The sequence below is a fragment of the Pyxidicoccus sp. M6 genome, from assembly GCF_055568925.1.
Window position 1 is genome coordinate 11,090,225 of sequence record NZ_CM145714.1, and the last position, 229,543, is coordinate 11,319,767.

196 protein-coding genes, 1 tRNA gene and 1 pseudogene (2 of these 198 cut by a window edge) are annotated in these 229,543 nt (G+C 69.4%); 126 read left to right on the forward strand and 72 right to left on the reverse strand.

Going from position 1 to position 229,543, the window contains the following annotated elements:
- From ACVTJA_RS43435 to ACVTJA_RS43490, 12 genes are all read left to right on the forward strand, one after another.
- Positions 1–260 carry the 3' end of an HlyD family secretion protein gene (locus tag ACVTJA_RS43435; RefSeq protein WP_465829551.1) on the forward strand. It extends 934 nt beyond the left edge of the window, so only the last 260 of its 1,194 coding nucleotides appear in the window; its start codon lies off the left edge, out of view; its stop codon occupies positions 258–260.
- Positions 257–3,022, forward strand: coding sequence for an ATP-binding cassette domain-containing protein (locus ACVTJA_RS43440; RefSeq protein WP_465829553.1), 2,766 nt, complete (start codon positions 257–259; stop codon positions 3,020–3,022). The genes ACVTJA_RS43435 and ACVTJA_RS43440 overlap by 4 nt, the downstream gene beginning before the upstream one ends.
- On the forward strand, positions 3,019–5,172 hold the full coding sequence (locus tag ACVTJA_RS43445) for an ATP-binding cassette domain-containing protein (protein WP_465829554.1): 2,154 nt from the start codon (positions 3,019–3,021) through the stop codon (positions 5,170–5,172). The genes ACVTJA_RS43440 and ACVTJA_RS43445 overlap by 4 nt, the downstream gene beginning before the upstream one ends.
- A gap of 10 nt (positions 5,173–5,182) precedes the next feature.
- Positions 5,183–6,361, forward strand: coding sequence for a cupin domain-containing protein (locus ACVTJA_RS43450; protein WP_465829556.1), 1,179 nt, complete (start codon positions 5,183–5,185; stop codon positions 6,359–6,361).
- A 282-nt stretch (positions 6,362–6,643) separates the two neighbouring features.
- Positions 6,644–7,666, forward strand: a complete 1,023-nt coding sequence (locus ACVTJA_RS43455) for a hypothetical protein (RefSeq protein ID WP_465829558.1) — start codon at positions 6,644–6,646, stop codon at positions 7,664–7,666.
- Positions 7,663–8,406 (forward strand): hypothetical protein, encoded by a 744-nt coding sequence (locus ACVTJA_RS43460; RefSeq protein WP_465829559.1) that lies wholly within the window; start codon positions 7,663–7,665, stop codon positions 8,404–8,406. The genes ACVTJA_RS43455 and ACVTJA_RS43460 overlap by 4 nt, the downstream gene beginning before the upstream one ends.
- Positions 8,407–8,482: 76 nt before the next feature.
- A complete protein-coding gene (locus tag ACVTJA_RS43465) occupies positions 8,483–9,550 on the forward strand; it encodes an alpha/beta fold hydrolase (protein ID WP_465829560.1) in 1,068 nt (355 codons plus the stop codon).
- Positions 9,547–10,371, forward strand: coding sequence for a MerR family transcriptional regulator (locus ACVTJA_RS43470; RefSeq protein WP_465829562.1), 825 nt, complete (start codon positions 9,547–9,549; stop codon positions 10,369–10,371). Before ACVTJA_RS43465 ends, ACVTJA_RS43470 begins: the two co-directional genes overlap by 4 nt.
- Positions 10,372–10,537: 166 nt before the next feature.
- Positions 10,538–12,037, forward strand: coding sequence for a hypothetical protein (locus ACVTJA_RS43475; protein ID WP_465829564.1), 1,500 nt, complete (start codon positions 10,538–10,540; stop codon positions 12,035–12,037).
- Between the two features lie 93 nt (positions 12,038–12,130).
- Complete coding sequence (locus tag ACVTJA_RS43480; RefSeq protein WP_465829566.1) at positions 12,131–13,099, forward strand: glycoside hydrolase family protein; 969 nt, start codon at positions 12,131–12,133, stop codon at positions 13,097–13,099.
- 113 nt (positions 13,100–13,212) lie between these two features.
- Positions 13,213–13,758, forward strand: a complete 546-nt coding sequence (locus tag ACVTJA_RS43485; RefSeq protein ID WP_465829568.1) for a hypothetical protein — start codon at positions 13,213–13,215, stop codon at positions 13,756–13,758.
- A gap of 75 nt (positions 13,759–13,833) precedes the next feature.
- On the forward strand, positions 13,834–14,976 hold the full coding sequence (locus tag ACVTJA_RS43490) for a serine hydrolase domain-containing protein (RefSeq protein ID WP_465829570.1): 1,143 nt from the start codon (positions 13,834–13,836) through the stop codon (positions 14,974–14,976).
- A gap of 37 nt (positions 14,977–15,013) precedes the next feature.
- Here ACVTJA_RS43490 and ACVTJA_RS43495 read toward each other — a convergent pair whose 3' ends face one another.
- The 4 genes from ACVTJA_RS43495 to ACVTJA_RS43510 all read right to left on the reverse strand — a co-directional run bounded on the left by ACVTJA_RS43495 (position 15,014) and on the right by ACVTJA_RS43510 (position 17,735).
- Positions 15,014–15,253 carry a hypothetical protein gene (locus ACVTJA_RS43495; RefSeq protein WP_465829572.1) on the reverse strand — a complete coding sequence of 80 codons (240 nt, stop codon included), beginning with the start codon at positions 15,251–15,253 and terminating at the stop codon, positions 15,014–15,016.
- Positions 15,254–15,320: 67 nt separating this feature from the next.
- Complete coding sequence (locus ACVTJA_RS43500; protein WP_465829573.1) at positions 15,321–17,225, reverse strand: propionyl-CoA synthetase; 1,905 nt, start codon at positions 17,223–17,225, stop codon at positions 15,321–15,323.
- A gap of 100 nt (positions 17,226–17,325) precedes the next feature.
- The gene (locus ACVTJA_RS43505) at positions 17,326–17,538 is read right to left on the reverse strand and encodes a LysR substrate-binding domain-containing protein (RefSeq protein WP_465829574.1); all 213 of its coding nucleotides are present in this window, start codon (positions 17,536–17,538) and stop codon (positions 17,326–17,328) included.
- On the reverse strand, positions 17,499–17,735 hold the full coding sequence (locus tag ACVTJA_RS43510; protein WP_465840773.1) for a hypothetical protein: 237 nt from the start codon (positions 17,733–17,735) through the stop codon (positions 17,499–17,501). Before ACVTJA_RS43510 ends, ACVTJA_RS43505 begins: the two co-directional genes overlap by 40 nt.
- A gap of 158 nt (positions 17,736–17,893) precedes the next feature.
- Here ACVTJA_RS43510 and ACVTJA_RS43515 point away from each other — a divergent pair, with 158 nt between their 5' ends.
- The 4 genes from ACVTJA_RS43515 to ACVTJA_RS43530 all read left to right on the forward strand — a co-directional run bounded on the left by ACVTJA_RS43515 (position 17,894) and on the right by ACVTJA_RS43530 (position 23,369).
- Positions 17,894–19,465 carry a B12-binding domain-containing radical SAM protein gene (locus ACVTJA_RS43515; protein ID WP_465829575.1) on the forward strand — a complete coding sequence of 524 codons (1,572 nt, stop codon included), beginning with the start codon at positions 17,894–17,896 and terminating at the stop codon, positions 19,463–19,465.
- A 24-nt stretch (positions 19,466–19,489) separates the two neighbouring features.
- Entirely contained in the window at positions 19,490–20,818 is a 1,329-nt protein-coding gene (locus ACVTJA_RS43520; RefSeq protein WP_465829576.1) for an MFS transporter, read from the forward strand.
- A gap of 110 nt (positions 20,819–20,928) precedes the next feature.
- Complete coding sequence (locus ACVTJA_RS43525) at positions 20,929–22,725, forward strand: hypothetical protein (protein ID WP_465829577.1); 1,797 nt, start codon at positions 20,929–20,931, stop codon at positions 22,723–22,725.
- A 284-nt stretch (positions 22,726–23,009) separates the two neighbouring features.
- Positions 23,010–23,369, forward strand: coding sequence for a hypothetical protein (locus ACVTJA_RS43530; RefSeq protein ID WP_465829578.1), 360 nt, complete (start codon positions 23,010–23,012; stop codon positions 23,367–23,369).
- Between the two features lie 2 nt (positions 23,370–23,371).
- Here ACVTJA_RS43530 and yjjX read toward each other — a convergent pair whose 3' ends face one another.
- Positions 23,372–23,899: an inosine/xanthosine triphosphatase gene (yjjX, locus tag ACVTJA_RS43535; RefSeq protein ID WP_465829579.1), complete on the reverse strand. Its 528-nt coding sequence runs from the start codon at positions 23,897–23,899 to the stop codon at positions 23,372–23,374.
- Positions 23,900–24,487: 588 nt separating this feature from the next.
- Between yjjX and ACVTJA_RS43540 the strand changes: the two genes are divergently transcribed.
- The 13 genes from ACVTJA_RS43540 to ACVTJA_RS43600 all read left to right on the forward strand — a co-directional run bounded on the left by ACVTJA_RS43540 (position 24,488) and on the right by ACVTJA_RS43600 (position 38,897).
- Entirely contained in the window at positions 24,488–25,678 is a 1,191-nt protein-coding gene (locus tag ACVTJA_RS43540) for a hypothetical protein (RefSeq protein WP_465829580.1), read from the forward strand.
- Positions 25,675–26,466 (forward strand): hypothetical protein, encoded by a 792-nt coding sequence (locus ACVTJA_RS43545; protein ID WP_465829582.1) that lies wholly within the window; start codon positions 25,675–25,677, stop codon positions 26,464–26,466. Before ACVTJA_RS43540 ends, ACVTJA_RS43545 begins: the two co-directional genes overlap by 4 nt.
- On the forward strand, positions 26,463–27,512 hold the full coding sequence (locus tag ACVTJA_RS43550; protein ID WP_465829583.1) for a 3-oxoacyl-ACP synthase III family protein: 1,050 nt from the start codon (positions 26,463–26,465) through the stop codon (positions 27,510–27,512). Before ACVTJA_RS43545 ends, ACVTJA_RS43550 begins: the two co-directional genes overlap by 4 nt.
- A gap of 16 nt (positions 27,513–27,528) precedes the next feature.
- Complete coding sequence (locus tag ACVTJA_RS43555) at positions 27,529–27,765, forward strand: acyl carrier protein (RefSeq protein ID WP_465829585.1); 237 nt, start codon at positions 27,529–27,531, stop codon at positions 27,763–27,765.
- Positions 27,762–28,517 carry an SDR family NAD(P)-dependent oxidoreductase gene (locus ACVTJA_RS43560; RefSeq protein ID WP_465829587.1) on the forward strand — a complete coding sequence of 252 codons (756 nt, stop codon included), beginning with the start codon at positions 27,762–27,764 and terminating at the stop codon, positions 28,515–28,517. Before ACVTJA_RS43555 ends, ACVTJA_RS43560 begins: the two co-directional genes overlap by 4 nt.
- Positions 28,514–29,524 carry a 3-oxoacyl-ACP synthase III family protein gene (locus ACVTJA_RS43565; protein ID WP_465829588.1) on the forward strand — a complete coding sequence of 337 codons (1,011 nt, stop codon included), beginning with the start codon at positions 28,514–28,516 and terminating at the stop codon, positions 29,522–29,524. The genes ACVTJA_RS43560 and ACVTJA_RS43565 overlap by 4 nt, the downstream gene beginning before the upstream one ends.
- Positions 29,521–30,897, forward strand: coding sequence for a class I adenylate-forming enzyme family protein (locus ACVTJA_RS43570; RefSeq protein ID WP_465829590.1), 1,377 nt, complete (start codon positions 29,521–29,523; stop codon positions 30,895–30,897). Before ACVTJA_RS43565 ends, ACVTJA_RS43570 begins: the two co-directional genes overlap by 4 nt.
- A gap of 143 nt (positions 30,898–31,040) precedes the next feature.
- A complete protein-coding gene (locus tag ACVTJA_RS43575) occupies positions 31,041–32,054 on the forward strand; it encodes a quinone oxidoreductase family protein (RefSeq protein ID WP_465829592.1) in 1,014 nt (337 codons plus the stop codon).
- Between the two features lie 132 nt (positions 32,055–32,186).
- A complete protein-coding gene (locus tag ACVTJA_RS43580) occupies positions 32,187–33,704 on the forward strand; it encodes a serine/threonine protein kinase (RefSeq protein WP_465829594.1) in 1,518 nt (505 codons plus the stop codon).
- 349 nt (positions 33,705–34,053) lie between these two features.
- Complete coding sequence (locus ACVTJA_RS43585; protein ID WP_465829595.1) at positions 34,054–34,434, forward strand: DUSAM domain-containing protein; 381 nt, start codon at positions 34,054–34,056, stop codon at positions 34,432–34,434.
- A 149-nt stretch (positions 34,435–34,583) separates the two neighbouring features.
- Positions 34,584–35,780 carry an SMI1/KNR4 family protein gene (locus tag ACVTJA_RS43590; RefSeq protein WP_465829597.1) on the forward strand — a complete coding sequence of 399 codons (1,197 nt, stop codon included), beginning with the start codon at positions 34,584–34,586 and terminating at the stop codon, positions 35,778–35,780.
- Positions 35,781–35,905: 125 nt separating this feature from the next.
- Entirely contained in the window at positions 35,906–37,330 is a 1,425-nt protein-coding gene (locus tag ACVTJA_RS43595; protein ID WP_465829599.1) for a lipase maturation factor family protein, read from the forward strand.
- A 124-nt stretch (positions 37,331–37,454) separates the two neighbouring features.
- Positions 37,455–38,897: a glycoside hydrolase family 6 protein gene (locus ACVTJA_RS43600; protein ID WP_465829600.1), complete on the forward strand. Its 1,443-nt coding sequence runs from the start codon at positions 37,455–37,457 to the stop codon at positions 38,895–38,897.
- Here ACVTJA_RS43600 and ACVTJA_RS43605 read toward each other — a convergent pair.
- Genes ACVTJA_RS43605 through ACVTJA_RS43615 form a run of 3 tightly spaced genes read right to left on the reverse strand, consistent with a single transcriptional unit; the run spans position 38,884 to position 39,984 of the window.
- Positions 38,884–39,186 (reverse strand): hypothetical protein, encoded by a 303-nt coding sequence (locus tag ACVTJA_RS43605; RefSeq protein WP_465829601.1) that lies wholly within the window; start codon positions 39,184–39,186, stop codon positions 38,884–38,886. The two genes, ACVTJA_RS43600 and ACVTJA_RS43605, sit on opposite strands and share 14 nt — an antisense overlap.
- A 49-nt stretch (positions 39,187–39,235) precedes the next feature.
- Complete coding sequence (locus ACVTJA_RS43610) at positions 39,236–39,712, reverse strand: hypothetical protein (protein ID WP_465829603.1); 477 nt, start codon at positions 39,710–39,712, stop codon at positions 39,236–39,238.
- 53 nt (positions 39,713–39,765) lie between these two features.
- Positions 39,766–39,984 carry a hypothetical protein gene (locus tag ACVTJA_RS43615; RefSeq protein ID WP_465829605.1) on the reverse strand — a complete coding sequence of 73 codons (219 nt, stop codon included), beginning with the start codon at positions 39,982–39,984 and terminating at the stop codon, positions 39,766–39,768.
- Positions 39,985–40,140: 156 nt separating this feature from the next.
- Here ACVTJA_RS43615 and ACVTJA_RS43620 point away from each other — a divergent pair, with 156 nt between their 5' ends.
- A complete protein-coding gene (locus ACVTJA_RS43620; protein ID WP_465829606.1) occupies positions 40,141–40,596 on the forward strand; it encodes a hypothetical protein in 456 nt (151 codons plus the stop codon).
- Between the two features lie 121 nt (positions 40,597–40,717).
- Entirely contained in the window at positions 40,718–40,939 is a 222-nt protein-coding gene (locus ACVTJA_RS43625) for a hypothetical protein (RefSeq protein ID WP_465829608.1), read from the forward strand.
- A 76-nt stretch (positions 40,940–41,015) separates the two neighbouring features.
- On the opposite strand, the gene ACVTJA_RS43630 is transcribed toward ACVTJA_RS43625, so the two are convergent.
- A complete protein-coding gene (locus tag ACVTJA_RS43630; protein ID WP_465829610.1) occupies positions 41,016–41,435 on the reverse strand; it encodes a hypothetical protein in 420 nt (139 codons plus the stop codon).
- A 266-nt stretch (positions 41,436–41,701) separates the two neighbouring features.
- Between ACVTJA_RS43630 and ACVTJA_RS43635 the strand changes: the two genes are divergently transcribed.
- From ACVTJA_RS43635 to ACVTJA_RS43740, 22 genes are all read left to right on the forward strand, one after another.
- Positions 41,702–43,468, forward strand: coding sequence for an AfsR/SARP family transcriptional regulator (locus ACVTJA_RS43635; protein ID WP_465829611.1), 1,767 nt, complete (start codon positions 41,702–41,704; stop codon positions 43,466–43,468).
- A 584-nt stretch (positions 43,469–44,052) separates the two neighbouring features.
- Entirely contained in the window at positions 44,053–44,541 is a 489-nt protein-coding gene (locus ACVTJA_RS43640) for a hypothetical protein (protein WP_465829613.1), read from the forward strand.
- Positions 44,542–44,723: 182 nt separating this feature from the next.
- Entirely contained in the window at positions 44,724–46,310 is a 1,587-nt protein-coding gene (locus tag ACVTJA_RS43645; RefSeq protein WP_465829614.1) for a phage tail sheath protein, read from the forward strand.
- Between the two features lie 15 nt (positions 46,311–46,325).
- Positions 46,326–46,715, forward strand: a complete 390-nt coding sequence (locus ACVTJA_RS43650; protein WP_465829615.1) for a hypothetical protein — start codon at positions 46,326–46,328, stop codon at positions 46,713–46,715.
- Positions 46,716–46,718: 3 nt separating this feature from the next.
- The gene (locus ACVTJA_RS43655; protein ID WP_465829617.1) at positions 46,719–47,582 is read left to right on the forward strand and encodes a hypothetical protein; all 864 of its coding nucleotides are present in this window, start codon (positions 46,719–46,721) and stop codon (positions 47,580–47,582) included.
- A 1,277-nt stretch (positions 47,583–48,859) separates the two neighbouring features.
- Positions 48,860–49,084, forward strand: a complete 225-nt coding sequence (locus ACVTJA_RS43660; protein WP_465829619.1) for a hypothetical protein — start codon at positions 48,860–48,862, stop codon at positions 49,082–49,084.
- Positions 49,085–49,088: 4 nt separating this feature from the next.
- Entirely contained in the window at positions 49,089–50,117 is a 1,029-nt protein-coding gene (locus tag ACVTJA_RS43665; RefSeq protein WP_465829620.1) for a hypothetical protein, read from the forward strand.
- A 1-nt stretch (position 50,118) separates the two neighbouring features.
- Complete coding sequence (locus ACVTJA_RS43670) at positions 50,119–51,000, forward strand: hypothetical protein (protein WP_465829622.1); 882 nt, start codon at positions 50,119–50,121, stop codon at positions 50,998–51,000.
- A complete protein-coding gene (locus ACVTJA_RS43675) occupies positions 51,000–51,545 on the forward strand; it encodes a hypothetical protein (RefSeq protein WP_465829624.1) in 546 nt (181 codons plus the stop codon). The genes ACVTJA_RS43670 and ACVTJA_RS43675 overlap by 1 nt, the downstream gene beginning before the upstream one ends.
- The gene (locus ACVTJA_RS43680; RefSeq protein WP_465829625.1) at positions 51,542–52,177 is read left to right on the forward strand and encodes a phage baseplate assembly protein V; all 636 of its coding nucleotides are present in this window, start codon (positions 51,542–51,544) and stop codon (positions 52,175–52,177) included. Before ACVTJA_RS43675 ends, ACVTJA_RS43680 begins: the two co-directional genes overlap by 4 nt.
- Positions 52,178–52,180: 3 nt before the next feature.
- On the forward strand, positions 52,181–52,831 hold the full coding sequence (locus tag ACVTJA_RS43685; RefSeq protein ID WP_465829626.1) for a hypothetical protein: 651 nt from the start codon (positions 52,181–52,183) through the stop codon (positions 52,829–52,831).
- Entirely contained in the window at positions 52,831–53,244 is a 414-nt protein-coding gene (locus tag ACVTJA_RS43690; protein WP_465829628.1) for a contractile injection system sheath initiator, read from the forward strand. The genes ACVTJA_RS43685 and ACVTJA_RS43690 overlap by 1 nt, the downstream gene beginning before the upstream one ends.
- 55 nt (positions 53,245–53,299) lie before the next feature.
- Positions 53,300–53,782: a hypothetical protein gene (locus ACVTJA_RS43695; protein ID WP_465829629.1), complete on the forward strand. Its 483-nt coding sequence runs from the start codon at positions 53,300–53,302 to the stop codon at positions 53,780–53,782.
- The gene (locus ACVTJA_RS43700; protein ID WP_465829631.1) at positions 53,779–55,299 is read left to right on the forward strand and encodes a hypothetical protein; all 1,521 of its coding nucleotides are present in this window, start codon (positions 53,779–53,781) and stop codon (positions 55,297–55,299) included. Before ACVTJA_RS43695 ends, ACVTJA_RS43700 begins: the two co-directional genes overlap by 4 nt.
- Positions 55,296–56,684, forward strand: coding sequence for a hypothetical protein (locus ACVTJA_RS43705; RefSeq protein ID WP_465829633.1), 1,389 nt, complete (start codon positions 55,296–55,298; stop codon positions 56,682–56,684). The genes ACVTJA_RS43700 and ACVTJA_RS43705 overlap by 4 nt, the downstream gene beginning before the upstream one ends.
- Positions 56,681–58,411: a tail fiber domain-containing protein gene (locus ACVTJA_RS43710; protein ID WP_465829635.1), complete on the forward strand. Its 1,731-nt coding sequence runs from the start codon at positions 56,681–56,683 to the stop codon at positions 58,409–58,411. Before ACVTJA_RS43705 ends, ACVTJA_RS43710 begins: the two co-directional genes overlap by 4 nt.
- Positions 58,408–58,617, forward strand: coding sequence for a hypothetical protein (locus ACVTJA_RS43715; RefSeq protein WP_465829637.1), 210 nt, complete (start codon positions 58,408–58,410; stop codon positions 58,615–58,617). Before ACVTJA_RS43710 ends, ACVTJA_RS43715 begins: the two co-directional genes overlap by 4 nt.
- Before the next feature lie 3 nt (positions 58,618–58,620).
- Positions 58,621–60,306, forward strand: a complete 1,686-nt coding sequence (locus ACVTJA_RS43720) for a choice-of-anchor R domain-containing protein (protein WP_465829638.1) — start codon at positions 58,621–58,623, stop codon at positions 60,304–60,306.
- A gap of 12 nt (positions 60,307–60,318) precedes the next feature.
- Positions 60,319–61,077 (forward strand): hypothetical protein, encoded by a 759-nt coding sequence (locus ACVTJA_RS43725; RefSeq protein ID WP_465829640.1) that lies wholly within the window; start codon positions 60,319–60,321, stop codon positions 61,075–61,077.
- A gap of 402 nt (positions 61,078–61,479) precedes the next feature.
- Positions 61,480–64,947, forward strand: coding sequence for a hypothetical protein (locus ACVTJA_RS43730; protein WP_465829642.1), 3,468 nt, complete (start codon positions 61,480–61,482; stop codon positions 64,945–64,947).
- A 16-nt stretch (positions 64,948–64,963) separates the two neighbouring features.
- Positions 64,964–67,558, forward strand: coding sequence for a hypothetical protein (locus tag ACVTJA_RS43735; protein WP_465829644.1), 2,595 nt, complete (start codon positions 64,964–64,966; stop codon positions 67,556–67,558).
- A gap of 374 nt (positions 67,559–67,932) precedes the next feature.
- A complete protein-coding gene (locus tag ACVTJA_RS43740) occupies positions 67,933–69,243 on the forward strand; it encodes a hypothetical protein (RefSeq protein WP_465829645.1) in 1,311 nt (436 codons plus the stop codon).
- Between the two features lie 130 nt (positions 69,244–69,373).
- On the opposite strand, the gene ACVTJA_RS43745 is transcribed toward ACVTJA_RS43740, so the two are convergent.
- Complete coding sequence (locus ACVTJA_RS43745; protein ID WP_465829647.1) at positions 69,374–72,589, reverse strand: tetratricopeptide repeat protein; 3,216 nt, start codon at positions 72,587–72,589, stop codon at positions 69,374–69,376.
- A gap of 288 nt (positions 72,590–72,877) precedes the next feature.
- A complete protein-coding gene (locus ACVTJA_RS43750) occupies positions 72,878–73,375 on the reverse strand; it encodes a GNAT family N-acetyltransferase (RefSeq protein ID WP_465829649.1) in 498 nt (165 codons plus the stop codon).
- Positions 73,376–73,501: 126 nt separating this feature from the next.
- On the opposite strand from ACVTJA_RS43750, the gene ACVTJA_RS43755 reads away from it, so the two are divergent.
- Complete coding sequence (locus ACVTJA_RS43755) at positions 73,502–74,419, forward strand: hypothetical protein (protein WP_465829651.1); 918 nt, start codon at positions 73,502–73,504, stop codon at positions 74,417–74,419.
- A gap of 25 nt (positions 74,420–74,444) precedes the next feature.
- Here ACVTJA_RS43755 and ACVTJA_RS43760 read toward each other — a convergent pair whose 3' ends face one another.
- On the reverse strand, positions 74,445–75,116 hold the full coding sequence (locus ACVTJA_RS43760; RefSeq protein WP_465829652.1) for a carbonic anhydrase: 672 nt from the start codon (positions 75,114–75,116) through the stop codon (positions 74,445–74,447).
- Between the two features lie 144 nt (positions 75,117–75,260).
- Entirely contained in the window at positions 75,261–76,817 is a 1,557-nt protein-coding gene (locus ACVTJA_RS43765; protein ID WP_465829654.1) for an amidohydrolase family protein, read from the reverse strand.
- 256 nt (positions 76,818–77,073) lie between these two features.
- Here ACVTJA_RS43765 and ACVTJA_RS43770 point away from each other — a divergent pair, with 256 nt between their 5' ends.
- Positions 77,074–77,967, forward strand: coding sequence for a GNAT family N-acetyltransferase (locus ACVTJA_RS43770; RefSeq protein WP_465829656.1), 894 nt, complete (start codon positions 77,074–77,076; stop codon positions 77,965–77,967).
- An 18-nt stretch (positions 77,968–77,985) separates the two neighbouring features.
- Here the strand turns inward: ACVTJA_RS43770 and ACVTJA_RS43775 are convergent, their stop codons facing one another.
- A complete protein-coding gene (locus ACVTJA_RS43775) occupies positions 77,986–78,144 on the reverse strand; it encodes a hypothetical protein (protein ID WP_465829658.1) in 159 nt (52 codons plus the stop codon).
- Positions 78,145–78,490: 346 nt separating this feature from the next.
- On the opposite strand from ACVTJA_RS43775, the gene ACVTJA_RS43780 reads away from it, so the two are divergent.
- The 3 genes from ACVTJA_RS43780 to ACVTJA_RS43790 all read left to right on the forward strand — a co-directional run bounded on the left by ACVTJA_RS43780 (position 78,491) and on the right by ACVTJA_RS43790 (position 82,286).
- On the forward strand, positions 78,491–79,387 hold the full coding sequence (locus ACVTJA_RS43780; RefSeq protein WP_465829659.1) for a hypothetical protein: 897 nt from the start codon (positions 78,491–78,493) through the stop codon (positions 79,385–79,387).
- A 67-nt stretch (positions 79,388–79,454) separates the two neighbouring features.
- Complete coding sequence (locus ACVTJA_RS43785; protein ID WP_465829660.1) at positions 79,455–80,339, forward strand: SAM-dependent methyltransferase; 885 nt, start codon at positions 79,455–79,457, stop codon at positions 80,337–80,339.
- Between the two features lie 207 nt (positions 80,340–80,546).
- A complete protein-coding gene (locus ACVTJA_RS43790; RefSeq protein ID WP_465829662.1) occupies positions 80,547–82,286 on the forward strand; it encodes a hypothetical protein in 1,740 nt (579 codons plus the stop codon).
- Between the two features lie 25 nt (positions 82,287–82,311).
- Here ACVTJA_RS43790 and ACVTJA_RS43795 read toward each other — a convergent pair whose 3' ends face one another.
- The 3 genes from ACVTJA_RS43795 to ACVTJA_RS43805 all read right to left on the reverse strand — a co-directional run bounded on the left by ACVTJA_RS43795 (position 82,312) and on the right by ACVTJA_RS43805 (position 86,375).
- The gene (locus ACVTJA_RS43795; RefSeq protein ID WP_465829664.1) at positions 82,312–83,571 is read right to left on the reverse strand and encodes an ABC transporter substrate-binding protein; all 1,260 of its coding nucleotides are present in this window, start codon (positions 83,569–83,571) and stop codon (positions 82,312–82,314) included.
- A 23-nt stretch (positions 83,572–83,594) separates the two neighbouring features.
- On the reverse strand, positions 83,595–85,658 hold the full coding sequence (locus ACVTJA_RS43800) for a TonB-dependent receptor plug domain-containing protein (RefSeq protein WP_465829665.1): 2,064 nt from the start codon (positions 85,656–85,658) through the stop codon (positions 83,595–83,597).
- Between the two features lie 303 nt (positions 85,659–85,961).
- The gene (locus tag ACVTJA_RS43805) at positions 85,962–86,375 is read right to left on the reverse strand and encodes a hypothetical protein (RefSeq protein ID WP_465829667.1); all 414 of its coding nucleotides are present in this window, start codon (positions 86,373–86,375) and stop codon (positions 85,962–85,964) included.
- A gap of 434 nt (positions 86,376–86,809) precedes the next feature.
- Here ACVTJA_RS43805 and ACVTJA_RS43810 point away from each other — a divergent pair, with 434 nt between their 5' ends.
- From ACVTJA_RS43810 to ACVTJA_RS43850, 9 genes are all read left to right on the forward strand, one after another.
- Positions 86,810–88,429 carry a carboxypeptidase regulatory-like domain-containing protein gene (locus ACVTJA_RS43810; protein WP_465829668.1) on the forward strand — a complete coding sequence of 540 codons (1,620 nt, stop codon included), beginning with the start codon at positions 86,810–86,812 and terminating at the stop codon, positions 88,427–88,429.
- A 240-nt stretch (positions 88,430–88,669) separates the two neighbouring features.
- Positions 88,670–89,098, forward strand: a complete 429-nt coding sequence (locus ACVTJA_RS43815) for a 2TM domain-containing protein (RefSeq protein ID WP_465829669.1) — start codon at positions 88,670–88,672, stop codon at positions 89,096–89,098.
- Between the two features lie 89 nt (positions 89,099–89,187).
- Positions 89,188–89,790 (forward strand): RNA polymerase sigma factor, encoded by a 603-nt coding sequence (locus ACVTJA_RS43820; protein WP_465829671.1) that lies wholly within the window; start codon positions 89,188–89,190, stop codon positions 89,788–89,790.
- Entirely contained in the window at positions 89,787–90,554 is a 768-nt protein-coding gene (locus ACVTJA_RS43825) for a hypothetical protein (protein ID WP_465829673.1), read from the forward strand. Before ACVTJA_RS43820 ends, ACVTJA_RS43825 begins: the two co-directional genes overlap by 4 nt.
- Positions 90,551–92,086, forward strand: a complete 1,536-nt coding sequence (locus tag ACVTJA_RS43830; RefSeq protein ID WP_465829674.1) for a caspase family protein — start codon at positions 90,551–90,553, stop codon at positions 92,084–92,086. The genes ACVTJA_RS43825 and ACVTJA_RS43830 overlap by 4 nt, the downstream gene beginning before the upstream one ends.
- Positions 92,087–92,136: 50 nt before the next feature.
- Positions 92,137–95,919, forward strand: a complete 3,783-nt coding sequence (locus tag ACVTJA_RS43835) for an FG-GAP-like repeat-containing protein (RefSeq protein ID WP_465829675.1) — start codon at positions 92,137–92,139, stop codon at positions 95,917–95,919.
- Positions 95,920–96,494: 575 nt separating this feature from the next.
- Positions 96,495–97,457, forward strand: coding sequence for a toll/interleukin-1 receptor domain-containing protein (locus ACVTJA_RS43840; protein ID WP_465829677.1), 963 nt, complete (start codon positions 96,495–96,497; stop codon positions 97,455–97,457).
- Positions 97,454–98,347 carry a hypothetical protein gene (locus ACVTJA_RS43845; RefSeq protein ID WP_465829678.1) on the forward strand — a complete coding sequence of 298 codons (894 nt, stop codon included), beginning with the start codon at positions 97,454–97,456 and terminating at the stop codon, positions 98,345–98,347. Before ACVTJA_RS43840 ends, ACVTJA_RS43845 begins: the two co-directional genes overlap by 4 nt.
- 272 nt (positions 98,348–98,619) lie before the next feature.
- Positions 98,620–99,189 carry a PhzF family phenazine biosynthesis protein gene (locus ACVTJA_RS43850; protein ID WP_465829680.1) on the forward strand — a complete coding sequence of 190 codons (570 nt, stop codon included), beginning with the start codon at positions 98,620–98,622 and terminating at the stop codon, positions 99,187–99,189.
- A gap of 33 nt (positions 99,190–99,222) precedes the next feature.
- Here ACVTJA_RS43850 and ACVTJA_RS43855 read toward each other — a convergent pair whose 3' ends face one another.
- Positions 99,223–101,751 carry an AAA family ATPase gene (locus ACVTJA_RS43855; protein ID WP_465829681.1) on the reverse strand — a complete coding sequence of 843 codons (2,529 nt, stop codon included), beginning with the start codon at positions 101,749–101,751 and terminating at the stop codon, positions 99,223–99,225.
- 590 nt (positions 101,752–102,341) lie between these two features.
- Here ACVTJA_RS43855 and ACVTJA_RS43860 point away from each other — a divergent pair.
- The 9 genes and pseudogenes from ACVTJA_RS43860 to ACVTJA_RS43900 all read left to right on the forward strand — a co-directional run bounded on the left by ACVTJA_RS43860 (position 102,342) and on the right by ACVTJA_RS43900 (position 110,133).
- The gene (locus ACVTJA_RS43860; RefSeq protein WP_465829682.1) at positions 102,342–102,785 is read left to right on the forward strand and encodes a RidA family protein; all 444 of its coding nucleotides are present in this window, start codon (positions 102,342–102,344) and stop codon (positions 102,783–102,785) included.
- A 238-nt stretch (positions 102,786–103,023) separates the two neighbouring features.
- On the forward strand, positions 103,024–104,106 hold the full coding sequence (locus ACVTJA_RS43865; protein WP_465829683.1) for an MBL fold metallo-hydrolase: 1,083 nt from the start codon (positions 103,024–103,026) through the stop codon (positions 104,104–104,106).
- 45 nt (positions 104,107–104,151) lie between these two features.
- Positions 104,152–104,364: pseudogene (locus tag ACVTJA_RS43870) on the forward strand (hypothetical protein); the annotation flags it as partial.
- Between the two features lie 6 nt (positions 104,365–104,370).
- The gene (locus ACVTJA_RS43875) at positions 104,371–104,811 is read left to right on the forward strand and encodes an FG-GAP repeat domain-containing protein (RefSeq protein WP_465840774.1); all 441 of its coding nucleotides are present in this window, start codon (positions 104,371–104,373) and stop codon (positions 104,809–104,811) included.
- A gap of 240 nt (positions 104,812–105,051) precedes the next feature.
- Entirely contained in the window at positions 105,052–105,813 is a 762-nt protein-coding gene (locus ACVTJA_RS43880) for a hypothetical protein (protein WP_465829685.1), read from the forward strand.
- A 435-nt stretch (positions 105,814–106,248) separates the two neighbouring features.
- The gene (locus tag ACVTJA_RS43885) at positions 106,249–106,662 is read left to right on the forward strand and encodes a hypothetical protein (RefSeq protein ID WP_465829686.1); all 414 of its coding nucleotides are present in this window, start codon (positions 106,249–106,251) and stop codon (positions 106,660–106,662) included.
- Positions 106,663–107,124: 462 nt separating this feature from the next.
- Positions 107,125–107,469, forward strand: coding sequence for a hypothetical protein (locus tag ACVTJA_RS43890; RefSeq protein ID WP_465829688.1), 345 nt, complete (start codon positions 107,125–107,127; stop codon positions 107,467–107,469).
- Positions 107,462–109,132, forward strand: a complete 1,671-nt coding sequence (locus tag ACVTJA_RS43895) for a LysM peptidoglycan-binding domain-containing protein (protein ID WP_465829690.1) — start codon at positions 107,462–107,464, stop codon at positions 109,130–109,132. The genes ACVTJA_RS43890 and ACVTJA_RS43895 overlap by 8 nt, the downstream gene beginning before the upstream one ends.
- Positions 109,129–110,133 (forward strand): hypothetical protein, encoded by a 1,005-nt coding sequence (locus ACVTJA_RS43900; RefSeq protein ID WP_465829691.1) that lies wholly within the window; start codon positions 109,129–109,131, stop codon positions 110,131–110,133. Before ACVTJA_RS43895 ends, ACVTJA_RS43900 begins: the two co-directional genes overlap by 4 nt.
- Here the strand turns inward: ACVTJA_RS43900 and ACVTJA_RS43905 are convergent.
- The 14 genes from ACVTJA_RS43905 to ACVTJA_RS43970 form a co-directional block, all read right to left on the reverse strand.
- A complete protein-coding gene (locus ACVTJA_RS43905) occupies positions 110,123–110,620 on the reverse strand; it encodes a DUF4123 domain-containing protein (protein WP_465829693.1) in 498 nt (165 codons plus the stop codon). The genes ACVTJA_RS43900 and ACVTJA_RS43905 overlap by 11 nt on opposite strands.
- A gap of 10 nt (positions 110,621–110,630) precedes the next feature.
- Entirely contained in the window at positions 110,631–112,958 is a 2,328-nt protein-coding gene (locus ACVTJA_RS43910; protein WP_465829695.1) for a type VI secretion system Vgr family protein, read from the reverse strand.
- Between the two features lie 106 nt (positions 112,959–113,064).
- Positions 113,065–113,589: a DUF6484 domain-containing protein gene (locus ACVTJA_RS43915; RefSeq protein ID WP_465829697.1), complete on the reverse strand. Its 525-nt coding sequence runs from the start codon at positions 113,587–113,589 to the stop codon at positions 113,065–113,067.
- A 94-nt stretch (positions 113,590–113,683) separates the two neighbouring features.
- A complete protein-coding gene (locus ACVTJA_RS43920) occupies positions 113,684–114,475 on the reverse strand; it encodes a hypothetical protein (protein ID WP_465829699.1) in 792 nt (263 codons plus the stop codon).
- Positions 114,476–114,478: 3 nt separating this feature from the next.
- The gene (locus tag ACVTJA_RS43925; protein WP_465829701.1) at positions 114,479–115,072 is read right to left on the reverse strand and encodes an imm11 family protein; all 594 of its coding nucleotides are present in this window, start codon (positions 115,070–115,072) and stop codon (positions 114,479–114,481) included.
- Positions 115,073–115,170: 98 nt separating this feature from the next.
- The gene (locus ACVTJA_RS43930; protein ID WP_465829702.1) at positions 115,171–115,764 is read right to left on the reverse strand and encodes an imm11 family protein; all 594 of its coding nucleotides are present in this window, start codon (positions 115,762–115,764) and stop codon (positions 115,171–115,173) included.
- 98 nt (positions 115,765–115,862) lie between these two features.
- Positions 115,863–116,456 carry an imm11 family protein gene (locus ACVTJA_RS43935; RefSeq protein ID WP_465829704.1) on the reverse strand — a complete coding sequence of 198 codons (594 nt, stop codon included), beginning with the start codon at positions 116,454–116,456 and terminating at the stop codon, positions 115,863–115,865.
- Entirely contained in the window at positions 116,456–117,457 is a 1,002-nt protein-coding gene (locus ACVTJA_RS43940) for an AHH domain-containing protein (RefSeq protein WP_465829706.1), read from the reverse strand. The genes ACVTJA_RS43935 and ACVTJA_RS43940 overlap by 1 nt, the downstream gene beginning before the upstream one ends.
- A 23-nt stretch (positions 117,458–117,480) precedes the next feature.
- Positions 117,481–118,614: a hypothetical protein gene (locus tag ACVTJA_RS43945; protein WP_465829708.1), complete on the reverse strand. Its 1,134-nt coding sequence runs from the start codon at positions 118,612–118,614 to the stop codon at positions 117,481–117,483.
- Between the two features lie 14 nt (positions 118,615–118,628).
- A complete protein-coding gene (locus tag ACVTJA_RS43950) occupies positions 118,629–119,951 on the reverse strand; it encodes a TIGR02270 family protein (protein ID WP_465829710.1) in 1,323 nt (440 codons plus the stop codon).
- Positions 119,952–119,958: 7 nt separating this feature from the next.
- Positions 119,959–120,546: a DUF1877 family protein gene (locus tag ACVTJA_RS43955; protein ID WP_465829712.1), complete on the reverse strand. Its 588-nt coding sequence runs from the start codon at positions 120,544–120,546 to the stop codon at positions 119,959–119,961.
- Positions 120,543–121,010 (reverse strand): DUF4150 domain-containing protein, encoded by a 468-nt coding sequence (locus ACVTJA_RS43960; RefSeq protein ID WP_465829714.1) that lies wholly within the window; start codon positions 121,008–121,010, stop codon positions 120,543–120,545. The genes ACVTJA_RS43955 and ACVTJA_RS43960 overlap by 4 nt, the downstream gene beginning before the upstream one ends.
- Positions 121,011–121,042: 32 nt before the next feature.
- Positions 121,043–122,047, reverse strand: a complete 1,005-nt coding sequence (locus ACVTJA_RS43965; RefSeq protein WP_465829715.1) for a DUF2169 family type VI secretion system accessory protein — start codon at positions 122,045–122,047, stop codon at positions 121,043–121,045.
- 178 nt (positions 122,048–122,225) lie between these two features.
- Positions 122,226–122,302, reverse strand: a tRNA-Pro gene (locus ACVTJA_RS43970).
- A gap of 262 nt (positions 122,303–122,564) precedes the next feature.
- Here ACVTJA_RS43970 and ACVTJA_RS43975 point away from each other — a divergent pair.
- The gene (locus ACVTJA_RS43975) at positions 122,565–122,948 is read left to right on the forward strand and encodes a response regulator (RefSeq protein WP_206724726.1); all 384 of its coding nucleotides are present in this window, start codon (positions 122,565–122,567) and stop codon (positions 122,946–122,948) included.
- 33 nt (positions 122,949–122,981) lie between these two features.
- Here the strand turns inward: ACVTJA_RS43975 and rpe are convergent, their stop codons facing one another.
- Positions 122,982–123,638 (reverse strand): ribulose-phosphate 3-epimerase, encoded by a 657-nt coding sequence (gene rpe / locus ACVTJA_RS43980; RefSeq protein WP_465829717.1) that lies wholly within the window; start codon positions 123,636–123,638, stop codon positions 122,982–122,984.
- Between the two features lie 196 nt (positions 123,639–123,834).
- On the opposite strand from rpe, the gene ACVTJA_RS43985 reads away from it, so the two are divergent.
- Entirely contained in the window at positions 123,835–125,346 is a 1,512-nt protein-coding gene (locus tag ACVTJA_RS43985; protein WP_465829719.1) for an HD domain-containing phosphohydrolase, read from the forward strand.
- 48 nt (positions 125,347–125,394) lie between these two features.
- On the opposite strand, the gene pyk is transcribed toward ACVTJA_RS43985, so the two are convergent.
- The 4 genes from pyk to ACVTJA_RS44005 form a co-directional block, all read right to left on the reverse strand.
- Positions 125,395–126,822: a pyruvate kinase gene (gene pyk, locus ACVTJA_RS43990; protein ID WP_465829721.1), complete on the reverse strand. Its 1,428-nt coding sequence runs from the start codon at positions 126,820–126,822 to the stop codon at positions 125,395–125,397.
- Between the two features lie 109 nt (positions 126,823–126,931).
- The gene (locus ACVTJA_RS43995) at positions 126,932–127,825 is read right to left on the reverse strand and encodes a hypothetical protein (protein WP_465829723.1); all 894 of its coding nucleotides are present in this window, start codon (positions 127,823–127,825) and stop codon (positions 126,932–126,934) included.
- Positions 127,826–128,021: 196 nt separating this feature from the next.
- Positions 128,022–129,479 carry an NFACT RNA binding domain-containing protein gene (locus ACVTJA_RS44000; RefSeq protein WP_465829725.1) on the reverse strand — a complete coding sequence of 486 codons (1,458 nt, stop codon included), beginning with the start codon at positions 129,477–129,479 and terminating at the stop codon, positions 128,022–128,024.
- Between the two features lie 98 nt (positions 129,480–129,577).
- Positions 129,578–129,763 carry a hypothetical protein gene (locus ACVTJA_RS44005; RefSeq protein ID WP_206724722.1) on the reverse strand — a complete coding sequence of 62 codons (186 nt, stop codon included), beginning with the start codon at positions 129,761–129,763 and terminating at the stop codon, positions 129,578–129,580.
- Between the two features lie 358 nt (positions 129,764–130,121).
- Here ACVTJA_RS44005 and ACVTJA_RS44010 point away from each other — a divergent pair, with 358 nt between their 5' ends.
- Complete coding sequence (locus tag ACVTJA_RS44010) at positions 130,122–131,411, forward strand: glycoside hydrolase family 1 protein (protein ID WP_465829727.1); 1,290 nt, start codon at positions 130,122–130,124, stop codon at positions 131,409–131,411.
- Between the two features lie 33 nt (positions 131,412–131,444).
- Here the strand turns inward: ACVTJA_RS44010 and dusB are convergent, their stop codons facing one another.
- Positions 131,445–132,458: a tRNA dihydrouridine synthase DusB gene (dusB, locus tag ACVTJA_RS44015; RefSeq protein ID WP_465829729.1), complete on the reverse strand. Its 1,014-nt coding sequence runs from the start codon at positions 132,456–132,458 to the stop codon at positions 131,445–131,447.
- 92 nt (positions 132,459–132,550) lie between these two features.
- Here dusB and ACVTJA_RS44020 point away from each other — a divergent pair, with 92 nt between their 5' ends.
- The 7 genes from ACVTJA_RS44020 to ACVTJA_RS44050 all read left to right on the forward strand — a co-directional run bounded on the left by ACVTJA_RS44020 (position 132,551) and on the right by ACVTJA_RS44050 (position 143,179).
- Positions 132,551–133,984, forward strand: coding sequence for a TPR end-of-group domain-containing protein (locus ACVTJA_RS44020; protein ID WP_465829731.1), 1,434 nt, complete (start codon positions 132,551–132,553; stop codon positions 133,982–133,984).
- Between the two features lie 83 nt (positions 133,985–134,067).
- Positions 134,068–135,129: an acyl-CoA desaturase gene (locus ACVTJA_RS44025; RefSeq protein ID WP_465829733.1), complete on the forward strand. Its 1,062-nt coding sequence runs from the start codon at positions 134,068–134,070 to the stop codon at positions 135,127–135,129.
- Positions 135,130–135,215: 86 nt separating this feature from the next.
- Entirely contained in the window at positions 135,216–135,842 is a 627-nt protein-coding gene (locus ACVTJA_RS44030) for an RNA polymerase sigma factor (protein WP_465829735.1), read from the forward strand.
- Positions 135,839–136,624: a DUF1109 domain-containing protein gene (locus ACVTJA_RS44035; RefSeq protein WP_465829736.1), complete on the forward strand. Its 786-nt coding sequence runs from the start codon at positions 135,839–135,841 to the stop codon at positions 136,622–136,624. Before ACVTJA_RS44030 ends, ACVTJA_RS44035 begins: the two co-directional genes overlap by 4 nt.
- 57 nt (positions 136,625–136,681) lie before the next feature.
- Positions 136,682–137,266 carry a DUF1223 domain-containing protein gene (locus ACVTJA_RS44040; protein ID WP_465829737.1) on the forward strand — a complete coding sequence of 195 codons (585 nt, stop codon included), beginning with the start codon at positions 136,682–136,684 and terminating at the stop codon, positions 137,264–137,266.
- 193 nt (positions 137,267–137,459) lie between these two features.
- Positions 137,460–139,565: a chloride channel protein gene (locus tag ACVTJA_RS44045; RefSeq protein ID WP_465829738.1), complete on the forward strand. Its 2,106-nt coding sequence runs from the start codon at positions 137,460–137,462 to the stop codon at positions 139,563–139,565.
- A gap of 62 nt (positions 139,566–139,627) precedes the next feature.
- Positions 139,628–143,179: a hypothetical protein gene (locus tag ACVTJA_RS44050; RefSeq protein ID WP_465829740.1), complete on the forward strand. Its 3,552-nt coding sequence runs from the start codon at positions 139,628–139,630 to the stop codon at positions 143,177–143,179.
- On the opposite strand, the gene ACVTJA_RS44055 is transcribed toward ACVTJA_RS44050, so the two are convergent.
- From ACVTJA_RS44055 to ACVTJA_RS44065, 3 genes are read right to left on the reverse strand one after another with little or no spacing between them, the layout of a single operon-like run.
- Entirely contained in the window at positions 143,180–144,478 is a 1,299-nt protein-coding gene (locus ACVTJA_RS44055; RefSeq protein WP_465829741.1) for a UDP-glucose dehydrogenase family protein, read from the reverse strand.
- 34 nt (positions 144,479–144,512) lie between these two features.
- Positions 144,513–145,628, reverse strand: a complete 1,116-nt coding sequence (locus ACVTJA_RS44060; RefSeq protein ID WP_465840657.1) for a CgeB family protein — start codon at positions 145,626–145,628, stop codon at positions 144,513–144,515.
- Complete coding sequence (locus tag ACVTJA_RS44065) at positions 145,628–146,041, reverse strand: NAD-dependent epimerase/dehydratase family protein (protein ID WP_465829743.1); 414 nt, start codon at positions 146,039–146,041, stop codon at positions 145,628–145,630. Before ACVTJA_RS44065 ends, ACVTJA_RS44060 begins: the two co-directional genes overlap by 1 nt.
- Before the next feature lie 572 nt (positions 146,042–146,613).
- Here ACVTJA_RS44065 and ACVTJA_RS44070 point away from each other — a divergent pair.
- Entirely contained in the window at positions 146,614–147,042 is a 429-nt protein-coding gene (locus ACVTJA_RS44070; protein WP_465829744.1) for a hypothetical protein, read from the forward strand.
- Here the strand turns inward: ACVTJA_RS44070 and ACVTJA_RS44075 are convergent.
- Both ACVTJA_RS44075 and ACVTJA_RS44080 read right to left on the reverse strand, forming a co-directional pair.
- Positions 147,022–147,903, reverse strand: a complete 882-nt coding sequence (locus ACVTJA_RS44075; protein ID WP_465829745.1) for a hypothetical protein — start codon at positions 147,901–147,903, stop codon at positions 147,022–147,024. The two genes, ACVTJA_RS44070 and ACVTJA_RS44075, sit on opposite strands and share 21 nt — an antisense overlap.
- On the reverse strand, positions 147,900–149,162 hold the full coding sequence (locus ACVTJA_RS44080) for a hypothetical protein (protein ID WP_465829747.1): 1,263 nt from the start codon (positions 149,160–149,162) through the stop codon (positions 147,900–147,902). The genes ACVTJA_RS44075 and ACVTJA_RS44080 overlap by 4 nt, the downstream gene beginning before the upstream one ends.
- Before the next feature lie 201 nt (positions 149,163–149,363).
- Here ACVTJA_RS44080 and ACVTJA_RS44085 point away from each other — a divergent pair, with 201 nt between their 5' ends.
- Positions 149,364–149,744, forward strand: coding sequence for a carboxymuconolactone decarboxylase family protein (locus tag ACVTJA_RS44085; RefSeq protein WP_465829749.1), 381 nt, complete (start codon positions 149,364–149,366; stop codon positions 149,742–149,744).
- 4 nt (positions 149,745–149,748) lie between these two features.
- On the opposite strand, the gene ACVTJA_RS44090 is transcribed toward ACVTJA_RS44085, so the two are convergent.
- The 5 genes from ACVTJA_RS44090 to ACVTJA_RS44110 are packed head-to-tail and all read right to left on the reverse strand — an operon-like array spanning position 149,749 to position 154,032.
- The gene (locus ACVTJA_RS44090; protein ID WP_465829750.1) at positions 149,749–150,072 is read right to left on the reverse strand and encodes a hypothetical protein; all 324 of its coding nucleotides are present in this window, start codon (positions 150,070–150,072) and stop codon (positions 149,749–149,751) included.
- On the reverse strand, positions 150,069–150,569 hold the full coding sequence (locus ACVTJA_RS44095) for a 4Fe-4S dicluster domain-containing protein (RefSeq protein WP_465829752.1): 501 nt from the start codon (positions 150,567–150,569) through the stop codon (positions 150,069–150,071). The genes ACVTJA_RS44090 and ACVTJA_RS44095 overlap by 4 nt, the downstream gene beginning before the upstream one ends.
- On the reverse strand, positions 150,566–151,375 hold the full coding sequence (locus ACVTJA_RS44100; RefSeq protein WP_465829754.1) for a nitrate reductase cytochrome c-type subunit: 810 nt from the start codon (positions 151,373–151,375) through the stop codon (positions 150,566–150,568). The genes ACVTJA_RS44095 and ACVTJA_RS44100 overlap by 4 nt, the downstream gene beginning before the upstream one ends.
- On the reverse strand, positions 151,372–153,783 hold the full coding sequence (locus ACVTJA_RS44105) for a molybdopterin-dependent oxidoreductase (protein ID WP_465829755.1): 2,412 nt from the start codon (positions 153,781–153,783) through the stop codon (positions 151,372–151,374). The genes ACVTJA_RS44100 and ACVTJA_RS44105 overlap by 4 nt, the downstream gene beginning before the upstream one ends.
- A gap of 3 nt (positions 153,784–153,786) precedes the next feature.
- Entirely contained in the window at positions 153,787–154,032 is a 246-nt protein-coding gene (locus tag ACVTJA_RS44110) for a hypothetical protein (protein ID WP_465829756.1), read from the reverse strand.
- Positions 154,033–154,199: 167 nt separating this feature from the next.
- Here ACVTJA_RS44110 and ACVTJA_RS44115 point away from each other — a divergent pair, with 167 nt between their 5' ends.
- Genes ACVTJA_RS44115 through dsrP form a run of 3 tightly spaced genes read left to right on the forward strand, consistent with a single transcriptional unit; the run spans position 154,200 to position 156,975 of the window.
- Positions 154,200–154,826 carry a hypothetical protein gene (locus tag ACVTJA_RS44115; RefSeq protein WP_465829758.1) on the forward strand — a complete coding sequence of 209 codons (627 nt, stop codon included), beginning with the start codon at positions 154,200–154,202 and terminating at the stop codon, positions 154,824–154,826.
- On the forward strand, positions 154,819–155,721 hold the full coding sequence (locus ACVTJA_RS44120) for a 4Fe-4S dicluster domain-containing protein (RefSeq protein WP_465829759.1): 903 nt from the start codon (positions 154,819–154,821) through the stop codon (positions 155,719–155,721). Before ACVTJA_RS44115 ends, ACVTJA_RS44120 begins: the two co-directional genes overlap by 8 nt.
- A 3-nt stretch (positions 155,722–155,724) precedes the next feature.
- Complete coding sequence (gene dsrP, locus ACVTJA_RS44125) at positions 155,725–156,975, forward strand: sulfate reduction electron transfer complex DsrMKJOP subunit DsrP (RefSeq protein ID WP_465829760.1); 1,251 nt, start codon at positions 155,725–155,727, stop codon at positions 156,973–156,975.
- A gap of 45 nt (positions 156,976–157,020) precedes the next feature.
- Here dsrP and ACVTJA_RS44130 read toward each other — a convergent pair whose 3' ends face one another.
- Positions 157,021–158,067, reverse strand: coding sequence for a serine/threonine-protein kinase (locus ACVTJA_RS44130; protein WP_465829762.1), 1,047 nt, complete (start codon positions 158,065–158,067; stop codon positions 157,021–157,023).
- A gap of 186 nt (positions 158,068–158,253) precedes the next feature.
- Here ACVTJA_RS44130 and ACVTJA_RS44135 point away from each other — a divergent pair, with 186 nt between their 5' ends.
- The 5 genes from ACVTJA_RS44135 to ACVTJA_RS44155 all read left to right on the forward strand — a co-directional run bounded on the left by ACVTJA_RS44135 (position 158,254) and on the right by ACVTJA_RS44155 (position 170,743).
- Positions 158,254–159,159, forward strand: a complete 906-nt coding sequence (locus tag ACVTJA_RS44135) for a sigma-70 family RNA polymerase sigma factor (RefSeq protein WP_465829763.1) — start codon at positions 158,254–158,256, stop codon at positions 159,157–159,159.
- A 343-nt stretch (positions 159,160–159,502) separates the two neighbouring features.
- Entirely contained in the window at positions 159,503–160,891 is a 1,389-nt protein-coding gene (locus tag ACVTJA_RS44140; RefSeq protein WP_465829765.1) for a S8 family serine peptidase, read from the forward strand.
- Between the two features lie 21 nt (positions 160,892–160,912).
- Positions 160,913–162,775: a Hint domain-containing protein gene (locus ACVTJA_RS44145; RefSeq protein ID WP_465829767.1), complete on the forward strand. Its 1,863-nt coding sequence runs from the start codon at positions 160,913–160,915 to the stop codon at positions 162,773–162,775.
- Positions 162,776–162,944: 169 nt separating this feature from the next.
- Complete coding sequence (locus ACVTJA_RS44150; protein WP_465829769.1) at positions 162,945–166,637, forward strand: choice-of-anchor A family protein; 3,693 nt, start codon at positions 162,945–162,947, stop codon at positions 166,635–166,637.
- Between the two features lie 191 nt (positions 166,638–166,828).
- Positions 166,829–170,743 (forward strand): M36 family metallopeptidase, encoded by a 3,915-nt coding sequence (locus tag ACVTJA_RS44155; protein WP_465829771.1) that lies wholly within the window; start codon positions 166,829–166,831, stop codon positions 170,741–170,743.
- Between the two features lie 30 nt (positions 170,744–170,773).
- Here ACVTJA_RS44155 and ACVTJA_RS44160 read toward each other — a convergent pair whose 3' ends face one another.
- Positions 170,774–170,914 (reverse strand): hypothetical protein, encoded by a 141-nt coding sequence (locus ACVTJA_RS44160; RefSeq protein WP_465829772.1) that lies wholly within the window; start codon positions 170,912–170,914, stop codon positions 170,774–170,776.
- A 220-nt stretch (positions 170,915–171,134) separates the two neighbouring features.
- Here ACVTJA_RS44160 and ACVTJA_RS44165 point away from each other — a divergent pair, with 220 nt between their 5' ends.
- Positions 171,135–171,650, forward strand: a complete 516-nt coding sequence (locus ACVTJA_RS44165; RefSeq protein WP_465829773.1) for a GNAT family N-acetyltransferase — start codon at positions 171,135–171,137, stop codon at positions 171,648–171,650.
- Here the strand turns inward: ACVTJA_RS44165 and ACVTJA_RS44170 are convergent.
- The gene (locus ACVTJA_RS44170) at positions 171,638–172,654 is read right to left on the reverse strand and encodes a Gfo/Idh/MocA family protein (protein ID WP_465829775.1); all 1,017 of its coding nucleotides are present in this window, start codon (positions 172,652–172,654) and stop codon (positions 171,638–171,640) included. The two genes, ACVTJA_RS44165 and ACVTJA_RS44170, sit on opposite strands and share 13 nt — an antisense overlap.
- Positions 172,655–172,866: 212 nt before the next feature.
- Here ACVTJA_RS44170 and ACVTJA_RS44175 point away from each other — a divergent pair, with 212 nt between their 5' ends.
- The 7 genes from ACVTJA_RS44175 (at position 172,867) to ACVTJA_RS44205 (ending at position 183,153) form a co-directional block, all read left to right on the forward strand.
- The gene (locus ACVTJA_RS44175; protein WP_465829777.1) at positions 172,867–173,895 is read left to right on the forward strand and encodes a UDP-glucuronic acid decarboxylase family protein; all 1,029 of its coding nucleotides are present in this window, start codon (positions 172,867–172,869) and stop codon (positions 173,893–173,895) included.
- 122 nt (positions 173,896–174,017) lie between these two features.
- Positions 174,018–175,214: a M57 family metalloprotease gene (locus tag ACVTJA_RS44180; RefSeq protein WP_465829779.1), complete on the forward strand. Its 1,197-nt coding sequence runs from the start codon at positions 174,018–174,020 to the stop codon at positions 175,212–175,214.
- A 114-nt stretch (positions 175,215–175,328) separates the two neighbouring features.
- Positions 175,329–179,240 (forward strand): nSTAND1 domain-containing NTPase, encoded by a 3,912-nt coding sequence (locus ACVTJA_RS44185; RefSeq protein WP_465829781.1) that lies wholly within the window; start codon positions 175,329–175,331, stop codon positions 179,238–179,240.
- Between the two features lie 6 nt (positions 179,241–179,246).
- Positions 179,247–180,227 (forward strand): ADYC domain-containing protein, encoded by a 981-nt coding sequence (locus ACVTJA_RS44190; protein ID WP_465829783.1) that lies wholly within the window; start codon positions 179,247–179,249, stop codon positions 180,225–180,227.
- Between the two features lie 12 nt (positions 180,228–180,239).
- Positions 180,240–181,640, forward strand: coding sequence for a sigma 54-interacting transcriptional regulator (locus tag ACVTJA_RS44195; protein WP_465829785.1), 1,401 nt, complete (start codon positions 180,240–180,242; stop codon positions 181,638–181,640).
- A 177-nt stretch (positions 181,641–181,817) separates the two neighbouring features.
- The gene (locus ACVTJA_RS44200; RefSeq protein WP_465829787.1) at positions 181,818–182,207 is read left to right on the forward strand and encodes a hypothetical protein; all 390 of its coding nucleotides are present in this window, start codon (positions 181,818–181,820) and stop codon (positions 182,205–182,207) included.
- A gap of 13 nt (positions 182,208–182,220) precedes the next feature.
- Positions 182,221–183,153, forward strand: a complete 933-nt coding sequence (locus ACVTJA_RS44205; RefSeq protein WP_465829789.1) for a M57 family metalloprotease — start codon at positions 182,221–182,223, stop codon at positions 183,151–183,153.
- Between the two features lie 131 nt (positions 183,154–183,284).
- Here ACVTJA_RS44205 and ftsH read toward each other — a convergent pair whose 3' ends face one another.
- Together ftsH and ACVTJA_RS44215 are read right to left on the reverse strand one after the other, a co-directional pair.
- Complete coding sequence (ftsH, locus tag ACVTJA_RS44210) at positions 183,285–185,129, reverse strand: ATP-dependent zinc metalloprotease FtsH (RefSeq protein ID WP_465829791.1); 1,845 nt, start codon at positions 185,127–185,129, stop codon at positions 183,285–183,287.
- Positions 185,130–185,276: 147 nt separating this feature from the next.
- Complete coding sequence (locus tag ACVTJA_RS44215) at positions 185,277–185,471, reverse strand: hypothetical protein (RefSeq protein ID WP_465829792.1); 195 nt, start codon at positions 185,469–185,471, stop codon at positions 185,277–185,279.
- A 45-nt stretch (positions 185,472–185,516) separates the two neighbouring features.
- On the opposite strand from ACVTJA_RS44215, the gene ACVTJA_RS44220 reads away from it, so the two are divergent.
- From ACVTJA_RS44220 to ACVTJA_RS44230, 3 genes are all read left to right on the forward strand, one after another.
- Positions 185,517–186,371 (forward strand): carbohydrate ABC transporter permease, encoded by an 855-nt coding sequence (locus ACVTJA_RS44220; protein WP_465829794.1) that lies wholly within the window; start codon positions 185,517–185,519, stop codon positions 186,369–186,371.
- Positions 186,356–187,804 (forward strand): ABC transporter substrate-binding protein, encoded by a 1,449-nt coding sequence (locus ACVTJA_RS44225; RefSeq protein ID WP_465829796.1) that lies wholly within the window; start codon positions 186,356–186,358, stop codon positions 187,802–187,804. The genes ACVTJA_RS44220 and ACVTJA_RS44225 overlap by 16 nt, the downstream gene beginning before the upstream one ends.
- Positions 187,805–187,904: 100 nt before the next feature.
- Complete coding sequence (locus ACVTJA_RS44230; RefSeq protein WP_465829798.1) at positions 187,905–188,753, forward strand: carbohydrate ABC transporter permease; 849 nt, start codon at positions 187,905–187,907, stop codon at positions 188,751–188,753.
- Positions 188,754–188,766: 13 nt separating this feature from the next.
- On the opposite strand, the gene ACVTJA_RS44235 is transcribed toward ACVTJA_RS44230, so the two are convergent.
- The 3 genes from ACVTJA_RS44235 to ACVTJA_RS44245 form a co-directional block, all read right to left on the reverse strand.
- A complete protein-coding gene (locus tag ACVTJA_RS44235; protein ID WP_465829800.1) occupies positions 188,767–189,303 on the reverse strand; it encodes a peroxiredoxin family protein in 537 nt (178 codons plus the stop codon).
- An 11-nt stretch (positions 189,304–189,314) separates the two neighbouring features.
- Complete coding sequence (locus ACVTJA_RS44240) at positions 189,315–190,601, reverse strand: amidohydrolase family protein (protein WP_465840659.1); 1,287 nt, start codon at positions 190,599–190,601, stop codon at positions 189,315–189,317.
- A gap of 67 nt (positions 190,602–190,668) precedes the next feature.
- Complete coding sequence (locus tag ACVTJA_RS44245; RefSeq protein ID WP_465829802.1) at positions 190,669–191,127, reverse strand: hypothetical protein; 459 nt, start codon at positions 191,125–191,127, stop codon at positions 190,669–190,671.
- A gap of 240 nt (positions 191,128–191,367) precedes the next feature.
- Between ACVTJA_RS44245 and ACVTJA_RS44250 the strand changes: the two genes are divergently transcribed.
- The 3 genes from ACVTJA_RS44250 (at position 191,368) to ACVTJA_RS44260 (ending at position 195,505) form a co-directional block, all read left to right on the forward strand.
- Positions 191,368–193,563, forward strand: a complete 2,196-nt coding sequence (locus tag ACVTJA_RS44250; protein WP_465840661.1) for a protein kinase domain-containing protein — start codon at positions 191,368–191,370, stop codon at positions 193,561–193,563.
- A gap of 194 nt (positions 193,564–193,757) precedes the next feature.
- Complete coding sequence (locus ACVTJA_RS44255; RefSeq protein WP_465829804.1) at positions 193,758–194,759, forward strand: extracellular catalytic domain type 1 short-chain-length polyhydroxyalkanoate depolymerase; 1,002 nt, start codon at positions 193,758–193,760, stop codon at positions 194,757–194,759.
- Positions 194,756–195,505, forward strand: coding sequence for a carbohydrate deacetylase (locus ACVTJA_RS44260; RefSeq protein WP_465829805.1), 750 nt, complete (start codon positions 194,756–194,758; stop codon positions 195,503–195,505). Before ACVTJA_RS44255 ends, ACVTJA_RS44260 begins: the two co-directional genes overlap by 4 nt.
- On the opposite strand, the gene ACVTJA_RS44265 is transcribed toward ACVTJA_RS44260, so the two are convergent.
- A complete protein-coding gene (locus ACVTJA_RS44265; RefSeq protein ID WP_465840663.1) occupies positions 195,489–197,408 on the reverse strand; it encodes an ATP-binding response regulator in 1,920 nt (639 codons plus the stop codon). The two genes, ACVTJA_RS44260 and ACVTJA_RS44265, sit on opposite strands and share 17 nt — an antisense overlap.
- 195 nt (positions 197,409–197,603) lie before the next feature.
- On the opposite strand from ACVTJA_RS44265, the gene queF reads away from it, so the two are divergent.
- The gene (gene queF, locus ACVTJA_RS44270) at positions 197,604–197,966 is read left to right on the forward strand and encodes a preQ(1) synthase (protein ID WP_465829807.1); all 363 of its coding nucleotides are present in this window, start codon (positions 197,604–197,606) and stop codon (positions 197,964–197,966) included.
- Positions 197,967–197,979: 13 nt separating this feature from the next.
- Here the strand turns inward: queF and ACVTJA_RS44275 are convergent, their stop codons facing one another.
- The gene (locus ACVTJA_RS44275; RefSeq protein ID WP_465829809.1) at positions 197,980–198,183 is read right to left on the reverse strand and encodes a hypothetical protein; all 204 of its coding nucleotides are present in this window, start codon (positions 198,181–198,183) and stop codon (positions 197,980–197,982) included.
- A gap of 18 nt (positions 198,184–198,201) precedes the next feature.
- Positions 198,202–199,215, reverse strand: coding sequence for a serine/threonine-protein kinase (locus ACVTJA_RS44280; protein ID WP_465829811.1), 1,014 nt, complete (start codon positions 199,213–199,215; stop codon positions 198,202–198,204).
- Positions 199,216–199,411: 196 nt separating this feature from the next.
- Here ACVTJA_RS44280 and ACVTJA_RS44285 point away from each other — a divergent pair, with 196 nt between their 5' ends.
- From ACVTJA_RS44285 to ACVTJA_RS44310, 6 genes are all read left to right on the forward strand, one after another.
- A complete protein-coding gene (locus ACVTJA_RS44285; protein ID WP_465829812.1) occupies positions 199,412–199,624 on the forward strand; it encodes a hypothetical protein in 213 nt (70 codons plus the stop codon).
- Positions 199,625–199,705: 81 nt separating this feature from the next.
- Positions 199,706–200,836, forward strand: coding sequence for a phospholipase D-like domain-containing protein (locus ACVTJA_RS44290; protein ID WP_465829814.1), 1,131 nt, complete (start codon positions 199,706–199,708; stop codon positions 200,834–200,836).
- A gap of 77 nt (positions 200,837–200,913) precedes the next feature.
- A complete protein-coding gene (locus ACVTJA_RS44295) occupies positions 200,914–201,696 on the forward strand; it encodes a hypothetical protein (protein WP_465829815.1) in 783 nt (260 codons plus the stop codon).
- A 119-nt stretch (positions 201,697–201,815) separates the two neighbouring features.
- On the forward strand, positions 201,816–202,607 hold the full coding sequence (locus ACVTJA_RS44300) for a DUF3396 domain-containing protein (protein ID WP_465829817.1): 792 nt from the start codon (positions 201,816–201,818) through the stop codon (positions 202,605–202,607).
- 87 nt (positions 202,608–202,694) lie between these two features.
- Positions 202,695–204,209 carry a Ppx/GppA phosphatase family protein gene (locus ACVTJA_RS44305; RefSeq protein ID WP_465829819.1) on the forward strand — a complete coding sequence of 505 codons (1,515 nt, stop codon included), beginning with the start codon at positions 202,695–202,697 and terminating at the stop codon, positions 204,207–204,209.
- A gap of 154 nt (positions 204,210–204,363) precedes the next feature.
- Positions 204,364–205,584 (forward strand): zinc-dependent alcohol dehydrogenase, encoded by a 1,221-nt coding sequence (locus tag ACVTJA_RS44310; RefSeq protein ID WP_465829820.1) that lies wholly within the window; start codon positions 204,364–204,366, stop codon positions 205,582–205,584.
- A 21-nt stretch (positions 205,585–205,605) separates the two neighbouring features.
- Here ACVTJA_RS44310 and ACVTJA_RS44315 read toward each other — a convergent pair whose 3' ends face one another.
- The gene (locus ACVTJA_RS44315; RefSeq protein WP_465829822.1) at positions 205,606–206,631 is read right to left on the reverse strand and encodes an S-adenosylmethionine:tRNA ribosyltransferase-isomerase; all 1,026 of its coding nucleotides are present in this window, start codon (positions 206,629–206,631) and stop codon (positions 205,606–205,608) included.
- Positions 206,628–207,356, reverse strand: coding sequence for an SDR family NAD(P)-dependent oxidoreductase (locus ACVTJA_RS44320; RefSeq protein ID WP_465829823.1), 729 nt, complete (start codon positions 207,354–207,356; stop codon positions 206,628–206,630). Before ACVTJA_RS44320 ends, ACVTJA_RS44315 begins: the two co-directional genes overlap by 4 nt.
- 85 nt (positions 207,357–207,441) lie before the next feature.
- Between ACVTJA_RS44320 and ACVTJA_RS44325 the strand changes: the two genes are divergently transcribed.
- A complete protein-coding gene (locus ACVTJA_RS44325; protein ID WP_465829825.1) occupies positions 207,442–207,999 on the forward strand; it encodes a helix-turn-helix domain-containing protein in 558 nt (185 codons plus the stop codon).
- Between the two features lie 9 nt (positions 208,000–208,008).
- On the opposite strand, the gene ACVTJA_RS44330 is transcribed toward ACVTJA_RS44325, so the two are convergent.
- Entirely contained in the window at positions 208,009–208,629 is a 621-nt protein-coding gene (locus ACVTJA_RS44330; protein WP_465829827.1) for a 2OG-Fe(II) oxygenase, read from the reverse strand.
- A 52-nt stretch (positions 208,630–208,681) separates the two neighbouring features.
- Between ACVTJA_RS44330 and ACVTJA_RS44335 the strand changes: the two genes are divergently transcribed.
- Positions 208,682–209,296, forward strand: coding sequence for a DUF4230 domain-containing protein (locus ACVTJA_RS44335; RefSeq protein ID WP_465829828.1), 615 nt, complete (start codon positions 208,682–208,684; stop codon positions 209,294–209,296).
- A 1-nt stretch (position 209,297) separates the two neighbouring features.
- On the opposite strand, the gene ACVTJA_RS44340 is transcribed toward ACVTJA_RS44335, so the two are convergent.
- Positions 209,298–210,557, reverse strand: a complete 1,260-nt coding sequence (locus ACVTJA_RS44340) for a tetratricopeptide repeat protein (protein WP_465829830.1) — start codon at positions 210,555–210,557, stop codon at positions 209,298–209,300.
- A 602-nt stretch (positions 210,558–211,159) separates the two neighbouring features.
- Positions 211,160–212,638, reverse strand: coding sequence for a MocR-like pyridoxine biosynthesis transcription factor PdxR (gene pdxR, locus ACVTJA_RS44345; RefSeq protein WP_465829832.1), 1,479 nt, complete (start codon positions 212,636–212,638; stop codon positions 211,160–211,162).
- Between the two features lie 79 nt (positions 212,639–212,717).
- Here pdxR and ACVTJA_RS44350 point away from each other — a divergent pair, with 79 nt between their 5' ends.
- Positions 212,718–213,545 (forward strand): NIPSNAP family protein, encoded by an 828-nt coding sequence (locus tag ACVTJA_RS44350; protein WP_465829834.1) that lies wholly within the window; start codon positions 212,718–212,720, stop codon positions 213,543–213,545.
- Between the two features lie 6 nt (positions 213,546–213,551).
- Here the strand turns inward: ACVTJA_RS44350 and ACVTJA_RS44355 are convergent, their stop codons facing one another.
- Positions 213,552–215,639 (reverse strand): hybrid sensor histidine kinase/response regulator, encoded by a 2,088-nt coding sequence (locus tag ACVTJA_RS44355; RefSeq protein ID WP_465840664.1) that lies wholly within the window; start codon positions 215,637–215,639, stop codon positions 213,552–213,554.
- A 79-nt stretch (positions 215,640–215,718) separates the two neighbouring features.
- Between ACVTJA_RS44355 and ACVTJA_RS44360 the strand changes: the two genes are divergently transcribed.
- Positions 215,719–216,504 (forward strand): DUF2270 domain-containing protein, encoded by a 786-nt coding sequence (locus ACVTJA_RS44360; protein ID WP_465829835.1) that lies wholly within the window; start codon positions 215,719–215,721, stop codon positions 216,502–216,504.
- A gap of 150 nt (positions 216,505–216,654) precedes the next feature.
- Positions 216,655–217,659: an isocitrate dehydrogenase (NAD(+)) gene (locus ACVTJA_RS44365; RefSeq protein ID WP_465829837.1), complete on the forward strand. Its 1,005-nt coding sequence runs from the start codon at positions 216,655–216,657 to the stop codon at positions 217,657–217,659.
- A gap of 63 nt (positions 217,660–217,722) precedes the next feature.
- Here the strand turns inward: ACVTJA_RS44365 and ACVTJA_RS44370 are convergent, their stop codons facing one another.
- Genes ACVTJA_RS44370 through ACVTJA_RS44380 form a run of 3 tightly spaced genes read right to left on the reverse strand, consistent with a single transcriptional unit; the run spans position 217,723 to position 219,859 of the window.
- Positions 217,723–218,112, reverse strand: a complete 390-nt coding sequence (locus ACVTJA_RS44370) for a translation initiation factor (RefSeq protein WP_465829839.1) — start codon at positions 218,110–218,112, stop codon at positions 217,723–217,725.
- Positions 218,113–218,132: 20 nt separating this feature from the next.
- On the reverse strand, positions 218,133–219,536 hold the full coding sequence (locus ACVTJA_RS44375; RefSeq protein WP_465829840.1) for a vitamin K epoxide reductase/DsbA family protein: 1,404 nt from the start codon (positions 219,534–219,536) through the stop codon (positions 218,133–218,135).
- Positions 219,533–219,859 (reverse strand): cupin domain-containing protein, encoded by a 327-nt coding sequence (locus tag ACVTJA_RS44380; protein ID WP_206724673.1) that lies wholly within the window; start codon positions 219,857–219,859, stop codon positions 219,533–219,535. The genes ACVTJA_RS44375 and ACVTJA_RS44380 overlap by 4 nt, the downstream gene beginning before the upstream one ends.
- Positions 219,860–219,897: 38 nt before the next feature.
- Between ACVTJA_RS44380 and ygfZ the strand changes: the two genes are divergently transcribed.
- Positions 219,898–220,971 (forward strand): CAF17-like 4Fe-4S cluster assembly/insertion protein YgfZ, encoded by a 1,074-nt coding sequence (gene ygfZ, locus ACVTJA_RS44385; RefSeq protein WP_465829843.1) that lies wholly within the window; start codon positions 219,898–219,900, stop codon positions 220,969–220,971.
- A gap of 63 nt (positions 220,972–221,034) precedes the next feature.
- Positions 221,035–221,850 (forward strand): hypothetical protein, encoded by an 816-nt coding sequence (locus ACVTJA_RS44390; RefSeq protein ID WP_465829845.1) that lies wholly within the window; start codon positions 221,035–221,037, stop codon positions 221,848–221,850.
- A 7-nt stretch (positions 221,851–221,857) separates the two neighbouring features.
- Here ACVTJA_RS44390 and chrA read toward each other — a convergent pair whose 3' ends face one another.
- The 4 genes from chrA to ACVTJA_RS44410 form a co-directional block, all read right to left on the reverse strand.
- Entirely contained in the window at positions 221,858–223,039 is a 1,182-nt protein-coding gene (gene chrA / locus ACVTJA_RS44395) for a chromate efflux transporter (protein ID WP_465829846.1), read from the reverse strand.
- A gap of 176 nt (positions 223,040–223,215) precedes the next feature.
- Complete coding sequence (gene maiA / locus ACVTJA_RS44400; protein ID WP_465829848.1) at positions 223,216–223,875, reverse strand: maleylacetoacetate isomerase; 660 nt, start codon at positions 223,873–223,875, stop codon at positions 223,216–223,218.
- A complete protein-coding gene (locus ACVTJA_RS44405) occupies positions 223,872–224,852 on the reverse strand; it encodes a fumarylacetoacetate hydrolase family protein (RefSeq protein ID WP_465829850.1) in 981 nt (326 codons plus the stop codon). The genes maiA and ACVTJA_RS44405 overlap by 4 nt, the downstream gene beginning before the upstream one ends.
- A gap of 124 nt (positions 224,853–224,976) precedes the next feature.
- Complete coding sequence (locus tag ACVTJA_RS44410; protein ID WP_465829852.1) at positions 224,977–225,561, reverse strand: hypothetical protein; 585 nt, start codon at positions 225,559–225,561, stop codon at positions 224,977–224,979.
- Between the two features lie 167 nt (positions 225,562–225,728).
- Between ACVTJA_RS44410 and ACVTJA_RS44415 the strand changes: the two genes are divergently transcribed.
- Together ACVTJA_RS44415 and ACVTJA_RS44420 are read left to right on the forward strand one after the other, a co-directional pair.
- Entirely contained in the window at positions 225,729–225,929 is a 201-nt protein-coding gene (locus ACVTJA_RS44415) for a hypothetical protein (protein ID WP_465829854.1), read from the forward strand.
- A gap of 234 nt (positions 225,930–226,163) precedes the next feature.
- On the forward strand, positions 226,164–229,543 hold the 5' portion of the coding sequence (locus ACVTJA_RS44420) for a GAF domain-containing sensor histidine kinase (RefSeq protein WP_465829856.1). Its footprint extends 1,588 nt past the window's final position; 3,380 of the gene's 4,968 nt are visible here — the first part of the coding sequence; the start codon lies at positions 226,164–226,166; its stop codon lies off the right edge, out of view.

Below are 229,543 nucleotides of genomic sequence, written 5' to 3' on the forward strand. Positions count from 1 at the left end.
TTCCCTGGGCGGAGTACGGCGCCCTCAACGCCACGGTGAGCCGGCTCGCGTCGGAGGCCCGGGACGGCAAGGTCCGCGTGGAGTGCGAGCTGTTGCCGGATGGTTCCTCGCGCATCCCGCGCCAGCACGGCCTGCCCGGGACGCTGGAGGTCGCGGTGGATGACGTCTCCCCCGCGGCGCTGATTCTCCGCGAAGCGGGACAGCGGCTGGGCACTCCGGCGAGCTCGAGCCCGCCCGCGGCGCCGGGAGGTGCCTCATGATTCGCCTTCGCCCCACGGACGGCCCCCGGCGCTTCGCTCCCGAGGTCATCCAGTCCTCGTGGATGGACTGCGGCCCCGCGGCGCTCAAGTGCCTGCTGGAGGGCTTCGGCATCCCCGTCAGCTACGGCCGCTTGCGCGAGGCCTGCCAGACGGGTGTCGACGGCACCTCCATCGACACGCTGGAGGAGGTGGCGCGGCGCTGCGGCCTCGACGCCGAGCAGCAGCTCGTCCCCGCGGACCATCTGCTGGAGCCGGCCTCGGGTGCGCTGCCCGCCATCGTCGTCGTGCAGCTTCCGAGCGGGGCCACGCACTTCGTCGTGGTGTGGCGGCGCCACGGCCGGCTGGTGCAGGTGATGGACCCGAGCCGGGGCCGCCGCTGGGTGTCGCTGCGCGGGCTCATCGGCGAGCTGTACCTGCACACCACCGCGCTTCCCGCGCCCGCGTGGCGCGACTGGGCCGGCTCGAAGACGATGCTCGCGGTGCTGCGAGGGCAGCTCCGCGCGCTGGGGTTGGAGGAGGGCGAGCTTGACGGGCACCTGCGCGAGGCGCTCGCGGACCCGGGGTGGCATCCGCTCGCGGCGCTGGATGCCACGCGGAAGATGGTCGGCTACCTCGTGCGCTCGGGTGGACTGACGGCGGGACGTCCGGCGGCGCGGGCCGTGGACACGTTCTTCCACCAGTCGCTGCGCGAATCCCCGCTGGAGCCCGTCACCGTCTCCCGTCCCTACTGGCCCGTCGTGCCGCTGCCGGGTGAGAGCGAGACGGACAGGCTGCTCGCCTTCCGGGGCGCGGTGCTGGTCCACGCCTCCAGCCGGCGTCAGGGAGTCCAGCCTCACGAGGGCCTGCCGCCGGAGCTCGCCGCCGCGCTGACCGAGCCCCCTCCCCGTCCCGGACGCGAGCTGCTGCGCATGCTGCGCGCCGATGGGCACGCGGCCCCCGCCGCGCTGCTCGCGGGGCTGGGACTGGCCGCCTTCGGCACCGTCGGAGAGGCGCTGCTGCTGCGCGGGCTGCTCGAGGTGGGCAACCGGCTCAGCCTCCTCTCGCAGTGGCTCCAGGCCCTGCTCGCGCTCTGCGTCTTCCTCTCCATCTGCCTGGGGCTGGACGTGCTCAACGGCCTCTCCATGCGCCGCACGGGCCGGAGGCTGGAGGTCCGCTTCCGGATGGCGTTCCTCGAGAAGCTGCCTCGGATGCATGACCGCTACTTCAGCAGCCGGCCCCACTCCGACATGGCCGAGCGCTGTCACAGCCTGCACCGGCTGCGCCTCCTGCCCGGGCTGGGTGGACAGCTCGTGCTCGGCGTCTTCGAGTTGCTGCTCACCACGGTGGGCCTCATCTGGCTGGACCCGGGGAGCGCGCCCGCCGCGCTGGGGCTGATGCTCACCGCGCTGCTGATGCCGCTCGCGATTCAGCCGGTGCTCGCCGAGCGAGAGCTGCGGGTGCGCAGCCACTCCGCCGCGCTCTCGCGCTTCTACCTGGATGCGCTGCTCGGGCTGGTGTCGGTGCGGGCGCACGGCGCGGAGCGCGCACTGCGACGCGAGCACGAGAGCCACGTGGTGGAGTGGGCGCGCTCGTCGGCGGCGCTCCAGCGGGTGTCCGTGTGGATGGAGGGCCTGCTGGCGCTGGTGAGCCTGGGGCTCGCGGTGGTGCTCGTCTTCGGGCACCTGTCGCGGACGGGAGCCCAGAGCAGCTCGCTGCTGTTCCTGTACTGGACGCTCAACCTGCCGCTGGTGGGGCAGAAGCTCGCCCAGCTCGCGCGGCAGTACCCGCTGCACCGCAACGTGACGCTGCGCCTGATGGAGCCGCTCGGCGCGCGCGATGAGACGGGTGACGCGCCTGCCCCCTCAGGGAACGCAACGAGGGCCGAGCCCATGAGGCAGGGCGTGGACGCGGAACAGGAAGCGCCCGCGACGCGGGGCGTGGCGGTGGACTTCCAGGGCGTGGGCGTAATGGCGGGCGGGCACACCGTGCTCGAAGACGTGGCGCTGTCCATCGCCCCGGGCACGCACGTGGGAATCGTGGGCCCGTCGGGCGCCGGCAAGTCGAGCCTCGTGGGCCTGCTGATGGGCTGGCACCATGCGTCCTCGGGCGCGCTGTTCGTGGACGGTGCGCCGCTCGACGGTGCGCGACTGGAGCGGCTGCGACGGGAGACGGCGTGGGTGGACCCGGCCGTGCAGCTCTGGAATCGCTCCTTCCTGGACAACCTCACGTATGGCGCGGCGTCGGAGTTGCCCGCGTCGCTGAGCCCCGTCATCGGAGCGGCGGACCTGCTCTCCGTGATGGAGCGCCTGCCGGATGGGCTCCAGACGTCGCTCGGTGAAGGCGGCGCGCGAGTCTCCGGCGGCGAGGGCCAGCGCGTGCGCTTCGGCCGGGCCCTGCTGCGGTCCGACGTGCGGCTGGCCATCCTCGACGAGCCGTTCCGGGGCCTGGACCGCGAGCGTCGGCACGAACTACTGGAGCGGGCGCGCCAGCGGTGGGCCCGCGCGACGCTGCTGTGCATCACCCACGACGTCGCGGAGACGCGGGGCTTCGACCAGGTCCTCGTGGTGGAGGGCGGTCGCGTCGTGGAGCACGGTGAGCCTTCGGTGCTCGCCGCCAGGCCGGGCTCCCGCTACCGCGCCCTCCTCGAAGCCGAGGCCCAGGCGAAGGCCGAGGTCTGGTCCAACGACACCTGGACGCGCGCCCGCATGGAGAACGGCGTCCTGGTGACGGCGCCGCGTGAGACCCAGCGCGAAGACACGTGGGTGGAGGAGGCCGTGGCATGACGCACTCCCTGTCATCGCTCTGCTGGCCTGCCGCGAGGCTGGGTGAAGCCCTTCAGCGGCTCGCGCACCACAGCGGCATGCCGGGCCGCAACGTCTCGCGGATGCCCGTCCCCGATGCGTCGCTTCAAAACGGCGAGCAGCCCATCGGCCCGTGGCTCGAGTCCGCCGCCACCTTCCTCGGCTTCGAGGCAGAGCCCGTTGGCACGCGCTACGCGGAGCTGCACGCGCTGCTGCACCGGGCGGGGCCGGCCCTGGTGCAGCTCCCTGGAGACGCCGAGCCGCGCGTGCTCGTCCTCCTCGGTGAGCGCCGGGGACGGCTGCGCCTGCTGAGCCCGGACTCGAGGGTGGAGACCATTGAATGGAGCGCGCTGCACGACGCGCTCTGCGAGGACATCGAAGCGCCCGTGCGGCCCTCGGTGGAGACGCTGCTGGACCAGGCGCAGGTGCCCGCCCGCCGCCGCAACCACGTCCGCACGCTCATCCTGGGCGAGCGGCTGGGCACGCTGTGGCTGGACGTGGGCTGGCTGCTGCGTCTGCCTCCGGGCCGGGCCTTCCGCACCCAACTCAAGCACGCGCGCGTCCACCGCCGGCTCGCGCTGCTCCTCGTGGCGCACACCGCGCAGTACGTCCTGGGCCTCGCGTCCTGGTGGCTCATCGGCAAGGGCCTGCTGCTGGGTCAGGTGGACCGGGGATGGCTGCTCGCGTGGGCGATGCTCCTGCTCACCCAGGTGCCGGTGCAGATGCTGGCCCAGGCGGTGTCCGCGAAGCTGAGCATCCAGGCCGGTGGCCTGCTGAAGCAGCGGATGCTCACGGGCGCCCTGCGCATGGACGTGGAGCAGGTCCGGGGCCAGGGCGCGGGACAGTTGCTCGGACGCGTGCTGGAGGCCGATGCCTTCGAGACGCTGGCGCTGAACGGCGGGCTCGCGGGGATGCTCGCGCTGCTGGAGTTGCTCTTCGCGGTGGCGGTGCTCGCGGTGGGCGTGGGCGCGATGCCCGCGCTGCTCCTGCTCGGGTGGACGGCGCTCACGCTGTACGGCGGCTGGCGCTGCATACAGGCCCGGCAGCGCTGGAACGACTCGCGCGTGGGGATGACCAACGACCTCATCGAGCGCATGGTCGGCCACCGCACGCGGCTGGCGCAGGAGTCACGCGAGCGCTGGCACGACGGCGAGGACCACGCGCTGGAACAGTACCAGCGCGTGTCGGAGCATCTGGACCGGCGCGAGGTGCTGCTCACCGGACTGATGCCGCGCGGCTGGCTGCTGCTGGGCCTGACGGGCCTCACCCTCACGCTCGCGCTGGGCGGCGCCGCGCCGGTGACGCTCGCCATCGGCGTGGGCGGCGTGTTGCTCGCGTACCGCGCCTTCAGTCGGCTGGTGATGGGCCTGTCCGCGCTCGCCGAGTCGGGCAGCGCCTGGAAGCAGATTGCCGGCCTCTTCCACGCCGCGAGCCGGACGGAAGACGCCGCCGTGCCGGTGCTCGTGCGCAATCCCAGACAGGACGACGGGAACACCGTCGCGCTGAATCCCCGCCGGGGAGACGTGCTGCTCGAGGCGCAGCACCTCGTCTTCCGCTACCCGGAGCGGAACACCCCGGCGCTGGACGGCTGCGACCTGCGCATCCACCGGGGCGAGCACGTGCTCCTCGAAGGCCGTTCCGGCGGAGGCAAGTCCACGCTGGGCGCGCTGCTCGCGGGATTGCGCCAGCCACAGTCCGGGCTCCTGCTGCTGAACGGGCTGGACCGGCGCACGCTCGGCCCGGACCGCTGGAGGGAGGGCGTCGTCGCCGCGCCGCAGTTCCACGAGAACCACGTGTTCTCCGGCACGCTCGCCTTCAACCTGCTGATGAGCCGTGCCTGGCCGCCGAGGCCGGAGGACCTGGAGCTGGCGACGGCCGTCTGCGAGGAGCTCGGGCTGGGAGACCTCCTCGCGCGGATGCCCGCCGGCCTCATGCAGATTGTCGGAGAGACAGGCTGGCAACTCTCCCACGGCGAGCGGAGCCGTCTCTTCATCGCCCGCGCGCTGATTCAACAGGCGGACCTGCTCGTGCTGGACGAGAGCTTCGCCGCGCTGGACCCGGAGACGCTGCGCCGCTGCTACCAGTGCGTCGCGGCCCGGGTCCCCAGCCTTCTGGTCATTGCCCATCCCTGAGGAGTCACCCATGTCCGACCCAGAACGCGCCATCGCCAAGCTGCTCGACCCGCTGTCCCTCCCCGCCTTCCTGGAGGCGTATTGGGAGAAGGAACCCCTCCACGTCCAACGTCACGCGCCCAATCACTATGCGGGCCTGTTCGGGCTGGACGAGGTGGAGCAATACCTCTTCACCGTGAAGCCACGCGGCAATGAATTGCGCCTCGTGGCCATGGGGAAGCCCGACATCGTCTTCCACGAGGAGGAGGAGGCCCCGCCGCGCCAGGTGTTCCAGGCCTTCCGCGAGGGCTACACCCTCAACCTCAACGGCGTGCACCGGCGCTGGCCCGCGGTGCACGTGCTCGTGGATGCCGTGCAGCGCCGGCTCCGCTGCTACGCCAACGGCAACGCGTACATCACCGGGCCGACGTCACAGGGCTTCGGCACACACCACGACGGCCACGACGTCTTCGTGCTCCAGACCTCCGGCCGCAAGCGGTGGCGGCTATACGCACCCCAGGAGAAGTTCCCCCTGGAGGGCCGGAAGATGGGAGACGAGGACTGGGGCCCACCGGTCCGCGAAATCGAGCTGACGGCGGGAGACCTGCTGTACCTGCCGAGGGGCACTCCGCACTCGGCCGTCACCGGCGACTGCTGCTCCGTCCACCTGTCGATTGGCGTCCGGCCGCTGCTGCTGGACGCGGTGCTCGCGGAGCTCATCCGCGCCGTGGTGAGCAAGCACGCGCACTGGCGCCGCTCCCTGGCACCCGTGGGGACCCGATGCAACCGGCAGGCACCCTGCATCATCGAGCTCGCGGAGCAACTGGCCGATGACATCCGGGCGCTGGGCCCGCTCGACCCGCTGCTGGAGAGGATGGAAGCACAGCTCATCCAGGCGGACGAGGTGGTGGGGCCCGGGCCGGGAGGCTACCTGCGCTCCCTGGAGGGCCTGGGCGAGCTCCGCCCGGACAGCGAGCTGGAGACGCGACCGGGACACGCGAGCGTGCTGTCACGCAACGGAGACGAAGTGAGCCTCGGCTTCAACGGAGGCTCGATGGTGGCGCCCGCGTTCTGCGAGCCCGCGCTCCGGTATGTCCTCGAGCAGTCCCGGTTCCGGATTCGGGATTTGCCAGACACATTGACCGAGGAAGCGAGAATGACGCTGTGCCGCCGCCTCGTGCGTGAAGGACTGCTGCGCGTCGCCGCGTGAGCAGCTCCCGACGACCAGACCGAGCGCCGTCCTCCGTATGAATTTCGTGCGCGGCCCGGGAACGGCCCGCTCCGGCAAGGAGCGAGCCCACCCGCCATCCCCAGGTGGCTGCCGCGCGCATCCGCACACCACGGAGGAAGCTTGAGGGCGCACGACGCACAGGCACGGGTCCGCCCGCTGCCCGAGAATTCACACCATGCATGCGCTTCCAGGCCCGCGGCGTCACCGTCGTGGCTTCGCGAAGCCCCCACCGCGCCCCCGACGAAGACCGACGGTTCCCGCGTGGAGGACATCTGGCAGCTCTTCGTCGACTCGGGCTACTTCAACCTCGCCGGCAGGTCCGCCGCGTGGTTCGAGGCGCGGCGTAGGAGCTTCATCGAATTGGGGCGGCGCGCGGGTGGGTTGCCCGAGCTGCTCTGCACGACGGTGTGGCCCTCGGAGCGCGGCGTGGAGGCGACGTTCTCCGCGATGAAGGCGTACCGCTCGACGTGGCTGGTGCATCAGCTCGCGAAGCGGCAAGGCGGCATCCGCTACGAGCGCACGCCCGGGCAGATGCTGAGAGAGCTCTATACCTGCACGGTGGAGCACGCCCATGCCGACCCGGGCATCCGCTGGATGGCGGCGTACATCGAGTCCACCGTGCCCTTCGTCCACCGCGCGCACGTGGGCTTCGTGGAGCGGATGGCCAACACCGGCCGCGTGTTGCTGCGCCCGGTGCGGATGATTGATGTCGACTCGCACGGCCCGGATGAACACGGAGCGATGGACGTCGGACCCGCGACGGTCGAAGAACGCGCCTGGCTCGTCGAGCAGCTCTCCCGCACGCGCCCCGCCAGCTACGTCGAAGCGCTGGACCTGGGCCCCGACGCGCTGGACTTCGAGGACGCGGCCCGTCCGTGGCGCGCCGCCGGACTGGAGCGCGAGCGGCACATCCTCGTCGCGCGTCTGGGAGTGACACCGCTCGCGGCGGCCGTCCTGGAGGTGGGCCCGCCCGGGACGAATCCCTTTCAATTGTTGGACGCCACGCGCCTGTTCCCGCTCACTCCGCGAGGGCGTGACGCCTACCGCGCCCTGCTGAGCGCGGCGCGCCGCTGGTACGCCGCCAGGGGCCGCGACAGCTTCGTCTTCCTGGCCGAGGAGCCCGGCGACGTCGAAGCCGCCGGCCTGCACGACGAGGCGTCCGAGGCGAAGCCGTACCTCTGGCTCATCGCCGCCGACCTCATCCCCGACTTCCTGCAGCACATCCACGAGCAGACGGTGAGCCGCCTGCCCCTGCCCCACCACACCGAGAAGGAACCGTCATGAGCCTGATGAAGACGCAGTACCTGCCCCACGTGCAGGAGACCCGCGCGCGCCTGGACACCGAGCCCGTGGTGCGCACGCTGCTGTCGCCGGACGTCGACCCCGTGTTGCTGGAGCGCTTCCTCATCGAGTGGTCCGCGCGCGGCGCGTACATGACCGAGCCCGTGGAGGGCTGGATTCGCGGCGCGGGAGAGCGCTGCATCGCGCTGGGACAGACGAAGCTGGGCCAGGCGCTCATCACCCACGCGAAGCACGAGGCCGGCCACCACCTGATGACGATTGAAGACGCGCGCGTGCTGGTGGGCCGCTGGAATGCGCGCCGCACGCCGAAGCTGGACGCGGACGCGCTGGTGGCCCAGCCGCCCACGGAGGCGATGCGCCAGTACCGCCAGGTGCACGACGAGGCGATTACCGGCGAGCTGCCCCTGGGCCAGGCCGCGATTGAGTACGAGGTGGGCTACCTCGCGGTGGTGCTGGTGCCGCGCATCCTCGCGCACGTGAAGACGGTGCTCGGCCAGGGCACGCTGGACAAGCTCACCTTCCTCCGCGAGCACGCCGAGGTGGACGTGGGCCACACGGCCCTCAACGAGAACATGATGGAGCAGTTGCTGCGCACGCGGCCGGAGGTGGGTCCCCAGCTCGCTTCCTTCGGCGCGCGCGGGCTGGACTGCTACCTGCGCTTCCTCGCGGACTGTTTGAGCCGCTCGCAGGACGCGCTGGGCGTGCTCGACGCGGCCGCCTGAGCCGCTTGACTCTCCCCCAAGGGGAGACCGCCACCTTCCGCGCATGTCATCCAGACAGAAGGCGCGGAGGAACATCATGGTGGTGGCACTCGGAGCACTCGTCCTGCTGGCTTGCGCGGCGGCCGGCGCGTGGTGGTGGATGGGGCGCGGGCTCTTCCAGCCGGGCACGGTGGAGCGGACGCTGGCCGCGCGGGGCGAGACGCTGGACGTCCCTCCCGGGCAGCGGGCGGACGCACCGCGCTGGCAGGTGGCGGCGGGGGTGGAACTGCACCACGTCACCGTGGGCCAGGGCCGGGACGTCGTCGTCGTGCATGGCGGCCCGGGACTTCCCCCTGCGGCGCCGTGGCGCGCGGCCACCCTCACCGGGGACGCCCTGCGCTGGCACTTCTACGACCAGCGTGGCTGCGGTGCGTCCTCTCGTCCCCTCACCGGCGCTCCGCCGGGCGGGACGTGGAAGGCCATGCAGGCGGTGGAGGCGCGGCTGGGACTCGCCGAGCAACTGGCGGACCTGGAGCGCATCCGGCGCCTGCTCGGGAAGGAGCGCCTGACGCTGGTGGGCCACTCCTTCGGCGCGCTGGTGGCCGCGCTCTACGCGGCGGAATGGCCGGAGCGGGTGGAGGCCCTCGTGCTGGTGGCGCCCGCGCCGCTGGTGACGATGCCCGCGGGCGACGGAGACCTGTTCGCGCAGGTGGGCACGCGATTGGACGCCGAGGGACAACGCGCGCTGGACGACTGGATGGCGCGCACCTTCGACTTCCCCGCGAGATTGAAGGAGGACGAGGCCACGCTGTCCGAGCACTTCGCGCGCTTCGGGCCCCTCTACACGCAGGCCGTGCGGAAGGAGCGGCCCGGCGCGCTGCTGCCCGACTCCGGCACGCCTGGAGGGCTGCTCTCCCTGGGGCTCTACCTCAGCCTGGGGCGCCACCACGACTGGAGCGCCTGGTTGGGCCGGGTGCGCGCGCCCACGCTCGTCATCCATGGCGCCGAGGACCTCCAGCCCCGTGCGGCCACCGCTCGCGTGGTAGAAGCCCTGCCCCATGCGCGGCTGGTGGAGCTGAAGGGCACCGGGCACTTCCCCTTCGAGGAGCAGCCCGAGTCCTTCGCTTCCACGGTGCGCGCCTTCCTCTCGGAGGTGGAGCGGTGAGTGGACTGCTGTATGCCATTGGCGAGGTGTCGCGCATCACCGGGCTGAGCGTGAAGGCGCTGCGCTTCTACCAGGAGAAGGGGCTGTTGCTGCCCTCGCGCGTGGACTCCTCGTCCGGCTACCGCTACTACACCGAGCGCGACATCGCGCTGGCCCACACGCTGCGGGCGTTGAGGGACTTGCGCCTGTCGCTGGAGGAGATTCGCAGCGTGCTCGCGGAGCTGGACCATGGCACGTCGCTGGCCGAGCAGCTCTCGAAGGTACGCGCCCGGCTCGCCGAGGAGGCCGCCAGCGCGCAGCGCTCGGTGCTGGCCCTGGACTCACTGCTGCGGCACCAGGAGCAGGCGGAGGCGTATCTGCGCGCGCCCCCGCCACTGGTGGAACGCTGGCTGCCGGGAGTGCGCGCCGCCGTGCACCGCGCCCGGGGGCGCTACTCGGACGCTGCGCTCATCTTTCCGCGCCTGTTCGCCGCGTGCGGGCCGCACGTGGCCGGTGCGCCCTTCTGCCTGTACCACGAGGCGGAGTACCGCGAGGACGACGCGGACGTCTCCTTCTGCGTGCCCCTGTCCCCAGACGCTCGACCCGAGGGAGTCCACGTGGAGGAACTGCCCGAGGTGCAGGCCGCCACGCTCGTGCACACCGGGCGGCCCGACACGGCAGGCCCCTCGTGGGCACGGCTCTTCGCGCATCTCCACGCGCACGAGCGCGTCCCGGCCGTGCCCTTGCGTGAGACCTTCCTGCGCGCGGGCACGACGGACACGACACGACCCACCACCTGGCGCTCCGAGCTGGCGCTGACCTGGGAGACAGCCTCCGAGTGAAGGCGTGTGCCCCACTGGACGTCCAGGGCCCGAGGCTCCATGACTCGTTGGAGTTCCAGGTGTCAGGAAGACCCCACATCTGCCGCCCCGCGTCATGAGGCTCTGGTAGGCTCGCGCCGCTAGAGGTCCTCCCCTGCTGACACGCCCCTCGACACGCGCCCTCGGAGTGCTGGGCCCCACCGCCCTGCTCCTCCTCCTGCCCTGGCTCATCTACGGGAGCGCCGTCGTCCAGCGTTACGGCCTGCGAGACGACTACGCCATCCTCCGGGAAGCGCGCGAGGAGCCGGGGAAGATTCTCCGCGTCTGCGCCGCCATGGGCCGTCCGCTGTACGGCTGGCTGTTGGAGGCGTCGGTCCGCGAGGCGGGCAACATCGACGGGCTCAGCGGCCTGCGCGCCCTGTCCGTCATGGGCCTGGGCCTGCTGGGCGCCGCCGTCTTCCTGCTCCTGCGCAAGGAGGGCTGGCCCACGGCGCCCGCGGCGCTGCTCGCCGCGTTCCTCACCGTCATGCCGTCCGCGCAGGTCATCGCGAGTTGGGGCATCTGCTGGCCCCAGGCGGTGGCGCTGCTGCTGACGGTGCTCGCGTACGCCCTCGCGCGGCGAGGCCTCGAAGCGAAGGCCCCGTGGCAACGCGGGGCGTGGTGCCTGGGCGGCGTGGTGGCCATGGGCACCGCGACGCTCATCTACCAGGTCAGCGGCCTGTTCTACGCGGTGCTGCTCGCGGCCGCGCTGGTGCGGCGTCAGGACGCGGACCTGCGCGCCCCCGCGCGGTGGCTGGCGCGGCACCTCGCCGTCATGGGCGCCGGCCTGGGCGTGGCCTTCGTCCTCACCAAGCTGTCCTTCGCGCTGGGCCTCTTCGCGCCCTCGCCGCGCATCAGCTTCGAGAAGCACTTCCTCGACAAGGCGGCGTGGTTCGTCACCCAGGTGTTGCCCAACGCGCTGGCCCTCAACGTCCTCAACGCGACGGGCGCCGCGCCGCCGGTGGCCTTCTGGCCCATGGTGGCCCTGACGCTCACCGTGGTGGCGCTGGGCCTCTTCTTCGTCGGCCGCCGCGTAGGCCGCGCCAGCGTGGGCACGTGGCTCGTGGGGCTGGTGGTGCTGTCCGCCGCCGCGTACTCCGTCAGCTTCCTCGCCAGCGAGCGCTGGCCCACGTACCGCACCCTCTATGCCCTCACCGGCGTGTGGAGCGTCTACTTCGTCGCGTCGCTGATGAACCTGGGCAGCCGCTGGAGCGTGCACGGCCCGCGCGCGGTGACGGTGCTGCTGAGCGTCTTCGTCGCGGTGAGCGCCGTGCTCGCCCACCAGCACTCGCTGGAGCTGTTCGCCTTCCCGCAGCGCCGCGAGCTGGCATTGCTGGAGGAAGGCGTGCGGCAGGTGGTGCCCGCCCGACAGCCGCGCGTCTTCGTCCTCACCGCGCGGCAGAGCGACACGTCCGCGCCGCTACGCTACCTGGACGAGTTCGGCTCCATGTCGGCGGACACCGAGTGGGTGGCCAAGGAGATGTTCCGCGCGCTCGTGGAGGAACGCTTCCCCGAGGAGCGCGACGTCAGCAGCCTCTACCGCTTCGCCGCCGGCCCCGTGCTGCCCGAGCCGGGCAGGTACGACATCCTCGTCGACATGCGCCAGCAGCAGCGGCCGCAAGCGCGGCCCATCCACGTCGCCCGCTGACGCCGCCCCCCCTTTCTTCACCTTCCGCACTAAGCTGCTCCCCCGCAACCTGGACCCGACAGCAGGGCCCCTCGCGGCCCGAGGTGAAGCCACATGAGAAGCGCCTTCGCACCGGCCTGTCTCGCGGTGCTCCTGCTCCTGGGATGTGACCCGGCCACCTCGCAGCCGAAGGACGACGACGCGGGCACCCAGACGGGGACCGATGCCGGCGTCACCACGGACGCGGGCACCCACGGCCCGAGCGACGCGGGCACCACCCCGTCCGACGGGGGCACCCAGACCGCGACGAAGAGCGCCAAGCGCGGCATCGCCTTCGACCTCGCGACGCCCGCGGACCTCGCCGCCGTCTCTCCGGGCGTGAGCTGGTGGTACAACTGGAGCCCCCGGCCGCACCGCGACGTGCCCTCGGACTACCGCACGCGCTACGGCATGGACTTCATCCCCATGCTCTGGAACGGGAACTTCGACGCGGCCAACGTCGAGGCCTGGCTCAAGGCCAATCCCCACGTCAAATACCTGCTGCTCCTCAACGAGCCCAACCTCACGGACCAGTCCAACCTGTCGCCGCAGGCCGCGGCCGCGCTGTGGCCCCGCTACGAGAGCGTCGCCGCCAACACGGGAGGGAAGCTCGTTGGCCCGGCGATGAACTGGGGGACGATGCAGGGGTACTCGGACCCCGTCGTCTGGCTCGACGCCTTCTACGCGGCCTACCGCGCGGCGAATGGCAACCGCGAGCCGCGCATCGATTACCTCGCGTTCCATTGGTACGACTACGGGCTCGCGGGCCAGCTCGACAGGCTCAAGAAGTACGGCAAGCCATTCTGGGTGACGGAGTTCGCCAACTGCCACAGTCAGAACGACGGCGCGCAGATTGACTCCGTCGCGAAGCAGAAGGCGCAGATGGCGGAGATGGTCTCCGTCTGCGAGAGCCGGGACGACGTGTTCCGCTACGCCTGGTTCACCGGCCGGTGGACCAATGACCCGTGCTTCGCGAGCCTGCTGGGTGCCCCCGGCGCGCTGACGGAGCTGGGCACGCACTACCTCTCGCTGCCCCACAAGTGAGCACCTGAGCCGGGCGTATCGGCCGCTGCCCGCTGTGCACGCCGCTGCACAGCGCCAGGGCCTCGTCACCGTCGAAGGCGTCCCCGGAATGGTCATTGCAACCGGGTGGCGGCATGACCTCACGCACGCCCATCCTGCTCGCCCTGCTCCCCGCCCTGCTCCTGGCCTTCGAGGCCCGGGCGGACATGAAGCTTCCGGAGGGGGAGACGTACTTCTCCGTCGGCCCCCTGTTCAGCTTCTCGGGCCGCTCGAAGGAGGACGAGCGGGAGCTGGGCCTGGGCGTGGAGGCCACGCTCAACCACGTCGACAAGCTCGGGGCGCTCGGAGCCTTTGCCCAGGCGCAGTTGATGGGAGGCCAGTACGCGCGGCTCTGCGGAGGCATCCAGGGCACGTACATGTTCCTGGGCATGGAGCTGGGGCTCATGCACGAGACGGCGGACAAGAACCACGTCGCCACGACGGGACTTCACATCGCTCCCTATGTGGCCTTCGTCTTCGGCTCGCTGGGCGTGCGCTTCGGAATTCCCCTCACCGGCCCCGAAACGCCGGGGCTCGGAGGCGAGAAGCCACGGCACGGAAGGGAGATAGGCCTCGTCCTGACGCTCAAGCTCCCCTTCCACGTGGACAGCACGGGGGACTTCAGCCCACTGGGCCACTGACCTGAAGGCCCGGGTGACATGAATCTCCCGCAACCTTCAACCGCGCCACGTGTTGGAGCCGTCAGGGAGACATCCATGAACGTGGTGCGCGTGTTGTGTCTGTCGCTGGGTGTGACGCTGTGGGCCTGTGGTGGGAGCTCGTCCTCCGACTCCGATGGAGGGACGACGAACGACGCGGGCGTCTCGGACGCGGGGAGTGACGGAGGCGGCACCGTCGACGCGGGCACGCCGTGGGATGCCGTGGAGGCGCTCCTGGAGGCCCGGGTCGCGGATGCGGGCTCCGGCAAGGTCCCGGGACTGGGCCTCGCCGTGTACGACGCCCAGGACCGCAAGGTGTACGAGCACATGGTGGGTGACTTTGCGCCGGACCGGCGTGTCGCGGTGGCGTCCTCCTCGAAGATGATTGCCGGCGCCGTCCTCTTCGAGGTCATCCGCCAGGGCCACCTCACGCTCGACTCCACCACGGGCGAGGTGCTCGGCTGGACGGGCGACAAGGCCAACATCACCCTGCGCCACCTGCTGTCCTTCACCTCGGGCATGCAGAACGAGCACCTCTGCACGCTCCAGCCCGACCTCACCCTGGCGGAGTGCGTGGCCACCATCGCCACCACGCCACAGGTGACCCCGCCCGGCACGCGCTTCGACTACGGCAGCACGCACCTCGAGGTGGCGGCGCGCATGGCCGAGGTGAAGACGGGCAAGAGTTGGAACCAGCTCTTCCGCGAGACGCTGGCGACCCCGCTCGGCCTGCCGCCGGAGGTGACGTACTTCACCCTCCCCCGCAAGGCGCAGGGCACCACCAACCCGCTCATCGCCGGAGGCCTGCGCGCGTCGATGAACGAGTACGCCCCGCTGCTCGCGCTCGTCTTCCACAAGGGCAGCCAAGCGGGCCTCGTGCGCGGTACGCCGGAGTTGTTCGACGCCCAGACGCGCGAGCCCTACCCCAACGTGGTGATTGGCAACTCGCCCGTGAAGGACCTGGGGCTGGACGCCCGCTACGGGCTCACGGCGTGGCTGCACTGCGATACGCCCGCGACGGGTTGCGACCTCATCAGCTCGCCGGGCGCGTTCGGCTGGACGCCGTGGATGGACCGCGAGGCCGGCTACTACGCCGTGCTCGGCATGCAGTTGGAGCGCAACGACGAGGGCGTGGTCGGCTTCTCCGTGGACCTCATGGGCGACCTCCAGCCCCTCATCCGCGCGGCGCTCGCGCACTGACCGAGCGCCGCGGCGGCACCTGCTTCAGCCGGCGTGACTACTTACAGATGTCCTCGCACACGCCCAGGATGCACCGCTTGCAGGCGCCATAGCAGGTGGAGCTACAGGCCATCACGGACTGGTCGGCCAGGGCCTCCGACATGTCCGGCTGCACGGACATGACAGCGGCGGGCGAGGCCTCCGCCTCGCTCCCGACGACGGACGACAGGTAGCCGCCCAGGGCCAGACCCGCGGCACCACCCAGCACCAACGTGAAACGCGTGAGCTTCGAGAACATGTGTGTCTCCTCTGCCTGCGTTGGGTGAAACAGAGACACTCTGTCACAAAGTGTATTCAGACCGCGACTATCCGTCCTTCCTGGCGTACCCGGCCTTCCTCAGCGCCTCCGCCACCTCGTCGAGCGTCGCCGCGTCGTCGATGGTGGCGGGGACCTTGTACTCGGTGCCGTCGGCAATCTTCTTCATGGTGCCGCGCAGGATTTTGCCGGAGCGCGTCTTGGGCAGGCGCTGCACCACGGTGGCCGTCTTGAAGGCGGCCACAGGGCCAATCTTGTCGCGCACCAACTGCACCACTTCCTTCACGATGTCCTCATGCGGCCGCTGCACGCCGGCCTTGAGCACGAGGAAGCCGAGAGGCACCTCGCCCTTGAGCGAGTCGGCCGCGCCCAGCACCGCGCACTCGGCGACGTCGGGATGGGAGGCCAGCACCTCCTCCATGGCGCCCGTGGAGAGCCGGTGGCCGGCGACGTTGATGATGTCGTCGATGCGGCTCATGATGTAGACGTAACCTTCCGCGTCCTTGTAGCCCGCATCACCCGTCAGGTAGTACCCCTTGAAGGCGCTCAGGTACGAGTCCACGTAACGCGCGTCCGCGTTCCACAGCGTGGGCAGGCAGCCCGGCGGCAGCGGCAGCTTCACCACGATGGCGCCAATCTTGTCGGGCTCCGTCTCGCGCCCCTCCTCGTCGAGGACGCGCACGTCGTAGCCGGGCATGGGCACCGTGGGAGAGCCCACCTTCACCGGCAGGTGCTCGACGCCCATGGGATTGGCAACGATGGCCCAGCCCGTCTCCGTCTGCCACCAGTGGTCGATGACCGGCCGCCGCAGCATCGTCTCCGCCCAGCGGAGGGTGTCCGGGTCGCAGCGCTCGCCCGCGAGGAACAGCGTGCGGAACTTCGACAGGTCGTACTTCCTGAGCAGCTCACCGTTCGGGTCATCCCGCTTGATTGCGCGGAACGCGGTGGGCGCGGTGAACATGACACTCACCCCATGCTGCGAGATGACGCGCCAGAAGGCCCCCGCGTCGGGCGTGCCCACGGGCTTGCCCTCGTACAGGACGGTGGTGTTCCCGTTCAGCAGCGGCGCGTAGACGATGTACGAGTGGCCCACCACCCAGCCCACGTCGGACGCAGCCCAGTACACCTCGCCGGGCGAGACACCGTAGACGTGCTTCATCGTCCAGAGGAGCGCCACCGCGTGGCCGCCGTTGTCCCGGACGATGCCCTTCGGCTGCCCCGTCGTGCCGGAGGTGTAGAGGATGTAGAGCGGGTCCGTCGCCGCCACCGGCACGCAGTCCGCGGCCGGGGCGTCCTCCACCGCCTGCTGCCAGTCCACGTCCCGGCCCTGCACGAGCAGCGCGCGCAACTGCGGACGCTGGAGGATGAAACACGCAGAGGGTTTGTGTGACGCGAGGTGGATGGCCTCGTCGAGCAGCGGCTTGTACGAGATGACGCGAGCCACCTCGATGCCGCAGGACGCGGAGACAATCACCTTCGGCTTCGCGTCGTCGATGCGCGCCGCCAGCTCGCGCGGGGCGAAGCCGCCGAACACCACCGAGTGGATGGCGCCGATGCGGGCACACGCGAGCATGGCGACCACCGCCTCGGGCACCATGGGCATGTAGATGATGACGCGGTCGCCCTTCGTCACGCCCTGGCGCGCGAGGGCCCCGGCGAACCGCGCCACGCGCTCCAGCAGCTCGCGGTACGTGAAGGTCTGGACCGTGTTCGTGACGGGGCTGTCGTAGATGAGCGCGGCCTGGTCTCCGCGTCCCTGCTCCACGTGCCGGTCCAGCGCGTTGTAACAGGTGTTGAGCTGCCCTCCGGCGAACCAGCGATAGAAGGGCGCTCGCGAGTCATCGAGCACCCTGTCCCATCGGCGATACCAGTGGATGCCCTCGGCGGCCTCGGCCCAGAAGCGCTCCGGTTCCCTCAGCGACCTTTCATGAATCGCGCGGTACGTGCCCGTCATGCGTCCCCTCCCTGGAGTCACGCAAACGCTAGCACGTGGGAAATGGGCGTCCTGACGGCCTCCAGTCCAACATCAGACGAACATTCACGCAGCCATCAGCTCACATGAGCAGTGCCTGGAAGGCCCGCACCTTCGGGGACACGCTGCGAGCGCTCGGGTACAGCGCATGCCACTCCACCGGCGGCGGGCAGAACGCGTCGGGCACGGTGCGCAACTTCTGCGCGCGCACCGCGCGGAGCGCAAAAGATTCGGGAAGCCGGGCGATGCCGTCCCTCAGACCTCCAGGTCGGAGGGGAGGAACGCGGCGGCGCACTCCTCGCTCACCTCCATCTCCACGAGGGGCTGGACGCAGTCGACCCGCTTCTCGCGGAACGCATCCCGCGTCGCGCTCGTGCACGTGGGAAGGTCCTCGACGCAGTCGAAGTACTCCTGCATGGCGTCGAGCTCCGCCTCCGAGCAGCGGTCCACCGAGTCCTCGCACGTGCTGGCCGTGCCGCTCCCATCAGCCACAACTTCTTCATCCGGACTCAAATCCCTGGGTGAGAGGAACACGCACCTCAGGCGCAACCAATGTCCAATTCCATACGCGCGGAGTAACAGGCCAGGAGCCCCGCGGTGTTGAAAGGGAAGACTCGCTCATCAAACACCCACCAGTACCAGGAACCCCCATGCGCGCGCTGCTGCTCCACCCGGAGTTTCGTTCGGCGTCCTTCTGGAACTATCGCGAGACGTGCGGTCTCCTCGATGCGCGGTACCCCGCGGCACCGCTGGGGCTCTGCACAGTGGCGGCGTTGCTGCCGCAAGACTGGGAGCTCCGGCTGGTGGACCGCAACGTCGAGACACTCGACGACGCCACGCTCGCCTGGGCCGACCTCGTGTTGATTGGCGCCATGCTGCCGCAGCAGCGTGACTGCCTGGACCTCATCCGGCGGGCCCGCGCCCTGGGCAAGTGCGTCGTCGTCGGCGGGCCGGACCCGACCAGCAGCCCCCACGTCTACGACGAGGCCACCCACCTCGTGCTCGGTGAGGGTGAAGTCACCATTCCGCCCTTCCTCGCGGACTTCGCCCGGGGCGAGGCGAAGCACGTGTACCAGGACGCGGCAAAGGCAGACGTCTCCCGCTCGCCCGTGCCCCGCTTCGATTTGCTCCGGCTGGACCTCTACAACCACGTGGGCATCCAGTTCTGCCGGGGCTGCCCGTTCAACTGCGAGTTCTGCGACATCATCGAGCTGTACGGCCGCCGCCCGCGCGCGAAGACGCCCGAGCAGATATTCCAGGAGCTCCAGACGCTCCATGACCTCGGCTACCGGGGCCACGTCGACCTCGTGGACGACAACTTCATCGGCAACAAGAAGCTGGTGAAGGAGCTGCTGCCGAAGCTGAAGGTGTGGCTCGAGGAGCGCGACTGGCCCTTCGAGTTCACCACCGAGGCCTCCATCAACCTCGCGGATGACCCGGCGCTGATGGAGATGATGCGGGACGTGGGCTTCTTCGCCATCTTCGTGGGCATCGAAAGCCCGGACGAGAAGACGCTCGTGGCGATGCAGAAGCGCCAGAACACGCGGCGCCCCGTCACCGAGAGCATCGAGAAAATCTACGCGCACGGCATGTTCGTCAACGCGGGCTTCATCATCGGCTTCGACAGCGAGCGGGACAGCGTGGCGCGAGGCATCATCGAGTGCATCGAGGACGCCGCCATTCCCGCGAGCATGGTGGGCCTGCTCTACGCGCTGCCCAACACGCAGCTCACCCGCCGGCTCACCGCCGAGGGACGCCTGCACGAGAACCACGACCTCCAGCCGGACGGCGAGAGCGACCAGTGCACGGCCGGCATCAACTTCGCGCCGCGCCGGCCCCGCGCGGACATCCTCAGCGACTACCTGAAGGTGGTGGAGACCGTCTACGCCCCGGAGAAGTACTTCCCCCGCGTGCTGCGCGCGGGGAAGTGGCTGGACTCGCGCCACCGCCGCTACAAGCCGTCCTTGATGAAGCAGCTCAAGGAGCTGCGCGGCTTCGTGCGGCTGGCGACGAAGATGAGCTCGCGGACGTCCACACGGGCGCACTTCTGGAAGACGCTGGCGAAGGCGCTGGTGTCCAACCCCGGCTCCATCCGGTACACGGTGTCGCTGATGGCGCTGTACCTGCACTTCGGCCCGTTCTCACAATTCGTCTCGCAGAAGATTCGCCAGGCGATTGACGAGGAGAAGCAGAAGCCCTCCCGCGTCGCCAGCGCCGCCTGAGCGACGTATGCTCCGGCCGCACGCATGGCGACCCCTTCGAACCTCGAATCCGGGCAGACTTCCGCGCAGCGCCCCCTCACAGGCCAGGATGCCCGGACGCTCGGGCTGGCCGCGCTCGGGGGGGCGCTGGAGTTCTACGACTTCATCATCTTCGTGTTCTTCACGACGGTGATTGGTCAGCGCTTCTTCCCGGCGGACACGCCGGACTGGCTGCGGCAGCTCCAGGCGTTCGGCCTGTTCTCCGCGGGGTACCTCGCGCGTCCGCTGGGCGGCATCATCATGGCGCACTTCGGCGACCGGACCGGCCGCAAGCGCATGTTCACGCTCAGCGTCTTCATGATGTCGGTGCCCACGCTGCTCATCGGCGCGCTGCCCACGTACGAGACGGCCGGCTACGCGGCGCCGCTGGCCCTGCTCCTCTTGCGCATCTGCCAGGGCGCGGCGGTGGGCGGCGAGGTGCCGGGCGCGTGGGTGTTCGTCTCGGAGCACGTGCCGCCCCACCGTGTGGGCTTCGCGTGCGGCACGCTGACGTCGGGGCTCACGCTGGGAATCCTGCTCGGCTCGCTGGTGGCCACGCTGGTGAACCGCATCTTCACCCCGGAGGAGGTGCAGGCCTTCGGCTGGCGCATCCCCTTCCTCGTGGGAGGCGTGTTCGGCTTCTTCGCCGTGTTCCTGCGCCGCTGGCTCGCGGAGACGCCGGTGTTCGAGGAGATGCGGCAGCGGCGCGCGCTGGTGCAGGAGTTGCCGCTCAAGGCCGTGCTGCGCGGCCATGGCGTCGCGGTGGTGGTCTCCATGCTGCTCACCTGGGTGCTCACGGCCGGCATCGTGGTGGTCATCCTGATGACGCCCACGCTGGTGCAGAAGCTGTATGGCATTGCCCCGGCCCAGGCGCTGGAGGCCGCGAGCATCGCCACGCTGAGCCTCTCGGTGGGCTGCGTCGCCTACGGACTGCTCGCGGACTGGATGGGCATGGGCCGGGCGCTGGCGACGGGCTGCGGGCTGCTGCTGGTGATGACGTATGTCTTCTACCGAGGCGTGGGCGCGGCGCCGGAGCACCTGTTCCCCCTGTACGCGGCGGTGGGCTTCTGCGTCGGCGTGGTGGGCGTGGTGCCCACGGTGATGGTGCGCGCCTTCCCGCCGGCGGTGCGCTTCTCCGGGCTGTCGTTCTCCTACAACGTCGCCTACGCCATCTTCGGAGGCCTGACGCCGCTGGTCGTCACCCTGATGATGAAGGAGAACCCGCTGGCCCCCGCGCACTACGTGGCGGCGCTGTGCGGTGTGGGCATGATGGTCGCCGTGTACCTCCTGAGCCTGGGCCGGGCGCGCTTCGCCGCGATGACGCCCTCGCTCTGAAAAGCCACCGCGCGACTCCCGGTTGCCCGAAGAAGAAGGCCACGGGTCCAACCCTCTGAACGGCGCCTCCACGAAGCATGTGGAGCTCACCCGCCGCGCGAGGGAGTCCCATGAGCCACGAACTGTTCAAGCGGGTCTGCCAGGTGGTGCTCGCCACCACCCTGTTGAGCGCCTGTGAGGGCATGCCGCCAGAAGAGGAGAGCTCCGGAGGTGAGTCTCCAGCGACCGAGGAGCTGGAGCCGGTGCCGCTGCACTCCGACCGCACCGGTGTCGGCATGCAGCCCCCGCCCCCACCCACGCAGCCGGCCGCCACTCCCACGGCCCTCGACCCCCGCCGCTCGCTGGCCGTGACGGAGAAGAGCATCCTCGCCCGGTTCGGCGCGCGGCGCGTGTTCAGCCAGTTGGTGGCGCAGCACGGCGGCACGGGCTTCACCGTTGAGCAGCTCTTCCGCCAGCTCTGGGACACGCAGAACCCGGCACCCGGGCAGGCGGACCTGCCGGGGATGCCGCACTGCTCCGACCAGGGCAACACGCTCAACGGCTTCCCCTACGTGTGCCGCCCGAGCGAGGGCAGCCAGGCGCGGCCGGACTCGGCCCTCAACCTGGACAGCTACGTGGCGGTGGGCCTCTACAACCGTTTCGACCTGGCTCCCGTGGACGGCTCCAACTGCGGCGAGTACCGCATCGTCCTGGCCAAGGTCCCCTTCGCGCCCACGAACCGCAACTTCATCATCTTCGAGTCGGTGCTACCCAACCCGAAGCCCGAGCTGGGCATCGAGGGGTGCCGGCCCGTCGCGGACTTCTGGGCGTCGCTGTCCTCCGAGGCAGATTCAGCGGCGCGTGCCAGCAGGCTCGAGTCCTTCTACTTCACAGGCCTGCCGGGCTTCGAGCCGGTGGTGGGCGCCACGCACTACGGCGACAACGCGAAGAGCCTGGGCCAGGTGCGCACCAACCAGTTCCTCCAGGGCGGCCTCGAAACGCCGTGGCTGATGCATGAGTTCAAGCTGCTGAAGGACTGCACCGCGCTGCCCGCCTGCACGCTGAAGTTCGTCCCGGCGACGGTGAAGACCAACCCCTACGGCGAGCTGTTCAACCCCAACTCCACGCACCCGCGGGCCGCGGCCTTCCAGAGCCACTTCCTCACGCAGGTGGCGAGCCTGGCCATCAACGACCTCAACCGCTTCAACTACCGCGTGCCGGACACCTTCAACGCCGGCCAGGACATCTCGCAGGCGCCGGGCATCGCGGATGACTACATCGCCCAGCTCGGCGCGGGCCCCAGCGCGTTCCACCAGGCCATCAGCCAGGAGCTCGCTCGTGTGGGCAGCACGCTGACGCCCCGGGACATCGTCGCTCGCGCCCAGGCCCTGTCCTGCGGCGGGTGCCACCAGCGCAACAGCGGCCGGCCGGTGGGTGGCGGCCTGACGTGGCCTGCCTCCGCGAACTTCGTGCACAGCACGGAGCGGGATGACCCGGCCGACGCCAGCCGCTTCGAAATCTCCCCGGCGCTGCGCGAGCAGTTCCTGCCCCAGCGCAGGACGGTGCTGGAGGGCTACCTCCAGGCGCGGCCTCTCGACGCGCGCTTCGTCAGCCAGTCCGTGCCCACCACGGTGCGCGCGGGGCAGCGCTTCCAGGTCTCCGTCACCCTGAGCAACGCCGGCACCACCGCGTGGTCCGAAGGCAATGCCATCCGGCTGGAGGCGCAGCCCGGGACGCCTGCATGGGACGTGGCGTCCGTGTCGCTGAATGACGGCGAGCGCATCCACCGGGGCGGCGAGCGGACCTTCACGTTCGAGGTCACCGCCCCCACCGTGCCCGGCGTGTACGTCTTCCAGCGCACCCTGGCGAAGACCGGCACCGGCTTCGGGCAGGCCACCGCGGCGGCGAATATCAGCGTCCTGCCGTGAAGCGGCGGTAAGGGCCCGCAATCAGGGGCGATGCGAAATTCGATGCGACTTTTGAATCGCTCGGGCCCTTCCTCGCATGACCCTGACGCCACGAAGCGTGGGGGCCCTTTCGCGGGGCCCCCTGTCCCGATGTGCTCTTTTCGCTGTGAGCCTGCTGCTGCTTCCCGGCTGCCTCGGTGAGGCCTTCATGATTGCCCGGGCCGACAAGCGCAGCGGCAACGGTCCGTTCTACAACCAGATTCAAGGCATGCTCGACGAGGTTCGGCTCGGAAGAGCTCGCCCGCGTGGACAGGCTCACCTGGGGCTACGACTTTCAGGTGGAGGCCCACGAGTTGCTTGATGACCCCAAGCTCCGGAAGCGCGAGGTCTGGTCCACCCGCTCGAGTGCCTCCGAGCTCGATTCCATCGAGGTGGTCGACGTGGAGAAGGGCACGCGGAGCTCCTCGAGCCGCTCGCAGACGCCGCGGCGCTGCGGGTCCATACCTGAAGGGATGGAGAATGGCCGGATGCTCACCGTCTCCGTGCGCCCCCACCCGGGTGTGGAGCTGAGCACCGACCCGTACGTGCTCTTCTGGGTGCTGACGGATGACCAGGGCCAGGGTGACCTCCGCGGCCCGGGCGCCGTCGCGAGCAAGGGCGAGTAGCCTCAAGAGGCGGCGTACAGCTCCGGGTGCAGGAACGGCATGAGGGAGCAGGCCACCGGGCCTTGCCACATGTCCGCCCGGGTGAAGAGGCCGTTGGTGAGGATGCCCACCGCGCCGAGGCTCTTCTTGCTCTCGGTGCGGCCAGACACCTCGTCCATGACGGGCCCGAGCTCTTCTCCTCGCAGCGCCCGCGCGGCGACGGCGGGCGGCAGCGGGAAGCGCACGCCCCACGCCTGATTCTCGCGGCCATCGGCACAGACCACAGCCACGCAGTTGATGAGGTGCCCCTCGGCGTCCACGCCTCCCTCGAGGCCGAAGCCGAGCTGCGCGCCCTCCACCGCGGCGAGCGCCGCCCGAGCCCGGTTGCGAGCGCCCTCCGCCGTTTGCGGCTCGCCGATGGGTTGCTCCGGAACACCGCTGGGCACCTCGATGGCGACGATGCGGCAGCCGGGAAAGGCGCGCTCGCAGAGGGCGCGCACGGCGGAGGACTTGGCGGGGTTGGTCGAGCCGACGGCGATGGTGCGGAACATGGGCGGAAGGATTCGCGGCTCCCGTGGCTGGCGCCACACATTTCGAGCCCATGGAGCGCACGCCTCACTCGGAGGACGGGCTCCGGCGATAGCGCCCGGGGCTCATCCCGGTCCAGCGCTGGAAGGCGCGTCGAGTCCACGCGGCGCTGCCCCACGCGGAGCTCCACGTCATCGACGACGCCGGACACCGGCCCCACAACGAGCGCCCCAAAGCAGTGGCGCCGCTGCTCACTGCATTCGTCGCGAAACTTTCCGTCAGTGCCGCCCCGTCACATCGGCGGTGAGCGCCCCTGCTGATCACCGTTTCAGTGCCCGCGCAAACCCTGGCAGGTCACATGACCCGGTGTCTCGCTTCGGTCCTCCGCGATTGCGAGCGCCTCAACCGTGCCTTCATGCACGCGTCGCGGCATGGCCGTGGCGTGCAACCTCCCGCGTGCCCTGAAGTCCTCGCGTCGTGGCAACCCGCCGCGCTCTTCCATGAATCAACCCGGGCGCGCACCCGGGGCATTCTTGGAACCTGAATCAGGTTTCAACATCATCCCTTCCACTTCGGCGCGCCGCGAGAGCGTGCGAGCCATGGGAGGAATCATGCGCGAGACGCAGGCCTGGGTCCTTCACCGCGGGGAGCGAGGGCAGACAGTCCCAGGGGCACTGGTGGAGGAGTCCTTCTCCTTCCCGGACCCCGGTCCCGAGGACGTGGTAGCGGAGCCCATCTACGGCTGCTGGGAGGGCAACATGGGCCACGCCATCCAACGCGTGCCCGTGGACATCTGCCGGCTGCGCCGCGAGGACAAGGTCGTCCTCGGCAACGCGGGCGTAGTGCGCGTGGTGGAGACGGGAAGCAACGTCTCCCGCATCCGCCCCGGCGACGTCTGCCTCGTGTTCTGCAACGCGGAGGCGGACGAGCACGGCTACCCGGTGAAGGTGCTGGCCTACGACGCCAGCCGCACCATGGGCCTGCTCGCCCGCCGCACGCGGCTGCCGCAGCACGTGCTCATCCCCATCCCCGCCAACAGCCGCCACTCGCTGCGGCAGTGGGCGGCCTTCTCCCTGCGGTACATCACCGCGTGGTCCAACTGGCGGCTCGCCTGGGGCTGCTTCCGCCTCCAGGTCAGCGAGTCCGACTGCCCCGTCCCCTTCGTGGTCGGCTGGGGCGGCGGCGTGGCCTACGCGCAGCTCCTGCTCGCGCGCCAGGCGGGATGCCGCGTGGCCATGGTCGCCTCGCAGGAGGACCGGCTGCGGCACCTGAAGTCCGTGGGCATCATCCCGCTCGACAGGCGCGAGTTCCCCGACCTGATGCTGGACCCGGCCCGCTTCGCGGCGGACGCCGCGTACCGTCAGCGCTACACGCAGTCGGAGAAGCAGTTCCTCGCGCGGGTGAAGGAGGCCGGCCGGGGACAGGACGTCTCCATCTTCATCGACCACATCGGCGGCCCGCTCCTCCAGGCCAGCCTCAAGGCGCTGGGCCGCGAGGGCGTCATCACCTCCGCCGGGTGGAAGCTGGGCGCGGACCTCATGGAGCTCTCGCGCTCCACCGAGTGCACCAAGCGCCACCAGCACATCAACACCCACTACGCGCGCTTCTCCGAGGCCGTGGCCTCGGTGGGCTTCGCCGAGGAGGCGGGCTGGCTGCCCCCGGTGGACGGCGAGCGCGTCTACGCGTGGGAGGAAGTCCCGCAGCTCGCGCGTGACGTCGAAGAGGGGCGCGTCGCGTCCTACTTCCCGCTCTACCAGGTCAACCCCGAGCCGAGCGCTCCCGTCCGCCAGGAGGCCGCATGACGGAGAGCACGGTGGACGCGCTCGGCACGGCGCGGCGGAAGTTCAAGCACCAGTCGCAGGCCTTCGGCTTCACGCGGGTGCTGCTGGTGGACTTCATCACGATGACGTTCTCCCTCACGCCCGCGCTGGCGGCGTGGTGGTGCTTCGCGCTCTACCTGCGCTGGAGCTGGGAGCAGCCAGCCTTCGCGCTCTGGGCGCTGCTGGCGCCCGGAGTCCTGGCGGGCTCGTTCCTCGGGGTGTGCTGGTTCGTGCGCCTGTGCATCCCGAGGATGCGGCCGGGCACGTACAAGATGGAGATGTCCCGGGACTACCTGGCCTGGTTCATGACGCTGTGCCTGGGCCACTCGGTGCGCATCTCCGGGCTCCAGCCGTTCTTCTTCTCCTTCTACGTCACCAAGTACCTCTACTGGCGAGCCATGGGGGCGCGCATCGCGTACGGCGTCAACTCCTCCATCTTCGCGGTGCTGGCGGACTACCCGCTGCTGACCATCGGCAAGGGCTGCACGATGGGCGCGAATGTCCTCGTCATCGGCCACATGTTCCTCGGGGACAAGGTGATGCTGGGCGAGGTGAACATCGGCGACAACGTGTTCCTCGCGGCCGGCGCCGTGGTGGGGCCTCGCACCACCATCGGCTCGCGAAGCTGGATTGGGATGCACAACAAACTCCTGAAGGACTCGCTGCCCGAGGACTCGCGGCTGGAGAACTTCGAGTGGGAGCACTTCAACCCGGCCCGTAAGTCGGAGGCGCCGCCCGCCGAACCCCGTCCCGAGGAGCGCGCGTCATGAATGTGCTCGAGCCACGCCTGGGCATCCAGGTGCTGGGGCACGGCCGCGCGCTGCCGGGAGGGCGGCCCGTGTCCAACGCGGAGCTGTTGGCGCTGGACCCGGAGCAGCGGGGCCGCTCGCCCGAGTCGTTGGAGGCGCTGGGCCGGAAGGTGGCCTCGCGGCTGGGCTTCCACCAGCGCCACCTCGCGCGGCTGCCCGTGTTCGACGGAGCGCCCCCGCGCGAGGACGAGGAGACGAGCGAGTCGCTGGCACTGGCCGCCGCGAGGCAGGCCCTCGGCGGGCGGACCGGCGCGGAGGTGGAGGCCTTCATCCACGGCACGACGACGACGAGCCGCTACTCGGGCTCGCAGGCCGCGGCCATCCTGGGACGGCTGGGGAGCGACGCGTCCGCGTGGGAGCTGAAGGCGGGCTGCTCCACCTCGCTCGCCAGCCTGCACCTGGCCGTCGCACTGCTGGGCAGCGGCCATAGCAACGTGCTGGTGAGCTGCGCGGAGACGCTGTCCAAGGTGATGAACCCGGCCGTGAAGGAGACGTGGTTCATCCTCGCGGATGGCGGCGCCGCAGTGTGGCTGAAGCGCGAGTCCGTGTACCCCGACTTCGAGATACGCCGCTGTGTCTATTCCACCGATGGAAGCCTGGTGGACCTCTACACGGTGCCGGGGCGGCTGCCGCCGGACCGGGCCACGCTGGAGGCGGGCGGCTACGCCATGGTGGGTGACGGCACGCGGCTCCGCGAGGAAGCCCTGCGCCGGTATCTGGAGATGCTCGGCGCGATGTTCCCCGGCGGCCGGGGCGTGAAGGACATCCGGTGGGTGGTGGCCCATCAAATCAATCGCAAGCTCATCGAGCAGGTCTGCGAGGTGGGCGGGCTGGAAGCGCAGCTCGTGTGGAGCGCGGACCGCGTGGGCAACGTGGGCGGTGCGTCCGTCCTGTTCTCGCTGTCCGAGGCCATGGAGCAAGGCCTGTTCGCGCCCGGGGACCAGGTGCTCCTGATGAGCGTGGGCGGAGGCCTGTCCTTCGCGATGCAGCACTGGGTGAAGCGCTGACGAGGTGGGGTGAGGCATGGAGCTGGTCGAACGCATCGGCAATGCATTGCGCGCGGCGGGCATGGAGGACGTCCCCGCCAGCACGTCCGAGCCGCTGTCCGCCTACGGCATGGACAGCTTGATGATGGTGCTCACCGTGGCGGCGCTGGAGAAGGAGTTCTCGCTGCGCATCTCCGGCCGCGACTTCTCCGAGGCGGCCTTCAGCACGCTCGACTCGCTGACGGGTTGGGTGCGGAAGCTGGGCGCGTCATGAGGGTGCTCATCACCGGAGGCAGCTCGGACATCGGGCGCTCCATCGCCCGCCGCCGGCTGGCGCTGGGTGACGAAGTCTTCGTGACGGCCTCGTCGGCGGAGTCGCTGGAGGCGACGCTGGCCCGCTACCGAACGGAGGGGTTGGAGGCACGGGGACTGGTGTTGGATTTGTCGGCCCCAGCCACGGGTGAGGCAGCGCTCGCGGAATTGCTGGCACAGGGGCTCCAGGGATTGGTGCTGAATGCCTGGACGCGGCGGCCTCCGCTCTACCGCTTCCACGAATTGCCCCAGGAGGCGCTGGAGGCGGACGTCACCGCGAACCTGATGGGCAACCTCTGGCTGCTGCGCCGGGTGCTGCCGTCGATGGTGGAGGCGCGGTGGGGGCGCATCGTCTTCATCTCCAGCGTCTCCACCGTGAATGGCACGGGACGGTACGGCGCCTATGTCCTGTGCAAGTCCGCGCTGGAGGGGCTGATGCGCAACCTGGCGGTGGACTACGGCGAGTTCAACGTCCTCTCCAACACGGTGCGGCTGGGCATCTTCAAGACGGAGCGGACGAAGAAGTACTGGTCGAAGTCCCGCTACGTGGAGCGGATGGGCGGCGTCATTCCGCAGGGGACGCTGGGCGAGCCCGAGCACGTGGGCGAGGTGCTCGATTCGCTGCTGTCCCCACACCAGTACATCAACGGCGCGGTGCTGGACGTCACCGGCGGTCTGCCGATGTTCCGGCTGGAAGGAGTGTTGCGGACATGAGCTTTCTCAAACCCACGGAGCCGGTGTACCTGCTCGGCCCGAAGTCCTGGCTTCCCGAGCGCGTGGTGACGAACCAGGACGTGCTCGACTGGATGGGCACCCGCGCGCGGCCGAGCTGGATTACGCACCGCACGGGCGTGGAGCAGCGGCGCTGGGTGGAGGACGGACAGGCGTGCAGCGACGTGGCGTCCGCGGCGGCGCTGCGACTGCTGGAGGAGCGCGGCATCGACCGCAAGCGCATCGCCCAGGTGCTGCTGGCCACCGTCTCCGGTGACTTCCCTACTCCGCCCACGTCGCCGCTGATTCTCCCGCGACTGGGAATCGACCGGGTCGGCGTGTTGGATTTGAGCGCGGCGTGCGCGGGCTTCACCAGCGCCGTGCACGTGGGCGCGGCGCTCGCGTCGTCCACGGGCAGCGACCAACTGGTCATCGCCGCGGACATCCGCTCCAAGTTCCTCAACCGCGAGGACCTGGCGACGACGGCGCTGTTTGGAGACGGGAGCGCGAGCTGCCTCGTGTCCCGCAACCCCGAGGGGGCGGACTTCCAGTTCGTGGCGAGCGAGCTGGCGGCGGACGCATCCATGGCGGACATCATCGCCATCCGGGCGGGAGGCTCGCGGCTGCCGCACCACCGGAACGATGACCCCGCGAAGGTGTTCCTGAAGATGGAACATGGGGCCACGCTGTTCATGAAGGGTGTGGACAACATGTCCGCGGGCGCGGACTCGCTGCTGCGCCGGCTCGAGCTGAAGGTGTCGGACATCGACTGGATTGTCCCGCACCAGGCCAACCTGCACCTGATGCGGGCGATAACGGAGAAGCTGGGCGCGGACCCGGCTCGGGTGGTGGAGACGGTGCGCTTCACGGGCAACACGTCGGGCGCCAGCGTGGGCATTGCCCTCGCGCACCTGAAGGAGCAGCTCCCGCTGAAGCCCGGGCAGCGCGTCCTCCTCGTCTCGGCGGGAGCCGGCGGCGCCTCGGCCTGCGCGCTGCTGCACAGCCTATGAGCACCACGTACGCCTTCACACAGGCCGACTCCACCGTGGCCCTCACGCTGGGTGGCGAGTCGTTGTCGTTCGCAGCCCTTCGCGACGACGTCGAAGCACGCAAGCGGCGTCTCGGTGGACTGCCGCCCGGCATCGCCATCCTGAGTGCACACCGGAGCCGCGCGTTCGTCGCGAGCTTCCTCGCGCTCTACGAGGCGGGAGTCCCTCTGGCCGTATTCGCTCCGGAGTGGACCGCCGTGGAGGTAGAGGCCCGACGGGAGGGACTGGGCTGCTGCTTCGAGCTGGACGACGCGCTCTCCGTCACCTGGCACAGTGAGGCCGAGGTGCCAAAGCACCACCCGGAGACAGCGGTCGTGCTGTTCACCTCCGGCAGCACGGGAGCGCCACGTGCCGTGCAACTCTCGCGGAGGAACATCGAGGCGAACGTGGCCGCCGTACGGAGCTCGTTGGACTTCGACTCCGTGCCGGCGCAGACGCTGTTCCTTCCGCTGTCGTATTCGTTTGGCCTGCTGGGCCAGCTCCTGCCCGCGCTGGCGGTGGGCATCCCCACGGTGTTGCTGGGCAATCTGGTGGAGCTGAAGGCGCTGCTCGACGAGGGGCGGCTGGTGGGGATGCTCAGCGGCGTCCCTTCCCATTACGAAACGCTGCTGCGCCTGATGGGAGACGGACCACTGCGCACGCAGGAGGTGACGCACGTCGTCTCCGCGGGCGCGGCGCTGGGCCTGCCGCTCCGTCAGCGACTGCTGCAAGCCTTTCCCAACAGCCACGTGTACACGAACTATGGCCAGACGGAGCTGTCCCCGCGCGTGCTGTGCCTGCGCAGCGACCACTCCGCGTTCCTGAGCAACGCCACCGGTTACCCGGTGGGCAACCTCGCCGTGAAGCTCACCGCCGAGGGCGAGCTGTGCGTTCGGGGAGACCAGTTGATGCTGGGCTACCTCGGCGCGCCCGAGGCCACGCGCGAGAAGGTGGAGGACGGGTGGCTGCGGACCGGAGACCTCGCGGAGCTTGGCTCGGACGGCTTGGTGACGCTGCTGGGCCGCAATGACGACCTGCTCAAGGTGGGCGGCGAGCGATTGAGCCCCTTCGAGATTGAAGCGGCCCTGCGCGAGCTGCCCGGAGTGGAGGACGCCGCGGTGTGGGGACGGGAGGACTCGCTCTACGGCACCACGCTTACGGCCTTCCTCCAGCTCCGGCCCGGAGCGACGTGCGCTCCTCGGCGCGAGCTGCGGCAGGTGCTGGGCCGCAGGCTGTCCACGCACAAGGTGCCCACCGACTTCTACCGGGTGGAGCATCTCCCACGGACGCCGAATGGAAAGCTACAGCGCGCCCGCTTGTCAGAGTCCCTGCGCCCGGAGCTTCGCATCGGCTGAGCGGCAAAAATGTAAGCAACCGATTTAATTATCGCGCCACGAACCGTCCTTCCTCACATCTCCTCCGACCTCGTGCTCGCCCCCGCCGGGCCCGGGGGGAATGCAAGTTGAGTACATAAGCTTTTACTTTCATTCTGGAGGTCATGAATCAGACCATTCTCAAGACCGCTTCGATGAAGGCCGCCGTCGTACACACCCTGGGGCAGCCGCCCCGCTGCGACGCGTTCCCCGAGCCCATTCCCGCAGCGGGAGAGGTCCTCGTGAACGTCCATGCGGCCGGGCTCCATCAACTGGTGAGGACGATTGTCCGCGGCGCCCATCTCGCGAGTACCGGCGAGCTCCCGTTCGTCGCCGGGGTGGATGGTGTGGGGAGACTCGAAGACGGCACCCGCGTCTATTTTGGGCTCCCTCGCTTCCCCCACGGAACCATGGCCGAGCGGAGCGTCGTCCCTCGTGAGATGTGCTTTCCGCTTCCCGAGGGACTGGATGACGTGACGGTCGCGGGCGTCATGAACCCCGGGCTGTCCTCATGGCTCGCGCTCACCTGGCGTGCCCGGCTCGTCCCCGGAGAGACCGTCCTCATCCTGGGAGCGACCGGCATCGCGGGGCAGCTCGCGGTGCAGGTGGCCAGGCAGCTCGGAGCGGGGCGCATCATCGCGGCGGGGCGGAACGCGGAAGTGTTGCAGGCACTTCGCCAGCAAGGCGCCGATGCAGTCCTCCGCCTCGACCAGCCAGACGAGGAACTGGGCCGAGCGCTGGCGCGCGAGGCCGGGGATACGGGCATCGACATCATCCTCGACTATCTCTGGGGTCATCCCACCGAAGTGGTGCTTTCGGCCCTCGCCCAGAAACGCTCGGGTCATTCGGCACTCGTTCGGGGCTCCAGCGCGCGCCCCATCCGCCTCGTCGAGGTCGGCGAGAGCGCGGGCGCGACCGCCTCGTTCCGTGCCGCCGTGCTGCGCGGCGTGGACATCACCCTCTGCGGCAGTGGCGGTGGCAGCATCCCCGTCGCGCGCTTCATCGAGGCCATTCCCGCGTTCCTCGGCCAACTTGCGCTGGGTAGGCTCCGGATTGGCGTCGATGCGGTTCGGCTCGAAGAGGTGGAAGACGCCTGGGGGAGAAGCCACCGAGGCCGGCGAATGGTCGTCGTCCCCTGACGTCCCGGCCCCTGCCCTCACCAACGTCTCCAGGCCCGCTCTCGTGTGGGGGAGCACGGCGCCGCAACAGGTCCCGCTCTGGGAGTAGGCTCACGCAGGCGGAGCACCCGCCACCCTCCTCACGAGACCTTCATGACGTCTGGCAACCTGAACCCGGCACGGCTTCCCCTGGGCACACGCGTGGGGTCATGGCGCGTGCTGGAGCGACGGGGATGCGGCGTCTACGGCGCCGTCTATCGCGCTATCGCGGCGGAGGGGCACCGGGGGTCCGTGGCCATCAAGCTGGCACTGCGTCCTCGGGATGAGCGGTTCGCACGAGAGGTGGAGCTGCTCTCACGCCTCCATCATCCGAACGTTCCTCGTCTCGTAGGACATGGGGAATGGCAGGACCGGGCCGGCACGGCATACCCGTACCTCGTCATGGAGTGTGTCGACGGAGCGCCGCTCTATTACTGGGCGACGGAGCAACTGCCCACCTCCCGGCAGGTGCTCTCATGCCTCGCCAGTCTCGCGCGGGCCCTGGAGGCCACTCATTCCGCAGGGGGCGTCCACAGGGATGTGAAAGGCGACAACATCCTTGTGAGGGATGGAGATGGTCAGGTCTTCCTGACCGACTTCGGCTCCGGCCACTACATGGGCGCCGCCACCATGACCTGGCCGCCGTTTCCTCCCGGAACGCCGGCATACCGTTCACCGGAGGCGTGGCGCTCCGTGCTGCGCCCCGGCCTCGACCCGGCCGTGCCCTACGCGCCCGGACCGGCGGATGACGTCTTCGCATTGGGCGTCACCGCGTACCGGCTGGTGACCGGCGAATATCCTCCCGAGCAGGGACTGGCGGGTGAGGGAGCCCGCCTGTGGCGGCTGGCGAGCCCGAGCCAGTTCTCTCCACGAGTCCTCAATGGACGCTGCTGTGTGGAGCTGGATGCCCTCGTTTCCCGGATGCTCTCCGTGAGTCCGGAGGCGCGTGGCAGCGCACGCGAGCTGGCCGAGGCGCTGGAGCAGGCAGCGCGCGAGGCCGGGCCGGAGGCGGATGCGCCTCTCTTCACATCGGAAGAGGTCCGGCCCGCCTCGTCGCGTGGCCGAGGCAACCCGAACGAAGCCCGGCCCGTCAACGTGAGTGCATCCTGGCGGCGCGCCTCCTTCCGCCGCCGACGCGGCCCGGAAGAAGCTCGACCCTACGAGTTGGGTGCATCCTCGCGGCGCGCCCCGTTCCGGAGTCGAGGCGGGAGCAGGAGACGTTGGAGCATCACGGCCGCTGCGGGAGTCCCACTGGTGGCGCTGGGAATCGCGTGGCTGCTGAGCATGTGGCCCGGACACGCCCCCATCTCGGCAACCGAGGAGGCGAAGGACGGCGGCACCGTTGCCGTCGGTGACTCGGCCCTGACGGAACCCCTGCCATCCACCGTGCCGCCGTCCGCGTGGTCGACCATTGCCCTGGGCATGCCACCCAAGCCCTTCCCGGGACAACTGCGGCCGGATGCCAACGGTCGGTGCCCGCGCAAGGGGCAGGTGCCCATCAATGGCGGCTGCTGGCTGAAGCTGGCCCTCGCCCCCAAGGACTGTGACGAGAGCGGCTATGTGTACGAGGACGCGTGCTATGTGGCCGTCTTCCCGTCCACTCGTCCTCCCACTTCTGGCCCGGCGGAGTGAGTGAAGATCGTCGGGCGATACGATGCAGCCGTCCCCACCACCGAGCCATCGCCTGGCTTCCTCGCACGAGTCCCGAGAATCATGCCGAACCGAAAACCTACCCCGGGCCGCATGCGTGCCCTTGCCCTGGTAACTCCTGCCTGGCTCTTCACAAGTTGCGCCAGCATCCCATGTTCGGACTCGGAAACTTGCTGCGTGCAGACCCACCCTGGCAACCCCGAGGCCTGCGGCCTTTCCGCATCCGAGGCTGCTGCCATCCTGGGTGGCATGGCGGGCGCAAAGCTGGCCACCTCCGCCATGAGTGAAGATGACCCAGATGAAGGTTGGAAGCAGCACTGGAGCAGCCTGAATGCCCGACCCACGCAATTGGGATGCAATCCGGAACCTGAATCACCGCATCACCAATCTAGGGCAACCCTTCTCGGTGACGGATGAGATTGAGACCCTCCTGCGCGACACGGGGAAGGACGTAGCCATTGCTCCAGAAGTGGTTGAGCGAGCACTCCAGAGCGATGCGAGCGCCGCCGAACTGCTGAAGGAGATTGCGACGCGCATCCGCGTAGGTTCGCGACGCCTATCACGTGCCATGAGCGAAGCAGACCAGCGCAAGGAGGCGGGTGACCTGGCGAGCGCGCGGAGGGTGCTGCAAGACGTGCTCGATGTGGAGGCCGTGCCACACTACCGGGAAATCACCCAGACGTACCTCGATGCGCTGGACGACGCGGATTGACGGCGCGCGGACGCCTCCAGCATGGTGTCGCGGCCGGAGCAACGCGGATGAAGCTCGGCCCGCCCACGTGAACGTATCGACGCGGCCCATCTCGTTCTGAAACCAGGACTACTGTCCCTGACAGGTCCGAAGCTGGTTAGGTTGGCGTCATGCCTCCCAGCACCATGCCCCCTGCCCTCGCTTCGCGCGTCAGTCACGACTCGCGCCATCCCGAGCTCACGCCCGAGCGGCTGGCCCGGTTCGAGCGAGGCCTTCCGAATCCGCTGCCCGCCGACTTCCGGGAGGTGCTCGTCCACTACAACGGCGCGTTCCTGGGAGCATGTGACACCGGGCTCCGCGACGGCCTGGAGCGGGAGGTGCAAATCGACGAGCTCCACGGCCTGCACGACAAGGGATGGCTCCAGCTCGAATACGGGAACGAGAACATCCCATCCGACGTGCTGGTCTTCGCGAACCAGCGGGGCAGCATCAACCGCTTCGGCGTGCAGCTCGCGGACCGGCCGGACTCCCCCCGGGGAACCGTCTGGTTCTTCGACAGCGACGCGCCGAGCGAGACCGAGGACCTCTTCGTGCCGCGTCAATGCGCGGAGTCCTTCAGCGCGTTCCTCGCCCGGCTCTCGCCTCTCCCGGAAGCCGCAGTGGAACCCATGCCCGAGGCGCCGGACTCTCCCTGGAGCCATCCCGAGGCTCTCGAGAAGGTCCCCGCCGACACGCCCACTCCCGCGAAGCCACTTGTCCTGGCCGGGCATGGACATGCGATTGAAGGCGCGCATATCGACGTCCATGTCAGTACGTGGCTCCCAGACCTGACGGCCCGCGAGTACCGCTACCAGCCGGACCGCGCCACGGTGATGTACTCGCTGGAAGTCCACGTCGACGAGCACTCCAACGAAGATGGCCAGCCAGCCCCCTACGCCTCGAACGTCCCGGTCGCCGAGGCGAGCGGAGGTCGGCACCCGACGCTCGCGGAGTGGCCGACGCTCGTCGTCGGTCCGGAAGGTGACTGGGACGCGTGGTACGGCAACGACGCGCCGAGCCTGCACGACAACCGGCTGACGGTACTGGAACGCACAGGCGCGGACCTGAAGCTGCGCTGGGAAGCGCGCTATTCACAGTACGGCCACGACTTCGCCTTCGTATTCGAGGGCCCGGTCCGGCTCGCGGGAATCCGCTTCGATGTGAAGACTCCCGAGGACATCGACCGGGTACTCGCCTCGGCGTTCGGTGGCGGCCACCAGCCCGGGGAATGGACGCGGAACGTCGGTGAGCGCCAGGACCGGGGAGCGCACGTTCCCGAGGACTGGCGCTACGTCTTCCCCGTCACGCTCGTGCCCCGGGTGCCCTGAGCCGGGTCTCGCGGACGTGGGACAGCAGTTCTCCTCGCGGCTTCACTCGGCCCCGAGCCAGCAGGCCACCGGGCGGACGAGCCGCCGCACCTGAAGGAGCCAGCGCCCGGACATAGCGTTGAGCCATGCCTGACTGGTTCCACGCTCCGGACCTCTGGATTGCGCGGCTCGTGCTCCAACGCGGCATCGGGCTCTGCTACCTCAGTGCCTTCCTCGTCGCGCTGGAGCAGTTCCGGCCGCTGCTCGGCGAGCACGGTCTCCTGCCCGTCCCTCGCTACCTCGCCCAGAGGCGCTTCTGGGAGGCGCCGAGCCTCTTTCACTGGCGCTACTCCGACCGCCTGCTCGTCGGCATCTCGCTCGTGGGCATCCTCCTGTCGCTCGCCGTCGTGCTGGGAGTGCCCGACTCATGGCCGGTGCCCCTCACCGTCGCGACGTGGCTCGTGCTGTGGGCGCTCTACCTCTCCATCGTCAATGTCGGGCAGACCTTCTACTCCTTCGGCTGGGAGTCGCTCCTGCTCGAGGCCGGCTTCCTCGCCGCGTTCCTCGGCCCGGCCTGGAGCGCCGTGCCCGCCCCGCTCCTCTGGCTCTTCCGGTGGCTGCTGTTCCGCGTCGAGTTCGGCGCCGGGCTCATCAAGATGCGCGGCGACGCGTGCTGGAGGGACCTCACCTGCCTCGACTACCACCACGAGACGCAGCCGATGCCCAACCCGCTCTCCTGGTACTTCCACCACCTGCCCAAGCCGCTGCACCGGCTCGAGGTCCTCGGGAGCCACTTCGCCCAGCTCGTCGCGCCGTTCCTGCTCTTCTTCCCGCAGCCCATCGCCACCTTCGCGGGACTGTTCATGGCGCTCACCCAGTCGTGGCTCGTGCTGAGCGGCAACTACTCGTGGCTCAACTTCATCACCATCATCCTCGCGGCCTCCGCCCTGGATGATGGCGTGCTCGGGCACGTGCTGCCGCTGGAGCGGCCCGACACAACAGGGGTCCCCTGGCACGACTGGCTCGTGCTCGCGGTGTCCGTGCTCCTCGCCGTGCTCTCCTACCGGCCCGCGCGCAACCTCTTCTCCGAGCGGCAACTGATGAACGCGAGCTTCGACCCGTTCCGCCTCGTGAACACCTACGGCGCCTTCGGCAGCGTCACCCGTGAGCGCTTCGAGGTCGTCGTCGAGGGCACGAATGACGAGCGCCTCACGCCGGACACGGAGTGGCGGGAGTACGAGTTCCGGGGCAAGCCCACGGACCCGAAGCGGCGCCCGCCGCAATGGGCGCCGTACCACCTGCGGCTCGACTGGCTGATGTGGTTCGCCGCGCTCTCGCCGGCCTATGCGCAGCGGTGGTTCGTGCCCTTCCTGGAGAGGCTCCTGCAAGGCGACGCGGCCACGCTCCGGCTGCTGCGGCGCAATCCCTTCCCAGAGCACCCGCCCCGCGTGATTCGCGCCGTCCTGTATCGCTACCGTTTCACCACCTGGAAAGAGCGGCGCGACACGGGTGCATGGTGGGAGCGCACACGCGTGAGCGACTACCTCCCACCCATGATGCTTACTGACTGACATCTGTTACTGAGAGGATGGATGGGAAGAATGCGCCGTCGTGGCGCGAGGCGTGTCCCCCATGCGAGGCCTCGTGCCTCGTGCCGTCCCCTCCATCCCCCTCGACAACATGAATCGCACCCTCATGAAGACCGTGTGCAGGCCTGGCCTCCTCCTGTTCTGCGTCGCGCTGGGCTGCGCGCCCTCCGAGCCGAACACGCCGGACACCGCCGCCTCGGACATCCCGGATGCCGTCGCGTCCCAGGCACTCACCGAGCTCGTCTCCAACGGCACTTTCAACGCGGGCACCTGGTCGCCGTGGTGGCAGGGCGCCAACACGCAGCTCAGCGTGGAGAACGCGCTGCTCCGAGCGAATGTCACCGGCGGCACGGCGAACCCGTGGGACGCGCTCTTCGGTCAGGACGCCATTCCCCTCAACAACGCCCAGGCCTATACGCTGGCCTTCACCGCCTCGTCGTCCACGCCTGTCACGGTGCGCGTCACCGTGCAGCTCGGCGTTTCGCCGTACACCGCGCCGCTGGACCAGAACATCTCCCTCACGACCACGGCCCAGCGCTTCACGTTCCCCTTCACCTCCAACATCACCACCACGCAGGGGCAGGTCACCTTCCAGCTCGGTGGCAAGGGCGCGTTCACCTTCCGCGTCGACGACGTGTCCCTCACCACGGGAAGCAGCACCGGCTCGGGGCCGCTGGGCATGACGAGCGGTTTCTACGTGGACCCGAACTCCAACCCGGCCAGCTGGGTGAGGAACAACGGCGGCGACAGCCGCGCGGCGAGCATCCAGTCCTCCATCGCCAGCAAGCCGATGGCGCGCTGGTTCGGCAACTGGAGCGGTGACATCACCAGCGCGGTGTCCAGCTTCGTCGGCGCGGCGGACACGGCGGACAAGCTGCCGGTGCTGGTGGCCTACAACATCCCGGCCCGCGACTGCGGCAGCCACTCCGCGGGGGGCGCGGGGAGCCCGGACGCGTACCGCGCATGGATTTCCGCCTTCGCGGCGGCCATTGGCAGCCGGCCCGCGGTGGTGGTGCTCGAGCCGGACGCCGTCGCCCAGCTCGACTGCCTCCCCAACGACACCGAGCGCCAGACGCGCCTGGGCCTGCTGCGCTACGCCACCGAGCAGTTCCGCGACAAGGCGCCGAACACGTGGGCCTACCTGGACGGCGGCAACGCCACGTGGATTGCCGCGGACACCATGGCGCAGCGGCTGGAGTCGGCCGGCGTGCGCAACATCCGCGGCTTCTCCATCAACGTGTCCAACTACCTCACCACGGCCCAGTCCACGTCCTACGGCGGCGCCATCAACTCGTCGCTGTCCAGCCGCTACGGCTACACGAAGGCCTTCGTGGTGGACACCAGCCGCAACGGCAATGGCTCCAACGGCGAGTGGTGCAACCCCGCCGGGCGCAAGCTGGGCGTGACGTCGCAGACCGGCGGCGGCGCCGAGCTGCTGCTGTGGGTCAAGGTGCCGGGGGATTCCGACGGTCAGTGCGGAATCGCTCCCAACACGCCCGCGGGCCAGTTCGACCCGAACCTGGCCACCCGCCTCATCAACGGGACCTGAGCATCTCCGACCGCAGCCACAGGCGGCTCGCGAGCGACGCCACGCCCCACCACACGGCGGCCCACAAGACTGCAACCAGGGCCCACCCGAGCCACGACGGTGGGGCCCAGCCTCCCGACTGGGCCATCCCGTAGACGGGGAGGCCCAGGGCGTTCAGCACCATGAGCGGCGCGTAGACGGCGCCGCCCACGGCGGGGGCGATGGCCTCGGGAGGACGGGCCGTCGCGAGCGCGTGCAGCGTCACCAGCGCGCCCCACAGGACCCAGCGAATCGTCGAAGTCGAGCTCATGAGAGAAGTCTCCCGGGGCGGGCCCGTGTGAGGGCCTGCCCCGTCGGGCTCAGCGCAGGTACACGTCCACGTAGTCGACGACGTCCTCGCAGGGGTTGTTCATCTCCTTCATGCGCCAGTACTTGCGCTTGCCGGTGATGCGGAAGGTGAAGCGGCCCTCGCGGGGACAGGCCTTGCCCCCGGCGATGTAGTCCACCTGCGTCTCCACCTTGCCCACGAGCACGAACGACTTCGCGTCCACGCGCTCGATGACGCCCTCCACCGTGACGTAGTTGCCCTTGTCGCCCCGCTGCTCTGCCTTGAGCTTCAGGAGGCCGTCCTCCTCGGTGACCTGGGCCTTGCCCCGCTTACCGCCCTCGTCGAGCCACTGGAGCGTCACGCCATGCTCGCCGAGGAGCTGCTCCTTCGCCTTGGCGTCATTGATTTGCGTCTTCGTGGGCGCGGGCGCGCTCTCGGCGGCCCATGTTCGCGAAGCAGAGGACAGCGCGCACACCAGCACCCAGGTGAACAAGACAGAGCGGTTCATGTCCTCATCCTACGCTCCCCGCCCGTGCCTGGGCGCCGGCTTCGCGCTCCGCGCTAACGCGCCGAATCGCCAGCGACGGGCGGAGACTCGTCGTGCTTCTTCGTATCGAAGTGGCTCCACAGCATCAGGTCGCCCGCCTGCACCGCGACGAGGATGCGCTGGTTGACGATGTAGCCGGCGCTGTCCGGACGGACCACGGAGCTGGTGACGAACTGCTCGGGCACCGAGCGCTGCGAGATGTCATCGACGGTAGTCGGCCGGGGACGGGACATGCCAACCGGCGGGGAAGCGGCCTTCGCCGCCCGACCCACCACCCGCCCGTCCGCTCGGGCGGTCGAGGCACGCACCAGCCCCCGCGTTCGCCATCACAACGGAGGCATGGGCGACTCGACCCCTCGGAAACAGTGGATTACGCAAAGGACCTGGCCATGGGACTCATGGATAAGTTGAAGAGCGCGGCCCATTCGGTGTCGGGTGGCGCTGCCCGCGTCTCCCTCGAATATGAACCCAGCGTGGCGCTTCCCGGAGACGTCCTCTCCGTGCGCGTCACCGCCACCTCCACCGGCGCGCCGGTGAAGTCCGGTGGCGTCTTCGTGGACCTGCGCGCGGTCGAGACGGTGCAGGTGCCCGTCAGCTCGAACCAACAGATGGGCAACAACTCACGCGTCAGCTTCGAGCAGGAGGTCCCCATCGCTCCGGCGTTTACGCTCGGTGCCAACGAGACGAAGGTGTTCGAGGGCCAGGTGCGCCTGCCCACCAACGTCCAGCCCTCGTTCCAGGGCTATTACGCGCGGCACGAGTGGTCCACCCGAGGCCGCGTCGAGGTGACGGGCAATGACCCCGACTCGGGCTTCATGACGCTCCGGGTGGGCACGAAGGGCTGACGCCCCTGTCGCCGGTGGACCCACACGAGGCGTCCACGAAGTTCCCCCACTGGGAGGAAACTCCCGAAGCGGAGCCGCGATAATCCGTGAGGATGTCCCCGCCCATGTCCCGGAGGGCCGCATGAGCATCACCCGCGCAGCGGATAGCGCCGTCCTTGCCGGCCTCGCTGCCAGCCAGAACCTGAGCGCGCTCGAGGAGAAGGCGCTCAGTGGCCTTTCCGGTCCGGACCGTGAGCGCGCCCATGCGCAGTTGATGCTCCAGAAGCAGCAGGAGACCGTGGCCTACATCACGAAGATCCTGAAGGACTCCGGGGCCATGGACGTCATCGGCAACATCAAGTAGCGCGGCCGCTTCGCCGGCATCCGCCACTTCTGGATGACCTTCTGGCCCGGGAAGCGCCCCGGGCCCACGCCCAGGCTCAGTCGCCGCAGGAGACCTTCAGCTTCTCCACGGACGCTGTCTTGCCCTCCTTGCGCACCGTGAGCTTCGCCACCTTGCTCGTGACCATCACGGCCTCGGCGGTGAGCGCCCCAGTGGCGTCGGCGTACTGGATGCTGTCACCCTTCTTCTCGAGGCCGGACAGGTTGGCGTCCGCACGGGCCGGCTTGAGCTCGACGACCTTCCCATCCACCCGCACCACGGCCTTCTCGAGGTCGTCGAGCAGGTAGACCGAGCTCCCCTTCTCCAACGTGCAGCCCGCGCCCGCGTGGTCCGTCAGGTCCTGCTCCGTGAGGGGCTTCACCGCGAGCCCCGACGCACCAGCCTTGCCCGCGGCCAGCGAGGGCCCACTCAACGCCACCAACGACAACACCGCCAGACGCGCCACGACGTTCCGCATGATGTCTCCCACAGGTTGATGTCCCATCACACTGTCAGAGGGCAGTCCTCGCATGCAGTCATTGCAGACGCCCTGCTCGATATACGACGCGGCTCCCGTCCCCTCCAGACTCATGGCCCCTCACTACAACTGAGACAGAGATTGCATGAACAAAGGAAACAGGCTCGCCGCCCGCCAGAAGAAGTCCGGCCGGGTCCGCGGCCAAGCCATCGGGCCGCGACGCGTAGGATGGTAGCGTTCCAGGTTGAGAGCCAGGGGAGGCATGCATGGACCCAGACAGGGACTCGACGATTCGGCGCGAGGCCGCCGTGCACCTCGAGCTCCTGGGAGTCCCACGGGTTTCCAACGCGCGGACCGGCCACAAACATCTGGACCGAAGGACCGCCGCGCTCCTGGCGTACCTGGCACTCGAAGGGCCCTGCGCGAGGTGGAAACTGGCGGGCCTGTTGTGGCCTGAATCCACCGAAGCCACGGCCCGGAGCAACCTCCGGCAGTTGCTGCACCGGCTGCGCGAGGCAACGGGGAGCGAGTGTGTGGAGGGGGGAGAGCCACTCCGGCTGCGCGAGGACTTCTCGGTGGACGTGCTCCTGCTGAAGGCGGCATTTTCAGCGAAGGACTACGCGAAGGCCGCGGCGTTCAACGGAGTGCTGCTCAGTGGCTCGACCTATGACGACTGCGAGGAACTCGAGGCCTGGCTGAGCGTTCAACGTGAGCAGGTTCAGCGGATGCAGACTCGCTCCCTGGAGCAGCAGTCCCTCCGCCTGGAGCAGGAAGGGCAACTGGGGGATGCCCTGGAGAGCGCGCAGCGGTTCCTGGACCGAGCCCCGACATCCGAAGAGGCCTGCCGCCGGGTGATGCGGCTGCACTTCATGCTGAGGGACAGCGCAGCGGCCCTGCAGGTCTACCAGCGATTCCAGGAGACCCTGCGGCGCGAGCTGGATGTCGGGCCTTCGGAGGAGACGCGCCCGCCCGTTCTCGCAGGCCGGGAACAGGCGTGGGCTGAAATCGAGGCTGCCGCCGACGCGCGGAAATTCATCTTCATCACAGGGGCTCCCGGGATTGGGAAGTCGCGGCTGGCGGCCGACTTCGCCAGGTCGAGAGGACGATTCGTCCTCCTCCATGCAAGGCCTGGAGACTTCCACGTTCCGTACGCGACGCACGCCCGGAGTCTTCGGACACTCCTGGCGCTGGCCCCCTCATACCGCATGGCTCCCTGGGTCCGGCGCGAGCTCTCCCGGTTCATGCCAGAGCTGGAAGAAGAGCCGCTGCCCCTGCCTCCTCCCCCGGAGGACAAGGTGAGGTTCTTGAGCGCCACCGCCACGGCCGCTCGTGAGCTGTGCAAGGACGTTGACGCGGTCATCTTCGATGATGGGCAGTACATCGACCCGGCAAGCTTCGAGCTTGGCACCTACGTTCAAGAGGCGCTCTTCGCTTCCGAACGAGCGCCTCTCATCATCAACAGCTTCCGTACCGAGGAGCTTGCCCCCGCCATACAGGAAAACATCCACCGGCTCGACGAGTCGGGGCTTGGCAGGAACATCCAGCTCTCTTCCCTGGGGCCTGCCGCGGTCCGCGAGCTCATCGACGGGATGAACGTCCCCGCGCTCGGGAAGGCGGCGGAGGAGATTGGCGCCTATACCGGGGGCAATCCGCTGTTCATCGTGGAGACCGCCAAGCACCTTCTCGAGTCAGGCGACTTCGACGGAACGATTCCCACGTCCATGCCAGCCCCCGGGCGGGTGGGGCCGGTGATTGAGCGTCGCCTGAGCCGCCTGTCAGCCGAGTCCCTCCAGCTCGCACGTGCCATCGCGGTGGCGCAGACGGACTTCAGCCCGGAGCTGGCCGCGGAGCTGCTGGATGTTCCGCTGACACGACTGGCGACTCCATGGAGGGAGCTGGAGCAGGCCCACATCCTGAAGGGGAGTTGGTTCACCCATGACCTGCTGGCCGCGACCCTGTTGAGCGGGACGCCCGAGCCCCTGCGGCAGGCCCTTGCTCGGAAGATTTCCTTGTCCCGCCAGCGCACGCGGTGATGTCCGCTCGACAGGGCCATCGCTTCCCTACAAGGCCGACAGCTCAATCGAGCGAAGCACCTGCCATGGACTGCCCATGGACTGCTCGATGAGACAGATTGTGTTGAAAGTGATTGGCGGCAGGTTGCGCAGACCCGCGGCGCGCTCCAACGAGTTGCCCGGGGCCCGTGGGTTGCGGGGATGAGCGAGCGTGATGTGGGGCCGTTGCGCCGCGAGGTCCACGGCCCCAAGTATCGCCTGGCGCAGAGAACGAAAGTCCTCGAGTCCCTCGATATGGAGGGGCACTCCCCGGGCAACTGCTCCTGATGCACATGAGGCAGAGCACCCACGGCGCTCCGTCTCGCGCAGCCATCACCGTTTTCTTACAAAGAAGGCCCACCTGCGACGGCGATAACGACGCGGAGCTCCTCGCCAAAGCGCGTCAAAAGCTTGCGGTACACACAATACCCGCAAAGCGGGAATACACTTGCGCTCTGAGCAGACGCGGCCGTACTCTGTGTCTGCGCTCTGACAGTACAGTTGCCTTACGGATTTCCGAGCCAGTCCGACGTCATTCGCTGTCCTTCATCGAAAAGGATGCTCGTATGCCGGATGCTTCCACGGTGCTCGCAACGGTCGACAACACCGCGATCAAGATCGAGCAGGCGCTGTACAAGCTGTACACGGCCGTCTCCAGCCAGAGCTTCAAGGACATTCTCAAGCAGCTCCCGACGGTCATCCTGAACGCGGTGCAGACCACGCTGAGCAACGTGCTCGACTCGGTCGCGGGCGTGGTGAAGCAATTGACCGACCCGAAGGTGCTCAACGGCATCAAGGATGTCATCACGGCGGGCCGTGACGTGGTCGCCTCCACGCTGGACCTGCTGCCGGCGAGCGCCCAGAGCTTCGCGGAGACGGCGAAGCGCTTCCTCAACGTCATCGTCGACTTCGTGAACGCGGGAATCGACCACATCGTGGCCATCGTCGACCTGCTCATGAAGGTCATCGGCGCGCTCGCGGGCAAGACCGAGGCCCTGGCGGCCGAGACGCTCGCCGCCCTGAAGAAGTCGGGTCTGGCGCTCGCCGCCGCCTGAGCGCGCGGGTGCCGAAGGGAGCCCCGTCTGGCAGCCGCGGGACTCCTCCGTCCTCCCACGAAGATTGAAGAAGACCGCGTCCCTCCAAGGGGTGCGCGAGCGCCGTTCGTGCGCGCGGTCCGGGGAACCTGCCCCCTGAGCAGGGGCGTCCACCCCCTCGTCCACGAGGGTACGGAGAGCGTATGGCCAGTGGCCTCATCATTCCGGGTGTCCAGGTAACGGTGGTCAAGGAAGTGCTGCCCCAGCAGCTCGCGCCGTCCGGAGTGCTGGGGCTCATCGGCTTCACCGAGAGGGCCGAGCTGACCGAGCAGAACGAGCTCAAGGTCACCCGGGCGGGGAACTGGTCCCGCTACGTCGAGCTCCTGGGCCGCGGCAGCGCCTACAGCCTTCCCGAGGCGCGGCAGGCGCTCGACAACGGCGTCTCGGAGCTGGTCATCTCGCCACTCCCCGCGAACGCAGGGGCCGTCGCTCGCGCGACCCTCGCCGGAGACGAGAGCAAGGCCAAGGCCTTCCGGGCCCTGCTGGACAAGGAGGTCCGCGACGCCACCGCCCTGGCGGAGGACGCCAAGAAGAAGTGGGACGCGCTCAAGGCCGCCACGGGAGCTGACCCCTCGGAGGTCGAGGCAGCGGGGGACAGGTACACGGCGGCCAAGGCGCGCCAGGATGCGGCGACCGCGGCCCAGAAGGCCGGCTCGGACATCACCAACGACAAGGCGGGCCTCCCCGTCCAGGCGCGCGCGCCGGGGCCGTGGGCCAACGGCCTCATCGTCCGCGTCGCGTACCGCGACAACATCGACCAGTCCCTCTCCTTCGACCTGCAGGTGCTGCGCCGGGTCGCGGGCCGCGAGGAGCTCCTGGAGGTGTACCGCGGCCAGACGCTCGCCACGTTCGCCCCCACGCTGAAGGGCTCGTCCTTCGTGAAGGTGGATGAGTCGAAGGCCAGCGGGTGGCCCAAGGCGGGTGAGGCCACCCTCGCGGGCGGGCAGGACGCGAGCGTCGCGGACTACGCCGCCGCGCTGGACAGGCTCCGCGACGAGGCGGACGTGGACATGGTGCTCGCCGCCGTCCAGGACTTCTCGGACCTGACGAAGGTGACCCGCGTCTACGGCGCCGTCATCAGCCACTGCAACGCCTTGAGCGACGAGTGCAAGGGTCGCATCGGGTTTGGCCAGGTGCCGAGAACGGGCGCCTCGGACACGCACGCGCAGCTCGCGAGCAACCTGGTGAGCGACCGGTTCGTGCTGGTGGCGCCCAATGGTGTGGTGGGCGCGGTGGCGGGACTGGTGGGCAACCTCCCCTACTTCCACTCGCCCACCTTCAAGCGGCTCTCGGGGCTGGCCGACCTGCCCCCCATCTCCACGGAGGACCAGAAGGCCCTGCTCCGGGGCAACGTGGTCCCCGTGGTGCTGGAGCGCGGACGCGGCACCATCGTGCTCCGGGGGCTCACCACCGACGGCGACCAGATCAACGTCCGCCGCGTGGCGGACCGGGCCGTGCGCATGCTGAAGATGATTGGCGACCTCTTCATCGGCTTGCTGAACAACGCCGACGGACGCACCGCCCTCAAGCAGAAGCTGGTGGAGGCCCTGGTGCAGATGGAGAAGGACGGGGCCATCGTCCCGTCCACGGACGGCAAGGACCCCTCCTTCAAGGTGGAGGTCTACTCCTCGCAGGCCGACTTCGCGCTGGGCATCGTCCGCGTGAACATGGCCGTGAGGCCCGTGCGCGCCATCGACTACATCTACGCGACCATCACGGTCCAGGTTTGATGAGGAATCACGCTGATGCCAACGGTCTTCTCCGCCAACCGTAGCAGCGTCCTCGTCGACGGTAATCCCGTCGAAGGACTCCAGTCCCTCGTCTTCCGCGTCGTCACCGAGCGCGAGGACATCCGTGCCATCGGCTCGAACGAGCGGGTGGACGTCATCTTCGGCCTGCGCACCGTGCACGGCGAGCTCGTCATCCGCTCGGCCCACATCGCGCTCGACAAGCTGCTGCAGGACCGCGCGAAGTTCCAGCTCGTGGCGAGCCTGAAGCGCACCGAGGGCACCGACGACACGCGCACGCTGTCGTTCGATGACTGCTTCGTGGAAGGCAAGGCCTTCCAGCTCGACGCGCATGGCAGCGCGGCCACGACCTACGCCTTCACCGCCACGCGGGTCCGCGAGGAGTAACACGTGCCAGAGGTGCCCACGCGCACGGCTCGGGAGTCCGGCTCCGCCGTCCCCTTCTCCATCGAGGTGGACGGCCGGCGCTTCTCCGTGCAGGTGGGAAACCTTGGCGGGCCGCTGGAGGTGGACACCTCCACGGGCGAGCGCGTCCGGCTCCGCCGCTGGAGCTTCGACGAGCACCTGCGGGCGCTGGACCGTCACGCCAGCGCCGACGAGCAGGGGCTCCGGTTCGATGCCGAGGGCTTCGCTCGCGACGTGCTGCGGGGCTCGGAGGTGCCGGCGCCCCTCGTCGAGGAGCTGGCGCCCGTGGCGCTGTGGTGGGCCACCACCGGTGGGTACGATTCAGGCACCGGGCTGCAAGCGGACGGGTGGGTGCGGGCTGGTTCCGTGCGCGCCCGGCTGCGTCCGTGGACCTTCGCGGAGCGCTCCAGGGCCCTGAGCGAGAGCCTCACCCCGAGCGCCAGTGGCGGCCAGGAGCTCAGCCTGGAGCGGTACCTGCGTGCGATGCTCTCCGCTTCCGTCGTGGCCCTGGAGCCACCGGGGCTGGAGCTGACGATGCTCGACGGCGCCACCACGGCCGCGCTGCTCGATGTGGCCGTCGCGCTCAACCACTCCGGGGAGCGCGACGAGGACCGGAGGATGAAGGCCGCGGACGCGGACAGTCAGACGCTGGCGCGAACGACGCTGCGCCTGTGCAAGGCGCTCGGCTGGACTCCGTCCCAGGTCTGGGAGACACCAGCGGCCGAGGTCGAGCGGCTGCTCGCGCTGCTGGAGGTGGCGGAGCCAGTGGGACCGGTCTCCGCTCCCGTGCGTCGCACGCCGAGCCTCGCGGACCATCCCGATGCGGTGGTCATCCAGGTGGAGGACTGACGATGCGCTCATCCACCACGACCCGAGAGCTTTCCGCGCTCCTCGCGCGCCCGGCGTTCCAAGCGCTGGGGTCCATCGCGAAGCATCTGGGCGTCCGGCTTCCAGAGACTTCCGGGCAGGAGTCCTCCGAAGCCTCGGAAGAGCCCGCTCCGGCACCCTCCGTATCCGGCGCCGAAGAGACCACGGCCAGTCGCCAACCGACTGCCGGCCTCACCCCTTCGCAGCCCCCGGTCCTCGGAGCGGCTCACCGCCCGTCTTCCGACGCCAGGGTATCAAACGCCGAGACGCGAAGCGCTTCGCCACTCGTGGCCCGGGGTGAAGCCCCTCACGCCATGGCCGTAGACGCCGCTTCGAATGTCTCCGCTCCCCCTCCGCCAGGCGCGCGCGCACCGTCCTCCCCCAGCGGTGCTCGCCCGCGAGACAGACGTCTCGTGCGCTTCATCTCCCATCTCGAGCCCCGCTCGACCGCGCCCACCCCGTCACATCCGCTCCCGGCCGAAGCCGAACGCGCGGAGACCCGGAGCGCCGGACCGCGCTCCGCGCCCTCACTCGCTGCGTCGGCGACGAGGTCCGTGGACAGCGCATCGTCCGAGCCCTCCGAACGCGCGGAAGCTGGGAGCGCCGCACCGCGCTCCACGCTGTCCCCTCTCGCCGCCGAGCCCGTCGAACGGGCGGAAGCTCGGAGCACCGGACCGCGCCTCACGCTCCCATTCGCCGCGTCGGACACGAGGAACGTGGACGGTTCCTCGTCCGAGCCCGCCGAACGCGCCCTTGTCGCCGCCCTGGCGGAGACGCCGCACACCGGGAGCGCGATGGAAGCCCCCCGCGCGCGGCTCGCCGGCACTCCCGCTCCGTCACTCCAGGCGGGCCGAGGCGAGGCTTTCATGCCCCCGGTGCCGCAACCTTCCGCGAGTCCGAGCGGAGCCACCCCTTCCGGCGGCGCACTCGCAACGAGCCGAGGCGAGACTTCCACCGCGCTGCAGCCGCCAGCTCCCGCGCTCCCGAGCGGAGCCACCGCTCCCGGCGGTGCACCCGCTTCTGGCAGGCGACTCGTCCGTCTCCTCCCCCGCCCCGAGCAGGCCACCTCGACTTCGCCCGTCCCGAATCGCGCGGAGCGCTCCAGCCCGCCCTCCAACCAGGACGCCGCGCCGCGCCCCGAGCGCCGGCTCACGTTCCTCCCGGCCCCCGAGCGCACGGACCCACCGGCCCTCGCGCGTCCACCGAGCCCTGTCACTCCAGTCCTCGTCCAGCAGGTCACGAGTGGAGTGGCGCCCGTCATGGAGCGGGCCCACCAGCTCACGCGCGCCGCGCTCCCTCCGGAGCGGTCATCGAGCGCCCAGAGTACCGAGGCACCTCCCAGCGAGGCCGTGCGCAACACGTTCAACGTCAACGTCCACCTGGAGCCGTCCGGCGCTTCGTCCGGCGTGGACCGACGCGCGCTGGAAGAGGCACTCGTCGACATCCTCCGCGACACCGCTCGCCGCCACGGGTTGGAGGTGTGAGCCGATGGCGGGAATCGCCTACGAGGTGAAAGTCGGCTCCTTCCAGGCCTCCAGCCAGCCCCGCGCGGGCAATGGACAGGTGCGCTCCATCTCCTGCGCGCTGACCATGGATGGCGCCGGAGGCCACTGCTACCTGGAGCTGGTCGCCACGGGCTCTGCGCCACCCAAGCCCGGGGACAAGACGACAATTGCACTCGATGACGGAAATGGCGGCGCCACCGTCTTCACCGGCGAGGTGCAGGAGACGAAGGCCTCACCCGACACGACCATCGTCGTGGGCGCCGATGGGCTGGCGAAGCTCGCGCGGTTCGACCTGGAGGGCGCGTACGAGCAGATGTCGGCCGGAGCCATCGCCAAGGAATTGGTGCAGAAGGCCGGGGCCACCGCGGGGAAGATTGAAGACGGCCCCAAGTTCCCCAGCTACGTGCTCCACCGAGGACCGCGAGCGCTCCGCCACCTCCAACGGCTGGCCGAGCAGTGCGGCTTCGACGTGTACACGGATGGAGACGGCAAGGTGCACTTCGCCGCGCCGAAGCAGGGCGGCGCGGACCACACCTTCACCTATCAGGAGCAGGTGCTGCGCACCGGGCTCGAGCAGGTCTCACCGGCCCAAGACGGCGTGCAGGTGTGGGGCGAGGGCGCGGCGAGCGCCAAGGGCTCCGACAAGGCCCACTGGCTCGTGAAGGACCTGTCCTCGGTGAGCGGCAAGGCCTCGATGGACGCCACGTTCAACGTGAAGCCCGCCAGCGCGGGCAAGCTCATGCGGGAGGTGCGGGACGGAGCGGTGAGGACGGGAGACGACGCGGCCACCCAGGCCAAGGCGAGGGTGACGCTGCTGGCCTCCCGTCCCCTGCGCGGGTTCATCGAGGTGCTGGGCAGCCCGAAGGTGAAGCCGGGCGAGCTGGTGAAGCTCGACAAGATTCCCTCCGAGCACCCGGTGAATGCAGTGGCCTCCGGCAAGGTGCTGCGCGTGCGCACGGTGCGGCACACACTGAGCATGAAGACGGGCTTCGTCACCCGGTTGGAGTTCTGAGATGCCCGTACGCATCGGCAAGATAGAGCTCGTCGGCCTGACGAACATCTACACCGAGGACGCCCGCAACCTCGTGCAGCAGCGCGTCCCCGGGCAGTCCGGCAGCGTCTTCCAGGACCTCGGCCGTGAGCCCGTCACGGTGGTGATGGAGGGCATCCTCCTGGGCGAGGACACGCAGGCCGCCCTCGAGGAACTGCGCCAGGCGCAGACGAAGGCCCAGCCGATGTCGTTCGCCGCGGACGCCATCGCCGGAGCCGACCTGACCGAGGTCATCATCGCCGACTTCCAGGTGAAGCAGCTCGCCGGTCATCAGAACCGGTTCAGCTTCTACCTGAAGGTCCGCGAGCATCAGGAGCCTCCCCAGCCCGCCGACGCGGGCGTCGGCGCGGTGAATGACGCCGTCGCCAATGATGCCGCCTCGTGGGCGGAGGGCGCCGTGGATGCCGCCGGGGTACTGCAGAACCCCGACTCGTTGATGTCGGCCGTGGACAAGAACCCCGGCCTGCTCGGACACCTGAGCGCGGACGAGCTCGGCTCCGTCGTCACGAAGGGCCAGGGCGCGCTGAGCGGCAAGAACTTCGGCTCCCTGCTCGGCGCGCTGGGCAAGGTGAATCCCCAAATCATCGGCGACTTCATCAGCACCCTGCAGAACGGCGGCAACCTGGGGGCGTTCATCGAGAAGCTCGCCACCGAGGGCATCAACGTGCTGGAGGAGCTGACCGGAGTCGACCTCGGCGCGGCGCTCAGCATCGTGAAGGGCATCGCCGGAGCGAGCGACTTCCTCGCCAAGCTGAAGCGCGTGGTGGACGAGGCGCAGGCGCTGGGGATGCAAATCAAGGACTTCGACGTGATGGCCCCCTTCCAGGACCTGGGAGTGAAGTGATGAGCAGCACGAGCGACATCGTCGACGGCATCTCCCGGCTCATCGACGCGCTGGACGAGCTGTTCAAGACGCAGACTGTCGAGGCGCTGGTGGACCTGGTGCGACAGCTCGGCATCGGCGGACCGGTGAAGCAGGGCCTGCAGGCACTCGGCACGGTGCTGGGCCAGCTCGTCGAGTGGATTGCCAAACTGGAGAAGGTGGCGGCCATCCCGAAGATGCTGGAGGCGCTGGACCCCACGCTGGAGCAGGCCCGGGGGCTCGCGTCGAGCTCGGAGGACGACCTGCGGCAGGCCGGCCTCGATGCGCTCGTCCCGCTGACCACCGCCGCCCGGGCCATGCTCGACGTCATGGACAAGGTCCGCAAGGGCGCGGAGAAGGTCTTGAAGGGACTGCTGCCGCAAGAGGCGCTGGCACGGTTGCGACAGTCCGTCGTGGACTTCGCGGCCACGCTGAAGTCGTACGAGGAGCGCCTCGTGACGGCGCCCGCGAAGAAGGCGCTGACACCGGGCACGCCGAAGCCCGCGCTGGCGGGAGCGACCTCATGAGCGACCTCGTGTCCCTGATGCGGGCCATCATCCGCGACGAGCTCGCCTCGCTGCGCCTGGGCGATATCGGCGAGGTGACGAGCACCTTCCCCCATGCCGAGGGGGACGCGCACAACCACGAGTGCAACGTGAAGCTGCGCGAGGGTGGGCTGGAACTGCGGCGCGTGCCCATCACCACTCCGCACGTGGGCATGGTGAGCGCGCCGCGCGTGGGCGACCTGGTCCTCATCTCCTACGTCGGGGGAGACCCCAACCGCCCCATCGTGGTGGGACGGCTCTACTCGGACCAGACGAACCCGCCCGAGCACGCCGAGGACGAGTGGCGCGTCGTCACTCCTCCCGGCGGGAAGACGTCCATCGCCATCGACAAGGACCAGTCGGTGGTCATCACCGCCGGCGAGACGGTGGTGACGGTGAAGCAGGACGACACCATCTCCATCGTCGGCAAGAAGGACCTGAGCATCGAGGTCGATGGCAACGTGCAGCTCAAGTGCAAGGACGCCACGGTCGACGCCTCGGGCAACATCGACCTGGGCACGGGAGGCACCGGCGTCATCACCGAGGGAAGCCACAAGTGCTACTTCACCGGAGCGCCGCTCAAGGGCTCGCAGAAGGTGAAGGCCAAGGGTTGACCCATGCCGGCTCCGAGCGCCTCCGAAATCGAGAACCTCGCCAAGAGTGCCCTCCAGTCGGCGGGCATCCGGGGCGAGAACGCGCCCGACCTCGCCAAGGCCCTGGGGCAGGTGTGCGGACAGGCCTTCACCCTCTTCGTGTCCATGGCCATGGTGGCCCCCGGAATCCCCGCGGCCGCGCCGCCTCCGCCCGGCTCGGGGAGCACGGCGGGACCGGGCATGCTGCTGCCTCCGCCGGCCGGTGGCCCGGGTGCCTCGCAGATAGAGCCCATGGCCCTGGGAGCGCTGTCCTCCAACAAAATCAACGGCGAGCAGAAGCCCGCGCTGGCGAAGGCCATCGCCCAGTCCATCGCGCAGGCGCTCACGCTCTTCTGCCTCCAGGTGCAGGTCGCGCCGGGCATGGCCATCGCGGGCTTCACCACGTCGTCTCCCGGCTCGCTGATGGGAGCGGCGCCCGCCAAGCCCATGCTCCAACCCCTCGTCCTGGGCTTCCTCCAGGCCGAGGGGCTGCGCGGAGAGAACATCCCGGACCTGGCCGGCGCCATGGCGGAGACGCTCTCCAACGCACTCACCCAGATGATGTCGCGGCTCAAGGTCACCCCGGGCATTCCCTCCTCGCCCGGGGCCACCGCCGGGCCCGGGAGGTTGATGTGATGGCCGACGAGCTCAAGACAGACCTGCGGCTCGCCTTCAAGGACACCGGCGAAGTGGACCTCGACTGGTCCACCGACGCGGGCGGCGCCAGGACGGTGAGCGGCAAGGACAACCTCGTCCAGGCGCTCACGCTGCGGCTGATGATCTACCGGGGACACCTGGAGCAGCTCGGCCATGTTCGCTACGGCAGCAAGGTGGCGGAGCTCATCGGCGAGCCGTTGGACCGGCAGAACCTGGACCTGCTGCGCCGCTACGTGCGTCAGTCCCTCAAGGAAGACCCCCGCGTCGAGGACGTGACGAGCCTGACCGTCAGCGCCCGTCCCGACCTGCCCGGAGCAGTGGATGTCCGGGCCAGCATCCTCGCCACCACGGGAGACGAGGTGGAGCTCGGGCTGGCGTTGGACCTCGGGTGAGGCGAGCGGCCGTCGACGCGCGGTTGGCAGCACGACACGACTTCGGGAGAGCACCATGGACCTCAGTGAGAAGCCGGGATTGAAAGGGGTGCTGACCATCGAGCTGCGCGACCTGAGCGGCGCGCTCGTGGAGCGGTACCAGCACCACAACCTCATCACCACGCGCGGCAAGCAGCTGCTGGCGGACCTCCTGCTGGGGAAGAAGAACGCCCTGCCCACGAGCTGGGCCATCGTGGTGGGCACCGGGACGGAGCCCGCCAACGTTGCGGACACCGCGCTGAAGTCGCCCATCGCCGAGCAGGCGGAGGACCGCGAGCCCGACGTGGCGCTCGTCTCGCGCGGCAACGCCACCATCGTCCAGGGCACGGTGTCTGCCACCCTGCCCGCGCCTCCGACGGGCACGGTGCAGCCGCTGACCGAGGCGGGCATCCAGATCACCGTGGGCACCGAGAAGATTCTCTTCAACCGCGTGCAGTTCGCCCCGGTCAACCGGGGAGCGAACATGGTCATGACGCTGAGCTGGGAGATCTCCTTTTGAGCCTCACGTCGCTCGATACCTCCTTCAGCGCCATCGTCGACCGGCTGCTCGGGAACCTCGGGCCGGACATCGACAAGAACGCGGGCAGCATGGCCCGCACGCTGGCGGAGTCCTACGGCCGGGAGATGGCCACCTTCTACGCCATGCTCGAGCTGGCGCACCGCTCGGGCTACCTCGACACGGCCGAGGGTGCGGCGCTGGACAACGTGGTGGCCGTGCTGGGCCTCTCGCGCGCCCGCGCGGGACGGCTCACGGGAGACGTGGAGTTCAGCCGCAACTCGCCTGCCCCGGAGGACATCGGCATCCCCGCGGGCCGGCAGGTGACGGGCGTGCTCACGGACAACCAGCCCCTGCCCCTCTTCGAGACGATGGAGGAGGCGGTGATGCGCCGGGGGGAGACCCGGGTCGTCATCCCCGTGCAGGAGGTGGTGGATGACTCGGACGCGTCCAAGAACGCGCCGCCCGCCATCGACCCCGGCAAGCTCGACGTGATGCCCCGCCCCGTGCTGGGCATCGAGGCCGTCACCAACCGCGCCCCCATCCGCCGCACCGGCCAGGACGAGACGGACGCGAGCCTGCGCGCCCGCGCCCGCACCGCCCTGCGGGACGGGGAGAAGGGCACGCTCGAGTCCATCGCCGCCGCCGTGCGACAGCAGGGTGTGCAGCAGGTCACCGTGCGCGAGCCCCCGGACGCGCCTCCGGGGGTCCTCGAGGTGCTGGTGGGAGACCCGGACTTCGAGCACCAGCCGGACGGCGTGCAGCGGGTGGAGCGGGCCATCCGCGACTCCAAGGCCGCCGGCATCCGCGTCCGGCTCAGCTACGCGCGCACCCTCTATCTGCGGCCCGGCTTCCAGGTGGAGTCCGTGGACCCGGACCTCGACGAGGCCGCGTTCGACCGGCTCCGCCGCGAGCTCCAGCAGGCCCTGGCCGGCTTCGTCGAGAGCGTGCCCGCGGGTGAGCTGCTGAGCCGCCGCAAGCTCGAGTCCATCCTCTTCTCCAACCCGGCCGTGCGCCACGTCAGTGAGCTCACCGTGCGCACCTATGTCTGGGATGCCCAGAAGAAGGCGCTCGTGGATGGGCCGCGCCGGGAGCTCGGGCTCGACTGGAAGTTCAAGCCCGATGAGAAGCCGACCATCGACCTCGTGAAGATGCCGCCCGACATCTCCCGGGCGAGAGCGCTCGTCTACCGCCTGGAGCTGGTCGTGTCGCTCCCGCGCACGGACCGGCGCACGCCCGAGCAGGTGCGCCAGTCGCTCCGCGGCGCGGTGGAGGTGTACTCGGCACGCATCACCACGGATGCGCAGGCGACGAAGAAGCCCCAGGCGGAAGTCACCTGGGACGCGCTCCGCACGGCGCTGCGCAACGAGGCCGGCGCGGAGGACCTGCTGTCCGCGACGCTCACCACGGACAGCGGTCTCTCCCTCTCGCTGGCGATGTCCGGAGCCCTGTCCACCCGCCCCGTGCCCCTGGGCGTGCAACTGGCGCTCGGTAATGTGGAACTGGTGGGACTCGGATGAACCCGTTCCAGCGCGCACGCCGCATGGTGGGGTACCTCCCTCCGCTCCTCCAGAGCGGCGGGAGAATCAACCTCTTCTTCGACGTCATCGCCCAGGAATTGGGCGTGATGGAAGGCGGCCTCACCCGCCTCATGCGCTCGCGCTGGTACACGCTCGCCCAGGGCTTCCGGGCGGACGACTCGCTCGCCACGAAGGCGGGCTCCGAGCTGGGCCGGCTGGGCGCGCTCTACGGACTGCAACCCGACGCGGACGAGGAGGACGCCTACTTCCGCCAGCGGCTCGCCGCGCTCGTGGAGCTGCACCGCACGGGGATGAACACCGCCCCGGCGCTCCTGCGGCTGGTGTCGCTGGTGTACAGGGCCGAGCAACCGCCGGAGACCTCCTGGGAGGGTGACACGGCCGTGGGCCTCTTCACCGTCCCCGGCCCTTCCGGGGAGGACGGCACTCCGAGCACGCGGAGGATTCGCGTCGAGCTCGATGACAACCCGACGACTCCCGCGTCGGCGCGCTTCCAGGGCATCCCCGCCGACCAGCGGCTCCTCACCCTCAACCAGGGCCTGGACCCGGCCCTCCCGGAGGTCTCCCTGACCGCGCCCGGGAACGCGGACATCTCCATTCCCATCCTGCACCACCACGAGTCCGGGCTGGACGTGCTCTTCCTGGGACGCGTGCCGCGCGGCAAGACGCTCACGCTGCGCCACCAACGCGTCCCCCTGATTGACGGCAGCCCGGCGCAGGAGCCGGTGCTCCTGGCGCACCCCTCGCGCTTCGATGACGAGAACCAGCCGTTCCGCTTCAACACGGAGGCGGCGCGCTTCTCGGTGTTCAACCAGGGCCAGGGGCTGCCGGAGCTCGCCCCCGGCGAGAACCACTGGAGCTACGGCACGCTGAGCAAGAAGGAGCTGCAGAACTATCTCCCGGCCGGGCGGAATCCGGAGCTGGAGAAGGCCCGGCTGAAGGCCCTGGAGCTGGCGCTGGACCCCAAGCAGTCGCCGCCCATCGACATCCGGTTCCGATGGGCGGAGGTCACCCCCGCCACCTTCGTCCTGCGCATCCCGGTCGACTACGTCCCCCCTCAAGCCCTGGGCCTGCCCGACCTGGTCCGGGTGCTGACGGCCACGCTGAACTACGGCCGGGCCTCGGGAATCCGCGCGCGCATCGAGTTCATGCTGACGCTGCCCGCCGAGGAGGTCTCCGTGGACGAGAGCCCGGCCCACATGGCGCTCACCACCACCTTCCCGGAGTCGCCCGGCGTCACGGACGCGCTGACGTCCTTCGGGCCCGCCATCGAGTTCAAGGAACAGCTCCCCGAGCCCGATGACCGGCTCTCCTGGTCCGGCGTCTTCAACGGCACCCGCTTCGAAACTTCGAGGTTCAAGAAATGACCGACCCCTACATCAAGGCGAATCCCGGAGACCCCATCCTCTCCGAGCACTGGAACACCATCCAGGTGCGGATGATTGAAGCGCTCCGCACGCACACCCACCTGGGAGGGGATGACGGCAAGAAGCTGGGCGGCGGCGGCATCGACCCGGAGACGACGCTGACGGTGAAGCAGGTCGACGCCACGACCACCCTGACGGTGAGGAGCCTCAACGTCTACGACAGGCTCACGGGCCTGGGAAACGAGAAGCTCGCCGTCACGGGAGGTGCTGTCTCCGGCTCGCTGACGGTGACCGGCAACGTGGGCATCGGGGCGACGTCGCCGAGGGCGCGGCTGGACATCCAGGAGGTGGCCCGCGGAGGGGCACACCCCGCCACGGTGAGGGGGCTGTACGTCACGGGTGACTTCGGCCCCGAGGCGGATGGCGTCGAGTTCCGGCACACCAACGGGTCGCAGGGAATCGGCATCGCCTACGCCACCCTCTACGCCACGGGCTCCAACGCGGACCAGGACCTGGGCTTGAAGGCCCGGGGCAATGGCAAGGTCGTCATCCGGGGCGACCTCAAGATTGGTGGGCCCTCGCTGTTGAGCGCCACCGGCAGACGCATCCTCGAGACGAACTCCGGCGACGACTGGCTGCGCGTCAACCCCTCCCAGGAATACAAGTCCATCGCCCTGTACAACCCGGTGGCCATTGGCGAGGGCGGGCTGTCCATCGGAGATTGGGCGCAGCTTCCCAAGGGAAGTCTCAAGACCACGAGCAACATCCACACGGAACAGGACCTGTTGCTCGGGAGCAACGCGGCCAACAGGCGGTTCATCTTCCACTCTCGGAATGGGGCCAACGGCGACTTCCTGCACATCACCCACGACAGGGCTGATGGGAACTGGGAGTGGACGCACGGCATCGTGCTGCAGCGCGGAGGTGCCGTCGGCATCGGGACGAACCAGCCTCAGAGCGCGCTCCATATCCTCTCGCAGAGCAACGTCCTGACGCGCATCGAGGCGGGCGGCTCGGGAGGATGGGCGGAGATCGACCTCTACAGCACGTATGGCGCGGCGAATCTGAAGAAGTGGAACCTCGCCGCGCGCGGACATGGTGGCTTCGTGATCCGCCAGCTCAATGACGCGAGAGGCGAGCAGGGCATCCCGCTATACATCGACACGAATGGCACGACGTTCCTCACGGCGCTTCAGGTCAACAATGACCTCTATGCCGGCAACTCGTGCGTGTATTTCAACAAGACGGACCACAACCACAGCGGCATCGGGAACGCCCAGGGTTACGCGGCCATCGAGAACGCCAAGGACTACAACGCCCTGATGATTCTGGGCCGGACGACGCCCAACGGCCGCATCGTCAAGCTCTGGGACCGCCTGGAAGTCATCGGGAAGATCTGGACGACGGACGGCCGCTTCGAGGGCTCGGACCTCCGCCTCAAGCGTGACATCACCCCGCTGGAAGGCGCGCTGGAGAAGGTCCTGAAGCTGCGCGCGACGCGCTTCCGGATGGTGGAGTCCAGGGACGAGTCCCCGCGCATCGGCCTCATCGCCCAGGAGGTGGAGGAGGTCTTCCCCGAGGTCATCGACGAGGGACCCGACGGGATGAAGGGCATCAGCTACGCTCGCCTCGTCGCCCCGCTCGTCGAGGCCATCAAGGCCCAGCAGAAGCAACTCGACGAATTGCGTGCCGCGCTGCGGGCCGCCACGCAGGAGAACCCCTCATGAAGAACACCCTCGAGCAGCGGCTCAATGCCCTCAAGTCCGAGTACGAGGCCGGACAGAAGATGCTCTCGGAGCTGGATGCGAAGCGCGCCCAGCTCACCACCACCCTGCTGCGCATCGAGGGCGCCATGCAGGTCCTCCAGGAGGTGCTGGCGAAGGAGGAGCCGCCGGCGGACAACGTGACGGTCCTCCCGAAGGCGGAACGCTGAGCCATGGGCGACGGGCGCGTGGGAGCCACGTTGAAGTACGGCGGGAAGCCGGTGCCCGCGGGCCCCACCGCGCCGGTGGACCCCTCCGGTCTCGTGGTGGCGCTCGATGTTCCCGCCGACATGGAGCTGCTGCGCGCCTCGCTCACCGTCCAGGCCCCGGGGGATGACGTGATGGTGGACCTCCCGGCGACGGCCACCATCGCCACCAGCGCCGGTGCCGGGCCCGTGCCAGCCAACACTGGCATCCATTGGGTCAGCCTCGACTGGGGCGCACGCCGCCCGTTGACGTTCCTCCAGGTCAAGACCACCGAGACGGGCAAGGAGGGACGCGTCAGTGTCGCCGAGGGAGGCCCATGGTTCCCGCCCACTCCCGGCAGCACCGCCACGCTGGGGGGCAGCGGACAGACCCTGCCTGGAGTCATGGCCAGCCGGCTGCTCGTGGAGTTCTTCACGACTCCGGCCAATCCCATGCCTCCGGACCCCACCAAGAAGACCACCGCCACCGTGGTGTCGGAGCTCGTGGTGAAGGCCTCCGCCCGGCCTCCGGACCTGACGGCCCTCGTCGAGCCGGAGCAGCTCTTCTTCCACCACGCGATGCCGCTCCAACCGCTCCAGGAGCTGATGCTTCGGGACGAGCTGCGGGCCGCGCTCCAGCGTACGTGGCCCGCCAACCTGCGCGGAGGCCCCGTCACCCTCACGCTCCGCGCCTCCGCGCCCTCGCGGCTCCGGAGGCTCGCGCTCACCCTGGACACCGCCGCGATTACGCAGAAGTGGAGCCCCGGCGGTGACTCGCTCACGCTTCCGCTCTCCACGGATGGAGAGGGCGTGGGCCGCATCGAGGTGCCGCCGGACAGGCCGCTGCGAGAGGTCCGGTTCCTCGCGCGCTATCAGCCTCGCGGTGAGCGAATTCCCCTCGCGCCCCAGCCTTCCGCCCAGCCCGCGCAGGCGCACCGGTGCGGCGGGGGTTACGCGGCGGCGCAGGCGTTCTCCCCTCCCGAGGGAGGCGGCGTGCTCGGCGGCATCGATCTCCACCTGCGCCCCCTCTCCCGCTCCGTGAAGGGCACGCTGACCCTCTTCCCGGATGAGTTCGGCCGGCCGGGCCAGGTGCCCCTGGGCGCCTCCGTGGAGCTGTCGCTCGAAGAGCGGGGCAACGCGCCCTGGGACGCGCGATGGGTGTCCTTCGAGATGCCCAAGCCGATTGCGCTCGACGCGAAGACGAACTGGTGGGCGGTGCTCACCCTCACCGAGGGGAGCGTGCTCTGGAGCCTCGGGGACGCGGCGACGGTGACTGGAACTGGAGGGCTGGCGCCGCGCACAGCGCTCTACCGCACCGAGGACACCGGCCCCTGGCTGGAGCGTGAGGTGCCCTCGACGGGAGGCACGAGCGGTGGCCCGTGGGCCATCAGCCGCCCGCGCCTGCTCGCCTCGGATACCGAGCCGCCCTCTCCGCCGCAGGTGCTGCTGCGCTGGGGCCCGCGCCAGCTCGCCGTGAAGCCGGATGCGCAGGGGCGCGTGAGCCTGGACGAGCGCGTGCTCGCGGACCTGCCTCCTCCTGGTGCTCCCGCGACGGGCCCCGCGCCCGCGCTCGAGGTCGTCGTCCGCTCCCGGGCCGCCGGGGAGCTCACCCTCTCCGAGCTTCGCGTGACGAGCCCCCGGAGCGACACCTACCCGCTCTTCCAGCCGTCGTGAGGTTCCACCCGCATGCTGGTCTCCGTCGAAACCTTCTTCCATGACGCGCTCATGTCCGCGCTGCCGGACGATGTCGACGTGGCCACCGGCCCATCCCTGGGCCCCGCGGCCGACGTCACCCAGCTCGTCGAAGTGACGGCAGCGAGCCTGAAGCTGAAGCTGCCCGAGGGAGAGGATTTGACGGCTCGCCGCGAGCCGGCCTTCCACTTCGCGGTGCACCGCTGGCGCGCCGACGGGAAGCAGGTGGACTTCGTCCTGCCGCAAGGAGCCCTGGGACAGGTGGTGGAGGTGGAGTCCCCTCCCGGCCAGCCGCTGCGCCGAGGCGACGACTATCTGGTGGAGGGCCGCACCGTGCGCTTCTACCGCCCTCCGGCGCAGGCGGATGTGGCGGTGGTGGCGCTGCTGCGAGGAGAGCGCGCGAACGGGTTCCTCGAACGTGCGCCCTGTGACATCCCGCTCATCATCCGCGCCTGGAGTCAGGAATCTGGGGCCGCGGACACGCTGCTGTCGAGCGCGCTGAGCGCGGCGCTGATTGCGTCCTCGGGCATGGGCAACCTGGACGACTCGGCAACGGACGGGTCCGGAGTCCGCATCCGGCTGCTGCGGCCCAGCATGGTGCTCGTCGGGCTCGCACGAGGCACCGAGCTGCGCGAGGAGAAGCGCTTCTTCCTCGCCCAGGCCGAGTTCCTCATTCGTGGAGAGCTCGAGCAACTCGTCGCGGTGGGAGAGCCCGAGCCCACGGGCATCATCCGCGAGGTGCGGCGGGTGTAGCGGCACTGACACGCGGTTGAAGGAGCTAGCGCCCTGCTACCTGGCCGAGGGTGCCAGGGCCTACCGGCACCGGCCTCTCATCCAGAAGAAGCGCAGCCTCGCCCCACCATCCGCTTCACCATCTGCGATTCGAATGCAGCCGAGCATGGCACCGCATCCTGCCTGCTCGCTCTCCCAAGGCCTCATCAGCCCAGCACGTCAGATGAGGCGACACTTTTCTGGCTCAGGGTAGGACGGCACGGCCCACCCCAGCGCGTGACCGGAAAAAATTCCCGGGGGAAGTGTTCTCGCTACGAGCATTGGAAGTCCCCAGCAGGAACTCGGACTGCAAGATCGGGCAGCGTACGCTGGAGTGCTGATTGCTCAGGTCCGCGGGGAGTGCACAGCTTCGTCGCAGGAGCGATGGAGAACAGCGAGTCTGAATCGAAGCAGGATGGAGAGATGCCGGACGTCGAGCCCCGGCTGGAGAGCTTCATCATTCCCTGGGGGGACATGACGGAAGACCAGCGGAAGGCGGCGCGCCAGACCCTGGAGTTGCTCGTCCGGATCGCGAAAGCTCCGCCCAGCGGCAGACGCTTGCAGGAGTTCGATGCGCCTGCGGGCGCGGTGACCTTCCTCCCTCACATCGACCCTGTGCGCCGCAATCACGTCATCTTGATCGACGGCGAGAGGGGCTCAGGAAAGACGGCCCTGCTCATCACCCTGCTCCATGCGCTGGAGCAACCCATCCTCAACCGCCCACCTACAGAGGAGACGAAGGAACTCCTCAAGTACTTCGACGAAGCCAAGCGGCACATCGTCCCGCTCGATCACATCGACCTGCTCCCGCTCCCCCCGGGCACGAATCTGGCGATGCACCTGACCAGCGTGCTCCAGAAGGTGATCCTGGCCATGGAGGCGGATGCGGATCCGGGCTACGCGACGCCAGCGGCGCCTCCTTCCGAGCGGTGGGCTCTCTCGGCCAGGCGCGAGCTGAAGTCCCGGACGTACTGGCGCAAGTTGCTGAAGTCGGTCGCTGCGGGCAGGGAGGGGAACCTGTCGAAGCGCCGGGCCCACGTGGACCCGGAGACCTATGCCTTCGAGCTGGAACAGTCGGAGCGGGAGCGCCTGGACCTCGATACGAGCTTCCGAGCCTTCGTGGACGCGTTGGTGGCGGACTACAAGGCGTGGAGTGGCTTGAAGGCCGAGCCGCTCTTCGTGCTCGCCATTGACGACGCAGACATGAACCCGCGCCTCTGTCTGGAGTTGCTGGAGCTGGTCCGCACGCTCTGGCATCCCCGGGTGGCGTTCGTCCTGACAGGGACCTCACAGACCTTCCTCGATGTGATCGAGGCGAGCCTGAAGGAACACCTGCAGCTTCCCGAGCATGCCACCAGCCGTTTGCGGGCGCTCTCCCAGCAGATCTACGAGAAGACGATTCCTCTCTCGCAACGCAATCTCCTGAAGCCCCTGACGACGGACGAACGTATGCCCCAGGTGAGTGTGCTCCTGGAGCAGGAGATACCCCTCCTGAGCACCGCCTCGCAGCAGGAGCGTCGTACCCAACCGCTGCTGGACCTCTTCGAACTCCAGCCCCAACTCGTGGAGGTCTTCCCGAGCCGGCTCCGTGCCATCAAGGATCTCGTGGCGCACATCCAGCGGCGGACAGCAGGAATGAAGGCCCCCTGGGAGCGCGTCAGCAGCATCTTTCAGGAGCTCTGGGATTCGGCTCTTCGCGACCCGCGGATCCCTGACGATCAGGTCTCGCAGTTCGAGGACCTGATAAGACGCGATGAGCACCTGAGTAGCTTCGTTGTCACGACTGGGCCGCTCCTCCTCCGCGACGTGCCCCGGGTCCTCGCCACGGGAACAACTGAGAGTAACTGGCGAATCGATTTCGTGCGGCCCAACCGCACCGAGCTGCGCACAGCGGACTCGAAGCAAGTGCCCGCCCGGCTCACGGCCGCATTGCTTCTCGCGATCAATATCGCCGAGAACATGGACTCCGGGCTGGCCGAGGTCGAAGATCGTCAAGTCTCACTGGGAGCCCTGGTTCATCCTCGAGTCGAAGTGCCTGTATCGATTCCATGGCCTCTCCCGGACTTTCCGACACTGCTGGACCATGCACTGTTCGGAATCGCCTGGGAGCGCCTCATTCCGCGACGATTCAAACTTGAAGGCGAGATGGTGGATACGTTGGCCCAGCGCTTCTTGCGCGCTGTATGTTGGTTTGCTCACCATAGGGATGAATTCCTGGATGCCGTCGTCAAGGCAGTCAGGGGAGACCGCTCGTTTGAAGACATTCTGAAGTTTGGTTTCGGTGACATCAGGAAGTCTGGCGGAGAGCGTGAGTCGTGGGAAATCACAGCGCGCGAGGTCTCCACACTCATACAGGGGGTAGGCCATCGAGACTGGTCCGAGCGGTTCGTCTCGTGGGCAATACGATCCGCTGGGCTCATGGCCGCGCCGGAATCGGGATTGTCAAATGCTGGCGCAAGGGAGTTCCTGGAGGGGCTCCGCCGAACCATGGAACCCATCTGGCCCTCGGTTCGAGGATTCTTGCGGTCTCGTCGCGCTGCTCACGTCGAACTGACCGCGCGGTGGAAGGTGGGCGCGGAACCGAAGGTGCTACGTGACGCGGCGCGGGGATTGATCGAACAAATCAATAATATGATCCCCGCGCATCCCTGGTTCACATTGATTGAGCATGAGGAGGTTGCCCGCGGTTCCAGGCTCGAGTTCAATCCCAGGACAGCGCTCAGCGAAGTTTCCGTCCCGATCGAGGACCGGTCCTCTGTTTCTGGAATGGATACGTTGGCAGATTATGTGTCACCGGAACGTAATAGCGAACTCGCCAGCCTCCCACTCGAGCTGCTCCCCTCCTGGCTCGCGGCGGTGAAGGATTATGCGTCCCGGGGACGCCCTGCAGCGCTGTTGTACGAGCTCTGGAAGGTTGTCACGCGTGACGATGATACCGGGCTTGCTGCTTTGATACGTTTTGAAGAGGCCACGCGGCACTTGTATGTCGACGACATCCTCCTGCAGCCAGTGCTCGACAAATTTGCATCAGAGGTCCGCCACGAAAACCTCGGACTGACATTCAACATGCTCACCCCTCCTGGCCCCCCGGGAATGGCGCCGTATCAGTACGCGCTGTATCGAATCGCCTGGGACCTTCGGGCTGATACACAGGACCTCGATTCCGAGGACGTGCCCAGCGCGCCAGATCCATTCCCCGCGTTCTGGCCGGGGCTTTCCATCCGGCTGCCGGGTGCAAGACCGATCAGGGGTATTATCCGAGAGCTGCAGGCTCAGTGGCCCACCATTTCCTGGCCAGCGCTGTTCGACTGGGAGTTGATGTTCTCGGGCTGGCGGGGCGTGCTCAACCAGCAGCGGATCAGGATTCTCTCCGGGCGGAAGGAACTGCTTGTGGAGTCCATCGACCAGCTCGGGTACGCGTACCTTCTCACCGCACTCAGGGTATTCCGGTCCCGCATCATTGGCCGTGTGGCTCCTTCAGCGGAATTCGGTCCTGAAGAATGGATGCTCCTGGGGGAGGAGCTTCTCGCCACGGCGAGTATCCCGCTTGCTGCGGGAGAACGCTTTGAAGAATTCAAGCGCTGGGCCATGCGTGCTCGAGTGATGGCGGCTCCCGAGTCCGGGCTCTCCGACGCGGCAGCGGCGGGACTGCTCTCCGCAGTCGGGAAGATGGACGAGCAGACGCGACAAGAATTGCGCGATCTTCGCCGGACCCATTTGCTCAATCAGATGTCCGGCGTGGTAGCCGCCGACATCGAGACGGGCATCCGTGAGATTGATAGCACTCGTGAGGACCACCCCTGGGTCGTACAAATTGAGAAGCCGTCATCTCCGAAGTTGTTGAAGCCTTGAGTCCAGGAGGGATGCCGTGGCCCGAACGCCCTCTCACCACCACCTGATCGCCGAGGTCGAGGCGTGGCCGTTCACTTCGGAGGCGGCCTTCGAGCACCGCACCATCCGGCTCGCGCGCACGGCGCCTGGCATTCTCGATGAGCCAACGGAGAAGCTGGCGAGGGAGTTGGAGAACTCGCTCCGGGTACGCGCAGGGGGCGCCTCCCTAGAAGTCCTGAACCAGCTCCGCGACGGCGTGTGGTTCCGCAATGGCGAATTCGTGGTTCCACTCGCGAACGTGCTCACCCGGCTCGCGGAGGGGCACTTCCTCTACCTGGGCAACCGCATCGGTCTCCGGCATTCCGATGAGCTGCCGCTAGCCGAGGCGGCCTCGCGGGTGCGCTGGCTCTCCTTCCGGATACCCATGGACCTCGTCATCGCGGCCATGGCGGCGGGTTCCAGCGTCCAACCCTCCACGGACCGCGTCACCCTGGTGACTCCGACCCTGGCGCGAGTGCTCGACCAGCCCGCAGCGGAGACCCACCTGCACGTCGGCGCGGCCGTTCCCTTCGAGACGCTGTGGTCCGGGCTCATGCGGGGACTCGCGGGTGACACTCCGGAGGAGCGCAAGCTGGAGCGGGGCGGGCCGCCTCCCTTCGGCGGCACTCGGCATTTCCTCCGCATGCTGCTCATTGCAGCCATCACACGGACGGTGCTCGGCCGATTCCTCTGGCGCGTGGAGCGGATTGGATTCGTGTCGTTCTCCGAGTTCCTCCAGGGCGAGCTGCCCGAGGACCTCTCGCGCAACGAGTGGCCCTGGGGAGCTCGGGACCTCCTCCGGCTCCATCACCGGGTCCTCGATGAGTTGCACGGGTTCACGGCCCCCAGCACGTTTACACTCCCTCAACTGCGTGGGCTGTACCGCCACCTCATCGGCCCGGTGCCGGCGCAACGCCCCGCTTCGCTCGCCGAGGTCCTGGAGAGGGATCCGCTGGCCGGCTGGCTCCAGCCCTCGCCCGGGCTGGCCAGTCCCGAGACCCGCTTCGCGAGCCGGGCCATCGGGCTCCTGCTCAGACGGGGCGCATCCGATGAGCTGTTCGCGGCGACCTTCTGGCAATACGAACGCATCCGCTGCATCACCTACCGCTATCTCGTCGAGGACCCGGGAACCGCGGGGCTGGACTGGTTCACCCGCCACTACAACCGCATCTCCGCGCTCCGTGAGTCGGTGGATGAAGTCACCTTCGAGAGCGCGCTCGCGGTAGAGTCCCAGGACCTTCAACTGGGCGCGCTGGAGGCACGGACAGCCCCGGACGAGCGGTGGTTCCAGGTCCTCCACACCGTTCGCAACGTGGCCCGCCAGGCCGCGCGTTTCGAGCCTCCGCCGGGGCGAGCCAGGCCGGAGGTCGGCCTGGTGCTCCACTTCATCAAGAACCGGGAGTGGACGAGTCGCGGTGTGAAGCGCCTCCAGGCAGACCCTCGCCACATCGCTTTCGGCTGCCGCTATGGGCCGTGGTTTCACGATCAGCGACAACGGGCGTTAGCGGTGGCACGGGCGCTCCGGCACAGTCCCGAGTTGCTCCTCGTGCTTCGCGGGTTGGATGTCGCCAACCTCGAGCTCTCCATACCCACCTGGCCGCTGATTCCCCTCTTCCAGCTGCTACGTGCGGTCTCCGCCGAGTGTTCTGCCCGGCTCGCACAGCTTCGGCCGAGCTGGCAGGTCTCTCCCCTGCGCACCACTCTCCACGCGGGAGAGGACTTCCGCCGCCTGGTGGAAGGCCTCCGGCGCATCCACGAAACCATCGAGTTCGGCCTGCTCTCCTATGGAGACCGCATCGGCCACGGCATCGCGCTGGGACTGGCTCCCACTACCTGGGCCTCTCACTCTCGCATCGTCATGCAGCCGGCCGAGGAGCGGCTGGATGATCTGCTTTGGGAGCTGGCCCGGTACCAGCGCGGAGAGCTTCCCGCAGACGTGGGCCGCGTGGAGTTCGTGCGCGCCGAGGCCGCACGGCTGTCACGGGGTATCTATGGCCCCAGCGTCATCAGCGTCGATGAACAAATCGAAGCGCGGCGCCTTCGGCATGACCCCGCGGTGCTCAATCAGCTCGGGTACCCCTTCGTGGTGAGCCAGCCCCCAGCGCATCGGCTCCTGCGGCACGTCTGGCGGCACCTCACTGACGCGGATGTCTTCGAGCCGGGTCAGCGCCCCATCGAAATCCTGGCGTACGACCATGAGCTACGGATGCTGGAGGCTGCGCAGCGGTGGCTCCGCGCCGAGTTGGGCCGGCTGGAAATCACCGTCGAGAGTAATCCCTCCAGCAACCTGCTCATCGGGACGTTCCCCAACGTGGAGGAGCACCCTGTCTTCCGACTCCAGCACCTGCGGGGAACGGCCCCGGGGAGCGAGCCCTCCGTCCAGGTCTCCGTGAACGTGGACAACCCCCTCACGTTCGCCAGCCGGCTCGCGGACGAGTTCGCGCATCTCTACTTCGCCCTGCTCCGCAGGGGCGTAGCCGCGGCGGACGCGCTCGCGTGGCTCAACGAGGCCCGCGAGCACGGATGGCGTTCGCGCTTCACACTGTCCGCCAGCGCCGAGCGGGAAGCCCTGGAAGCCCTTTTTCCCCCATAGGGGCATGAAGGAACTCGCGGCCGAGGGAGACCGGAAAGCTCCTCACTGCCCTGACCGGACGCGGGCCTCCCTCTTCCAAGGTGAAGACTGGAGTTGCCCCGGCTCCGCAGGTCAAGCTTAGGATCACCTCTTCATGCGCTCCAAGACGATGGACGGAACTGTTGGTATGTAGACAGGGATCTCATCGAAGCAAGACTACGGGCAGCCGAAACGCAGTACCCGGGAGGGAGCTTCCGTCAAAAGAGTTACGAGGACGAGGGGCTCGCTCAACTCCGCGATCGGTTCTACTCTACGCCACCATTGCCGCCCCCTTTTGCACGGCTGCTGTAAGCGACACGTCACGCGTCCCACCCCACAACTTCCGCGCACACCTTATGAGCAACTGGCAAGATGTAAATATCAGAATCATCAAGAATACTGACGAGCAGATCTTTACGGTCATCCGTTCGGCCCTGTCGAAGAACGGCTTGGCGGGAATCAATGTTACGCTGGAATATGAAGTCGGCGGCCCTTCAACCACCCTCCAAGGGGATGCCCCACCGACCCAGGAGCTCGAGGAGGTCTTCAACGAGCAGTCCCATCTAATCAAGTCATTCAATTTTGCATTTGGACCGAACCTATTTGTTCGAGTCAATCGCGATCCCACCCAGGCGACGGACAATCTCCACATTTCGCTTTCAAACAACAACAACACTCCACATCCTGTCGGCCGCAAACAAATCAATGGCCTTTCGAAAGCACTAAAGGAAAATCTGAAGTCGCTCAACTCTCGCTCTGGAATCATCGATCTACTTGGCAAGGAAGCTCAGCAGCACTATGAAATCCGTGAGGCAGAACTCAGCAAGTTGGAGGCGGCAACACTCAGGGCAACCAGGGCGGTTACAGACGAAATCCGGCAAACAAGAGAGAAGCTTGAGACTGAGTATCTTGCGCGCAAGGACGCGCTACTGAAAGACAATGAACAACTGCAAGCAAGCTTTCGAGCTGAGCATGCCAAAAAGGAAGCCGAACTTAATAGACGCGAAGAAGCCCTAGCCACTCGCCTAAAAGAAGTTGACGACAAAGAAAGCCGATATGCACGCAGAAACCTCAGAGAGGAACTGAAGAAAGAACTAGAGAAGCGGAGCACCAAATTTGAACTGACTGAAGGTACTCGCAAGCTGCGATGGCCTGTACTCGTCTTCACTAGCCTCCTGCTCCTAGTGTTTGGTGGCGGGCTGGGCATCTATTCATATCTCAGCGTCAAGGACATCCTCTCTGGACAGTCTCCGTCAGAGCCCGCGCTAATCTCGACAATCCTTAGGCAATTGGCGTTCGCCGTGGCCTTCGCAAGCACCTCTGTCTTCTTCATTCGGTGGAACAACAATTGGTTCCAAGCACATGCCGACGAAGAATTCCGGCAAAAGCGATTTCAACTGGACCTCGATCGCGCCAGTTGGGTAGTTGAAATGGCTATGGAGTGGAAAGAGGACAAAGGCACTGAAATTCCGCGCGAGCTTCTTGAGCGGCTCACGAACAGCTTATTTGCCGAGAGAGCGGTTCAGACTGAGCCACTTCATCCAGCAGATCAACTCGCATCTGCATTGCTAGGTGCATCAGCAGAGGCGTCGCTTGAAATACCAGGAGGCACAAAACTAAAGTTAGATCGCAAGAGCATCAAAGAGCTGTCAAAGAAGAATGCGTGATCGATGAGGCTCTATTGTTCATCGGCCAGGTCCACTCGGCAGCGTTGACCATACGAATCGACGATTGTCGCGCACTGCCGGGCGGCCGAGCGGCCTTCATCAGGCCCCTGGCTCAATTTCGAGACCAGCTCTAGGGAAGCCCGCGCATCAACGCGATCACCATCTCGCGGGCCGCCTTCTGCTCGACGGAAAGGGAATCGACATCGGCAGTTGCCAACCATTGCAGGTACTCAACGAAAACGGGTACGGCTTCGCGCATCCGCTTGTGCCGATAGAGTGCCGAGAAGAAGTTGCCGGCCGAGATGGTGGTGAAGGGGTTCCGACGCCCGAGTGAGGCATCTGCGGCGAGGAGCACCCTTCGTTGCAGTTCCAAGGCTGTCTGCCACTGCCCCAACTCCATGAGAACGCCCGCGAGGCCCGCCAGGGTCATGAAGAAGTCGGGATGGTCCTCGCCCAACTTCTGCCGCTTAATATCAACCAGTCGTTCAAAGATGCGCAGCGCCTGCTCCAGTTCCCCCATCTGGGCCAGGACTCCGGCATGGTTGTGCATGGCTACGAGGGTCATGGGGTGGTCATCCCCCAGGATCCGCTGTGCTTGAGCGACGGCCTTTTCCGTGAGTTGCCGAGTGCCAGGCAGGTCTCCCAGCGCACGACGGGTCTCGGCGAGGTTGATCATACGCTCGATGAACTCAGGGTGCTGCTCGCCCAATACCCGTCCGCTGGTCTCCAGCACCTCGCGCCCGAGTCTCTCAGCCAGCGCGAAATGCCCCTGTGACCGCAGCGATAGGGAGAGATGCCCCTTGTAGGTCAGCGTATCTGGATGCTCTGACCCGAACACCTCCTCAGCCAGAGACACAGCCTCCTCGAAGTACCGACGGGCCGCCGGCAGGTCTCCTATCTCCTTGAGGTCCGTCGCAACGTTGTGCATGAACATGATGGTCTGACGGTGCTTGCGCCCGAAGATGCGCAGGCAGATGTCCAACCCCTCCCGGCTCAACTCCAGCCCATGTTCGAAGTCGCCCAGCTTGCTGTGGGCCACGGCGAGGTTGTTGAGCGACAGCAGTGTCTCGGGATGAAGCTCGCCCAAAACCCTTCTCCGAACATCCAAGACTTCCGTCTCCACTTCCAAGGCGGTGGCGTACTCGCCTTGATGCATCAAGGTCGAGGCAAGATTGCCCATCGTCATCAGCGTGGATGGATGCTCCGGACCAAGGATCCGCATCTCCACCTCAAGCACGTGTTTCTCCAACTCCAACGCACGTTGGAACTGCCCCCGCCGCTTGACGGTCGCGGCAAGATTGTGGAGGGTGAGCAGCACCCGCGGGTCGTGCTCAGCCATGATGCGACGCTTCGATTCCAGTACCTCTTCGTGGAGGCGCTGCGCTTCCTCAAGCTCTCCCAGTTCATAGAGGATCGTCGCGAGGCTGTTCTTGGCATCGAGCGAGGTGGGATTCTCGGGTCCCAGGAGGGCAACAGCCTCCTTTAGGAGCTGCTCGCCTGTCTCACGCGCTCTTCGCTCCATTCCCTGAGTGAGAAGGAAGACGCTGATGCTGAACCCGAGCTCCAGGGCTGCTAGCTGCTCTTGAGGGAAGCCACGAAGCAGACGTCGGAACAGCACCTCCGCATGGGGCAAGCAGGCGCGCATCAGATGCCTGTCCTCTGGGGCACGGCATCGTTCTGGATCCATGACGTCGGCCAGCGTGTTGCACGCATGGATGGCTTCTGCCTCGGGAATTGCCGACTGCAGGCGCAAGAACTCCGCCAAGACGGAATGCATCGTTCCAAGGAATGCGACGTCACCGCCAACTACTTCCGAGACCCAGGAGCGCATGATGAGCGTCGACTTTGTCTCGGGCCTCATGACCTCAGGGCCGAACGCGTCGACAACGTCCTCGGGAATGGGTTCGGAAGCGAACTGGGCGATGAGTCGGGCCGCCTCTTGGGCGTCCTCTGGCAACTTCTCGTAGGACAGGAGCAGCGTCTCGGTGATGCCTCGCAATGCATCCCGCGGGAATCGGCCACGCAGCGCTTGCAGGTAGGGCTCTAGTCCCCGAACTGGGCTCTCATTCTCCAGCCGGGCCAAGAGCTTGGTGGGTGAGAGAGCATGCGCGCGGAAGAGCCGGTTCAGCAACTCAAGGGCCAGGGGCAGACCTCCGACCCAGGTGGCGATCCGCGCCCAGTGCTCCTGGCTCGGCAGTTGGTTCCGCACCTTGTCGGCGAGCAGTGAAACGGCGGACTCCGAGGGGAGGGAATGGATATGGATTTCCTCCACTCCGGCCTCGAAAAGAGAGTACCGCACCCTGGAGGTCACCAGGAGCGCCACTCTTCCGAACGAGGGGCACCACGTCGAGAGCGGCTTCGGTGTTTCGCTTGGCGCAGGCTCGGGCACGTTGTTCGCGACGAACAGGACGGATTTTGTCGCGGGCAAGGCATCAATCGCCCTCGCCAGTTCCTCGGCAACAGGGAGCTGTTTCTTCTGGAACTCGGCAAGCTCGGGGGTCTCGGGCCTGAGCGCCTTGAGGATTCCGTGGAACTGAACCTCCAGCAATTCCTCGCTGGTGTCGGCCTCGATCCAGAAGCAGCCCCCGGTGAAGTGGCTCACGCCGAAGCGATGGAAGTACTCCGTCGCGAGTCGGGTCTTGCCAAAGCCTCCACCGCCTTCGAGCACGACCGTTCCCGCTGCGGCGAGCGACGGGTCGCGCCGCAGCGTCACGAGCGCGTGATGGATGCGCCACAGCTCATCCCCACGGCCCACGAACGCCGCGCCAAGCGAAGGCCGCCGCGCGAGCGGGTAGACCGGCACGCCAGAGGAACGCTCGGGAGCGGGTTGCTGGAACAGGATGGCTTTCGTCGGTTCGAGCCCCCCAGCGGACGAGAGGCGTTCTCCCAGCGTCCTGTCGACTGCCTTCAGCCCGGCAAGCACCAATTCGACGATCTTCCCGGTTTCGTCCGCCCTGGGCCAGTTTCCATGCCGGAGATGGGGCGGTAGTCGATCAAGCAACTCCACACGAGTAGGACCCGGCGGCAGCGCCAGGACGATCGCGGAATCATCGTTGCGCGCCATTCCCGAACGAGGTGGGAACAGGGCAGGCGCAGCCGCCGCTGCGTGAAACTCACGAAGGCAATACGCCCGTTCGAAGTATTGATTGTCGAGGAAGATGACGACGACACGGGAGCTGAACAGCGCGTCCGCCAGCGTCCCCGGGATGTGTTCGCGCTGCTCGATATCGCGGCTATCCAGAAACGCCAGCCCATCACCGACCTTGCCGAGCGCGGCGTGGAGCGCCTGGGCATTTTCGAGGTTAGTCTGCCGTGCGTACGAGATGAAAACGGAGGTACTCTTCATCTACCGTGCCCTGCTTCCCGTTCGAGTCGAATGACAGGTCCGTGCCGTCACATGCGCCATGGCCCAGGAACGCTTTGATCAGTCCGGCCGCCTCGCGCACGGCGACCTTCAACTCCCCCGTTGAGCATAAAGGAGATGAAGTCGCCGGCCAGCCACGGATGTGGAGGCAGACTCACCAAGCCCTAGATTGCCGCAGCGCGAATAAGAGCGCCGACGTAGGGGGCGGTGAGCGATGGAGTTCATCGGAGAAGAAGCCGGAGCTAAGAAGCGGACGGAGTGCCATCGCGCTCACCGCTCCGCGCGCCCCGCTACTTCACCCGCGAGCGCCGCCAGCGAGGGGCCTTCGACCCGGCACGTGAGCCATTCCCGGAGCACCTTCGCGCCGAGCGACTCGTAGAACGCGATGCTCGGCGCGTTCCAGTCGAGGACCTGCCAGACGAAGCGCCCGCAACCCCGCTCGACGGCGACGCGCGCGAGGTGCTGCATGAAGCGCTTCCCGATGCCGTGCCCACGCGCGCCGGGGCGGACGAACAGGTCTTCGAGGTAGAGCGTCGGCTGGCCCCGCCACGTCGAGTAGGTCAGGAACCAGAACGCGAATCCCACCGGCTCCGCGTTCCACTCCGCGATTGTCACCTCGAAGAGCGGCCGCGGGCCGAAGCCGTCGCGAAGAAGGGACTCCTCGGTCGCGATGACCGCGTCCGGCTCGCGCTCGTACTCCGCGAGCTCGCGGATGAGGGACAGAATCAGGGGAACGTCGGCGGGGACGGCGGGTCGAAGTGCGAGCATCGGGGCCGGATGATACCCGCGGGCGCGGCATCACGATTTCACGCCCGGCGCTCTCGTTCTACGCTCCGACAACTGGGAAGCTCGGACCGGACCTCGCGTCGTGTGCGCCCTGATGGAGACGAACCCATGAAGAAGCTCGGCAGCAGCATCTCCCGCTCGCCCTCGCCCACCCGACCGCGACAGACCGAGACGTCGCCGTCCCCGACTCAGCCCACGAAGCCCACCACCCCCACGCAGCCGCGCGGCGGCCACGACAATTTCCAGTCGGGCCCGAGCACGCAGGCGAGCTCGGTCCAGGTTCCGGCGAGACCGCCGCCTGGAGGCAAGGACGTCACCTCGGGCTTCGCCGACGACCCCGCGAAGTTCGCGAAGAACAACGTCCTGAACGCGTACAACATGACGCCGCCACCGGGACTGCCGCTCCCCACGCCGAACGGGACTTTCGTCCCCGCGAGCCAATCGGTCGTCACGCTGAATGCCTTCCAGCGGCCGGGAGGCAACGCGAACCTCGCACTGAGTCCAGCCAATGCGCCTGGAGGCGCGAAGGTGCACTACCTGCACTACCTCTCGGAAGGAGAAGGCAAGTTCGCGGGCATCCAGGGCGTGCCCCTGCATCCCAAGCCGGGGGAGCCGTCGATGGTCATCACCGGGCCGCTCAACGGATGCGCGGTCCACGCCTTCCACGACAAGGACAGCCAGACGCTGTCCTTCGTCCACCACGCGAACTTCTCGAAGAACGGACCGGACGAGCTCAAGGCGTTCCTGGACGAGCGCAAGTACCTCACCCACGTGGCAACCCTCGGCCCCGCGGACTACTCACACCCCACGGGGCACAAAGACGACAGCACGGGCGCCACGGCCTTCGCCCACTACCAGCAGCCCACCTCGCCCAGCGGACAGGGCCAGTGGCTTCTCATGGGCCAGCTCAATGATTGGAAGAATGGCGCGGGCCCCGACGGCCGCCCCGAGCTCAAGCGCCCCGACGGCAAGACCTTCATGGCGGCGCCGAACGTGATGACGATTCCCATTCTTCCGCCCCAATAGGCTGGGGCGCGGACCGGCCCGCCGCTCAGAACACCTGTTTCAGACCGAAGCGGCCCCGGGCGCGGGTGGAGTCTCCGTCCACCTCGACGACGGGGGCGAACTGGCTCTGGGCCGGGTCGTAGGCGTGCACCGAGCCGTCCTCGAGCTGGTACACCCAGGCGTAGAGGTTCAACTGGCGGCGGGCCAGCGCCGCGGCCACGGTGGGCAGGGTGCGCAGGTGCTCAACCTGCACCAGGACGTTCTCCTCCACCGCCGCGTCCAGCAGGGCCGGGCCCGTCAGGTGGCCGTAGTTCTCCTCGATGATGCGCTGGGTGGCTTCGGCATGGCGCAGCCACTCGCGCATGGCGGGCAGCCGCGAGAGCTGCTCCGGTTGCAGCAGGCCCTGCATGGCGCCGCACCGGGTGTGGCCACAGACGATGATGTGGCGCACCCCCAGCGCCGCCACCGCGTACTCGATGGTGGCCGCCTCGCCGTTGTTGGCGGTGCCGTGCGGGGGAACGATGTTGCCCGCGTTGCGGATGATGAACAGCTCCCCCGGCCCGGCGCCCGTCAGCTCGTTGGGGAGCACGCGCGAGTCGGAGCAGGTGATGAAGAGCACCTCGGGGCTCTGCGCCTCGGCGAGCCGTGAATAGAGCTCCTGCTTGGAGCGGAAGGTCTCCGTCTGGAAGTGATGCAGGCCGGGGATGAGTTTCTCCATGTCCCCGAGCCTTCCCCAGGCTCGGGGGCACTCACAACCCCGAAGAATGGCCTCTGTCGCACTTCGTGCGCCATGGCGAGCCCCGGTGATGGACGAAGCCCACCACCGGCGCCACGCTCACGCAGGGCCCGCGAAGCGCCCTCTTCAGAAGAGCGAGCGCGCGACTCCCGAGGCCTGGAAGATGAAGTCCCTGGACGCCTCGAGGGCGGCGCGGAGATGAGGCCAGTTCACACCGACCAGGGCGCCTCGCCATTTGCGGATTTGTCCCGCGACGATGACCGTGTCCACGTTGCTGCGCTCCATCAACGTCACGACAGCGCCCGGCACGTTGTTGAGCGGGGCCACATTGATGGCATCCGCCCGCAGGAGGATGACGTCAGCCTCCTTGCCCGGAGTCAGCGAGCCAATCTTGTGGGAGAGCCGGGCGACCCGGGCCCCTTCAACCGTGGCGAAGCGGATGACATCGCGGCACGTGAGGAGCTCGGGAAGGTTGGTCTCCCCGTTGAGCGCGCGCTCGTTGATGAGCCCTCGCTGAAGCGTGAGGACGGTCCGCATCTGGGTGAAGAAGTCCGCGGCCATCGTGCACTCGACATCGACGCTGAGCGCGGGCTGGATGCCGTGATTGAGCGCGGTCTGGAGCGGCGGCAGGCCGTGCCGCATGGTCATCTCGATGGGGGCCGCAATCGAGACGGTGACGCCCGAATCAGCCATCGCCTGCCAGGAGCCTTCCGAGAGGCGGGAGGCGTGGATGAACTCGATGTCGGGCCCGAGCAGCCCCTCACTGTCGAGCTGCTCCACGAGCGTCCCCTGGCCGAGGCTGCCGACGAGGTGAGACACGATGTGCAGGCCGTTCTGGCGCGCAATCGACCACTGGGTACGGAAGGCGGCGTCGAACACCTCTCCGCCCATGGCCAGGGTCAGGAGCTGGTCAGCCGAGGAGAAGTAGCGGTTCCGGATTCGATGGAGGTCATTGGGGAAGATGCTGCGGGGGCCCACGCCCGGTGAGTACACGAAGACAGCGCGACGGCCCGCTTCCTGAAGCCCCTGGATGACGGCATCGGTGTGCTCCGGAGAGTGGCCCACCTGCGACGTGTCGACGACCGTGGTCACTCCGGCGTCCAGTTGGCTGAGCGAAGAGACGAGCTCGGCGATGAAGGCATCCTTCGGCCTGTAGACCGGCGTCATCGTGGAGTGGACGTAGTCGAGGTAGTTCTTCTGGCCGTGCGGCAGCCCGTCGTTGAAGAGCAGGCCGTCGGCCAGGAAGTTCCTCAGCGCGGTCTGGTACTGGTGGTGATGCGTGTCGACGAAGCCCGGCATGACAATCATGCCGGTGGCGTCGATGACCGCGGCATCCGGAGCGTGCAGGCGGGGCCCGACCGCGACGATTCTCTTGCCCTCGATGAGGACGTCGCCCCGGGCGAAGTCACCCACACCCGGGTCCATGCTGAGGACCGCACCGCCCTTGATGAGGTAGCGCCGGCGCGCGGCACCGGTCTCCACCGGCATGTCACGCTCGCTGGCGCCGCTCTCGCGCGCCCCATCCCCCTGCGCGGGCGCAGCCAGCACCTGCGTGGGAATGGACGAGACCGCCGCTGCACCGAGGGCTGAAGCCCCCACCGAGAGAAACTCGCGACGGGAAGAGCCCGCCTTCGCTGGCTTGTCGTCGTGTACCGAGTGGTTTCCACAGAGCCGCTGACACATGTCTCGTACCCCCTCTGGGTGCCCCAGAGTCATTGGGCGTGCCGCCTCTCCCCGAGGCACGCACGCTGTCTCCGTTGGATTTTTGCAACCCTAGTGCATAACGGAACACGCCGTCGAGCCCTATTATCGCGCATAAGTGAAATTTTCCGCATTCCCGAGAAGCCATGTCCACTCACCTCGCGGACGAGGAGCTCGAGCGGTTCCTCCTCCGCGGGCTGGCATCGGCGTAGAAAACCCGGCGGAGGCTCGGACCCCGATGAGGCAGAAAATCACAGGCTTCCATCTCGACGCGGAAGGCCACCAGGTTGCCGACCTCGAGTGTGGCCACCGGCAGCACCTGCGCCATGACCCGCCGTGGACGGTGCGCCCCTGGGTCCTCACGGAGGAGGGACGGCGCAGCCGCCTGGGCGTCGAGCTCGAGTGCAAACGCTGTGACGAGGCCGGGCGCGTGGTCGCCGAGGCGGTACGCGAAGCACTGAGGACCGCGGCCTCGCAGGCGTACGAAGAGGGAGGGCTGAGCGGTCTCTGCGCCGAGGGCCGATGGGACCTGGCCCTGGACGCGCTCGGTGCGACCGACCTGCTCCCCGTCATCCGCCGCGCGCTCGCGCCCAGTCCCCGGGGCCGTGCCATCGAGACGCCCCGCATGATTCTCCGTCCCATCCGCCCGGAAGACGCCAGCGCGGTGCAGCGGCTGGCGGGTGACCGTGAGGTGGCGGCGAACGCGGCGGGAATCCCGCATCCGTTCGAGGACGGCCTGGCGGAAGCGTGGCTCGCCTCGCTGGACGCGCGCGCCCACGTCTTCGCGCTCTGCCGCCCCGACTCCGGCGAGCTCATGGGCGTGGCGGGACTGGTGGAGCCCGGAGAGGAGCGCCCCCTCACGGCCGAGCTTTCCTACTGGCTCGGCCGTGCGTACTGGGGACAGGGCCTGGGCACGGAGGCGGCCCGTGCGCTGGTCCGCTACGGCTTCGAGACGCTCGGGTTGGAGTCAATCCACGCCAACTGCTTCTCGCGCAACCCCGGCTCCCGGCGTGTGCTGGAGAAGGTCGGCTTTCGCCACGCGGGCCACCAGGCGCGAGCGCTCCGCCACCTGGGCCAGGACGAGGACCTCGAGCGCTTCATCCTGGAGCGGAAGGACTTCCGGAACGAATAGCCAGGGTGGAGAGGCGCGCTACCAGGTGATGCGCCAGGCCGTCGTCTCGCCGCCCTTCGACAGGCTGGGCTTCGACGTGTCCACGTCCACGCGGGCCAGCGGCTTGAACTTCCGCACCATGGCGACGATGAGGCCTCGGATGAACTCGTCCGGATAGAAGGTGTGCGCGGTGAGCACGCCGTCTGGTTGGCACCCGACACAGCTCTTGCACGAGTGGCGCCGGTTCCTCCAGTGCCTCGCCGTAACTAGCGTAGGGGTTCACGTGACGGGAGGTTGAGTCATGACCCCACGCAACCAGCCGGATACACGACGCGCCAGAGTCGTTGGCAGACGTCCTTTGATCTTCATTGCGGGGAGCCTTTCCTGCCTTGTTGGCCTGGCCTCGGCTGTCGCGATGGCGCGAGGCTCCGAGGCACCTGTGTTTCGTCTGGCGACGGAGCAGCCGACTCCTGCAGCTTTACACGCTGAACACGGTGCGACCGCGACGCCAGCAGCGGTCGCCGTCGAGCTCTCGCAGAGCTGCGTGCCGCAGACGATCGCGCGCCTTCAGACGACGCGGTGCGAGGTCACGGTCACCAATCGCTCGTTCGAGGACGTGGTGCTCGACCTCGACACGGTCACCAGCAAGAACCTCCTCATCGTCGGCGCCGACGGCGCCACCCTCATCGACGCCCGTCATGCCCAGCGCCACGACGTCTCGCTCGCTCACGCGAGTCCGGGGGTGCCCGCGGTGGTTCCCGGCTCGTTGGCTGGATACATCCCGCTCGACGCATTTGGCGTCAGTCCGATCCCAATCGGCGACGAGCAGCTCATCAACTTCGATGTCCCGGCGTTCCAGTACGCCGGCCAGACGTGGACCCGCATCGGCGTCGACTCCAACGGATACATCGTCGTAGGCGGCGGCACCTCCGAGGACAACCAATGTTGCGACCTGCCTGGCGGTCCCAGCGCGACGCGGCCCAACAACATCCTGGCGCCGTTCTGGACCGACCTCGACGGCACCGGCGCGCCGGGTATCTACGTCACCACCCTCACCGACGGTGTCAGTGATTGGGTGGTCGTCGAGTTCCGGCTCAACGTATTCGGCACCCTCAGCGGCCGCGTCTTCCAGGTCTGGATTGGAGTCAATGGCGTCGAGGACATCACGTACGCCTACGACCCGAGCAACCTCCCGGGCGCTCCGGGCACCCCCTTCCTCGTCGGCGCCGAGAACGCAATCGGCGAGGGCGACATGGAGCCGGTCCTGCCGACGCAGGACCTCCGGGTCACGTCCAGTGCCGCGACCGCCGGCGGCTCGGCCAGCTATGTGCTTACCGTCAGGGGCCAGCAGGTCGGCACCGGCACGGTCAGGACCGACGTGAGCGGTCTCTCTGAAACGCTCACCGCGACGACCCACGTGCAGGTGACCGCGAAGAAGTAGACCACGCGCTTCCAGTAGCGTCCCGCAACGCGCCCGGAGTAGATGGCGCGCGGGAGGATTGGCGCGAATGGCGAGGAAGGCGAGTCGAACCGCGGAGCTGGCGGCGTTGGCCCGGGCATCGATGCACCGCGAGCCGGCACTTCGGGGGCCCGACGACGTCGCCGTCCGCTTTCTTTCCGCGCCTCTGAAAGTGCTGGTCTCGGTAGAGCCGCTGCGGCGAGCAGCGTTGCGGCTCTACACGAAGCTGATGCCGGGCTCGTACGCCTTCGTGGGCGCGCGCACCTGGGTCTTCGACGGCTTCTTCCAGCAGGAGGTGCGAGGCGGAGCACGACAGGTGGTGGTGCTCGGCGCCGGCTATGACACGCGCGCCTACCGCTTCGCCGAGGAGCTGCGCGCGGCGGGAGCCCGCGTGTTCGAGGTGGACGCCCCCGCAACCTCGCGGCTGAAGCAGGCCCGGGTGCGGCGCCTCTTCGGCGCACTTCCGGCGGAGGTCACCTACGTTCAAGTGGACTTCGAGCGGGACTCCCTCGAGCAGCGCCTCACCGAGGCAGGCTATTCGACCACGGCCAGGACGGCCTTCCTCTGGGAAGGGGTGACGTACTACCTGCGGCAGTCAGCGGTGGAGCAGGTGCTCCGGTTCGTACGCGAGCGGTCGGGGCCGGGCAGCGCCATCATCTTCGACCTTCTCCACCGGAGCATCGTGGAGGGAAGCGACACCTCCTTCGGCGCCCAGCAGCAGCGCCGCTACGTGCAGCGCAAGGGCGAGCCCTTCATCTTCGGCCTGGACCCGGAGGAGCTGCCCGCCTTCCTGGAGCAGCACGGCTTGGGGCTCGAGGAAGTGGTGAAGGCGGACGTGATGGCAACCCGCTACTTCACGCAGGCACCGAAGAATTCGGACCCGTACCGTCTGGCCAGTTTCAACGCCATTGCCGTGGCGAGAGTGCGGGGCTGAAGCCGGACCCATCACGGACGAGACTCGCTGGCATGAGGCTTCGGTTATTCGATTACTGTTGCTTCGATGGTTGCGACTCCTCGCTCCTGCCCCAGGCCTCGCTGAAGCGCACTTGCGCATCAGCGGGTCCGTCCCGCGGTTACATTCGAGTTACACACCGCGCGCCCCGAGCTGCGTACCCTGCTCCTCATCGATACGGAGGACAAGATGGGTCGGCTCATCGCGGGGGTGTTGGCCATGATGCTGAGCGGATGCACGGCGGAAGGTGCGGTGCTGACGAATGGAGGGCCCTCGGGCGAGCTGCGGCTCCGCACCGAGCGCGTCGTCATCTTCAAGGACGGGTACGCACTCCTGCTCAAGCACGCGGAGGCCACCGCGGACACGCGGGGCCAGGTCTTCACGGAGCAGGTGCCCGACGGCGCCGTGCTCGGGACGTTCTGGGCGTGGAGCGAGAGCGGGCCCGCCGTGCGGGTGATGCGCGCCGAGTGGGTGGAGCGCGAGGTGGAGCGCGAGGAGCGTGCCCCCTGCACGGCCCCTGCGGCCATCCTCGCCGCGAACCCGGGCAAACAGGTCACCGTGGAGCTGGAGGGCCTGTCCCTCACGGGGACCGTCCTCGAGCTGCCAGAGGCGGACCCAGGCGTCCAGCCGGTGCCACGCTCGACTTCCGCGTATGAGTCCCTGGTCGCGTCCGCCCCCATTCCGCAGGAGCCGCTCGTCGCGCTGGCGGTGCCGGAGCGAGGGACGGTGGTGCTCGCGGGACGGGACATCCGCCGGGTGTCCGGCCCGAAGCTGACGCTGGAATGCAAGCGCAAGGTGCGCACCCAGGAGAAGCGCAAGCGCCTGTCCCTGGACTTCGGCCCCCAGGCCGCGGGCAAGCCCCTCTCGGTGCGGCTCGTCTACTTCACGCCGGGGTTGCGGTGGATTCCCACGTACCGGCTCGACATGCGGGAGGGCGGCAAGGGCGCGCTCGCGCTCCAGGCGGAGCTGCTCAACGAGCTGGAGGACATCCGAGGGGCCGCCGTGGACCTCGTCGTCGGGGTGCCCAACTTCCGCTTCCGGGACGTGGCCTCGCCGCTGAGCCTCGAAGGCGTGGTGCGCAGCACGCTGGCGCAGGCGGCGCCCTCGCTCATGAGCACCCAGAACAACATGAGCAACGCCATGTTCACCCAACGCTCGGGCGAGTGGCGCGGCAATGAGGGCGACACCGCGTCGCCGGCCATCCCGGACTTCGGCGGGCCCGAGGAGTCGGCCGACTTCTTCATCCACCCACTCGCGTCATTGGACCTGCCGAAGGGGGCTCGCGCCGTGGTGCCCCTGTGGAAGGAAGAGGTGCCCACGCGCGACCTCTACACGCTGGACATGGACGTCAAGCGCGACGCGCATGACGCGGACACGGTGCGATACGGGAGTGCGGGAGCGGAGGGGAGCAGCTCGCCCCTGCGGCTCGCGCAGGGGAAGGTATGGCACCAGCTGGAGCTGAAGAACGGGACGAAGTACCCGCTGACGACGGGGGCGGTGCTGATGATGCGTGGCCAGGTCCCGCAAGCCCAGGAGCTGCTCACCTTCACGCCCAGGGGCACCAGCACCCTCGTCCCCCTCACCATCGCCACCGGAGTGCGCTCGTTCCACGAGGAGACCGAGCTGTCGAACAAGCCAGACGCGCTGGAGAGCAACCGGAGCAAGTACGCCCTCATCCGCAAGAAGGGGACGCTCACGATTTCGAACCCGCGCGGCGAGCGGGTGCCCCTGCGCGTCCGGCTGTCCACGGGCGGCAAGGTGGAGCAGGTGTCGGCTGGCGGGCGCGTGAAGGTGGACGACTTCCGCACCGACGACTGGAACGACTACCGGCTGGCGACCGTCAACAGCCACAGCGATGTGGAGTGGACGGTGACCCTGGAGCCCGGGGAGCGCCGTGACCTCACCTACGAAGTCAGCTTCTACCGCTGAGCCGGGGGCGCGGTGGTCGCGCGGCTCAGCGAAGGGTCACCTCTTCGAGCCGGATGAAGGCGAGCCCCTCGGGGCCACTGACAATCTCCCAGATTTCGTAGGTGACGCGGGTGATGTCGCCGTGGGCGTCGAAGTCGACGCCGCCGTTTGCGCCCTCGAAGTCCAGATCGCCACCGACGTTGCGGGCGGCTTTCAGGAACTCTTCGGTGCCGACGCCCACGGAGACCGGGGCCGAGGAGTCGGGCCTGGATACTTCGCGCAGGTGGGCGCGCACGGCCTCGTGGGTGTTCTCGCCGCCCTGCAACATGGCGAGTGCGATGAGGTACACGGCGTCATAGACGGGGAGCATGGACTGTTGCGGTTCCTCCCCCAGGACGCTCCGGTAGGCCATGTCGTGGGCAAGCGTGCTGGGGTTGTCCCGTGGAGCGGTGGGCAGGGTGCCTCGCATGCCGGTGATGATTTCGGGCGGTGCATTCCCCAGGAGCGCGATTTCCCGACTGGCGTCGACACCGTACAGCGCGGGCCGGGGCATGGGGTTGCGCTCGAGCAGGGCGGTGGAGATGCCCGCCGTTTCGAAGGCACTCGCAATGAGGACGATGGCGGGCGGGTCGCCTTGGGCAAACGCCGCGGCGACCTCGCTTCCGAAGTCGGTCGTCTTCGCCTCGGGGAAGGACACCTGGGCCAACACCCGTCCTCCTGCCTGCTCGAAGGCGGCTCGCAGTGTCCGCGCCAGGCCCACACCATAGGGGGTGTTGGTGTGAAGGATGCTCAAGGTGTCGATGCCATCCCGGTGAATCCGGTCCGCCAGCACCCGACCCTGGAATTCGTCCGAGGGGAGCATGCGCCAGACGAAGTCGTCGTCGTCCAGCTCGGAGATGACCGCGGCCGTGGAGAATGTGGAGATGATGGGAAGGCGCCGTGAGACCGCCAGGTCCGCAATCGCGAGCACATCCGAGCTGGTGGGCGGCCCCACGATGGCGACCACTCCGAGGTCCGCCAACTCGTTGGCTGACGCTCGCGTGATGGCGGTGGGGTCGGGGTCACCTCGCTCGGTGGCGGCCAGCAGCAGGTCCAGCTCCTGGCCATTCACGCCCCCGGCGGCGTTGATTTCCTGGATGGCCAGGCGCGCTTCCTTCTCCGCGAAGAACCCATCGAAACCGCCCGGCCCGCCGAATGCCTGGAGCAGGCCGAGGTGGACCCGGTTCGGGTCGGGAATCGGCGGCTCGGGAGACAACGACGTGTCGCAGCCGAGCGCCAGGAGCAACGCGAACACTCCGAGCCGCATGAAGACTCCCCCTTCGCGCGCCGTTACAGCTCGTAGCTGTAGCGGAGCATGAGCTCACGTCCCCGCTTCGGCACGTCAATCCCCCCGAAGCCAGGCTCCGGGTCGTCGAGGTCGAGCAGGTTTCCCAGGCGAATCTGCAGCGTGTGCCGCCCCCACGACTGGAGGTACGCGGCGTCGAGCACGAGCCAGGCGGGCAGCTCGTAGGAGTGGAGCCGGTTCGCCCGGACGTTGGCGACGGTGGCCCTGCGCTCGGAGGCATGACGGAGCGCCGCGCTGAAGGTCCCCAGGACGGGCCCCCGGTATTGCCAGCGAAGCTGCGCCGTCACGCGCGGGTAGCGCTGCGTGGGCGTGGAGACCTCTCCCAGGAAGATGTCGGAGGACTTCGTGTCGGTGTGCTGGTAGGCGTAGCTGCCGCTGAGGGTGTGCCGTCCGAGGAGCCACCGCCCCTCGGCCTCCAACCCCACTCCATCCTGACGCCCGGTGTTCCTGGGCTGGAAGTTGGACCCGAAGGGCACCACTTCCACCTTGTCACGCACACGACTCAAGAAGCCGGCGAGGGCGAAGGCCAGCGTCGGCAAGGGCTGCCAGTGGACTTCTCCCTCCAGCATCCGGGCCGTCTCGGGGCGGAGCTCCGGGTTGCCCACGGCGTCGCCCGGAAACAGGGGCTGGGCGTAGAGCTCCAGCGCCGCCGGTGCCTTGAACGAGGTTCCGAAGAGCAGCTTGGCGGAGACGCGTTCGCTCGGCGTCCAGACGCCGCCGAGGCGGTAGTTGGTGGTGTCTCCGTAGAGGTTGTGCCGGTCATGGCGCGCGTTCGCCGTCAGGCTCAGCACATCCAGCGGGTGGGCCACGTACTGCACGTAGACGCCGACGTTGGTGAAGAGCTTGTGCCCCGCCTCGGGGCTGAGGCGCGTTTGCTCGCCGGTGTCGCGGTCGACGCGGAAGACCTCCAGCAGGTCCTCATCGTCACGCGTGTAGTCCGCGCCCAGGACGAGGGAGTCCTCCCGGAACAGGCGGGCATGCCCTTCGAGCACCGCGTCCCACGCGTCGTAGCCGAAGTCCCGCCTGGGATAGGATTCTTCCGAGCCGATGCTGAGCCGCTCCCTCTGGCTGGGGCTTCCCGTGGCCAGCGCGAGGCTGCCGACGAGCGCCAGTCGCTCGGCCATCTGCCAGCGCGTCCTGGCGCGGGCGTCGAACATGTGCAGTGCGACCCGGTTCTCGTGGGTGAGCGCCCCGAAGTCCAGGAACTCAGCCACCGTGTCGAGCTGGCCATAGCGCGCCAGCACCTCCGAGGAGACCGTTCCGACATCGAGGTGAAAGGTGGCCAGGGTGCTCAGGGGCCGGGTGATGGCGTCACGTGACTCCAGGTTGCGGGCCTGTTCGAACACCGGGAAGTCGGGTGACGAGGAAGGAAGCCGCCGCCCGTCATAGTCGCTGCGCTGCGCCGAGATACCCAGCGTGATGCCCCATGCGTGACTGCCCGCGAGGACCTCCGCGGACACGCCACCCCCCAGGTCATCATTCAGCTGTGCGTGCGCGCCGGCCGTCACCGCGTCGCGCCGCTGCCGGGTGATGATGTTCACCACGCCAAAGAAGGCGTTGGCGCCATACACGGCGGACGCCGGGCCGCGTACGACTTCGATTCGCTCCACCAGGTCGATGGGGAGCAACTCGGGCCCCAGGAGGTTCGTGGTATCCGAGCGGAAGGAGATGGGCTGTCCATCCACCATCACCTTGAGGTTCTTGCTGTAGCCGCGTTGTCCACCGGTGATGCCGCGGACGCCGCAGTCCGCCGCCAGGTAGTCGTGCGTGCAGTAGAGTCCAGGAACGAGCTGGAGCGCCTCGCCCACGGAGGTGAAGCCCCACTGGCGGATGTCCTCGCGCGTGACCACCGAGATGATGGCTGGGGCCTCGCGCACCCGGCGTGGCTCCTTGGTGGGAGTCACCACCGGCGTGGCCATGAGCTCTTCGAGGCTCCGCTCCGATAGAGGCTTTTCCTCCTGGGCGACGGCCGGTGCGGCCTTCGAGAGGAGGGCCACCACCGCGAGCCTCGGCAGCATGGAGCGGGGTACGCGCACGGCACGAAGCATGTACCGTCCTGCGTCAACGGCAATCCAGGTGTTCCGGCGCGATGCACCATTTGACGTCGGGCCGCGCGCCACTGTTGAGCAATCATCCGCGGGGACCGCGGCGTTGCTGCTGGAGCGGGTGGAACGGATGCATTCGAGGCGCGGTGAGCGCCGTGGCACTGGCAGGCCAGGTGGGAGTCTCCCAGCCGACGTTGTCGCAGTGGCTGCGGGCTGACCTCGGCTTCTGACAAGGACTGACACGGATGAGCAGACGCCCACTTCAAATCGCCACCGCCATCCTCGACAGCCACCCCATGCGACGCGCTAATTGCAGAAGACGTAACTGCTGCACTGCCCGGAGGCGAGCGTCGGGTACGTCCCGGGGATGCTCGCGGACGTGGCGGCGCACTTCGACACCGCCCACGCCTTCACCGTCTTGTAGCCGATGCACTGGAACGGCTGCGGGTCCCCGATCCACGTAATCTGGCAGCAGTAGTGGCTGCCGAGGGTCTGCACGGAGCCCTCGCCTTTCATGGCCTCGTCCAGCACACCTGCTTCGTCCTCCGCGGCGACTGACTCGTAGGCTCCGGAGACCTCCGACGGCATGACGACCCGTGCGGACTCCGTTTCGGGGGAGTCCGAGGTGAGCGGCTCCTCCGCGGGGCCACAGGCCGCGACGAGGGCGAGGAGCGAGAGGATGGACAGCGGGTTCAGACGGGACGGGGCGCTTCGGGGCATACGGTCCTCCAGAGGTGTGGACTCATGACACACACTGCGCGTGAATAAATACACCCAATCCGTGAACATATACAACTCCGTTGCATGACGCGGCGAGGCATCGCAGCAGCGGCGTTTCGGCCTGCCAGTGGTGAAGCCGAGCGAGCGCCGCACGTGGCCGCTCCGCGGGCCGCGGCGCGCGTCCGGGGCTGAAGCACCGCCCCGGTGGGAGCGAAGGGCGGCCCCCGCCTCCGCCGAACGAAAATGCGCGGACATGTCCTTCGGTCAGGTCCTGCTCGTCGCGCACCTCGGAGCGCCGTCTTCCTCTCCGTCTGGGCTTCGCGGAGGCGGCAATGACAGACCTGGATGCTATTCACCCTTTCACGCGCGGGGCGTTTCGGGGCCGGAACGCATGTCCCCCTCGCGCGCTCAACCCCATCCAAGAGGTCATCTTCATGCGCCTTCGCGCTGCCGCACTGGCCGTCGTGTCCCTCATGCTCTTGAACTGCGGCGGCTCCTCCGGGGAGGAGCCCGCCGTGGGTGCCGATTCCCAGCGCCCCTCGTTCGTGGACGGCCTGCCCGGCCTCGTCGAGACGGACGCGGGCACTCCCACGACTGGAGGCCAGGAGCCGTCCACCCCCACCGGCACCGTGTCCGGACAGGTGCTCGACACCCGCTTCGCGCCGCTCTCCGGAGTGGACGTGACGCTGTCCGCCGGGCCGGTCCACCTCTCCACCACCACCGCCGCGGACGGGACGTTCTCCTTCTCGGGCCTGCCTGCCGGGGCGGAGCTGCTCGTGTCGCTCCAGAAGGCGGGCTACGCCGCGACGCGGGTGCCCGTCACCATCAACGCGGAGGCGGGCGCCTACCCGCTCGGCAACGGCAATGCGCTGGTGGGGCCGCTGATGCTCGCGAGGCTGGACGGCAGCGTGCGCGCGGCCATCTTCACCTCCGAGGGCCGTCCCGCGAGCGGCGCCCGAGCCTTCATCGAGGCCACGCCCGCGTGGACGAACCTCTCGCGCGGCGGAGCGCATGGGGAGCTGGGCGGCTCCGTCATCGCCGAGGCCACGGCCGGTGCGGACGGGCTGGTGACCTTCACCGGAATCCCCTCTCCCGAGGAGCTGTCCCGGCTGGGCGGCCTGAGCGGCTCCGGGCTGAGCTATGTCATCACCGTGCCCGCGGTGGACGGCAACGCCGACGGCAGCGCGGAGTCCGGCGGGCTGACCACGGTGTACACCGCCCGCGAGCTGCTGCAGGACTCCTCGCCGCGCCTCCTCATGCTGCCCGCCCCCCGGTCCACGGGCGTGCTCGCCATCGTCTCCAGCAACGTGTCCGCGCTGGCGGGTGGCTCGCAGGCGCCCTCGGAGAACATGCTCCGTCCGGGTGAGCCCCTTCAGCTCGTGTTCAACCAGGCCGTGCAGCCCTCATCGCTGCTGGTGCGGCTGACGGACGAGACGGGCAAGCAGAGCCTCGCCGTCACCACCAGCCTGGGCCTGGGCGGCCAGGTGCTCTCCATCACCCCCACGGCCTCCATCGTCGCGGGCCGCGAGTACAACGTGCAGGTCCGCGCGGTGTCGCTCGACAACGGCACCTCCTGGAGCAGCACGGGCTACTTCTTCGGAGGCGACGCGGTGTCCGCGAGGCCGCTCGGCGCGCTGGTGGCGAAGTTCACCGACTCCAACGCCAACAACCTGCTGAACGCCGGTGAGTCGGTGACGCTCACGTTCGACCAGCCGGTGGGCATGTTCGGCTCGGCGTCCCCGCAGGCCTTCGTCGAAGCGGACCTCAACGCCAACGGCGTCATCGGGGATTTCACCGGCGAGCGCGGCTACGCTGGCTCCGGCTTCGGCGTGTTCCGCAACGAGCCCGTGAGCGAGGCAGGAGCGCTCTTCCCGCTCGTGAGCTCGGGCTACACCACGCGCTACGTCTTCACGTACTCCGGCCCCAACCTCGCCGTGGGGACACAGGTGCACCTGGCGCTGTCACGCCTCCCCTTCCCCTCCGCCGGTCTGCAGACGACGTGGGGACAGGCGCTCGTGAATGACTTGCAGGCGCCGCTGGCCGTGGGCCCGTAGCGCGGGCGAGCCGCGCGGAGGACGGTGCTCCTTCCGCGCGGCTCGCGCCCCCGCGGCCTGCCTCCTGGCCAGGCCGCTTGGGCCGGGGGTGCCCCAAGGGGCGGCACGGCCTCTGCTCCGGCCCGGCGCTCGACGAGGTCACGCGTCGCGGGGTCGAGGGCATCCGCGTACCGTGGCGGCCGGAGGACGCGGCGGCCTCATATCGACGCGGCTCGGGTGACGCACTAACGTCCCCGGGCCATGGCCGATACACGACCCAAGGCGCCTCCCACGCACTTCACCGAGGCGGAGGCCGCGGACATCATCCGCGAGGCGAGCGCGCATGCCCTCGGGAGCCAATCCCGCGAGCGGACCCTGACGCGCGAGGAGCTGCTCGCCATGGCGCGCGAGATGGGCCTGAGCGAGGCATCGGTGGAGGTCGCGCTGGCGGCCCGTGGCCAGAAGGACGAGGACCGCCAGAAGCTGCGCAAGGAATTGCTGGGGCTGGTGGCGCACGGCTGCAGCTACACCATCGTCATGGGCGGGCTCACCCTCATCAACCTCTTCGCGGGGGCCGAGTGGTGGGTGCACTGGCCCGCGCTGGGTTGGGGCATCGGCCTGGCGTTCCACACCATGGGCGTGACGCTGGGTATGGCCAAACGCGCGCTGAAGGTGACGGACGAGGAGTAGCTCGCGCGAACAGCCGTTGGAATGACACGAAAAAAGATTCGTCCACTTCCGCCGCCCCGCGCGTTGGGGGCAGAGGCGGTGGATGATTCATGCGTGGACCCGGCATCCAGTGGGCACAGGTAGGCATGAGCGGCGACGATGTCCCTTCCGGGGAGGGCTCGTGGCTCGCCCGCTTCCATGCGGGTGATGCCCACGTCCTCAATGCCTGTTACCGCGAGCACTTCGACACCGTGTACCGCGCCGCCACCCGCGTCCTGTCCCCCGTGGATGCGGAGACCCTCGTCCACGACGTCTTCCTGCGCCTCCTCTCCGACGAGAGCGTGCGCCGCGCCTTCCACGGAGGCTCGCTCACCGCGTGGCTGCACACCCTCGCGCGCAACCTCGCCGTGGACACCGTGCGCAAGCAGCAGCGCGAGCAGAGTGCCCTCGGCCGGCTCGCCGAGGAGCCCCATTGGGATGAGCCGCCCGCGCCCCCGGAACCCTCGCTCGACGCCAGTGATTTGCTGGGGCGCTTCCGCCGCGAGCACCTCCCTCCCCAGTGGGCCTCCGTCTTCGAGGCCCGCTTCCTCCGCCAGCTCAGCCAGCGCGAGGCCGCCGCCGCCCTCGGAGTGAGCCGCACCACCCTCGCCTACCGGGAGCTGCGCGTGCGGCAGCTCCTCAAGAAGTTCCTCCTCTCCCCGGAGGGCCGATGACTCCCGCCTGCGCCGAAGTCCCCCTCGTCGACCGCCACTTCGCCGGCCGCATCCACCGGCGCGAAGAACAGCGCCTGCGCGCCCACCTCCCCGGCTGCGCCACCTGCCGCGAGCGCTACGAGCGCCACCTCCTCCTCTCTCGCCTCGACCCGCGCGCACCGGATGCCCGCACCCGGCTCGCCCGAGGCCTCGGCATCGACGCCCGCGCACCGGCCACCCCCTGGCGCCTCGCGCTCATCTCCGTGGCGGTGGCGTGCCTCGCGCTCCTCATGGTCCGCATCCCCTGGCGCAGCGCCGCCACCGGCGACGAGGGCTTCACGCCCCGGAGCGCGAGCACCACCGCCGCCGAAGCACCACTGCGCGTCTACGCGGTGGAGCCCGGCGGACACACCGCCCTGCTCGGCCCCACGCTGCGGCCGGACCAGGAGCTGGCCTTCGCCTTCCGCAACCCGGACGCCCACCGCTTCCTCATGGTCTTCGCCCGCGACGCCACCGGCCGTGTCCACTGGTACCACCCCAGTTGGACGGACGCGGCCAGCAACCCCACCGCGCTCTCCATTCCTCCCGGTGACGCGCCCCGCGAGCTGCCCGAGGCCATCTCCCACCCGCTGGCGCCCGGTCCGCTCTCCCTTCACGCGGTGTTCCTCGACACGCCCCTCACGGTGCGGGACATGGAGGCCCTGCTGGAGAAGGACGACTCCCTCCAGTCCGTGCTCCCCTCCGGCGCGGACGTCACCACGCTGAGGCTCCAGGTCCTCCCATGAGCTCCACCCTCCCGCTGCTCGCGCTGCTGGCCTCGGGCCTCGCGAGCACCCCGGCTCCCGCGCCGGAAGCGGCGCGCACCGCGTCCTTCGCGCTCATCATCGGCGTCAACCGCGGCAGCGAGCCGGACCAGCCCGTGCTGCGCTACGCGGACGACGACGCCGCGCGCTACCTGGATTTGTTCCGCCTGCTCGGCGCGCGCACGTACCTGCTGGCGCGACTGGACGACAACACCCGCCGCCTGCACCCGCAGGCCGCCGCCGAGGCCCTGGACCCCAGGCGCGCCGAGCTGACCACCGCCGTGAAGCGCCTCTCCGAGGACATCGCCCTCGCGCACAGCCGGGGCGTGGAGACGGTGGCCTACGTCGTCTACGCGGGCCACGGCAACGTGCGCAACGGCGAGGGCTACGTGAGCCTCGAGGATGGCCCCCTCACCGCGCCCGTGCTCTCCGACCAGGTGGTGCGCGCGCTCGGCGCCGACCGCGTCCACCTCATCGTCGACGCGTGCTACTCGTACTTCCTCGCCTACAGCCGCGGCCCCGGCGGACAGCGCCGTCCCCTTCCCGAGGGCTTCACCCGCGCGGTGGGGCTGGCCCAGGCGGACAACGTGGGCCTGCTGCTGTCCACCTCCTCCGCGCGCGAGAGCCACGAGTGGGAGGCCTTCCAGGCCGGCGTCTTCAACCACGAGGTCCGCTCCGGCCTCTTCGGCGCGGCGGACGTGGATGGCGACGGACAGGTGAGCTACCGCGAAATCGCCGCCTTCGTGGAGCGCGCCAACGCGGCCATCCCCAATGACCGCTTCCGTCCCCAGATTCACGCGCGCCCGCCCCGGGGCTCCGAGCAGCTCGTGGACCTGCGGCCCGGCCTGCAGCGCCGCCTCGAAATCGAAGGCTCGAAAGGCGCGCACTACATGTTGGAGGACGCCAACGGCGTGCGCCTGGCCGAGTTCCACAACGCGCCCGGCCAGTCGCTGCGGCTCTTGCGCCCGCCGCCGCGCGGACCGGTGTACCTGTGGCGCGTGGGCGACGCGGCGGAGTTCCCCGTGCCCGCCGCCCCGGACGTGGTGAGCCTGGAGTCTCTCTCCGCCGAGCCCGTACGCGTGGCTTCGCGAGGCGCCGCGCACGCGGCCTTCGAGCACATCTTCACCCTGCCCTTCAGCCAGGCGTCCGTCACCGGCTACCAGTTCCCCTCCGCCCCGCTGGCAGCGGACGCGCAGGGGCCGTGGCTCACACGCCAGCGGCTGGGCTGGGGAGGACTGGCGCTCGGCACGGCCGCCACCGGCGTGGGCCTGTGGAGCACGCTGAAGGCCCGCGACCTCCGGCGCGGCACCACCGCGGACATGCCCCAGGCGGAGGCCGCCGCGCGCAACGCGCGCATCCGGAGCTTCAACACCCGGAGCGGGCTGCTCTACGGACTGGGCGGAGCAGCGGTGCTCGGCGGAACGCTGCTGCTCTTCTGGCCGGAAGCGGAGGCGGTGCCCCTGGCCGACGTGAGCCCTTCGGGAGCCACCTTCGGCTTCGCGGGCGGATTTTGATTCGTCCAGCGCGCCCCGCCGCGGCGTTGAAGCGGCGGAGGCTGAAATCAATGACACACACGAAGCACCCTTCCCGCGCCCTGCTCCTGCTGCTGCTCGGCGCCTTGCTGACCACCGGCTGCGTCGACCCCGTGAACGAGGGTGAGCGGCCCTGTCCCTGCGACGAGGGCTGGACGTGCTGCGCCGACGCCCAGCTCTGTGTCGCGGACGCCAACCAGTGCGAGCGACTGCGGCCCCCCGAGCGGACCGCGCCCTCCGCGCCGCGCCAGCTCGCGGCTACTCCGAAGCTCCGCGCGGTGGAGCTCGGCTGGTTCGAGCCGGAGAAGGACGGGGGCAGTCCCATCACCGGCTACGACGTGGCGGTCAACCCGCCCGAAGAGGGGATGGCGGTGACGGTGGACGGGCGCACCGCGCGGGTGACGGGGCTGCGCTCCGGCGCGACGTACCAGTTCACCGTGGCCGCGCGGAACACGGTGGGGCTCGGGCCGGCCACGAGCGTGGCGGACGTGCGGCTGCCGGATGTGCCTCGAGCGCCCCTGAGCCTCGCCGTGGAGCGGGGTGACGGACAGGTGCGCGTCACCTGGGAGCGCCCGTCCTCCGACGGAGGCCTGGACATCCTCGGCTACGTGGTGACGGCGCACCCGCGCGGCGTGAGCGTCGAGATGGACGGCTCGAAGCGGACCGCCGTGGTGGAGGGACTCACCAACGGCGAGGCCACCACCGTCACCGTGCGAGCCGTCAATGAAGCGGGCCCCGGCCCCGAGTCCGAGCCCTCCGCGTCCGTGGTGCCAGCCCGCGCCCCCGCCGCGCCCGCGTCCGTGTCCACCGTGCCGGGCGTGCGCACGATGTCCGTCGCCTGGAAGGCCCCCGAGGATACCGGCGGGCTGCCCGTCTCCGGCTACGTCGTGACGGCCCTGCCCGGCAATGCCAGCCAGCAGGTGGACGGCGCCACCACTTCGGCCGTCTTCACCGGGCTGGAGAACGACACCGCGTACCGCTTCACCGTGGCCGCGCGAAACGAGGTGGGCCCCGGGCCGGTGACGGACTCCGAGCCCGCGCTCACTCCCGGGCTCCCTGGTGCACCGTCCCTCGTGGAGGTGACGCCCGGCGTGCGCTCGCTCGCGGTGGCCTGGGCGCCGCCCCTCTCCGACGGACGCGCGCCCCTCTCCGGCTACACGGTGAAGGCCTCGCCTTCGGGCGCGAGTGTGGAGGTGGGCCCCGGCGTGCGCGAGGCCCTCCTGGAGAACGTGCCCAGCACGAAGGAACAGCGCGTCACCGTCATCGCGCACAACGCGGTGGGAGCGAGCTCCGCCTCGGCGGCCTTGCGCGCACAGGCGCGGCCCGCCCCCGCGGAGCTGACCGAGGTGACGGTCCCCAAGCCCGATTGGGATTGGGGCTGCCGCTCCGTGCACTATTCCCTGCGACAGACGGATGGAGCGCGGACCGACGTGCTCGTGGAGGTGGACGCCGACGGAGACGGGACGTTCACCCGCGCCACGCAGGCAGGCAGCGGGACGGCGTCGGGGCTGGTGGCGCTGGAGACCACCGCCGGAGGCGTCGCGCATGAGTTCCTCTGGAACCGCTCGCGCGACGTGCCCGGTGCCGCGACTGCCCGGTTGCGCATCACCGCCACCGTGCCCGGCGCATCCCCCGTGAGCCAGATTCTGCCCGTGACGCTGGACGCCTCGAGCCGGCGCTGCGAGCTGGACCTGGACTCCAGCCCCGTGCACCGGGTGCCGCAATATCCCGCCCCTGGCGCGAAGGACCTGGCGCTCGGCGACTTCGACCGGGACGGCAAGCCGGACCTCGCGGTCCTCCACGAGGGCAGCCTCGGCCTCAGCACCATGGGCGGACAGGGGAACGGGCACCTCGATTACTCGGAGCCCAACGTGAATCCGCTGCCGGGTGACGCCCTGACGGCCGCGGACCTGAATGGCGACGGACGGCTGGACCTGATTGCCGTCGACGCCGACGCCTCGCTCGGCACGTCCGTGAGGGTGGCGTTCGGCATGGCTGGCTCCAGGTCCTGGGAGGCCGCCGTCACCACCTCGCTGGGAGGGACGGGTGACTCCGCCAGGGCCACCGCCGCGGTGGCGCGGGACCTGGACGGGGATGGAGCGCCGGAGGTCATCGTGTCCGACACCCAGGGCCTCTACGTGCTGCGCCACACCGGCGGAGGCAATCTGGCCGTGGCCTTCACGGAGCCCCTCGTCCCCCGGGGCATCGTCGTCGCGGGAGACTTCGACGAGGACGGTCTCGAGGATATGACGGTGGTGGGCGACACCGTCCACGCCTTGCACGGCCGGGGCCTGCTCGCCTTCACCCATGAGTACCTCGGGACGCTGGCGGGCCCCGTGGCCTCGGCCATGTCCGGGGACTTCAATGGCGATGGCCACCTGGACATCGTCGCGGTCGTGATGGGTTCCGACACGCGGAAGACCGTGCTCCAGCTCCTGCCGGGAGCCGGCGATGGCCGCTTCCTCGCGCCCGTCACGCTGTTGGAGCACGCCGACGTAGGCGCCCTGGCCTGGCTGGCCTCGCTCGCCACGGGCGATGTGGACGCGGATGGGCACCTGGACGTGGCGTACGTGGACGGGTTCTCGCCTGGCGTCACCCTGCTGCACGGGAAGGGCGACGGCACCTTCGAGTTCCGCGAGCTCGCGGCGCAGCGGTACCCGATACGCATCGCGATGGCGGACTTCGACGGCAGCGGCAGGCCCGACCTGGCCGTGCTCTCCCGATTGAGCGACGTGCGCGTGCTGCGTGATTCGGAGCCTTCCTCGCGACCGGAGATTGGCTCCTCCGCCGTCTCCGCGGACTTCGACGGGGACGGCTGGAACGACGTGGCCTCGCTGGTGGGCGACAACCTCCAGGTGCACCTCACCCGGGCGCAAGAGGGCCTCGTGGCGCGAGCCCCCTCCCCCGCCCCCGAAGGCACCTGGCGGCTGCTGCCTGGCCACTTCGACGCGGACTCCAAGGTGGACCTGCTCGCGGTGACCTTTACCCAGCTCCCCGGTGGCACCGGGGTCCGGAAGCTCTTCCTGCTGCGTGGCACGGGCGAGGGCACGTCCGCCAGCGCCGAGGAGATTCCTACGGGAGGCAGCCCCGCGGACGTCGTCGTCGGAGACGTGAACGGGGATGGAAAGCTGGACCTGGTCTGGGACGACGAGCGCCAGAGCAGCGCTCACGCCGTGAGGCTGTCGCGAGGCAAGGGAGATGGCACCTTCGCGCCCGGCGCGGTGATTACCACGTACTCCAGCGTGATCGGGCTGGCCCTGGGGGACCTGACCGCGGATGGCAGGGCGGACCTGGTGGTACTCCCCAGCGCCTTCCCGAACGTCGTCCTGGCCATCTTCGAGGGACGAGCGGACGGCACGATGGCCAAGGTCAGGGATTACTCCCCATTCATCCCCGAGACCTGCTCACCACCATCGCGCCACCCGCTCATCGATGACCTCGACCAGGATGGGAACAAGGACATCATCGTCGGCTGTCAGGGCGCCAGGGGCGGCGTGCTCCCGCTGTTCAACCTGGGCGGGTTCACGTTCTCGAGCAGCTACTCCACCATCGACATGAACGTGCATGGGCTCGCCGCCGCAGACCTGGACGGTGATGGAGGGCGGGAGCTCATCGCCGCCGTCCCGGAAAGCGCGGGCGTCTGCATCCTGAACCTCAGGGCCATGAGCGACAATCCTCCGGCGTGCTTCGGGACCCTGCCCGCCCCGGGAAACATTGCATCCGAGGTGGTCGTGCTGGACGTCGAACACGACGGCATCCCCGAGGTGCTCGGGACCAACTACCAAGCCGGCTCCACCCTGCTGCGCCTGCGGTGAGCGGCGGCGCGCAGGTGCTGGCCTGGAGGGCTCCAAGCGCATGGCCCGGGAGCCCTCCAGCCCGCTGGTGAAGGCATCTCGCGAAGAGCCTCCGGACGACTTCGCCGTGTCCCTCCCCCGGCGCATTCTCATCCGCCTGTAGGCTTGGGCTGACGCGCCTCCTCCAGGCCAGCGGGCAGACCTTCAACGAGTTCATGTACGGCGAGAAGCCCGTGCACACCGCGCTGTGGCTCTTCCACGAGGCCGGGCTTGGCAAGGACGGGCACCTGGTGGACCTGGGCGCCCGGGCTCGCGGCGTGGAGCTGCTCCCGGCCCACGTCGCGCTCGCGGCAGGTCCGCTGAAGCGCGCGGGCGCGGAACTCGCCGTCGGTAACGCGACCCTGGCTGACCTCTCCGAGCCACCCGCGCCTTCACCCACTGACCGTCCCTACCCCGGAGGCACGCAAGGGGCGGCACGGCCTCTGCTCCGGCCCAGCGCACAGTCCGCGCGTCACCCTCCAGTGGCCCTTTTCAACCCCTTTGCACCAGTCCGCTCCTCAAACAGGGTCCCCATTCCGCCTATAGTTCATCCAGCCATGAATCACGACGTGTTCATCTGCCATGCCACAGAGGACAAGCAGGGCGTCGCCCTGCCGCTGGCGGATGCCCTGCACCGCCGAGGCTTGAGGGTTTGGCTCGACGCCTATGAGCTCCGGCCGGGAGACAGCCTGAGGGAGAAAATCGACGCGGGACTGGCGGGAAGCCGGTTTGGTGCCGTCATCCTCAGCCCGAGCTTTTTCGCCAAGAAATGGACGCGGAATGAGCTCGGGGGGTTGTTCGCGCTGGAGCAGCCGGGCAGCACCCGCATTCTGCCCGTCTGGCACAACGTGGATGAGCATGCCGTGGCGAGCGCCTCTCCCATGCTGGCGGACCGGCTGGCCTTGAAGACCAGCGAAGGCATTGAAGCGATAGCAGCGAGGATTTGCGAGATCGTGCTCCATCCCTCAAGCGGAAGCCCTTCCGCTAAGGCGCCCACGCTTCGAACCCGGCTCCTGCAGGTTGTCGAATCGACGGACGAACCCGGCCCGATCCGGATGTTGCTGAGCGGCGCGCCCGTCATCCTTGAGAATGCGTTGAAGGGTGCCAGGGGGGCCGAAGTGCTCAAGCGGCTTGAGCTGGGCCAGCTCTCCCCGGATTTCTGCGTCGGCCAGCCCATGCAGAGCACGAGGAGGATGGTCTGGTCGCTCGTGTTTCTCGAAAGAACCTCACTTGATCTGGTGCGCCCTGGTGAGTCGAGCCCCGCTCCTCATGTGGCGGCCCGGCTGGAGCGGGTGGAATCCCTCCGGGAGTGGATGCAGAAGAACCTTGCGGCGGCACGAGCGCACCTCCGGGATGTCCGGCCAAACTTCATGGCCGTGATTGTCGGAGGCCGCCGGGCGAACCTCTCGGCGAGTCAGTCCAGCGCGCTCGGCGAATTGAATGACACGCTGATGGCGGTCCACCTGCACACCTATGATTGGTTGCTCGATGCCGCGCCTGTGGGAATGGAAACCCCATGAACATCGATGAAGCCTGGCTGGGGACCCTGCGGTTCGAGACCTTCTCGGGGATCGCGGTGACAGGCATAGCAGGTGTCGGGGCCGAAAAGGTGGTTTTCGATGCAACGGCACCCGATGGCAGGAGGGTGGTTCTCAAGACCTACAAGACCCAGCTCGGGTTCTTCATCAAGGAAGTGCCGCCCTCGCTGACCCCCAAGCCGCTCTACAGCGTCTCGCGGGTCAACGAGAAGCTGTGGCGCTTATGTGGAAATACCTACCTGGATAGCATGTCCCAGGATTACGACAGGCTCTTCAGCAGCATCCTGCTCTCGGTCCACAAACATGGACTCGTGCCACTCCTGGGTGCATCGATAGCATGGCAACTGTTCGATGAACTGTCCTTCATCGTCTGTACGCCAGGCTTCCGTATGCGCCTCGCTGACTGGGCCGAGCTGGGGAGTGGGGCACAGGAGGCTGACGAGATTGTCAGCGTGAACGGTGCCAATTTCCCGATTACGAATTTGAGGAGCGTGTTGCGGAGGAAGGCACTCGAAGCGCTGCAGGTAATAGACGAGCTTGCTGCGGAGCAGGCGGAGTTGAAGCCAGAGTTGCTCGCTCGAAATCCACTCTGGATTTGGGGGGCTGCCGTAATGGAAGGCTTCTTCACCGACGAAGAGTTGCCAGAGGTCGTCAGGTATGTTGAGCAGAAGTTCGGAAGGCTGCCTGAGCGCGATGACAGCTATGTCCTGGTTTCTCAGGCGGAGTCTGTCGGGAGGCTCCTCGCGAGCTTTTTGAATAAGTCCGGCGTCGAGCGGTTTGTCCGGCTCTGCGCAATGCTTGGCATGTTCTTCCAGGTGACGAACCGCGACGGTGAAGTGGTGGCCGATGGGTTCAAGTTCATCCGCGGGTAAGCAAAACGGTGAGCGTCCAGGTAGCTGTCGCGTGAGAGGATTCAGCCGATGCGCGTCCGCTCCTGCACAGCTGAGGTGGGGGGCGTGGAAGGGTTGAGGCGGACTGGCCCGCTGGCGGCCAGTCGCGCGTATCGCGGCCCCAGCGCTCGGGGCGACGGGCTCGGGCGCGCTGGTACACCTGATGGCGCCGGGCGAGCAGTGCGGTCTCACGGCCGAAGTGCCTGTCGTCGGGCGTGACGAAGCGGATGGCGGAGTGTCGTCGGTGCTCTGGGTTGTACCAGACCACGAAGCACGTCATCCACGCCCGGTGCCAGCAGCCCTGCCTCGCGCATCAGCCGCAGGCGGCGGGCCTTCGAGGTGCGCACCTGCCGGGCGCGCAGCCCAAGCCCACACCTTGGCCGGCATTCATGCTGGAATTCCCCCGAACGACGCTACCCGGACACCCTATGAGACTGCCGATATTCCAGATCGATGCCTTCACCGACAGGGTGTTTGGCGGCAACCCGGCTTCGGTCTGCCCGTTGGCGCAATGGCTGCCTGACACCGTGATGCAGCAGATTGCGATGGAGAACGCGGTGGCCGAAACCGCCTTCTTCGTCCCACGGGGGCAGGATTACGAGATCCGCTGGTTCACTCCCGAGATCGAGATGGACTTGTGCGGGCACGCCACGCTGGCCGCCGCGCATGTCATCGCACGGCATCTCGACCCGTCCGTCGAAGCGATCCGGTTCCAGTCGAACAGCGGCGAGTTGCCCCCTGTATCAGGGAAGTTGTCGCCTCGGCTGACGTGCCGGAGCCAGGGGACAGGGACGGTGGGCAACCCCAGGTGCCTCAACACCTGATTGACGCCGGGGCCTTTGAGAACCGCCGGTAGCTCACTCGTCCTCGACATTGAGCGCTTGGTCGTGGGCCGTTGGGATGATGGTCAAGTCCGCGCTCCCTGGCGCCGCAGGCTCCTGTACCTCCCTGCGGACCAGCCCGATCACCTGCGCCGCGAAGTGGATCCGATCCGTCCTCAGGATGTTAAAGCGGCCCCGGTGCCCCCAGAGTGTCTCTGGATTGTCTGCGCGGATTTCGCAGTTCCAGGTTCCGTCGGGCTGCGTGGAGATCCGCACGCGCTTCATGGTGTATGCCCCCTGGTCGATGTAGTCATTGGTCGCCAGCACATAGATGCCATCGTTCTCGATGACGCCCGGCAACGAGGAATTGGACGGGGACTCCGAGTTGTCGACCGGCTCAAGATAGACCCCGTCCAGGAACCTGAGCGCCACGATGTCCTGGTCCTGCAGCGTGTCCGCCATTGATGAGCCAGTGACGACGGCGAACGCATCGATCTTCGTTCCGTCGATGGTTTGGAGTGGGAGGTGCGGACCTGGGATCGGAGCGAGGTTCAGACCGGCGGCGATACGAAAGATCTGGTTCAACTTGCGTGCGGATTGAATCGCCTCGAGGGGGACCGTGTACTCCTTGAGTCTGTTCCGGAGGTTGCGTCGAGCAGGCCCTTGGAGCCGTTGCTGCAGGACCTGCACGCCGGTGGCAACAACAGGCTCTGGTTTCAACTGAGCGAGAGGCTGCCCCAGCGCGAAGGCGAAGAAGGTCAGAAGCCGGTCGTTGAGCGATGTGGACTCGTCGATCTTTCGGGTCACGATCCACGGCTTGTCGGTCGTCCATGTCTCTTCGAAGATGTACTTCTCGAAGTTCGGTTCGTGGACGAGGCTGCGACTGTTCCCCGTCAGGAGTTGGTCGATCTGCGCGTTCGCCCGGTCCGCGTTTGCCCCCTGGTCCCGGTCGTAGATGACGCGATATCCGATACCGAAGGCATTGAGGACCTTCTGGAACGCCGGGATGGTCCATTTTCCCCGGCAGTTGATGAATGTGGTTGCACGCCTCGCCAGGAGGTACCGGGTCAGGTCCAGTTCCCCCAGCGCGTGGAGCTTCCTCGCTGTAGCTTCGACCGCCGCGATTTCGCAGTCCCCCTCGACCAAGCAGACCTTCTCAGAGAAGAACGCTTCGTTCACGGCCGGGTCGAAGTTGAGCAACATCCGGAGTCTCGCGCGCTGCTGGTGGTCCTCCTCGGACTGCGCGAACACATCCTGGGTACGCTGCGTGGCGACGGGATGCCCCTCCTTCTTGCGCAGGATGACGATGCCGTCATGGCGATCCGCGAGGTCCAGGAAGACAGGCGAATGCGTCGTGCAGATGACCTGACCGATACCGCTCCGCGCGATCTTCAGGAGCGTGTCGCGCATCCTCCGGCACATCCCGGGGTGCAGATAGATCTCCGGCTCTTCAATCAGGAAGAGCATGTGCTGATGCTCGCGCGACGCGCTCTGCCTGTTCTGCTCCACGTATAGTTGGAGCAGGGCCAGGACGATGGACCGCTGCGCGCCATGGCCCTGGTGGTCCGGACGCGTGGACAGGCCCGCATCCAGCACCCGGAACTGGGTGCTGCTCGCGAGATCCGAGGTCACATCGGGTGCGCTGAACGTGAGTTCGGCACTGATGTTGATGAGTTCCTTGAATTTCTCCGTGAGCTTCTCCTCCATGCTGGCAACGATCCGGTGCTTGCCCTCCGTGGCGAAAAGGTCCTGGAGTTCCGCCGCTGCCTTCTTGAACTGAACGACGCGGTCGTGGTTCGACAGGTGCTGCTCGAACAGCGAGTTCACGATCTTGCGGATCGATGATGCTTTCGCTCCCACGTCCGTCTCTTCGGTCGTTTCGCGAAGCGCTGGGACATAGACGACGTTGGGAAGGGCCGCTTCGAGAGCGGTCGCGCTACCGCTTGCATAGGGAGTCCACTCGTCTTGCTGGCGGGTAACGAGCAAGGGGGACTTGAGCTCGCGAGCGATTTCAATGAACTGGTCCAGGGTGACTTTGGTGGATGCGACGTCTTTCGAGAATCGCTCGAGGAGCGGCGTCCACAGCTCATCCGTTGCCACCATCGCCCGGAGCGACTTGAGGGTGAGGGTCTGCTTGGCGGATGTCCAGCCCGTGAGCTGGCACTCAGGTGGACGACCCGGGGTGTATGCCCAGTTCTCCGAGGCGGCTCCGGGGGCCTTCCAGATGCGTTTCAGCCGGTAGCGCTGCTGGCCGCCTTCGGAGAAGGTGCTCGCGGTGAGGGCGGCCAGCTCCCTGTCCCTGTCAGTGAGCTGATCGAACTCCAGCTCGACTTCGATCGGCCCGCTGGTGGAGTCATTGCCTGGAAACTGCTCCTGCATGGCCTTCATACTGGCGGTGCATGCGAGCCTGATGGCCTCCATGATGGAGGACTTCCCTGCGTTGTTCTCCCCGACGATGGAGAGGAAGTCCGCAGAGCCCTGGCGCAGTGCTTCCTTCTGGGGAATCCGCAGCTCAATCGACTTGATGGACTTGTAGTTCCGGATGGCTACGCGATCCAGCCTCATGGGTACGCTCCTCCGTGTCTCGGATGGAGCAGGTAACGCGCGGAGATTCATCACGGCCATACCCCGTGAGGGGGATTGCCGCTGCGAAGGCTAACGACGTACGGGGGCGGTACGTGGCCGGAAGGGCTCCATGTCCTAATGACGCCCGGCCTTGGTAGCGCCGTCTACGGAATCGGGGCAAGCTCATCTTCGCTCCAGGCGCGAAAGTGCGGCCATTTCTGCTCCCTCAAGCGGGGGCGGAGCCGGGGCTGGAGGAGGAGAGCCCGGCCCAGGCTGCGATGGTGGAGTCGACGATGGAGCGCACGCCGCGATTGGATCGGGCGGGACTGCTGCGCCGGACGGAAAGCGCTGGATGTCGTCGCCTGCTCTCGGTGTGGAGGCCGCAGGAGGGTGCTGGCATACCTGACGGCCCCCGGTGGGGGCGCGCCATTCTGGAGCTGCTCGCGCACACGTTCGAGGTGCATCTGCGTCACGCGCTGCGCGGAGAGCGTCTCCCTCGCCGGAGGAGTACGAGGCTCCCTCGGATGGGGGGTGCTGCCGGCGGTGGAGCCGTTCAGAATCCGGCTTCCACTCACTCAGAGGGCGACATCATGAGCAGCTCGAATCGAAAGACCGCCAGCTTCGGGGTTCCTTGGGAAAAGGCGTATGGCTACGTGCAGGCCGTACGCTTGAACAACACCATCTACGTCTCCGGCCAACTTTCGCACACCCCGCGGGGCGAGCTCGTCGCTCCGGCAGCGCTGGGCGCGGACGGCAAGCCCTCGGACTTCTCGACCATGGAAGCGCAGATGAAGCGCACCTACGAGAATGCCGAGGTGCTGCTGGCCGAACTGGGCGCGACCATGGCGGACGTGGTGGAAGAAACGCTGTTCGTGCTCGACGTTCCGTCTGCCTTCGCAGCCAGTTCGAAGGTGCGGCCGCTGGTCTACAAGCAGGCGGTGCCGCAGGTTGCCAGCAATCTGATCGGCGTGTCTGCCTTGGCCTTCCCCGAGCAGCTGATCGAGATTGCATTCAGGGCGGAAGTCCAGGGCTGAGCCCGGCCGCGCGCTCGCATCGGCGAGCCGTTGCCGGCTACGCCGAAGCGCCCAGCCTCGGCCCCTGCGCTCCAGCCCTCCCCTTCAACCGGTCTCCTTTTTTCCTAGGCTCGCGCGGGCAACCGGGACAAAGTTGTTCATGTCTTCGGACCCGCGCTCCACGTGGACGACCTCTCCGACCACTCGCGAGAGCAGCGCATCGCCTTCGCCTATGCGCCGAGGCTCCAGGCAATCCCCGATGAAATGGTTCCTTACGTGCGTCGCGCCGGTCCTGCTCGCAGTATGGATTTTGTTCTTGAGCGCTCACGGGCCGACCTCATGGCTGGTAGTTCCTGGCGCTCTGATTGGCAGTGCCTGCGTCGCTGGCTTTTCTTTTCTGCGCTCGTCCTCTCGTCCCCTGCGAGCTCTCTCCCTCTCGCTCTATCTGCTGCCACTGGGGCTCTTGTCTACCTATCGTGCGTCGCCGTTCTCCGTATCGAAGACCTTCGAGATCGGCGCGCTCCCGCCGGCTTCCGCGCCTTCCGAAATGTCGATTGCCCAGCTTCCGACCGGCGCCACCTACCGCAGCGCGTCCTTTGGGTATCGCGGTGGCTCTCTCTTCGAGCCGCGAGAATTCTCCATGACCGCGACCCTGATCAAGCACCCCAAGGGTGATCTCTTGATCGACACCGGGTTCGGTCGGGATATCGCACAGCACCTCGCGACGCTGCCTCTCTTCTTTCGGCTCCTGACACGATACTCGCTGCACAAGACCGCGCGCGAGCAACTCCAATCGAGCGGATATGACCTGACCCGGCTGCGCGCGATCCTTTTGACCCACTCCCACTGGGACCACATCAGCGGCACCGCGGATTTTCCCGAAGTGCCTGTCTGGATACCTCCCGCGGAACGAAGCTTCGTACAAGGTGAAGACTTCACCACGGCCTCGGCAAGAAGCATCAAGTCGCTGCATCTCGAAGAGTATCGATTCGATGCGCACCCCTATCTCGGCTTCGCGGAGAGCCATGATGTCTACGGAGATGGCACGGTGGTGATCGTCCCGGCGCCCGGCCATACGCCGGGCTCTGTGATTGTCTTCGTGACGCTTCCGGACAACAAGCGCTACGCCTTTATCGGAGACCTCGCCTGGCAATTGGAGGGCGTCACCGAGCAGGAGGAGCGCCCGCTCACGCAGCGCCTCGCAGATGTCGAGCCTCGGCTCGTTCGTGAGAACCTCGCGCATATGGCCGCGATATCAGCGCGATACCCGGAGATGACCATCGTCGTCGCGCATGATCCGCGGAGCTTCGCATCGATTCCGACGTTGGTGCCAAAGCCATGAGATGGGCCGGTGTGTGCCCAAAGCCGAGAGGGTGTCAAAGAATTCGTGTGGGGGACTCGGCACGACACGCGGCGGGAAGGAGTAGAGCGGAAAGGGGGCCGAAAAGTCCCCGCGCACCCACTGAGCTGCCGCCTCGCGGAACGCCGCGACGAAGGCCCGATACTGCTCCCCGGTGGCACCGGGGTCCGAAAGCTCGTCCTGCTGCGTGGCACGGGCGAGGGCACGTTCGCCAGCGCCGAGGAGCTTCCCACGGGAGGCAACCCCGTGGACGTTGTCGCCGGAGACGTGAACGGAGATGGAAAGCTGGACCTGGTCTGGGTCGACGAGCGCCAGAACGCTCGGAACCAGGACATCATCGTCGGCTGTCGGGGCGCCAGGGGCGGCGTGCTCCCGATGTGGAACCAGGGCGGCTTCACGTTCTGGAGCAGCTACTCCGCCATCGACATGAACGTGTACGGGCTCGCCGCGGGAGACCTGGACGGTGATGGTGGGCGGGAGCTCATCGCCGCCGTCCCGGAAAGCGCGGGCGTCTGCATCCTGAACCTCAGGGTCATGAGCGACGAGCCTCCGGCGTGCTTCGGGACCCTGCCCTACCAGGGGAACCTGGCATCCGAGGTGACCGTGCTGGACGTCGAGCACGACGGCTTCCCCGAGGTGCTGGGGAGCGGCTACGAGGCCGGCTCCACCCTGCTGCGCCTGCGGTGAGCGGCGGCGCGCAGGTGCTCTCCTGGAGGGCTCCAAGCACATGGCCCAGGAGTCCTCCAACCCGTCGGTGAAGGCCGCCTGGGGTCCATGGTCCTCGAGTTGCTCACGCGGCTCGGGGACCTCACCCTGCCGCGCACCGTCATTGCCTGGTCGGTCGCCCGGTGAGAGGGTCCTCCATGTCCCCCGTGCGCACGCGGTGTTATGTGGCTCCGCTCAAGACCTTCCGAAAAGGAGCGAGTCATGCGGAGCCTCATTCTCTGGACCCTGCTGTTGTTCTCCACGACGGCCCTGGCAGCGGAGACGCGGCTGGTCGTGAGGGCTCGCGCCCGGGACGGCAAGTTCGTCGGGACGTCGATGGGGGGCGTGCGGGTGGTGCTTCGGGACGCGCAGTCCGGCCAGGTGCTGGCCAGCGGCGTCACCGCCGGCTCGACGGGCAACACCCAGACGCTGATGAAGCAGCCACAGGCCCGGGGGACGCCGCTCGCGGATGAGACCTCCGCGAAGTTCACGGCCACCCTGGACCTTTCCGAGCCGCTGCTGGTGACGGTGGAGGTGTCCGGGCCCCTTGCGCAGCGGCAGGCGCTCGCCACCAGCACCACCCAACTCTGGCTGCTGCCCGGCAAGCACATCGAGGGCGATGGCCTCATCCTGGAGCTGCCCGGCTTCGTGGTGGATGTGCTGACCCCATCGGCTCACGAGTTCCTCAAGCTCGCCGCGGACAAGAAGCTCACCATTCCCCTGCGCGCCAACCTCACGCTCATGTGTGGCTGCCCCACCGAGCCCAAGGGACTCTGGGACTCCAGCCGGTACGAGCTGCAGGCCACGGTGAAACACAACGGGAAGCCGCTCACCCAGTTCCCCCTGAAGTACGCCGGGAAGACCAGCACCTTCGAGGGCGAGCTGTCCGTGCAGCAAAAGGGCGCCTACGAAGTCATGGTGACCGCGTTCGACCCCGTCACCGGCAACGCCGGAGTGGACCACACCACGTTCGTCGTCGAGTAGCGGCCAGGCGGACAGTGCTGATGGCGCAGCGCGAGGGAGTCGTGAATCCCTCAGCGCTTGCGCCGGGGGCGCACGTTCGCGGCCTGCAGCTCGCCAGGTCGCTCGGGGCCGAGGTGACCGGCGTTTGCAGCGCGGGCTCAAGATGGCAACTCCAATCATTGAGCCCCCGGGTTTTGTGGACACCGGAGATGAGGTGACCGAAGGATGTCCACGACGACACAGAGGCGACCGCGCAGGCAGCACACCCCGGAATTCCGAGCCGGAGCGAATGAAAAGCATTGCGTGAAGACGCCTGTCGTTTGAGCACGCTTCGCGGCTTGGAGCAGGCGCAAGCAGAGGGATGAAGCGAGGTCTGTGCCGACACCACAAAGCCAGTCGCGCCACGAATTGTGAGCGCGCTTGACGTCACGCTCTGCACTGCGCTCTCCTCGTTTCATGAAAGCCATTCTCGCAGTGCTCGTGAGCGCAGCAGTCACCCTTGCCTCTGCTCCCGCCTTCGCCCAGGAGCGCGCCAATGACTTGCTCGACGGCAAACCTCCCCCCACGGGCACCGGGATGCTCGTCGCCGGCAGCATCTTGACCGGCGTGGGTGCGGTCAACCTGCTCACCTCGCCCCTTTGCAAGACCAGCGTGATACCCCGCGACTCGCAGGACTTCTGCCTTGGCAGCTCCCTGGTGCTCGGCGGCACCCTCGCGGCCGTGGGCGTCCCGCTCCTGCTCGTGGGCATCAGCCGCCACAACACCTACGTCGAGTGGAAGCGGAATAACCGCGTCATCTCCTCGCTCACCGACCTCAGCATCGCGCCGACCCCAGGCGGCGCCGCGCTCACATGGAGCGCCTCGTTCTGACGTCCATGCCCGAGGCGCGTCTGCCGCTCATCCATGGGCGGCAAGATGACAGGGAATGGAACGCCACGCGGATGCAGCAGGCAGCCAGGGTGCTGATGGCCACACCGGAGAGTCTCTCGGCCACGACGACCCAGCGATACTTCGAGGAGATGTCCCATCCCCACTCCTTGATGCCCGCGACCTGGAAGAAGGGATGGAAGCAGGCGAAGCCGAGGACCCCGAGCAGCCCGGGCCGGGCGCGGACTCCAGGACGCCGGAGGTCACGGGTCGCGCGCCACTGCTCATGGGGCCGGGCATGAAGCTGGGCGGGTAGAGCTGGAGGCAGCTCGACTCGCGCCCGGGGCTGGCCCTGGCGAAGAGGGGAATGTGCTACCCTGGGTGGCCCAGGACGCCACTTGGCCGCAGGGACCGAATCGCATGTTCAAGGTTCGAGCAGAACAGTTGCAGGCGATGCGCCAACTCATGGCCGAGCAATTCATGGAGCAGATGGCCACGCACCTGCGGGAGGTCTTCCCCGAGGAGACCCAGCCCTGGAGCGAGGAGCGCCTGCTGAAGCACGTCACCGAGGCGGCGGAGCGCGCCTCGCAGTACGGCGTGGTGCTCGAGGGCGACGTCCAGCGTTACCTCGAGTGCGCCGTCCTCTACGGCTGGGACTTCGACCGCGCGCCCGAGTCCGCCTGGGCCCGCGCCATTCTCGAGGACAGCCGTCTGGACGGAGTGGCGAAGATGGATGCCCTGGAGGAGTACCAGGCCGCGCAGCTCGGCGGCCCGGCCCCGGACGCGGAGAACGAGGAACGCCATGCCTGAGCAATACACCGTCCAGAAGGGCGACAACCTCTACAACATCGCCAAGAAGAAGCAGGTGTCCTTCAACGAGCTGAAGGCGAAGAACACGTACCTCAAGGCCCGCAAGCCGCCCTACCGCATCTTCCCGGGGGACAAGCTCGACCTTCCGCCGAAGAAGCTCGGCAAGACGGAGGTCGGCGCCACCACGCAGCCCTGCCCCTACTGCAAGGCCGAGGAGCTGGTCATCCAGAGCTCCGACACCAAGAGCACCAGCAAGCAATTCACCGTGGACCTGGTGAAGCACTCCCAGGCTGGCCACGGGCCCCACGTCCTGCAGGTCATTGCCAGCAGCTACAAGGCCGACACGCTGACCTTCAACGTGAAGGGCAAGTGCAAGAACGGCAAGCCCTCGAAGTCTGGCGACTCCGCGAAGTGCGAGGTGGACGTCCGTCCGAACTCGCAGGGCGCCTGCCCCACCGTGTTCGTCACCGGCCCGGCGGTCCTGGTGGACCAGCCGAGCCCCTCCAAGGTGAACATCTACTCGTCGCGCACGGACCCCTGCGATGAGGACTTCATCGACTTCTTCAAGCGGGTGCTGGTGCCCAACTCGTACCCCGAGGTGTACGCCGTCAGCACGCGCACCTGCTCGCACAAGGCGGGCACCCAGGTCATCGTCCAGGCGTTTCCGGAGAGCTCCTGGAACGGGAAGATTTCAGTCGGCTATTCCTACAACGCGCACAAGGACAGCAACTTCGTCCAGAACCAGGGCTGGAAGAAGCTGAAGGTCGACGGTGAGTGGGGCCTGGAAGGCAAGCTCGACGTCAAGTACGACAACCGCAAGTGGTCGCTGGGCGCTTCGGCCACGCCCCAGGGCGGACACCAGAAGAACAACGCGCTGACCCGGCAGCTGTTCGGCGGAGCGCAGGCCTTCCTGAACAAGGTGGCTCCCATGCTGGGAGACATCAACTCCGACTACGGCAAGATCAAGATTCTCTGGCCGAAGCTGGAGCTGAGCGGCGGCGTCAAGAACAAGGAGAAGGACTTCAAGGTCCTCACCGAGGGCAACGTCAAGGTCGCCTTCACCCCGTTCATCGGCGCGTCCGGCGAGACGGACATCCTGAACTGGCTGCTCCGGGTTGCCGGCGACGCGGCCGGCGGTTTCGGCGCGCTCCTGGTCAAAATCAAGAAGCGCGCCGCCACGGGGTACAAAGGGGACATCGTCAGCGCGAAGGCCAACGTCTCCATCCTGCTCACCCTCGCGGGGAAGGTCGAAGGCGCGCTGGAGTGGAAGAGCGACGGGAGCGGGAACTGGAATCCGTCGGGAGAGGTCGTGGCCAAGCTCTCCTTCGAAATCAAGGGAGAGGCCTCGGCCGAAGGGACCCTCTGGATATTCAAGGCCGGGGCCGGCGCCAGCGTCGGGGCCAAGACGGAGGTCGGGGGCAAGCTCACCGGTGCCTCGTCCGACAAGGGCCCGAGCCTGAGTGGACAGCTCTTCTTCTCCGGCATCACCGTCTACTACGCCTACTATTACGAGGTCGGGACCTCCGCGACGTCGAGCTCGAAGCTCCGCTCCAAGCCCAAGAGCTCCTTCAAGGACGAGACGACGAAGGAGTACGTCGTGGTGGAGCCGGCCCAGTGGCCGCGCGAGAGCAAGCCACGCCCCCTGAAGGATGGCAGCGTGTGAGGGGGGCAGGAAGGCTGCTGCTGTTGCTGCTGCTGTGCACCGCGGCGACGCAGGCCCGTGCCGGCAAGCCTCCCTCCCGAGCCAAGGACACAGGAACCCCGAGCATGCTCAAGGACAAGCCCTACCTGGTGGTCGAAGTGAACATGTCGGGATGCGCCTACGACGTCCGGCTGAACGACGTGCCGCTGGTGAGCGACGAGCGGGGGCTGCCCGTCGTGGCGGACATCCCCGTCAACCACTGGGCCCGGGCGGGAGAGAACATCCTGTCGATGGAGCTCAAGCCGCTGCCCCGGGGCGCAGCGGAGGGCGTGGAGCCCCGATGCGGCGCCACGCTGAAGGTGCACAAGAGCGGCGCCCCCGCCAAGACGGCCCAGCCCATCGCCAGCCTGCGCTTCTCCGGCAAGCTCCAGGAGCCCGCCAAGGGCATCCAGGAGAGCTCACCCGCCGGCCGCTTCGCCGACCGGGCCGGGTTCCCCGCCGACAAGGAGGAGGGCACGGTGTTCGTCGGAGAGGTCCTCGCGACGGCGCCCCAGAAGGGGCGCGGCGCGGTGCTGCGCCGGGGCATCACCCTGCCCGTGGCGCTGCCGCGGTGGAGCTGGTTCCAGAGCGACCTCATCCCCGCCACCAGCGAGACGCGCCAGGAACTCATCGCCGAGTACCAGCGCATCTGGGATGCGGCGAACGCGAAGAAGGTGTCCCAGGTCCTGCCCCTGTTCGCCGAGCGGAATCAGGAGCTGGCCATCGCCTTCAACACCACCGAGGCGGAGATGGCCAAGAAGCTCGCCCGGTTGGAGAAGATCTCGGGGGACCCCGACATGGCGCTCTTCCCGCTCGAGCCCGAGGACTCGGAGCTGGTGGTGTTCGGCAACGGCCGTCTGGCGAAGCTGACCCGCTGGGACGGGAATCCGATGATTGGCTTCAACTTCGTGGACGACAGCGGCTCGGAGACCTTCGACATCATCTTCCGCAAGTCGGGCGGGAAGTGGGTCATCACCCGGTAGGTGGAGCCGCCTTGAACCGCAGCAGCTCGCCCTTCCTGCCCTCCAGCAGGAAGCCGCCCAGCGGGCCGGTGAACTCCGCCCGCTCCGCGGGCGTGCACGTCGGCAGGAAGGCGCGCAGCACGCGCGGGTCGTAGAACCGGAAGTAGAGCTGCTCGCCCGAGGACCCATCGAGGACCTTGAGGAACTTGCGCAGGTGCCGCCGCGTCTCCTTGAAATTCAGCTGGGAGGTGAGGAAGACGCCCCAGCTCTTCCCCCACCCTTCGCGCACCAGCGTCCCGAGCATCTCCGAGTCCCCGGGCAGGCGCACGAGGTACGGTGCCACCTCCTCCAGCTCCCGGCCCTCGGGGCCCTCGTAGAGGGACGCGTACAGCTCGCCCGACTCCTGGAGGAGCTTCAGGACCCGCTTCTCCCGGGCCGCATCGAGCACCGCGAAGAGAGGCTCGCTCTCCGCACGCATGGCCGCCAGCACCTTCTCCTGTGAGGACATTCCAGGGCTCCTACAGGTCCTTCTCGCACTGCTGGCAGAACGGGACGCCCGCGACGGCCGCCTGCTTCAGCGCCTGAATCTGCGTGGACGCCGGGGACTTCGCCGCGTCCAGCTTGACCTTCGAGCCCTTGAGCTTGATGTCCGAGCCCTCCAAGGTCAGCGTCTTGGCGGAGAGCTGGATGTTGCCCGACTTCTCGACGGAAATGACCTGCTTGCCATTCACGACGAGCAGGAGCTTGTCGGCCTTCAGCTCGAAGCTCTTGGCCGTCCAGTCCACCGGCTCCTTCACCTCCATGTGGAACTTCGCTCCGACCTTTTCCGTGGAGTCCGTGCCCACGATGAGGGAGACCTGCCCGGTGACTTCCGCCTGGTAGTCGCCGGAGACCTTGGACTGCTTGTCCTTGCCAATGGTCTCCTCGCGGCTGCCGACGACGTACTCCATGTGCGCGGCGCCGATTTCCGTCGTTCGCACCGCTCCCGTCGCCTCGTTGTAGGCCAGCCCCACGTTGACGCTGTAGCCGCCGCCAATGGTGGTGGCCTTCGCCGCCATCACCGTCTCCATGGCGGCCTGCTCTTCCATCACGGTGAGCATCTTGCCCACCGTCATCGACTGGTCACCCTTGACGGCTTCCTCATGCTTGCCGCGGGTGAGGGTGTCGCGGTTCTGCTGCACCAGCAGGGACTGGTCGCCCTCGATGACGCTCACATCGCTCTGCTTGACGAGCAGCTCCTGGTTGCCCTCCACGGTGCGCTGGCGGTCCTTCTTCACCAGCAGGTCCTCGAAGCCGTGCACCTCCTGGTCCTTGTCGTTCTCGGTGAGAAGGTCTTCATCCTTCTGGGCGTGGGTGAAGACCTCCTCCTCCCCGGCGACGTCCTCGATGCGCACCTCGTTGAAGCCGTTGCTGCCCAGGCTGGAGGCGCTCTTGCGCGTGGACTTCGTCTTCTCGGCCGGCAGTGCATACGGCACCGTGTTGGTGCCGTTGTAGACGGCCCCCGCCACCAGCGGCCGGTCCGGGTCTCCCTCCAGGAAGCGGACGATGACTTCCTGACCGATGCGCGGAATCCACACGTCGCCCCAGGCCGGGCCGCCCCACGGCTGGCCCACGCGCACCCAGCACGAGGACTTCTCGTCCCGCTTGCCCTCTCTGTCCCAATGGAACTGCACCTTGATGCGGCCGTGCGCGTCGGTGTGGATTTCCTCGCCCGCGGGGCCCGTCACCGTCGCTGTCTGCGGCCCCGCGATTTGAGGCAGCGGCGTCAGCCGTCGCGGACGGAAGGGCACCGCCTTGGGCAAGAGGTGGAACTGGTTGCGGTAGAGGCCCTGCAGCGTCTCGCTGCCGCTGGAGACGTCCGGCTGCATGCCCGAGTGCACCACCTCGGCGATGAGGTACTCGCCCGCGAAGGTGCCGTCCTCGGGCGCGTCCAGCTCCACCAGGAAGCCGGGCGTCAGCCGGGGCGCAATCGCCTCGCCCGTCAGCGTGCGCCCGCTCATGCCCGCCGCTTCCGCGCGCACGCTGGCCGCCGCCTTGCCCACGCCCGGCGCCACGTAGCCGGCCGGGTAGTCGTAGATTTCGAGCGCCGCCACGCCCTCGGCCGCCTTGCCCTTGCCGGAGATGTCCACCGCCGGCTTCTCGAAGTCGAAGTCCTTCAGGTGCACCGCGCCCGGACGCAGCCGGTGCACCGACTCCAGCGCGAAGACGAACTCACCGTCCACCGCCTCCTTGCCCATGCGCGGGCGCAAGGGCAGCGTCTGCCCCTGGGGCAGCGGCGCGTGCGCGGAGGGTTTGTCCCCCAGCACCAGCGTGTGGCCGGAGTCGGTGTGCTCGAAGAAGTAGAAGATGCCCTCCCACTCCATCAGCCGGCTCAGGAAGGCGAAGTCGCTCTCGCGGTACTGCACGCAGTACTCGCGCGCCGCGTAGCTGCCGCTGAGCGCCAGCCGTACCTCGATGCCGCCCTCGCCGAGCACGGCCTTGAGGATGTCCGGCACGCTCTTGTTCTGGAAGATGCGACTCTTGTGCACCTGTGACAGGCGCCACAGCTTGGGCACCACGTGCGCGCGGTAGCGGCGGCGGCCCGTCTTCAGGCCCAGCGACTCCACCTCGCGCACCACGCCGTGCACGTAGCGCGGGTCGCCGTCGCGCACGGACAGCGCCAGCAGCGCGTCCTTCCCCACGAGGTCCGCCACCGTCAGCGGCTCGCCGTCCCGGGTGAAGAAGTCGACACGGAAGTCGTACAACCGGCTGACGCCCTCCGTGCCCGAGATGCCGGACACACTCAGGGCGTCGGGGCCATACGCACCGACCTGCACGGAGAACGCAGGTGAATTCTGTCGAGACATGACTCCCCCTTCACCAGCGTCGTGCCGCCACCAGTGCCCGGGATGGAGGCGAGAGGCTACCACAGCAGCCCCCACGAGAGGGGCCGCCGGCCCGGTGGGTCAAGGCTCAGTTGATGTCGACCGTGCCGGCCTTGATGCGGTGGGCGCCCCGGGCCCGCGTCTCGATGGTGGCGCCCTGGATGACGATCTTCCCGTTGCGCCGCAGGGTGATGCTGGCTTCGCCGCACTGGAGGACGACCTCTTCCTGCCCCTCCAGGACGACCCGCCGTCCATCGACGCGGGCCTCGGCCGGAGGACGCGCAGGAGCGGGCTCCGGCTCCAGCAGCGCATCCAGCAACGGCGTCGGGCTGGGCTCATGCAGCAGGGCCATGAGGAAGGGCCGGCGCGGGTCACCCTTCTCGAAGAGGAGCACCACCCGCTGGCGGGACGCGACGGCGTCCTTCAGGGCCTGGGCATCGAGCGACATCGCCAGCCTCGCGGGCACGGGCTGTCCGAGGGGGTTCTCCTCGAAGTCCACGAGCATCCGGCCCTGCGTGTCGATACCGGCGGCCCAGCCCTCCCGGCTGCCCAGGATGGGCTCCAGCGTGCGGGGACCCGAGCCGGGCTCCGGGGCGTCTGAGGTTGTGCTCATGCGCGTGCTCCCGTGGCGGGGGCCCGCGTGGGCCCATCCAGGCGATGGAGTCTACCGCCTTCGGGGACACCCAGCGATGTGCCCCCGCCCCCGTTCAAGCAGGCAGACGGACGACCCAATCCTCATCGATGGGGACGGACATGCGCACGCGAGCCAGCGGTGGGCAGTAGAGGTACCGGTCGTGGCTCTGGAGCCCGGCGCGCTCTCCGAGGCGCAGCAGCGCCAGGCCCTCGAACCAGACGTAGCGGTAGGGCGCGAAGCGCTCCACGTCGGTGGTGAAGCTGTTGGCGAGCTTCTCCGTCTGCTCCCCGTGCACGAGCCGGGTGGCCTCGAAGGCCTTGAAGAAGGCCTGGGCGTCCCGCTGTCGCAGTGCGTCCACCAGCGCCAGCCGCTCCGCGCAGGTCTCCGCCCCGGAGCGCTCCAGCCTCGCCACCAGCGCGTCCATCCGCTCCGGCGCTTCCTCGCGTGGGGCGATGAGCTCCCGCAGCAGCACCGCCCAGTCGAAGTCATCCTCGTACTCGTCGGCCTCTGGCTGCCGCTCCGTAGCCGAGTCCCGGGCGATGCGCCGCGCGAGCTCCCAGTGCCCGGCGGCCACCGCGCCCAGGAGCGGCTCCTGCCAGGTGGCGGGCGGAGGGGACTCACCGCGCGAGCGCAAGAGCGCGAGCAGCCGGCGCCAGCTCTCCCCCGCGCGCCCCAGGTTGAGGAAGAAGTCCTTCGGGTAGCCGTCCACCAGAAGGCTGGCCACGCCCAGCGTGTGGAAGCACACGCCCGCGGCCATCACGTCGCGCACGAGCTCCTCGCGGGAGGCATCCGGGTGGATGCGTCCCAGCAGGACCTCGAGTGCCAGGGCCGAGTCCTGGCGCAGGCCGCGGAAGTCCAGCTCCATACGCTAGTAGATGTCCAATCCGTTCCAGCCGTCTGCCTTGAAGCACTTTAGGCCGGTGACGCCCTCCTTCGTCAGGACCTCGTACGTGGTCTGGTTGACGAGGAACTCGTCGCGCTTGCGCGACAGCCGGAAGATGACCGCATCGGGCGGGATGGCTTCCCGGTCGAGCACCAGGAGCTTGAAGTTGCCAATGCGGTCCTTGAGGATGGAGTTCATCACGACCTTGGAGCGCGCCATGTCCACGGCCTCCACGTGGCCCAGCACCTGGAGCAGGAAGTGCTCCTTGCTGGCCACCTTGCCCTTGTGGTCGAGGATGGTCAGCGGGATGAACTCGCAGTTCTTCGCACCCTGCGCCTCCAGGATGTGTTTCACCTTGGCGGACACGATGTTGGAGCCAAAGGTGTTGGACATGAAGTCGCAGACCTTGCGCTGCTTGGGGAAGTCCTTCGAGAAGCGCACGGTGGACTCGGGTGGGAACAGCGCCGCCATGGGCTCGCCGTCGTCCAGGATGTGGGCCTCCGGCCCGTCCGGCGGCAGCTCCTCGATGACGGCGCTGGTGTAATCGGTCTTCAGGACCCAGTAGTCGGTGTCTGCCATCAGCTCAGCACTCCAAAGGGATAGAGGGACTTGCCCAGCGGGAGCACGAGTGTCCGGGCCACGTCCTGGCGCAGGGTGCGGAGGTCCAGCTCCATGCGCTAGTAGATGTCCATCCCGTCCCAGCCGTCCGCCTTGAAGCACTTGAGTCCGGTGACGCCCTCCTTCGTCAGGGCCTCGTACGTGGCCTGATTGACGAGGAACTCGTCGCGCTTGCGCGACAGCCGGAAGATGACCGCATCGGGCGGGATGGCTTCCCGGTCGAGCACCATGTGCTCGAAGTTGCCAATGCGGTCCTTCAGGATGGAGTTCATCACCACCTGGGAGCGCTCCATGTCCACGGCCTCCACGTGGCCCAGCACTTGGAGCAAGAAGTGCTCCTTGCTGGCCACCTTGCCCTTGTGGTCGAGGATGGTCAGCGGGATGAACTCGCAGTTCTTCGCACCCTGCGCCTCCAGGATGTGCTTCACCTTGGCGGACACGATGTGGGAGCTGAAGATGGTGGACATGAAATCGCAGACCTTGCGCCGCTTGGGGTAGTCCTCCGAGAAGCGCACGGTGGCCCCGGGCGGGAACAGCGCCGCCGCGGGCTCGCCTCGGTCCAGGATGTGGGCCTCCGGCCCGTCTGGCGGCAGCTTCTTGATGACGGCGCTGGTGTAGTCGGTCTTCAGCACCCAGTAGTCGGTGTCTGCCATCAGCTCAGCACTCCAAAGGGACAGAGGGACTTGCCCAGCAGGAGCACGAGTGCCAGGGCCGAGTCCTGGCGCAGGCCGCGGAAGTCCAGCTCCATGCGCTAGTAAATGTCCATTCCGTTCCAGCCGTCCGCCTTGAAGCACTTGAGGCCGGTGACGCCCTCCTTCGTCAGGGCCTCGTACGTGGCCTGGTTGACGAGGAACTCGTCGCGCTTGCGCGACAGCCGGAAGATGACCGCATCAGGCGGGATGGCTTCCCGGTCGAGCACCATGTGCTCGAAGTTGTCGATCTGGTCCTTCAGGATGGAGTTCATGACCACCTGGGAGCGCTCCATGTCCACGGCCTCCACGTGGCCCAGCACCTGGAGCAGGAAGTGCTCCTTGCTGGCCACCTTGCCCTTGTGGTCGAGGATGGTCAGCGGGATGAACTCACAGTTCTTCGCACCCTGCGCCTCCAGGATGCGCTTCACCTTGGCGGACACGATGTTGGCCCCGAAGATGGTGGACATGAAGTCGCAGACCTTGCGCATAGTGGGGTAGTCCTCCGAGAAGCGCACGGTGGCCCCCGGAGGGAACAGCGCCGCCGCGGGCTCGCCCCGGTCCAGGATGTGGGCCTCCGGTCCGTCTGGCGGCAGCTTCTTGATGACTGCGCTGGTGTAGTCGGTCTTCAGGACCCAGTAATCGTTGCCTGCCATCAGCTCAGCACTCCAAAGGGAAAGAGGGACTTGCCCCGGGCGAAGGAGACGAAGGGCCTCGCGTTCTGATTCCCCTGCAGGGCTTCCGGGACGACCGCCGCGCTGATCGCCAGGATACGCTCGAAGAGCAGCTGCTCCTTCTTGGTCAGCGCCTCCAGGACGTCCGCGAGCACCGTCTTGTGGTCCTTGGGGGGCTGCTCCTTCTTGACCTGGTCCGCCAGTGCCTTGAGGGACTTCACCACCGAGGCGATCTGCTTCTCCACGAACTGGGTGTACGCGTTGTGATTGCCCTTGTGCTGGACCAACTGGTGCATGGGCACGGCCCAGGCGCAGGCCGGGGCGACGATGCCATTGTGCCCGTTGTTGACGTCGTAGCCCGACTTCTGGAGCAGCTTGTACTCCATGTCCCCGAGGTTCTTCTCCGAAATCAACTCGTGCGGGATGAGGTGGTGGGCGGTCCACTGGTAGGGATACCAGGAGCCGGTCAGGTAGAAATTGTCCTTCTCCGTCTTGTGCTGGTTGACGTTGCTGAGCACGAAGCGCTTGGCGTCCTTGTTGTACTTCGACGGTGAGCCCTCACGGGGGAACGCCATCGAGTCCTTCCACTTCTTGTCGTCGCTCAGCGTGTCGTACGACTTCTGGCTGATGAGGCCCGAGGCCAGCGCGGCGTCCAGCGCTTCCTTCCCGTAGTCCGGCCGCTTCGTGTAGTGGTCTCGCCCGTTCTTGCTCAGCTTGCCCTGGTCGTGGGTGTAGGCCGCCGTCCGGTACTTGTGGAAGCCGCGCAGCCGGCGCCGGTGGGCGATGTCAGGAGGGCAGTCGTCTTCCTGCTTCTCCGCCGCCTGCTTGTCCTTCTTCAGCTCCTCCATGAGCTTCGCCGGGTAGTCCACGTCGTCCAGCTCGGGAAAAATCCCCGGCTTGACGGACAGGTCCTGGTTGAAGATGGCGCTCTCACCGGTGCCCAGCGGCTGCTTGGTGAAGTTGTCGTTCTTCTTCTTGCCCATGATTCACAACCCCCGCCACCCGCTCAGGTGGCCGTGGACGCCAGCAGCACGGCGGCGCGCTCGCCGCTCTCGTCGGTGGACAGGATGATACCTGCTCGGGCTGGCGCATACCCGCGCTCCAGGGCCCGGGCCCCCAGACATACCCCCAGCGCCCCGGAGGACACCCCGGTCTCCCCGAAGCCCGTGGCGGTGTACCAGACGTCGAAGGACGCCCAGTGGGGCGGCTCCGACCGGAGCAGCGTCTGGAGCGTGCCCCACTCCATGCCCCGGAGCTCCTCGCCGTTGTGGTCGGTCACCCAGAAGGGCTCCCCCACCTCGCCGGGCAGGAACGGCCTCAGCGCGCGCACGCACGAGGCCAGCGCGCGGGCATCCCCCGGGTCTTCCGCGGGCCCCTGCCCCAGGCTCACCGCCTCCACCACGGGACGGCCCCGGGGCAGGTCGGCCGGGGTGCGGCCGGGGACGCGCAAGAGCAGCGCCACGCCCGCCTCTCCCGGCGTGAAGCCCACCGGCTGGTCCTCCGTCTTCAACCGCTGCTGGAGCAGGAGCGTCTCCAGCAGTCCCGCGTCCAGCAGGCTGTCCACGGACGCCACCACGCAGCCCCGGCTGGCGCGGCCGGCCATCCAGGCCCCGGCGGCCTGAAGCGCCCGGGCAAACCCCACGTGTCCGCCGCCAAAGAAGTGCCAGGGGCCCCCGGGCCAGGGCCAGTCCAGGTTCTCGAAGGTAAGGGACAGCACCCGCCGCCCCAGCGACTCCAGCCGCCGCGCGGCGTTGCGCTCCAGCTCCGGGGACACCGCCATCCCCAGGTCCAGTGGGTCCGGCAGGGCCAGGAAGAGCGGGGTGTCACGCGTGAGGGCCCCTTCCGGCAGCCGGGCGCGCAGGTCCTGGAACGTCTCGCAGGCGATGGCCACCAGCCTTCCGGCGGCGGCGAAGCCGAACGTGGCCGACGGCAGGGCGGAGGTCTTCAGCTCCAGCCGCGTGTTCTCCTCGCCCGCGAAGTAGTGGAAGTCCCGCGCGCCCTCGAAGCGGTCCAGCCCCGTGCGGAACGCCGCGCAGGCCTGGACGAAGGGCCCCAGGGGCGAGCCCACGCCCGCGGCCTCGACGTAGGCGTGGACGCGCTGGGTGACGGCGGGCTCGGCGGCATTCGGGGTGGGAGGCATGGAGGTGCTCGCGCTCACGAGTCCAGCAGGGACGAGAAGGGCTGCTCCCCACGGGGAGCGAAGCCCTGGACCGCCGCCAGCCGCCGGTGGCGCCGGAAGCTGAAGTCGCGCGCGGAGACGTTGTGGCGGCCCCGGCTCCGGATGGCCAGCTCCAACGCCAGGGCGGACCAGCGCCGCGCGGGCGCCGTGGCGAAGGCCTGGAGCAGCGCCGTCGCGGAGAACGGGACGCCCCCGAGATGGCGCGTCCCGGGTGCGAAGCGCCGCTGCTCGCGCTGCCGGGCCCACCAGGCGCGCGCGGCCTCGGGGGCCGCGCGCGGCAGCGTCTGTTCCACCTCCGGCAGGAGGGGCGCGTCGGGGGACTCGTCCGGCGGAGGCTCGTCCTCCGAGAGCAGGTGGGCGTCCTCCAGGGGGAAGCCGGTGATGGCGTTGAAGGCCTCCGTGGCCAACCGCGCCACGCCGGCATCGTCGCCCTCCAGCAGCGGAAGGCAGGCCTCCGCGGCCTCGGGCCGGCCACCATGGCCCAGCGCCCAGACGGCGTCCGCGCGCGAGCGCGGCTCCCCCAGCAGCTCCATGAGCAGCGCCTGCTCCTGCTGATTTCCCCCCTGCGCCAGCAGCAGCAGCGGCAGGCGGCCCGGCTCTCCCCCGGCCGCCACCAGTTGCCGGCAGCGCGTCCACGCGGCGCGCAGCCCGAGCACCGCCCCGGACGCCAGAGCCGCGTCACGGACGAGCAGCTCGGACGACTCCAGCGCCTGGACCCACCGGCGCAGCACGGGGGCGGCGAGCGCGGCGCCCGTGAAGGGCAGCACGCGGCACGCCGCGGCCACCACGGCGGGCTCCGGGTGCTCCAGCCAGGGCTCGAGCGCCACGGAAGGAACGCGTCCGTGCGCCGCGAGCACCTCCAGCGCCACGGCGGCCACGGCGGGGGCGGTATCCGGCGTGAGCAGCGCCACCAACCCCGGGAGCACGTCCTCGCGCCCGCAGAGCTCCAGCGCCCGCTGGAGGCCGGGCAGCGACTCGGGCGGTCCTTCCGTCAGCGCGGCCAGGACGGCGTCACGCCCGGCGGTGCCCTCCTGCTGGAGCAGCGCGAGCGCGGCGGCGCTGACGCGCAGGGGCGCCTCGGCCGCGAGGGCGGGGAGCAGGTAGCGCCGGGACACCTCGCCGCCACCGAGCGCCAGCGCGTCCACGTGCGCCAGCAGCCGCGCCTCGCGCTGCGCCACATGGGAGAGATACCGGTCCGGCGCCGTGAGCGCGCCCTCCCACTGGGCGACGACATACTCCGCCTCGTCGAGGTGGACCTCGTACAGTTCCCAGTGGGGAGTCACCTCCAGGTACGCCATGGCCGCCTCACTCCATGGACAGGTCGAGCGCGGAGACCGGGCCGTCTTCCAGCAGCACCAGCATGCCCTCGCGCCGTTCGGCCGCCCGCTGGAAGTACGCCACCAGCTCCGCGTAGGACGCCTGGAGCGACGCAAGGTCCTGCTCCGTCCACGGCTCCAGGTGGTCGAGCTCCTCGGCGAGCTTCGCGAGGCCGGAGTCCTCCATCTCCTCTGCGTCGAACCGGGAGGCGAGCTCCGCGGCCGTCACCTTCGCCAGCCCCGCCGCGGCCCGGCGGACGTCGTCGGGAGACAGGTGCCAGGCCTGGCCGTCGAGCGGCGTCGGCTGGCCCACCGCCTCTTCAATGGGACGGGCCGAGGCCTGTATCTCCACGAAGGGCACGCCGGGCTCCGCCGTCTCCTCCATCGCGTCCAGGAGGAACCGGAGCGCGTCCACGACGTCCTCCTGGAGCGTCAGCCCGCGGAAGTCATAGCCCCCTTCCGCATCCTCTTCATAGAGGACCGGGGAGGTGGGGACGTCGAGTCCGGTCTCCGGCTCGCTCCGCAGCTGCTCCCAGTCATGCGCGGGCAGCGCGAGGAACAAGCAGTTGGCGCTCATTTACGAGGCTTCCCGCAGCAGGGGCACTTGGGCTTCTCCTCGCTCCCTGGGAGCGCCACCACGGGGGGCTGCACCACGGGAAAGGGCGGGGTGTTCTTGTCGTTGTGCAGCATCAGGTCCAGCGCGCGGGCGACGTTCTTGCCCTCCGCCTTCACATCGAAGGAGAAGTTGACGAACTCGGCCTTGCCCTTGGTCTTGCTGGAGGCCACCCCACCGCCCGCGGTGCCGGCCTCGTCACCCGTGCTGGTGCTGAAGTTCGAGTCCTTCACGCACAGGGGCTTGCCCGCCACCGTGACGGAGTCGGCCGTCTTGTCGGAGTCCGAGGACTTCGCGACGTTGGGGTAGGGAATGGGGATGGGGCCGGCCGGACTGGGCGTCTTGCAGACGTCCGGAAAGGCCATGGTGACGCCGTTGCTGTCCTTCGTCACCACGGAGAGCTTGTTGACACCGACGGTGTTCGCCATCGTGGGCCTCGGGTGTGCGTGGGACTCCCAGTCTACACCATCCGGATGTCGACGCTCCGGACGTCATGGGGCCCTCTGTCCAGTGGAACGTGTCCCCGCCAGAGGAGCCTCACCTGGTGGGTCAACATGTCCAGGATGACGGTGTCCAGGTGCATCTCCGGGGTAATGGCCCCGCCCAGGCGGACGGTGATGGACGGAGGCGCCTGGCCGGGAAGCGTGAAGGCGAGTCGTCCCCGGGGCGAGGCGTTCACCAGCACGACGGCCTCGTCGCCCTTGAGGTAGCCCGGAGCAACGAGGCCCGGCGCGGCGGCGTTGAAGACGCGCCGGTCGAAGTCGGTGGGCAGCAGCGGCTTGCGCGTCTTGTTCCACTCTTCGTCATACGTCCCCGCGAGCTTCGCGCGCGGCTGCCAGTGGGGCGCGGTGAAGCCGACGCCCACGGGCGTTACCCGTTGGCCGAACTCGCGCAGCGGCTCCGCCGGGTCCTCCAGGTTGGGGAGCTTCAGCCCCTCCTCGAAGTGGCGTGGGCTGGCGCGGAAGCCGACCCCCACGGGATTGCGGGGTTCGAAGGCGGGCTTCGCCGCGTCCGTCCTATCCCAACCTCCGAAGGCGCGCTCCCACGTGAGAGGCAGCTTGTCGAAGGGCAGGGGCTTCGTCGCGGCGATGTGGCCCATGCTCCGGAACCAGGTGCGCTCGCCCAGCACCCGGATGGCCTTCTTCAGGGGGCCCACCTGCAGCGCCACCAGGGCCTCCCGGGCGCCCTTCTCGGGAGGGTATGCGTGGCCGAGAAGCGCCACATCCGTGGCCGGCTTGAAGAAGGCCCCCTCCGGCTCGAGCTTGTAGCTGGACTCGCCGGGCGCGCCCCAGTGCTTGCCACCGAGGTCGACCGGAACCTGCTTCTCCGACAGGTGGAGCCCGTCCTCGCGGAGGTCGTAGGTGGCCTTCACCACCAGGACGAGCAGCGACCGGCCGTCCTCGTCCGCGACGTACACCTGCTCGAAGGCAAAGGGCGTTTCGTTCTGGAGTTCCGCGTGTGGCACGCTGGCTGCCCTCCCGCCGTGCATATCACGGCGAGGACTCCTCCTGAACCACGGCCAGCGAGAGCACGGCACACCGTGTGACTGGAAGGGGCCCTGCATCCACGGGCGAGGGGCAGCTCGAGTGTCCGAAAATGAAAACGGGCTGGAGACCCCAAGGCCTCCAGCCCGCTTCATGACGTGGTCGGGGAGACAGGATTTGAACCTGCGACCCCTTGGTCCCGAACCAAGTGCTCTACCAGGCTGAGCCACTCCCCGATATGTCCGTCCGCCGGTGGGTTTCCTCTCGGGACCGGCGAAGTGCGGCGGTAGTACCCGAGCCGCCCGGCTGAGTCAACGTCCTCGGATCACCTTTTCTTCCTCTCCCTACCCGCCCCCCTGGACGGCGTCCCACCCTGCCCCGCAGTCCACGCTGACCCCACCTGCCTCTTCCAAACTCCCCGACATTCCGGTACTCCCGGATTGCAGCCCCCTCCTGCCTCGTTGAAAAGGTCACATAGAATTGCAGCAGCAAGACGCCATGACGCCCCCCGTCGTCCTCATCTCCGATGACGAGCCCCTCATCGTCTCCGCCCTCGCTCGCGAGGCGAAGCGGTCGGGGCTGACGTGTATCTCGGACACCACCTCGGAACGCGTCCTGGATCTGGCCCGGCAGCACCGTCCCGCCGTCATCATCCTGGACATCAACCAGCACCAGGACGGACGCGACCTGCTCGCCAAGCTCAAGCAGGACCCCGCCACCCGCGACTGCAAGGTCATCATCCTCAGCGGCGTCGAGGACCAGTTCACCCGTCACGTCTGCTTCGAGCTCGGCGCCGACGACTACGAGGTGAAGCCCTTCGACCCCACCTTCATGACTCGCGTCGCACGCCTCGCCACCACCGTGGCGCGCACCCGCGCGTAGCAACGCCCGAGCAGCGCGCGCTTCCGCGCCGCCTCAGGGCCGCAGCGAGCGGATGGCCTGCGCGTAGTCCTTCGCTCCGAAGACGTAGCTGCCCGCCACCAGCACCGTGGCGCCCGCGGCCACCACCCGCTTCGCCGTCTCGGCGTTGATGCCGCCGTCCACCTCGATGTCCGTGTCCAGCCCGCGCTCGTCGAACATGGCGCGCAGCCGGCGCACCTTGTCCACCGTGGACTCGATGAAGCTCTGACCGCCGAAGCCCGGATTCACACTCATCAGCAGCACCATCTCCACCTCGCCCAGCACCTCTTCAATCGCCGACAGCGGCGTGCTCGGGTTGAGCACCACCGACGGCTTCGCGCCCGCGGCGCGGATGTGCTGGAGCGTGCGGTGCAGGTGCGGGCTCACCTCCGCGTGCACCGTCAGCACGTCCGCCCCCGCCTTCGCGAACGCCTCCACGTACTTCTCCGGCTCCACAATCATCAGGTGCAAATCCAACGGCTTCGTCGCCGCCTTCTTGATGGCTTCCACCACCACCGGGCCAAGCGTGATGTTCGGGACGAACCTGCCATCCATGACATCCACGTGAATGAGGTCGGCTCCAGCGGCCTCCACGGCGCGGACCTGCTCGGCGAGACGGCCGAAATCAGCGGACAACACAGAGGGAGCGATGCGAACGGGGCGGCGATTCATGCGGCGCTTCATACCCGCTTCGCGCACTCCCGGCGCGCGGAACGTACCCGAGGGCATCCACCGTGAAGCAGGAGACCGAACAGGTGGGGCCCCCGGGCGGCGCTCCTGTCGCCCGTGCTACAACCTTGAAGCCCCTGCGGCCGCTGGCCGCGCAAAGCCCTCGCGGCCGCTGGCCGCTTCACCCGGAGCCGCCCCGGTGCTTTCCCAGCACGCCCAGCCACACCCCCCTGACTTGAGCCGCCGCCTGGCGAAGCTCACCTCCATCCTGGATGTCGCCAAGGCGATGAGCGCCGAGCGCGACCTCGACCTGCTCCTGCCCCTCATCCTCTTCGAGGCCACCAAGGTGGTGGAGGCGGACCGCTGCTCGCTCTTCATCCTGGACCGCGAGCGCAACGAGCTGTGGAGCAAGGTGGCCCAGGGCTCCAAGAGTGAAATCCGCCTCCCGGTGGGCAGCGGCATCTCCGGACAGGTCGCCCAGACGGGCGCCGTCATCAACATCCCCGACGCGTACTCGGACCCGCGCTTCAACCGCTCGTTCGACGTCTCCAGCGGCTACCAGACGAAGACCATCCTCTGCGTCCCCATGCGCGACGCGAATGGCGACGTCACCGGCGTCATCCAGGCCCTCAACAAGCTCGACGGCGGCAGCTTCAACGCCGAGGACGAGGAGCTCCTGCTCGCGCTGGGCGCCCAGGCCGCCGGCGCAATCGAGAACGCCCTCCTCCACGAGGAAATCAACCGCCTCTTCGAGGGCTTCGTCTCCGCGTCCGTCGTCGCCATCGAAGCCAGAGACCCGACCACCGCCGGTCACTCAGGCCGCGTGGCCGACCTCACGGTGGCGCTGGCCCAGGCGCTCGAGCACCGCTCCACCGGGCCCCATGCCAACCTGCGCTTCTCCCCCGTGGAGCTCCAGGAGCTGCGCTACGCGTCCTTGCTGCACGACTTCGGCAAGGTGGGCGTGCGCGAGCCGGTGCTCGTCAAGGCGGAGAAGCTCTACCCGCACGAGCTGGAGGGGCTGCGCTCCCGCTTCCAGCTCGCTCGCAAGGACCTGCAGCTCCAGAGCTACCGCCGCCGGCTGGAGGCGGTGAAGGTGCGCGGCGACAAGCACCTCGCTGAAATCGAGGCCGAGGAGCAGGAGCGGCTCACCAACGAGGTGAAGCAGCTCGACGAGGTGTTCGAGTTCATCCTCACCTGCAACCGGCCCACGGTGCTCGCGCAGGGCGGCTTCGAGCGGCTGCACGAGCTGGGCAAGCTGCGCTTCGACGATGCGGAAGGGAAGGAGCAGCCGCTGCTGCTGGCTCGCGAAATCCAGTCGCTCTCCATCACCCGCGGCACGCTGTCTCCCGAGGAGCGCCGCGAAATCGAGAGCCACGTCGAGCACACGTACCGCTTCCTCACCCAGATTCCGTGGACGCGCACGCTGCGCCGCGTGCCGGAAATCGCGTACGCCCACCACGAGAAGCTGGACGGCACGGGCTACCCTCGCGCGGAGAAGGCCATCCCCGTGCAGTCGCGGATGATGTCCATCTCGGACATCTACGACGCGCTCACCGCCAGCGACCGGCCCTACAAGAAGGCCGTGCCGCACACGCTCGCGCTCGACATCCTCAAGCGCGAGGCGGACTCCGGTCAGCTCGACAAGGACCTCTTCACCGTGTTCGTGGAGGCGGAGATTCCGCGCCGCGCGCTCCACGAGAAGAAGAGCTGAACGCGCAAAGGGGCGGGCGAGCCCCTTTGCCGTTCACGCCGTCAGCGCTCAGCCGATGGTGTGCAGGCGGAGGCTGTTGATTTTGCCCGGCTGACCCACGGGCGCGCCGAAGACGATGACGATGCGGTCGCCCTTGCGGCCGAGGCCTCGCGCGAGGAGCTCCTCCTCCACGCGGCGCACCATGGCCTCCGTCTCCTGGATGGGCTCCAGCACGCGCGGCACCACGCCCCACAGCAGCGCCAGCCGGCGGCGCACTTCCTGGTTGGGGCTGAAGGCCACAATCGGAACCGGCGGCCGGTAGTGCGCCAGGAGCCGCGCCGTCACGCCGGACAGCGTGAAGGCGGCAATCAGCGTCGCGCCGCTCGCCCGGGCCGCCTCGCACGCCACGCGCGCAATCACGTCCGGGAAGTGCTGCGGCAGCCCCAGCGGCGCCTCGATGTAGCGCGGCTGGGTCTGCGCCCGCGCCGAGGACTCCGCCGCGAGGATGATGCGCTCCATCATCTGCACGGACTCAATCGGGAACTTGCCGCTCGCCGTCTCGCCCGAGAGCATTACCGCGTCCGCGCCGTCGAACACGGCGTTGGCCACGTCGCTCGCCTCGGCGCGCGTGGGGCGCGGGTTGTCAATCATCGAGTTCAGCATCTGCGTGGCCACAATCACGGGCAGGCCGCGCATGTTCGAGCGCCGGATGATGTCCTTCTGGACGGCCGGCACCTCCTCGGGAGGAATCTCCACGCCGAGGTCGCCGCGCGCCACCATCACACCGTCCGTCTTGTCGAGGATGGCGTCCAGGCGCGCAATCGCCTCCGGCTTCTCCAGCTTGGAGATGATGGGCACCGTGCGGCCCACCTCGGCCATGGCCTGCCGGGCGGTGTCCAGGTCGGACGGCTGGCGCACGAAGGACAGCGCGATGAAGTCCACGCCCGCCTTGAGGCCGAAGACGAGGTCCTCGCGGTCCTTGGGCGTCAGCGCCTCCGCGCGCACCGCCACGCCGGGCAGGTTGATGCCCTTGTTGTTCTTCAGCGCGCCGCCGTGGATGACCTGCGTCTTGATGAGCTTCTGCTTGTCCGTCTCCAGCACCTTCAGCTCCAGCAGGCCGTCATCCAGCAGGATGCGGTCTCCCGGATTCACGTCCGCCGCGAGGAAGGGGTACGTGGTGGACACGATGTCGTCCGTGCCCGGCACCGTCTCGTCGGTGGTGATGTGGAAGGTGCCGCCCTCCTTCAGTTCCGTGCTGCCCTTCACGAAGCGGCCGGTGCGAATCTTCGGTCCCTGCAGGTCACCGAGGATGCCCACCGCCTTGCGAACCTTCAGCGAGGCCGCGCGCAGCTTGGCGATGTTCTCCGCGTGCTGCTCGTGGCTGCCGTGGGAGAAGTTGAGGCGGGCCACGTCCATGCCGTTCTCCAGGAGCGCTTCGAGCATCTCCTGACTCTGACTGGCGGGACCGAGGGTGCAGACAATCTTCGCTCTTCGCATAGGGCTCGGGAGGATGGGTGGACCTCACGAACCCGTCAAGCACGCTCCACGGGGAGCTTCGCTCGGTAAAACGGTAAATGAGCCAGCGAGCGAAAGAGCGTTGGAGTCGTCAGCCGCGCAACAACACGCTGAGGTTCTCTCGTTCCCAACGCAACGCGGCGGCGTAGTGCGGGTACGTCCGCTCGCGCTCCCGGAAGGCACGCGGGTGGTGGACGCGGCGCCCGCCCCGCGCGTTGCTCGGGAAGAGCTGGTGGAGCATCTCGTGGAAGACGATGAACTCCACGAAGAAGGCCGGCACCTCGGGCCTGTCGAGCGCGGGGTGGATGCGAATCTCGCGCGTCTGGTGGTCGTAGACGCCCAGGCGGATGGACTTGCGGCGGCGGCGCGGCGGCATGCGGCCCCAGCCGATGCGCGCCTGGATGAGGTCCTGAAAATGGGCGGCGTTGACGGCGTCGTAAAGCGCCTTCAGGTCGAAGCAGCGGCCGCGCGGGTTGAGGTCGGCGTCCGACTCGCGGCGCACCTGGCGGATGCGCGGCTGCTGCCCGCGGATGTACTCGTCGAGGACGCTGCCCGCGGTGCGGTGGCCACGGCCGGCGTAGTCCGCCACCGCGCGCACCACGGGCTCGGGCGCGTCCAGGAACATGTGGTGCAGCCGCAGCTGCAGCACGTTGGAGCCCCGGCGGAAGGACACCATGGTGGAGCGGTTGTCCGTCACCGACAGCCGCACCGGCATGCCCAGCTCCGCGCTCAGCCGCCAGGCGAGCGACTCGGCGCGCGCCCACAGCTCCTCGCGCGTGGGCGTGAGGTTGAGCATGCGCGGCGCTTCCTCCACCACGCGGTTGCGCGGCGGAGGCGGGCGGGGCTGCGGCGGCACGGGCGTGGGCGCAGCTTCCTGTGCCTGGGGCCGTGGCTCGACGGCCGTCGCGGCCCGGTTGGCCGCGGACATGCCGCGCGGGAAGAAGGACATCTGGCGGAGGTGCTCGGGGGTCACTCGGTCGCCCATCGTACCCGGCAACCTCGGGGACTCAAGGCCGGCCGCTGCCGCCTGCCTCCCCTCCGTCAGCCCGTCAACCGCGCCGAAGAGGCGCCATTTCAGGAGATTTCCCCGGCTCGCTCGCCATGATGCGGACGGGAACCGCCAGGCGTGCACCTCGCGCACGAGCGGCAAGCCCACCCGCGAGGGCACCACCGGTGTGACTTCAGGACGCGGGCACTTCCGCGTGGCGCGACTTGAGCAGCCGCTCCAGCCGCTCCGGCTCCATGCGCACGACGAAGGTCTTCTCACGGGTGAAAGTGACTTGCCCGTGCGCCCCGCCCTTCACCTTGCGCACGAACTTCACCGGCACGTAGCTGACCTCGCCGCGCGGCTCGCCCTTCGCGGACGAGTGGTGCAGCGCCAGGTGCGCCGCGTCCAGAAGGACCTCCTGCGCCACCTCCTGCCCCTTCTCGAGCGGCACCACCACGTGGCTGCCGGGCACCCCGCGCGCGTGCAGCCACAGGTGCCACGGCCGCGCCACCTTGAAGGTGAGCGTGTCGTTGTCCTCGGAGCCGCGCCCCACCCAGATGCGCGCGTCGCCGTGGCCCACGTACTCCTTGAAGGGCTTCCCCTCCTGCGTCCCTTCCGCGCCCGCGGAGAGCTGCAGCACCTCGACCTGCGCCAGCAGCGCGGCCTCGTCCATCTTTTCAATCTGCGCGAGCGCGCCTTCCGCCTGCGCCACCTCGCGCGACAGCTCCGCCTCGCGGTGGCGCGCCTGCTCCACGCCGCGCAACAGCCGCCGGTACTGGTGGAAGTGCCAGTCCGCCTCCTCCTTCGGCGTGCGCTTCGGGTCCAGCTTCACCTGCACCTCCTGCGGCCCCTCTTCCGTGTACGCGGTGAGCGTCACCTCGGTGGCACCGCGCTTGAGGCGGTAGAGATTCTGCGCCAGGAGCTCGCCCAGTGAGCGGTGCTTCTCCGCGTCCGGCCCGCGCGAGGCCTCGGCGCGCACCTTCTCCAGGGTGCGCGAGGAGCGCTTGAGGCGGGCGCGGTACGGCTGAGCCAACCGGCGGCGGATGCTCTCCGCGCGGCTCGACTTGTCCCTCGCCCCGAGGAGGCGCTCCGCGGCGCGGGCATAGGGAAGGTCCTCGCCCTCCACCGGCACGAGGCGCGAGGGCGCGCTCTTCGCCTTCGCGAGCGCGTCGGGCGACAGCGGCTCCGGCGGCGTCCACGCCGCGCCCGGGTAGAGGTTGCGGCGCTGCGCGAAGCCCTCCCCGGAATGCATCAGCACGCGGCCGCTCTCACTCAGGATGAGCAGGCCTCCAGGCGAGCCCAGCTCCAACACGAGGCGGCGGCGCACGTCCTCGCGCTCGAAGTCCAGCTCCACCACGCGCTCGGCCTCGCGCCAGCGGGCACTCTGCAGCTTCGCGCCGGTCAGCTCGTGGCGCAGCCACCTCTGGAAGGGCGCGGGCTCACCCGGTGTGGGGAAGCGGTCCTCCGCGGCCGACACGCGCGACAGGTCTCCCTCCGCACACAGGCACAGCAGCACCGAGCGGCCAGGCACGCGCAGCTCGAGGTAGGCCAGCCGAGGGAGCGGGCACCATGCCTTCTGCGCCACCGCACCGGTGAGGCGTGCTCCCACCTCCGCCACCACCTGCTCCAACTCCACCGGTCGCAGTGACACGAGCCGCCCTCCAGGCGCCAGAAATGAAAACGGCCCGGCGGGTTTCGCCGAGCCGTTCACCGGACGTCAACTCACGTCCGCTCATGACTGCTTGCTGCTCAGGACTCCGGGGTCGCCGGAGCCGCGGCCGCCTTGGAGGCGCGCTTGCGAGCGGGAGCCTTGCGAGCGGCCTTGCGGGCGCCGCCCTTCTTGGCGGCGGCCTTCTTGGCCGTCTTGCCCGCGGTCTTGCGGGTGGTGGTCTTCTTCGCAGTCGCCTTCTTGGCGGTCTTCTTCTTGGCAGCCATCAGAATCCTCCGGTTCGTTTGATTCGGCCCCGTCAACCAGGACCCTGCACTCTTCTTGATGGGAGTGAGTGCTTGAAGTGAAGAGTACGGGTGACATGCGTCTGTGTCAACGCATGGTGATGTATTGCAACGCGCTTCAAGGCCGATTTTTCGGCATCGGGCGCTTCCGAAGGCCCGAAACGGTGCCTCGCGGACACTCCAACGCGGATTCGCGCGTCGCGCGCGAGGCCGAATTCTCGGCTCCGGACGCGACGAAGCCACTTTCGGACCAAGGCCGCGCGGACCTTCACGGCGCATGAGCGCGGGCGCACGCGGCGCTTTCCGCATGCGGAGGTGGGGTCTAGGTTGCGCCCCCACCATGAGCACCGATGTGCAGACCTTCCCCGCGGACTTCACCTTCGGCGTCGCCACCTCGGCGTACCAGGTGGAGGGCGGCATCGAGAACGACTGGGCCGAGTGGGAGCGCGCCGGGAAGCTGAAGGAGCCCGACGCGAGATGCGGCCGCGCGGTGGACCACTGGCACCGCTACGAGGAGGACTACGGCCTCGCCGTCGGCGTGGGCGCCACCGCGTTCCGCATCTCCCTCGAGTGGGCGCGCATCGAACCGGAGCGCGGGCGCTACGACGCTGTAGCGCTGGAGGCCTACCGCGAGCGGCTCCTCAAGATGAAGGCGCGGGGCCTGCGGCCCGTGGTGACGCTCCACCACTTCACCCACCCGGCATGGTTCCACCGCGAGACGCCGTGGCACCTGCCCCAGAGCGTGGACGTCTTCCGCCAGTACGCACGCCAGTGCGCGGCGCTGCTGGAGGGGCTGGACGCGCTCGTCATCTCCTTCAACGAGCCCATGGTGCTGCTGCTCGGCGGCTACCTCCAAGGGGCCATTCCGCCCGGCATCGCCGACGGCGCCCTCACCATGCGGGCCATGGAGAACCTGGTGCGCGCGCACGTGGCCGCGCGAGAGGAGCTGCTGTCGCGCCTGGGCCGCGTGGAGCTGGGCATCTCGCAGAACACGCTCGCCTTCGCGCCGGACCGGTGGTGGCACCCGCTGGACCGGGCGCTGGTGCGGCTGGGGGCGCAGGCCTACAACCACGCGTTCCACGAGGCGCTCGTCACCGGGAAGCTGCGCGTGAACATGCCCGGCGTGGCCTCCACCCGCGCGGACATCCCCGGGGCGCGCGACTCGGTGGAGTTCATCGGCGTCAACTACTACACGCGCGCGCACCTGCGCTTCGTGCCGCGCCCGCCCTTCATCGAGTTCAAGTACCGCGACACCCGGGGCCGCGGCCTCACCGACATCGGCTGGGAGGACTGGCCCGAGGGCTTCCTCCAGTCCCTTCGGGAGACGCAACGCTACGGGCTGCCGGTGTGGATTACGGAGAACGGCATCGACGACCGCGTCGGTGCCCGCCGCCCGCACTACCTCCATACCCACCTGGCGCAGGTGCTGGCCGCGCGGCGGCTCGGCGTGGACGTGCGCGGCTACCTCTATTGGAGCCTGCTCGACAATTTCGAGTGGCTGGAGGGCTGGGGCCCGCGCTTCGGCCTCTTCCACGTCGACTTCGAGACGCTGGAGCGCCGCCCCACCCCCGCCTGCGACTACTTCCGCACCGTGGCCACCGGCCGAAGGCTCGTGGCTCCGGCGCGCTGAAGGGCCCCAGGCCCCACCGCCGGCCGCGAGCCTTCAGCCCAGCGCGGCGCGGTAGTCCACGTCCTGCTCCTCGCCGGGGCCGGAGGCGTCCAGGACGGCGGCGGCGAAGAAGCGGCGCACACAGGCCTCCACGGCCGCGGGCACGTCCAGGGTGTTCACCTCCGCGCGGAAGGCGGCGGCGCCATGCAGGCCGTGGGCGTACCACGCGAGCTGCTTGCGGAAGGAGCGCACCGCCCCCAGCGGGTCCCCCATGAAGTCCAGGTGCGCGCGCAGGTGCTCCAGCACCAGGGCGCATCGCTCCCCGGGCGTGGCGGGCGGGCCGCCGAGCAGCTCGCGGAATATCCACGGGTTGCCCAGCGCGGCGCGGCCAATCATCACGAAGTCGCAGCCGGTGGTCTCCTGCATGCGCCGCGCGTCCTCTGGCGACTTCACGTCCCCGTTGCCGATGATGGGCAGCTCCGGGAAGTGGCGCTTCAAGTCGGTGATGACGCTCCAGTCCGCCTGGCCCGAGTAGCCCTGCTCGCGGGTGCGCGGGTGGATGGCCAGCGCCGCGCAGCCCGCCTCCTGCAGCGCGGCGGCCATCTGGAGGTAGTTGCGGCTCTTCGCGTCCCAGCCCGAGCGAATCTTGCAGGTGACGGGCAGCCCGGTGGCCGCGCGAATCTCCCGGACGATGCTGGCGGCGCGGGGCACGTCGCACAGCAGGGCGCTGCCGGCGCCGTTCTTCGTCACCTTCTTCACCGGACAGCCCATGTTGATGTCGATGATTTGGGCGCCGGACTCCTTCCCCACCACCGCCGCGCGGGCCATGGCCTCCGGCTCCCCTCCATAGATTTGGAGCGAGTACGGCCGCTCCACCGCGGCGTCGTAGCGCAGGTACTTCAGGGTTCTCTGGTTGGCCCTCATCAGCCCCTGGGAGCTGACCAGCTCCGTGGGACAGAGGGCGGCGCCCAGGCGGAAGGCGAGGACGCGGAACGGCATCTCGCTCACCCCGGCCATGGGGGCGAGGATGTAGGGGTTCGGCAGGGAGTAGGGACCGAGCTGCGGCATGAAGGGCGGGGAACCTAGCGGAACATCCGGGAGCTTGCAGGCCGTGCGCAACAGCCTGCACGACAGGGACTCAACGGTTAAGTTCCGCCGCCATGTTCCGCTTTCGTCTCGGGAGCATTCCCGTCGAAGTCCAGCCGAGCCACCTGCTCGTGTCGGCCATGATTGCCTCGAGCAACATCGACAACGCCCAGGGCGGCTGGCCCTTCCGGCAGGTGACGGATGCCCCCGCGCTCGGCCATGCCAGCGCGATGGGCGTCTACGTCCTGTCCTGGATGTTCATCGTCTTCGTGTCCGTGCTCGTCCACGAGCTGGGCCACGCCCTGGCCAGCCGGATGTTCGGCTGGCGGCCGAGCATCGTGCTCGCCTGGCTGGGGGGCAACACCCAGTTCAATGCCCCGCCCGGCCCCCAGTCCTGGCAGCGCAGCGTGGTCATCACCGCGGCGGGGCCCTTCTTCGGGCTGATGCTGGGATTCCTCTCCTGGGCGGGGCTCTACTTCTTCCGCGGCCACACGCCCGCGCTCGACTTCTTCCTGCGCACCTTCACGCTCGCCAACCTCTTCTGGGCGGTGCTCAACATGTTGCCGGTGCTGCCGCTGGATGGGGGGCACATCACCACCACGCTGGCCACCCGCTTCCTGGGTACGCGGCGCGGCATCCTGGTGTCGCAGGGGCTCTCCCTGGTGGTGTGCGTGGCCGCCGTGGTGCTCGGCCTGAGAATCGGGGACCTGCTCTTCGTCGTGCTCTTCGGCTATTTCGGCGCGCAGGCCTTCGGCCTCATGTCGAAGGTGATGCGCACCACGGACGGTGGGACGGACGCCTCGAAGCTGCGGGGACCGCTGGCGGAGAAGCTTCGCGACGCGCAGGCCGCGCTCAAGGTGGGCCGGCTGGACGACGCGCGGCGGCTGGGCGCCCAGGTGCTGGAGACGGAGGAGGGCCTCACGGTGCCGCTCGCCAGCCACGCGCATCATGTCCTGGGGTGGGTGGCACTGAAGGAGGGCCACGGGCGGATGGCGCTGGACCACTTCTCCCAGGTGCAGGGCCTGCCCGTGGAGCCGCACGCGGTGGCGGCGGCCTTCTCATTGGTGGGCGACGACACGCGCGCCGTGGAGTGGTGGAAGCAGGCGTGGCAGGCGTCAGGGGACCGCACCGTCCTCCACGAGTACGCCGGCACGCTCATCCGCCTGGGGCGCGAGCAGGACGCGCTCCGGCTCCCGGGGTTGGACCCGGCCGCGGCCTACACCTGCGCGGAGCGGGTGCTCTTCATTCGCGGCGCCTACTCCGAGGCCGCAGCGGTGGGCGAGGCGGCCCTCCGTCACGCACCGAGCGCTACCATCGCCTATGACGCGGCGTGCGCCTACGCCCGCGCGCGCAATGCGCCGGAGGCCATCCGCCTGCTGCGGCGCGCCACCGAGCTGGGCTTCAACGATGGGGCCTATGCCGCCTCGGACGCAGATCTTGCGCCTCTTCACGGCCACCCGGCCTTCGAGGCCTGGCTGACGGAGCTGCGCCAATCCGCGGCCTCCTGACAGAGCCATGACAGGAGGGGGTGTTGATGCGGGGTGGGACTGAGCAGCTTGCGCTCGGTTCCGACCTGCTCACGAGGCCCTCCGTGCAGACACCCTCTTCTGTTCAGCCCGCGGACAACGAGCGTCTCAACTGGCTGTCCTCCATCCCCTTCTTCGCCGTCCACCTGATGTGCTTCGCCGTCCTCTGGGTCGGCGCGAAGCCGGTGGACGTGGCGGTGTGTGTGGGGCTGTACATCATCCGGATGTGGGGCATCACCGCCGGGTACCACCGGTACTTCTCGCACCGCTCCTTCAAGACGGGCCGCGTCTTCCAGTTCATCCTCGCCCTCGTGGGCAGCACCTCCACGCAGAAGGGCGTGCTGTGGTGGGCGGCGAACCACCGGCACCACCACCGCTTCTCGGACCAGCCCGAGGACATCCACTCCCCCATTCAGCGTGGCTTCTGGTGGAGCCACATGAACTGGATTCTCTGTGACAAGTACGGGGACACGCGCATGGAGGCCATCAAGGACTTCGCGCGCTACCCGGAGCTGGTGTGGCTCAACCGCTTCCACCTGGTGCCCCCGGTGGCGCTGGCCGTGGCGCTCTACTTCATCGGCGGCTTCTCCATGCTGGTGTGGGGCTTCTTCGTCAGCACCACCGTGCTGTGGCACGGCACCTTCACCATCAACTCGCTGAGCCACATCTTCGGCAAGCGCCGCTACAAGACGACGGACACCAGCCGGAACAACTGGCTGCTGGCGCTCATCACCCTGGGCGAGGGCTGGCACAACAACCACCACTACCACCAGAACACCGCCAACCAGGGCTGGTTCTGGTGGGAGGTGGACATCAGCTACTACTCGCTGAAGGTCCTCTCCTGGTTCGGCGTGGTGGAGGGGCTGCGCACGCCGTCCGAGTCCACGAAGTACGCCTACCTCAAGTACACGCCCGAGGAGCGCGCCGAGCTGGCCGCCCCCACGAGCTTCTGGGGAGCCAACGGCGCCCGGGCGCAGCTCGTCGCGGCGAAGACCGCCGCGAAGACGGCCGCCGAGGACGCGGCGCGCGCGGCGGGAGATGCCGCCAAGGTGGCCGGCGACAAGGTGCGCGAGGCGCTGGCCGCCGCCGCGGACTCCCTGCCCACCTCCGCGCCGGCGTCCCGCTGACGGAGTAGACCGGAACTCCCCCGGGAAGGCCCATCCCGGGGTACGGCCCCCCGGGAAGGAATCTCCCGGGGTAGAGTCCGCCGCGCGTGCCCCAGCCGCCCCCGCTGAAACCCGATGCCACGCCCGCGCGTACCGGAGAGGACCCGGCACGCGATTCCGTCGCCGCCCGGTCCGACGAGGTGCTGATGGCGCGGTTCTGCGAGGGCGATTCCACGGCGTTCGACGCGCTCTTCCAGCGCTACGCCCGGCCCGTGCACGGCTACCTCACGCGGCTGACGGGCAGCCCGTCCACGGCCGAGGACCTGGTCCAGCTCACCTTCCTGTCGCTGGTGCGCGCGCGAGGCCGCTTCCAGACCGGCGCGCGCTTCAAGCCCTGGCTCTATGCGATAGCCACCAACGCGGCGCGCGACGCACAGCGCCGGGGCCGGCGTCCGGAGGAGCTGACGCCCGAGGGCGAGCTGCCCGCGAGCATCCCCGACGACGCGCCCGGCCCCCGGGACAGCGGGCTGGAGCAGGCCGTGCAGCGTGCCCTGGCCCAGCTTCCCGAAGGCCAGCGCGTCCCCATCCTCCTGCACCGCTTCGAGGGGATGAGCTTCGCGGAAATCGCCGATGCGATGGGGCTCACCGAGAGCGCGGTGAAGGTCCGCGCGCACCGGGGTTATGAGCGTCTGCGGGAGCTGCTCGCCGCCCTTCACCAGGAGACGAAGGAATGAAGCCGGAGTGCTCGCGGGTGATGGACTCGCTGGGAGGCCCGCTGCCCGCGGAGCTGGAGGCGCACGTGGCGTCGTGTGACGACTGCCGGGCGCTGGTGGGTGGCTTCGACGTGCTGGGCGGCATTCCCGCGGCGCCGCCGCCCCCGGCCCCGGCCCCGAAGCTGGAGGCCGCACACCTGAAGGCCCGGGCGGAGCTGGAGGCGCACCCGAAGCCCACGCCGTGGTGGCGCGAGCTGCTGGTGCTGCTCGCCGTGTACGCGGCCGTGTTCGCCGGAGGGCTGGTGTTGCTCGGCCGGAACGGGCTCGGACTGGTGGGTAACCAGGCCTCGCCGATGATGGTGACCAGCGTGGCGCTGCTCACGCTGGTGCTGGTGGGCGGGGGCGCGTTCCTGGCGGTTGCGCCCATCCGGCGGCGGCTGCCGTGGGGACTGCTGGCCCTGGCGGCCGTGGGCGTGGCGGCGGTGCAGGTGATGGGCGGCTCCGGGCTCCAGAGCCGGCTGGCCGTGCGGGGCATGCTGGGGTGCATGGGGACCGAGGTGCTGATATCGGTGCTGCCGCTGGCCGTGGCGCTCGTGCTGCTGTGCCGCTCGGCCTTCCAGCCCGTGCGCGCACTCGCCGCGGGGCTGTCCGCCGCCGGGGTGAGTCTCCTCGTCGTCCACCTGCACTGCTCGGATGGGACGGTGAGGCACCTGTTGTCCGCCCATGTCCTGCCGTGGCTGCTGCTGGCCGGGGTGGCGGTGCTCGTGCGCTCGCGGCTGCCGACGCGCAGCTACGCGCCCTGAGCGGGCAGGCGGGCCCGCGGCGTGTAACCCGGGCTCTCGCGAGGACGTATCCGGAGCATGACCTCCGCGCTCCTCGCCCTGCCGCTGGTGCTGCTCACCGCCGCGCCCGTCTCCCGTACGCCCGTCGTGGTGGAGCTGTTCACCTCCGAGGGCTGCTCGAGCTGTCCACCCGCTGACGCCGCGCTGGCGCGGCTCGCTCGGGCCCAGCCGGAGGAGGGCGTGGAGCTCATCCCGCTGGCATTCCACGTGGACTACTGGGACGACCTCGGGTGGAAGGACCCGTTCGCCTCGCCCGCCTACAGCGCTCGACAGCGGCGCTATGCGCTCAATGGGGACGACAACAGCGTCTACACGCCGCAGATGGTGGTGGATGGGGAGCGCAGCTTCGTGGGCGATGAGGCGAAGGCGCGCGAGCAGGCCGCCTCCGCCGCGAAGCAGGCCAAGGTGCCTCTGCGGGTCAGCGCACGTGTGGACGGGGATGCGGCGGTGCTCACCGTGCGGCTCGACGCGGCGCCGCCCGCGGACACCGAGCTGTGGGCCGCGCTCACCGAGAACGGCCTGTCCTCCCGGGTGACACGAGGGGAGAACACCGGCCACACGCTGGAGCACGCGGCGGTGGTGACGCTCTCTCCGAATCCGTAGAGAAGGGGCGCGACTGGAGAGGAAGTCCCGCCGCGACGGCGCCCTCGTCCACCTTCCGGCCCTCCAGTCCCTGGCACGCCCGCCTGCTCTCCAGACGTGCGCGCGCCCCACACCCGGCGTGGAGTGCCACCCGCCAGACAACCCACTCACGGCACTTGAAGCCACAGCCCGGGCCTGATTAGTGGGAGCCCCAATGAAACCCGCTGTCCTCATATCCAGCGCGGCGCAGCGGCGCGCATGGTGGGAGCGTCTTCGCGCCGTCACGAGCCGGCTGGTACACGACCTCCTCCAGGCGTCCAACCGGCTGCGACTCCCGGGGCCCTCGGTGCTTCCGGTGGCGGGCGCGGTGGTGGGGCTCTACAGCGGACTGGCAGCGGGCATCTTCGCCAACCTCATCGGCCTGATGAGCGGGCTCACCTTCGGTGCCGCCGAGCTGACGCACACGCTGCGCCGGGGCCAGTTCCGCACGCTGATGGAGGCGTTCACCTCGGCGCGCTGGCATCTGGAGTACGCCATCGTCGGCGCGCCGCTGGCGCTGGCCGCGCTCGCCATCGCCCACTTCATCCAGCCTGGCGGCCCCCGCGACGAGGTGAAGCGCCGGCTGCGGCTCTTGTCCCTCCTGACGCTGGGCGCGCTGTCGCTCTACTACCCGCTCGTCGCCCTGGCCGCGCTCAACAGCGTGTTCGGCCACTCGCACAACCTCCCCGAGACGCTGGAGGACCTGCCCTGGTGGCTGATGCTGCTGGCCCCCACGCTGGGCGGCATGGCGGTGGGCCGGCTGTTGCGCGACAGGCCGGAGACGCACGGCCACGGCGTGCCGGAGGTGGTGCGCGCGGTGAAGAGCGGCGCCAACGTGGTGCCCGCGGACCGCGGCCTCCTCAAGCTGGTGGCCTCCGCGATAACGATTGGCAGCGGCGGCTCCGCCGGACGCGAGGGCCCCATCGTCTATGGCGGCGCGGCGTTCGCCTCCACCGTGGGCCGCGTGCTCGGCTTCAGCCGCAAGGAGCTCTCCATCCTCCTGGCGTGCGGCGCGGGCGCGGGCATCTCCGCGTCCTTCAACGCCCCCATCGCCGGCGCGGTGTTCGCGATGGAAATCATCCTGCGCGAGTTCGAGCTGCGCGTCTTCTCGCCCATCATCCTCGCCAGCGTGGCGGGCACCCTCGTCAGCCAGGGCGTGCTCGGCGAGGCGCCCATGCTCCGCCGCGTCCCGTATGAGCTCGTCTCCGGCAGCGAGGTGCTGGCCTACGCGGGGCTGGGCATCGGCTGCGGCCTGCTGGCCTTCACCTTCGTGCGGCTCCTGCACGGCGTGGAGCACTTCTTCCACGGACACGGTGGAGGCCGGCTGTCGCCGTGGCTGGCCCGGCGGCCGCTCTACCAGCGCGCGGGCCTGGGCGGGCTGTGCGCGGGCGTGCTGGCCTTCCTCAGCCCCGCGGTGTGGGGCAGCGGGCACGACTTCATCAACCTGGCCGCCGTGGGCCGGCTGCCCCTCCTCTTCCTCGTCACCGCGTGCGTCCTGAAGGTGGTGGCCACCGCGCTCACCATCGGCTCGGGCGGCTCGGGCGGCACCTTCTTCCCCACGGCCGTCTACGGCGCCATGCTCGGCGGCGCTTTCGGCACGGTGGTGCACTACTTCTTCCCGTCCAGCACCGGGCCCAGCGGCGCCTACGCGCTCGTCGGCATGGGCGGCGCCGTGGCAGCGCTCAACCGCGGACCGCTCACCGGCATGATGATGCTCTACGAGCTGAGCGGGAATCACGACATCATCCTCCCGCTGATGGTGACGTGCACCATCGCCTCCGCGCTCTGCCACTACCTCACCGAGCGCAAGGCGCCGAAGGTGCAGAGCGACACCGATTTGCTGGAGGGCACGCCGGTGCGCCAGCTCATGGTGAACCTGCCCCCCGTCCCCGCGGGCACGCCGCTGCGCCCGCTGGCGGATTTGCTCCTCACCTCGGAGGCGGGCGCCCTGCCCGTGCTCGACACCGCCGGCCAGGTGTACGGCACCGTGCAGGTGGAGCACCTTCGCGAGGTGTGGCGCGACGAGTCCATGTACCCGCTGCTGGTGGCGAGCGACCTGGCGCGCAAGCTGCCTCTGCTGTCGCCCGACCAGGACCTGGCCCACGCGCTGCGAGTCATGGACCAGGAGGACGTGGACGCACTGCCCGTCACCACGCCGCCGGGCAGCCCCACGTGCGGGCTGCTCACCCGCGGCGCCGTGCGGCGGTTCCTCTTCGCCCAGCACACGCAGGCCCACGCGAAGGGGGACTACCCCGTCAGCCCCACCGAGGCGGCGCACTGAGTCACCCGTCCTGACGGGGCACGGTTTGTCAGGAACGCGAAGGGCCGGGCATCCTTCGCGCCATGCGAGAGACTCGCCTCCCCGAACTGCGTGCCGAGCTGTCCTCCACCCACCACACCGCCCGCGTCCGCCGCATGGTGGAGCTGGGCCGCCTCGCACCGACGGACCCGGGGGTGAGCACCGCGTTGGAAGGACTCTCCCGGGGAGACGCCTACGAGCGACGGCTGGCCCTCGTCGCGCAGTTCACCCGGCGCGACGGCGCCCACGTGCTCTCCGCCACGTCCGACGCATCCAGCCGCATCCGCTCGCTGGCCTTCCGCCTGGTGCCCCTGGCCTGTGACGACACGCAGGCGCTGGAGGCCCTGAAGATGGCCTACGCCATGCGCCGCGAGGGCGCCATCCTGCGGGGCCTCGTGCGGCAGGAGCGCCTGGGCGTCATCGACGCGTACCTGGACTGGCTCGCCTCGCGCGAGAGCGTGCCCGACTTCGCGGACGCCGTGCCCCTGGGGACGCCCGGTGCCATCCGCAAGCACCTCGCCCGCGCGCTGGAGAAGCCCAGCTTGCGCTTCTGGAACCGGCTGGCGCGCTACGCGCCCGACATCCTCGCGGAGGTGCTCGCCGAGCAACTGCGCGCCGTGCCCGGTGAGCCCGACCCCGTCACGCGCATGCACCTCAACATCTTCCTGCCCCGCATCGCGGACCAGGCGCCCGAGGCGGCGCTGGAGCTGTTCGAGCTGCTGCTCTCCCGTCGAATCGTTCCGGACGGCGCGGCCTGGAACTGGCTCGCGATGCACAGGCCCGAGGCCGCGCTGAAGCTGCTGCAGCGCCATGCGCACGCCACCGCCTTCTGGAAGCTGTTCGCCCGCTCGGCCCCGCGCCTGAGCGTGGAGTCGCTCGCGTGGCTCGTCCGCACGGCCCCCGCCTCGCTGGGCAACGCGAAGCTGCTGCTCCCCCGCCTCTCCGAGTCCGCGCGCCGCACCGTCGTGGACGCGTGGTGCGCCGCCGTGGACGTGGCGCCCGACTGGGGCGTGGAGCTGCTGCGCTCCATCCCCGACGCGCAGGTGAGGGACCGCGTGTACGCGCGCTGGAGCGTCGCCGCGCGCAACAAGGACGGCGTCATTGCCCTGGACCTGCTGCGCGCCCTTCCCCGCGAGCTCCGCGAGCGCGAGGCACGCCGCCATCTGCAAGAGGTGGTGGCCCTGGGCACCCGGCCCCAGCAGCGCATGCCCTACGCGCGCCTGCTGCCCTGGGACGAGGCGCAGTCCGTCCTCCAGTCCTACCTGGGCCACCCCGAGGGCGACACGCGCGGCGCGGCCCTGGCCACGCTGCTGGCCATCCCTGGCCTGCGCCCCGACGACACGGCCCTGGTGGACCGCGCCCTGCCCCTGGTGCTCGCTCGCAAGAACGAGCAGGACCCGGTGCGCGGGGCCATGCTGGGCGCGCTCGTGAAGTGGCCCCGCCGCGTGTGGCGCCGCGAGCACACCGAGGCCGTGGGGCGGATGCTGCGCGACGCGCTCGACGCGGCGGACCTCTCGTACGCGACGGCGGAGCTCGCGGAGTCGCTGCTGCTGCGCGTCTTCGGGAGAGACTCCGCCTGGGGCGCGACGTGGCTGGCCACGCTCATGAAGGAGCGCGGCAACCTCGTCAACCGCCGGCTGGGCGAGCAGCTCTTCGACGACGAGGTGTCCACCGCCGCGCCCCACATCCTCGACATCGCGAAGTCCTGGGCACGGCGCGAGAGTGGCGTCCCGTTGCTCCAGTTGGTGGAGAGCCTGGGCGAGCGGGTGTCCCTGGTGCCCGGCCTGACGGAGCTGCTCGTGGGCGTCCGCGACGAGACGCCCTGGTCCTCGCTGGCGCTGGGCATCAGCCGGTGGATGTCCGAGCACGCCCGCGAGCGCTTCGAGGCGACGCTGGGCACCACGGTGCGGCGCTGGTACGACCGCGGCTGGCACTCGGAAATCATCTCGCTGGCGTCGTCGCAGGAGGACGGCGAGCCCTTCCACTTCGAGCTCGCCTCGGGCCTGGAGCGCGTGGCGCTGCGGCTGGGCAAGGAGTCGCACTCCGCGCTCACCGTGCTGTGGAAGAAGGACTGGCGCGCCTTCGACCGGCTGCTGCCCGCGCTGCTGAAGGCGGACGCCAGCGTCATCTGCTTCCCCGTGGTCCACCACTACCTGCACCGCCGGCGGCAGGATTTGCTCACGCCCTACCTGAGCGCCCCCGTCATCACCGGCCGCTTCGCGACGGGGAAGACGGGCTGGCTGCTGTCCTTCGGCGACGGCTTCTTCCGGTGGACGGCGGAGCAGAGCGCGACGTACTCGCACGCGGTGGGGCGGATGTTCGAGGACAGCGAGCGCGACACGCCCACGCTGCTGTGGGCCACCGCGCTGCTGGCGGCCATCGACTGGGCGCCCATGGAGAAGCTGTGCTCGCTCGCGGATGACTCGCGGCCCGTCGTGCAGGAGAAGGCCATGCGCGTCATGGCCCGGTGTGACCAGGGCCAGGGCGTGCCCACGCTGCTGCGGTGCCTGGAGGATGCTCGCGCGCGCATCGCCATCTACGGCCTGCGCCGCGCCTTCAATGGCATGCCGCCCTCGCGCGTGCTGTCACTGCTGTCCGGCGTGCCGCTGACGAAGGTCACCGTGGCCAAGGAGGTGGTGCGCCTGCTCGGTGAGCTGCGCTCGGACGCCGCCTACGCGCGGCTGCTGGAGCTGGATGGCATGTCGCTGCACCGCGACGTGCGCATCGCCATGCTGCGCGCGCTGTGGGACCACCTGGACCGCGAGCCGACGTGGGCCGTCCTCGCCCGCGCGGTGGACGGGACGGACTGGGTCATGGCCTCGCGCCTGGGTGACATTCCCGCGGACCGGCTCACGGAGGCGTCGGACCGGAAGCTGTCCGCGCTGCTGGGGCGCGTGCTGCGCCGGCCCGAGGCGGAGGCCCGCATCGACCTGCTGCAGCGCGCGGCGTATCTCGCCGTGAAGGACGTCGAGCGCACGTTCCTGTCCGCCTGCGGAACGCGGCTGGCCTCGCCGTATGACGACGAGGTGTCCGCGGCCATGCGTGCCATCCTCCACCGGTCCGACGAACGGGATTTGGAGCGACTGGAGGGCATGCTGGACGCGGTGTCTTCGGACCGGCGCGCGTTGACCGTGGCCTTGAGTCAGTTGCTGGCGCTGAACGTGAAGTCGCGGGCCAGCTACATGCAGGCGGCGAGCGCGGCGGAGCGCGTGCTGTCGAAGGACGCCCGGCTGGCGCCGCTGCGCGTGAAGTGCGCGGGCGCGGCGATGAACGCGGTGAAGTGGGCCGCGCGGGTGGCGCAGATGGGTGAGGAGGGCCACCTGCACTCGGACGCGCTGGAGGCGTGCCGTGCCCTGGTGGACACGATTCCCGCCGTGGAGCTGGAGGCCGTGGAGGCGCGGCTCACCACGAGCCCCAGCGCGGATGCGCGCCGCGTGGCCGTGTGGTGCCTCGTTCGCGACGCCGCTCCGGGTCGCGGGTGGACGCCGGAGCGGCTGGCGCGGCTGGCCCGGTACCAGACGGATGACTCCGCACTGGTGTCCGGCGCCGCGCAGGCAATCTTCCCTCCTCGGGAGATGGTCGCGAAGCCCGCCTGATTACGAGCGCCCGATGCCGTAGTAGGAGAAGCCCTCCTCCTTCACCTGCACCGGGTCGAAGATGTTGCGGCCGTCGAAGATGACGTGCCCCTTCATGAGGCTCTTGAGCTTCCGCAGGTCCGGCCTGCGGAACTCGTTCCACTCGGTGACGAGGAAGAGGCCCTCCGCGCCCTCCGCCGCCGCGTAGCCCGACGGCGCGTACAGCACCCGGTTGCCGAAGTAGCGCTCCGCCACCTTCGCGGCGACGGGGTCATGCACCTGCACCCGGGCACCCTTGCCCAACAGGCCCTCGATGAGCTCCACCGCGGGGGCCTCGCGCATGTCGTCCGTCTTCGGCTTGAAGGCCAGGCCCCACACCGCGAACGTGCGGTCCGCCAAATCGCCGAAGTGCTTCAGCGCCTTCGCCAGCAACGAGCGCTTCTGCCGCGCGTTGGTGCGCTCCACCGCGCGCAGCAAGTCCAGCTCCAGGCCGAACTCGCGCGCCGTGGCCACCAGCGCCTTCACGTCCTTGGGGAAGCACGAGCCGCCATAGCCGCAGCCCGGGTGGAGGAACGGGTAGCCGATGCGCTTGTCCGCGCCCATGCCCTTGCGCACGTATTCCACGTCCGCGCCCACCTTCTCGCAGAGCGCGGCCACGTCATTCATGAAGGAGATGCGCGTGGCCAGCATCGCGTTGGCCGCGTACTTCGTCAGCTCCGCCGAGCGCGTGTCCATGTAGAGGATGGGGTTCTCCGTGCGCACGAAGGGCGCGTAGAGCTGGCCCATCACCTTGCGTGCCCGCTCGGACGTGGTGCCGATGACGACGCGGTCCGGCTTGAGGAAGTCCTCCAGCGCCGCGCCCTCCTTGAGGAACTCGGGGTTGGAGACGACGTCGAACTCCACGTCCGTCACCGCGCGGATGCTCTCGCGCACCTTGTCGGCCGTGCCCACCGGCACGGTGCTCTTGTCCACCACCACCGTGTACTGCTTCATCGCCCGGCCAATCTCCTCGGCGGCGGAGAGCACATACTGGAGGTCCGCGTCACCGCTCTCCCCTTCCGGCGTCCCCACGGCGATGAAGACCACCTGCGCGGGCGCCACCGCCTTCGCCAGGTCGGTGGTGAACTGCAGCCGGCGCGCGGCGGCATTGCGGTGCAGCAACTCCTCCAACCCCGGTTCGTAGATGGGGACCTGTCCCTCCTGGAGCGCCTTCACCTTGCGCGTGTCCACGTCCACGCAGGTGACCTCGTTCCCCGACTCCGCGAAGCACGTCCCCGCCACGAGCCCCACGTACCCCGTACCCACCACCGCGATCTTCATGACGTCCCCCCAGTTACTTCCACTGCATGCCGCACTACACGAAGAGCCTTTCCACCGGAGTCCCCGCCGCGGCCCCACTGCTGGCCTCGCGGGCGTACTGCTCCACGGCCAGGGCCCGATGGGCCGCCGTGTGCTCGGCCAGCACCCGCGCACGGGCCTTCGCGCCCAGCGCGCGCCGGTCCTCCTCCGACAAGTCCCGGAGGTAACCGAGCGTGTCCTTCGCCGTGCGCGCCACGAGGATTTCCTCCCCCGGCACGAAGACGCTCTCCAGCCCGTTCCACGCGTCGCTGATGATGGGCACCCCGCACGCGGCGGCCTCGAAGAGGCGCACGCTGGGCGAGTACCCCGCCAGCACCATGTCCGCGCGCGTGACGTTCAGCGTGAAGCGCTGCGAGCAGTAGAAGTCCGGGTGCTGGGGCGGCGGCAGGTGCTCCACCCGCTCCACGTTGGAGGGCCACCGCACCACCGCCGGGTACTGAGGGCCGGCGATGACGAAGCGCCCGCCCCTCCAGACGAGCGCGGCCTCCAGCATCAGCCGCTCCAGCGTGGGCTGCCGGTCCGCGCTGTACGTGCCCAGGTAGCCCAGGTCCCAGCTCACGGCGCAGGGCCGGGGCTGGTACAGCTCCGGGTCCACGCTGCAGTAGAGCGGGCGCGCGGCGGGTGAGCCCAGCTCTCGCTCGATTCGCCGCAGCGTGGGCCCGCCGGTGAAGGACAGGTAGAGCCGGTAGCCGGGGATGAGGTCCGGCGAGAGGTACTCGAAGTCGTTGCGAGCCAGCTTCGCCAGCGTCACCGGCGTGTCGATGTCATAGAAGGCGGGGAGCCCGCGCGTGGTGGCCTGCACCCAGCGGCCCACCTCCACGCCCTGCGGCACGTACGAGCCCACCATCACCAGGTCCGCGTCGCGCACGTCCGGCGTGAAGCGGGCACGCAGCTCCACCAGGTCGTCGTACAGCTCCGTGCGGCCCCACGGCGGCCGGGGCATGTCTCGGTTGGCCGCGTACCAGGGCACATCCCGCTCCAGGAAGAGCACGTCGTGCCCCCGGCGCACCAACTCGCGCACGAGCCCGCGGAAGGTGGTGGCGTGGCCGTTGCCCCACGACGACGTAATCGACAGGCCGAGGATGACGATGCGCATGCGCTGGGCCTCCATCACGCCACCCCCTCCAGCGCGCCCGCGCGCTTCGGCGCCCGGTAGCCCAGCACCTGCTCCACCTGCACCGCACGGTGCGCATACGTGTGCTCGGCCAGCACGCGCCTGCGAGCAGCCTGCCCCATGGCCCGCGCGCGCTCCGCGTCCAGCGAGCGGCCGACGGCGGCCGCGAAGTGGTAGACGGCGTCCACGCCCCGCGGGGCATGTCGCACCGCCTCCGCGTCGCGCACGTCACCCACGTGCAATTCCACCTCCGGGTTCAGATGGGCCGGACGGGCTCGCGCCTCGCCGTGGACTTGAGGGAGGAGGCAGTCGAGCACGCGGACGCGGTGGCCCTGGTCGATGAGCTGGTCCGCCAGGTACGAGCCGATGAAGCCGGCTCCGCCAGTAATCAGAATCTGCTTGCTCTTCATTGCCCCTCCGACGCCGTCAGGACCGGAGGCCGCCGCGCGCGGATGTTGTACTCAGGTAGTAGAGCGACCTCATGACCGAGCCCCGGGCTCGCGTGGGCAACGTAGGTCGCGGCCGATCGGCCGGGGAGTGCCATGCCACGCCGCCTCCCTGCTCGCGTGCCGGTCCCGCGAGCACTGGCGAACGCACCTCACACGTCACCCTTTGACGGGGTGACCTGGGGTGTCGGAGGGGTCCGAACAGGTGCGCGACACCTCACACGAGAAGCAGCGCGGGATATGCGGCACGGGTACGAAGTGGGACGCGGGTCGACGCTTTCCGCGCACCAGGTCCGCGCACGCGCGCTCCAACCATCAGCCGACACGGGGCCCGTACCGTGGCCGTAGGGGGAAACGACGCGCGTCTGGCACTCCGGGGCGAGTGCTGTCGCGCCCGGGTTCCGGCACCCTCCCCGCGGACTCGCAGCGGGGCTCGCTTCGCGGGTCGTGCTCCATCTCCGCATTCCACCGGCGCGGCAACGCCACCCTGACGGCCTCGCGAGAGCCTGTATAGGCTGGCGCGGATGGAAGGCCGGGTGGGCGTGTCAGCAGGACAGCTCAGGGAAGGCGCGCGGTGCGGCCTGCACCCGGTGGCCCTGGCGCTGGCGGTGTGTGCCCGCTGCGGCACGTTCGCGTGCCTGGAGTGCGTGTGCAGCGTGGCGGGCTCGGTGTGGTGCGCGGCGTGCGCGCGGCGGCCCGTCGAAGCCACCGAGGACCGTCAATGGAGCGTGGAGCTGGTGCGACTGCTCGCGACACTGGCGTGGGTGTTCCCACCGCTGGCACTGGTGGCGCTCACGCTGACGTGGCGGCAGCGGCGGCGCATCCGGAGGGGCGAGCTGGCCTGGTCCGCGGACTGGCCCCTGCGTCAGGCCCGGCGCCACGCGCTGCTGGCGCTGGCCGTGTGGAGCCTCCTCATCGGAGGCGCCGTCGCCCTCTTCCTGCGCTCAAGCGGCGTGGGCCGCTGAGAGCCCCCGGCGCTCCATGAAGGCGCGCAGCTCCGGCCAGCGCGCGGTGAGCATCTCGAAGTCGCCGGGGCGCACGGGCTGGGTCGCGGCCAGCGCGTCGTTGATGGTCGCCGCATGCGTGGATGCATCCTGCGCGTCCAGCGCGAAGGCCCTGAGCAGCTTGAGCCGGCGGACGTCCCGCCCGCCCGATGCATCCGCCTCCGCCCACCGGGAGTCGAGCGTCTTCACCGCCACCGCGTGATGCCCCTCGCGGCACAGGACGATGACCTCCGGAAGCAGCGCGTACATGGGCGGCGTGTCACCGAGCCGCTTGCGCCCCTCCTCCAGCCACGCCCGCGCGGAGGCCGTGTCGCCCAGCACGGCGTAGCAGGAGGCAATCAGGTTGGGCATCCACCGGTGCGCGGCGGGCAGTCCGCGCTTCAGGTTCCGAGAGCGCTCAGCGGTGCCGAACATCTCGAGGGCCCGGGCGGGCTCCCCCAGCGCGAGCAGGCAATGTCCGAGCATGGCGACGGAGACCGAGCGCTGGATGGCATTGGTGCTCCGCCGCGCGGCATCCTCGAAGCAATCCGCCGCACCCCGCTCGTTCCCCGCGCCGGAGAAGGAGACGCCGCGGTTGTAGGTCGTCGCCCACCGGCGTATCCGCAGGTAGAAGAAGGTGAACAGCCCCAGGAACGTCACTCCCATCAGGGTGACGTAGAAGCCCGTGCCAAGGCTCTCGCGGGGCGCGCCCTGGCCCTGGGCGAAGGAGTTGTAGAAGAACACGAAGAGGATGGCCGCCAGGCCCCACCAGAGGACCTTCCCCCACGTCGAGGCCGCGTAGGGTTGGAGGTGGCGCTCCTTCGGAAGAGGTAGCTCGGTCACACGGTGCTCCGGCAACGGGAAACGGCCTCCTCTCGTAGCGCGAATGACGCCCCGCGTGCCATCCCCCACAGTCCGAGGACGCCCGCGAGGACGATGAGCACCGCGCCGAGCGCGGCGAGCGTGTATCCCCGGGGAAGCCACGCGGCCGCCCAGGCGAGGCCTCCCGTTCCCGCGCTCAGCAGCGCAAGCCCGCTCGCCATGACCAGCAGCCCCGCGTTGTGCAGCATCAGGCTTCGCGACAGCGGCCTTCCCAGCCTCGCCAGCAGCGGAACGAGGAGGCCGAGGCTGACGAAGCCGACGAGCACCACGTGCAGGTAGAGGATGACGGGTTGCCGCGCCTGCGCCGCCCACGTGGCGAGCCCCAGGGCCCCCGCGGCCTCCATCGTCAGCTTCAGCCCATACCAGGCCGACAGGCAGCGGAAGGCCACCGCGGTGCTGCCGGTGAGCTCGCGCGCCATGCGCCACAAGGCGCGGACCCAGACGAGGCCGGCGGCGATGCCCACCCACGCGGCGCCACGCGCGAGCAGACCGGGCACGCCTGCGTCTCCTCCCGCCACGCCGAGCGGCGCGCCCAGCCACGCCGTCGACGCGAGCACCCACAGGCTGACGCCCAGCCCTCTCTCGTCCACGCGGACGCCCCGGGCTCGCGCATGCGCGATGAGCACCGCCAGCGTGGTGAAGAGGAAGAACCAGGCGAAGGCGTGCAGGAAGACGAAGACGCAGAGCCGCGCGAGGAAGGGCGTGCCCCACCCCGACGCGAGCAGCACCACCCGGACCATGGCGCCCGCCAGGGCCAGCACCACATAGGCCATGCCGGCACGCAGGAAGCGGACCTCCAGGCCCCGGGCGCCACGGGCCGCGCGGAACCACACCCCCACCGCCACCGCCCACACGAGGAGCGCCAGCGTGGACACGGCGATGCCCGGCGCGGAGTACCCCCCGTAGAGGAACGCCACGAAGGTGAGCCCCGAGGTGACCGCGAGCGCGGCGAGCACCCGGACGGGCCCAGGCCCCCTGGCGCCGACCTGCTCGTAGGCGAGGGTGAGCAGGCCCAGCCCGGCCCAGCCGAAGTACAGCGTGTGCGAGTGCGCGTGCAGCGCATGGCCGAAGTCCAGCCAGGGCATCGGTTGGAGAAAGGACATGCGCAGCAGCAGACCGAGGCTGGTCGCCAGGACATAGAACCCCAGCGACAGGGCGAGGAACGCGCGCGTCGTCGACGGTCCGCTCGCGGGTGGGAAGGCGCTGAAGGGCCGGAGCATGACGGGAGGAAACGCAAGGCACGTGCCGCGTCTCACCCCTCGGAGCACCGGCTGTCGCCACGGCAAGAAGTGCGGCACGCGGCGAGGCGGGTGAAAGGCCTGCGCGAGCGCGCACGGTGCAACGGTGCAACGGTGCACCTGTGGACGGCGGCCCGTTCTTGGGCCTGAGGCCCGGTGGCGCGCGTGCTACAAGCCGCCGCCATGGCCGAGACGCACGAGAAGGACCACATGAAGCTCCCGGACACGTTCCGGGGTGTCAATGCCCGCTATCCGGAAGTCGCGCGTGCCTTCCAGTCCCTCGGGGACGCCATTCATGGCGCCGGCTCGCTGTCCGAGCGCGAGCGGCGACTGGTGAAGCTGGCCATCGCCGTGGGCGCGCGGCTCGAGGGCGGCGTGCACAGCAACGCCCGCAAGTGCATCTACAGCGGCATCTCTCCGGACGACGTGCGCCAGGTGGCGCTGCTCGCGCTCACCACCATCGGCTTCCCGTCGATGGCGGCGGCGATGACGTGGATTGAAGACGTCATCGCCGCTGCGGCAACGGGTTCGCGAGACGCGGCGGCCGAGCCCGAGGAGCCCTGACGCGCTACCGGCTCGCGGCCGCCACGTCGGGCGAGATGCGCACGAGCCGGATGCCCTGGGGCGCGCGCAGGAGCGTGTCCCACCAGCACTGGCCCTGGTAGCGGTAGCGGACCTGCACGCCCATCACCTGGCCCTGCTGGAGTGCGCTCATCGCGTCCTCCAGGGAGTGGCGTTGGGAGGAGGCCATGTCGACGGAGCCGCCCTTGAGCAGGACCTCGTCCACCACGGCGAGCCCCTGGATGTCGCTGAGGAGCCGGGCCAGCGTCGCGGTGTCGAGGATGGACTCCTGGAGGGCCGGGAGTGCTTGTGTGTCCAGCGTGGTGCTCATGGGGTGACTCCCGGGACATCGGTGGCGCGAAGCTCGAAGGCGTTGATGGGGGCGGGGCAGACGCGCACACAGGTGCCACAGCCGTCGCAGCGCTCCGCGACGACTCGCGGTCTGCCCGCGTCGACGACGATGGCGCCCTCGACGGGGCAGCGCTCCACGCACGTGGTGCAGAAGGAGCCCTGCCAGGCGAGGCAGAGTTGCGTCCGCACGCGCACCGTGGAGCCGGAGGCGGGCCGGGCTTCGAGCGCTCCCGCCAGCCCCTCTCGCAGCGAGAACACGGGAAGGCGTCCATCCACGGTGGCCTCACCGGAGCACGCGCGGCCCGCGTAGAACGCCTCGAGCGAAAAGGCCGGAGGCTCCGAGGCTCGGGGAGGAGCGACTGTGGCGGGCGACTCCGGCGCGCGAGGTGAAGCGACGGCGGCAGGTGCCACGTGCTCGCGCGGCCTCCTGAAGAGTCCCAGCAGCGCGCGGCGGCTGAGCCCCGACTGCGCGCTCATGGCATCTCCTTCGTCACCGCTCCCGGCGGAGGCGTGGCGTCCAGCAGGCCGGGCGGCGGCTCGCGCCCATCCAGCGCCGCGGACGACGCATGGCACTGGACGCAGTTCTGCCGCTCCGGGTGCGACGTGCGCAGCCCGGGCTTTCCCGTGGGCCCATGGCAGGAAGCGCACTCCGAGCGCATCTGCTGCGAGTGCGGCATCGTCGGCGGAGCCCCCGGCCACGCGCGCGCGCCATTCCCCGAAGAAGCCCGCCCGACGAAGCGGTTGCCCGGCATGTCCGGGTACGGCACCAGCGGCTTCGGAGCCACCTGCACCACATGACACTGATTGCAACTCTGATACGGCGGGTGGCTGATGCGCGGCGCGATTCGCTCGCCCAGCTTCATGCCCTGCGCGTGGCAGGACAGGCAGCCCGGTGTCCCGGACTGGTCCACCTCATGAGGAATGGTGGGCGGCGCCCCGTCATAGGCGCGGTGCGCCCTGCGCGACTCCACGGCCAGCGCGCGCTGCTCCAGGGACGCCACCGCCGTGGGCTTCAGCGGGTCGATGCCCGCTTGCAGCGCCTCGATGGCGCCCTCGTACATCCGCGCGTTGTCCCCGCGCCGGGCCTCGCGCAGCTCGCGGTAGCTCGGCGCGCGCTCGGACGTGGCGGGCGCACCGGCTCCGGAACCGGGCGCCGGGCGCTCCGGCTCGGGGCGCGTGCCCGCGATGAAGCCCGTGAAGGCCAGCGCCACCGCAATGCCCGCGGCCACGTGGAGCCAGCGCGCGGGCAGACCCGAGCCATCACCCTGGGGAGCGCCGCTCATCCGCGAGCCTCCTTCCCTCCGCGCCTGCGCACGCGGGCCGCGCACTTCTTGTAGTCGGGCTGCTTGGAGAACGGGTCATGCTCATCGAGCGTCAGCTCGTTGATGAGCAACCGCTCGTCGAAGAACGGCACGAAGAGCGAGCCCTCCGGCGGCTCCCCGCGCCCGCCCAGCCACACCGGCAAATCCAACCGGCCCCGGCGCGTCTCCACCGTGACGACGTCTCCATTGCCCACACCCAGGCGCCGCGCGTCCGCGCGGTTCATCTCCACGTACGCGCTCGGCATGGCCCGCTGGAGCTGGGGAATGCGCATCGTCATCGTGCCCGAGTGCCAGTGCTCGATGACGCGGCCGGTGCACAGCCAGAAGGGGAACTCGCTGTCGGGCGACTCTGGGGGCAGTTCGTACGGGTTGAACCAGATTTGCGCCCGGCCGTCGTGCGTGGGCGAGTGGTAGAACTGGATGTCTCGGCCCTTCTCCACGTACGGGTCATCGAACCCGGAGAAGCGGAAGCGCGTCTCCCGCCAGCTCCCGTCCTTCTGCTGCACCACCGGCCAGCGCAGCCCGCGCGCCTTCACGTATTCCTCGTAGGGCGCCAGGTCCTTGTGCTTGAGGCGCGTCGACTTCCGGTACTCGTCGAAGAGGTGCGCGTCGACGTTGACGTCGTAGTAGTGCGCGAAGTCCCAGATGGGCACGGGCTTGCCGTCCTTCTTCACCTCGAAGAGGAAGCGGCCGTCCTTGTCCTTCATCCCCGCGAAGCCGCGCTCGAAGAGCCGGTGCGCCACGGCGATGAGCTGCCAGGCGTCGTCGCGGGCCTGGCCGGGCGGGGGCACCATCTTGAACCACTGCTGGGTGCGCCGCTCGGAGTTGCCCACCATGCCGTTCTTCTCCACCCACATGGCGGAGGGCAGCACGAGGTCGGCCATGCGCGTCGTCTCCGTGGGGTACACGTCCGAGACGATGAGGAACTTGTCCGAGAGCTTCCGGCTGGGGTCCACCAGCTTGTGGCGGTTGGGCAGCGTCTGGGCCGGGTTGGTCACCTGCACCCAGACGGTGTGGATGTCCCCGCCCTGCTCCGTGGGCGTGGAGAAGCGCTCCCACATCAGCACCGTGTGGTAGCCCGGCTTCGCGGCGATGCGGCCCGCCGGCACGTTCCAGAGGTCCTCCATCTCGTGGCGGTGCTTCTCCTCCGCCACCACGCGGCCGCCCGGCAGCGCCTGCGCGAGCGTGCCCACCTCGCGCACCGTGCCGCACGCGGAGGGCTGCCCGGTGAGGCTGGTGGGCGCGTCTCCCGGCCTGCCGAAGTGGCCGCTGAGCAGGTGCAGCCCGTGGATGAGCGAGTTCATCGCCGTGCCGCGGGTGTGCTGGTTGACGCCCATGCACCACAGGCTGGTGATGCGCACGTCCCTGCGGGCGAACAGGCCCGCCAGCATGCGCAGGTCCTGCTGGGACACCCCCGAAAGCTTCTCCACGTGCTCGGGCGTATACGGCGCGAGCAGCGCCCGGTACTCCTCGAAGGTGATGGCCTTGCCCTGCAGCGTGGCCGGCTCGCTGGGGGCGCGGAAGGCGCAGTTGCTTTCGACGAAGGCCTTGTCCCAGGTGCCGTTCTCCAGCAGCAGGTGGGCGATGCCGCAGGCGATGGCCAGGTCGGTGTTCGGCTTGAAGCGCAGCACGTGGTCGCAGAAGGCGCTGGTGCGCGTGCGGCGGGTGCCGATGTCGATGAGCGTCACCTTCTCCCCGCGCGAGCGCCGGTCGATGACGCGCGAGAAGAGGACGGGGTGCATCTCCGCGGGGTTGTTGCCCCACATGATGAGCACGTCGCAGGTGTCCAGGTCGTCGTAGCAGCCGGCCGGCTCGTCCACGCCATAGGTGGCGAGGAAGCCCGTCACCGCCGAGGCCATGCACAGGCGCGCGTTGGCATCCAGTTGGTTGGTGCCCAGCCCGCCCTTCACGAACTTGGAGGCCGCGTAGCCCTCGGGAATCGTCCACTGGCCGCTGCCGTAGAGGCCGAAGCCCTTCGGGTCCTTCTGGATGCGCGCGGCGATGATGTCCAGCGCCTCGTCCCAGGAGATGGGCACCTGCGTGTCGCCCTTGCGGAGCAGCGGCTGCGTGAGGCGGTCGCTCCCGTAGAGCGCGAGCCCCACGTGGTAGCCCTTCACGCACAGAAGACCCTTGTTCACCTCCGCCTTCGGGTCTCCGGCGATGGCCACCACCTTCCCGCCCTCCACGCCCACCTGGACGTGGCAGCCGGTACCGCAGAAGCGGCAGGGCGCCTTGTCCCACTTCACGCCACCGCTGGCGGAGGGCACCGCGGACGGCGCCGCGCCCGGCGTCTGGCCATACGCGAGCCGGCTGGCGGCCAGCGTCGCCGCGGTCATCGCCGTCGTCTTGAGGAAGTCGCGCCGGTCCATGGCTCAGGCCTCCCCGCCGAAGAAGTCCACCTGCACCACGTCCAGGAACCGCACTCCGGGCAGGTCGCGAAGGAGGTACGCGAGCGACTCGCCCTCCTCCACCGTCTCCGTCTCCGTCACCACGGGGAGCCAGCGCTCTTCAAAAGGTGTCCCCACCGTGATGCGCGCGTCCTGCTCGAGCCGAGCGAGCAACTGAGCACGCTGCTCGGCGGAGTCTTCAAGGGTGAGCACCAGGCTGCTGAAGGTCATTGGGTCGCTCCGGGTCCACACCTGCCTTGAGCAAGAGGTGGACCAGGGCCCCTCGCGGAGCCTCGGCCCGGCGCACGCGCAAATGCTGCATGCCTGAGCACACTTTTGAGCAAAGGCTGCGTCCCGGGGACGAGCGGCCCACGGGGCCTGCTCGGAAACGGCGTGGCATGGACGCTGCTTTGAAGGAGGCCGTGGCCGCGACCTCTCCATCCTCCCTGCTGTCCGTGCTCGTGGCCCTCACGCTCTGCGGGTGTGAGCGCGACGTGCCCCGGCCCCTCCAGCCGCCCCCGGGTGACGTAGCGCCGGTGGAGACGGTGCTGGTGCCGGAGAAGCTCACCTCCATCGAATCCGGCGCGGTGGATGCGCTCGGCCGCCCGCTCAGGGCGCCATGCGCCACGTGCCACTCCCTGAAGGAGCCCGCGCGGATGCCGCAGTCGGCCGGGGAGCTCCAGGCGTTCCACCGCGGGCTCCAGGTCCGCCATGGCGACAACGCCTGCACGTCCTGCCACCAGGCGGACGCCCCGCAGTCGCTGCACCTGGCGACGGGAGCGCCCCTGCCGATGACAGAGGTCGTGACGCTGTGCTCGCAGTGCCACGGCCCCCAGGCGCGCGACTACCGGGCCGGCGCGCACGGCGGCATGACGGGCTACTGGGACTCGTCGCGCGGCGGGCGCACGCGGAACAACTGCGTGTCCTGCCATGACCCGCACGCCCCGAAGTACGCGGGGGCCCTCCCTGTCATGCCGCCCCGCCCCCTGCACCCTCCTCCCGCCGAGAGCCACGCCCATGAATGACGTCACCCGCCGCACCGCGCTGAAGGGTGCCGGCGCCACGCTGGGCGCCGCCGCCTTCGCCCACGCCCTGGCTCCGCTGACGGAGTGGACGGAGGACCTGTCGCTCGACGCGTTCCTCCAGCGCCACTACAAGGAGCTCACGCCCTCGGACATGAAGGCCGTGCTCTGGCGGCTGAAGATGGACGCGAAGCGGGAGTACGGCCGCGACGTCGACATCCAGGACCTGCCGCCGCAGGAGGGCGTCTCCTTCGGCTACGCGCTCAACCTCAGCATCTGCATCGGCTGCCGCAAATGCGTGGAAGCCTGCCACCAGGAGAACAACCACGACCGGCGCACGGGCAACTCGTACATCCGCGTGCTGGAGATGGAGCAGGGCAGCCTGGACATGGAGCGCGGCAACGCGGACTACACACACGCGGTGCCGGCGCCGGGGAAGTACTACCTGCCGGTGCAGTGCCAGCAGTGTGACAACGCGCCGTGCGTGAAGGTGTGTCCCGTCCAGGCCACCTGGAAGGAGCGGGACGGCGTGGTGGTGGTGGACTACAACTGGTGCATCGGCTGCCGCTACTGCGAGGCGGCCTGCCCGTACCACGCGCGACGCTTCAACTGGACGAAGCCCGAGATTCCGGCGGACGAAATCAACCCGGACCAGGGCTACCTCTCCAACCGCATCCGCCCGCAGGGCGTGGTGGAGAAGTGCACCTTCTGCCTGCACCGCACGCGCGCCGGAAGGCTGCCGGCCTGCCTGGAGGCATGCCCCACCGGGGCACGCGTCTTCGGCAACCTGCTGGACCCGCAGAGCCCCATCCGCTGGGTGCTCGAGAACAAGCGCGTCTTCGTTCTCAAGGAAGAGCTGGGGACCCGCCCGCGCTTCTTCTACTTCTTCGACAAGTGAGCCATGGCCGCCCCTCGTCACGTCCTCGACTATCCCCGCTTCCTCGGCCGGCTGCTGTGGATGAGCACCGACGGGAGCTGGCGCTTCTACACGTGGATGACGGTGCTGACCGCCATCTGCCTGGTGGGGGCCAACGCCTGGGCCCGTCAGTTGGCGCAGGGCATGGTGCTCACGGGGATGAGCGACCACGTGTCCTGGGGCCTCTACGTGGCCAACTTCACCTTCGGGGTGGGACTGGCCGCGGGCGCGGTGATGATGGTCATCCCCGCGTACCTGTACCACGACCATGAGATGCACGACGTCACGCTGGTGGGCGAGCTGCTCGCGGTGGCGGCGATTGCGCTGAGCCTGCTGTTCATCGTCGTGGACATGGGCCACCCGGAGCGGGCGTGGCACCTCATCCCCGGCGTGGGCCGGTTCAACTGGCCGGTGTCGATGCTCACGTGGGACGTGGTGGTGCTCAACGGCTACCTGCTGCTGAACCTGCACATCTGCGGGTACCTGCTCTACATGCGCTTCCTGGGGAGGAAGCCGCGCAAGCGCTGGTACCTGCCCTTCGTCTTCCTCTCCATCTTCTGGGCCGTCTCCATCCACAGCGTGACGGCGTTCCTCTACAGCGGGCTGGGCGGGCGGCCCTTCTGGAACTCGGCGCTGCTGGCGCCCCGGTTCATCGCCTCCGCGTTCATCACCGGGCCGGCCTTCGTCATCCTGCTGCTGCAGGTCATCCGGAGGTTCACGGGGCTGCCCATCGGCGAGGGGCCGCAGCGCACGCTCACGTCGGTGATGCGGGTGACGGTGCTGCTCAACCTCTTCATGCTGGGCTCGGAGGTGTTCACCGCCTTCTACACGGGCGGCGCGCATGCCGGGCCGGTGAAGTACCTCTTCTTCGGGCTGCACGGGCACCATGCGCTGGTGCCGTGGATATGGACGGCGGTGGCGTTCAACCTGGCCTCGGCGGTGCTGCTGCACCTGCCGGCGAGCCGGCGTCACGTCTCGGTGCTGAACACGGCCTGCGTGCTGGCCTTCGTGGGCGTGTGGATTGAGAAGGGGATGGGGCTCATCATCCCGGGCTTCGTCCCCAGCACCCTGCATGAGCTGGTGGAGTACGTGCCCACCCTCACCGAGTGGAAGATTACGGCGGGCATCTGGGCCTTCGGGTTGATGCTGCTGACGGTGGCGGTGAAGGTGGCGCTCCCGGTGCTGAGCGGGCAGCTCGCGTCGCACGCCGCGCCGGAGCCGCCGGCGGATGCGTGAGCAGGTCGCTCACGACGAGGTCGTCCGGCTCCAGGCCCGCGGAAGTCACAAGCTGATGCGGGCCCGCCAGGCCTCCCTGGCGCCCGCGCCTGCCGATGGGAGTGGCACCTGGACGCGCAGGGGGGACGACCGGGAGATGCGCTCGAGCATCGCGCACAAGGCCTCCGCGAGGGCGAAGCGCTCCGTGGGGTCTTCCGCCAGACAGCGTCCAATCGCCATCGCGAAGCCGGGGTCGATTCCCGGAACGAGCTCGGAAATCAGCGCCCCCTGCCGCGTGGAAGGCACCCTGCCGGTGCAGAGCTCGAACAGCACGAGGCCGAGCGCATAGAGGTCGCTCTGCGGCGTCGCCGGCGCGCCCAGGCGAATCTCGGGCGCCATGTAGCGCGGCGTGCCGACGACTCCCGGCACCGCCACGAGGCCCGAGCGCTCCGCGCCCACGAACGTGGCCAGACCGAAGTCGAGCAGCTTCACGGTGCCGTCGGGCTCCAGGATGGCGTTGCCCGGCTTGAGGTCGCGGTGGAGCACACCGCGCTGATGCGCGGCACTCAGCCCCCGCGAGAGCCCCAGGGAGATGTCGAGCACGCTCCGCCAGGGGAGCGGCACCCGCAGCTCCGCGAGACTCTTTCCGTCGACGTACTCGTACACGAGGTAGGGCCGTCCATCGACCTCGCCCGCCCGGTACATGGTCACCACGTTCGGATGCTGGACGCGGGCGATGGCGCACGCCTCGATGGCGAAGCTCGCGAGCGTTCCCGCGTCGGGCTGGAGCGCGACACAGAGCTTCAAGGCCACCCAGCGGTCCATCGAGGTGTCCTGGGCAAGGTAGACGGCTCCCATTCCTCCCCGCCCCAGCAACCTCACCAGGCGGAACTCGTCCACCTCTCTCGGAGGACTCCAGGTGGCCCACGGACGCGCCGCCAGCTCCGGGCCCGACGGGTGCCTCACCGACAGGGCCGCGGACGCGACCTCCGCCTGGGCCGCCTCACTGCGCACGAGTGCCACCAGGAGCGCACGGCACGCGGAGCACTCCTCGGCATGGTGATGGACGACGGCATTCGCCGGCATCGCCAACCGGCCCTCCAACAGGGCCACCACGTCCTCATCGCGCAAGCACCTGGATGGCAATGTCTCTCCCCCTGAATACACTTCAAGTGAAGACTCTCACAGGACACCCACGCGTCGGAGCGCCGGATACAACGCCATCCCGCCACCGCCGCAGTCCTTACCTTTTTATGCCTAAACTGTAAAACCTGCTTATTATGATATAGAACAGACACAGTGAGGAAGGAGGGGGGCCTGGCACTCGCATCGACATTCGTCGCACGCGCGGGCTGGCGCGTCGAAGGGGCCGCTGGCCTCGAAGGACTCGAGCGCCTGCTGCTGCGCGCCTGGGAGGAGGGCCACGGCCAATGGCCGGACATCCCCCTCGCTCCCGACGTGTTCGTCCGCCATCTCGCCGCCCATGCCCCGGACTGCGCGCCGGGCACCGGCTTCGAGTCCCTCCTCGCCCAGCTCGTCCCCGGAGACCTCTACCTCGCCTGCGCCTGCGCCGAGGGCATTCCCACGGCGCTCGACGCCTTCGAGCGGCACCACATCGCTGGCGTCCCCCTCATGCTGGCGCACATGAAGCTCGCCCCGGCGGTGATCGACGACATCCGCCAGCAGGTGCGCGAGCGGCTGCTGGTGCGCACCGCGGCCGCGCCGAAAATCGCGGAGTACTCGGGCCGGGGCCCCCTCTCCAACTGGGTGCGCGTCGTGTCGCTGCGCACCGCCCTGAGCCTGCTCCGCTCGACGCGCGACGAGGACTCGGTGAGTGACGCCATCCTGAGCATGCTGCCCGCCACCGACGGGAATCCCGAGACGGAGGCCCTCCAGCGGCGCTACCAGGGCGAGTTCCGCCAGGCCATGGAGGACGCCTTCGCGGCCCTGCCCAGCAAGCACCGCTACCTGCTCCGCCTCCACTTCGTGGACCGCCTGTCCACCCGGAAGATTGGCACCCTCTTCAACGTCAACCAGTCCACCGCCTCCAGGTGGCTGCAGAGCGCGCAATTGGAAGTCCACGACGAGACGCGGCGCCTCCTCAAGGAACGCCTGGACCTCTCCTCCCGCGAGTTCACGAGCGTCCTGCGCGCCGTCGAAAGCCAGCTCGACCTCAACATCAGCCGCATCCTCAACGAGGTCTGATGCGGCTCGACGCCGCCGAAGCCAATCACAGCCACAGAGAAAGTATTCACTCTGAGTGAATGATTAAATTCTCTGCATAGGTTTTTCCGGTCGTGCGTCCTTAGCGTGCGAGTCCTCATCGATACAGAGGCCTCGGCGTCGCCGTTGCGTGACACCTCCGCGTGCGCACCGCGCCATGCGGGAATCCCTTACGGCGCGGGCCTCCCCCAGCGCGCGCCGTCGCACAGCCCCCTCTCATTTCCAAACACGGCGCCGGAGCCCGGCCGCCGCAATGCCTCACGTCCACCCACGGGGTGCTCGCGCCAGCCACGGGCACCTCTCACCTGCAACACAAGGAGACGATATGCCGACGAAGCAGACACGTGACGGGCGCACTCCGGTAGCCCATCCCCGCGTCCTACCGCTGCTGGGCATGCTCGCGCTCGGCCTGGGCGGCTGCGAAGTGCAGAGCCCGGCGGACACGGGCACGCCGCCGGACAAGCTGGTCAGCCGCGTCGCGCCGCTGAACAAGGCGCCGGCGGGCCTCGCCATTCCCGGGCAGTACCTCGTGGTGTTCGACGGAGAGGTCGCCACGTCGGAAATCAGCGACGCGGCGGCCGAGGTCGTCCAGGCCGGCGGCGCCAACTCCGTGCAGTACCAGTACTCCATCATCCCGGGCTTCGCGGCGACGCTGGACGCGACGCAGCTCGACAACCTCCGCAACAACCCCGCCGTCGCCTACGTCGAGGAGGACTCCGTCGTCAGCATCAACACCTCCTTCCCCAGCCCCGCGGATGGCATCGACCGCACGGACCAGCGGCTGGGACGTGACGGCAACTACAACGACCAGGGCCGCACGGGCCTCGGCGTCCACGTCTACATCGTCGACACCGGCCTCAACACCCGGCACAACGAGTTCACCGGCCGCGTCGGCAACGGGTTCACCGCCATCAACGACGGCCGCGGCGTCGAGGACTGCAACGGCCACGGCACCCACGTGGCCAGCACGACCGCGGGCACCCTCTATGGCATGGCCAAGAGGGCGCGCGTCCACCCCGTCCGCGTGCTCGGCTGCACGGGCTCGGGGAGCTGGGCCGGCGTCATCGCCGGCGTGGACTTCGTCCGGGCCGACTGTGCCGCCCAGAACGGGCCGTGCGTCGCCAACATGAGCCTCAGCGGTGGCCACACCCCGACGGTGGATGCCGCCGTCACCAACGCGGTGAACGCGGGGGTGACTGTCGTCGTCGCCGCGGGCAACGAGAACACCGACGCCTGCACCCGCTCTCCGGCGAGCGCGCCCGCGGCCATCACCGTGGCCGCCGCGGACGACACCGACCGGCGCGCGTGGTTCTCCAACTGGGGCACCTGCGTGGACATCTTCGCCCCCGGCGTGAGCATCCTCGGCGCCTGGACGGGCACCACCACGGCGACCAACACCATCGACGGCACGTCCATGGCCAGCCCCCACGTCGCGGGCGCCGCGGCCCTGTACCTGAGCGACCACCTCAATGCCCGGCCCACGCAGGTCGAGGCCAACGTCGAGGGCTCCGCGAGCCTCAACTGCGTCTCCGACGTGCGCGGCTCCCCCAACTCCTTCCTCTTCAATGACCTGAACCAGGGCAACTACTACTGCAACAACGGAACCGCGAGCTGCAAGGGCCTGTGCGGCGGCCCCGGGTACGGCTGCTTCTGCGACGAGACGTGCGCTCAGTACGGCGACTGCTGCCCCGACTACGCCGACGTCTGCGAGTGATTCACAGAGGAGGACGAAACCATGTTGCGAATGCGTCGTTATCTGATGATGGGCAGTGTCATGGCCGGCCTGGGCCTGCTGTCCGGCTGCACGTCGAATCCCCAGGAGTCGATGCCCGAGTTCCACGGCCGCAACCAGCAGGGCATCGGTGAGCCCGGCCATCTGTCCAAGGCCGAGTGGGCCACGTACCTCTCCGACCAGAAGTACCTGCATGGCATCGCGAAGCCGGACGTCCGCGTCCGCCTGAACTTCGCGGACGAGTCGCAGTACCGGTTCGCCATGTCGCGGCTCAAGCTCGCGGGCAAGACGCCGGAGAACTCGCCCTACCTGTTCAAGGCCCTGGAGCAGCGGCGCCAGGACCACCTGGCGAAGGGGTACAAGCCGGGCCTGCTGCCCCCGGAGGCCTCCGGACTGACGGAAGGCTCGGCCGAGCGCCGGGAGATGCACCTCATCGAGGAGGCCAGCATCGGCGAGACGACGCCGGTGGCCAATGACGGCCTCGGGACCGCGAACTCCACCTTCCCCGATGGCGCCATCTACACCTACGTGGACAGCTCCTACACGGACACGAGCGGCTTCGCACTGGGTGACCTGACCTGGCGCGAGGAGTTCGACGCTGGCCAGAACGTCACCATCAACGCGACGGGCAACCTGGGGCTGACCACCCTCAAGCGCTACCGGGTCGCCTCCTATAAGGTCGAGGAGTCCACGGCCGGGGGCGTCCAGGACTCGTACGTCTACACCGAGGTCGGCTTCGACAGCGGCCCCGTCGTCAACGAGGCGCCCCGCCTGACGGGGCTCACCGTCAACGCGCCGCTCGACATCGCGTTCAACGACAACCTCATCTCGGTGTGCCTGAACCGCACGTGGACCCAGGACTGCGACTATGACCTGACGGGCAATCTGAACTCCGTCAAGCTGCCGCTGAAGGGCTCCATCTCCATCGCCAGCAGCCACGTCTTCGACGACGGGGCCATCAACCAGCTCAAGATGGACCTGAACGGGGGCGTGGCGCGCCCCGACGCCGGCCACCTCAAGCTCATCCTCACCAACGTGGGCGGTGGCTGCGATGTCACCGACGGCACCACCCTGACGGCGAAGATGGCCCAGTTCTGGAACCGCACCTCGCTGACCACGGACAAGAAGACCTTCTCCTGGGACCTCACCGGCACCAACGCCGCGTTCTTCGACGACGGCTGCCGCCAGGTGCAGGACTCGGTGAAGCTGACCGCGTTCATCTCGCTGCCCCTCGTCTCCGCGGGCACGAAGTACCGCTCCTCCATCACCCTCAGCAATGACCCGGCGGCCATCCGTCCGGACTTCGTCTTCAAGAAGATTACCGTCACCAACAGCTGCCTCGCGGCGGGGACGGAAATCGAGACGGCGGAGGGCAAGCCGGTCGCCATCGAGACCGTGAAGAAGGGCGACCACGTCACCAACCCCTACAGCCCGTCCCTCACCGTCATGGACACGGCCGTGGGCATCGAGACGACGCCGATGGTGCGCATCCGCAGCGAGTCCGGCCGCACGCTGCTGATGACGGAGATGCACCCCATCCAGGTCGTCGCGCGTGGCATGGTCCAGGCCCGGGAGCTGCAGCAGGGTGACCTGGTGATGACGAAGACGGGCCCCAGCAAGCTCACCGAGGTGACGCGCGAGGCCTTCAGCGGCAAGGTCTACAACGTCAAGGTGGGCTCGAAGACGGAGAAGGTCACGCTCGGCGAGGACCAGACGGCGGTGTACGCCAATGGCTTCCTGGTGGGCGACGGCCAGATTCAGAGCAGGTACGAGTCCATCGCCATGAAGCCGAAGACCGGCGACATGCTGGCCCGGCTGCCGAGCCGCTGGCACCGCGACTACCAGCTGTCGCTCCAGCGCAAGTAGGCCGGCGCCCCACGTGAGTCACCTCGACGTGCCCCGGTCCTGACGCCGGGGCGCGCCCCCAGCAGCAACCGGCCACCCTTCGGGCAACCGCGGGGTGGCCGTTCCGTCCCCGCCCCTGAAGGCCCGCGGGCCATCCGATTCACGCTTCCCACGCAACGGAGTGAACCTGATGCAGCTGCGCAAAGACTTCCTGCTCCCGTTCATCGTCGCACTCGCGCTGGCGTGTGGGGGAGATGCCCCCCAGCCCTCCGGAGCAGTGGCACCGCCCCGGGGCCTCAGCGAGGAGGCGCTGGCGGAGCGCCGGCGCATCGCCACCCTCCAGCTCGCGAAGCCCGCCTCGGCCACGGCCGCGCTCGCCACCGCCGCGGAGGTGGCCACGGCCCTGGACCTTCCCGCTGGCTGGGTGACGAGCACCAGCCTCACCGCCGCCAACCCGCAGGCGGCCATGGTGGCCCCCGAGTACGGCGACACCAAGCCGCGCAAGGGCACCTCGCTGTTCATCATGAGCACGGGCAACATCAACGCCGCCACCCTGCCCGAGCCGGGCACGGACTATCCGCCCGCGGGCGAGGAGGGCGACTCCGTCGTCTTCCGCGTCACGCTCAACGTGCCCCGCGGCAGCAACCGCCTGTCCTTCGACTTCCGCTTCCTGAGCGCCGAGTCCCCCGAGTTCATCGGCACCTCATACAACGACACCTTCACCGCGCGCGTCATCGACGGCTTCGGCACGCGGGTCGCAGCCCAGGCCTCGGTGAACAGCTCCACCTTCTACGACGTGTCCTCCACGCGCGCGGCCGGAACGGGCTACGACACGCTGTTCGCGGATGACCCGTGGGGCGTCGACTTCTTCCCGGCCACCTACCCGCCCGAGGTCCTCCTGTTCCCGGACGCGGGCATCACCGACCTGCGCAGCGTCAACATCGAGGTCCTCAGCGGGGGAACCGTCACCCTGGAGTTCGAGGTTCGCGACCTGGGCGACGGCGTCCTCGACTCCACGGTGGTCATCGACAACATCGGCTTCTCGAGCATGGAGGTGGTCAACCCGAACCCCACCCTCATCCACCCCTTCCTCTCCACCGTGGTGACGGACCCCGCGCAGCTCATTACGACCGCCGGCGTTCCGCCCGTCCAGGGCGTGGCGGCGGACGGCGTCACGCAGGCGCTCGTCCGGGCCAAGCTCCCCGGCCCCGGGCAGATGGTGTTCTCCCTGGTGGGCGGCACCAGCCCCACGAGCGGCGGGCTCGGCGCCGTGGGCACCAGCACCCGCGCCAGCTCCGTCACGGTGAATGCGGTGCTCGTCAGTGGCGCGTACTACGCGTTCGCGCTCTACACCAGCCCCCCGGACTTCGACATCGGGGGCTACTCGGCGGTGTCGAGCCGCCCGCTCACCCTCTCCGGCAACTTCCTCCCCACCTCCGGAGCGGGTTTCACCACCGAGCTCGGGCTCACCATCATCCGGCCGCCGCTGGTGCTCGTGCACGACATCTGGTCCAGCTGTGACGCCTGGAAGGGCGCCTCCGGCATCGCCGTGAGCAGCCTCTTCGAGGTGACGTGCGCGGACTACTCCGCGACGAGCTCCGCCAGCATCGAGTCCGATGCCAACCGGCTCGCCGTCCCGGATGCCGTCAACGAGGCTTTGCAGGAGATGCGCCGGAGGGAGATTGCCGTCACCCAGGTGGATGTCATTGCCCATGGCATGGGCGGCCTCCTGGCCCGCAAGTACGTGGACTGGGCCAACTACCGCAACGCCACCAACTTCGATGCGGGCGGCATCAACCGGCTCATCACCGTGAACACGCCCCATGTCGGCACGCGCACGGCGGACGGAGTCGTGGCGATGCGCGACTTCCTCAAGACCAACCATCCGGCCACGTGGGGCACGCTCTTCAACATGCTCAAGACGACCCACAACATCCTCCTCGAGGTGGACGGAGGCGCAAGCGTGGCGGCCATCGACGAGCTGAAGACCACCAGCGCCACCCTCAACGCCATCAAGCAGACCCAGGTGCCCACGCACGCCATCACCGGCAATGGCGCGGAGACCATCCTGCGCACGCCCGCCTCCGCGATGCTCCCGGACAAGATTCGCGTCCTGTACAGCAACATGGAGACGTACCACCCGCTGACGTATGGGGCCCCCACGTCGGATCGGCAGAAGCTCATCCTCGGCCCGAACAGCAGGCTGTTCTGCGGGGACCCGCACGACATCTTCGTGGCCGATGCCGACCAGCGCGGAGGCCTGACGGGCAGCGCCCTCAGCTCCTTCGCGGTGGCGACGACGAACATCAACAGCGAGCACTTCAAGGTCACGAATGACGTGGCCCATCGCGACCGGCTCGTCGCGCTCCTCAACAGCCCCGTCGACGGGACGTCCTTCGCGCAGAGCGTCCCCAGTCCCGCCACGCTGCCCCGACAGAACGGCTGCGGGGGCTTCACCCTGTCGCCAGGGGGCAACGCGGGCTGGGAGCCTGCCAGCGGGGAGAACACGGGCCTGGAGCACCCACGCGCGGAGGGCACGGGCGGCTCCGGCATCGCCACGCTCGCGGGCAGCCTCAGCATCCTGTCGCCCGCGCCCGGCACACAGGTGACTCCGGGCGGCACGGTGACGGTGTCCGTCGCCGGAACCGGGGGCTTCGTGCCGCAGACCGTCATCATCGCGGGTGGTGGCAGCTCGACCGTCCTCGAGGCGGGGCCGTTCTCGACGTCGTTCCGGATTCCATCGCAGGCCATCGGCTCCGTGCAGCTCGTCGCCTACGGTATCGACGCCCAGGGTCAGCTCCTGGGCTCGCCGAGCGTCGTCCTGCCGGTGGTGTCGTCGGCGGTGCTGAGCTCCATCGAGGTGCTCAACGGCGACGCCACCCTTCGCGGCCCGGGCTCGAAGCGGCGGCTGGTGGTGAACGGCAGGTACAGCGACGGCGTCACGCGCGACATCTCCGCGCCCGCGCTCGGCACCGTGTACTCGTCGTCGAACGCGAGCGTCGCCAGCATCACCACGGATGGCGCCCTGACGGCGAATGCCCCGGGCATCGCCACCATCACCGTGCGCAACGGGAATGTCTTCACCGGCATCACCGTCACGGTCGGCACGGAGACCACCGCGCAGTGCATCCAGGTCCGCCTCGGGGAGTACAACCTCTTCGTCCTCGAGGACTACACGCAGGGCAACGAGGTCCGGGGCAAGTTGGCGGCGGGCCGCAACATCTCCCTCCTGAACTTCGCGGTGGGCGCGATGCTCGACGCGGCCGACACCTCGAACGTGCTGGTGGCGGGTGGGAACCTCTCGCTCACCAACGGTGCCGTGTATGGAGATACGCGCTACGGGGGAACCCTTACCACCGGCGCCAACGTCACCTACCCTCGCGGCAACGTGGCACGCGCGAGCCCCATCAACTTCGCCACCCGCGCCAGCTCGCTGCTCAACCTCTCGTCCGACCTGGCCGCCCAGGCCGCCAACGGCACCACGACAGTCGAGTCGTGGGGCGGCGTCATGCTGAAGGGCACCCACCCCAAGGTGAATGTCTTCAACGTGAATGCCAGCGCCTTCGCGGGAGCCGTCCTGCTCTCCATCGACGCCCCCGCGGACAGCCTGGCCGTCATCAACGTCCGCGGCAGCTCCCCGCTCTTCACCAACTTCGGCCACGTCTTCAGCGGAGGCATCGACGAGCGCGGCGTCCTCTTCAACTTCCCGGACGCCACCACCCTCACGGCCTTCAACTATGGCTTCTATGGTACCGTTCTTGCTCCAAATGCAAACGTCACCTTCAATGACGGGAGCTGGGTCGGGGGGATGTACGCGCGCTCACTGAAGGGGAACGCCGTCGGGCACATCAACCGGCTGCGGGATACAGACATCTGCAAGTGAATGGCGGGGCCTCTGAAAACTGAGGCCCGCTCGCGACAGTGGGGGCGCACGTGCTCAGAAATCCGAGGAGCCGGCTGTCTACCGTGATGGTGACACTGGCAATTTGCGCGGGATGCACGGTGGAGCTCCCCACCGAAGCTCCCCCGGCCCAGGACACCCGGGCCGGGGGCCTCGTGGAAAACACGCAGCACGTGGCCGTCGTGTCCGTGGATGTGGCGCGCAACGTGCCGACGACGGTGTGGGCCACACAAAGACAGACACGCAGCCGGCTGGCGCGGCCCACGCCCGAGGTCGCGGCCCGCGAGTATCTGGAACAGCATGCGGCGCTGTACCGCCTGTCGCCCGCGGCCCTGCGGGCGGCCTACGTGCACCGTGTCCACGACACGGGCGAGGGCGGCATCATCGTGTTCTTCCGGCAGCGCGTCGGCGGCATCGAGGTGATGCACGACGAGTTGAAGGTGCTGATGACGCGCGACCTCGGGCTGGTGGCCCTGACGGGCAACCTCCACGACGGGGTGGACGCGGCGCTGGCGGAGGCCGGGGACAAGGGCTTCCGCGGCGCCTTCCAGCTCTCGCCCGAGCAGGCCGTGGTGGGTGCCTTGGGAGACATGTTCGGGCCTTCACTGGCGAGCGGCGTCGCCGTCCGCGAGGTGGGCGCCGCCGGTGCGGACGGCCAGCGCTTCGACCTCGTCCCCACCAGCGCCGACAAGCAGGGGCCGGGAATCTCCCTGGTGACGCCCGCCCATGTCGTGCCGGTGTACTTCCCCCAGGGCCACCGGCTGGTCCCCGCGTATGCCGTGGCGCTCCTCGCGGAACGCCCGGGGCAGGAGTCCGCCCGCGGCTACGAGTACGTGCTGGATGCGAGGGACGGCGGGACGCTCCAGCGCAGCGACCGGCTGGCGCGCGACGCGTACTCGTACCAGGTGTGGGCGGACGCTGACGGGACGCCTCAAGACGGCCCCGAGAAGGACTACTCCCCCCACCCCACGGGAGAGCCGGACGACGACGTGCCGACCTTCTTCGTTCCGCCGGCGCGTATCACCGTGGATGGGCTGACGAAGCCCGACGGCGGAGTGGACTCGTGGCTGGCCTCGAACGCGACCAGCACCAGGGGCAACAACGTCGATGCCTATGCGGACCACATCGCCCCGGATGGCTTCGGCAATGGCGACAAGCGGGTCTCCCTGACAGCGGGTTCCCACAACTTCTACTTCGACTACGACCACGCGCTCACGCCGCTGGAGCCCGAGAGCCAGACGCACGCCGCGATTGCCCAGCTCTTCTATACGACCAACTGGCTCCACGATTACTTCTACGTGTCTGGCTTCAACGAAGTCGCGGGCAACGCCCAGACCGACAACCATGGCCTGGGCGGTGGTGAAGGTGACGCGCTGCTCGCCGAGGCGCAGGACCGGGGGCCCAGCCCCCTGGTGCGCAACAACGCCGTCATCTACGTCCCGCGCGACGGACTGGCGCCGAGGATGGAGATGTACCTCTGGGAGATGGAGATTCAGCGCACCTTCCGCGTCGCCAACGTGGAGTACCCCACCGGCAGGGCGGAGTTCGGCCGGCAGCGGTACAACCTCGACTCCCTTCGCCTCGTCCTGGCCCGCAACGGCGCATCGTCTACCACCGATGCCTGTCAGGCCCTGACGAACGACGTCACGGGGGCCATCGTCCTGGCGGACCGGGGAAACTGCACCTACGAACTGAAGGCGGTGAACGCGGAGGCCGCGGGCGCGGCCGGGCTCATCATCAGCAACCACGTCGCGGGAGCGCCACCACCCGACATGTTCGACGTGGACCCGGCGCTGACGACGGACCTTCCCACCCTCTCCATCACCTACGAGGCCGGGCAGGCACTCAAGAAGCAGCTCACCGATGGCCCCGTCAGCGGCACCATGAGGAGCCTGTCCGCTCCAGAGCGGGATGGCAGCCTCGACAACACCATCATCACCCACGAGTGGGGGCACCTGCTCCACCTGCGCCTCGTCGACTGCGCCGAGCTCCAGTGCAAGGCGCAGGGCGAAGGCTGGGGTGACTTCCTCGCGCTCCACATGATGGTCCGCGAGAAAGACCTGTTCGATTACAACGGGACGTACGCCGTCGGGGGCTACGCGTCGCACATCTTCGGCCAGAGCCCCTACTACGGCCTGCGCCGGGTGCCCTACTCGCGCAACCCGGCGAAGAACGCGCTCCGGTACCGCCACTTCTCCGAGAACGCGCTCCTGCCCGACACGCACCCGGTGCGAGACAACGGGGAGCTCAACTCAGAAATCCACAACGCGGGAGAGGTCTGGGCCTCCATGCTCTTCGACGGCTATCTCGCCATGCTCGACGAGGCGAAGAAGCCCGGCTCGCGCTTCGGGTCGTTCGCCGTGGCGAAGCGGCGCATGGCGGACTACGTCGTCGCGGGCATGGCGCTGGCCCCCAGGGACCCGACCTTCACGGAGCAGCGGGATGCGCTGCTCATGGCCGCGAAGGCGCGGGACGCTCGCGACATGAAACTGCTCGCCGATGCCTTCGCCCATCGCGGGCTCGGCACCTGCGCGGTGGCACCCCAGCGAATGGCCCAGGAGCTCGTCGACGTGCGGGAGGACGACGAGCTGCGGCCGGACCTGCGGCTCGAGCTCGTGACGGTCGACGACGGCGTGCGCTCCTGCGACGCCCGGGCCGACGGCATCCTGGACGCCGATGAGGCCGGCCGCGTGCGGCTGAAGGTCACCAACCTGGGCCATGTCGACTCTGCCTCCGGCACCACCCTGGTGGTGCGCGGCAGCAGGCCCGAGGTGTCGCTGCCCAAGGACGAGCTCTCCATCCCCGCGGTGCCTCCCTTCGAGTCCATCCTGCTGGAGGTCCCCATCGAGCTGACGGCGTCCCTCGAGGGCGCGAAGGACGTGGAGCTCACCTTCACGCTCACCGCGCCCAACTCGTGCAAGACGAGCGTCGTGCAGAAGCACGTCCTGAAGCTCGACTACGACGTGGCCCCCTCGATGACCGACTCCGTGGAGAGCAACACCACCTCCTGGCAGACCAAGGTCCTGGAGGGCGGCGCCGACCAACACTGGCGGCGGATGCTCGACCCGGCCAGCAGCCTGAGCGCGGTCAACCACTACTGGTTCGCGCAGGATGCCTTCGACTTCGCGGACACCGTGCTGGTGTCGCCTCCATTGAAGGTGGCGGCCGGCACCCCGTTCAAGCTGACCTTCGACCACCGGCATCACTTCGCGTTCGCCACGGAGGGCAGCCGGACGAACTACTGGAACGGAGGTGTCATCGAGGTCAGCGAGGACGACGGAACGACGTGGAAGGACGTGAGCGTCCACGCCAATCCGGGATACGGCGGGACGCTGGACCCGGACCTCATCAACAACCTGCGCGGCCGGCCGGCGTATGTCGCGAGGAACACCGCCTGGCCCGCGATGAATGTGAACACCGCGGTGGACTTCGGGACGAAGCTGGGCGGGAAGACGGTGAGGCTGCGCTTCCGCCTGGGCTCGGGATGGTTCGTCCAGGCCTACGGCTGGGAGGTCGACAACATCTCGCTGACCGGTGTCACGGAGGGCCCCTTCGAGGGCATCGCCGCGGACACGGGGACCTGCCGGCCGACGGCCGAGGCCGGTGCCGACCAGAGCGCGACCTTCGGCGCGGAGGTGACGCTCGATGGCTCCGGGAGCACGGACCCGAATCAGCAGCCGCTGCAGTACTCGTGGGAGCAGCTCGAGGGTCCGCGGGTGGAGCTGAAACTGAGCGACCCGATGAAGCCGCGCTTCCTCGTGCCCACCATCGAGGCCGCCGACCACAGGACGCTGCGCTTCAGGCTGACCGTCAGCGACGGAGCCTTCACCTCCACCGACACGGTGACTGTCGAGACGAAGCCACCTGCCGTCGTCGACCCACCGGACCCGCCGCCCGGCCCGCCACCGGGCCCGCCGCCGCCGAAGGCCATCAAGGGAGAAGGCAGCGGCTGCGCCACCAGCGCGGCGGGCCCCGACGCGTCCCTCTCCTGGCCCTTCTGGCTGCTCGGGACGCTGACGGTGCTGGCCACGGCCCGGCGGCGCCCTCCGTGCGCACGGAAAGGCACGTCGCTCCGTCGAGGCGCCTGAGCGGAGGGAGCGGGAACCCGCCCGCCCCGCTCACGCCGCGCCGGACACCTTGCGCGGCGAGGGCTCGGCGATGAAGTGGGTATCCGGCAGCAGCCCGCGTGTCTGCCGGCGCACGAGCGAGGCGCAGTAGCCATCGTGCGCCAGCAGCGCCTCGTGCGAGCCCTCCTCCACGATGAGCGGCGAGCCCCCTCGTCGCCGTAGGTGGTGCGGTACACGTTGCTCAGGCTCCGCGGCCCAAACGGCCGCGAGGGCGGGGAGAGGCCGATGTCGAGGTCTGCCTCAAGCCCGTGCAGCGCCCATTCCCAGGTGTACCCTTCCCCGACACTCACAGCAGAGTGTCCTGGCCGGGAAGAGGCCGTCCGGTCATGCTGCGCCCCCAGGGAGGTGCTCCTTGGACATACTCCGCATAGGACCGGCCGAGCACCCGTTGCTGCGCAACCTCTATCCGCTCTACCTGCATGACCTGAGCGAGTTCGGCGTGGACTACCGGCTGGACGAGCAGGGGCTCTGGCAGCCGGACTTCCTGCCCACGTGGCTGAGCCGCTCGCCCGAGGTGCACCCGCTGCTGCTGCGCGAGGAGGGCCGCACGGTGGGCTTCGCCTTCGTCGGGGAGGCGCCCTTCCCGTACATGACGGCGGGGCGCGACTTCCGGATGAGCGAGTTCTTCATCCTCCGGGGAGAGCGGCGGCGAGGGCTCGGCCGGCTCGCCGCCCGTGCCATCTTCGACCGCTACCGCGGCGTGTGGGAGGTGTCGCAGCTCCCGGAGAATCGCTCCGCCACCGCCTTCTGGCGGAACGTCATCTCCGAGTACACCAGCGGCGCCTTCGAGGACACGCAGGTGGACGGCTCGCCGGCCCAGGTCTTCGACAGCCGGCGGCGCCCGCCCACTGCCGCTCAGGGCCGGTAGATGCGGTCCAGCGCGTCCGCCACCACCACCAGCCTCTCGCACTCCGGGTCGTAACGCTGACCCGCCGCCAGCCGCGTGGCCCAGTCCACGGCCGCCCGTCCGCCCCAGGCATCCGGAGGATCCGCCAGTCGCTGTCTCGCGGTGCCGTGGAAGACGTCCGCCGTGAAGTCGTAGAAGGAGCCATTCACGTTGCGGAAGGATGCGCCGCCCTTCGTGCCGTGGAAGGACGCCTCGATGACGGCGTCGCACCCGGCGCTCACCTTCCATGAGCAGGCGAGCTGCACGGAAGCACCGCTCGCCAGCTCGAGCTGTGCCACCGCGTAGTCCTCCACCTGCGTCTCGCGGGAGGCGAGCGGCCGGCCGCCCGCGTACAGGTGGCTGCCCACCTTCTTCACGGCCGGGAAGTCCAGCACCCACAGCGCCAGGTCCACGAGGTGGATGCCCAGGTCCATGACGCACCCGCCGCCCGACTGCTTCGGCTCATAGAACCACTGCTTGTCCGGACCGTAGGCGTTGTGGAAGACGAGGTTGAGCGCGAAGACGTGGCCCAGCGCTCCCGCGCGGATGCGCTCGCGCAGCAGCCGCATGCCGTGCGTGAAGCGGTAGGACAGGTCCACGCCCAACAGCCGGTCATTCGCCTTCGCCGCCTCCACCACGCGCCGCACCTCGCGCGCGTCGCGGCCCAGCGGCTTCTGGCAGAAGACGGCCAGGCCCCGCTCCAGCGCCGCCACCGACTGCTCGGCGTGCACCGCACTCGGCGTGGCGATGACGATGCCGTCCAGCGGCTGCGCCAGCAGCTCCTCGAAGGAGCCCGCCCGCCAGCAGCCCGGGGCCGCCTGCTCCGCCGCCTCCAGGGCCTGCGCGGACGGGTCCACCACCACGGCCACCTCCGCGGCCCCGCTCCGGGCAATGGCCTCCATGCGGTGCCGTCCAATCCAGCTCACCCCGAGGAAGCCCAGGCGAGGGCGCTGCGTCTGCGGCTTCGCCGCGATTCCGCTCAGCATCGGTGTGTCCTCCGTGCGGATGCGGGTACGCCTTCGGACGGACGCGAACAACGCACCCCGGGGCAGAGGGGGGCCCGCCGTGTGGTGCTGAACGCGCGGAGTGCGGACCAGCGGATGTGGCGCTGCACGTGAGTGCAGGGAGGTTCCCAGCCCGGCACACTGCCCCACGGAACAGGTAGCCGCTCAGGTGCCCACGCGGAACCTTGGCGCGCATGAATGACTTCAAGGGCAAGCGCGTCGTCGTCCTCGGGGGCTCGGGGTTCCTCGGCTCCCATCTCTGTGAACGTCTCCTGCGCGACGGGGCCGGCGAGGTCCTCAGCCTCGACAACCTCATCACCGGCAACGAGCGCAACCTCGTGGACGTGGCCCCGCTGGGGAACCTGCGCGTCGTGATTCACGACGTCACCGAGCCCCTGCGCGTGGACGGCCCGGTGGACTGCGTCTTCAACCTCGCATCACCCGCGTCGCCCATCGACTACGCGCAGCTCCCGATTGAGACGCTGCGCGTGGGCTCCGTCGGCACGGAGAACGGCCTGCGGCTGGCGCGCGAGAAGAAGGCCGTCTTCCTCCAGGCATCCACCTCCGAAATCTACGGAGACCCGCTCGTGCACCCGCAGCGGGAGGACTACTGGGGCAACGTGAATCCCGTGGGCCCGCGCTCCGTGTACGACGAGGCCAAGCGCTACGGCGAGGCGCTCGTCATGGCGTACGCGCGCATGCACGGGCTGCGCACGCGGATTGCGCGCATCTTCAACACCTACGGCCCGAAGATGCGGCTGGAGGACGGCCGCGTGGTGCCCACCTTCGTGAGCCAGGCGCTGCGCGGCGAGGACTTCACCGTCTTCGGCGACGGCACGCAGACGCGCTCGTTCTGCTACGCGAGGGACCTCATCGACGGACTGGTGCGGCTGGCCCTCTCGGACGTCACCGAGCCCATCAACCTGGGCAACCCGCGCGAGATGACGATTCTCCAGTTCGCCGAGGCCGTGCGGAACGTGCACGGCGGCGGAGGCCGCATCGAATTCAAGCCGCTGCCCAAGGATGACCCGAAGCAGCGCCGCCCGGACATCACCCGCGCGAGGATGCTGCTGGGCTGGGAGCCCCGCGTGTCGCTGGAGGAGGGGCTGGTGGAGACCTTCGCCTGGTTCCGCAAGGTGCTGACGCCGCGCGCCCCCGCGTCACATCCGGACGCCCCGCGTCATCCCACGACGCACCAGGGAGAGCAGGAACACCTCCGGTAACATCACCGCAACCGACTTCCTTTATTCACTGAAATCCATGACTATCAGGTTTCGCCGATATCGGCGAAACCCGCGCGTTGCCGCGTCGCTCCGGCTCGCGCCGAACACATGGAGGACAGTGAATGAATCGCCTCTCCGCGACGGCCCTCGTGGGCCTGTTGGCATTCAACCTCTCGGCCTGTGGTCCCGAGTCCGACGCTCCATCCCAACCCGCGGAGGAGCCAGGCAGCACCGCCACCGGGACGATGGGCTTCGACGAGTTCCTGTCGAAGGTCTACCAGGAGCCCTGGGAGGGCGGGCTCTACATCTACAACGGCGACACGCCGGCGCGTTCCCTGGAGGAATTGAGGGAAGCGCACGCGAAGCTGACCACGGTGCGGCAGGGGCTGGCCGTCAACCGCGTGGGCAGCGCGGATGACGTCTGGAATGCGTCGCAGAAGCTGAACCTGCGCTACTGCGTGAGCAACGGCTTCGGCGCGAACAAGGCGCGCGTGGTGAATGCGATGGCGACGGCGACCGCGAACTGGGAGCGGTACGCGGTGGTGGACTTCATCTACGACTCCAGCCAGGACGCCAACTGCACCAACGCCAACACCGCCGTGACGTTCGACGTGAATCTCGTCAACGTGGGCGGCCAGTACCTGGCTCGCGCCTTCTTCCCGAGCTACCCGCGCGCCAGCCGCAACATCTACATCGACGTGACGGCGTTCTCCTCCTCGTGGTCGCTGGAGGGAATCCTGATGCACGAGCTGGGGCACACGCTGGGCTTCCGGCACGAGCACACCCGTCCCGAGTCCGGCACGTGCTTCGAGGACAACAACTGGCGCGGCGTGACGCCGTATGACCGGTCGTCCATCATGCACTATCCGCAGTGCGGCGGGACGAACACCAACCTCTCGTTCCTGTCCAACAGCGACCTGGAGGGCGCGACGTTCCTCTACGGCAGCCGGACCATCGGCGCGCCGGCCCTCCCGGGTGGCTGTGGCCGCATCAACGCCGGCCAGGGCCTGGGCATCGGCCAGGGCATCTACTCGTGCGACGGCCGCTTCCTCTTCTTGCAGCAGACGGACGGCCACCTCGTGCTGTACCAGGGCGGCACGGCCATCTGGGCTTCGGGCACGGCGGGTCAGCCATCGTACGGCGTGTACATGCAGGGCGATGGCAACCTCGTCATCTACACGGGCCTGCCGCGCGCCATCTGGGCGTCAAACACCGGCGGCAGGAGCGGTGCGTTCCTCCTGGTACAGAATGACGGCAACGTCGTCATCTACACCGCCGCTGGCGCCCCGGTCTGGGCGACGAATACGGGCGGCCGCTAGGGACACGGGGCTCTTTGCCCACACTGGGGGCCGCGTCGTACGTTCCGTGACGGCGCAGGCATGACGCGGGACCGCGGACGGGCGCGGCTCCCGCCCCATGGAGGGGCAGAAGCGATGTCGTCCGAGGCGGTGCTCCCTCCCGATGGCGTGCCCGCGGCCTTCGAGGAGTACCGCCTCGTCCGGCTGCTGGGACGCGGGGCCATGGGTGAGGTCTTCCTGGCCCAGGACACGCTGTTGGAGCGCCCGGTCGCCATCAAGTTCATCTCGCGCGAGCGCAACCCGCTCTCGCCACACCGGCGCGAGTGGCTCCGGCAGGAGGCGCGCGCGATTGCGCGGGTGCAGCATCCGAACGTCGTCTCCGTCTTCCGCACCGGCGAGGTCTCCGGCCGCCCGTACTTCGTCTCCGAGTACCTGCGAGGGCAGTCGCTGGACCGGTTGCCGATGCCGCTCCCGTGGGAGCGCGCGTTGGAGCTGGCGGTAGGGCTCGCGCGCGGACTGGCCGCGGCCCACCGACAGGGCGTCCTTCACCGGGACATCAAGCCCGCCAACGTGTTCCTCACGGAGGACGGCACCGTCAAGCTGCTCGACTTCGGGCTCGCGCAGCTCGCGGACGACGAGGAGCCGGATGTCGATGTGCTGGGGCCGGCACATGCCACGCATCCCGCGAACCTCGATGGCGCGGTGCGGGGAGGAAGCACGCTGGCGGCTTCGCATCGGCTGCTGCCGCCCCGCCCCGCGCGTGACGAGTCCGACAGGGAGTGGTCACGGCCAGCACCGGCCGTCGTGGGCACGCCGCTCTACATGGCTCCGGAGCTGTGGCGCGGACAGCCCGCCTCGCAGCGCACGGATGTCCATGCCTTCGGCGCGCTCGTCTTCGAGCTGTGTACGGGGACGGCGCCGTTCGCGCACCTCCGCATGGAGGAGCTTCCGCGCATCATCCAGGTCGAGGATGCGCCCGTGCTCATGGAGCGCGCGCCAGGCATCGACCCGCGCCTCGCCGCGCTCGTGCAGCAGTGCCTGTCACGAGAGCCTGCTCTGCGCTTCGAGTCGGGGGACGCACTGCTTCAAGCGTTGGAGCAGCTCGCGAGGCCCCGTCAGGTGTGGGCCGTGCCAGAGGGGAATCCGTACCGCGGTCTGCGCCCGTTCGAGGCGGAGCACCAGGCCATCTACTTCGGCCGGAGCAACGAAATCACCCGGCTCTGCGAGTTGCTGCGCTCGGAGCCGTTCGTCCTCATCGCCGGTGACTCGGGCGTGGGGAAGACATCGCTCTGCCATGCGGGGCTGGGGCCCGCGCTCGCGGGTGGTGCGTGGGGAACGCTGCAGCCGTTGATGCTCACGCTCAACCCGGGAAGCCGCCCCGTGTCCGCGCTCGCCGAGGTGCTCGCGCCGGTGCTCGGTCAGTCCGAGGCGGCGGTTCAGGAATCACTCCGGCATACGCCCGCTGAAGTGGGCAGACAGCTCCGTCAGACTCCAAGTGGAGTGTCTCAGCAGCTCCAGCAGCCTCCCGCTGAGGCGGACCAACAGCTCCCGCGGCGCCATGGCAGGTCCGGCCTCGTGCTCGTCGTGGACGCGCTGGAGGAGCTGGTGACACTCGCCGCTCCCGAAGAGGCGGAGGCCGCGGCACGTGCGCTCGCGGCGCTGTGCCTCGAAACACAGGGGCTCCGGCTCGTCGCCACCGTGCGCAGCGCCTTCCTCTCGCGGCTCGCCGCGCTGCCCGTGCTGGGTGACGCCATGGGCCGCGCCCTCTTCTGGCTGCGGCCCCTGTCCTCGTCCGCACTGCGAGAGGTCATCGTCCGTCCGGCGGAGGCGAAGGGCTTTCGCTTCGAGTCCGAGGCGATGGTGGACAGGCTCGTCGAGTCCGCGCGGGAGAGCGGCGCGCTTCCGCTCCTGCAATTCGCCCTCGCCGAGCTGTGGGACTCGCGAAAGCAGGACGCACGCATCATCCCCGAGCAGGCGCTCGCGGCACTCGGCGGTGTGGAGGGATGCCTCGCCCGCCATGCGGACAGCGTTCTCGAAGGACTTCCTCCGTCGCAGCGCGAGGCGGCGAAGAGCATCCTGCTGTCGCTCGTCACCGCGGAGGGCACCCGCTCGCGGCGCTCCAGCGTCGAGCTGACGCAGGGGAGTCCCGCCTCACGCCAGGCGCTCGAAGCACTGGTGCGGGGGCGGCTCGTCGTCGCGCGGAGCGCTTCAGGCGGCGCACTGGAGGAGGACAGCTACGCGCTGGCGCACGAGGCGCTCATCACGAACTGGGCGACGCTGCGTGACTGGCTGCACGGTGACGAGCGGCGCCGGGCGCTGCTGGAGCGCGTCCAGCGCGCAGCACGGGAATGGGAGCGGCTCGGCCGCGCCGCGGATGCGCTCCTGGGCAACAAGCAATTGAGGGAGGTCTCCGAGGAACCGGACGCCTCGTGGGGCACGCTCGAAGCCGATTTCCTCCGCGCATCGCAACGCGCGCGCGCACGCCGGCGGGTCCAGCGTCTGTTGCTCGTCTGGGGGCTGCCGGCGGCATTGCTGCTCGCGCTGCTCTCCGCCGGAAAGGGCCGCTACGACAGGTTGCAGGCGCAGCACGTCCATCTCCAGGTGGCGCTGGCCTCCCTCGCCGAGGCGGAAGCGCACGCGCAGGCCAGCCACGCCGCGCGCCAGGAGGCCTACGCGCGCTTCGACGCCAACGACACCTCGGGCGGAGAGGCGAAGTGGCTCACCGCGCTCGAAGCCTCACGCCGGACCGAGCTGGCCTTCCGTCAGGCGGAGTCCGCCTTCGAGCGGGCGCTCGAGGTGGACCCATCCTCCCCTGAGCTGCACAAGCGGCTCGCCCGGCTGCTGGCGGACCGCATCGAGTCGGCGCTGGAGCACGACCCGCATGCGCCCGTCGACGCGTTCCTCACACAGCTCACCGCCCATGACCTCGACGGTGAGCAACGGCGGCGGCTCGAAGCACCGGCCCGCGTCACCGTCGAGACGGAGCCTCCCGGCGCGCAGGTCCGCGTGGAGCGGTACCTCCGTGTGGGCGGCCACTACGAGACACGCACCGAGCAGGAAGGCCTCGCCTCGTCCTTGCGCGATGTGCCGCTGAAGGCCGGCTCCATCGTCTTCACGTTGCAGTCCCCGGGCCGTGTCGAAGTGAGGCTGCCCGTGGTGCTCAAGGCCGGGAAGGAATACTCCCTCCGCGTCCCCCTGCCCGCGCGCTCCGAGGCGCCCGAGGGGTTCGTCTACATCCCCGCCGGCACCTTCCTCCAGGGCAGCGCGGACGACGAAGGGCTCCGCCGGTTCTTCCTCGCCGCGCCTCCCATCCACGAGCGCGCGACGGAGGCGTACTGGATTGCGCGGCACGAGGTCACATTCGCGGACTGGCTGGCCTACCTGGAGGCCCTGCCTCCCGAGGAGCGCGCGCGGCGCACGCCGGGCTCGAAGGGACTGATTCGCCAGAACAGCCTCGGCCTGAAGCGGCTGGCGCCGAATCGCTGGAGACTGTCCTTCCAGGTGACGCAGCACCGGTACTCGGCCGAGTCCGGAAGCCCCATCCGCTACCTCGGCCGTACCCGCCGGGCCGAGCAGGACTGGCTGAAGTTCCCTGTGTCGTCCATCTCCTTCGAGGACGCGCAGGCCTATGTCGCCTGGCTGTCCTCCACGGGCCGCGTCCCGGGAGCCCGTCTCTGCGGTGACGCGGAGTGGGAGCGAGCGGCACGCGGCGCGGACGGCAGGTCCTACCCCGCGAGCGAGGAGGTGTCCGAGGACGACTTCAACCATGACGTCACCTATGGCCGCGTGGCGGAGGCCTTCGGCCCCGACGAGGTGGGCAGCCATTCCGCGTCACGCAGCCCCTTCGGGCTGGAGGACATGGCCGGCAACGTCTGGGAGCTCACGCACGCGGATGGCGACCCGTCCCAGCCCATCATGCGTGGGGGCTCCTCCTACCATGAGCAGCTCTCCAGCCGGCTGACCAACCACGAGGCCAGCGAGCCGAGGCAACGCGACGTGCTCCTCGGCCTGCGCGTCTGCGGGAAGATTTTCCCCGTCGTTCGTTAGAGGGACGTGAATACGCCACTCGTGTACGTGTCCTGGCTCACACTCACCGTGCTGGCTGCCTGCGGGCCCACACCTTCCGCGACTCCCGAGCCCCTGGAGGAGAGCTCGGAGCAGGGCCTGATTCAGCTCCAAGGCGTGAACATGCAGGGGGTGAACATGCAGGGGACGGAGGGCACCGGCATCACCGTGCGGGGCTTCCGGCTGTCCACCCTCGTGCTCCCCGGCGGCACCAGGGCCACGTTCGCCTCCCTGCAGCGGGGCGAGCTCGTGGCCGGCGCCGGACGTGTCCTCCTGCGCGGAACGCAGCTCGCGGGCGCGAGCGTGGTGGCGGAGCTGTCGAACGAAACGAGCCGGCGCGTGCAGCTGGCGCAGGTGTGGCCCGAGCTCGGCCGCGCCTCGGACAACTCCACGTTCCTCTACGAGCTGCGCGAGCCCACCGACGGCGGCGTGTCGTCGCTGTGCGCACCGGACGCGTTCGGAAGGCCCGCCGCGCTTGCCGTTGCGGGCTGGTGGGACACGCTGGGCAAGCACCATGACGACCCGGACCTCATCACCTTCAGTTGCGCCGAGGGCGTCATCGCCAAGTGCTACCGCTGGGGCTACCGGCCGTGGGAGCGCGATGGAGGGCTCGCTCCCGCGCACCAGGCATGCACACGGATGGCGCGGGCGGACTACTGCGGCGACGGCCGCTCCTTCACGCGCACCGGAACGCTCATCAACGTCGCGGATGGACTGACGCCCCCCGTCCAGACGGCGGCCGACGCCGGCATGCAGTTCGAGGCCGGATGGACCGTCAACGGCGCCGCCTGCTTCAACCACCGCCGGTGGGCGGAGGTGAAGGAGCAGATACACGACAACCGCTGCACGTCGCGCATCGAGCTCAACGCAAGCTGCGACTCCGCCGCGGTCGCCTTCACGAATCCCCAGGTGCTGCTCGTCAACGAGTCCACGCCCCAGCTCCTCGATGGCGGCACCGTCGGCCAGTAGGGACCCAGCGCCATGCGCGAGACGTTCGACGGGAGCGATGAGTCCCCGCAGCGCGAGCACACCATCTGCCGGCTCGTGGTCGTCCACGGGCGCAGGCGCGGAGCCGTCATCTCCCTGGGTGGCACGCTCTACGAGCTGGGCCGGGAGGGGGATGACGCGGGGTACATCGCCCTCCAGGACGACTACGCCTCCCGGCGCCATGCGCAGCTCCAGTGCGAGCAGGACGACGGGCGCTGGTGCCTCGTGGACCTGGGCAGCCGGAACGGGACGTTCGTCAACGGCGCGCGCATCGACCGGGTGCCGCTGCGCGACGGAGACGTGCTCCGGGTGGGCGGCTCGCTCCTGCTCTTCGAGCGGATGCAGCTTCCGCCCGGCGCCACGCTGCTCGCCGAGAGCGCCGGCGTGCGCGGCCCGAGCCTCCAGATGCAGCGCATCCGGGGCGACATCTCGCTCGTGGCGCCACGGTCGCTCTCGGTGCTGGTGCTCGGAGAGACGGGCACGGGCAAGGAGCGCGTGGCGGAGGAGCTTCATCGGCAGAGCGGGCGCACGGGCCGCTTCATTCCCGTGAATTGCAGCGCCATCTCCGCCGAGCTCGCGGAGAGCGAGTTGTTCGGCCACGTCGCCGGCTCCTTCACCGGCGCGGTGCGCTCCTCCGAGGGCGTCTTCCGCGCGGCCCACCGGGGGACGCTCTTCCTGGACGAGGTGGGCGACATGCCGCTCGCGCTCCAGCCCAAGCTCCTGCGCGCGCTCAGCAAGGGCGAGGTGCGCGCGGTGGGCTCGGCGGAGGCCACCACCGTCGACGTCCGCATCATCGCGGCCACGCACCACGCCCTCTTCCGCGCCGTCGAGCAGGGGCTGTTCCGGGCGGACCTGCTGGCCCGGCTCTCCGGCTGGACGATGGAGCTTCCCCCGCTGCGGCGGCGGAGGGAGGACATCCTCCCCTTCGCGCGCCTCGCCCTGGAGCGCGCGGGGTCTCCGTCCATGATGAGCGCGAGCGCGGCGGAGGCGCTGCTGCTGCATGACTGGCCGCTGAACGTCCGCGAGGTGGAGCAGTGCCTGGGCGCGGCCGCGGCCCGGGCCAACGGCGGCATGCTGCAGCGCCACCACCTTCCCGCATCCATCGCGGGGCTGCTCCGCGACCGCGAGTTCCCCGCCGCGAACGACGACACCTCGCCACCCGCGCCGCTGCTGGAGGCCGCTGTCGGAAGGGACAGGGTGCCCTCGCGCGAGGAGCTCTGGCAGGTGCTCGTCCGTGAGCAGGGCAACGTCGCCCGCGCCGCGCTCTTCTTCGGGAAGGACCGGCGCCAGGTCTACCGCTGGGCGGAGCGGCTGGGTCTCGACGTCGAGGCGGCACGACAGGCGGGTGAGGACGCCGCCTCCCCGGTGCTGCCGCTGCGCGCGTCGCGCTCGTGAGCGGCCCTGTGTCCCACGCGGAGTGGGACAGGGGCCCGCCCGAGCGGGACAGCGGCGGGACAGCCCGCCAAACGCTGGAGATGACATCGGATTTTCCTGGCCACGCGGTTGCACAAGCACCGGGCACCTGCTCGCAAGCAACGCAGGCTCAACGCAGTGCTCGGAAAGGAAATAACGATGAACCGCTTCAAGCTGTCGGCCGTCACCTCCGCGCTCGTGGTCTCCGGTCTGCTGGGAGCCGCCGTGGCCCACGCCACGCCGACGGACAGCTACTTCCCCTGGTCCTACGGCGGCCTGAAGGTCTCCGACGTCAACCAGGCCAGCGACAACGAGGTGTACGTGAAGTTCAAGAACCCGGACGGCACCATCCGCTCGACGTGGCCGAACTCGTCGGGCACGGACATCTGCGGCGGCAGCTCCACGCTCCGTCTGGCCCGGGCGCGCACGAACTTCCAGGAGATTGTCGAGACGCTCAACGCGGCGGGGCTCGCGGGCCGTCCGGTGTGGGTGGCGTACGAGCCCGTGTCGGGCGTCTGCTACATCAAGGCCGTTCAGATCACGTTCTAGTCGGTGGGCAGCCATGACTCGAAACCGACTCCCCAGGGCGGCCCCAGGCGCCGCCCGCGCGTTGCTCCTGGGGCTCGCAGCCCTCGCCGCCCCCGGCTGCCAGCCGGTGGATGAGCCCGCGGAGAGCGCGTCCGCACCGACGGCGCCCTCCGAAGACATCCAGCCGAAGACGTTCGAGCAGTTCCTCGCCGAGGCCCATGTGCTCGACGACGGCCGGCTCATCATCGACCAGGACATCCTCGTGAAGGACGCGGCCGCCGCGCGGGCCTTCTACGAGAACGAGATGGCCTGGTCCCGCCAGAACCAGGCCGCGCGCTCGCAGGGCGGGCTCGGCACCACCGGGCAGCCCCTGACGGTGAACCAGTCCGGTGGCGTGGACACCCTCTGGACCCACCCCCAGCGCATGGAGCTCACGTACTGCGTGGACACGGCCAGCTTCGGTGCGAACGCGAACCTGCTCGTGGACACGCTGGAGGAGGCCACCTACTCGTGGTCCCGTCGCATCGGCGTGCAGTACCGCCGTGTGGTGACGGCGACGTGCAACAACGCCACGAGCGGGGTGGTCTTCAACGTCCGGCAGACGTCGCTCGGCGGAGCCAACGCCTCCGCGTTCTTCCCGAACGACGCCCGCTCGGAGCGCGAGCTGCTCATCGACCCCGTCTCGTTCACCACCACGTCGGGCGGACGAGACCTGCTCGGCATCCTCAGCCATGAGCTCGGCCACACCATCGGCATGCGGCACGAGCACATCTGGCTGGCCAACCCCTGCACGACGGAGCAGGCGACGAACGCGCGCATCGTCAACGCGTACGACGTGAACTCCGTCATGCACTACCCCCAGTGCCGTCCCAGCGGCACGGGTGGCTACCGGCAGTCCGACCTGGACTACTCCGGAGCCCAGACGCTGTACGGCACGGCGCCCGCGCTCATCGGCGTCCTCCAGTAGTCGCCGCACCCGGGCCGCGCTGGTGTCCACCACCAGCGCGGCCCTGCCTTGCTTCCGTTACCCAGGCAACGCGCGGCGTGAGGGGCTGCTCCCTCATCAGCGCCGCCTTCTTCGCTTCGAGCCTCGAGCGCTCAGGCGACGCTCAGCGCGGGGGCCTGCTCCTTCACCAGCGCCGTCAGCTCCTCACCGCTGAGCACCTCGCGCTCCAGGAGCCGCTTCGCGGCGTGCCGGAGCACCGGCTCGCGCTCGGCCAGCAGGTGCCGCACGCGCTCCGCCTGCGCGTCGACGATGCCGCGCAGCTCCGTGTCGATGCGCTGCGCCAGGGCCTCGCTGTACTCCCCGCGCGCGCCGCCGCTTCCGCCTTCGAGGAAGAGCGACCGTTTCCCCACGTCCAGCGTGAGGAGGCCCAGCGCGTCGCTCATGCCATACGTGAGCACCATGCCGCGCGCGATGTCCGTGGCCTTCTGAAGGTCGTCGTGCGCGCCCGTGGAGGACTCGTGGAAGATGAGTTCCTCCGCCAGCCGCCCGCCGAGCAGCACGGCAATCCGGTCCTCCAGCTCGCCGCGCGTCATCAGGAAGCGGTCCTCGGTGGGGACCTGGAGCGTGTAGCCCAGCGCCGCCACGCCGCGCGGGATGATGGACACCTTGCGCACCGCCTCGCCGCCCCGGGACAGGGCCAGCGCCATCAGCGCGTGTCCCAACTCGTGGAAGGCGACGCGCTCGCGCTCCAGCGGGCTGAGGACGCGGTTGCGCTTCTCCAGGCCGGCCACGGCGCGCTCCACCGCCTCCTCCAGCTCCGCGCGGCCCACCTTCTCCTTCCCGCGCCGCGCGCCCAGCAGCGCGGCCTCGTTGACGATGTTGGCGAGGTCCGCGCCCACCATGCCCACCGTGGACGCGGCGATGAGCTCCAAATCCTTCGGGTCCTCCAGCGGCACCTTCGCCGCGTGGACCTTGAGCACCGCGAGCCGTCCGTCGCGGTCCGGCCGGTCCACCACCACGTGACGGTCGAAGCGGCCCGCGCGCAGCAGCGCCGGGTCCAGGATTTCGGGCCGGTTGGTGGCGGCCATCAGGATGACGCCGGTGTGCGAGTCGAAGCCGTCCAGCTCCACCAGGAGCTGATTGAGCGTCTGCTCCCGCTCCTCGTGCGACACCGGCCCCGCGTTGCGCGCCTTGCCCAGCGCGTCCAGCTCGTCGATGAAGATGATGCAGGGTGCCTGGGACTGGGCCTGCTCGAACAAGTCACGGACGCGCGCGGCGCCCACGCCGACGAACATCTCCACGAACTCCGAGCCGCTGATGCTGAAGAAGGGCACGCCGGCCTCGCCCGCCACCGCTTTCGCCAGCAGCGTCTTGCCCGTGCCCGGCGGGCCCACCAGGAGGATGCCCTTCGGAATCTTCCCGCCCAGGCGGCGGTACTTCTGCGGCGTCTTGAGGAAGGCGATGACCTCGCGCAATTCGTCCTTCGCCTCGTCCACGCCCGCCACGTCGGCGAAGCGCACCGGGATGTCGCGCTCCGCGTACACACGCGCGTTGCTCCGCCCCACCGCGAAGAGCCCTCCGGGGCCACCGCTTCGCGAGGCGGAGCCTCGGCCGCGCAGCGCGTTCAGCCACAGGAACGCGCCCAGCGGCAGCAGCCAGAGGGCCGTCATCAGCCACGGGTTCTCCGACAGCTCGGCCGACACGCGGACCCCGTGCGCGAGCAACTCCTTCAGCAGGTCCGGGTCATCCACCTTCACGGTGCTGAAGCTTTGACCGGGCTTGTCGCCTTCCGGCTTGAGCTGACCGTGGATGCGTCCGCCGGTGATGACCACCGACTCCACCCGGCCCTGGGCCACGGCCTCGCGGAAGGCCGTCCAGGAGAAGGCCGGCGGCTCGCGGAAGCGCCCTATCTCCTGCATGACGAAGATGCCCAGGAGCAGCAGGAGGATGGGTATCCAGGACCGCCACTTCGGAGTCTCGGACTTCTTCGCCGCCATCGAACATGCCTCCAGGGTTGGACGTCCGGGATTGCAGCCGGTGTGCCGGGGCGTGGGAGACCCGCGTGCGGGCCCATGGCGTGCAAATCCTGCGGACCCGACTGATGCCACGCAGTTGCTGCGCGGAAGCGCGGACCCGAGTGGGTTTCATAGCATCTTCATCCACTCACGGAGGATGGCCCGCGGCGCGGGGCCCCGGGCCTGGATGTCCCTCGCGTCGGTGAACGTCACGAGGCAGCGGTCCTTCGCCAGCCACTCCAGCAGGCCGGCTGGGTCCTCCACCTTCACGCCCGTCTTCGCGCCGGTGTGGAGGATGAGCTTCCGGATGGCTGCTGGCAACACCGTGTCCATCTCCCGGCTTGACGGCGCGCCTCCCGGTGGGCGCGAATGGGCCCGCCCGCGATGCCGTCTCCCGCCCGCCTCCTCCGCTCGTCGTCCCGAGCGCTCCTCATCGGGGTGCTGGTGGTGGTGTTCCTCGCGCCACTGGTGGTGATGTTCACCGGCTCACTGCGCCCACCGGGCCTGCCTCCCCCGCGCGGAGTGGAGTTGCTCCCGAGCGACGCGGGGCTGGCCGCGTACACCGCCACCTTCACGCTGGTGCCCTTCGGCCGCGCGCTCCTCAACTCCATGCTGCTGGCCGTCTTCATGGTGCCCCTGAGCGTGCTCACCGCGTCCTGGGCGGGACTGGCCATGGCCCAGTCCACCGGCTGGCGGTGGCGCACGCTCGCCGGCACGGTGCTCCTCCTGGAGATGGTGCCCAACACCGCCGTGTGGCTGACGCGCTTCGCCGTCTTCAAGGTCCTGGGCCTCACCAACACGCCCGTGCCCCTGGTGGCCCCGGCGCTCATGGGCGGCAGTCCCCTCTTCGTGCTCCTCTACGCGGTGGCCTTCCGGCGCCTGCCCGCGGAGCTCTTCGAGGCGGCGCGGCTGGAGGGCGCCGGCCCCGTCCAGCTCTGGCGCTCCATCGCCCTGCCGCTGGTGAAGCCCACCACCGCGGCGGTGGCGCTGCTGGCCTTCGCGCTGTCGTGGAGCAACTTCATCGACCCGCTGCTGTACCTCAGCGGCGAGGACGCGCTCACCGCGCCCCTCGCGCTGCACGCGCTGGAGCTGCTCGGCTCCACGCAGTGGCCCGTGCTGCTCGCGGGTGCCGTCGTCGTCACGCTGCCCGCCGTCCTCGCCTTCCTGGGCGCGCAGCGCATGTTCCTCGGCGAGGAGAGAGGGAGCGGATGGCTCGGACGATGAGGTGGACCGCGGCGCTCGCGCTGGCGGGCATGACGTTGCTGGGCGGCTGCAAGCGCGAGGCACCCGCGGCGCATCAGGAGGACATCGACGCGGGCGCCCCCGCCCCTGCCGCGCAGCCCACCGAGGTGACGCTCCAGCTCTTCGGAGACCCGGCGGAGGTCGCCGGCTACCGCGAGCTCATCACCGCCTTCGAGGCGAAGAACCCCGACGTGAAGGTCCGCCTGGTCCCGATTGGGAAGCAGAAGGACCACATGACGAAGCTCACCACCGCCTTCTCCGGTGGCACGCCACCCGACCTCTTCCTGCTCAACTACCGGCGCTTCGGCCAGTTCGCCGCCAAGGACGTGCTGGAGCCGCTGGGTCCCCGCCTGGCGAAGAGCGCCATCCTCAAGGAGCAGGACTTCTACCCGCAGCCCATGGAGGCCTTCCGTTACCAGGGCACGCTGGAGTGCATCCCGCAGAACGTCTCCAGCCTCGTCGTCTACTGGAACCGCGGCCTCTTCAAGAAGCTCAACGTGCCCGAGCCGAAGCCGGACTGGACGTGGGACGACTTCCGCAAGACGGCGCAGGCCCTCACCCGCGACGAGGACAAGGACGGGCGCACCGACATCCACGGGCTCGCCTTCGACCCGAACCTATCCCGCCTCGCGCCGTTCATCTGGCAGGCCGGCGGCGAGGTGGTGGACGACGTGAATGACCCGCACCACCTCGACCTGCTCAGCTCTCCTTCGCTGGAGGCGCTGCGCTACATCCTGCGCCTGCAGCGCGTCTTCAAGGTGACGCCCACGCTGGAGGAGGCGAAGTCGGAGAACGCCGAGGCGCGCTTCGCGGCCGGGCGCCTGGGCATGCACCTCAACAGCCGGCGGCTGGTGCCCACGCTTCGCGAGGTGAAGGATTTGGACTGGGACGTGGCACCGCTGCCCCGGCACAAGCAGAAGGCCACGGTGCTGCACTCGGACGGCTACTGCATGTCGCGCGCGTCGAAGGTGAAGGACGCCGCCTTCCGCTTCGTGGAGTTCGCCCTCGGCCCGACGGGCGCGGAGCTGCTATCGCGCAGCGGGCGCACCGTGCCGTCGCTGCGCAGCGTGGCGGAAGGCCCGGCGTTCCTGGACCCGAACCAGCGCCCGGCTTCGGCCCGCGTCTTCCTGGACTCCATCCCCACGATTCGGCGGCTGCCCAACTCGCCGGTGTGGAACGAGGTGGAGACGCGCGCGGACCCCATCGTCGAGGAGTGGTTCTACACGGTGCCGCCCGGGGGCACGAAGCTGACGCAGGCGGACTCCGCCGAGGTGCGGCCCGGAAAGGAGGCCGGCGGCTCCATGAAGCGCCTGCTGCGCCAGCGCGACGAGGTGAACACGCTCGGCGTGGAGCTGAATGAAGCCGTGCAGGGCGTGCTCGACTCGGCGCCGCGGCCGGACGCCGGGGTGCCATGAGGAACGTGCACCGCATGGCAGGGAAGCGATGGCTCGACTCGGCGCCGCGGCCGGACGCTGGAGCTCCGTGAGAGGACACGCCCCGCGCGGCAGGGAGGCCATGCTCTGGCTGGCGGCACCGTTCCTCGCGGCGGCGGTGCTGCTGGTGGGGCTGCCCGCGCTGCTCACGCTGGGCTTCGCCTTCACCGACTACGACGCGCTGAGCGCCCCACGCTTCGTGGGCGCGGCGCACTTCGTCCGGCTCTGGAGCGACCCGCTCTTCTGGACGGCGCTGGGCAACTCGCTGCTCTTCGCGGGCATGGCGGTGCCGCTGCGGCTCGCCGTGGCGCTGGGGCTGGCGCTGCTGTTGCGCCGGGGCGGGTGGCTGGCGCGCGCGTCCGTCTTCCTGCCCACGGTGGTGCCGGACATCGCCTATGCGCTGCTGTGGCTGTGGCTGCTCAACCCGCTGTACGGGCCGCTGGCGCTGGCGCTGAAGGCGGCGGGCGTGGCGGACAGCGGCTGGCTGTTGACACCGTGGGGCGCGCGCGGAGCACTGGTGGCGCTCACCGTGTTCCAGCTCGGCGAAGTGTTCGTGGTGCTCCTGGCCGCGCGGCGCGAGCTGCCGGAGGAGCTATACGAGTTGTGCGAGCTGGAGGGAGGCAGCGCGCTCACCGTCTTCCGCAAGGTGACGCTGCCCTTGATGGCGCCGACGCTGGCGCTGCTCGCCGCGCGCGACGTGGTGGAGAGCCTTCAGACCACCTTCGTGCCGGCGCTGGTCATCACCCAGGGCGGCCCGCGCTACGCGACCACCTTCCTGCCGCTCTACATCTACGAGAACGGCTTCGAGTACCTGCGCATCGGGTACGCGTCCGCGATGACGTGGGTGATGTTCCTCGTCACCGCGGCCATGGTGGCCGCGCAGCTCTGGGTGCTGCGCGGGTGGCGGGCCTCCCTCTCTTCCGAGGGGTGAGGCCCGCCGCGCGCTACGTCGCGCCCGCGTCCGGCGTCCCCGCGTCCGGCGCCGCCGAGCCGGGCTTGCGCAGGGGACACGACACAATCGCCCCATTCGGGTCGATGGCGTCGCTGCCGGTCTCCACCTTCAATATCTTCCGTCCCTCGCCGATGACGAACGTGTAGCGCTTGGGCACGGAGAGCAGCGGCATCTTCACATCAAACTTGGAGACGACCTCTCCCTTCGGGTCCGGAATGAAGGGGAACGGTGCTTTCAGCTCGGCCTTGAAGCGCGCGAGCGTCTCCGCGTCATCCATGCTGACGGCCAGGACCTGGCCGTGGAGCTTCTCGATGTCCGAGTACCTGTCCCGGTACGCCGAGAGCTCGCGGGTTCAACCACCTGTGAAGGCCTTGGGGAAGAAGGCCACGATGACGGGCCCCTGCTTCACCATCTCCGACAGGGTGTACACGTTGCCGGCCGTGTCCTTCACCGTGAAGTCCGGCGCCGTGTCCCCCACTTGCGGAATGGCCCCACTGAAGAGGCCCGCGACGAGTACGGGAATGAGCATGGCGCGAAATACTACTTCGCTTCCGCGAGCCGTGCCCACACGGCCGCGGCGGCCTCGCGGGCCTGCTCCGCCACCACCGTGGGATTCACGGACAGCGGACGGCGCGCCCACATGCGCCAGACGCCGTCCACCATGACGGCCTCCACGTGGCGGCTGCCGAGGCCGAACACCACGTGCCACGCGAGGTTCTCCGCGGTGAGCGGCGTGGCCGGCAGGTAGTCCAGGATGAGCAGGTCCGCCAGCGAGCCCTCGCGCATCGAGCCGATGGACGCCTCGAAAATCTGGGACGCCAGCCGGTGGCCGTTGGCGAGGTAGCGCAGCACGTCGATGGGCTGCCCCGCCTCGCGCGAGCGCAGGTACGCCGCCTGCGCCTCCGCGAAGAGGTCCGCGGACACGGCGTCCACACCCAGCGTGGCGCGGTGGCCGAACTTCAGCGCGGGCGCGTAGCCCACCTCCAGGCCCTGGTTGGAGCGCGGCGTGTGCACAATCCACGCGCCGGTGGCAATCACCTGCGCGAGGTCCGCCCACTCCAGGTGGCCCACGTGCGCCAGCTGGCTCTTGGGGGACAACAGGCCCGCCTCCATCAGCCGCGCCACGGGAGAGGCGCCATAGCGCTCCGTGGAGAGGCGCTCGTCCAGCGGGTCTTCCGCGAGCGGCAGGTGCAGCCCGGCGTTGCCCAGCGTCTTCAGCGCCTCGGCGATGCCCTGCAGGCCGTCCGGCCCCAGCGTGAAGCAGGGCCCCGCGCCCACCTGCCCTCGGAAGCGGCCCTTGGCCTTCTTCGCGAAGGAGACGGTCTCCTCGAGTCCCTCCTCGCGGCCCAGCGCGCCCAGCCGGTCCGAGACGGCGTAGGACAGCACGCCACGCACGCCCACCTCATGGAGCCCGCGCGCCAGCCGCACCAACGAGCCCGACACGGCCTTGGGCGAGGAGTGCAGGTCGAGGACGGTGGTGGTGCCGCATTGGAGGGCCTCCAGCCCACCCGCGCAGCCGGCCACCTGCACCGCGTCCAAATCCAGCGCGCTCTCGTAGGGCCAGAGCACCTTCTCGAGGCTGTCCTGGTAGTTCTCCAGCGCGGGGTGCGGCATGCCGCGCCCGAGCACCGCGTGCAGGCGGTGGTGCGCGCTGACGAGGCCCGGGAAGACGAGCTTGCCGGAGAGGGCCACCACCTCGTCATCCGGAGCGGGCGTCAGGTCCGGCCCGCGAGCGACGATGCGCTCCCCTTCGATTCGCAAGTCCACGCGCTCCACATGCGCGGGTTCCAGTTCGACGACGTAACCACCCTTGAGGACGGTGCCCAACATCCCTCCGGACGCAGCGCGTGCGTGTCAGGGGCCCTCCTCCCGTGGGCCGGACAGACCCCGGAGGTTAGCACTCCCGGTCCATTGCGCGAGCGAGCAGGTAGAGCACCCACACCCCACGTGACGACCACAACACTGCGCGCAGCCAGTTGGTGGACACGAGCCGCCGGTGCGCCCGAGGGTCGTACCCGCCCCGGAGCACCTCGTGCTGGGGCACCTGGAGGAGGAAGGTGGAGGCCCAGAGGGCGAGGACGGCCAGGAGCCCCGCCCACGCCATCCACGCGGGCACGCCCGGCGGCAGGGGCCGGAAGACGAGCCAGATGGCGGTCGCCAGCTCGACGAGCATGGGGCCGCCCACCACCCAGGTGATTCGCCGGCCGTGCTCCACCGCGTAGGTAGGAAAGCCCGAGGCGCCCACCCGGGCGAAGAGGGGGTAGTGGACGATTTGGATGACGGTGATGACGCCCACCATGAAGAGGGTGGACGCCGCGTGCACGAGCCACAGCAGCCGGTCCGCGCCCGTCATGGCCGGGCCTCCGTTTGACGCACTGAATCCACAAGCCTGGGCTTCACTGCCGGAGGGTGCAAGTTTCCTGGGGGAGTTCCGTCCGGGAATGTCATGAAGAGCGGGCGAGCAGCCGGGATGCGCGACAGGAGCAGGACGCGGACGGGCTCCTACACATAGACTGCCGACACCTTGGAGCTGGAGCAGAACCCCTACTGGGTGGGCCGCTACCGACTGTCCGCGCGCATCGCGACAGGCGGCATGGCGGAGGTGTACCTCGGGCGGCACATCGGCGAGGACGGGACGCGAGGGCCGGCGGTGGCGGTGAAGCGGCTGATGCCGCACCTGGCCTCGGACCGGCGCGTCGTGCAGATGTTCCTCAACGAGGCGCGCATCACCGCGCAGGTGCGCCACCCCAACGTCGTCACGATTCTGGAGCTGGGCATGGAGGGCACGGAGCCCTTCATCGCCATGGAGCTCCTGGAAGGGCGCTCGTTCGCGGAGCTGCGCCAGGAGGCCGCGGAGCACGGCCAGCGCGTGCCGCTGGGAATCACGTTGCGCGTGCTGGTGGATGCGTGCCGCGGGCTGGACGCCGCGCACCGCGCCGTGGACGAGGCGGGCCGGCCGCTGCGCATCGTCCACCGCGACTTCACGCCGGACAACATCCACGTGGGCGTGAATGGCGCGGTGAAGGTCATCGACTTCGGCATCGCGAAGGCGGACGCGCTCGGCAGCGGCACCGAGCCCGGCGTGCTGAAGGGGAAGTTCTTCTACATGTCGCCGGAGATGATCGCCGGGCGGCCGGTGGACCACCGCGCGGACCTGTTCGCCGCGGGCGTGATGCTCTACGAGCAGCTCTGCGGCCGGCGCCCCTTCACGGGCCTGACGGCGGAGGAGGTGCTGGGGCGCATCGCGGAAGGGCGCCCGAAGCCGCCCACCGCGTTCGACCCGTCCGTGCCGGCGGCGCTGGAGCTGGTGTGCCTCACGGCGCTGGCGAGGGACCCGGCCGCGCGCTTCGACAGCCTCGAGTCGTTCATCGACGCGATGGAGGCCATTGGCGGCGAGGCGGAGGTGGCCACGCACGAGCAGCTCGCCGCGTACGTGGACAGACTCTTCCCACCGGACACGGACTCGAAGCGGCAGGCGCTGCGGCGCGCGCGGATGGCGGACCCGTCGCACGGGAGCACGCCTCCGGAGCACGTGTGGTCCGCGAATCTGCCGCAGTACGGCCACGCGGGAGGCGAACCGGGAGCCCCCGAGCGGGCCGAGGCCATGGCCCGCCCCCTGTCGCAGCCGGGCCTGGCGGGTGTCGGTACCGTGGCGGCCCGGCCCCTGTCTCAGCCGGGCACGGCCGGGGCCTGGCCCGCCACGCAGGACGCGGATGCACGGCCGCATGCGCGCACGGGCACTCCAGGCGCGAATACGGTCGTGGACCCGGGCGCGGGTTCGCAGCGGGATGGCAAGCCGCGTGCGGCTCCCGACTCGCATGTGACGGCGGGCGCGGCGCCTGGCAAGAAGTCCTCTCGAGTGGGCACCCTGCTCGCGGCGGTGCTGGTGCTGGGCGGGCTCGGCGGCGGTGCGGCGTGGTACTTCATGCGCCCTGCCCTTCCTCCCGCCGAGCGGCTGGCGAAGGCTCAGGCCGCGACGTCGGCCGAGGCGAAGGTGTCCGCGCTCGACGGCCTGGGCGCCGACGCGCGCGCGACGGCCGCGGAGCTCGCCCGCGCCGGAGCCCTGCTGATGGAAGCGGAAGCCTTCGCGCAGGCGCTGGAGCTGGCCGGTGCCTGGTCCGCCCGGTTCCCGAAGGACGTGGAGGCGCGCCTGCTCGAAGCGCGTGCGGCCACGGAGCTGAGCATGGGCAAGCGCGCCGAGCGCGCCATCGACGACGCCACCGCGCTGGCGCCCAGGGACCTGCGTCCGCAGCTCGCGCTGGCGGAGCTGCGCGAGCGCCAGGGCGACGTGCCCGGGGCGTTGGCCGCGCTGGCGAAGGCCTACGCGTTGAAGCCGCGCTCCTCCGAGGTGACGCCGCGCTACGGCCGCCTCCTCTCGCAGAGCGGTCGCCTGGACGAGGCCGCCACCGTGCTGGCCGCGTGGACGCGCGAGAATGACGACGACGCGCCGTGCCTCGCGGAGCTGGGCTTCGTGCGCTTCCGCCAGCAGCGCGTGGACGAGGCCGCCAGCCTCCTCCGGCGAGCGATTCGCAAGGACGCGCGGCTGTCGTTGGCGCACTACTACCTGGGCGCGGTCCTCTTCCGGCAGGGAGACACCTCGGGCGCCGAGCGCGCGTACCAGGAAGCGGACCGGCTCGCCCCGAAGGACCCGCGCGCCCTCACCGCCCGCTGCCAGCTCCACGCCCACACCGGCAACACCGCCGCCGTGGACGAGGTGAAGCGCGCGCTGGCGGAGCGCTTCCCCGACCGGGCCTCGGCCCTCGCGGCGGAGTGCTCGACGGGGAAGTGACGCGCGCTGCCCGCGCACCTACCCACCGTTGGGCAGCACGTCGAGGGACGCGGACATCACGATTCGCAGAACCATGTGAATGCCTCCCGAGCGTTCGGCGCAGGATGCCCCACGGAAAGTCCGGATGACAAAAGACACCTGTCCGGATGGCATCATCCGCAGGTCTCCACCACGTCACCGGCCCACGCCCCGCCATGCGCACCACTCTCCTCCCCCTCGCGCTCGTCGCCCTGCTCTCCGGGACCGCGTGCACGTCGTCCACCCATGACTCCCGCAGCAAGCCAACCGTCGACAGCGGCAAGGAGCCTCCCGTCCCCGAGCGCACTGCCTGCACCGGCCTCACCGTGGGGCCCGGCACCTACGACTGGACGGTGCAGCACGGCGGCCGCACGCGCGCCTTCCGCGTCCACGTGCCGTCCAGCTACGACGCCACCCGGCCCACGCCCGCCGTGCTCGCCTTCCATGGCTTCGGCTCCGACAACGTGAAGATGGAGACGCTCACCGGCCTGTCCACGCTGGCCGACACGGAGGGCTTCATCGCCGTGTACCCGCGCGCGCTCGGCCCGTCGGAAATCAGCGGCTCCGGAACCCAGGACTCGCCTAGGAGCTGGAACGCCGGCGGATGTTGCTTCCCGGCCCGAGGCGTCGTGGATGACGTGGGCTTCGTGGACGCATTGCTGGCGGACCTGGACACGCGCCTGTGCGTGGACACGCACCGCACCTACGCCATGGGCTTCTCCAACGGCGGCTACTTCACCTATCGCCTGGCCTGCGAGCGCGCGAGTCGCTTCGCCGCTGTCGCTCCCGTGTCCGGTCCGGAGAACGTCAGCCCCTGCACGCCGTCGCGCCCGGTGCCGGTGCTGCACTTCCATGGCACCGCCGACGACCTCATCCACTACGCGGGCGGCAACAACCTCGGCCGCTACGGAGACACCTACCCCGGCGCCGAGGAGACGGTGCGCCGCTGGGCGAAGCGCAACGGCTGCGGCGACACGCCGATGCGGACGTTCCAGAAGGCGGACAGCACCTGCGTCGCCTACACGGGCTGCGCGCCCGAGAGCGCCACCGCCTCGCTGTGCACCGTGCAGGGAGGCGAGCATGCATGGCCCGGCTACCCCAACTTCAACCACGGCACGTTGAACCTGGACGCCACGCGCGAGGCGTGGCGCTTCTTCAAGGAGAGACCCCGCCCATGAGCGCCCGAGCCCTCATCATCAACGCCGACGACCTGGGCTACGACCCGGCCGTCACCCGAGGCATCCTCCGCGCCATGCGCGAGGGCGTCGTCTCCTCGGCCACCTTCATGGTGAACACCCCCTTCTCCGAGGCCGCCGCGCGCGAGGCCCGGGGGCTGTCCATCGGCCTGCACCTCAACCTCGCCCGGGGCACGCCCGTGTGGAGCGGCTTCCCGCGCGCGCTGCTCGGTGACGAAGGCGGCTTCGTGGAGTCCCGCGCCGCCAGCCTCCCCGCGGACGTGGTGGAGGCCGAGGCCTTCGCGCAGCTCGCGCGCCTCGCGGGGCTGCTCGGCCGTCCCGCCACTCACGTAGACGTGCACAAGCATCTGCACCAGCACCCGCACGTGCTGGAGGGCCTCGCCCGAGCCGCGCGCTCGGCCGGGCTCCCGGTGCGCTCCATCGACGAGGGCATGCGGCGCACGCTGGAGTCCCACGGCGTGGCCACCAACGCGCACTTCATCGGCGACGCGGGCACGGAGGCGTACTGGACGCTGGAGCGCCTCGAGCAGCACCTCGCCTCGCTGCCCCGGGACGGCGTCATCGAGCTGATGTGCCACCCGGGCTACCGGCCCGAGACATTGAAGAGCGGCTACTCCGCCCAGCGCGAGGTGGAGCTGGAGACCTTCCTCCACCCGAAGGCCCGCGAGCTGCTGTCGAAGGCCGGCGTCGTCCCGGCGGACTTCCGCGTCCTCACGCCCGGGAGCTGACGCCCGCTTGCGGCGCGTCGGCCGTGGAGGCCACCACCGTCGCGGGACTGCGCCGCTCCACCATCAGCACGTTGCGCACCCGCGCCACCAGCTCGTCGGGGCGGTACGGACGGGTGCACAGCGCGGTGCCCTCCTGCGCCCACCAGGGCCGCTCGTCGCCCGCGAGGAGAATCGGCACCGGCCGCGCGCGCGGCAGCGTCGCGAAGGTTTCGAGGAAGACGCCCGCCTGCCCATGCGTGGCGCTGGTGGACAGGACGATGAGGTCCACCGGCAGGTGCGTGGCCCGCCGAAGCGCCTCCGCGCCGTCGCGCGCGGTGAGCACCTCGAAGCCCTCCGCCAGCAACACACGCTCCGCCACCGCCTCCTGCGTGTGGTCCTCGTCCAGGAGCAGCACCCGGCGCGGAAGCCGCTTCACCTCGTGCGCGGCCATGCGCGGCAGGCTCACCGTGAAGGTGCTGCCGTGCCCCTCCGAGGAGGACAGCGTCAGCGAGCCCCGGTGCAGCTTCGCAATCGAGTGGCTGATGAAGAGCCCCAGCCCCAGCCCGCCGAAGTTGCGGTGCGACACGTTGCGCGCCCGGTAGAAGCGCTGGAACACCTGCGACTGGTCCGCGCCCGGAATGCCGATGCCGTGGTCCTGCACGTGGATGCGCGCCTCGCCCGACAGCCGCTCCACCGTGACGGCGATGGGCTCGCCCGCGGGGCTGTACTTGTGCGCGTTCTCCAGCAGGTTGACGAGCACCTGCTCCAGCCTGTCGCGGTCGCCCTGCACCCAGACGCGCTCGCGCGGCACCTCCACGGTGAAGGGCCGCTCGAAGGCGGCGCGGAAGTGGTCCACCACCTCCGCCACCAACTGCCCCACCTCCAGCGGCGCGAGGTGCAGCGCCAGCTTCCCCGCATCCAGCCGCGACGCGTCCAGCAGGTCGTCCACCAGCCCCGCCAGCCGGTCCACCTGCCGCTTCGACTTGAGCACCGTGGCCAGCTCCACCGGCTGCCCCGCGGAGATGCGCCGCTCCATGGTGTACAGGCCCAGCTTCAGCGGGGTGAGCGGCGTCTTCAGCTCGTGGCTGGCGATGGACATGAACTCCTCGCGCACCTGGAGCGCCGCCTTCGCCTCGCGCAAGAGGCGCGCGTTCTCCACCGCCACCGCGAGCTGGTTCGCCGCCGCGCTCCACAGCTCCAACTCGCGCACGGAGAAGGACGTGCCCTGTTCCTTGTAGAGCAGCAACAGGCCCACCGTCCGGCGCGGCGCGCACAGCGGCACCGCGGCGAAGATGGAGCCCATGGCGTCCCCGTAGCCCCGCTGGATTCCGAGCTGCGCCTGCCGCGTCGCCAGCGCCTGGCGGAACGGGTCATCCTCCGAGTCGAAGGTGTCCTCCGGTGCATCCGCGCCCGCGAGGTCCGACACCGCGGCCCGGCGCAGCTCCGTGCTGTCCTCCTCGCAGAGGAACACCTCCGCGCGCCGCACCTGCGCGCAGCGCACCAGCGCCACCACCGCGGCGGCGCACACGCTGTCCACCTCCAGCGTCTCGCCCACCGCGCGGGCAATCTCCTGCACCGCCTGCGAGAAGGCCCCCTCGTCATCCACACCCGAGGGCTCCACGACGAGCCAGGCGCCCGGCTTCTCGCCCGCCTTCGCGGGCCGCACCTGCACGCGCACCTGCCGCAGCGCGCGCGTAATCACATGGCCGGTGTGGGGCCGGCCCTCGCGGATGGCGCGCTCCACCGCGTCCAGGCTGCGCCCGCGCTCCAGCGCGTCGAGCAGGTCGCCTCCGGCGCGCAGCTCCACGCCCGTCTTGTGGACAAAGCCCTCCTCGCACCACTGGACGCGAAGGTCCGGCCCGACGCGAATCAGGGCCAGCGGAAGGCACGAGAAGGCATCTTCGACGTCGGTGGGAAGCGGCATGTGGACGGGGCGGGGGGAGAGACCCACGGGGGATTATGAGCCCCTCCCCGGGCTGACAACCGGCCCTCCCCCCGGAATCCCCGCTGGTGGACGCCGGGCACGTTGGGGGGCCGACAGATGCCTCCCAGAGCAGCCGGCAAGCCGACAACCACGTACGGGATGACACTGAGCGTCGGTGTGGTAGACGACACCGTCATGCCCTCGCAGCCGTCCAAGGAAATCCAGACGTTCCCCAACCCCGCAGCCGACCGCGATTATGAAATCGCCTTCGACTGCCCGGAGTTCACCTGCCTGTGCCCCCTGACGGGCCAGCCGGACTTCGCCCGCTTCAAGATTACCTACGTGCCGGACCAGCTCTGCGTGGAGCTGAAGAGCCTCAAGCTCTACATGTGGTCCTACCGGAACGAAGGCGCCTTCCACGAGAAGGTCACCAACACCATCGCGGACGACATCATCAAGGCCATCCAGCCCCGCAAGCTCACCGTGGTGGGTGACTTCTTCGTGCGCGGCGGTATCGGCACCATCGTCACCGTCACGCACGAGAAGAAGAAGGCCTGAAGCCCCGCGCCGCCTACTCCTGCTCGGCGCGCTGCTTGAGCAGGTCGTCGGCGCGCTGCTGCATGTCCCCCTCAATCCGGTCGGCGGCCTTGCGCGCGTTCTCCAGGCCGCGCGCGGCCGCCGCCTCGGGGTCCGAGTGCGAGGGCCGGTACAGCGCGTACCAGAGCGCCGCGACGACGACGCCAATTCCCAGCACGAAGGTGACGATGCGTCCCATGGATGCCTCCTGAAGCCTTCAGCGGAAGAGCTGCTCGATGAGCGGTGCCCACTGCGACTGGCTCAGGTAGAGCCCCGCGCCCGCCGCGGAGATGACCGCGGCGATGGCGACGATGACCCACTTGAGGTTCTCGTTGGAGCTGGAGCGGGGCTCGTCGAACATCTCCACCGCGGCGTCCAGGTCGCCGGGACGCAGGAGCTGCTGCGCCTCCGTCTCCGTGAGCTTGTTGCGGTGGCGCAGGAAGGCGACGAGCAGCGCCGCGTGGGAGACCTGCACCTCCTGCGCGAGGAACACGTCCAGCTCGCGCCGCATGGCGGCCGCGTCCGGGAAGCGGTCCTCCGGCTTCACCTCCATGGCGCGCTGGATGATGCGCGCCAGCGGCGCGGGCACGTTGGGCGCCGCCTTCTGCAGCGGAGTGAACTTGCCGTCGCGAATCTTCGCGAAGACCTCGCCCGCCGTCTTGCCGTGGAAGGGCCGCGCGCCGGAGAGCGCCTCGTAGAGGAGCACGCCGAGCGAGAAGATGTCGGTGCGCCCATCAATCGGCGCGCCCGTCACCTGCTCCGGGGACATGTACGAGGGCGTGCCCACGGCCATGCCCTGCTGGGTGAGCGCCTCCAGGCCCACGTCCTTGGCGATGCCGAAGTCCATCAGCTTCACCTCGCCGGCCTTGGTGAGCATGACGTTGGCTGGCTTGAGGTCGCGGTGGATGATGTGACGGAAGTGCGCGTGGTCCAGCGCGCTGGCGATGCGCGCGGCGATGACGCCGGTGACGTCGGGCGGCAGCGGCCCCTCGCGGATGAGCGAGTGCAGCGTGGGCCCGTCCACCAGCTCCATCACCATGAAGAGGCTGTCGTTCTTCTCGACCAGGTCGTAGAGCGTGACGATGTTCTGGTGGCGGAAGGCGGCCAGCGCGAGCGCCTCGCGGCGGAAGCGCGACAGCGTCTCCTTGTCGCGCTGTCCCGCTGGGAGCAGCTCCTTGATGGCGACCTCGCGCTGCAGCATCTCGTGTAGGCCGCGGTACACGACGGCCATACCGCCACGGCCCAACTCTCCGAGCACGCGGTATGCGCCAATCTTCCGATGACGGGTGGCTTTCTCTGCGGGGGGCACGACGCGGAGGGTAGCGGAGCATGCGCGCACCGTCGATGGGCCGTGTGGCCACCCACCGGCCAGGCGGGTCCGAGGGGGGATGACTCCACGGAGGAGTCCGCTACCCTGCGTGCCCCCCATGAAGAACCTTCGATTCCTCGTCCCCCTCCTCGCCCTCGCCTCCCTCCAGGGCTGCATCTACCACCGCGGTCTCAAGGAGGCGCAGTCGTCTCCGTCCAAGTCGCACAGTTCCAGCAGCAAGCGAAAGGAGTGCGCCCCGAGCCAGTACTGGGACGGCGACCAGTGCCGTCACAAGGGCAAGGGCAAGGGCGCCCGCAAGCACGACGACTGACCTGGCGTGAGGCGGGACAGCCCGGGACTCACCCGGGGGCTGTCCCGCTCGCGCTCCGGGAGCGGTAGGGTGGGAGCTTCCATGCGCACCGAAGCCGCCCTCTCCCCGCTGCCCGTTCCGCTGCTGCCGTCCCTTTCGGAGGACGGCGCGGAGCGCATCACCCTGCTGGACGGCGGGACGGAGGCGTACCCGAGGATGCTGGAGGCCATCGCCTCCGCGAAGCAGCGGGTGCACCTGGAGGTCTACACCTTCGAGCGCGAGGGCGTTGGCGCGCAGTTCGTCGACGCGCTGGTGGCCGCGGCGAACCGGGGTGTGACGGTGAAGGTGGTGGTGGATGGCTGGGGCAGCATCAAGGCCAGCCGACACCTCACCGAGACGATGAAGGCCGCGGGCGCGAAGGTGCGCGTGTACAACCCGCTCACCTCGCTGTGCATGGGCCGCTCGTGGCGCAACCACCGGAAGATTCTCCTGGTGGATGACGCGGTGGCGTTCCTGGGTGGCATCAACATCGGGGATGCGTATGCGAACCACGGCGACGTGCAGGGCTGGGCGGACCTGGCGGTGGAGCTGCGAGGCGACATCTGCCGGCAGCTGGGCGCGAAGCTGCACGCGGGGACCTCGGCGCTGGCGTCCGGAGCGGTGAGCCTGTTCCTGTCGGGCTTCGGCGGCGGACACCGGCTGCGCAAGCGGTACCTGGCCGCGATTGATGGAGCGAAGCGCGAGCTGGTGCTGGCTCATGCGTACTTCCTTCCGGACATGAGCTTCGTGCGGGCGCTGAAGCGGGCGGCGCGGCGCGGGGTGAAGGTGTCGCTGCTGCTGGCGGGGCGGAGTGATGTCGTGTTCGCTCGCGCGGCGACGATGCGGCTGTACCGCGACTTCCTGCGCGCGGGCGTGGGCATCTACGAGTGGACGGCGTCCACGCTGCACGCGAAGGCGGCGCTGGTGGATGGGCAGAAGCTGCTGGTGGGGAGCTTCAACCTGGACCCGCTGTCGCTCGTGAATCTGGAGACGCTGGTGGAGGTGGAGGAGCCGCGCGTGTCGGCGCAGGCGTCGCTGTGGCTGGAGAAGCACCTGGCGGTGTCGCGGCGCGTGTTCCTGGAGGACTGCGGGCGCTCGCACGTGCAGCAGTGGCTGCTGGATGTGGTGGGGCTCGCGGTGGCGCGCTTCGCCGAGCGGTTCGCGAGCTTCATCGGGCGCAGGCGGCGGAGGTAGCGCAACGCAGGTTGCGGGTTCCCCTCATTCTGGAGGGGAAGCACGGTTCGTAGAGTCCCGCTCCTTCGGGAGGGGACATGCGACTGTCGTGGGTGGTGGTTTGTGCCGTGCTCGTCGGGTGCGCGGGGACTCCGGAGCGGAGGAGCTACCGGTTCGACTCGGCGTCGGCAGGATGCCGGCAGACGCCGGCCCTGTGTACGGCTGCGGCGGGGGAAGAGGCCGTCGTTCCGGGCATGAAGGCGGTGGCCACGAGCGCGGCCATGACCGCCGAGGTGCTGCGGCTGTTCATGGAGCAGCGGAGCGCCCTCGAAAGGGCGCTCGAGGAGTGTGCGGACCTGGCCCGCTCGCAGGTGCTCCTGGAGCTGTTCGAGGGAAGGATTCCCACGGAAGAGCAATGCAAAGCCGAGATCGAACAAGACGCGAAGGGCCGTCCCGTCACCCTGGCCATGAAGCTCGGCACGGAGATGCACGAGGTTGCTCGCAAATGTGCGCAAGCCAGGCTCGGAAGGCTGCGCCCCGGAGGCTTCAGCCTGGAACCGAGGTACCTCTATGACGCTGAAACGGGGAAATGGAGCCTGGTGAGCCGTGAGAAAGAGCAGTCCTTGCTGAAGGACGGTCCCCTCAGCGATCTGAAGGGATCAATCGTCCCCGACGTCGTCATCCACACCGATGACCCTCGCCAGGCACTGGCCGTCTACGACTTCAAGTTTCGCTGCGCGAACGCCGATGAACGACCCTCGTGGCGCCTGTACCCCGCAGGACATCCTCGGGCGGGACGCACTCAAGACAAGGTGTACAAAGAGGCATTGAGCCCACTGAGACCGCCCCGCATGATTGCGCCAAGGCTGGGAGTCATTTGATGAGTGAGCACCATCCGAGGATTCGCATCTACGCGAAGAGCGGAGCCCTCCTGATCCGGGACTCTCTGTGCATCAACTTCTATATGAGGCGCCCCCATCCGGAGGTCGCTTCCCAGGTCATGCGCTCGCTGGAGGTATATCTGCGCGCAGTGGGCTCCTCCGCATTCGATGGGTACACGGACGATGAGGGGTTTTGGCAGCGACTCGACGACGCAGCCTGGGAACACACCCGCCGCGCGCTGATGTACCCACTCTTCGCCAACATCAATCTGTCTGAGAGCACCAGCCGTGGGAGGCGCTACTGCTTCGACTACCACGGGCGAGCAACCAATGACCCGACCCTCCATAGCTACCCGAACGAAATATGCGCTGTCTCGTTCTGGCTGCCGTCCGAAATCCTGGAGGAACGCGGACCCTCCTGGGTGCGCGAATTGGCGCTCGAACTTGCCGCGCCGCTCCCCTTCTCCTCAGGAAACGCGGGGCTCGCATTCAACTGTCCGACACACCTCGTGGGTGTTTCTCAAGAGGTATCAAAATACTGTTTTCGATATCCCGGCATGGACGTGCCCGAGCCGGACTCGATTGCAGTAGACCTCGGCACGCGCGTCCGCAGCCCTTCCTGGCTGACCTTCCTGGGCCAGCCCGTGCTCGGTGAGCTGGGTGGAGCCGCGGGTCTGCGCTCCCGTCTCCACACTCCCGGAACCACCGTGCAGGAGATGGAGGACGACCGGGTTGTCATCACCCTCGGCCTCTGGCCCGAGGCGGGTGACACGGAACAGGGCAAGGACCTGCCCGCCTACCGGGAGCTGGCCCGCATCCTGGAGCCATGGACCTTCTGGGGTGAAGGCGAGAGCGTCCTCGGCCTGGACCCGGACGACGCCCGCCGCTGGGACCGCCGTTTCCTGGACTGAACACGCCTGCCACCGAGCTGTCACACGGCGCCCGGTGAGGTTCCCGCTGCGTGACGTGCCGTCGCGCCCTACACTCGACGGCACGACATGCCCACTCCGACCCTCCAGCCCGTTCTCGCCGCCATCGACGTGGGCACCAATGCCGTGCGCCTGGAGCTGGCGCGCCCGGACGCCGACGGCTCGCTCGAGACGCTGCACCAGGAGCGAGACCCCATCCGCCCCGGCGAGGGCGTCTTCGCCACCGGCACCATGCCGGAGGAGACGGCCGAGCGCCTCCTCTCCACCCTGCGCCGCTACGCCGCCCTCTGCCGCCGCCACAAGGCCACCGTGCGCGCCGTCGCCACCAGCGCCCTGCGCGAGGCGCGCAACAGCAATGACATCGTCCGCCGCGTCCGTGAGGAGGCCGGCCTCAACCTCGAAGTCGTGAGCGGCAAGGAGGAGGCCCGCCTCATCTGCCTCGGCGTCCTCCACCGCAAGCCGCCCAGCACGCGCTCCCTCCTCATCGACATCGGCGGCGGCAGCACCGAGGTCGCCACCGCCGTGGGCGAGAAGCCCGACAACCTCTGGAGCCTCAACCTCGGCTCCGTGCGTCTCACCGAGGTCTTCGAAGCCTCCGGCGCCGTGACGGCCAAGCAGCTCCGCCTCATGCGCAGCTTCGTCTCCGAGTCCCTCCGCAAGACGCTCCCAGAGGACCTCCCTCCCCTGCCCCGCGTCGCCCTCGGCTCGTCCGGCACCATCAACGCCGTCGTGTCCTTCGCCTCCAGCGAGAACAGCGGCAACGCCACCGTGCGCCAGCTCACCCACGCCGCGGACACGCTCGCGGACATGGCCCCCGACCGCCGGCGCAAGCGCTTCGACCCCAAGCGCGCGGACATCATCGTCTCCGGCGCCGTCATCCTCGAGGCCGTCGCCCGCCACCTCGGCATCGAGTCCGTCAGCGTCGTCAACCGCGGCTTGCGCGACGGCATCCTCGTGGACCTGCTCTACCGCCAGGACGAGGACCGCGAGGACCACAGCCTCGCCGACGCCGCCATCGTCATGGGCCAGCGCTTCTTCTTCGACGAGAAGCACGCGCGCCAGGTGTCCCGACTCTCCCTCGCCCTCTTCGACGGGCTCGCCGCCCTGCACCAGCTCCCCCTGTCCGTGCGCCCCTACCTCGAAGTCGCCGCGCTGCTGCACGACGTCGGCCACGCGGTCAGCTACGAGCGCCACCACAAGCACACGTACTACCTCATCCGGAACGCGGACATCCCCGGCCTCGCCGACCGTGAGCGGGAGCTCGTGGCCCGCATCGCCCGCTACCACCGGCGCAGCCCGCCGGACCCGGCGCACTCCGGCATGGACGGCCTCAACCCGACGGAGGTCCGCGTCGTGCGCAAGCTGGCCACGCTGCTGCGCGTGGCCAACTCGCTGGACTTGAGCCACCACCAGCCCATCAAGGACTTCAAGGTGACGAACGGCAGGGACGGCGTCTCGCTGCACCTGCACACGCGCCACCCGGTGGACCTGGAGCTGTGGAACGTGGAGCACGAGGTGGTGAACTTCCGCCGCGTCTTCGGCAAGCGGCTGTCGTTCCACGTCCACCACACGGGCTCGCGCTAGCGCCCGTCCGCCCGGCCGCTGTCCGGAAGAGGAGGCGGCGCGCGCTTTGCCCCCACCCAGGGCGATGCCCAGCCTCCATGGCGCACGGGTCCGCCCCAAGCGGTGCCCGTCCGTCTGGGCACAAGGGCCCCGCCACGGGGCAGGAGCGCGCGCGATGAAGGCTGTCGTTTTCCATGGGATTGGGGACATCCGGCTCGACGAGGTGGAGGAGCCGAACATCGAGAAGCCGACGGACGCCGTCGTCCGGCTCAGCGCCAGCGCCATCTGCGGCACGGACCTCCACATGATTCGCGGCACCATGCCGGGCATGAAGCCGGGCACCATCCTCGGCCATGAGGGCGTGGGCTATGTCGAGTCGCTCGGCGACGACGTGCGCAACTTCAACGTCGGAGACCGCGTCGTCATCTGCTCCACCATCGCCTGCGGCAACTGCGTGTACTGCCGCTCCGGATACTACGCGCAGTGCAACGACGCGAATCCCAACGGGGCCGCCGCGGGCACGGCCTTCTTCGGCGGCCCGGCGATGACGGGGCCGTTCAACGGCATGCAGGCGGAGAAGGTGCGGGTGCCCTTCGCGCACGTGGGCATGGTGAAGATTCCCGAGGGCGTCACCGACGAGCAGGCCATCCTCATCTCCGACATCTTCCCCACCGGCTACTTCGGCGCCGAGCTGGCGGAAATCAAGCAGGGCGACACCGTGGCGGTGTTCGGCTGCGGGCCGGTGGGCCTGTTCGCCATCGTCAGCGCGAAGCTGCTGGGCGCCGGCCGCGTCTTCGCCATCGACTGCCACGAGGACCGGCTGGACCTGGCCCGCGCGCAGGGCGCCGAGGTCATCAACTTCGACCAGGAGGACCCCGTCGAGACGCTCAAGCGCCTCACCAACGGCATCGGCGTGGACCGCGCCATCGACGCGGTGGGCGTGGACTCCATGCATGCTCACCACGGCCCGGCGGAGAAGGCCGCCAAGGCCGAGAAGGTCGAGTTCAAGCGCGAGGTGAAGGAGGTCGCCCCCAAGACGAAGCCGGACGGCGACAACTGGGTGCCGGGCGACGCCCCCGCGCAGGCGCTGCTGTGGGCGGTGGAAGCGCTGGCCAAGGCGGGCACGCTGTCCATCATCGGCGTCTACCCGCAGCAGATGCGGACGTTCCCCATCGGCATGGCGATGAACAAGAACCTCACGCTGAAGATGGGCAACTGCAACCACCGCAAGTACATCCCCCGGCTGCTGGAGTTCGTGCGCACCGGCGTGGTGGACCCCACGGCCATCCTCTCGCACGTGGAGCCCATGGGCAGCGCCATCGAGGCGTACCGCAACTTCGACCTGCGCAAGCCGGGCTGGGTGAAGGTGGAGCTGGAGCCGGCGCAGATTCAGTGACGGCCGCCGGGCTTCAGTCCCTCACGCATCCAGCACGAGGCACGAGTCTCCGAACTCGTGCCCCAGGTACCCGGCCGCCTCCGCGTGGGCGGCCGCCTCCTTGAGCAGCGGCAGCGGCGCGAAGGACTGGAGCAGCGCATGGTGGCTGCTGCCCGGCTCGTGCACGCCGGTGAGCAGCCCGCGCACCACGCGCGGGACGTAGCCAGGGCCCAGGAGCAGGTCCGTCGTCCCTTCTCCCGCCACCAGCTTCCCACCGTGCTGCGCCGTGCGGCCCTCCAGGGCCCGCACCACCGTGGTGCCCACCGCCACCACACGTCCGCCTTCGGAGCGCGTGCGCTCCACCGCCTCCACCGTGGCGGCGGGAATGTCCGAGCGCTCGGGCCGGGGCAGCGCCGCGTCCAGGGCTTCATCTCCCGTGGAGGACAGCCCGGCCGCGTGTGTCAGCGTGGCCAGGCGCACGCCGCGCCGGCGCAGCGCGAGCAACAGACTTCCAGTGAGGGGCAGGCCCGCGGACGGCGCCTCCACGGCCCACGGGCGCGCGCCGTACACCGTCTGCACGTGCCACAGCGCCAGCGGGCCTCCCGCGTACGCGTACTGCACCGGCCGCCCGCCCCGGTACAGCGCCGTCCACAGCGCCGCGCCCTGCTCCGTGAAGGCCACGCGGAGGAGTCTCGGGGACGGCGGCAACACCTCCACCACCCGCGCGTGCAGCCCGCCCACGACGAAGCGCGTGCCCACGGGCAGCACCGGCGGGGGCGGCCGGTCCTCGGTGCGCTTGCGCCAGTCGCCCGCGCCGAAGAGCACCGCCGTCCAGGTGTCGTCCGGCTCTCGCGACAGCAGCCGCAACTCGATGCGCTCTCCCGCCTCGGTGCGACCGGAGAGGGAGGCGGGCAGCGTGGCGGCGTCGTTGAGCACCAGCAAGTCGCCCGGGCGCAGGAGCGACGGCAGGTCCGCCACGAGCGCGTCGGAGAAGCGGCCCGCGCGGGGCTCCACATGCAGCAGACGTCCCGTCTCGGGGCGCTCGTTGGGCCAGCGCGCGGGCTTCATGCGGCCTCCAGCTTCGCCGCCTCCAGGCGGGTGCCCGAGGGCAACGACTCCGCCCTCTTCTCCACCAGCGCGACGAGGCGCGCCGCGATGGACTCCGGCCGGTTGAGCGTCGAGTAGTCCGCGTCCGGCACCGCGTCGCGGTACATCCGCGTGTCCATCTCTCCCGGGTCCACGTTGAGGAAGCCCACGCCGGTGCCCTCCAGTTCCGCGGCCCAGATGCGGCCCAGGTGCTCCAGCGCCACCTTCGACACGCTGTACGCGCCCCAGCGCGGGTACGCGGACACCGCCGCGTCCGAGGTGATGTTCAGCACCAGCCCCTGCCCCCGCACCACCATGCTGCCCGCCACCGCCTTGGTGAGCCGGAACGGGCCCACCACGTTGACCTCCAGCACGCGCTGCAAATCCTCGCACGCGGTGTCCAGCAACAGTTGCAGCGGCGTGGGGCCCAGCGTGCTCGCGTTGTGCACCAGCACGTCGATGGGGCCCACCAGCGCGGTGGCCGCGCCCACCAGCGGGTGGATGGCTTCCTTGTCCCCTACGTCATATGCGAGCGCGTGCGCCTCCAGCCCCTCCGCGCGCAGGGCCGCCGCGGCGGCCTCCATCTCTCCGGCGTGCCGAGCCACGCCCACCACCCGGGCGCCCCGGCGGGCGAACGTCGCCATCAGTGCCTGGCCCAGCCCCCGGCTCGCTCCCGTCACGAGTACGGCCTTCCCGACCAGCTTCATGCGTGTGTCCTCCTTGCCTGGAGGGATACACGGCCGCTGCCAAAGTATTGGTGCGGCAGCCAACGTCTTGGCAGATTGCCAATCCATGAACGAAGAGGATTTGCCGGACCGGCTGGCACGCAACATCCGCACGCTGCGCGAGACGCGCGGCGCCACCCAGGCGCAGCTCGCGAAGCTGGCGGGGGTGCCCCGGGCCACCTGGGCGCACCTGGAGTCGGGAGCGGCCAACCCCACGCTGTCCGTGCTGCACCGCGTGGCCGGCGCGCTCCAGGTGTCACTGGAGGAGCTCATCGCGAAGCCCCGGGCGAGCGCCCGGCACTACCCTCGCGCCAGCCTCCCCGTGCGCATGCGCGGCGCGGGCATGCTCCGCAAGCTGCTGCCCGACCCGCTGCCCGGCATGGAGTTCGACCGCATCGAGCTGCCGTCCCAGGTGCGCGTCACCGGCGTGCCGCACACGCCCGGTACCCGCGAGTACCTCGCCTGTGAGTCCGGCGAATTGCTGCTCATCGCCAGCGGCGAGCGCTTCCACCTCCAGCCCGGTGACGTCGTCGTGTTCCGGGGCGACCAGAAGCACTCGTACGAGAACCCGGGGACGAAGACGGCGGTGGGCTACTCCGTCGTGCTGCTGACGCCCCTGGTGTGAGTCGCGCGCTTAGCCCGCATCGCGCCCGTAGTACCAGGCGGTGATGGCGAGGCGCGGCGCGAAGGCGGGCAGCACCTCGTGCTCGATTTGCTCGCTGAGGAACACCACCAGCCGGTCCAGCGAGGGCTCCACGTCCACGGGCGCGGAGCCCTCCGGGTAGAGGCGCAGCACGCCTCCGTGCTCGGGCGCCCAGCCCGCGTTGGCGTACCAGATGGCCGTGGCCCTCCGGTTGGACTGGCCGGGGAAGGCGTCGCGGTGGCGCGCGTAGTGGGCCCCTCCGCCCGGGTAGCAGGCGAGCTGCAGGTCGAAGCGCCCGAGCCCGAGATATGCGCCCGACGACAGCGCCTCGCCCAGTTCGCGAAAGGACTCCCACAGCGCTCCGAGCGGCGAGCCGGGCCGCGGCAGCACCCAGTCGATGAGGTCTCCCCGCACGGAGGTGTCATGGGTGCGGTCCGCGCCACGGCGGATGCCCGCGGGCCGCAGACCTCCGGACTCCACTCGGGACAGGGCCTCGTCCCTCGCCGCGCGGGCCCGCGCCTCGCCAAGGAACGCGGGGCGGATGAAATACCCGCGCGTCCCCAGTGCCTCGACCTCCTCGTCCGTCAGCTCCACCACAGGCGTCTCCTCCACACGCACACCGTGCCCCAGACGCCCCCTCCAGGGAAGGAGGTACACTGCCCCCATGGCGCACCTCTCGCGAGTCCTCACCGTCCTCCTGGGTGCCACGCTCGGCGCGGTGGGCGCCTGGCTGCTCCTCCGCCCTCCGCCAACGTCGCTGCCGGACACGCCGTCCGTGGTGCAGCAGATGCGCGACGTGGCCCGGCTGGAGACGCTCGACGTCGCCCTCTACAAGAAGGTGGCCTTCTCCCCCGAGCCCCAGGCCACCGATGCGCTGTGGAAGGACGTGCTGACCTGGGCGGCGTACACGATTCGCAATCAGCACGGCCGCGCCATCGTCTTCGCGGACGCGCACCTGGGCTTCGACTTCCAGCGCTTCGACGCGTCGCACCTCCAGGTGGCCGGCACGCGCGTGTACGTGGTGCTGCCGCCGCTGGAGGTGAAGGTGGAGCTGCGTCCCGGCGAAACGGAGGTCATCGACTCCAACCTGGACAGCGCGCAGACGGCGCAACTGCTGGAGAAGGCACGCCTCGCCTTCGAGCAGGAGGTGCGCGCCGATTCACGCCTGCGCCAGCGCGCGCGGGACTCCGCGGAGCGCTCGCTGCGGGCCCTGCTGCTCACGCTGGGCTACCGCGAGGTGCTCTTCGTGGAGAGCCTGCCCACGGCCACCGCGGGCTGACTCAAAGCGCGGTGAGTCCCTCCGCGGTGAGGCGGAAGACGCCGGGGATGCCGTCCGGCGAGGGCACCAGCCGCTCCAATGCGTCCCGCGCGGTGACGTCCGACTCGCGGCAGACGAGCGCCAGTTCCCTCCGGCCCAGCGACACCCGCAGCGGTTCGTCACCTGCCTCCTGTAGCAATCGCTCCCGCTGCGAAGCGGTGAGCAGCCGCGCGCCGTCGTGGCCGTCACCCGCCGCCACGGCCCACAGTCCGGAGAAGGCCTCGGCGAGCCTCACCTCTCCCCGGTCGATGAGGACGGGCTGCACCGGCGCGGGGCTCACCTCCAGGTTCCTCCAGGCCACCGCGTCCACGGCCTCGGCTGTGAGTCCAACGGAGGCCAGCGCGGACTCCGGCAGGTAGCGCACGAAATCGGAGTCCTCCAGCACGTAGAAGACCTCCAGGCCCGCGGGCCCCGGACGGCGCAACGCGCCCACTGCCCGCGCCGCGAAGTCCGCGGGACGCAGCACCGGGCGCAGCCGTGACTCCAGCGCGGCGCCCTCCGTCCCCAGCCCCGAGGAGAGCCCACCCAGCCGAGCCGCCAGCGCCTCCACGTGCGCGGTGAGGCCCTCCGTGCCCGGCGACTCACACCACGCCGCGTAGAGCGAGCCCACATCCACGCGCCCCACGCCACCCGAGGCGAGCTTCACCAGCAGGTCCTTCCCCTGCCTCCGGAACGTCACCCGGGCCCGGGCCAGCGCGGCCGCCAATGCCGTGGTGAACTCCGGACGCAGCACCTGCTCCCGAGGCGCGGGCGGAGGCGGCAGGTCGGCGGCCTCCAACTCCTCCTTCAGCAGCCGTGCTTCCGCGTCGAAGGGGTCTCTCGCGAGCGCCTCCCGCACATACGCGCGGGCCTTGTCGGCCTCACCGCGCCGCAGCCCGAGCACCGCGAGCACCTTGAGTACCTCGGGGTCATCAGGTTCCTGCGCCTGCACCTCGCGCAGGAGAGCCTCCGCGTCGCCGTGCCGTTCCAGTCCGAGCAATGCGCGGGCGAGTCCCAGGCGCACGGACACGTCGAGTGGGAAGTCGCGCAGCAGGGACTCCAGCAGGGGCAGTGCCTCGCGCTCGGCACCCGCGTTGATGAGCGCATGGGCCACCGCGAGCCGCAACGTGGGACCGGAAGCTCGCCGGGCCTCCGTGCGCAGCAACTCCAGCTCCACGTCGCCGATACGCTCGCCCGCCTCCACCTTCCGGCGGATGCGCTCCAGTTCCTGGGAAGCACTCACCCTCGTGACTCTAGACGCACGAGCACGTTTCTCGAACAGTCACGCTGGAGTCCGATGAGCGGGCTCCGGAGCAAACCGAGCGGGCAGACGTCGTGAAACCAGGTCTGGTGTCCCTTGGGATATCGCTACGAATACAGCCCGGACGAGAAGTCCAAGACTGATGTCGAGCAGGTCAGGCGAGGCGGTGGAGTGCCATCCCCCCGCGCCCGACTCCCGAGCTCAGTCACCGCTACCGTCGCACGCGTGGCCATCGCCATCGCAGTGACCATCGAAGCCGCCGGAGGAAGTGTCCGAATCCACGGCTCCGTCAATCAGGTCGCCCAGCCAGTCCCTGAACCCGCCGCCATGCGAGTAGAGGCCCATGGCACCCGACGCAGCAGGGCCCCGGTTCGCTCTGGCGTAGCGGTACAGACGGACGCCGGACCAGACCGCGCCACCCATCGTCAACGGGACTGCAAGCACCACGGCTGCTTGAAGCATCCACGTCATGCGCACCTCCCGTGGCTACAGTCTATCCTCGGTTTGTGACAGGCCCGTGACAGCCAGGGCACAACTGTCACGGGCCCGGTCACCCGGACACAGCCGGCGCAATCGTCACGGACTCAACTGGCGCGGATGACCTTGCGCAGCCGGCGCACCGCTTCCGGAATCCTCGCGGCATCCGTCCCGCTGTAGCCCAGCACGAGCCCCGGCCGCGTGGACTTCTCCAGGTAGCAGGACGAGAGAGGCATGGCCCACAGGCCCTCCTTCGCGGCGCGCTCGGCAATCTGCCGGTCCTTGAACCGCTTCGGCAGCGCCGCCACCAGGTGCATCCCCGCCTGCGTGCCGAGCACCTCCACCATGTCCCCCAGCTCCCGCTGAAGTGAGTCCACGAGCACCGTCCGCCGCTCGCGGTAGAGCTGCCGCATCTTCCGCAGGTGGCGCGCGAAGTGGCCCTCGGTGAGGAAGTCCGTCAGGACCGCCTGGAAGAGCGTGGGCGGAAAGATGTCCATCGCATCGCGCACTCGCATGAAGCGCGGCACCAGGTCCGGCGGCAGCACCATGTACCCCACCCGCAGCGCGGGGAAGAGCACCTTGCTGAACGTGCCGATGTAGATGACACGCGCGTCCCTATCCAGACCCTGCAGCGCGGACACGGGAAGGCTCTCGTAGCGGTACTCGCTGTCGTAGTCGTCCTCGAGAATCCACGCGCCGCTGCGCTGCGCCCAGTCCAGCAACTGGAGCCGGCGCGAAGCGCTCAGTGTCCCTCCGAGCGGATACTGGTGCGATGGCGTGACGTACGCGGCCCGCGCATTCGCGCAGCGCTCGATGCCCGCGCTCACGTCCAGCCCCTCTTCATCCACGGGCACGGGCACCATTCGCGCGCCCGCCATCGTGAGCACGTCCTTCGCTCCGGAGTAGCCCGGCTCCTCCATCCACACGGGGCTGCGCGCGTCCAGCAGCACGCGGGCCGACAGCTCCAGCGCCTGCTGCGAGCCGCTCACCACCATGATGTGGTCCGCCTCGCACCGCACCGCGCGCGACGTGCGCAGGTACGCGGCCAGGGCCTCGCGGAACGGCCGGTACCCCATGGGGTCGCCGTATGTCAGCAGGTTCCGCGTGGGGTTGCGCGAGTGCTTCGACACCAGCGACGACCAGACCTGGAACGGGAACTGGTCCACCGCTGGCTGGTTCATGCGGAAGGCGCCCAAGCCTCCCTGCCAGGGCTCCGGCGAGAATCCCTCACCCAGCGCCGCGCTCGCCTGCGAGAGGACACGCCGGCCCGGCGTGCCACGCGCCGGAGTGCGTGCATCGGAAGGTGGCCCCTCGTCGGGCAGCGAGCGCGCCACGAACGTGCCCGCGCCGACGCGGCTCTCGAAGTAGCCCTCGGCGAGGAGCTGCTCGAAGGCGCCGAGGATGGGGATGCGGGAGATGCCCAGCTCGAGGGCCAGGCTCCGTGTCGACGGCAAGCGCTCGCCCGCGCGCAGCCGGCGGTCGACGATGGCCTCGCGATAGCCCTCGTACACCTGCCGGTACAGCGGCACCGGAGAGCGGCGGTCCACCGCGATGATGGGGACGATGCCCGTGGGGGCTCGCTTCATGGCCTCAGGATAATGGTCATACGAGAGCCAGCCAAAGCGGTCATTGAGGGCAACCACTCTCCCGTGGAGATTGCGCCCCATGCCCCGGCTCCCGAGCTTCGCTGCCTCCCTCTTCCTCCTGTCGCTGGGCTGCGCGGGCACACGGCCCACCACGGATTCGAGCCCCACGTCCATGCCCCACGACACCTGCTGCCAGATTCTCGAGCTGCGCCAGTACACCCTGAAGCCTGGCCAGCGGGACACGCTGGTGGAGCTCTTCGAGCGCGAGTTCATCGAAAGCCAGGAGGCCGTCGGCATGCCCATTCCGGGCGAGTTCCGCGACCTCGCCAGGCCGGACCGCTTCGTCTGGCTCCGGGGCTACTCCGACATGACGTCGCGCCACCAGGGGCTGACCGCCTTCTACGGCGGCCCCGTGTGGCAGGCGAACCGAGACGTGGCGAACAGCACCATGATGGATGTCAGCAACGTGCTGCTGCTGAGGCCCTCCCGCCCCGGCTCCGGCTTCCACCTCGGCGAGCGCCCGGCGCGCGGGGCCACCGAAGTCCCCTCCAGCGTGGTGCTGGCCACGGTGTATGCCTTCGACGCGCCGGTGGACGAGGACTTCGTCCGCTTCTTCGAGCACGACGTGAAGCCCGCGCTGGAGGGAGCAGGCCTGCCCGTCTCCGCGTACTTCCAGACGGAGTACAGCCCCAACACCTTCACGAAGCTGCCCGTCCGCGAGGGCGAGCACGTCTTCGTCTGGTTCTCCGGCGCGCCCGGCGTGGAGACCCTCCAGGAGCGCCTGTCCCGCCTCACCGCCTCGCAAGCCTGGAGCACGCGCGTCGCGCCGGAGCTGGAGCGCCGCCTCAAGTCCGAGCCCGAGCTGCTCCGGCTCTCGCCCGGTGCCCGCTCCCGCCTGCGGGAGTGACTCGCTTCAGTGCTGCATCCCCGCGGGCCCCGCACCCGGTCCCTCCGGAGCGGCCTCGCCCTCGCCCGCGCCGCCTTCCGACTGCCCGAGGAAATCGTCGAGCGCGCCCACGTCGATGGGCTTGCGGAACACCGCGTCCACCAGCGCCAGGCTGGCGCGGTTCTGTCCGCGCACGTCCATGCCGGTGACGATGGCGAGCAGCGCCTGCGGTGTCCGCTGGCGCAGCTCGCGCGCCAGCTCCCACCCGCTCATCTCCGGCATCACCGCGTCCAGCAGCGCGGCGTCGAAGCGGCGGCGCTCCCACATCCCCAGCGCCACCTGCGGGCTGTGGGCCACCTGCACGTCGTAGCCCTCCTCGCCCAGCACCTCCGCCATCATCCGCGCGTTGTCCAAGTCGTCGTCCACCACCAACACGCGGCGCGTCTGCTGGAAGCGGCGGGGCGCCGCCGGCCGCGTCACCTCCGCGCGCGAGGCCTCGCCGCGTGGCGCCGCCAGGGCCTCGTGCACGCGCGGCAGCCGCACCACGAAGGCCGCGCCCCGTCCCGTGGTGCTGTTCTCCGCCGTCAGCTCGCCCCCCCAGCGCTGCACCTGCGCGCGCGCCACCGCGAGGTACAGCGAGAGCTGCGGCGCGCCCGAGTCCCTGCGCAGCGGGTCGAAGAGCTGCGTCAGTTCCTCCACCGCGTACGGCGGGCCCTCGTCCTCGATGCGCAGCGTCAGCCACGGTTCGCCATTCGCGCGGGTGGTGACGTGCAGCCGGCCGCCGCCCTCCATGCGGTCCCTCGCGGACAGCAGCAGGTTGACGATGAGCTCGCGGAAGAAGCCCGCGTCCGCCCGCACCTGCCCGGGATTGCCCAAATCGAGGTCCACGTGCACGGGGTGCTCGCGCTGCTCCAGCTCGCCGCGCGCCAGCTCCAGCGCCTCGCGCACCGTCTGGTCCACCGGCACGTCGGTGGGCTGCTCCTGCGTGCGCTGCACGTTGAACTCCTGCAGCCTCGCCACCAGCTCGCCAATCTGCCCCACCGTCTTGTCGAGCGCCTCCAGGTGCTCGGGCTTGAACTCACGCTGGAGCAGCGTGATTCGCAGCCGCAGCACGTTGAGGAAGTTGTTGAGCGCGTGCGCCGCGCCGCTGGCCAACTGCCCCAGCGCCTGCTGGCGGGTGCGCTGCAGCAGCCGTCCCTGGAGGCGGCGCAGCTCGCCGTGCGCGCTCTGCAGTGCCTTGGTCTTGTTCACCGCCTCGGTGCGGTCCGTGAAGGTCTGGATGGCGCCGACCAGCTCCTCCTCTTCCCAGACGGGCGTGGCGCTGAGCTCCAGCGTGGCCTCGCCGCCGCTGGGGCGCTCCACCACCATCATCACCCCGCGCACCGGCCCCTTCTCCTTGAGGGCGCGTATGAAGGGCATGTCCGACACCTTGAACGGTTCGCCCATCAGGTGCTTCGCGTTCACCTGCTGCAGCACCGGGCCGAGCGTGTTCGCCGCGCGCGCCCCCACCACCGCGCGCATGGGCAGCCCCATCAGCCGGCTCACCGGCGGCGTGACGAAGGACACGGTGCCGTCCATCTCGGCGAGGAGGATGCCCACGTCCACCTGGTTGAGCACCGACTCCATCACCGCCGCCTCGCGGAAGCGCACCTCCTCCGTCTTCAGCACCCGCGCGTACGACGCCTGCGCCGACGCGTCCGCCTCCCACACCAGCTCGGCGATGAGCTCCGCCACGCCGGGGTCGATGACGTTGTCGTTGCGGCGCCCGTAGACGTACAGCAGCACCTGCTCCAGCGACTTGAACTCGCGCGTCAGGTCCTCGGGGTCGAAGTTCTGGCTGTACCGGAACGCGCCATGCGAGCGCACCACCTCCGGCCACAGGCGCACCGCGTCCTCGCCCCTGTCGCGCAGCAGCCGGGCCAGCTCGTCCAGCAGGCGGCGGAGCGGTGCACGCAGGTCGCGCCCCGGGATGTCCACCTCATATGTCTCCGCGCGCAGGCGCTTCGCCCACAGGCGCGCGATTCGCTCGAGCTCCTCCTGGAGGAGCTCGGAGAGGGCTTGAATTGGATTCACGGCGGGCACGCTCGACGGAAGGTGTGCACGCCCGCCCGCCATGGCCACCCGGCGCCTGCCCGGCTGCCTGCCCAGGGACGCATTGCAATCAATCGCATGCCGGCCCACCTTGGAGGGACGGATGGCAGGCACCGAGCGCAAACCGAATGACTTGCTGGAGCCTACCTGGCTGTCTCAGCAGGCCATGGCACAGTTGTTCCGCGGCGAGCTGAGCCGCTCCGACACGTGGCGCACGCGCCTGGACACCACCACCAACTGGGCCCTCACCACGACGGCGGCCGTCATCTCCTTCGGCTTCGCCACGCCGCAGAGCTCACACGTCACCTTCCTGGTGGGCATCTGGATGGTGATTTCGTTCCTCCTCATCGAGGCGCGGCGCTACCGGTACTACGACTTGTGGAACCGCCGCGTCCGTCTGCTGGAGGACGGGTGGTGGGCCCCCATGCTCCGGCGCGAGCCGGTGGACCCGGACGCCATGCGCGAGCTGGCGGTGGCGATGTCCCGGCCACAAATCCAGCTGTCGCTCTTCTCCGCCATCTCCACGCGGCTCAACCGCGCCTATGGGCCCATCCTGATGGTCCTCATGGCCACGTGGTTCGTGAAGGTCTACAGCCACCCGAAGCCGCCGGAGGACTTCACGGAGTTCATGGAGCGGGCCCACGTGGCGTGGATACCCGGGCCGTTGGTGATGCTGGCGCTGGCCTTCCTCACCCTGGCCGCCACCTACTTGTTCATCTCGTCCTTCTTCATCCGCGCGCCCATGGGCGAGCTGCGCACGCGCCCCCGGGGCCGCCGCGCCGCGCTCTGGGAGTCCTTCTACCGGCCCTACGCCATCCACAAGCGCCGCCCACCCACCCGCAGACACCCGCCTCCGCCCCCGCGTCCTACGTCGACCACCGAGCACTAAGCCGGCGCACCAGGGCAGACGCCCTGTCCGGGGAGGAGGCGGGCGGCCTCGCCACCGGCCCCTCCGGCTCATGGCCGCCATGCCTGGCGCTGAATCAGGGCTGTTTTCGTCCTTTCGGGCCCTGGGGTTTTGTGCTGTGAATCCGCACCCATGGCGAACACCCGCACTGTCACTATCATCAATGGCGATGGCATCGGCCCCGAGGTGATGGCGGCCACCGTGCGCGTCCTCGAGGCGCTCAAGGTGCCTCTGGAGTTCGAGCACAAGGACGCTGGCACCGAGGTGGTGGCCAAGTACGGCACCAACCTTCCCCACGAGACGGTGGAGGCGGTGCTGCGCAGCGGCGTCGCGCTCAAGGGCCCCACCGGCACCGTGGTGGGCGGCGGCCTTCCCTCCGCCAACGTCGGCCTGCGCAAGCGGTTGGATTTGTACTCCTCGCTGCGGCCCGTGAAGAGCGTGCCCAGCGTGAAGACGCGCTACGAGAACGTGGACCTCGTCGTGGTGCGTGAGAACACCGAGGACCTCTACGCCGGCCTGGAGCACATCATCGTCCCGGGCGTGGTCGAGTCCCTCAAAATCATCACCGAGAAGGCGTCCACCCGCATTGCCCGCTTCGCCTTCGAGTACGCGAAGAAGAACGGGCGCAAGAAGGTGTCGGCCGTCCACAAGGCCAACATCATGAAGCTGTCGGACGGCCTCTTCCTGGACTGCTGCCGCAAGGTGGGCCGCGAGTACCCGGACATCACCTATGAGGAGGTCATCGTCGACAACCTCTGCATGCAGCTCGTGAAGGACCCGACGCGCTTCGACATGCTGGTGACGGAGAACCTGTACGGCGACATCGTCAGTGACTTGTGCGCGGGTCTGGTGGGCGGCCTGGGCGTGGTGCCCGGCGCCAACATCGGCGAGCGCACCGCCGTCTTCGAGGCCGTGCACGGCACCGCCCCGGACATCGCGGGCAAGGGCATCGCCAACCCCACCGCGCTGATGATGTCCGCGGTGATGATGCTGGACTGGCTCGACCATCGCGAGGCGGCCCGCCGCATGGAAGGCGCCATCCACAAGGTGTACAGCGGCAACGCGGTGCGCACCGGCGACCTCGGCGGCAGCGCCACCACGCGCGAGTTCACCGACGCCATCATCGCCGCGCTGTAATCGACACTGCGGCGAAGTGACTCACGGGCCCGGGGCGCTTCGAGCGACCGGGCCCGTGGTGTTTCAGCCCACCGTCACCTTGCGTACACCGCGCGCCTCCAGCAGCGCCGGCAGGCGCTCACGCTGGTCACCCTGGAGCACCAGCGCGTCGCCCTCCACCACGCCGCCACAGCCCAGCGAGTTCTTCAGCGCCTTGAGCCACACCTCGCGCTGGGGCGCGGGCAGTTCCAGGTGCTCCACCACCGTCACTTCCTTGCCGCCGCGCCCCTTGCGCTCCATGCGCACCACGGCGCGCGCGGGGCCCTTCGGCTCGGGCTTCGCGGACGGCGGTGCCACGGGCGCGGCGGGCGCCTGCGGCAGCACCTCACGCTTCGCGGCCAGCGCGGCGAACGGGTTGTTGAACGGCGCCGCCGGAGCGGCCGGCGCCTCGTCCTTCTTGTCGCGCTTGCCCATGGCGTGGACCTCGCGTCCCGTCAGTGGTTGTGGCCCGCGTGGTCCTCGCTCATGGCCGACACGGGGCGCGGCGGCGGGAGCACGCTGAAGGCGGGGGCGCTCGGGTTGCCGTCCGCCATCACCAGCGCGTACAGCAGCGGCGCCGACGGCAGCGTCTCACGCCCGTTCACCACCACCAACGGCGTACCGTTGATGTGGTGCTTCAGGGCATAGGCGGAGTCCTCATGGAGCTTCGCCGCCGTGGCCGGGCTGTTCATGCACGCGTCGAGCTGCATGCGGGACACCGAGCCGGAAGACGCAATCTCCAGCACGCGCTCCGTGTCGAGGATGGCCTGCGCGGCGAACATCTTCTCACGCAGCTTCCAGTAGTCCTGCGCGCCCTCCAGGCAGATTTGAGCCTTGGCCGCGACGCAGCGCACGCTGGGCGCGTCCGGGCCTCGGCGGGGCAGCGCCGGGTTGCACGTGCCGTCCAGCGGGAACTGGCGGGCCTCCAGCGACATCTTCCCCTCGGGCACGCGCTGCTTCAGCACCGCCAGCTCCTCCACCAGCGCCTTGCAGTGGGGGCACTTGGGGTCCGTCCACTCGACAATCTTCACCGGCGCGTTCGGCGGGCCGTACAGGTTGCGCGCGGGCGCGGCGGCGGGCTGCGGCGGGCTGGCGCGGTACCGCGCGAGCCCGTCCGCGATGAACTGCTTCTGGTCCGCGCTCAAGCTCTTGAGGAAGTCCTCCAGCGACGCGGGCGGCACGCTGGCCTGCGGCGAGCCGTCAGCGTCCTTGCTGGTGCTGGCGACGGGCGCCGGCGGCAGCAGGCTGGCGATGGTGTCGGAAGCCCTCGGCGTGGCGCGCCCGGGCAGGAGCAGCGCGAGGAAGGCCGCGACGCAGACGCCCACCGTCCACTGCAGCGTGGCGCCCCACTCACCGGAGGCCGGCGCCAGCGGGCCGGGCAGCCCGCGCCAGGCCACGCCCACGAAGGCCGCCACCAGCACGTAGGTGCCCAGGCACGTGGGGCACACCACGCCCGCACTGAAGCTGACCGCGGCGAAGACGGGCACGGACACCCCACCCGCGAGCGCCAACAGCCGCAGTCCGTTGGCCGCGGGACGCACGTTGCGGCCCGCGCGGGCCCACGCGAGGTACAGCGCGGACAGGCCCACCGCGGCGAGGCCCCACACGAGGCCCAGGCCGGCCACGGGGATGCCGAGCACCTCGTGAACGCGGCTGGCGAAGGCGGAGTTCCACACCGTCTCGCAGTTCACCGTCTCGGAGATGCCGCACACGGTGGAGCCGCCCTCACGCAGGGTGAGCAGCTGCATCCACTGGAAGATGGCGAGCCCGCTCTCGGCGAGGCCCAGCACCAGCAACGCCAGTGCGCCGCGGACGGGAGCCGTGGGAGAGGGGGCCTTGGAGGAGGACTTCGGGCTCATGCGTGCTCCGGGGGCGGGGTCATCAGAACGAGGAGTCGGGCGGGTTCCGGGCCGTCGTTGACGACGCCGTGCTCGGAGCCCGCGGGAGCGAAGATGGAGGCGCCAGGGCCGTGCACTTCCTCCTCGGCGCCGACGCGGAAGCGGCAGCGCCCTTCCAACACGACGTACACCTTGTCGGAGGTGGCATGGCGGTGCGGCTTCTGGGCCTGCCCGGGCGCGACGCAGTAGACGTCGAGGAAGAAGCGCCCGGACTGGAAGAGGTTGTGCTTCTGGAGCTTCTCCGGAGAGAAACCCTGGAAGGTGGACAGGTGCTTCACATCCATCGTGGCATTCGCTCCTTCGCCTCTATATAGCGACGGACATGGAACCGCTGTCTCTGCATTTTCTTCACGAGGCGACGGGCGCCCGCTTCATGGACGTGGGCGGCCGTGAGGCCGTGGCCGGGTATGGAAACGGGGAGGGAGAGTACCGGGCGGCACACGAGGCCGTCGCGCTCCACGACGCCTCCTACCGCGAAATCCTCCGGATAACGGGGGAGGACCGCGCCACCTTCCTGCACGGCATGGTCACACAGGAAGTGAAGAACCTGCCCGTGGGCTCGGCGGCCTACGCGGCCATGGTGAACGCCAAGGGCGCCATGGTGGCGGACGCCCGCATCCTCAAGCGGGAGGCGGACCTGCTCCTGGACCTGGAGCCCGGCACGGGCACCAAGGTGCGGGAGTTCCTGGACAAATACCTCATCTCCGAGGACGCGGAGCTGCACGACGCGACGGGGGAATGGGCCCTCCTCCGGCTGCTCGGGCCCCGCTCGGCCGGGGTGCTGGCCGCCGCCCTGGGCGGCCCCTTCGAGCCGCTCGCCCACCAGGCCACCCGCGCGGCCTCGCTCGGCGGGCAGGGCGTCATCCTGGTGGGAAACACGGCGCTGGAGCCCCATGGCGTGGACGTGTGGGTGCCGCGCGCCGGGCTGGAGCCGGTGTGGCGTGCGCTGACGGCGGCCGGGGCCTCGCATGGGCTGAAGCCCCTGGGCTTCGAGGTGCTGGAGTTGCTGCGCGTGGAGGCCGGGGTGCCCCGGTACGGGCAGGACATGGTGGACACCACCATTCCCCTGGAGGCGAACCTCGCGAACGCCATCTCCTACAACAAGGGCTGCTACATCGGGCAGGAGGTCATCGCCCGCGCCACCTTCCGTGGACACATGAACCGGAAGCTGACGGGCCTGCTGTTGGGGGACGCGGACGTGGCGCCGGGCACGGAGCTGCGGCGCGGGGAGAAGAAGGTGGGCTGGCTCACCAGCGTGGTGCGCTCGCCGGTGAAGGGGCAGCGGGTGGCGCTGGGGTACGTGCACCGCGACTCGCTGGAGCCGGGCACGGAGCTGACGCTGGCGGACGGCACTGGCACCGTGAAGGTGGCCGCCCTGCCCTTCACCTCCGCCTGAGCGCGGCTGACGCGGGCGGGGACCCATGGCGCGTGGAGCGTCCACTCGGGCACAGTAGGTGCCATGTCTCCACGCTCCACACCCCGTCCGCCCTGGTTGCTCGCCACGCTGGCGCTGCTCACGCTGACCGGCTGCTTCGACCTCGTGCAGGAGGTGTGGATCAACCCGGATGGCTCCGCGCGCGTGGTGCTGGACCTCGGCATTCCCAAGTCGCTGCTGGCCCTGGGCGGCAAGCTCGACGGGAAGGACCTGATGAAACAGGTCTACGAGGAGCAGGAGGCCGCGAAGGCGACGCTGGCCAAGGACCCCAACGTCGAGAAGCTGGAACAGCGGACCTACGAAGAGGGCGACCGCGTCCACGTCGTGCATGACCTGACGGTGCGCGACGCGACGAAGCTTCCGGAGCTGTACCGGAAGCTCGCGGACGACTCCTCTCGCGAGCGGCAGCGCGGCGCGGGCAACTGGGATTTCCGCATCGAGCGCAACGGCGGCGACTACGTCTTCACGCAGCGCTTCGTCCCGGACAAGGCGGCCCTTCCCGCGGATGGCGGCGACCCGGGCGAACAGGCGGCGAAGGAGCTCGCGAAGGGAATGGCGAGGGCCCTCCTCGTGAACAACACCGTCACGCTGCGCGTCCACGGGCCGGGCATCGGCGAGACGAACGGCACGGTGAACGAGAAGAAGGACACCGTGGAGTGGAAGCTGCCCCTGTCGGAGCTGGTGGACGCACCGGCCGAGGGACGCGAGTTCCGCGCGGTGGTGCACGGTGGCGAGCCACTGTGGCTGTGGCCCGTCGTCATCGGCGTGCCGCTGCTGGTGCTGGGGCTGGCCATCAACGCCGCCCGGAGGAAGCGCAGGGCGGCCGCGTACGGGGGGTGACTCGCGCTCAGCGTGCGCCGAGGAGCATGCCCACCGCTCCTCCGCCCAGCACCAGCCAGGCGGAGTTGACGCGGAAGCGGATGAGCAGCACCGCGGACACGACGGCGAGCCCCACCGTCCACACGTCCACCAGCGCCGCGCGGCCGAGCTGCCACGTCACCACGGCCATCAGCGCCAGCGACGCCACGTTGACGCCGTCGAGGAAGGCCCCGGCCATCCACGAGCGGCGCAGGCGCGGCACCAGCGGACCACTGAGCGCGACGAAGATGAACGCGGGCAGGAAGATGCCCACCGTGGCCAGCACCGCGCCGGACGGGCCGCCCAGCACGTAGCCGATGAACGTCGCCGTGGTGAAGACGGGGCCCGGCGTCACCTGCCCCACCGCCACCGCGTCCAGGAGCTGTGCCTCCGTGAGCCAGCCGTAGCGCTCCACCAGGTCCGAGCGCAGGAAGGCCAGCAGCACGTAGCCACTGCCGTACAGCACCGAGCCGACCTTGAGGAAGAAGAGGAAGAGGCCGGACAGTGAGAAGGGCACGGCCGAGGCAACGGCACTCACGGGCAGCACGGGCCACAGCGGTAACAGGCCAGACGTGGTGCCAGCACCGCGCCACCGCCGCTCACTCGCGCGCCACAGCAGCACGGTGAGCCCGGCCAGCAACAACAGCAGCAACTCGGTCACGCCGAGGAAGGCCGCCACCACGGAGGCAACGCCCACGACAGCGGCGAGCGGCGTCTTCACCACGGTGCGCAGCAGGCCCCAGAGCGCCTGGAGCACCACCGCGATGATGACGGCCTTCACGCCGTACAGCAGCGCGTCCACGCGAGGCAGGCTGCCGAAGCGCGCATAGGCCCACGCAATGGTGCCGACGATGAGGAAGGCCGGAAGGATGAAGCACGTACCGGCCACCACGAGCCCAGGCCAGCCTCCGCGCCGGTGACCGATGTGGATGGCGAGCTCGGTGGAGTTGGGTCCGGGGATGAGGTTGGCGGCGCCGAGCAGGTCCACGAACTCGTCGCGGGTGAGCCACTTGCGGCGGCGCACCACCTCGTCCTCCATCATCGCGATGTGGGCCGCCGGGCCGCCGAACGCGGTGGTGCCCAGCCGGAGGAACAGGAGCGCCAGTTCCTTCAGCGCGGTGGCACGCTCGGGCGCGGAGGCCTCGGTAGCGGAGGACTGAGGTGATGCCATGGCCCGTACCCTACCCGGCGTCACCCGCGCGGGGTGCAACGACTGGGGGACAGGTCAGCGGAAGGCACGCCGCTGAACGCCACGCCCTGAGCGCCATCCACCGCGCGGCGCAGGCGATGTCCGCGGCAAGCCCGGGCCCTCTCTCGCCGTGACGAGAGGGCCCGCTGCCGCGAAGCTCAGCCCGGCTGCGCGTCCGGCTGCTTCTCCGGCTGCGCGGCCTGGAACGCGGGCAGCTCGTTGCACGCCGCCTCGATGCGCAGCAGCGTGGGGAACGGCGCCAGGTCCACTCCGAAGCGCCGCGCCCCGAAGAGCTGCGGCACGAGGAGGATGTCCGCCAGCGACACCGAGTCGCCCACGCAGAAGCGGCCCGCCGTGGACTGCACCGCCGCCTCCAGCGCCTCCAGGCCCCGCGCATTCCAGTGCGCGGCCCAGGCCTTCTCGTCCCCGTGCACCTCGTTCTTGAGCCGCTGCAGGACGGACGTGTTCTGCAGGGGCTGGATACCGGAGTTCACCATCTCCGCCAGCATGCGCGCCTTCGCCGTGAGGAAGAGGTCCTTCGGCAGGAAGGGCGGCGCCGGGTGCCGCGCATCCAGGTACTCCAGGATGGGCAGCGACTGGGACAACCGGCGCACGGTACCGTCGTCCTCGGTCCACTCCAGCGTGGGCACCGTGCGCATGGGGTTGATGGCGCGGTACTCGGCCGAGTGCTGCTGCCCGCCATCTTTCAGCAGGTGCACCGCGACGTACTCGTACTTCAGCCCCTTGAGGTTCAGGCCGATGCGCACGCGCCACGCGGAGGACGAGCGCCAGTAGCCGTAGAGGCGCGGGTTCCTCACGGCACCTTCCTCACCGTCTGGGAGATTCGGCCGAACACGCTGTTGCCCTCGCCGTCGAACATCTCGATGTCGATGGTGTCGCCCGGCTTCATGAAGGGCGTCTTCGGCTTGCCCTCCTCAATCGTCTCAATCATCCGGCGCTCGGCGAGGCAGGAGATGCCACGCGCGCGGTCCGCGTTGGACACGGTGCCGCTGCCGAGGATGGTGCCCGCCGTGTAGCTGCGCGTCTTGCAGAGGTGCTGGATGAGGTCGAAGAAGGAGAAGTGCATCTCCGGGCCCGCATCCGTGTCACCCACCTGCGTGCCGTTGAGGATGGACTTCAGGCGCAGGTGGATGCGGCCGTCGTGCCACGCGGCGCCCAGCTCGTCCGGCGTCACCGCGAAGGGGCTGAAGGCGGTGGCGGGCTTGCTCTGGAAGAAGCCGAAGCCCTTGGCCAGCTCGTCGGGGATGAGGTTCCGCAGCGAGACGTCGTTGGCCAGCATCAGCAGCTTGACGTGCTTCTCCGCGTCGGCGGCCTTCGTGCCCTGCGGCGTGTCACCGAGGATGGCGCAGACCTCGCCCTCGAAATCCAGGCCCCACGCCTCGTCGGCCAGCGGGATGTCCGCCGTGGGCGCGAGGAAGTCGCCGGAGCCGCCCTGGTACACGAGCGGGTCCGTCTTCAGCGTGGGCGGCGGCTCGGCGTTGCGGGCCTTGCGCACGAGGATGACGTGGTTGAGGTAGGCGCTGCCGTCCACCCACTCGTAGGCGCGAGGCAGCGGAGCGTGGAGGGCGCGCATGTCGAGCGGCCGGCTCTGCACCGTGCCGGCCTCGAGCTGCGCGGCCAGCGCGCGGAGCTGCGGCTCCTTCGCGTCCCAATCGTCCAGCGCGGCCTGCAGCGTCAGGGCCACGTTGGTGGCCAGGGCATAGGCCGTGTTGTCCCGCTTGACGACGATGAGCCGGCCGTCACGGGTTCCGTCCTTCAGCGTCGCGAGCTTCAATCCCGGGCTCCCCGGCGGCCCATTGGGGGAACGAAGGGGCCGCCATCCATGTGGCCCGGCTTTTCCGCCGGGGGGCCAGGGGTGTCAAGCGTGACGATTCGCCCGACACACAACCACTAAGGGATTACCAGCAGGACGAACGGGCCGGCAGGCGCGCGTAGAAATTGGCGCCCGAGTTGCTGTCCCACTCGCCGTTGGCCGTCGCGGCCACGTAGACGTCCCACGCGTTCTCGTTGCCGTACTGGTCCCAGCCGTACAGGAAGATGTGGTTCTCCAAGGCGGAGGGCTGCTCGCAGACCCACACGCCTTCCTGGCCGCCCGCGGCGAAGTGCGCGTTGCACAGCGGGATGTTCATGTAGCGGAAGCACTTGGTGCAGTTGCGCTGGCCCGCGTTCAGATAGATGTACGCGTCGCTGTTGGTGCCCGCGCTGGCGCGCAGCGTCGCGTACTGGCCGTTGAGCTTCACGAAGATGCTGATCTGGTCGTCCCGGTACTTCGAGCGCAGATATCCCCGGTACGACACCGTCAGCGTGGCGAAGCGGCCCGGCAGCTTCGAGGTGTGGCGGATGACCTGGAAGGGCCCCGTCGTCTGCGAGTCATTCACATTGCAGACCGGGTAGTCCGGCGGGTAGTCGGAGGCCGAGGCCGGAGCGGAGTTGAGCAGCAGCGCGAGCGAGAGCGCCGCGGCCAGCGTGTTCAGCAGCTTCATGGGGTGTGTCCTCTGTGATGTGGCCCGGTGGATGGGTGGGAGGCGCGGCCGGCTCCGGGCAGGCCTCACCGCGCCCTTGGCCCCCGCGCCCTCGTACCATGCTCGCTCGCGCGAAGTCGCCGCTCGGTTGACCGGACTCTTGCGGAAGGCGCGGAGCAACGCGCGCGGTGCAAGCACCGCCGGAGCCTACGCCCGCGGACCTCGCGCACCACCAGTGCCTGGGCGTCACGGTGCTCGACGCGCACGCCTGCGAGGAGCGCCCCATCCACGCGCTGCATCCTCCCAGCCGTCACCTGCCCTCCCGGGTGCGCGTGTTCCTCGACTTCGTGAAGACACTCTTCTCCGACTCCGGGGCAGCGCGGCCTTGAAGCAGCCAGGCGTGGCGGGGCCGCGTCCTCCCGCATGGGCACCGAGCGGCCGCCATCCGGCCAGCCGAGCCAGTGGGAAGCGGAGCATGTACGACTGTTGATGTCCCAGGCAGCGCACGGAGGGCGTGCGCCTGCCTCCCCCTTGGCACCGTCCATTCCGGCACCCAAGGTTGATGGAGGGACGCACGGCCGACCGTATCGCAGGGGCGATTCGATTGGGGGCGAGGGCACTGAATGGCTGAGGGCTTCCAATACGCCGGCGCCGCTCCCGGAGAGCCGCAGCCCGGGAGACGTCTGGGGAACCACTTCGAGCTGGTCCAGCGTCTGAAGACCGGCCGCGGCATCTCCACGTGGGTGGGCAACGACTTACGGACCGGTGAGCGCGTTGTCATCAAGCTGACCTCCGCCGCGGCGGTGGCTCCGGCGGCCCGGCACCGGCTGGAGCACGAGGCGTCCGTCCTCTCGCGCCTGGATTCGCCCGCCATCATCCCCGTGCGCCACCTGGGCACCTCCGGTGAGCTGCTCTACCTCGTGACCCCCTGGCTGGCGGGCGACACGCTGGAGGAGCGCCTTTCCGCGGGGCCCCTCTCCATGCTGGAGGCCATCACCCTGGGGTGCAGCATCCTCACCGCGCTCGCGGAGGCCCATCGCCACGGCGTCCTCCACCGCGACGTGAAGCCCTCCAACATCCTCGTCTCCGGCGTGCCGCTCGAGCACGCCACGCTGGTGGACTTCGGCCTGTCCCGCAGCGAGCGGCTGGACCCGTCCCTGCGGGATTTGCCCGTGGGCACCGCGCGCTACCTGTCGCCGGAGCAGGCCGGGCTCCTCAACCGCCCCGTGGAGGCCACGTCGGATTTGTACTCGGTGGGCATCGTCCTCTTCGAGGCGCTCTCCGGCCGGCCCGCCTTCGACGGCACCTCCGTGGGCGAGGTGCTGCGCCAGCATCTGGCCACGCGGCCCCGGCTGCGCTCGGTGGGCGTGGAGGTGCCGCGCGCATTGGAGGAGCTCATCTCGCGCCTCCTGCAGACGGACCCGCCGGACCGCTACCAGTCCGCCGAGTCCGCGCTGGCGGACCTGAAGGACATCGAGGAGGCGCTCGCGCACGGACAGGCGGAGCCGGAGCTCATCACCGGCGCGCACGACCAGCGCCGCAGCCTCACCGAGCCGTCCTTCGTGGGCCGCCAGGAGGAGGTGGCCACGCTGGAGCGCGAGCTGGAGCGCACGCGCATCGACCCCGGCCGCCTCGCGGTGGTGGAGGGCGAGTCCGGCGGCGGCAAGAGCCGGCTCCTGGAGGAGTTCTCCGCCCGCGCCCAGCAGCACCGCGCGTGGGTGCTGCACGGACAGGCGCTGGACCAGGCCGCGCAGCGCCCCTTCCAGCTCTTCGCCGGCGTGGCCGCGGGCATCACCACCGCCATGAAGGAGCGGCCCGCCCTGGCGCAGTTGCTCCGCGAGCGGCTGGCGGGGCAGGAGGCCGGCCTGTGCACGGTGCTGCCGCAACTGGAGCCCGTGCTGTGCCCCGTGCCACACAGCAACACGCAGGGCCTGGGGCCGGAGTCGCTGGGGGAGAGCCGCAGCATCTGGGCGCTCACCGCGCTCCTGGGCGCGCTGGGCACGGAGGACGAGCCCACCGTGGTGATTCTGGACGACGCCCAGTGGGCGGACGAGCTGACGCTGCGCGCGCTGGAGGGCTGGTCGCTCGCGCGCCGCCAGGCCCGGGGCCGGGTGCTCGTCGTCGTCTCCTTCCGCAGCGAGGACATCTCTCCCACGCACGTGCTGCGGCGGCTCGCCCCCACCGCGCACCTCCGGCTGTCCGCCTTCGGCCCCGCGGACGTGACGCGGCTGGCGGAGTCCATGGCCGGCGCGCTGCCCTCCGAGGCCACCGATTTGGTGACGCGCCTGTCCGAGGGAAACCCCTTCATGGCCAGCGCCGTGCTGCACGGCCTCGTCGAGGACGGCGTGCTGGTGCCCGGGCCGGAGGGCTGGGAGGTGCAGCCGGAGGCCCTGGCGCACGCGCGCTCCTCGCGGCAGGCGGCCACCTTCCTCGTGCGGCGCCTGCGGCTTCTGCCCCCGGACGCGCTGCGCCTCATGTCGGTGGGCGCGGTGCTGGGCAAGTCCTTCGACCTGGGGCGCATGGCGGAGCTGGCCGGCACCACGCCCGCGAACGTGGTGCGCGCGCTGGACGAGCCGCGCCGCCGGCACATGCTGTGGGCGGACGGCTCGCGCTACACCTTCGTGCACGACAAGCTGCGCGAGGTGCTGCTCGACATGCTCACGCCGCAGGAGCGCCGCGAGCTGCACCGGCTGGCGGCGCGCGCCGCCGCGAAGAGCGTCCCGCAGGACGCCTTCGAGCTCGCGTACCACTTCGACGCCGCGGGCGAGTACGAGCAGGCCCTGCCCTACGCGCTGACTTCCGCGGAGCAGGCCCGCCAGCGCTTCGCCCTGGAGACGTCGGAGCTCAACTACCGCATCGCCGAGCGCGGCGCGGCCGGGGCCGACCAGGGCACGCGCTTCCGCATCGCCGCCGGCCTGGGCAACGTCCTCATGCTGCGCGGCCGCTACGAGGAATCGCGGCAGCAGCTCGAGCGCGCCCAGTCCCTGGCCCGCGACAAGCCGGAGCAGGCCCGCATCCTCGGCCAACTGGGCGAGCTGGCCTTCTACCGGGGGGACTTCGGCCAGGCCAACACGTACCTGGAGCAGAGCCTCAAGCTGCTAGGGCGTTGGGTGCCCCCGCGCGGCCTGCTCACCGGCGCCAGCTCGCTGTGGGAAATCCTCTCGCAGGCGGGCCACACGCTGGCCCCGCGCCTGTTCCTCGCGCGCCGCCCCCTGGAGGAGGGCGAGAACGACATGATGGCCGTGCAGCTCTACAGCCGCCTCGCCTACGGCTACTGGTACCGCCGCGGGCGCATGGCCGTGCTGTGGGCGCACCTGCGTGACTTGAATCTCGCCGAGCGCTACCCGCCCACGCCGGAGCTGGCGCAGGCGTACTCGGCGCACTCGCCCGCGCTCACCACCCTGCCCTGGTTCAGCCGCGCGTACGCGTACGCGGAGAAGTCGCTCGCGCTGCGCCGCCAGCAGGGCGACGTGTGGGGCCAGGGCCAGTCGCTGCACTTCTACGGGCTGGCCTGCTACGCCTCGTCGCGCTTCCGCGACTGCATCGAGAAGTGCCGCGAGGCGGTGCGCCTCCTGGAGCGCACCGGCGACCCGTGGGAGGTGAACAACGCCACCTTCCAGATTGCGATGTCCCTCTACCGGCTGGGCCGCCTGAAGGAAGCGCTGGAGACGAGCCAGCGGCTGCACGCGGCCGCGACGGCGCTGGGGGACCGCTACGCGCAGCGGCTGGGACTGGAGGCCTGGGCCAAGGCCGCCGGCGGGCGCATCCCCAAGTCGCTCCTGGAGAGCGAGCTGACCAACCCGGACCAGCCGGACCCGCAGAGCTACGCGGGCGTCCTCCAGGCCGAGGCCATCCGCCTGCTGCGCGAGGGCGACGCCGCCGCCGCGGTGGAGGTGCTGGAGCGCGCCGAGCGGCTCGTCGAGGCGGCCCACCTGCGTCAGGAGTACGTGGCGCCGATTGCGCCGTGGCTCGCCACCGCGCTGCGCCGGCTCGCCGAGGGGAC

Bases quoted from the DNA above. Each gene is read 5' to 3' on its own strand.
- ACVTJA_RS43440 (WP_465829553.1), top strand. From the start codon at position 257: ATGATTCGCCTTCGCCCCACGGACGGCCCCCGGCGCTTCGCTCCCGAG.
- ACVTJA_RS43445 (WP_465829554.1), top strand. From the start codon at position 3,019: ATGACGCACTCCCTGTCATCGCTCTGCTGGCCTGCCGCGAGGCTGGGT.
- ACVTJA_RS43450 (WP_465829556.1), top strand. From the start codon at position 5,183: ATGTCCGACCCAGAACGCGCCATCGCCAAGCTGCTCGACCCGCTGTCC.
- ACVTJA_RS43460 (WP_465829559.1), top strand. From the start codon at position 7,663: ATGAGCCTGATGAAGACGCAGTACCTGCCCCACGTGCAGGAGACCCGC.
- ACVTJA_RS43465 (WP_465829560.1), top strand. From the start codon at position 8,483: ATGGTGGTGGCACTCGGAGCACTCGTCCTGCTGGCTTGCGCGGCGGCC.
- ACVTJA_RS43480 (WP_465829566.1), top strand. From the start codon at position 12,131: ATGAGAAGCGCCTTCGCACCGGCCTGTCTCGCGGTGCTCCTGCTCCTG.
- ACVTJA_RS43485 (WP_465829568.1), top strand. From the start codon at position 13,213: ATGACCTCACGCACGCCCATCCTGCTCGCCCTGCTCCCCGCCCTGCTC.
- ACVTJA_RS43490 (WP_465829570.1), top strand. From the start codon at position 13,834: ATGAACGTGGTGCGCGTGTTGTGTCTGTCGCTGGGTGTGACGCTGTGG.
- ACVTJA_RS43495 (WP_465829572.1), bottom strand. From the start codon at position 15,253: ATGTTCTCGAAGCTCACGCGTTTCACGTTGGTGCTGGGTGGTGCCGCG.
- ACVTJA_RS43500 (WP_465829573.1), bottom strand. From the start codon at position 17,225: ATGACGGGCACGTACCGCGCGATTCATGAAAGGTCGCTGAGGGAACCG.
- ACVTJA_RS43515 (WP_465829575.1), top strand. From the start codon at position 17,894: ATGCGCGCGCTGCTGCTCCACCCGGAGTTTCGTTCGGCGTCCTTCTGG.
- ACVTJA_RS43520 (WP_465829576.1), top strand. From the start codon at position 19,490: ATGGCGACCCCTTCGAACCTCGAATCCGGGCAGACTTCCGCGCAGCGC.
- ACVTJA_RS43525 (WP_465829577.1), top strand. From the start codon at position 20,929: ATGAGCCACGAACTGTTCAAGCGGGTCTGCCAGGTGGTGCTCGCCACC.
- yjjX (WP_465829579.1), bottom strand. From the start codon at position 23,899: ATGTTCCGCACCATCGCCGTCGGCTCGACCAACCCCGCCAAGTCCTCC.
- ACVTJA_RS43540 (WP_465829580.1), top strand. From the start codon at position 24,488: ATGCGCGAGACGCAGGCCTGGGTCCTTCACCGCGGGGAGCGAGGGCAG.
- ACVTJA_RS43545 (WP_465829582.1), top strand. From the start codon at position 25,675: ATGACGGAGAGCACGGTGGACGCGCTCGGCACGGCGCGGCGGAAGTTC.
- ACVTJA_RS43550 (WP_465829583.1), top strand. From the start codon at position 26,463: ATGAATGTGCTCGAGCCACGCCTGGGCATCCAGGTGCTGGGGCACGGC.
- ACVTJA_RS43555 (WP_465829585.1), top strand. From the start codon at position 27,529: ATGGAGCTGGTCGAACGCATCGGCAATGCATTGCGCGCGGCGGGCATG.
- ACVTJA_RS43560 (WP_465829587.1), top strand. From the start codon at position 27,762: ATGAGGGTGCTCATCACCGGAGGCAGCTCGGACATCGGGCGCTCCATC.
- ACVTJA_RS43565 (WP_465829588.1), top strand. From the start codon at position 28,514: ATGAGCTTTCTCAAACCCACGGAGCCGGTGTACCTGCTCGGCCCGAAG.
- ACVTJA_RS43570 (WP_465829590.1), top strand. From the start codon at position 29,521: ATGAGCACCACGTACGCCTTCACACAGGCCGACTCCACCGTGGCCCTC.
- ACVTJA_RS43575 (WP_465829592.1), top strand. From the start codon at position 31,041: ATGAATCAGACCATTCTCAAGACCGCTTCGATGAAGGCCGCCGTCGTA.
- ACVTJA_RS43580 (WP_465829594.1), top strand. From the start codon at position 32,187: ATGACGTCTGGCAACCTGAACCCGGCACGGCTTCCCCTGGGCACACGC.
- ACVTJA_RS43585 (WP_465829595.1), top strand. From the start codon at position 34,054: ATGCCCGACCCACGCAATTGGGATGCAATCCGGAACCTGAATCACCGC.
- ACVTJA_RS43590 (WP_465829597.1), top strand. From the start codon at position 34,584: ATGCCTCCCAGCACCATGCCCCCTGCCCTCGCTTCGCGCGTCAGTCAC.
- ACVTJA_RS43595 (WP_465829599.1), top strand. From the start codon at position 35,906: ATGCCTGACTGGTTCCACGCTCCGGACCTCTGGATTGCGCGGCTCGTG.
- ACVTJA_RS43600 (WP_465829600.1), top strand. From the start codon at position 37,455: ATGAAGACCGTGTGCAGGCCTGGCCTCCTCCTGTTCTGCGTCGCGCTG.
- ACVTJA_RS43605 (WP_465829601.1), bottom strand. From the start codon at position 39,186: ATGAGCTCGACTTCGACGATTCGCTGGGTCCTGTGGGGCGCGCTGGTG.
- ACVTJA_RS43610 (WP_465829603.1), bottom strand. From the start codon at position 39,712: ATGAACCGCTCTGTCTTGTTCACCTGGGTGCTGGTGTGCGCGCTGTCC.
- ACVTJA_RS43615 (WP_465829605.1), bottom strand. From the start codon at position 39,984: ATGTCCCGTCCCCGGCCGACTACCGTCGATGACATCTCGCAGCGCTCG.
- ACVTJA_RS43620 (WP_465829606.1), top strand. From the start codon at position 40,141: ATGGGACTCATGGATAAGTTGAAGAGCGCGGCCCATTCGGTGTCGGGT.
- ACVTJA_RS43625 (WP_465829608.1), top strand. From the start codon at position 40,718: ATGAGCATCACCCGCGCAGCGGATAGCGCCGTCCTTGCCGGCCTCGCT.
- ACVTJA_RS43630 (WP_465829610.1), bottom strand. From the start codon at position 41,435: ATGCGGAACGTCGTGGCGCGTCTGGCGGTGTTGTCGTTGGTGGCGTTG.
- ACVTJA_RS43635 (WP_465829611.1), top strand. From the start codon at position 41,702: ATGGACCCAGACAGGGACTCGACGATTCGGCGCGAGGCCGCCGTGCAC.
- ACVTJA_RS43640 (WP_465829613.1), top strand. From the start codon at position 44,053: ATGCCGGATGCTTCCACGGTGCTCGCAACGGTCGACAACACCGCGATC.
- ACVTJA_RS43645 (WP_465829614.1), top strand. From the start codon at position 44,724: ATGGCCAGTGGCCTCATCATTCCGGGTGTCCAGGTAACGGTGGTCAAG.
- ACVTJA_RS43650 (WP_465829615.1), top strand. From the start codon at position 46,326: ATGCCAACGGTCTTCTCCGCCAACCGTAGCAGCGTCCTCGTCGACGGT.
- ACVTJA_RS43660 (WP_465829619.1), top strand. From the start codon at position 48,860: ATGGAGCGGGCCCACCAGCTCACGCGCGCCGCGCTCCCTCCGGAGCGG.
- ACVTJA_RS43665 (WP_465829620.1), top strand. From the start codon at position 49,089: ATGGCGGGAATCGCCTACGAGGTGAAAGTCGGCTCCTTCCAGGCCTCC.
- ACVTJA_RS43670 (WP_465829622.1), top strand. From the start codon at position 50,119: ATGCCCGTACGCATCGGCAAGATAGAGCTCGTCGGCCTGACGAACATC.
- ACVTJA_RS43675 (WP_465829624.1), top strand. From the start codon at position 51,000: ATGAGCAGCACGAGCGACATCGTCGACGGCATCTCCCGGCTCATCGAC.
- ACVTJA_RS43680 (WP_465829625.1), top strand. From the start codon at position 51,542: ATGAGCGACCTCGTGTCCCTGATGCGGGCCATCATCCGCGACGAGCTC.
- ACVTJA_RS43685 (WP_465829626.1), top strand. From the start codon at position 52,181: ATGCCGGCTCCGAGCGCCTCCGAAATCGAGAACCTCGCCAAGAGTGCC.
- ACVTJA_RS43690 (WP_465829628.1), top strand. From the start codon at position 52,831: ATGGCCGACGAGCTCAAGACAGACCTGCGGCTCGCCTTCAAGGACACC.
- ACVTJA_RS43695 (WP_465829629.1), top strand. From the start codon at position 53,300: ATGGACCTCAGTGAGAAGCCGGGATTGAAAGGGGTGCTGACCATCGAG.
- ACVTJA_RS43705 (WP_465829633.1), top strand. From the start codon at position 55,296: ATGAACCCGTTCCAGCGCGCACGCCGCATGGTGGGGTACCTCCCTCCG.
- ACVTJA_RS43710 (WP_465829635.1), top strand. From the start codon at position 56,681: ATGACCGACCCCTACATCAAGGCGAATCCCGGAGACCCCATCCTCTCC.
- ACVTJA_RS43715 (WP_465829637.1), top strand. From the start codon at position 58,408: ATGAAGAACACCCTCGAGCAGCGGCTCAATGCCCTCAAGTCCGAGTAC.
- ACVTJA_RS43720 (WP_465829638.1), top strand. From the start codon at position 58,621: ATGGGCGACGGGCGCGTGGGAGCCACGTTGAAGTACGGCGGGAAGCCG.
- ACVTJA_RS43725 (WP_465829640.1), top strand. From the start codon at position 60,319: ATGCTGGTCTCCGTCGAAACCTTCTTCCATGACGCGCTCATGTCCGCG.
- ACVTJA_RS43730 (WP_465829642.1), top strand. From the start codon at position 61,480: ATGGAGAACAGCGAGTCTGAATCGAAGCAGGATGGAGAGATGCCGGAC.
- ACVTJA_RS43740 (WP_465829645.1), top strand. From the start codon at position 67,933: ATGAGCAACTGGCAAGATGTAAATATCAGAATCATCAAGAATACTGAC.
- ACVTJA_RS43745 (WP_465829647.1), bottom strand. From the start codon at position 72,589: ATGAAGAGTACCTCCGTTTTCATCTCGTACGCACGGCAGACTAACCTC.
- ACVTJA_RS43750 (WP_465829649.1), bottom strand. From the start codon at position 73,375: ATGCTCGCACTTCGACCCGCCGTCCCCGCCGACGTTCCCCTGATTCTG.
- ACVTJA_RS43755 (WP_465829651.1), top strand. From the start codon at position 73,502: ATGAAGAAGCTCGGCAGCAGCATCTCCCGCTCGCCCTCGCCCACCCGA.
- ACVTJA_RS43760 (WP_465829652.1), bottom strand. From the start codon at position 75,116: ATGGAGAAACTCATCCCCGGCCTGCATCACTTCCAGACGGAGACCTTC.
- ACVTJA_RS43765 (WP_465829654.1), bottom strand. From the start codon at position 76,817: ATGTGTCAGCGGCTCTGTGGAAACCACTCGGTACACGACGACAAGCCA.
- ACVTJA_RS43770 (WP_465829656.1), top strand. From the start codon at position 77,074: ATGAGGCAGAAAATCACAGGCTTCCATCTCGACGCGGAAGGCCACCAG.
- ACVTJA_RS43785 (WP_465829660.1), top strand. From the start codon at position 79,455: ATGGCGAGGAAGGCGAGTCGAACCGCGGAGCTGGCGGCGTTGGCCCGG.
- ACVTJA_RS43790 (WP_465829662.1), top strand. From the start codon at position 80,547: ATGGGTCGGCTCATCGCGGGGGTGTTGGCCATGATGCTGAGCGGATGC.
- ACVTJA_RS43795 (WP_465829664.1), bottom strand. From the start codon at position 83,571: ATGCGGCTCGGAGTGTTCGCGTTGCTCCTGGCGCTCGGCTGCGACACG.
- ACVTJA_RS43800 (WP_465829665.1), bottom strand. From the start codon at position 85,658: ATGCTTCGTGCCGTGCGCGTACCCCGCTCCATGCTGCCGAGGCTCGCG.
- ACVTJA_RS43805 (WP_465829667.1), bottom strand. From the start codon at position 86,375: ATGCCCCGAAGCGCCCCGTCCCGTCTGAACCCGCTGTCCATCCTCTCG.
- ACVTJA_RS43810 (WP_465829668.1), top strand. From the start codon at position 86,810: ATGCGCCTTCGCGCTGCCGCACTGGCCGTCGTGTCCCTCATGCTCTTG.
- ACVTJA_RS43815 (WP_465829669.1), top strand. From the start codon at position 88,670: ATGGCCGATACACGACCCAAGGCGCCTCCCACGCACTTCACCGAGGCG.
- ACVTJA_RS43820 (WP_465829671.1), top strand. From the start codon at position 89,188: ATGCGTGGACCCGGCATCCAGTGGGCACAGGTAGGCATGAGCGGCGAC.
- ACVTJA_RS43825 (WP_465829673.1), top strand. From the start codon at position 89,787: ATGACTCCCGCCTGCGCCGAAGTCCCCCTCGTCGACCGCCACTTCGCC.
- ACVTJA_RS43830 (WP_465829674.1), top strand. From the start codon at position 90,551: ATGAGCTCCACCCTCCCGCTGCTCGCGCTGCTGGCCTCGGGCCTCGCG.
- ACVTJA_RS43835 (WP_465829675.1), top strand. From the start codon at position 92,137: ATGACACACACGAAGCACCCTTCCCGCGCCCTGCTCCTGCTGCTGCTC.
- ACVTJA_RS43840 (WP_465829677.1), top strand. From the start codon at position 96,495: ATGAATCACGACGTGTTCATCTGCCATGCCACAGAGGACAAGCAGGGC.
- ACVTJA_RS43845 (WP_465829678.1), top strand. From the start codon at position 97,454: ATGAACATCGATGAAGCCTGGCTGGGGACCCTGCGGTTCGAGACCTTC.
- ACVTJA_RS43855 (WP_465829681.1), bottom strand. From the start codon at position 101,751: ATGAGGCTGGATCGCGTAGCCATCCGGAACTACAAGTCCATCAAGTCG.
- ACVTJA_RS43860 (WP_465829682.1), top strand. From the start codon at position 102,342: ATGAGCAGCTCGAATCGAAAGACCGCCAGCTTCGGGGTTCCTTGGGAA.
- ACVTJA_RS43865 (WP_465829683.1), top strand. From the start codon at position 103,024: ATGAAATGGTTCCTTACGTGCGTCGCGCCGGTCCTGCTCGCAGTATGG.
- ACVTJA_RS43880 (WP_465829685.1), top strand. From the start codon at position 105,052: ATGCGGAGCCTCATTCTCTGGACCCTGCTGTTGTTCTCCACGACGGCC.
- ACVTJA_RS43885 (WP_465829686.1), top strand. From the start codon at position 106,249: ATGAAAGCCATTCTCGCAGTGCTCGTGAGCGCAGCAGTCACCCTTGCC.
- ACVTJA_RS43890 (WP_465829688.1), top strand. From the start codon at position 107,125: ATGGCCGAGCAATTCATGGAGCAGATGGCCACGCACCTGCGGGAGGTC.
- ACVTJA_RS43895 (WP_465829690.1), top strand. From the start codon at position 107,462: ATGCCTGAGCAATACACCGTCCAGAAGGGCGACAACCTCTACAACATC.
- ACVTJA_RS43905 (WP_465829693.1), bottom strand. From the start codon at position 110,620: ATGTCCTCACAGGAGAAGGTGCTGGCGGCCATGCGTGCGGAGAGCGAG.
- ACVTJA_RS43910 (WP_465829695.1), bottom strand. From the start codon at position 112,958: ATGTCTCGACAGAATTCACCTGCGTTCTCCGTGCAGGTCGGTGCGTAT.
- ACVTJA_RS43915 (WP_465829697.1), bottom strand. From the start codon at position 113,589: ATGAGCACAACCTCAGACGCCCCGGAGCCCGGCTCGGGTCCCCGCACG.
- ACVTJA_RS43920 (WP_465829699.1), bottom strand. From the start codon at position 114,475: ATGGAGCTGGACTTCCGCGGCCTGCGCCAGGACTCGGCCCTGGCACTC.
- ACVTJA_RS43925 (WP_465829701.1), bottom strand. From the start codon at position 115,072: ATGGCAGACACCGACTACTGGGTCCTGAAGACCGATTACACCAGCGCC.
- ACVTJA_RS43930 (WP_465829702.1), bottom strand. From the start codon at position 115,764: ATGGCAGACACCGACTACTGGGTGCTGAAGACCGACTACACCAGCGCC.
- ACVTJA_RS43935 (WP_465829704.1), bottom strand. From the start codon at position 116,456: ATGGCAGGCAACGATTACTGGGTCCTGAAGACCGACTACACCAGCGCA.
- ACVTJA_RS43940 (WP_465829706.1), bottom strand. From the start codon at position 117,457: ATGGGCAAGAAGAAGAACGACAACTTCACCAAGCAGCCGCTGGGCACC.
- ACVTJA_RS43945 (WP_465829708.1), bottom strand. From the start codon at position 118,614: ATGCCTCCCACCCCGAATGCCGCCGAGCCCGCCGTCACCCAGCGCGTC.
- ACVTJA_RS43950 (WP_465829710.1), bottom strand. From the start codon at position 119,951: ATGGCGTACCTGGAGGTGACTCCCCACTGGGAACTGTACGAGGTCCAC.
- ACVTJA_RS43955 (WP_465829712.1), bottom strand. From the start codon at position 120,546: ATGAGCGCCAACTGCTTGTTCCTCGCGCTGCCCGCGCATGACTGGGAG.
- ACVTJA_RS43960 (WP_465829714.1), bottom strand. From the start codon at position 121,010: ATGGCGAACACCGTCGGTGTCAACAAGCTCTCCGTGGTGACGAAGGAC.
- ACVTJA_RS43975 (WP_206724726.1), top strand. From the start codon at position 122,565: ATGACGCCCCCCGTCGTCCTCATCTCCGATGACGAGCCCCTCATCGTC.
- rpe (WP_465829717.1), bottom strand. From the start codon at position 123,638: ATGAATCGCCGCCCCGTTCGCATCGCTCCCTCTGTGTTGTCCGCTGAT.
- pyk (WP_465829721.1), bottom strand. From the start codon at position 126,822: ATGCGAAGAGCGAAGATTGTCTGCACCCTCGGTCCCGCCAGTCAGAGT.
- ACVTJA_RS43995 (WP_465829723.1), bottom strand. From the start codon at position 127,825: ATGGGCGACCGAGTGACCCCCGAGCACCTCCGCCAGATGTCCTTCTTC.
- ACVTJA_RS44005 (WP_206724722.1), bottom strand. From the start codon at position 129,763: ATGGCTGCCAAGAAGAAGACCGCCAAGAAGGCGACTGCGAAGAAGACC.
- ACVTJA_RS44010 (WP_465829727.1), top strand. From the start codon at position 130,122: ATGAGCACCGATGTGCAGACCTTCCCCGCGGACTTCACCTTCGGCGTC.
- dusB (WP_465829729.1), bottom strand. From the start codon at position 132,458: ATGCCGCAGCTCGGTCCCTACTCCCTGCCGAACCCCTACATCCTCGCC.
- ACVTJA_RS44020 (WP_465829731.1), top strand. From the start codon at position 132,551: ATGTTCCGCTTTCGTCTCGGGAGCATTCCCGTCGAAGTCCAGCCGAGC.
- ACVTJA_RS44035 (WP_465829736.1), top strand. From the start codon at position 135,839: ATGAAGCCGGAGTGCTCGCGGGTGATGGACTCGCTGGGAGGCCCGCTG.
- ACVTJA_RS44040 (WP_465829737.1), top strand. From the start codon at position 136,682: ATGACCTCCGCGCTCCTCGCCCTGCCGCTGGTGCTGCTCACCGCCGCG.
- ACVTJA_RS44045 (WP_465829738.1), top strand. From the start codon at position 137,460: ATGAAACCCGCTGTCCTCATATCCAGCGCGGCGCAGCGGCGCGCATGG.
- ACVTJA_RS44050 (WP_465829740.1), top strand. From the start codon at position 139,628: ATGCGAGAGACTCGCCTCCCCGAACTGCGTGCCGAGCTGTCCTCCACC.
- ACVTJA_RS44055 (WP_465829741.1), bottom strand. From the start codon at position 144,478: ATGAAGATCGCGGTGGTGGGTACGGGGTACGTGGGGCTCGTGGCGGGG.
- ACVTJA_RS44060 (WP_465840657.1), bottom strand. From the start codon at position 145,628: ATGGAGGCCCAGCGCATGCGCATCGTCATCCTCGGCCTGTCGATTACG.
- ACVTJA_RS44065 (WP_465829743.1), bottom strand. From the start codon at position 146,041: ATGAAGAGCAAGCAGATTCTGATTACTGGCGGAGCCGGCTTCATCGGC.
- ACVTJA_RS44080 (WP_465829747.1), bottom strand. From the start codon at position 149,162: ATGCTCCGGCCCTTCAGCGCCTTCCCACCCGCGAGCGGACCGTCGACG.
- ACVTJA_RS44085 (WP_465829749.1), top strand. From the start codon at position 149,364: ATGGCCGAGACGCACGAGAAGGACCACATGAAGCTCCCGGACACGTTC.
- ACVTJA_RS44090 (WP_465829750.1), bottom strand. From the start codon at position 150,072: ATGAGCACCACGCTGGACACACAAGCACTCCCGGCCCTCCAGGAGTCC.
- ACVTJA_RS44095 (WP_465829752.1), bottom strand. From the start codon at position 150,569: ATGAGCGCGCAGTCGGGGCTCAGCCGCCGCGCGCTGCTGGGACTCTTC.
- ACVTJA_RS44100 (WP_465829754.1), bottom strand. From the start codon at position 151,375: ATGAGCGGCGCTCCCCAGGGTGATGGCTCGGGTCTGCCCGCGCGCTGG.
- ACVTJA_RS44105 (WP_465829755.1), bottom strand. From the start codon at position 153,783: ATGGACCGGCGCGACTTCCTCAAGACGACGGCGATGACCGCGGCGACG.
- ACVTJA_RS44110 (WP_465829756.1), bottom strand. From the start codon at position 154,032: ATGACCTTCAGCAGCCTGGTGCTCACCCTTGAAGACTCCGCCGAGCAG.
- ACVTJA_RS44115 (WP_465829758.1), top strand. From the start codon at position 154,200: ATGGACGCTGCTTTGAAGGAGGCCGTGGCCGCGACCTCTCCATCCTCC.
- ACVTJA_RS44120 (WP_465829759.1), top strand. From the start codon at position 154,819: ATGAATGACGTCACCCGCCGCACCGCGCTGAAGGGTGCCGGCGCCACG.
- dsrP (WP_465829760.1), top strand. From the start codon at position 155,725: ATGGCCGCCCCTCGTCACGTCCTCGACTATCCCCGCTTCCTCGGCCGG.
- ACVTJA_RS44140 (WP_465829765.1), top strand. From the start codon at position 159,503: ATGCCGACGAAGCAGACACGTGACGGGCGCACTCCGGTAGCCCATCCC.
- ACVTJA_RS44145 (WP_465829767.1), top strand. From the start codon at position 160,913: ATGTTGCGAATGCGTCGTTATCTGATGATGGGCAGTGTCATGGCCGGC.
- ACVTJA_RS44150 (WP_465829769.1), top strand. From the start codon at position 162,945: ATGCAGCTGCGCAAAGACTTCCTGCTCCCGTTCATCGTCGCACTCGCG.
- ACVTJA_RS44170 (WP_465829775.1), bottom strand. From the start codon at position 172,654: ATGCTGAGCGGAATCGCGGCGAAGCCGCAGACGCAGCGCCCTCGCCTG.
- ACVTJA_RS44175 (WP_465829777.1), top strand. From the start codon at position 172,867: ATGAATGACTTCAAGGGCAAGCGCGTCGTCGTCCTCGGGGGCTCGGGG.
- ACVTJA_RS44180 (WP_465829779.1), top strand. From the start codon at position 174,018: ATGAATCGCCTCTCCGCGACGGCCCTCGTGGGCCTGTTGGCATTCAAC.
- ACVTJA_RS44185 (WP_465829781.1), top strand. From the start codon at position 175,329: ATGTCGTCCGAGGCGGTGCTCCCTCCCGATGGCGTGCCCGCGGCCTTC.
- ACVTJA_RS44195 (WP_465829785.1), top strand. From the start codon at position 180,240: ATGCGCGAGACGTTCGACGGGAGCGATGAGTCCCCGCAGCGCGAGCAC.
- ACVTJA_RS44200 (WP_465829787.1), top strand. From the start codon at position 181,818: ATGAACCGCTTCAAGCTGTCGGCCGTCACCTCCGCGCTCGTGGTCTCC.
- ACVTJA_RS44205 (WP_465829789.1), top strand. From the start codon at position 182,221: ATGACTCGAAACCGACTCCCCAGGGCGGCCCCAGGCGCCGCCCGCGCG.
- ftsH (WP_465829791.1), bottom strand. From the start codon at position 185,129: ATGGCGGCGAAGAAGTCCGAGACTCCGAAGTGGCGGTCCTGGATACCC.
- ACVTJA_RS44220 (WP_465829794.1), top strand. From the start codon at position 185,517: ATGGGCCCGCCCGCGATGCCGTCTCCCGCCCGCCTCCTCCGCTCGTCG.
- ACVTJA_RS44225 (WP_465829796.1), top strand. From the start codon at position 186,356: ATGGCTCGGACGATGAGGTGGACCGCGGCGCTCGCGCTGGCGGGCATG.
- ACVTJA_RS44230 (WP_465829798.1), top strand. From the start codon at position 187,905: ATGCTCTGGCTGGCGGCACCGTTCCTCGCGGCGGCGGTGCTGCTGGTG.
- ACVTJA_RS44245 (WP_465829802.1), bottom strand. From the start codon at position 191,127: ATGACGGGCGCGGACCGGCTGCTGTGGCTCGTGCACGCGGCGTCCACC.
- ACVTJA_RS44250 (WP_465840661.1), top strand. From the start codon at position 191,368: ATGGCGGAGGTGTACCTCGGGCGGCACATCGGCGAGGACGGGACGCGA.
- ACVTJA_RS44255 (WP_465829804.1), top strand. From the start codon at position 193,758: ATGCGCACCACTCTCCTCCCCCTCGCGCTCGTCGCCCTGCTCTCCGGG.
- ACVTJA_RS44260 (WP_465829805.1), top strand. From the start codon at position 194,756: ATGAGCGCCCGAGCCCTCATCATCAACGCCGACGACCTGGGCTACGAC.
- ACVTJA_RS44265 (WP_465840663.1), bottom strand. From the start codon at position 197,408: ATGCCGCTTCCCACCGACGTCGAAGATGCCTTCTCGTGCCTTCCGCTG.
- queF (WP_465829807.1), top strand. From the start codon at position 197,604: ATGCCCTCGCAGCCGTCCAAGGAAATCCAGACGTTCCCCAACCCCGCA.
- ACVTJA_RS44275 (WP_465829809.1), bottom strand. From the start codon at position 198,183: ATGGGACGCATCGTCACCTTCGTGCTGGGAATTGGCGTCGTCGTCGCG.
- ACVTJA_RS44280 (WP_465829811.1), bottom strand. From the start codon at position 199,215: ATGGCCGTCGTGTACCGCGGCCTACACGAGATGCTGCAGCGCGAGGTC.
- ACVTJA_RS44285 (WP_465829812.1), top strand. From the start codon at position 199,412: ATGAAGAACCTTCGATTCCTCGTCCCCCTCCTCGCCCTCGCCTCCCTC.
- ACVTJA_RS44290 (WP_465829814.1), top strand. From the start codon at position 199,706: ATGCGCACCGAAGCCGCCCTCTCCCCGCTGCCCGTTCCGCTGCTGCCG.
- ACVTJA_RS44295 (WP_465829815.1), top strand. From the start codon at position 200,914: ATGCGACTGTCGTGGGTGGTGGTTTGTGCCGTGCTCGTCGGGTGCGCG.
- ACVTJA_RS44300 (WP_465829817.1), top strand. From the start codon at position 201,816: ATGCGCTCGCTGGAGGTATATCTGCGCGCAGTGGGCTCCTCCGCATTC.
- ACVTJA_RS44305 (WP_465829819.1), top strand. From the start codon at position 202,695: ATGCCCACTCCGACCCTCCAGCCCGTTCTCGCCGCCATCGACGTGGGC.
- ACVTJA_RS44310 (WP_465829820.1), top strand. From the start codon at position 204,364: ATGAAGGCTGTCGTTTTCCATGGGATTGGGGACATCCGGCTCGACGAG.
- ACVTJA_RS44315 (WP_465829822.1), bottom strand. From the start codon at position 206,631: ATGAAGCCCGCGCGCTGGCCCAACGAGCGCCCCGAGACGGGACGTCTG.
- ACVTJA_RS44320 (WP_465829823.1), bottom strand. From the start codon at position 207,356: ATGAAGCTGGTCGGGAAGGCCGTACTCGTGACGGGAGCGAGCCGGGGG.
- ACVTJA_RS44325 (WP_465829825.1), top strand. From the start codon at position 207,442: ATGAACGAAGAGGATTTGCCGGACCGGCTGGCACGCAACATCCGCACG.
- ACVTJA_RS44335 (WP_465829828.1), top strand. From the start codon at position 208,682: ATGGCGCACCTCTCGCGAGTCCTCACCGTCCTCCTGGGTGCCACGCTC.
- pdxR (WP_465829832.1), bottom strand. From the start codon at position 212,638: ATGAAGCGAGCCCCCACGGGCATCGTCCCCATCATCGCGGTGGACCGC.
- ACVTJA_RS44350 (WP_465829834.1), top strand. From the start codon at position 212,718: ATGCCCCGGCTCCCGAGCTTCGCTGCCTCCCTCTTCCTCCTGTCGCTG.
- ACVTJA_RS44355 (WP_465840664.1), bottom strand. From the start codon at position 215,639: ATGGCGGGCGGGCGTGCACACCTTCCGTCGAGCGTGCCCGCCGTGAAT.
- ACVTJA_RS44360 (WP_465829835.1), top strand. From the start codon at position 215,719: ATGGCAGGCACCGAGCGCAAACCGAATGACTTGCTGGAGCCTACCTGG.
- ACVTJA_RS44365 (WP_465829837.1), top strand. From the start codon at position 216,655: ATGGCGAACACCCGCACTGTCACTATCATCAATGGCGATGGCATCGGC.
- ACVTJA_RS44370 (WP_465829839.1), bottom strand. From the start codon at position 218,112: ATGGGCAAGCGCGACAAGAAGGACGAGGCGCCGGCCGCTCCGGCGGCG.
- ACVTJA_RS44375 (WP_465829840.1), bottom strand. From the start codon at position 219,536: ATGAGCCCGAAGTCCTCCTCCAAGGCCCCCTCTCCCACGGCTCCCGTC.
- ACVTJA_RS44380 (WP_206724673.1), bottom strand. From the start codon at position 219,859: ATGGATGTGAAGCACCTGTCCACCTTCCAGGGTTTCTCTCCGGAGAAG.
- ygfZ (WP_465829843.1), top strand. From the start codon at position 219,898: ATGGAACCGCTGTCTCTGCATTTTCTTCACGAGGCGACGGGCGCCCGC.
- ACVTJA_RS44390 (WP_465829845.1), top strand. From the start codon at position 221,035: ATGTCTCCACGCTCCACACCCCGTCCGCCCTGGTTGCTCGCCACGCTG.
- chrA (WP_465829846.1), bottom strand. From the start codon at position 223,039: ATGGCATCACCTCAGTCCTCCGCTACCGAGGCCTCCGCGCCCGAGCGT.
- ACVTJA_RS44410 (WP_465829852.1), bottom strand. From the start codon at position 225,561: ATGAAGCTGCTGAACACGCTGGCCGCGGCGCTCTCGCTCGCGCTGCTG.